The following is a 230,686-nucleotide window of genomic DNA, read 5'->3' on the forward strand; positions in this document are numbered from 1 at the left end:
AAGTTGTAGTTATCACCGGTGGTAGTTCTGGGATGGGAGCTGCCACCGCCAAGTTAGCTTTGTCTCGGGGTGCCAAAGTGGTCGTCGGTGCTAGAAATGAGGAACAACTTGAAGAGCTTTCCACCGAAGTTGACAATCCAAAAAACTTTTCTTACAAAATTACGGATGTTACTAAGAAAGAAGACGTTCAGGAACTGACCGGTATGGCAATTGACAAGTACGGTCAACTAGACGTCATGTATAACAACGCTGGCATTATGCCGCAAGGTCCTATCGACGACCCAGATCGTTTAGCCGATTGGGAGAAAACCATTAACACCAATATCATGGGCGTTTTAAACGGGATTGTGGCCGCGGTTCCCCAAATGAAACAGCAGGGACAGGGTCTCATCATGGCCACCGATTCCGTCGCTGGTCACGTAGTTTACCCTAATTCCGCCGTTTATAACGGTTCCAAGTACGCCGTCAAAGCCATCATGGAAGGTCTCCGTCAGGAACAACACCAAAATGGAATTCGGACTGGGATTGTCTCACCCGGCTTTGTCGACACGAACCTGATGAACACCATCAACGATGACAAGATTAAAAAACAGATTGAAGCTGGCAAGCATGGTTGGTTAAGTCCCGAAAACATCGCAGAAATCGCCGTCTTCATGATGAGTCAACCAGAAAACGTTAATATTAACGAAGTCTTGGTTCGTCCAACCGACCAGGATGTATAAGTGAATAAACCAAATAAGTCCTTACTCAAATCGAGTAAGGACTTATTTTTTTGGAAAAATAATCATTCTAATTTCATTAAACTATTGTTCAGTCAAACATAATTAATCTTTATCAACAATCAACAACGATTTAATGGCTTCCCGCTTATCCATGGCAGCGTAAGCATCCTTGACGTGATCTAAATCAAATTCCTTGGTAAAGACTTTTCCGGGATTAATCTTGCCGTCAAGAACCGCCTTCAGTAATACATCACGGTCGTAGGTGGTAACGGGCGCAATGCCACCACGTAAACCGGTATTGTTATAGAACAAGTTGTTGGTGTTCATCTCGGCCTTTTGCGGAATTCCTACTCGGCCAACGATGGCACCCGGTCTAGCAACCTTAGTTGCCGTATCCACCGACTGCTCGGTTCCAACACATTCAAGGATGGCATCAGCGCCAGCACCGTCGGTTAGCTCCATCACATGCTTAACCGCTTCATCCCCACGTTCTGGGACAATGTCAGTGGCGCCAAACTCCTTGGCTAACTTTTGGCGGTCCTCGTGACGACTCATGGCAATGATTCGTTTTGCGCCACGCAACTTGGCCGCAATTACACCACAAAGGCCGACGGCACCATCACCCATGACGACAACGGTGTCACCATCTTTCACTTCGGCGCTAGCAGCGGCGTGATAACCAGTTGCCATAACGTCAGAGAGGGTAACCAGTGACTTCAACATTTCATCCGAATAGTCCGATGGTTGACCGGGAATCTTGACGAGCCCCCAGTTAGCGTTGATGTATCTGAAGTACTGAGCTTGATAACCAATGTTGGCGCCTTTCTCCTGGTTCATACAGTTACCGTCAAATCCCGCCAAACAAGCGGCACAGTGACCACAACCATGGGTAAATGGGGCAATCACAAAGTCACCGGGTTGAACGTCCTTGACGTCGGACCCAACTGAATCGACAATCCCGATGGCTTCGTGACCAACAAAGGTATCGCGTTTTCGTTCGTCAATGCCACGATACCACCAGAGGTCGGATCCACAAACGCTGGCCCGTACCACCTTGATAATGGCATCGGTTGGTTTTTCAATCTTGGGTTTGGGCGTGTCAACGAGTTCAACATCGCCCGGTTTGATAAATTCCGTTGCTTTCATTTCAATTCCTCACATTCATTTAACTAAGCTTTTCGATTAATTCCTAAACTTTCTCTTACATCCAGCTGGTCATCTTGAAGCAGGCGCGTCGCTAGGTCAGCAATACTGGCAACGGCTACCCGATTACCGCTAACATCTTGACCTTTATACGTAATTTCGTATTCACTACTGCCGTTATCAAACCATCCCGGTCGAATTAACGTGTAATCTAAATCAGAACCTTCAATCACATCGGCCGCCTCTCGATACGGTGCCAGTCGTGGATTGTTCTTCAGGTTCCCACTTGCCGAGATTTCTTCAGGGACTTCATTATAAATACCCATTGACGTAATGAAGACCAGGCGTTTGACGTTTTCATCATCCATGGCGGCCACAATGTTCCTGGCCATTTCCGGTAAGTTGCCACTAAGCGCCACAAACACTTCGTCCTGACCATGCACAACTTTTTCAAGGTCAGATAAGTCATTTACGTTGCCGCTCTCGGCCCGCTCTCGACTGTCATCACTAAACTTTTGACCTGCACTTCTTGAGAAAAGGGTCAGAAAGTCATCAGTCTTTTCCAACAGGTTCTTTCTGACTTCTTGGCCCACGTTTCCGGTCGCTCCAACAATTAAAATTTTCTTCATGAATTATGCCTTTCGCATTCTCATTATTTAACGAAGTTTTGAATAGTCTTTGGATCACGGTGGTCAAAGAATTGGCTTTCACCCTTATCTAACTTGGCGATCTCCTTCATATCATCGTCACTTAATTCAAAGTCGAAGATATCGATGTTTTCTTCCATCCGATTCTTATGAGTTGATTTAGCCAGGGTCACGATTCCACGTTGAAATTCCCAACGTAAGATGACCTGACCAACACTCTTTTTGTACTTAGCACCAATTGCTTTCAGGGTTTCGTTATTAAAGATAGCGTGTTTGCCCTCCGCAAATGGAGCCCAAGCTTCAGGACGAACGTCAAATGATTCCAGATAGTCAACGGCCGTCTTTTGTTGTTCCCAAGGATTAATCTCAATCTGATTAATGGCGGGTTTAACGTCGTTGAATAGTGCTAAGTTGGTAATCTGATCATCGTAGAAGTTGGAAACCCCAATGGACTTAATTTTGCCCGCTTTTTGGAGTTCTTCAAGGGCTCGCCATGAACCAAAGGTGTCGCCGTATGGTTGATGAATCAGGTATAAATCAAGGTAATCCAGTCCCAATTTTTTGAGACTGGTCTCAAACATTTTCATGGTTTTGTCGTAACCACTATCAGTGAACCAGACCTTAGAGGTGACAAATAAATCCTCGCGTTTTACGCCAGACTTCTTCAGCCCCCGACCCACGGCTTCCTCGTTTTGGTAGTATTGAGCCGTATCGATTAAACGATAACCCGATGCGATGGCGTCGATGACCGATTGTTCGGCCTCTTCTGGGTTGGTGATTTGAAAGGTCCCAAAACCAGTTGCGGGAATTTGGTTGCCGTCATTTAATGTAAAGTATTCCATGATAACTCTCCTTATTTGTTATTTATTAACTACCTCATAATTTACACCTTTACTTGGACTTGAATGCAAGTAAAGCGTTTTGTCGAAAAGAAAAAACAACCAAAGATTGGTTGTCTTAAACCGATTCATCTTCAAATTTTGCCATCCAGTACACGTCATGGTAACTTCCGTTAACGTAAAACTGGTCTTTGAGCGTTCCTTCAATCTTAAACCCAAACTTTTCGTAAATGTGAACGGCGGGTTTGTTTTGCACGTCAACGTATAAGAAAATCTTGTGGAGGTTTAATGTCTCAAATCCATAGTTCACACAGGCGTCAAATGCCGCCTGGGCAATGCCGTTGCCAACGAATTCGTCACCAAGCGCAATCTCAATCTCAGCGTTTCGATCGCGTGGATTAATATCAATCAATGCCACGATGCCAGCAAACTTGCCCTTGACGTCAATCGCAAAATTGCGAACGGCCGGATCATTGTTCTCACGTTCGTATCTTTCGTTAAGGGACGACATAGAAAGATACGATTCGGTGAACCAGTAGTCCATGGCGCGTTTATCATTAAACAGTTCATGGAGTTTGGGTAAATCAGTTTTCTCTAAAGCACGTAATTTCATTAATTATTCCTCGGTTGTCTTTTAATTAGTGCCTAAATCTTATCAATTTTTAGCTACTTTGACAATTTATGAAGAAGAAACAGAAGTAAAACAAATGAACCCATAAAGTCGACTTTTGGTCCGACTCTATGAGTTCATCCCGTTTCTAATTATTAATATTGATTATCATTTTGCTTTATCAGGGTGTCCCTGCAAGTAGATGGTGTGGGTATTTAAGAATTCATCAATTCCATGTTTACCATCGTCACCACCAATTCCAGATTCTTTCCAACCAGAATGTGAACCATTAATGGCTTCAAAGTTGTAACGGTTAATGTAGGTTTCACCGTCTTCGAGTTCGTTTGCGGCTCGATGAGCGTTATCCAGATTCTCGGTAAAGATTGATGAAGTAAGCCCAAAGTCACTATCGTTAGCCATCTTGATGGCATCACTTAAGGTCTTGAAGGTCACAATTGGGAGAACCGGTCCAAAGATTTCATCCTGAATAATCTCAGAATCCTGTTTGACGTTCGTGATGACCGTTGGTTCATAGTAAAAGCCACCTTCGATGTTCAACTTGTGACCACCAGCGGTAACCTTGCCGCCAGCTTCAACGGCTCGGTCAACCATCTTTGAAACTTTATCCAAAGCTCCTTGATTAATCAACGGACCCATCCCAACGTTTTCGTCCTTCATCGGATCGCCAACCGTAATTTCTGACATTTTCTTCGATAATTTCTTGATAAATTCGTCGGCCACGTCTTCTTGGACGTATACTCGTTCACAGTTATTACAGATCTGACCGTTATTATCAACTCGGGAATCAATGATGGATTGAACCGCCAGGTCAATATCAGCGTCTTTACATACAATGGCGGGAGCTTTTCCACCAAGTTCAAGTGACACTTTGGCCAAATGGGTAGCGGCACTCGTCATGACTCGTTTCCCTGACTCAACCGAACCAGTCAGACTGATAATGCCAACCTTTTTGTTCTTTGATAATTCGTCGCCAACGACCGAACCTGGTCCCGTGACAATGTTAACAACGCCCTTAGGAATGCCAACTTTTTCAACGATCTTAGCGAATTCAAGTGCTAAGTTAGGGGTGTCAGAACTTGGCTTCATCACAATGGTGTTCCCGGTGACTAGTGCTGGACCCATCTTTCTGGCAATTAAGAAGAACGGGAAGTTCCATGGTAAAATGCCGGCCGCAACGCCAATTGGTTGCTTTTCAATCATGATACTTTCGTCTTCGTTATCAGATTGAAGGATTTCTCCCTCATAGGTTCGACTGGCACTTCCCATGTAGTCAAAGTAATCGGCTGAGAACAGGATCTCAGTGGTGGCAAGTGACTTAATCTTGCCCTGTTCTTCTTGAAGCATGTAAATCAAATGGTCTTTTTGTTTACGAACTTCGTTTGCGACCGCGTGCAAATACTGACCACGGGTGGCAGCTGGAACCTTCTTCCATGATTCTTCGGCTTTAGCTGCGGCATCGATGGCTTGTTTAGTCTCTTCCTTACTAGCACTAGGAACGGTTGAGATTGCCTGTCCCGTCGCTGGATTGAGCACCGTTAATACTTTTCCTGAATCTGAATCTTTAAATTCTCCGTTAATGTACATTTGGTAATGTTTTAATTCAGCCATAATATGATGCTTCCTTTCAATAACATTTAATTTCAACAATCATGTTAAAGTGATTTAATCAACCTTATTTTCCGGGTTGGTAGTCCTTATCAATTACTAGTACCGGTTTAATCGTCTTTCCGCTGATGGAATCAGCATTGGCTTCGTTGATTTCATCAAATGGGTAGAACTTCTCGGTCTTATCAAAGTCGAACATGCCTAATTGGTAAAAACGAATTAAACGGGGAACGTCGACTTGCGGGATCGAATCACCCATGTTAACACCGACAACCTTGCGATCACTGGTACAAAGGTCGTTCCAAGTATCCAAGTTAATGTGCTGGTCGGTGACGGCAATCGTAGCCGTTGTTCCACCTTGAGCCAAGGCTTGAATCGAACTTTCCATGACCTGTTTAACGCCAGTCGTATCAACGGCATAGTCGACTCCGTGCCCATTAGTTAATTTCTTGATGGCTTCAACGGGATCCTCGTCTTTACTGTTGATGGCATCAGTGGCGCCAAGTTCCTTGGCCAACTTCAAACGGGAAGGAACGATGTCAACGGCAATCACACTGGTACATCCAGAAATCCGACCAGCCATCATGGCCGCCAAACCAACGGCTCCAGTTCCAAAGACCGCAATCGTTGAGCCGGGCTCGGGCTTTAAAGTATTAAAGACCGTTCCGCTACCAGTCACGTAACCACAACCTAATGGTCCTAACTTTCTCAAATCGAGGTCCTTTGAGACCTTAACGGCGTTTCGTTCACGAACCACCGTGGTCGTGGTAAACGATGATTGGTCAAACATGTCGGCAACATCGTGTCCATTTTCGGTAAAGTGTGCACTGCCATCGGGACGAACCCCTGATAGGTTATTGGCCGCGTAGTTTAGACATTGAGTGGGAATTCCCCTTAAACAGTTAATGCAGTTTCCACAACCATAAAATGACAGAACGACGTGATCGCCGGGCTTAAAGTCTTTTACTTCCGAACCAACCTTTTCGACAATCCCAGAACCTTCATGACCCAGAATAATCGGATAACCAATCTCAGCCGTGCCCTTTCTTAAAGCTTCATCTGAGTGACAAATTCCGGTCGCAACCATGTGAACTTGTAAATCATCTGGTTGCATTTTGGCTAATTCGACATCATCTTTAATTTCGAACTTGCCATTTTTCTTATTAACGACCGCTGCTTCAATCTTCATAAGTAAACCCTCCCATAATGTAAAATTGTTAATTATTGAGCAATTATGATCAAAGAAAAAGCTGATTTCATTAATCAACAATTGATTTTTTAAACTCTTTTCTATAAAACAGGATTGGAATTTTCGAAATGATTGGTTTGATCTGTAACCGCTTACAGATTGTTATACTCGTCTTCTAAAAAAATTCAAGTTATAACACATCAAAATCATAATTATCTAAGAAATTATTCTTTCAAACCCTTGTGTTTCTAGTAGAGTCAAAAGCCAAAAAAATTCCCCAATATTGTGATGGAATAAACTTTAATTATGTATAAAAAAGGGAATCCCAATAAATGGATTCCCTTTACTTAATTATTTAATTTTCGCTGGCTTCAAGATTGGCTTCTCCCAGAAATCAAGCGCACAAATCGAGTTGATAATGTAATAGATGTATTTGCCAACGTTTGCGAAGTTGCCCTGCACGATGGCTTTTAGTAACTGGATCAGATTATAGACGAACCAGTATTTCCACTGAACGGTCAGTTTCATGGCGTTTAAAATGTTCGCAGTCAGCGACAAATCAAACGCAATCACGACAATCCAGAATAACAAATGCGTGTAACCGTTAGGCCATCCCACTAAATTGGCCGCAAACGAAAATATGAGACTCAAAAGTAAAATGCTGGTCATGACGACCCACTTCTTGATTCCCGTATACGGTTTGGTCGCCTTGTACTTAGCGGTCTTCATCCACTTATTAATCGCAAACGTGTAGATGATGAAAGTCACCAGATAGGTAACGACCGCCGCTTTATTACCTAAAACGTAGTCAATAAAGCCGGACAGAACTACGTTAATGATGCCAATCACGTTGCCGAGGTTATTCATTCTCCCAGTTAAACGCGTTGAATAAATGGAGAGGACGGCGTTTACGATCGAAATAATTCCAAACGGAACAAAGACCGCCCAGGAGCCCCAGTGCGTGACGTCTGCCAGATTCTCCGTCAGATAACCACTCGCAATCGACGCAATCACCACGATTGCGACTCCAACTAGGTCAAACCATCGACTTTTTGCTAATGCATGTAACATTATGAACATCTCCTCATTGTTTTTAGCGAGGCGTATCGGAAGCAACCCTCGTTATTTAGTTTTTTGTTACAAACAATTGAACGGCTTGATTATAACACCATTATCATTACTAGAAGCCAAATTTTAAACGTAAAAAAAGACAACCCGGATGGATTGCCTAATTAATCTAATTTGATTTGCTTTGACTATCTTTCGCTGTTTCTTGATGCTTATTCTTAGAACTATCTTTATTTGTAAAGTGATTAATGACCATATGTAAAACAATAATAAACAGGATGGCACCAACTAGGACGCCGACAATTCGCTTCAAACTACCGTTAATGATGTACATCCCACCAACGATATAAATAATTGACTGTGGAATTGACCCAATCACGACCGCTAGGACCAGTAGTTTGCGTGATATTTTGAACCGTGAAGCCGCGTAACTAATTAAATAAACGGGGAAGAATGGGATGGCATAACCAATACACAGAATGATAAAGGGATGCTTAACGTTACTAAAACTCAACTCTTTATCTCGATAATTACTGGCGATGTTACGGACGGACTTAATCAACTTAACACTGCATAGTCCACCAAGGGTTAACCCAATTAAATTAATAAAAAAGCCCAAAACGTTCCCGAAACAAATACCGGCTAGCACACAGATTACTTGATAAGGAACAAACGGTAACAGCGTCGCAAACGTTAAAACAATTAAAAACAGAGCCGCATCAATGACCCCATGCTCATGAATTTCTTTGACGGCCACGCCCCTCTGACTCGGATCAAAAAACATCCGAATCTGTGGAAAATAATCTTTAAACAGAATCACTAATCCAATAACAACAATAATCGCTAAAAGACAGTATACGATTTTCTTGTTTTCTAATTTTTTAATGATGATAAACTACCCCTAACGTTAATTGAATAGGGAAATTCTAACACATGTCACGAAACGATAAAACCGATTTTACAAAATTAAATTCCATAATGCCATTTCTTTTCTAACTTTTACCACTAGTCTATAATCAATCCTAATAGTCACATTCAAGGAGGTTTTTACTTTGCACATTGACACAAAATTAATTCACGGCGGAATCACTGGTGACAAGGAAACGGGAGCCGTTTCCGTCCCGGTCTATCGCGCCTCAACTTTCAAACAAACTAAGCTTGGCGGGAATCCACGCTGGGAATACTCACGGACGAGCAACCCGACCCGGTACGCCCTTGAAACCCAGATGGCAGAACTCGAAAACGGAACCGCTGGTTTTGCCTTTAGTTCGGGGACCGCTGCCATCAACACCATCCTCTCGATGTACTCCAAAGGCGATCACATCATCGTCGGACAAGACTTGTACGGCGGGACGATTCGTCTGATTAATCAGGTGATGAAACGCTTCGGGCTAGAATTCACGGCCGTTGACATGCAAGATGTAGACGCCGTTGAAGCTGCTTTTCAGCCCAACACTAAAGCCATTTACTTTGAGACCCCTACGAACCCACTGCTGACGGTAGCCGACATTCATAGATTATCCGAAATGGCGAAAAAACACGGTGCCAAAACCATCGTTGATAACACCTTTGCGACCCCTTATAATCAGAACCCATTGGATTTAGGTGCAGACGTGGTGGTTCACTCCGCCACCAAATATCTCGGCGGACACAGTGACGTGGTGGCGGGCGTTGCCGTTACTAACGACGACCAGATTGCCGAACAGTTGCCCTTCCTGCAGAATTCCATCGGTAGTACGCTTGGACCAGATGACAGTTGGTTGGTTCAACGTGGCATTAAGACGCTGGGTGCTCGCATGCGGGTTCACCAGGATAACACCAATGCGATTCTTGATTTTCTCAAAAATGAACCCAAGGTGGCGAAGGTTTACTATCCCGGTGATCCTGACAATCCGAACTACGAAGTGGCAAAGAAACAGATGCGTAACTTTGGTCCCATGATTTCGTTTGAACTCCAACCAGGACTGTCAGCGAAGACGTTTGTCGAAAGTTTGAAAATTATCACCTTGGCCGAAAGTCTTGGTGGTGTTGAAAGCTTGATTGAGGTTCCTGCGGTCATGACCCATGGTTCCGTTCCAAGAGCAGAACGTTTAAAGGACGGAATTGCTGACGGTCTGATTCGTTTGTCAGTTGGGATTGAGGATAAGGAAGATTTACTGGACGATTTGAAACAGGCGTTTGATAAAATTTAGGAAGTAAAGAACTAGCATATTTAGATACGAATATGCTAGTTCTTTTATTTTGCCGAATAATATTTTTTAATCATAAGGTACCAAATTAACTTATATTGACAATTATTCTAACTTCGGTAAAATTATTAAAAAACAAGGAGGAAGTTATGAATTTATCTAAAAAGTTTGTAATTCCAATTCTTTGCGTAACAATGTTGTTTATTCTAAGTGGATGTAAGAATTTCTCGTTAAATAGCTCCGGGAAAGATTACTTAAAGGTATATGATGCAAATAACAAAGTTATTGAAACGGCAAAGGGTCATAAAAGCACTGATATTCTTTCAAAAATAGATAAAAACTATAATTCAGTAAAAAAAGAAAGGGTTCCTAAGGATGCTAAAGTAAGCTATAAATATGTAAGTCATGAAAGCAAACACAATATTAAAACTTCTTTGACCGTATATTCAAATTATAAGATCGCAAAAGTGAGCGGAATTCCAATGATTGGAAATGGCATTATCCACTTAAATCAAAATGAATTTAACGAATTAAATAATCCTAATAAGCTAATTAATAAATACGAATAAAGTTAATTATTGGAAACGATAAATTAACGGGTCGCTTTAATATCCATATATAATAAAAAAAGCTAATCATCACTGATTAGCTTACCCAAATTAACGCACCTGAAATACGCGCTTGGAAGAGATGCGCAGTATCTCTTCCTTTTTTATTACACTATTATTGTATGTGATAAACGCATAAATGTCAATCCAACTTTTTTTACTCCCAATCAACCTCAATCTGTTAAACTGAAACCAAATAATCAATGGGAGGCATATTATGACTAGAAAAATTGGAATCATTGGCGACGGTCACGTTGGATCAACGGTGGCAAACTACATCGTCGTAAGTGGGTTCGCCGATGACTTAGTAATGATTGATAAAAACGACGCCAAGGTCAACGCTGACGCAATTGATTTTCGGGAGGGCATGCCTAATTTACCCTTTCACACCAATATCATTGTGAATGATTACAACGCTTTAAGGGACGCTGACGTTGTTATCTCAGCCCTTGGTAAGATTAAACTGTCAAATAACGACAGTGACAATCGTTTTGCCGAATTATCCTACAACATCGAACAGGTCAAAGAGGTCGCACCCAAGATTCGTGATTCCGGTTTTAATGGCGTTTTGATTGCCATTACCAATCCAGTTGACGTGATTACTCAGTTGTACCAACAAATTACTGGTTTACCAAAAAAGCACGTCATCGGAACGGGAACACTCCTAGATTCCGCCAGAATGAAGCGTGCCGTTGGTGAAAAGCTAGGCATTGATTCGCGCTCGGTGACTGGTTACAACCTTGGCGAGCATGGTAACTCCCAGTTTACCGCATGGTCGACCGTTCGGGCTCTTGACCAACCAATCGAAAAATTAGCCAAAAGTCGTCATCTTGACCTCGACACTTTAGACCAGGAAGCGCGCCACGGCGGTTTTAGAGTAATGCAAGGTAAGGGTTACACCAGTTACGGAGTTGCTAGTGCCGCAGTGCGACTCGCAAATACCGTTCTCTCTGATGCCCGCACCGTTTTACCAGTCTCAAACTACCGTTCCGACTATGGCGTATACTTCTCCTATCCAGTTGTAGTTGGAAGAGACGGCGTAATCGAAGATGTCCCACTTGATTTAACCGATGAAGAGAAAGATAAACTCCAGGCTTCCGCCAACTTTATCAAAAAGAACGTTGAAAAATACAGTTAAAACACAAACACACCATAACCACTAGTCTTCTAGCAGTTACGGTGTGTTTTAATACTGTCAGCAATTAAAATCGCCACAGCAGACGTAATAATAAAAAAGCCAATCATAGTGGACTAACTCACCTATGATAATCGCATCCAACTTGCGATGAGAAAAAAGTTAGAGATTTCTTCTCGTTTTTATTATATGGAATAAATGGTTGGGTGTCAATTTAAATAAACTCACTAAATCGTGGCACTATAATCGTTCAAATCAATTACTTTATCGTATCTAGCTAAATCCTTCTGACTATAATGGTGAATAATTTCTATCAGGGTTTTATCCGACTTCAATAAGATATCATGTACCTCAGCGGCTGTCTTTTGATCTAATGCCGAACTAATTTCGTCCGCCAGAATCACAGGACGATCTGTGTATAAAGCTCTTGCGATTCCGATCCTTTGCTTTTCACCACCCGATAGATTAATTCCATTACTACCAAGTTTAAAATTCATTCCATACTTTTTTACCACATTAGTCAGACCAGCTTTAGAAATAACTTCATTTATATTAGTTTTTGATTTTTTTCCAAAGGTAATGTTGTACAGGAAACTATCGTCAAAAATATAGGTATCCTGGCTAATATACCCAAACAAATCTTGAAATTTACGTATGTTATGAAGATTGATCAAACAATTATTAATAGAATATTCTCCATGAGATTGAAATTGATCATTTAAAATTAATTTAAATAAAGAAGACTTCCCCGAACCAGATTCACCAATAATAGCTACCTTTTCACCATTTTGAACGTTAAACGTGAGATTCCTTAAAATCAACTTATTATCAATCGATAAAGTAACGTTGTTCATCGCCAGTTCATAAAAACGTTTTTCACCGTTTAGACTGTCAACTTCAACTGGTTTCATCATACTTTCGACTTTTGATTTAATGTCTTTAGTCGAAATAATCTGATTTCTTAGCTGAATGATATCCATACTTGGCGCTGTAATCGTGTTCGATAACTGAACCACGGCAAAGAAAGTTGCTAATTGAAGATGACCGCTAATAACTAATGCAATTCCAAAAACAAACGGAATAACTAGACTAAATATCATCCCAGCAAATTCAACGATCGTGTTGGCATTATTGGTGGTGAAATTAAGACTAAAAAGTGATTTTTCAAGTGTATGAGTATCACCTTGATTCTTTTTTGTTGCATTCTGCTCACCATTGTAAATCTGTAAAGTATCTCTACCATCGATTAAGTTCTTTATGTTATTTAAATAATTTTTACTAGCTGAAGACCACGACATAGAAGCGCTTTTGATACCATTTTGTGTAAAATGAGAAATAATCATGGGCATCAAGGCCCCGATGACAAATAAAAGAGTGATTTCCCAACTTAAGAGTAAAGACGATATAGCTGAAAAAATGATTGAATAACTATATTTCATGATTTGCAGCTCGGAATTAATCCCATTAGTTTCTAACAATTTATAATCATTTGTCAAAAAACTAAGATATTTATCACTATTCTCATGAGAGTAAAGCATGATATTAAATAATCTGGATCTTACATTTTCATTAATTTGTTGCTTAGATTTGGACTCAAAATAATTTCGACAAATCGTCGCAATAAACACAATAATGGCAAACACAGTTGCGCTGATAGCAAATCTTGGAACACTATCTAAGTTTCTTTTAGTGGCAAATGAAATCAGAGAACTAATTATGTAAGCAATGATAATATTATCAAAGCTTCCAATCATGGCAGTGATGTTTAACAATATTAAGTTAGCTTTAGATTCGTAACGTAACATGAAGACGACCTTCCTTATTAATGTAAAAGGTGTGTAAAATATTTATTCTAAATAAAATTAATTCCAATATGCTTAAGCCAACCTGATGATTTAAATATCATTGCTAGATTTGTTTTAAAAACATTAAAGCTACTAACATCACATAATGACGTATATAATATCAATAAAACTAAAGCAAAAATGACAAACAAAATAATGATTTTAAATTCACTGATTTTCATATTAATATTCCTCCAATTATTTATTAATTATTAGTAGAAAAGAGATTAACAATGGAACTCTCTAAAAAATTAAAACATGCTCGCATGAAAAATAATTTAACCCAAGATTACGTTGCCAAAAAATTAAATGTTTCTAGAAAAACCGTTTCAAGCTGGGAAACTGGACGTCATTATCCTGATGCCGAAACTTTAGTTGATCTTAGTGACCTTTATCATGTATCAGTCGATAATTTATTAAAAGATAACGTAAAAACTACTAATAATCAGGCAGTTTCAAAAAAGCATTTTAATATTTCCACTATTTTTTATTACGCAAACATCTTATTTTTGCTGTTAAGCATAATGAACTTGTTTAGGCCCTTTCATCTTCACTTTGAATGGGTAACTCCATTCTTAGTAATCAACCTTTGTTGTTACATTGTTACTTATCATAACTGGATAACAACCATTAAAAATAAACATAATCTAATGAAAATTGTTCTAGTTTCAATCATCTTCTTTTCAATTACTCTTTTAGTCGGGATGATTTCCATCGAGCCTGGACTATCAACCAAATATGCAATTCCAGATACAATCGGCGTCTTCATCCATATCTTTACAATGACAATTAGCTTTATCGTAGCGTTATATTTTAATTAGTTTTTTCATAACATTATTTAGAAGTTAGTTCATTGTATAATTATCTGAGAATAAATTACCTAAAAATTTGGTTTTTGGCATTTCTAACAAATCATCTATTATCATCTTTGGTATAGCAAATGCACTTAAAAATCCATTTAATATGGAGCCCGAATTCTCACTAATATAATTCTTAGTAATAATTGAATTTCTATCTTTAATTGCATCATTAATGAGTTCATTATAATTATTTTTTGTTATCAAATCATCGGTATGGAGTAAGAATGAATAGCCACCATATGTCATTTTCATTGATGGATAATTTAAAAACAAAGACTTCATTAAACTTATTTGTAATTCAAAATCATCTGCACAATTAATAAAAAAATCAATATTCGACAAATCGACTAGTTTAGCCAATTGATTATATGAAAATATTTTTTTATTAATTGTATTTATATTTACTTTATTGCAGTATTTTTCATCAATCACATTAACTTTATATTTTCCAACATCATCTAAAGAATAGTTTTGCGCTTCAATATTTTTTTCTTCTATCTTGTCTCCATCCACCAATATAAAGTTATTAAAACCTAGTTTAGATAAAGTTTCTAGAAGATAACTACCACCTGTACCTAACCCTAAAATTAGTATCGATACATTTGATACAATTCTTTTATAATCTGCAAAAGTAACCCCAGGATAAGAATCAATAAACCTACTTAATCTAATATCATTAGTTGATATTTTACATGATAGTTTGTATATCCATTTATTATCTACGAAATAATTAAATATATCTTCGAACTCTTTATTAGATAAAAATGTACATTTATCTTTTAATCTTTCTTTGTCCATCGGACAATTAAATGATTCAATGAATTTAAAAATTTTAACGTTATCGTCTGCTATAATTTCTTTTTGCAAATATGGATTGCCATAATAAACAAATAAACGATTATGATTATTTAAATACCAGCCAATCTGTTTCATAAAAAACATAATAATACCCTTTCATTACATAAAAATAATAAATGAGCCTAGAAAAACTTTCCTAGGCTCATTTATACTAGTGTGCAATTAAACACCAGTTTTCACGAATTGCTGATGATGACTTAACAGTTTGAATATGCATTTAAAACACCTCCCATCTTTAGAAGTTATTATTTACTAGAATTATTTGAATTAGAATTCGTCAAATAATTCTCGTTTATCATATTATGTAATTACTAATGAACCAAGCTCCTATCATGTAACACTAGATAATTATTGTCTACTAAAACGTTACATTTATATTAATTAACTCATATAAAATAACTAATTGGTGGTCTAGCATTATAAGACAAGTTACTAACTAAAGATAATAAAAAATAATTGTTCGCTAATTTTCTATTATTAACGAACAATTATTATATTTTATGACCTTTATCATAAATATGATTTTTATTATCTTGAAAAACTATGATCTTTAACTTTCTTTCACGAATATCAATTTTGAAATTTTCTTCAACAATTTTTTTAGTATGATTGGGATTAGTCGTTGAAAATATATTTACTACATCATAATCACTTTTATATATTTTTTTAATTACTTTACTTACCTTTTCAATAAAATTTTTATTATACATTCTAGAACTTATATCTTCATGAGGATTATTTATTTTAACTGTATAAGTATCATACTTTTTCATATTTTTACCTAATTTTCCGTCAAGAGAATAAGTATCTACAAGACATAAATTAACTATTTTCCTGCCCACACCCTCTACAAAATTGACTTGAATTTTGGCTTCAGATCTATCAAGATCTCTTAAATCTACTCCCCAATATGATGATTTATATATCTTAAATTGTACCCAGATAGGTATGTTTTGTGTGTTAATTATATTATATCCACATAAAAATCCCATCAATGTAATTAGCCAGTATGGAAAATTCAAGTATCCAATTCCATTTTTATGAAACACATTATCTTTATTGTGTTTTTTCAAACATAAACAAATTGCACTATTTTCTACTATAAAAAACGCAGGGGCAGAAAACCACTTTGGAAAAATAGCAATAAAATTAACTATATCAACTAATATAACAGGCAGAGCAGTCATAATCTTTAGCCACAAAGTTCTATTAAAAAAACATAATATTAAAATTATAAAGCCTATAAAATAACAAATAATAGGAAGTAAAAGTTCATTCCAAAAAAAATTCCAAAAATCATTTGACATCATTTATTTTTCTTTCCGCTATTATGGTTCAATTCCGTTACCATACCAAACTCCTGTAATAACAAATAGTTCATAAAAATATAACCATTCATATATCCATGGAAGGACATTTTTCGTTAACAATAATTTACAATCGTATTCGTCATCATAATAATATAAGCATAAATTAGCAGCATGCTTTTCAGTATTATAGTGATACATATGTGGACACCTTTCATTACTATATGGATATTCTTTAATTCCATATGCCCAGACTTCAAACTTACCACCAATTTTATAAAAAAAACTAATTTTATATGAATTACTACTTAAAGTAGGTTTAATATTGAATATTAATTTAAAGTCTTTTTTCTTATAATTTGAATTTATATATCCTTTTCCATTAGTAAATTTTTTTAAATCTTTGAATTTAGTTATCATGCTAGCTAAAGTTTCTTTTTTATTTTTAATCATCTATTAATTCCCATAAAAAGTATTTTTAGGAACATTCTTATTCCTTGGATCGCCCAATTTTATACCATTTTCTTTGCTAAAAGATATATTACCTCTGGATTGTTGTAATTTATCATTCTCACCCATTCGTTTCAATGCTTCTTGAGCAGGCACCCCAATTAACTTAATAAGTCTACTAGCAAATTCTATTTTGGTCTCAGACTCACTTTGCTTTATCAAATCTTCGTATAACTTTTTTGTCCAGTCAATAAATGCTTGTTCACGATCAGGATGTTCAATCCATTTGTCTGTAAAATTTTCATCACTTTCAACCGGATTACAGATACGATAATTGCCATTACTATCTTTGTGATCATACAGATAAATAGGAATTTGCATAACAATATTTTTAATAGAGGAAAATAAATCTTCATTTCCGTCATACAAATCTGCAGCAATCGTCGTTATTAACATTGAGATAGGTTTTATTTTATCTGGCATACCTTCAAAGTAAACATCCCTGTGATACTTTAATATTTGAACAACTTTTTGAAGATTATTCCTATATGTATAATCAGGAAGTTCTTCAATACTTGCTGTAAATCTGTCCTCTCCCGATGAAAAATTTTTAGATTGTTTCCCCTTCTCTTTAAACCAATCCTGAAATCCCTTAGGATTACTCTTCAAAAATTCATATTCATTATTACTTTGCTTGTCAGTAATATATACAATTTTAGTTTTAGCAGATATTTTCCTGGCTGGAACAACATCAATATGTGATTTATTATAAGTAATTGTCCATGCCCGTCCTTTTTCATCAATCTTACTATTATATCTATCACTAGCTCTTAATGCTTTGCCAATTGAAAGTTTAATTTTAGATGGGTCACTATCAATATCATTAAATAAAATCACAAAATCAACATCAAAATCATCATTTTCTGCATTTAAAGGTTTTATAGTGGTACCCAAGCTATATGAACCCTGTGGAAACATTTCTACTTTGTAATTACCAAAATAATCATTTAAATATTCGGTTAATGTATTAAATTTTTGTTTAATACTATCTTTGGCTGTCTTCGATAATTGGATCGTATCTGATAAGTTATTATAAAACAATGAAAGTTCTCTAGAATTTGGCATTTTAATATCCCACCTATTAATTATTAATAATTCACATATTAATAATATAACAAAACATAAAACACTTTAATTTGAATATAAAATAATTCACTAATTTTCTTAGTTAAAATACCATAATATAAAAAAATGATTGCCCCACCAGGCAATCATTTTATTTTACATTTATATGAGCAGCCAAGGACTTGAACCTCAATCTCACGAATAAAGAATTCGTTGCTCTAACAAGTTGAGCTAGCCGCTCGCAAGCAAAACTCAATTACATTTACCAGTATAATGCATATTAGCGCGTTCGACAACACTTTTTGCGGTCGATTAATGAAAACTTCATAATTTTAATTACTAGTGACGATGTCGATTAAACTTCCTGATTTGAAGAATTAAGTAGATTAACAACAGAAGGATAACCAGTAATTCAATCGCGCCCATGATCATTTTCATCACATTTACTGGATTAGCTGACTTGTAAACAACGGGGACACTCATGGAACTGTTTGGTAATAAGTCTAATTCATTTTGAGACGCCTGGATGTTAACCGTTCCAACCCTCTCGCCGTTCGTAATTGGAGCAAGTGGCGTTTTGAAAACCCTAGAGTGGTTGGTAGAGACAAAGTCTGTCTTTAATTTTTCACCCTGCGGTAACCAGTACGTTTGAGGTGCCGTCAAGCCAATTTTAGTTTTAGGATTTTGTCCGTTAACAACGTTGACGGTTTTATTTTTAATCACGTTGTCACCAATCGTAATTGGTTCCAGGCTCTGACTGATTTGATTGAGCATTAATTGAGTTTGGGTGAAGCGCTGTTCCTTGGGCGCTCCCAAAACGACGGTAATCACACGGTCGTTGTTGCTGGTACCAGTTCCCACAAAATTCTCACCAGCGGTATTACTGGTTCCCGTCTTTAATCCGTCAATCTTGAATGGATTAGTTTGGCCCAGAAGTAAGTTAGTGTTCTTGTGCGTCTTTCCATCCCATTCCAACGTGGCCATTGAGGTAGTCTTTAAGATTTGCGGGTATTGAGTAATTAATTTCTGTGCTAATTGAGCTAATTCCTTAGCTGACATCGTATTCTCAGCGTCATCACTTAGTTTCGAATTCTTTAGCGCGCCTAAATCGTGATTAGCCAATCCACATGCGTTATAGAATTGCCCGTTCTTAATTCCAAATTTTTTGACTTCTTGATTCATCATTTGACCGAAGTCGTGGTTAGGACCTGCCAAATATTCGCCAAGTGCCATGGCAGCACCGTTAGCAGAACAAACCAGACTCGCGTCATACAGTTGTTTAACCGTGTATGATTGACCAGCTTTCAACGGAACGTTGGTAAAATCATCCTTCTGACTCAAACTGGCAACCCCAGGGCTAATTTTGACCTTGCTGTCCCACGAGATCCTTTTTGCTTTTATTTGGTTTAATACAATATATGTAGTAATAAGTTTACTAACGGATGCGATCGGCAATTCTTGGTTAGCGTTTTTGCTATAAATGATCTGGCCGCTGGTGGCATCAACGGCGATGGCACTTTTGGCCTTTATGTTAATTTCATTCTGTGAAATGGGCAGCTGTTTGTTACTAGCATCGACCGTACTAGGATTGAAGATCAGCGGCATGATTAAAAACACCAGCGAAAATATCACGCTCAGCGTCAGTAATTGATGTTTTTTACTTTTCAAAATCAAATGACCTCTTTTTATTAAATGATATTTTTTGTAGATAACACTTATACGTCTATTGTACTAAATTAATAAAATAATCAAAATATGCCATTAAAAATAAAAAGCCAATCATCACTGATTAGCTCAATCAAAATATTTCGTTATTCAATATTGATGTTTAGTTCCACCACAACATCACATAAACAATAGTGGCAAACGCAAAGAAAATTCCATTAATTACGTACGTTTTCTTGGTTGGATAACACAAGAAATCGATTAAGTTCAGAATTAGGATAATGGGCAACCCAATTATCGTAAAGCCACTCACAATGGAATCAATAAACTGTGGCATTTTCATTCCGATCATGATCAAGCCAAGCAGCAGCGCGGAAACCACATAAATCAGGTTAATGATAAGCATCCCAACTGAGGCGTACTTACTGTATTTAGTTGAACTTGGCTTACCCTTTTTGAACAGGACGTTATAAAACAAAGCGTAAACTACGGCAAACACCACTATTCCGTAGATTAAAATAATCCAAAACATGGCGGGACTAAGGGTGAGGCTGGTCTTAATGTTTATAACCGCAAACAATTCAGGAAAACTACCGAAAACAATCAAAGCCGAAAGCAATGGTGCCAAGATAAACTTACCTAATGATTTAAGAAATCGCATACAGACACTCTTCTTTCAATTAAATTCAATCCTTAGGTAAATTATACTATAAACGAAAAAAATACCAACTAACTCCCATTTAGAATTAGTTGGTATTTTTGACTATTCATTAAATTAATTTCCTTCTAATGTATCCGGAACAGCCATCAATCACCATGACCATGATGACGATCCCCAATAGGATGATTCCTACTCTCGGCCAATTCCGAGTGTTCAATGCCATAATCATTGGCGCCCCGATTCCGCCAGCACCAACCAAACCAAGGATTGAGGCAGCTCGAACTGAAATTTCAAAGCTGTACAAAGTGTATGAAATCAAAGCCGGTAGGATGGTCGGCCACGTCGATAGTGCGAAAACCTGTGGTTTACTGCCACCAGCGGCCACGATGGAATACTCAGAACTGTGATTCATTTCCTCAATGGATTCTGAGAAGAGTTTCCCAAGCATCCCGATGGAGTGAATTCCAAGCGCCATGACTCCGGCAAAACTGCCCGGTCCCACTGCTTTAATGAACATAATGGCCAAAACGATTTCGGGGAAAGCTCGAATGGCGGTCAAAAGGAAGGTTCCCACCTTAGACGTTACGTTGTACTTGCTACTCTTACTACGAGCGGCAAAGAAGGCAAACGGGACACTGATGACGGCGGCAATGATGGTTCCCAAAAAGGCAATGGCAAGCGTCATAATTAATTGGGACACTAAATCTTCACCACTGCCGTTGTAAATATAGGACCAATCAGGGTGAATTAGTCCCATGAAGATGGACTTAGAAACCGTGCCAGCTGATTCCTGAATCTGACTAAATTTCATGTCAGAGAAACACCAGCCATAAATCAAAATGATGATGATTGCCCAAACGATCCAGCTGTAGCGGTCCCATCGTTTTTGTTTCTCGTTAATTTTTGGAATGGTCACTGTAGTTTCCTCCTCAAGTAATTACTAAGGATGTCAATCGCCAGAACCGTTACGAAGGTTGCTAAAATTACAACCGCTGTCTCGGAGTAGTTGAATTCATCGATGGTTTGTTGAAGATACAAACCAAGGCCTCCAGCACCAACGTATCCTAAAACGGTTGATGAACGAACGTTAACTTCTAGGGTGTACAGGAAGAAACTACAAAATTGACCTGCAATCTGGGGAATAATGGCCAAACGAATAATTTGAAGGATGCTGGCACCAGAAGCTTTCATGGCTTCAGCTGGCCCCATATCGACTGTCTCTAACACTTCATAGAACAGTTTAGAAATCATCCCAAACGAGAAGATGGCAAGGGTAATCGTTCCAGTCGTCGGACCAATCCCAAAGATGGCAACTAGGATAGCGGCTAACAGCAGTGACGGTAACGTTCTGACGATGTCCAGTACGAACCGAGACGTGCCGTGAATAACCTTACTGTGGTCAAGATTCCGAGCGGCCAGAAACGCGGCGGGAATCGCAAAGACGGTTCCAATCGTGGTTCCAAGGATTGCCATTTGAACGGTCTGAACCAGTGGGTCCCAGATAAAACTAAAGTACGACCAATCCGGGTTACTCATTTGACCAATCAGAACTCCAAACTGGGCGATGTTCGAGATAAACAAGCTGGGATCAACCCCACAAATTTTCATGGAGTAAATAAACAAAACGATCAAAATGGCAATTACAATGATGCCCTTAACGTGATACTTTTTGACAAAGGACATCTTCGGCATGTCGCTAGTGTGCATTAGCTATTGCCTCCTTCGTAAATCGCCTTCAAATCTTCTGGAGTCGAGTCAGCCGCTGGCTTGTCGAACACCAATTTTCCATCCCGAATTCCAATAATCCGGTCGGCAAATTCAAGTGCCAGTTCAACCGAATGGAGATTAACCAGAACAGTGTCATGATCCTTGACGTTTAAATTCTTTAAATCCTGCATGACCCCGTGACTAGTCTTGGGATCGAGGGAAGCAACGGGTTCGTCAGCAAGAACCAAATCAGGTTCTTGCATCATCGTTCGTGCGATGGCGACCCGTTGCATCTGTCCTCCAGAAAGGGAGTCCGCCCGATCGTATAATTTTTTAAGCATGTTAACGTGGTCCAGTGATCGAACTGCTTTCTCCTTGTCTTCTTTAGTGTACAAACCGAGGAGTGTCTTCCAGATTGGATAGTAGCCAACCCTCCCACTTAAGACGTTTTTTTGAACCGTAAGCCGGTTCACAAGGTTGAAGCTCTGAAAAATCATCCCAATTTTTCGACGAAAGTGGCGGAGCGCTTTTCCCTTCAATTTAGAAATATCAGTGCCGTTGATGATAATTTTGCCGTTGCTAATATCTTGCATCCGATTAATGGAACGAAACAGGGTGCTCTTCCCCGCACCCGAGAGTCCAACGACAGCGATGAATTCACCCCGTTTGACGTTAAAACTAATATCATCTAATCCCTTAATACCACTAGGATAAGTTTTGGTAACATGATTAACTTGTAAAATATCCGAATCGCTCAATTTAATCCCTCTCGCCTATTCTTTGGTTTTACTAATCTTGTTAGCTTGGTCCATGTACGAATGAAGTTGCTTAAATTCTGACTTCTTGTACGGAACGTATCCCTCTTCTTGATAAATCTTGAAGATAACATCGTGACCTTCTTTGGTCTTCGCCATGTTCTCGTAGGCTTTGGCGATCTTCTTCTGCCACGACTTCGACATGTCACTTCGACAAGCGATTACGTCATTAGGAATTTTCTTGGTCGTATAAATAATCTTGGTATCCTTCATAACATTCGGATTGTCCTTTGAAACTAAGGTTTGAGCTCCTTGGAAAGTAAAGGCGGCATCGTTGTTCTTGTTTAAAACGGACAGCACAGCCTGATCATAACCGTTAATAACGTCGGTCTTGATGCCATCCTTGTTAATATTAATTCCGTGTTTCATAAGCTCAACAACCGGGTAAATATAACCCGCCGTTGAATTCGTGGTACCAGTGGCAATCTTTTTGCCCTTTAAATCGTTGATGTTGTTGATACCACTATCTTTTCTGACAACAATTGTGGAATAAAAGTGATCTGATGACTTATTAGTGAGTTGCAAAGTCTTCGGATCGCGTGCTTGGCGCGTCGCTTGAACGAGGGGAACCACCTTGTAATTCTTTTGCGCTAAGACAAAGTCCCCAGGATTCATTTCTGAAACATCCAACGTCTTTGAACCCATGGCCTGAATAAGTGAGTTCCCGTCAGTTGAAACCTTGACCGTAACTGGAATATGAAGCTGTTTTTCTAACTGTTTGGCGAGCGGCTTGGCTTCGGCATTGGCCTGCCCAGCGTTCACTGACGGCGTAAAACCAACCGTTAATTTCTTTGGTTTGTAGTTACTAGACTGTTTCCCACATCCAACTAATCCAACCGACAAAAATGTAATGGCAGCACCTGCTGTGATCCATTTCAAAGCTTGCTTGAGTTTCATTACGAGTCCCTCCCAAAAAATTGTTGTACCAGACAAATTAATCATATCATGATACATACAATTTTCAATAAATATCTTTTAATTGTTCGTATTTTATTTAAATATGTACTCAATATATTCTTTGCTTTCCAATATATTAATTAATTAACGAATATTAATAATCGGTGTAATTAAGGTAAACAAAAAGGACAACACTAATAAGTACGAGTTGTCCTTAAGAAAATTTTGTTAGATAAAAATTATTTTTGTTTCACGTGAAACTATTTTAATAATCATTTCATACCAAATAATAATTGACATTCGTCATCAACGGAAATAAAATAAGTGTATACTAAATAAAAAAGAAGAGATGCCGTTATCATCTCTTCTGCATAGGTTTAGTGTGTTATTTGGGTAAAAAGCTAATCTTTGCGGTTAGCTTTTTTTATTATCGCGTATGCTTTAGCAAAGTTAATTGCTGCACGCGAGATAACAAGAACCACTACTGCTAGTGGAACAATCCCAATAATCCACTTTCTTCTGTATTCAAGCGACTCACCGCTTCATTAATTATTAAGGTGGAGATGAGGCTCAACACAGTAAACCTACTAAAGCTCCAATTGGTGATCAAATCAATTATCACTCTGTATATAATCATACCCAATTATTCTAAATAATGGAATAGTTAATTTTTAAAATGAAGTGAAAGGAGAAAGTTTCTTGGATAATCCTAACGAACAACAATTAGCCAGCATTTTCAAAGCCCTTTCTGAACCAAATCGGATCAAAATTCTCAGAATTCTCATAGAAAATAAAGAAGAGATGACCTGCGGTGAAGTTAGTTCCCATCTTAATCTGTCTTTATCAACCGTCTCCTACCATTTCAAAATTCTCAGACACGCTGGTTTAACCAATATGAGAAAAGACGGCCAAACCAAATACTTGTCCGTTAACCAGGACTTGATTGACAAAATTCACTTAAATAACGTTATTGAACAGAAGCCATAATTAGACTTCTGTTTTTATTTTGCTTTCAAGATACTTGCAAACAATTCGAGATGAGACTATTCTAATTATAATTTCGATACTTATCGAAATACATTTTACTAATTAGGAGGAATTACCTTGAAGAAAAAGAAGAAATGGACAAAGAAAAAAGTCCTCATCATCATTTCAGTGTTAATCGCCACGTTCATGACGTCGGTTGAGACCACCATTGTCACTACAGCTCTGCCCTCAATATTGAGCAGTTTGCACGGACTGGCTTTTCAGAGTTGGGTGTTCGCTACATATCTATTAACTACAACACTAAGCACACCCATTTACGGTAAATTGAGTGATCGAATTGGCAGGAAGCCCATTTTTCTCTTCGGATTAGCAGTGTTCACGATTGGATCGATGGCTTGTGGACTCTCAACGAATATCGGCTTGTTGATTGCGGCGAGAGCCCTTCAAGGACTGGGTGCTGGTGCAATTATGCCAATCACGTTTACCTTAATTGCCGACACGTTTCCACTAGAAGAACGTTCTAACATGATGGCATGGAATAATACGGCGTGGGGAATTTCGGCCTTAATTGGTCCCATCATTGGTGGTTTTATCGTTGACCAACTCAGCTGGCATTGGATTTTCTTCATTAATGTTCCACTGGGCATTATTGTATTCATTCTAATCTACTTTGGATACGCAGATCCCATTAACAAAAAAACCTCCCTCAAAATGGACTATCTTGGCAGTACCGACTTGGCCTTGTTTCTAGTATCACTGTTAGTTACCCTTCAATTTTTGAGTGAACAAAAAATCAAATTTGTCGTAATTATTATTGGACTGGTCATTATTGTGGCATCGTTTATCATGTTCATTCATGCCGAAAGAAAAGCCAGCGATCCAGTTATTCCGCTAAAACTATTTAAATCATGGACTTTTTCCGCTCAAATCTTAACGGCTTTACTACTGAGCGGAATTCAATTTGGCTTTCAAATTTACTTTCCAATGTGGTTACAGTCCATCTACCGGGTTTCAGCAACGATTGCAGGTTTGGCAATTACACCCAGTCCAGTTGCCTGGCTAATTACCTCATTCTTCGTTGGTTCACTGATTAAGCGTTTCGCTCCAAAGTTCGTTACCATTCCGATTGTGCTTATTCAATTTGCATTTTACCTCATTCTGGTATTCAGTTCCGTCTCCCTACCAATGATTTGGTTCTACATCATTTCAGGTGTCACTGGTGCTGGACTAGGAATCGTAATCACGATGAACACAGTCGTTGCGCAAGCAATCGTGCCCAAAGACAACGTCGGCGTTGCTTCATCAATGATTACTTTGGGGAGGACACTTGGACAAACCGTTATGACTGGTGTATTCGGATTTATCTTTAATCTATCAATCAATCTAGGTCACAACCGCTATCCTGCCATTAACAGCAAACTTCTAAACGGTGTAATTTCATCGAAAAATTCGGCTGGAGTTCATCTTCCAGCTAACATCATTAATGATATCAATCAGATCCTACTAGGTGCATTTCACAACGTCTTCTGGTTCGCACTGGTACTATTCATCATTATCGTGGTGGTAAATTTAGCGGATAAGTTGAATAAACCGTTGGATGTAACAAACAAATAAGTGGTTTCAATATTTATCACAAGTTATCTGCCCACTTATCGAAGTCATCAATATTTCCAATTTTATTAGTTTTGCCGTTAAGAGCATCATTTCTAGCTTAAATATTTGCTAAAGTATCTTTATCATCGCGTATATTACTTTCAGCTTTTCTTCTTATCATAATGTCCATCCCCTTAAATCAATAGTAAGGCATTATGTAAACAATGAAAACATGATATACACATTATTTATTATTAATAATTGAATAAAACTCAAAAAGCATCCCCCACTTAAAAAGTGAGGATGCTTTTTCGTAACTTATTTTGTGTAGGTTCTAATCTTTGGTGCTGTGTATGTGGTCATAAATTCATAGATTTCGGACAATGAATCAGAAAAGAGCAACTTTTTGCGGTCTTCTACCGTCAAAAATTCCTTTTCGGTCATTTCATCAAACATTTGTTTAAGCGGGCCGTAGTACCCCTGAACGTTATACAACACACACGGATCATCATTGTCGCCGATTCGGGCCTATGAAAATGCCTCTGAGATTTCTTCCAAGGTGCCAGGACCACCAGGAAGTGCGATACAACCATCCGATTGAGTCAACATTTTCTGTTTTCGAACGGACATATTAGGAACTACGTCTAAACTAGTGAGACCGTCCATACTGGCACCACGATCAACGAGTTATTTGGGCATAATGCCGTGAACCACGCCACCAAGTTCTAAGACAGTGCTGGCAAGTAATCCCATGAGACCAACACCGCCACCATAAACTAACGCCAAATCATGATTAACCAACCATTTCGCTAATTTTTTGGTCGCTTCTTGGTATGCCAGATCGTTGCCGGAAGCAGCTCCACAATATACTGCAACTGATTTCATATTTTTATTTTCCTCATTTCAATTTATTTTTACATTAACTAGTGTACCACGTCACTTCAAGTCAGTAGTAACAAGTGGTTTAGCAGATTGTTTCATGTGAAACTATCATAAACAAATGTGATAAGATAATATCAATAAAACTATAAAGAAGATAACCTTATGACATTTAAAGAATGGCTTAATCAGTTCAATAATTCACTAAAGAGAATTCAACAAAAAGAAAAAAAAACAAATATACAAATTTTATTTAGAGGAATGGTTTCAAGAGATTTACCTTTAAATTTATTTTTACCAGATTGGAAAGATAAAAAGCAAAGAATTACACAAAATTTTATTTATGCATTTAATTTTCATGAGCAAGGGGCTAATCAAGGAGCTAATAATGATCATTTTCATAAAGATCAAGACAAATTTCTTGAATTCAATAAAGATAAGAATCATCATCCAACATATATTTATGGTGGATTCGAGCCATTAGTATTCAATGAATTTAAAACTAATGGCTCTCTTAGACAAATGGGAATAATAAATCCTATATACTATATGACATTTATATATAACACAGTTTATAGTTTTTACAATTTTTTTTGGCCACTATACAATGAGAAGAAAAACGATAATATAAAAACAAAAGTTATTTCGATGTCAGATTCTCCAATTTTAAAAAATCGTATATTTAATGATAATTTTTATCCATTATCCCCTTCCTCATCAACAGAAGAAAATAACCAATTTAAAGATAGTTTAATTCATAAATCAAAAGTTGAGTCTACCTTTAAATATTTCATGACGTGTGATATAGAAAGCTTTTACTCTAATATCTACACTCACTACTTATATAGAATAAGAAAATCAAATTTATTTAAAGAAGAAAATAATAATCAAAGTCAAAAAGTTGAACAATATTTTGTAAAACTTGATAATTTCAATCAATATAGTGATGGGGCAGAAACAAAGGGGATATTGACTGGTCCTCTCTCATCTTCTATAGCTGGAGAATTACTAAGTTTAGCAATATATTATGATGTAATTTCAAATAATAAAAAGATCGGTGAATTAGTTTTAAATAATAAAATTAATCTAGTTAGATATGTGGACGATGTTGTTATATTTTCTTCAAATAAGGAAAGTCTTGAACAATTTAAATTTGAATTTGAGAAAATACTACAAAAGTATGATCTAAATCTTCAAAAAGATAAAATAAAAATTTCTGAAGGATTATACCTTCCTAAGAGCGCTCATTTTGAATCAACATTAAAACAATTCCCAAGTTTAAACTGGGGAAAAAAGATGAATATAAATATATATTCATTTTTAGAATTAAAAACCTTCTTTAAAAATCACTTAGATGACAATTCAATTCCCATCTTAAAAGCATTACTGACTCGATTAACTAAAAAGGGGGAAAAAGATGAAATTACCTATAATGATAATTTATTATATATATTTATAAATTTTATTTTAAAAGTTTGCTTTATCTCGCCCACATTGTGTAGCCAATGTTACAAGTTCATATTGTCTCAAATTCCTTTTTATCCAGAAGATGTTTTTAATTGTTTGAACGAAAAATCCTCTTACATTAACAAAGTCTTTAGTGGAACTTTAATCCAGATATGGCATTATTTTACTTTAAACACAATAATAACAAATGAAATAATGAAAGATAAAAACAAAGTTAATTGGCTTAAAATTAAAAAAGAATTGCTAAGAAAATTTAAAAAAGAATTGCCAAGAAAATTTAAAAAAAATGATTTGGATATAAATGATTTTAATATGAATCCTATTGTATTAATGTCTTTCATATCAAAAGAAAACACACAAAACATAAATCGATACTTAATATATATTATAAAAAAATCATATTACTTTGATTCAAAAATTAACTATATAAAAGATAACAAGAATAGTCGATGTAAAGACACAATTATTTATTCGAAATGGTGTTGGCCTATAATAAGAATATATAATGAATGTAAATTATATGATCAAGACAAACAACAATTAAACAAAATATTTCGTAATAAAAGCGGAAAGGTAAAAGAAATCGACAAAATAAATGACATATTATACAGATAACAATAAGATCCTAACAAGTCCTCTCTAGTTAATTTGGATGTTTTATTTACTTCTTAGCTTCTTCCTTTGGATGATCAATCAGTATATCCTATCATCACTGATAATCCCCTGCTCAAGAATAGTCTTTAACAACACCAGTGTAATTCTTTAATACATGAGCCAATTCTTGAAAATCATAATAATCTTTAGGAATAGTAATATAGATTAAATAGTAACAGGTACTTTAGCAAATTGTTTCATGTGAAACTATTTTAATTTTACCTATTTTTCATAAATACTTGCATCATATTTAAAGGGATGGTCCTTAAATAACTGACTGTAAAACGCGATTTCGGTAAAAGCCCGATTTAATTTCTTTATGTCCACGGCTTTACCGGGAGCATCTTTTATAAAACTTCCATCAGCAGCAAAATTTTTATCAACGTTGCGCACTAAGGTTGGCTTTGGCAAGGTAAACAAACCCAGTTGCCCAAGCGTTGGTAACAAGGCCGGATAGGAGAACTGACCACCTCGTGAATTATTAGAATAGGTAATAATCTTGGCCGGTTTGCCCTTGGCTTCAAAAGCCAAGAAGTCGAGTGCATTCTTCAAGACAGCGGGAAAAGAATGATTATATTCAGGAACTAAAAAGAGATAACCGTCCACGTTTCGCATGTCATCCACCCATTTTTGTTCATTAGGTTTTAAACTTCGATTTCGATTGTCCATTGGTGCAACATCTTCATAGAAAAACGGCAAATCGTAGTCCGCCAAACTAATAAAATTGAAATCAGCATCATTAACCCGCTCAAAATCACCCTGTCGATTACGTAAGTACTTAAAGATCCGACGTCCCAGATTGGCCTTTCTTGAACTACTCAAAATAACGTTAATTGTCATTAAACATCACCTCAACCCATTTTCTAATCATTATACCTTTAAAATCAAAATAAAAAACCGAACCAGCTTTATCGCCAATCCGGAAATTTACTTATCAACTATTTCTTAGCTTCTTCTTTCGGACGATCAATTACCTTAACCTTATCGCCACCGATAATTAACTGATCACAAATATTTAAGAACAGACCGTGTTCAACAACTCCGGTGTAGTTCTTCAAGTTGTGAGCTAACTTTTGTAGGTCAGCATCTTCTGGAATTGTAATGTCGATTAGGTAATTTCCTGAGTCAGTTTGAAGAATATCACCGTCATCTCTGAAGCGGAACTCTGGTTTGTATCCGGCTTCATTTAAGTATCGGAAGACACCCATTCCACCGAACGGAATGACTTCAACTGGCAACTTCTGCCCAGCTAAGGTCTTGTGATACTTGGTCGAATCAACGATCCAAACGTTTTTGTCTGACATGGTTGCGACCAACTTCTCAAAGAGTAAGGCAGCTCCGCCACCCTTGATTCCGTTGAGCTTGTCGTCAACGGCGTCGGCGCCATCAACCGTCAAATTCACCCGATCAATGGTATTAACGTCAAGCATCGGCATGCCAAGACTTTCGGCTAATTTCTCGGTGCCAACTGAAGTGGCGACGCATTGAACGTCTAAGCCTTCTTTTTTGATTCGTTCGTTAATAGCTTTGACGAAGTAGGCAGCCGTACTACCAGATCCAAGACCTAGCACAATGTGATTTGGAACTCGAGCAGCGGCGTATTCAGCAGCTTGTTTCTTCTCTTTTTCGATTACTTCTTTAGTCTTGGAAGTCTTGCTGATGACATCCAAGACGTCTTTTTCATAAGGAATGGAGTTTTGTGCTCCCGCCACCTGAACCGTTAGTGATGAGGCGTGGTTAGCGTACAACATCGCATCCTTGATGTTAGCACTGTTTAAATCCAAACGTGATGCCAAGGCTCCGATGAAAGTATCACCAGCAGCGGTTGTGTCAACAGCTTTGACCTTAAAGGCTGGAATGAAGGCATGACTGGCTGGGGTTGCGTAGAACGAACCCTTGTCACCAACGGTGATGATCACCATTCTAATGCCTAGTTTAAAGAAGTACTCCGCGTTCTTCATCATGGAATCGTCGTCAATCACCTTAATCCCAGTGAGGGCCTCTGCTTCGGTCTCGTTAGGGGTAATAATATCAGTCAATTGGAGTAATTCTTCTGGTAACTTCTTAGCAGGGGCTGGGTTCAAAATGGTCTGAACCTCATTTTTCTTCGCAATCTTAAATGCTTCGATAATCGTTGGTACTGGAATTTCTAGTTGCGCAATCGCACGGTCCGCATTCTTAATGGCATCTTCGTGTTGGTCAACGTCCTCCGGTGTCATGGCCATATTGGCTCCACCATAGACATAGATCGAGTTTTGACCAGTACTATCAACGGTAATGTAGGCCTGCCCAGTTTGTTGCGCTTTAGTGGTAATCACGGAATCAAGGTTCATCCCGTCCTTTTTAAATCCTTCAATCATAAACTTAGCGTCTTCATCATCACCTAGTTTAGTGATAAAAGTCGTATCGGCACCAGATCTTGCCGCAGCAATTGCCTGATTGGCACCCTTTCCGCCACCATGAGATTCTTGGTGATTCTTCACCGCCAAGGTTTCACCTGGCAACGCATACTTATCAACGTTTAGAACTTTATCAACGTTGGTAGACCCAATCACAACAACTTTTTTACTCATTTTACTGCCTCCCTATTTGCAACCGCTTTCATTATATATATATCATATCATTGCGGGAAATAGTTGTATATAGATTTAGCTAAAATGATGTTTTTTAAACTTGTTTTCAATAGCAAGTTTATAAACATAGGAATTTTCACTCATTTAGCCACTTCAACCTTTCATCAGGATTATCAAACTTCTTATAATCATTACTTTTAATTGCTTTAGTTAAACGTTCATTTGGAGCATCAAATTGTTTTTTTGTTTCAGCATCTACTTTAAAACGAATTTGTGAATTACTAATAAACATCATGATTAATCCTCTTATTTTTAAGGTACCATAAATGTCAATTTACACAAAAAAAGAGACACCCGCAGGCATCCCTTTAAACAATTTAATTAATTATTTCTTTGATTCGTCCAAAGCCTTTTTAGCTAATACGAAATCACCAAAGGTAGCGGAACCGTTGTGTGGTACGACTGGACGACTAATGTATTCGTCAAGGGGACCAACGTCAAGATAGTTATCAAACAACAGATTGAATTGGTCTCTAACCTTTTGAACAAATTGAGGAGTACATACACCTCCACCAAGCACAATTTGGTCAGGACGGAAGTTAACCGTTAAACTGATAACCCCTTGGGCAATGTAGTACGCAATGATGTTCCAAACTGGATCATCTGGTGGGGTATCTTGACCCTTAATGTTGTTTCGAGCTTCAAAAGTCGGACCAGAAGCAACTCCTTCAAGACAGTCACCATGATAAGGACAAATTCCAGGAAAGTTCATGTCATCTTGGTGTCTCTTAACACGAATATGACCAAATTCAGGAGTTCCACGAACCCCTAAGAATTCATCTTTAATGACGGTTCCAGCACCAATCCCAGTTCCATCAGTGATGTAACTAACGGCTTCAATATTTTTATTAGCCTGTTTACGTTTGATGTATTCACCGTAAGCTGAACCGTTAACGTCCGTCGTCCAGTAAATTGGAACCCCAAATTCACGTTTCATGGTTCCAACAAAGTTGACGTTACTCCAACCCTTTTTAGGGGTTTTAATAATCCAACCGTATTTGTCAGAGTCTTTTCGAACGTCGATTGGTCCAAATGATGCAATCCCAAATGCATCAATGTGATCAAACTTCTTAAAGTACTCAACGACCTTTGCTAACGTTTCTTCTGGTGTCGTAGTTGGAATGTGGACACTATCAACAATATTGAAATCGTCATCACCAACCGCACAAACGAACTTTGTTCCACCTGCTTCAATACTTCCATATCGCATAAAAATGATCCCCTTTGCCATTTTTTTGTATCGTTTATTGTTAATAGTATAAAGCGCTTACATATTGATTGCAATAGTTTACCACAAAAATTGTTAAAAACTTAACTTAGAAATAACAAAAAGCTGGACTATTCACGTAGTCCAGCTTGATCTTATTTTTTCTTCGCAATTTTACCCTGTTGAATGTAAACGGAGAGAATGGCAATGTCAGAAGGATTGACTCCACTGATTCGGGCAGCCTGTGCGATCGTCTCCGGTTGGATTTTCTCCAATTTTTGGCGACCCTCAGTTGCGATCCCATCAATTACGGAGTAATCAATGTGATCAGGAATCTTTTTGGATTCCATTTTCTTCATGCGGGCGACCTTATCCTCTTCTTTTTTGATATAGCCAGCGTACTTCGTTCTGATTTCAACTTGTTCAACCACTTCTGGATCCAATTTTTCGTCGGGTCCCGGAATAAAATCAAGTAACTTTTCGTAATTTACATACGGCCGACGTAAGAACTGCGCCGCGATGATGCCATCTTTCAATGGCTTATCACCTTGAGCTTCCACGAATTGATTGACCTGCTCACTCGGTTTAATTCGCACAGTGTTCAAACGCTTGATTTCATCCTCAACGGCATTGCGTTTTTCAACAAATTTGGCATAACGTTCGTCTGAAATCAAACCCAGCTGGTGACCAATGGGAGTCAGGCGCATGTCAGCGTTATCGTTTCTAAGCAAGAGTCGATACTCGGCTCGACTTGTCAAAAGTCGGTATGGTTCGTTGGTTCCCTTAGTAACCAGGTCATCGATTAAGACGCCAATGTATCCTTGGTCCCGCTGCAAAATCAACGGGTCTTTCCCCTGAATTTTAAGAGCGGCATTAATTCCAGCGATCAAGCCTTGTCCCGCGGCCTCTTCGTATCCCGAGGTTCCGTTGGTTTGACCCGCGCTAAATAATCCACTAACTTTCTTGGTTTCAAGGGTTGGCTTCAATTGATATGGAGAGATAATGTCATACTCGATCGCATAACCGGGACGCATCATCTTCGCGTCTTCAAGTCCCTTCACAGAATGTAACATCTGTTGTTGAACCTCTTCTGGAAGGGAGGTCGACATCCCATCGACGTACCACTCTTCGTTGTGGCGTCCTTCTGGTTCTAAGAAGACCTGGTGACGCTTCTTGTCCGCAAACCGAACAACCTTGTCTTCAATTGACGGACAATAACGGGGACCGACTCCTTCAATGACACCGGTAAACATCGGAGCGCGATCCAAATTATCCTTGATAATCTGATGGGTTTCTTCATTAGTGTACGTCAACCAGCACGAAATCTGCTTTGAAACCGGTAAATAATCGGCATACGGAGTGGTGTAACTGAAATGATGGGGCGTTTCGTCGCCCGGTTGCTCCTCCGCTTCATCGTAGTGAATGGTATCACCGTTGACACGCGGTGGCGTTCCCGTCTTAAATCGTTTTAGTTCAAAGCCCAAATCTTCCAGGTTTTCTGAAAGATGAATGGCTGGAATTGAGTTGTTTGGGCCCGAGGAATACATCAGTTCACCGATAATGATCTTACCACGAGCGGCCGTCCCGGCACAGATCACCACGGCTTTGGAGTAATATTTGGCACCCGTATTGGTAACCACACCCTCAACCTGATCGTCTTTCACGATCAGACGTTCTACGATTCCCTGACGAAGCGTCAAGTTGGGTTCTTTTTCCAGGGTGTTCTTCATTTCATGATGGTAGGCGTGCTTATCAGCTTGCGCTCGTAAAGCTCTGACGGCGGGACCCTTCCCGGTGTTTAACATCCGCATCTGAATGTAGGTCTTGTCGATGTTTTTCCCCATCTCACCACCAAGGGCGTCGATTTCTCTTACGACCGTTCCCTTAGCGGGGCCACCAACCGACGGATTACATGGCATAAACGCCACCATATCAAGATTAATTGTCACAAGCAGTGTTTTTTGACCCATGCGGGCAGCGGCTAGTGCAGCTTCACAGCCAGCGTGGCCGGCTCCAACGACGATGACGTCGTAATCGCCACCGTTGTAGGTCTGCTTCACTTCTTGCTGTATCATTTTATTCATTTAAAAACCTCCATTGAGTCAAAGTCTTATTTCCCCAAACAGAACTGACTAAATAATTGATCCAATAATTCGCCATCGTAACTATCACCGGTAATTTCACCAAGTAAATCCCAAGCGTTCGTCATGTCAATTTGAACTAAATCAACGGGCATCCCGTTATTTAACCCATTTTCAACGGACTGAAGGGAATCACTGGCCTGTTGTAAGAGACTGATATGCCTGGCATTGGTGACCATAACGTCGTTTTGAGAACTCTTAATGCCACCAGTAAAGAACATCTTCGAAATCGTATCCTCTAAGGATTTGGTTCCGTTATCCTTTACGGCTTGGGTCTTAATCACGTTATCAGCATGATAGCGGTTCTTTAACTCATCAACATCAATTTTTTCTGGTAAATCCGTTTTATTTAATAGGATAATCCGTTTACTGTGTTGCGTTAAATCCAAGAGTTCACGATCTTCATCGGTTAACGGCTCACTAGCATTTAACACTAATAAGACTAGGTCAGCCTGCTTAATCGCTTTTCTAGAACGATCGACTCCAATTTTTTCGACCTTATCCTCGGTGTCACGAATTCCGGCAGTATCCACCAAGTGCAGTGGCACTCCCGAAACGTTCACGTATTCGTCCAAAACGTCTCGTGTGGTACCCGGAACGTCGGTCACAATCGCCTTGTCTTCGTGTAAGAGTCGGTTCAACAAACTCGACTTGCCCACGTTCGGACGTCCAATGATGGCGGTGTTTAAACCATCTCGTAAGACTTTTCCTTGTTTAGCAGTTTTTAGCAATTGGTCAATCTGCGCCTTTAGTTCCTTGGACTTATCCATTAAAAGCTTCGACGTCATCGTCTCCACGTCATCGTACTCAGGGTAGTCAATGTTGACTTCGACCTGAGCCAGCACGTCTAAGATGTCTTGACGCAGGTGCTTAATTAAATGAGAAAGGTTCCCATCGAGCTGATTTAAAGCCGCTTTCATCGATTCGTCAGTCTTCGCTTCAATCAGATCCATCACGGCTTCCGATTGTGAAAGGTCCAGACGTCCGTTTAAAAAGGCTCGCTTAGTGAATTCACCCGGCTCCGCCATTCTGGCACCGTTACTTAAAGCCAACTGCAAAATCTTGTTGGTTGCCACAATTCCACCGTGACAGTTAATCTCAATAATATCTTCCTTGGTATACGTCTTGGGTGCTCTCATGACCGAGACCATCACTTCATCAACTTCACTGTTGTGGTCTGCTGGATCAACAATGTGACCATAGTTAATCGTGTTCGATGCCACCTTTTCGAGGTTCTTGCCCCGATAAATCTTTTCAGCCACTTTCATTGCATCCGATCCACTAACCCGGACAATCGAAATGCCACCTTCACCAGGTGGGGTCGAAATTGCCGCAATAGTATCGTAATCAGTCGTTGTCAGTGCCATTTTGAAAACTCCTTTCTTATTTTTAATCGCATAAAAAAAGTACTTAAGCCACGCCCGTTGCGTGGATAAAGTACTTTCACTACTTTACCTATTCGAATTTACAATCCTACACATAATAGGACGAAAGTTTTATTTTGTCAATCATTTTACCGTGGAGCTACTACGATTGAACGATGGGGTTCCCGTCCTGCCGAATACGTCATCACGTAGGGGTTATCTTCCAGCGTCACGTGAATCTGTTTGCGCTCAAAAGATGGCATCGGGTCCAGATAGACCGGCTTGCCAGTGGCAGCGACCTCTCTTGCGGTTCGCTCAGCTAGACTGGTAAGGATCTGAAGTCTCCGACTGCGATAATTAGCCGTATCCAGCTCAACTTCAAGGTAGCTAATCCCCATGTTATTTAGATAAATCCCACTTAACTCCTGTAAGGCATTGATGGTCCGACCGTGTTTGCCAATCAAAAGACCCTCTTTGGGCGTATCAAAATTAATGATCACGTGCCGATTGTTGGGCATCTCATAACTTAGTTCGGCCTCAATCCCCATCTGATCAGTAATTGCTTGTAAATATTTAATTAGTCCACTAATAGCTTCAACGTTTCTAGCGTGACGATCCTCTGTTTGAACTGGATTAGCAACCGCCGTGCTCGCTTCTCTTTTAATTTTTAACTTGCCACCTGCTGGTTTTGGGTCTGGAGAAGATGATTTCAATTCCATTTCAACTTCTGCGGGATGTTTAAAAAGTCCGAAAAATCCCTTACTTGCAGTTTTAATAACTTTAATTTCAACATTATTTCGATTAGTATCAAGTGATTTTAAGCCATTTTTAACGGCTTCTTCGATGGTGGCTCCGATGTATTTCGTCATTATTGTTCTCCTATTTTTGTAAACGTCTAACGCTATTAATCTTAGCACAAATTAAATAGCTGTTGGAATAGGATTTTAGAGATGTAATATTACATTTGTCACAAAAATAAAAAAAGCAGACCAACGTCTGCTTTTTGTTTAGTAATCTATTTGTGATGTTTACTCTGCTTGGCCTTTCGAATGGCCTTTTTAACGGCGCGATCGTGTTGACGCTTTTCACGTTCTTTTTCTTCACGTTCACGATTAATCTTCCAAGGGTTCTGAATCAATAACGTTTGAACTACTTGGAACGCGTTGGTTACCACCCAGTATAGTGACAAAGCTGATGGCACGTTTAACGCGGTGAAGAAGATAATGATTGGCATCCCAATCGTCATCATCGTGGTCATTCCGTTTGATTCGGGTTGACCCTTCATTGACAACCACGAACTAAGGAACGTAAACACGGCGGCCAAAACTGGCAGAATGTAGTACGGATCTGGAGTTCCCAGCTGTAACCACAAGAAGTGACCAGTTCGAAGGATATGAGTTCGCCAGATGGCTTGATACAAGGCGAAGATCACTGGCAACTGGACTACCATTGGCAAACAGCCGGCCCATGGATTAATTCCTGCTTCCTTGTAGAGCTTTTGCTGCTCAGTCTGCAGTTTTTCCATGGTCTCTGAATCTTTACTGGAGTACTTCTTTTGCAGGGCCTTCAATTGGGGCTGAATTTCCTGAGTCTTCTTCATACTCTTGGTCTGATACATCATTAACGGAAGAAGAATAATTCTAACCAAAATGGTGAAGAGGATAATTCCAATTCCATAGTTATCGCCAAAGAACTTTGATAACCAAATAATCACTCTTGAGAAATTCAAGACAACTAAGCCATCCCAAATTCCTTTACTATGACTAGTAATTGGGGCGTTACTACATGCCGTAAGCACCAGACCAATACTGGCAATTGCAAGTGTAGTAGCGATTCGTTTAAGTTTTTTCAATTTTATTCCTCGCTATAATCAGAATCTAGTAAATGAGCTAACTTTAAAACATGAATTAGACTTGCCTTAACGTCTTTTTGTGACATCGCATCCGCTCTCGGTCTCGCAATGATTAAAAAATCAACGTCCGTTTTTAGGTCTGGCTTTAATTCGGTGATCGACTGGCGAATTCTACGTTTAACCCAGTTGCGATGCACGGCATTTCCAATCTTCTTTCCAACGGAAATCCCGATGCGGAAATGTTTTTGTCCCGGCTTTTCCAGTTGATACACGACAAACTGTCGATTAGCAACCGAATCATGTTTTTCGAAAACCTTTTGAAAGTCAGCTTCTTTTTTGACACGGTACGATTTTCTCATGAATAATCTCCAAGTATTTTCAAAAAATAATGAAAAAGACCACTGAATGGTCAGTGGCCTATGCCGATAATACTTTTCTACCTTTTTGACGTCGATGTGCTAACACTTTGCGACCTTTGCCAGTGCTCATACGTTTTCTAAATCCGTGAACGCGGTTTCTACGACGTTTCTTTGGTTGGTAAGTTCTTTTCATTACTAACCCTCCTTACTAATTAATCGCCTATATTAAATTGTTTATTCAATAGCTTTTCTAACTTATAGTATCACAAATCAACCAATCTTCAAATAGGGATTTTAAATTCATAGGTAACACTCCGTTCGATTCAAAAAAGTTTCATAAAATTTACTTGTGGATTATTGTGGATAACTCATCCCGTAATTAACACGAATTCAACACGTTTTTAAACAAAAACACAGCATGTTAACAACGTTAACCACAATCTGTGGATAAAATCAATAATCATGCTGACATCCCCGTCACATTAATAATTAGTTGTCCCCATTTTTGTGTTAATTACCTAAAATATTCGCATGATTTTGATATTTATTAACAATGCTGTGGATAAACAGTAAACAGGGTGTGAAACATTTGTCCACACCCTGTTTTTTCTGTGGAAAACTTTTTTTAAAAATGATATTATACATTCATAATTTAAACACAAGGAGTCACTCTCAATGGATCAAAACGAATTATGGAACAAAATTAAAAGCAAATTTAAAGCGGATCCGAAATTTGAGGGAACGACATATGATACATGGATCGCCACCGTGAACCCAATCTCATATGATGGCGATACCCTAACACTCGAATTACCATCCTCGCTTCACCGTGACTACTGGGAGAAAATGCTTAAAAGTCAGCTGGTTGAGTACGCTTATGCCATTACTTACAAGAATATTTCACCAAAATTTGTTCTAGAAGAAGAATTAAAAAAGAAGCAAACCCCAGCTCCTACACCGGAAGATGAGAACGAAAAATCATATAGTTACACCGATACGCACTTAGAGCCCAATTACACCTTTGAAACCTTCGTGATTGGACAGGGTAACAAGATGGCTCAGGCCGCAGCGCTAGCGGTCAGTGAGTCACCCGGAAAATTGTACAATCCACTCTTTTTATATGGTGGAGTTGGTTTAGGTAAGACCCACTTGATGCACGCGATTGGCAACAACATTATCAAACACGACCCGAGTCAGCGGGTGATGTACGTTACAAGTGAGAAATTTGCCAACGACTTTATCGGTGCCATCCAAAACAATAAGATGGATGATTTCAGAAACGTTTACCGAAACGTCGACGTCCTTTTAGTTGATGACATCCAGTTTTTTGGTAATAAAGAAGGAACTCAGGATGAGTTTTTTAACACCTTTCAAGCGTTATATTCCAATCACAAGCAGATTGTCTTAACGTCTGACCGTTTGCCAAACGAAGTGCCAAAACTAAAAGACCGGTTGGTCTCCCGGTTTGCGTGGGGACTATCCGTTGACATTACTGCTCCCGACTTGGAAACGCGAACCGCTATCCTTAGGGCCAAGGCCAAAGCTGACAACATGAACATTCCAGCGGACGCATTAGGCTACATTGCGAGTCAAATTGAGTCTAACGTCAGAGAACTGGAGGGGGCGTTATCAAGGGTTCAGGCTTTTTCCAAACTCAATAACGCTCCCATTGACACTGAACTAGTGGCAAACGCCCTAAGGCCGCTGAAGTTGGCCAAGGCGCGTTCGGCTCTGACCGTATCAGACATTATCTCGAAAGTCGCCTCTTACTATCACATTAGTGTAAAGGAAATTAAGGGCACCAAACGGGTCAAAGCCATCGTGGTTCCTAGACAGGTTGCCATGTACCTGTCACGTGAAATGACCGACAATTCGCTTCCAAAGATTGGCGACGAATTCGGTGGTAAGGATCACACTACCGTCATTCACGCCTACGACAAGATTAGTAAAATGTCCGCAAATGACTCTGATCTGAGTAAGCAAATCTCAGACATCAAGACGGAACTCCAGCACTAAGCGTTGCTCGGTTTAAAAATGTTATAATAACGGGTGTGGATAAACGGGAATTTAACCGTTGATTTACCCACAAAGTTATCCACAGTTGATAACTTTTATTCCGTAACTAATCATTGAGTTATCCACAGTATTAACAGTGCCTACTGCTTCTACTGTTTTTTATCTTTTTAATTAAGTAAATACACATGCACCACATTTTGAGGGGGAAATTTGGCAATGAAATTCGTAATTAACCGTAATGCTTTCATCAAAGCACTAAATACCGTATCAAGAGCAATCTCATCAAAAACGACCATTCCAATTTTGACGGGTTTAAAATTAGACGTATCAGAAAGTGACATTTTACTAACTGGTAGTAACGCTGACGTTTCAATTCAAACTAGCATTCAAGCTTCTAACCCGGATAATGAACTCACGATTAACTCAACTGGTAGCATCGTCTTACCAGCCCGTTTTTTTAGTGAGATCGTTAAAAAGTTACCCGACAAAACCATGTCATTAGAAGTTGGTGACAACTTTCAGACCACGATTAAGTCAGGTAACTCAGAATTTACGATCAACGGTCTTGATGCGAACGGTTACCCACATCTACCTGAAATTGATTCCGAGAATACGGTTGATTTAGCGGCTGATATTTTCAGACAGGTTATCGGACAGACGGTCATTGCGGTTTCAAAACAGGAAAGTCGGCCAATCTTGACCGGGGTGCACTTCACGCTTGCTAACAATAAGTTGCTTGCGGTTGCAACCGACAGTCACCGTTTAAGCCAACGAAGAGTTAGTCTTCCAGCTGATGATGACGGCAAGTTCGACGTGGTCATCCCAGGTGACAGTTTAAAAGAACTCTCACACATGCTTGACGGAATCGATCAAAACATCCAGATGAACCTGTCAGAGAATCAGGTCCTCTTTACCCTCGGTGACACCCGGTTCTACTCACGTTTACTTGAGGGCAATTATCCGGATACTTCGCGTCTGATTCCAAAGACTTCAAGTACCAAGATGGAGTTTGCGGCCGGTGACTTGCTCGCCGCAATCGAGCGGGCTTCGCTGTTGTCACATGAATCACGAAATAACGTCATTAAGTTGACGATTAAACCAACCGACCAGGTTGTTACCATTTCGGGGAATTCTCCTGACGTTGGAACCGTTGAAGAGGATTTAAAGCCAAAGACTTCAGAGGGCGATGACCTTGAAATTTCGTTTAACCCCGATTACATGAAGGAAGCTCTCAGAGTTTTTGGGCAAACTGACATTGAGATTGCGTTTACTTCAGCTCTTCGTCCGTTCACGCTGGTTCCAACCGAAAATAAAGAAGATTTCATCCAATTGATTACCCCAGTTCGAACCTTTTAATTAAGAATGATTATCAACGACCCTCTTTTTGAGGTCGTTTTTTTTATGTCTTTAAAATGAAACCAAATTATATTTACCAAAGACCTCAAAATATTAAAAAAGCTCATATTTCCATTTATTTACGAATATGAGCTTTTTAGATCATTTGAGGCATTTTTGTCTAGAAATGCGTACACGCGCATAAAACGCATAAAATCGCCCGATTTATGTACTTTTACCAAATTTTAGCGTATAATAGAAATAGATTGAAAGTGGGTGAATTCATGAAAAAAGACATTTTCATAACGACTCCGTACATAACTTTAGGGCAACTCTTAAAAGAAGAGAACATTGTTGAATCAGGTGGCAAAGCGAAGTGGTACCTAAAGGAAAATATGGTGTATCTAAACGATGAGCCTGAGAATCGACGTGGCAAGAAACTCTACCAGGGTGATACGGTCTCAATTCCAGACGTAGGGATGTTTTTTATTAAGACAAAGTAGGGTTAAGCATGCAGCTAGAAGAATTGAAATTACGCAATTTTCGTAATTATAAAGATGCTGACGTTCATTTCTCAGATGGAGTGAACGTGTTACTTGGACAAAACGCCCAGGGCAAAACCAATCTACTTGAAGCAATTTACGCGCTCGCACTTACCAAAAGTCATCGGACCACCACCAATCGTGATTTGATTAATTGGGAGGAGAACCATGCGCAATTGTGGGGTCGAGTTAAAAAGAACCATACTACCACTGAACTAGAGCTTGATTTTGGTAAAAATGGCAAGCGAGCCAAGGTCAATCACATTGAGCAGCCCAAGCTATCGTCTTACGTCGGGCAGCTGAACGTGATTTTGTTTGCTCCCGAAGATTTGTCGATTGTAAAGGGTTCGCCTCAGATTAGAAGGCACTTTATGGACATGGAGTTTGGCCAGATGAGTAATCGCTACTTATACAACATGACCCAGTACCGTCGAATTTTGAAACAGCGAAACGCCTATTTACGTGAACTATTACTTCACAAACAGAGTGATCTGGTCTACCTGGATGTACTGTCGGACCAGCTCTCAGCGTATGCGGCCGAGATTATTTTTCAACGCATCCAACTGATTGCCAAATTACAGAAATGGTCTTCGGCCATCCATTACGAAATTTCACAGCAAAAAGAAACGTTGCGATTTAAATACGTCACCGCGCTAAAAAAGACCGATTTAACGTCAGTGGAACGAATCTATCAGAGTCTGCTGGCTAAATTTAAGGCCAATCGAGATAAAGAAGTGAGGCAAGGAACGACGATCTTTGGGCCGCATCGTGACGATTTACACTTCATGGTTAACGGCAAGGATGTCTCTATATTTGGTTCACAGGGTCAACAGCGAACGGCGGCGTTATCCACGAAGTTGGCCGAGATCGATTTAATGAAAGAAGAAACCGGCGAATACCCGGTTTTACTACTTGATGATGTTTTGTCTGAACTTGATGAAAGTCGGCAGACCCACTTGCTGACTGCCATTCATGATCGGGTTCAAACCTTTCTAACCACCACAAGTATGAGTGGGGTCGCATCTGATTTAATCAACAATCCCAAGACTTTTCACATTGAAAAGGGAGTCATTGTATCCGAGTAACGTAGTTGAGGAGGAATTGTAGTGACTGATCAAGAAAAAGAAGCAAAAAGAGAACGGGCCGGGGAGTACGACGCTAGTCAAATCCAAGTCCTAAAGGGACTAGAAGCGGTCAGAAAGCGTCCCGGAATGTACATTGGAGCCACTAACGAACAGGGACTCCATCACTTAGTTTGGGAAATTATCGATAACGGAATTGACGAAGCGTTGGCTGGTTTTGCTGACGAAATCAACGTTACCGTGGAAAAGGATAACAGTATTACGGTCGTTGATAACGGTCGTGGGATTCCCGTGGATACCCAAAAAGATACCGGTAAATCGGCACTAGAGACCGTCTTCACTATCCTCCACGCTGGTGGTAAATTCGGCGGTGGCGGATACAAAGTGTCCGGTGGACTTCACGGAGTTGGAGCCTCAGTGGTAAACGCCTTGTCAAAGGAACTGGACGTTGTTGTTACTAAAGGTGGCAAGCGGTACTACATGGACTTTGAAAGGGGTCACGTCAAGACGCCAATGAAAGTCATTGGGGACGCACCCAGGGATGCTCACGGAACTAAGGTTCACTTTGTTCCCGATCCAGACATCTTCACCGAGACCACGACCTTTAACATGAAGACTTTAACCACGCGTGTCAGAGAACTGGCCTTTTTAAACAAGGGGTTAAGAATCACAATTAGAGACGATCGCCCCGAAAAACCCGTGGAACACGATTTCTTCTACGAAGGTGGAATTCGGCACTACGTCGAATTCCTCGATCGGGGTCGCACTCCAATCTTCAAGGATCCCATCTACATTGAGGGTCAGGAAAATGGCATCACGGTGGAAGTTTCAATTCAGTACACGAATGATTATCACAGCACTCTTTTGACGTTTACTAATAACATCAATACCTATGAGGGTGGAACCCACGAAGAAGGGTTCAAGCAGGCTTTGACCCGAATTATCAATAATTACGGGAGAAATAACAATTTAATTAAAGATAGCGAGCCGAACCTTTCTGGTGATGATGTTCGAGAAGGAATGACCGCGGTCGTTTCGGTTAAGCATCCCGATCCACAATTTGAGGGTCAGACCAAGACCAAACTTGGTAACTCTGATGCGAGAACCGCTACGAACCACATTTTCGGTCAGGAATTTTCCAAGTTCATGATGGAACATCCGCAGATTGCCGAACAGATTGTTGAAAAGGGTTCCGTAGCTTCTAAAGCGCGAGCCGCCGCAAAACGAGCTCGAGAAGTAACCAGAAAACGAAGCGGACTTGAAATCAACAGTTTACCCGGGAAGTTAGCTAACAACACCAGTAAGGACCCGAAAGTCTCCGAATTGTTCATTGTCGAAGGTGATTCGGCTGGTGGTTCTGCTAAACAGGGTCGTTCTAGATTGACACAGGCCATCCTGCCAATTCGTGGCAAGATTTTAAACGTTGAAAAGGCCACGATGGAAAAAATTCTGGCTAATGAAGAAATTCGTTCTTTGTTTACCGCGATGGGGACTGGCTTTGGCAGTGACTTCGACATTAGTAAGGTTAACTACCACAAGTTAATCATCATGACCGATGCCGATGTCGATGGGGCCCACATTCAGATTTTACTTCTAACCTTAATTTATAACTACATGCGTCCAATGATTGATGCTGGATACGTCTACATTGCCCAGCCACCGTTGTACCGAGTTCGTCAGGGAAACAAGTTCCAGCGATACGTTGATTCTGATGAGGAACTTCAGGAGTTGTTAGCTCAACTTCCAGCTTCACCAAAACCACAGATCCAACGATACAAAGGTTTAGGCGAAATGGATGCCTCACAGTTGTGGGACACCACCATGAATCCAGATCATCGTCGGCTTCTAAGGGTTACTTCTGATGATGCTTCGGCTGCTCAGGAAGCCTTCACCATGTTAATGGGTGAAAAGGTGGCTCCAAGACGGAAGTTTATTGAAGACAACGCAACCTTTGTTGAAAACTTGGATGTATAAATTGTTTCACGTGAAACAATTAGGTTAATTGACTGATTTAACAAGGAATGGAGGCAAAATCTCTTGGCAAATGAAGAAAATAATAAACCAAGTCGAGTTCAAAACATTGAATTATCGAAGAAGATGAGATCATCATTCTTGGATTATGCAATGAGTGTGATTGTGTCCCGTGCGCTTCCTGACGTTCGTGACGGTTTAAAACCGGTTCATCGTCGAATTCTGTACGATATGCACGAACTAGGAGTTACACCGGATAAGCCTTACAAGAAATCCGCGCGAATTGTTGGGGATGTTCTAGGAAAATTCCATCCTCACGGTGACAGTTCCGTGTATGAGGCCATGGTTCGAATGGCTCAGGAATTTAGTTATCGTTACATGTTAGTTGACGGACACGGAAACTTTGGTTCCGTCGATGGTGATGGTGCCGCTGCCATGCGTTACACCGAGGTGCGACTCTCCAAGATTGCGATGGAAATGTTGCGCGACATCAACAAGGACACCGTTGATTTTCAGCCCAACTACGATGGCACCGAACGTGAACCGGTGGTCTTACCGGCCAGAATTCCGAACCTCCTTTTAAACGGAGCTTCTGGGATTGCGGTTGGAATGGCCACTAACATTCCACCTCACAATTTAAGCGAAGTAATTAGTGCGATTCACATTTTGATGCGAAATCCAGACGCTACCACCAATGATCTGATGGAAGCTCTGCCCGGACCTGATTTCCCCACTGGGGGAGTGGTTATGGGTAAGTCTGGAATCAGAAAGGCCTACGAAACGGGTCGTGGTAGTATCATCGTTCGGGCTAAGGTTGACATTGAGGAACAAAAAAACGGCAAACAGCGCATTATTGCGACTGAATTGCCGTACATGGTCAACAAGGCTAAGTTAATCGAACGGATTGCTGAACTAGTAAGGGACAAACGAATTGAAGGTATTACCGCCATTAACGATGAGTCCGATAAGGACGGAATGCGGGTTGTGATTGATGTCAAACGGGATGCTTCAGCCGAAGTTATCTTGAACAATCTGTACAAGTTAACCCTGATGCAAACCTCCTTTAGTTTCAACATGCTAGCCATCGTTGATGGTGCGCCGAAAGTCTTGAGTCTGAAACAAATTTTGCAGTACTACCTGGAGTATCAGGTGGAAGTTATTACCAGAAGAACGAAGTTTGACTTACGTAAGGCTCAAGCTCGAGCTCACATTCTGGAAGGGTTACTGGTTGCTCTTGACAACATTGACGCCGTCATCAAGATTATTCGTAATTCCGCGACCGGCGATATCGCCAAAAACGAACTGATTAGCAATTTTGATTTAGACGACAAGCAAGCTCAGGCCATCTTAGACATGCGGCTGGTTCGATTAACCGGACTGGAACGTGGCAAGATTACCGACGAGCACAATAAATTACTGGCTAACATTAAAGATTACAAAGACATTTTAAACAGTCGAGATCGGATCAACGGCATTATTTACGATGAACTCCTTGAGATTCAGAAGAAGTTCGGTGACAAACGGCGGACCGAATTACTGGTTGGTGAAATTACCAGCATTGAGGACGAAGATTTAATTGAAGAGGAAAACGTCGTAATTACTTTGACCCACAACGGTTACATTAAACGGTTACCAACCGACGAGTTCAAGGCCCAGAATCGTGGAGGTCGTGGAATTCAAGGAATGGGCGTTAATAAGGACGATTTCATTGAACATCTCCTGTCAACGGCCACCCATGATCGACTCTTGTTCTTCACAAACGCTGGCAAAGTTTATAGTATGAAAGCTTACGAAGTCCCAGAGTACGGACGATCCGCGAAGGGAATTCCAATTGTTAACCTCTTAAATCTCGGTCAAAATGAGAAGATTCAAACGGTTATCAGTATTTCGTCCCAGCATAATGACGAGGACAAGTACCTGTTCTTTACAACGAAACTGGGAACGGTTAAACGAACCCCAGTCTCTGACTTCTTGAACATTCGAAAGAATGGTTTAAAGGCCATTCACTTACACGATAATGATGAAGTGATTGGCGTATCCATCGTGGATAACGGCGACAACATGATCATTGGAACCCACTTGGGTTACGCCGTTAGCTTTAGAGCTGATGACGTTCGCTCTATGGGACGTTCCGCTTCAGGAGTTAGAGGAGTTCGACTCAGACCAAACGACTATGTGGTTGGAGCGGCCATTTTGACACCTGACAGTGACGTGTTTGTCATTTCTGAAAATGGATACGGGAAACGCACGAAAGCCTCTGATTACCCGATCAAGGGTCGTGGTGGTAAAGGAATCAAGACGTCAAACGTTACCAAGAAGAATGGTCCCCTAGTCGGATTGAGTACCGTAACGGGTGATGAAGACATCATGTTAATCACTAATATGGGTGTTATGATTCGTTTTGCGGTTAATAACGTTTCAGAGACTGGTCGTGCCACCCTTGGAGTTCACTTAATCCGGGTCGACGATCATGCCAAAGTTGCGACGATGGCGGTCGTTGCTAAGGATGAGGAGAATGAATCAAAGGTCAATGAACCAGCTTCATCTACTGATCAATCCGAAGAATAATTTTTAAAAATAACACTACGTTAACGGTAGTGCTATTTTTTTGCCTAAATTTATGGTTAACATTCGTAAATTGGCACTTTCATATTGATTAAATGGTGCAATTCGATTATGATATTGGTTGTGTTTGAAACATTTAAACTAAATTTGACAAAATAGTTCGTAAAATAATCAAGGAGAGTTATGAAGATGGACGTGTTTGATTACGAAGATATTCAACTGATTCCGAATAAGTGTGTGGTCAATTCTAGAAGTGAGTGTGATACTTCCGTGGAATTTGGTGGCCGTAAGTTCAAGATCCCGGTCGTACCCGCCAACATGCAGACGGTCATTAATGCTGACTTAGCCGAAAGCCTCGCAAAAAACGGTTATTTTTACGTCATGCACCGTTTTCAACCTGAGAAACGACTTGATTTTGTTAAAAAGATGCACGCTGACGGGGTCTTTGCCTCTATCAGCATTGGGGTCAAGCCTGGCGAGTATGACTTCATTAAAGAGTTGGTCAAAGCCAGCCATCTTCCTGAATACGTCACGATTGACATTGCTCACGGATACTCGGATTCGGTCATCAATATGATTAAATTCGTCAAAGAACAGATGCCTGACACTTTCCTGATTGCTGGAAACGTTGGAACGCCAGAAGCCGTGCGGGCACTTGAAAATGCCGGAGCGGACGCTACCAAGGTTGGAATTGGACCCGGGAAAGCCTGCATTACCAAGATTAAGACCGGCTTTGGAACCGGAGGATGGCAGTTAGCTGCCATTCGGTACTGTGCGAAGGGTGCCAGAAAACCCATCATTGCTGACGGTGGAATTCGAACCGATGGCGATATCGCCAAATCGATTCGCTTTGGTGCTACAATGTGCATGATTGGATCGATGTTTGCGGGTCACAAAGAGTCGCCCGGTAAAAACGTTGAAAAGGACGGTAAGGAATACAAAGAGTACTTTGGGTCCGCATCGCAATTTCAAAAGGGCGCCTACAAGAACGTCGAGGGTAAGAAGTTGCTGGTTCCGTTTAAGGGCAGCATCTACGACACCTTACGGGAGATGCAAGAAGATTTACAGTCCTCAATTTCTTATGCTGGTGGAAAAGACATTGATGCCATTAGAAAAGTTGATTACGTGGTCGTAAAAAATTCAATTTATAATGGTGATTAAAAAAAGATTTAAAAAAAGCTTCGTATTTAATCATGTATCGCAAGTCAACGTCTCGAATGTCCTGTTGAAGTAAAAAACAATCAATGATATAATCAATCATTGTGAGTTTAATTAGATTTTAATTGACTCCCCTTGCTCTCCAAATCACTGGAGAGCCGACAGTCCACAAGGAGGTGTAATTCATGGAAAACAAATACGAAATTACTTACATCATCAGACCAGATATCGACGATGCTGCCAAGACTGACTTGGTAAACCGCTTCGATAAGATCTTGACTGATAACGGCGCAAACGTAATCGATTCAAAAGACTGGCAAAAACGTCGTCTTGCTTATGAAATCGGCGGTTACAATGAAGGTACTTACCACATTGTTAACGTTGAAGAAGGCGACAACGACCAAGGTCTAGACGAGTTTGACCGTCTTGCTAAGTTTAACAAAGACATCTTACGTCATATGATCGTAAGAAGAGACGACAAATAATTAGAATGAAAGGAGTTTTTCAGTATGATTAATACAGTAGTTCTTACTGGACGCTTAACACGAGACGTTGATTTGCGATACACCCAAAACGGCGCAGCAGTGGGTACTTTTACGCTAGCTGTTGACCGTCGTTTCACTAACTCAAATGGTGATCGGGAAGCTGACTTCGTCAACTGTGTCATTTGGCGCAAATCAGCTGAAAACTTTGCCAACTTCGTGCATAAGGGTTCCCTGGTTGGAATTGAAGGTCGAATTCAGACCCGAAATTACGAAAACAAGCAGGGTCAACGGGTTTATGTTACCGAAGTAGTCGTTGAGAACTTCACTCTCCTTGAACCACGTTCACAGAACGGAAATGGTCAGGGTCAAGTTAACAACGGTGGCAATCACGCTCCTAGCGAAAATCCATTTGGAACTCCAAAGACGAGTGGTCAGGCCGCTCCTAACAATAGCAAAGGTAACGACAATTCGAAGGATCCGTTTGCTAACTCTGGAGACCAGATTGATATTTCCGATGACGATCTTCCATTTTAATGGAACGATTTGATTAATGTTTTAGGAGGGAATTACACATGGCTCAACAAAGAAGAGGTGGCCATCGTCGCCGTAAGGTTGACTTTATCGCCGCTAATCACATTGAATACATTGATTACAAAGACGTTGATTTGTTAAGACGTTTCGTATCAGAACGTGGTAAGATTTTACCTCGTCGAGTTACCGGAACAAGCGCTAAAAACCAACGTAAGTTGACCATTGCGATCAAGCGTGCCCGCATCATGGGCTTAATGCCATTCGTAGTTGGTGACTAATTAAGAATTTGAGACTTAACTAATTTAGTTGGGTCTTTTTTTTATCCGATTATTGGGTTGCCTCAATGTGATAAAATAGAAGCTATAATGGAGCGAAGATGGGAGTTACTATGAAGAAATTCTTTTCACAAATGACGTTGCCGCCATTTTTAAAAAATACACGATTAAGAAAAATTACGATTTTTATTGCAATTTCATTGATTTTGGGACTAGTAATCGCCTTTCTCTACAACTTCTTTATCGGAATCGTTCTTTTACTGATTGCTTGTGTGGGACTCGTCTATACCATTAACACGATGAACCGCGTGGGTGAAGAATCCGATAAGTACATCAATGATTTGTCCTATCAAATCATGCGCGGACAACAGGAGTCACTGCTTGAGATGCCGATTGGGATCTTAATCCTTGATGATAACCACGTGGTGGAGTGGATTAATCCATATTTACAGCCATACTTTGATAGTACGGAGGTGGTCGGATATCCACTTGACCATTCTGCTCCAGACCTCTTTGACATCATTCAGGCAAACCTTGACCAGACCAAGCCAATTGAGGTCACCTGGCGCGGTCACATGTTCGACATGTTGATTCAAAGAGAGTACAACACCGTCTACATGATGGACATTACCCGTTATGCTGAGATTGAAAAGAAGTACGAAAACGGTAAAATTGCGGTCGGCCAGATTTTTCTGGATAACTTTGACGAAATTACGCAGTCAATGAGCGACCAGGACGTCTCGAACCTTAGAAACTACATCACCAACGAACTGAGCTCGTGGGCGCAGGAATACGGGATTTTTCTAAAGCGAATTGATGCTGATCATTACTTTATCCTGTTGTACGTTTCCGCGTTGAATCAAATTGAGGCGGATAAATTTAAGATTTTAGACGTGATTCGAGAAGATACCTCGAAACAGAACCTTCCTTTGACCCTTAGTATTGGGATTGCATACGATGATAATAACCTGAACAACTTAGCCGACCAGGCTCAGAGTAACCTTGATTTAGCCCTCGGTCGTGGTGGCGATCAGGTGGTTGTTAAGGCCAAGGATAAAGAGGCCCGCTACTATGGTGGAAAGACGAACCCAATGGAGAAACGGACTCGGGTCCGGGCGCGAATGATTTCCCACGCTTTACAAGAGTTAATGAAAGAATCGGATCAAATCTTTGTGCAGGGTCATGCACAGCCTGACATGGACGCGATGGGAGCCGCCATGGGAATCAGACGGATTGCCCAGATGAACGGGAAGCAGTGTTGGATTGTGATGGATGACGAAGAACCGCACTCAGACATCAAGCGGTTATTAAACGCGATTGATGATTATCCAGACATTAAAGAATCAATTATTACTCCAGATAAGGCGTTGAAAAAGGCAACTGACAACAGTTTGCTGATAATGGTTGACCATTCCAAACCTGACATGGGTGTTTCTGGGGATCTTTACAAACGCTTAAAGAACCGCGTGGTCATCATCGACCATCACCGACGTGGGGAAGACTTTCCCGAGAATCCGATCCTGGTTTACATTGAACCCTACGCTTCGTCAGCCTGCGAACTAATTACCGAGATGTTTGAGTACCAGTCTCAAGACGCCGATCCAATCAACCAGTTAGAGGCGACTGCCATGCTGAGTGGGATTGTGGTTGACACCCAATCCTTTACGATTAGAACGGGAACGAGAACGTTTGATGCGGCGAGTTATCTGCGGTCAGCGGGTGCCAACGCTGACGAAATGGCCGACTTCATGAAGGAAAGTATCAATAATTACATGGCCCGAAACCACCTGATTTCCATGATGGAACAGATTGATGAGAACATGGCCCTGATTACCGCTGAAGATGATAAGGAATATGATTCGGTCATTGCCGCGCAAGCCGTTGATTCGCTACTGACGATTGACGGAGTGGAAGCCTCGTTTATCGTCTTTAAGCGGACGAACGGGAACATTGGAATTTCGGCGCGAAGTAATGGTAACATTAACGTTCAGTTGATTATGGAAGCACTTGGTGGAGGTGGCCACTTATCAGCGGGAGCTACGCAAATTCCCGACGAAAGTGTTTCAGAGGTTAAGAAGACACTACTAGGTGCCATTGATAAAATCGTTAATAACGATGATAAAACCGACCAATAGCAGAATTAGTTTAAATCTGTTAAATTATTAGTAAACAAGGAGGGATTTAAAATGAAAGTAATCTTTTTAAGCGATGTTAAAGGCAAGGGCAACCGGGGCGACGTTAAGGACATGCCATCTGGGTACGCTAACAACTTTTTGATTAAGAAGGGCTTGGCTAAAGAAGCTACCAAGCAAGCTATCAGTGAATTAAAGGCTCAACAACACGTTGAACAGGAGCACGAGCAAGAGGAACTAGCAGATTCCAAGAAACTAAAAAAAGAACTTGAAAATGACAAAACCGTCGTTGAACTGAAGGCCAAGGCCGGATCTGACGGTCGCTTGTTCGGTTCTATTACCAGTAAACAGATTGCTCAGGGACTTTTGGATCAATACAACATTAAACTGGATAAACGGAAGATTGAATTAAGTGAACCAATCAAGACCATGGGGTACACCGATGTTCCCGTTAAGGTTCATCCCCAGGTTTCCGCTCAAATTCGGGTTCACGTCAGCGAAAAATAGTCGTAAGTTGCAGTTAGAAAAGAGTCGATAATGAACAACGATACTTTAAATGATCACACGCCACCACAAAATATTGAGGCCGAAAAGGCCGTTTTGGGTTCCATTTTTCTGAGTACCGACGGTTTAGTTGACGCGATGGAATATCTGAATCCAGATGACTTCTATAAGCGAGCGCATCAATTAATTTTTAAGGCGATGTTGGATCTAAATGATGACGATCAGGGCATTGATGCCGTGACCGTGACTGATCTTTTGAAGCAGCGGGACCAACTGGAAGACGTTGGTGGTGTGCCTTACATCATTGATCTGACCAACGCCGTCCCAACGGCCGCTAATTTGGTCTACTACGCGAAAATTGTAAGAAATAAGGCCGTGCTCAGGCGCTTGATTCAGACGGCTACTAACATTGCCACTCAGGGATATGAACAGTCCGAAGACGTCGAAGACCTCTTAGATAATGCCGAACGTGACATTATGAACGTCTCTGAGGACCGTAATCAGTCGGGATTTAAGAACATCAAGGACGTTTTAAACGAATCATTTACAAAGATTGACCAACTTTCTCAAAATGGTGGCGACGACATCACGGGACTTGCGACTGGTTATCATGAGCTCGACAAGATGACGACCGGACTTCATCCCGGCGAATTGATGATTCTAGCTGCCAGACCGGCCGTTGGTAAAACCGCCTTTGCGCTAAACATTGCGCAAAACGTGGGAACCAAGACCGACAAGACGGTGGCCATTTTCAGTTTGGAAATGAGTGCCGAATCGTTAGTGAACCGAATGTTGTGTGCCGAAGGTAGCATTGACGCCAATCACCTTAGAACGGGTCAGTTGACCGAAGAGGAATGGCAGAACCTAGTCATCGCGATGGGTAGTCTTTCTAAGGCCCACATTTACATTGATGATACTCCCGGCAATAAAATGGCTGGAATTCGGGCCAACTGTCGTCGTTTGGCAAAACAAACGGGAAACTTAGGGCTGATTGTGGTCGACTACCTCCAGTTAATTGAGGGTGGTAATAAAGAAAACCGGCAACAGGAAGTGTCTGAGATTTCCAGACAACTTAAAAAGCTGGCCAATGAATTACAGGTGCCAGTGATTGCGTTATCTCAGCTTTCGCGTGGAGTGGAACAGCGTCAGGACAAGCGTCCGGTGCTGTCTGATATCCGTGAATCGGGGTCAATCGAACAGGATGCTGACATTGTTGCATTCTTATACCGAGAGGATTATTATGAACACGATTCAGATGATGATGACCAAGATCCACGTTCCGATGTTGAAAATGATGATGATAACGTTGGCGAAGTTGAAGTTATTATCGAAAAGAACCGTTCGGGTCCACGTGGAACGGTTAAACTGCTCTTTATTAAATCGTATAATAAGTTTTCATCGATTTCATACGCTTCAAACGATGGTGTACAGTAAAAGGCCACTTACAGAGTAAGTGGTCTTTTTATTAAAATTAAGAATGATTGAGAGGATTTTCAATGAATAACAATGAAAAGACACAAGGGTTGCCAAAACTTACCACGGCCGCAATCTGGTTTCTATCCTTTGGAATTCTTGGAGTCCAAATGGCGTTTGGCTTAATGAATTCGCAACTGGGAAGAATTTTTCAGACCCTCGGGACTTCTCCGAGTCTTTTAGGGCTTCTGTTTATTATTCCCCCAATTGCGGGATTATTTGTCCAACCGTTAGTGGGAGCGTGGTCCGATCGAACCTGGGTGCCAAAATGGGGAAGAAGAATTCCCTACCTCATTATTGGAACCGTTGCTTCCGCCATTACCCTGTTTCTTTTACCAAACGTTGGTGATTTTGGCTGGCCGAGCATCATTACGATCTCACTGGCCGCCGTCATCACGTTGGTTTTGATGATTGCGTTCAATATGTGTGTGCAACCCTACAAGATGTTGATTGGTGACATGGTTAATCAACGCCAGAGTGGGTTTGCTTACTCAATTCAGAGTTTTTTCTTAAACATTGGAAGTGTGCTAGCGTGTTTATCGCCGTGGGTTTTCACCGAGCTCGGGGTCAGTAACACCGCTAGTAAAGGGATGATTCCTAATTCAGTCATTTTTTCGTTCTACGTTGCGGTGATCGTTTTAATCTTCTGTACGTTTATTACCGTCATGAAGGTTGATGAGTATCCCCCTAAACAGTTTAATGACTATCATGGACTGGAGCAGAATGGCGAACGGGCCAAAAAGAGTACGTGGATGCTTTTAAAAGATGCTCCACGCGTTTTCTGGGTGGTATCCATCATCCAACTTTTTGCCTACATTGGCTTTGCCTACATGTGGATGTACGGGACGAGTATCATTGCCAAAAACGTTTTCAACACAACCAATCCGATGAGCAGTGGTTATCAGTCCGGTGGTAATTTATTTGGAATTTTATCGGCCGTTTATGCTTTATCAGCTGTTATTTTTTCACTTTTACTATCAAGAATCCCCCAACGAAAGTATAAGTTGCTCTTTTCAATTAGTTTGGTAATTGGCGGAGTCGGCTTTTTGATGTCAGCATTCTCCCACACCGTTTTCTTGCAGGTGCTTGCGTTTATTTTGATTGGCATTGGATGGGCTGGCGTTTCGGTCTACCCGTTGACTTTTGTAACCCGTGAGATTCCAGGAAAGTACATTGGTGTGTACATGGGATTGTTTAACGTTCAAATTTGTATTCCCCAAATTGTGGCTTCGCTTGCCAGTCCACTAGTTGTGATGGCAATCGGATCCATTGCTAACATCTTTGCGATTGCGGCGGTTACCATGGTTTTGGCTGCAATCTCAGTATGGATCTTAAACGACATTAAGGACTAGTTGGAGGTGAGAACGTGCAGGTAATTGATGTAGGTGGTTTTCGGGGGCATCCACTGACCGTTTATTTCGATGGGTTGAACGTCTATTTTGACTACTTAGATGTAATTAATTTATTGAAGCCCAAAATGGTTTCACTTTCAGACAGTGAACTAGTGACTGATGAAAATGGAGTTAAACGATTAACCGTTTTAGGAACGTGTCGTCTTGCTTCCCTTAGTAATTATCCATCTGCTGACCGACTAATGCGCTGGATTCAGCAGCAGGTGAAACCAATCGTGTTGCGTTACGGAAATAGTTTAAAGCAGAATCAGATCACTAAATCAATTGATGACGTTTACGGTGAGTTACACGTAAGTGGGATGGAAATGACGAAACGTGAGTTTTACCAGTTCTTAAGAGCCCATCACTACACCACCAAATGGCTCAAGGGAAATAATAGCCCCAGTGACTTGAGTATTAAAAAGCAGTTAATGGTGCCAAAAATTGGTCATTTTAACTTGCCTCAACCATGTGGAGCGGATAAACTATACGTAAACGCGGCTTTTACCACCAATGGTGTCCAAGTTGTGATTAATCAGTTGAAAGAAGTAGATGAAGTTGCCTATCAACAGGTTTCATTGTTTTAAATGATAATTGTTCCACGTGAAACAATTGATGTAATCCCATGGTGTTCAAGGATTAGAGGTGTTAAGCGTGAAAAAGCAACATGTCCTATCGTTAATCTTGGCCTTTTTGGCGGCGATGTTTTTGATTCTCGTTCCGTTTATTGAGGATCAAAGCTTGATTTGGATTGGTCTGGCGATGGCCGGTTTTTGTGTTGTTTTAGCAATTTTAACCGAGATTTTAGCAATTAAAAAATAAAAAAGGAAGGATCCTTCGCAATTAACGAAGATGGTCTTTCCTTTTTTAGTGAAATTAATGATATAAAAAAAGATCATGGCGTTAACCATGATCATGATATGCGATGGGCAGTCAGGGGATCGAACCCTGGACCCACGGATTAAGAGTCCGTTGCTCTGCCAGCTGAGCTAACTGCCCAAATCAAAAGTACATTTATTATAATAGCATACCGCAAAACCCCATGCAACACTAATTTACAAAAAAGGCGAAATTGCAGATACGGAAGAAATACTGAAAAGAGCTGTTATTAATTAACAACAGTTGTTGAATAACGTGAAGCGAGTAATTTGATGTGTTACAATTTAACTAGGATTGAGCGTAAAATAAGCCTTGATCCCAAACTTGATTGATATAGGGACTGCCAGCAGTTCAAAGGAGACAAATAATATTATGAAGAAAAAAATTCTAGTTGTCGATGATGAAAAACCAATTACAGACATTGAAAAATTTAGTTTAACCAAAGAAGGATTTGACGTTGACGTCGCACACGATGGGCAAGAGGCCCTTGATAAGGTTGATAGTAACACGCCTGACCTCATTATTCTTGATCTCATGTTGCCAAAGGTCGATGGCTTAGAAGTTGCCAAGGAAGTTCGAAAGACCCACAACATGCCAATTATCATGGTGACTGCCAAGGATTCTGAACTCGACAAGGTATTGGGTCTAGAGCTCGGTGCCGATGATTACGTTACTAAGCCATTTTCCAACCGTGAATTAGTGGCACGGGTCAAGGCCAACTTGAGACGGCAGAACATCACTGGCTCAGCTGGGGAAGGGAAAGACGATAATCACGATATCGAAATCGGTGACCTGGTGATTCATCCTGACTCTTACTCCGTTACTAAACGCGGAAAGGGTGTTGATCTTACCCATCGAGAATTCGAACTTCTTCATTACCTAGCCCAACACATTGGTCAAGTGATGACCAGAGAGCACTTGCTTCAGACGGTTTGGGGCTACGATTACTTCGGTGACGTTCGCACCGTCGACGTGACCGTACGTCGTTTACGAGAAAAAATTGAAGATGATTCAAGTCACCCCAAGTGGTTAGTAACCAGACGTGGGGTTGGTTATTACCTGCGGGATTCCGAAAAGGAAGAATAACCCAAATTGATTAGTTTAGAGGTATTCATGTAATGAAGAAGAAAAGACGTTGGCACTTTTTAAGGTCCATTCATTTTAAGATTGCGTTAGTTTTCGCCTTAATGATGATCATTACCTTGGAAGTAGTGGGTGCCGTTTTTGTGCGTCAACTCGAGTACCAAAATTTGAATACGTTTAAGGACTCCATTCAACTGAAGCCCTACGTTAATACATCCCTTAAAAAGCAGTTAGCCAAAAAGAATCAAACCAAGGCTAATAAGCAGATTCAGACGATCCTTGAAGACGTTGATACCAACAATTCTGATGATATTCTGGTGGTGGATTCCAGGGGAAACATCCGTGGAACCAATCAGAGTAGCGACCAGTCGTTAGTGGGACAAAAGACCACCGACAATGACATCAAGAATGCCTTAAATAACGGTAAAACCATCGAGAAAAATACTTACAGTGATGGGAACCGTTACTACACCATGATTACACCTTTGATTAACAGTCAGGGCAATGAAAACAACATGGAAGGGGTCGTTTACGTTCGGGCTAATCTGAATCCGGTTTACCAAAACATCAACAGTATCACCTTAATCTACCTGTTTGCGGCGATCGTCGCCATCATCTTGGGACTACTGTTAACGTTCATTATTTCTCGGGCCATTACGAAGCCAATCGACGCGATGAAGAAGCAGACGGAACAGATTGCTCGCGGAAATTATTCGGGGCACGTTAAGGTCTACGGAAATGACGAGTTGGGTCAACTAGCGAAGGCCGTCAACAACCTGTCAGTGCGGGTGGAAGAGTCTCAGGAGTCAACCGAGTCAGAGCGAAGGCGTCTGGATTCGGTCTTAGATAACATGACCGACGGGGTGGTTGCCACGGATCGTCGCGGAAACGTCATCATCATTAACGATGAGGCACTTAGTTTTCTAGGCGTTAGTAAGCAACAGGTCATCGGTAAGTCCATCCTAGATGTCTTGCATTTACGCGACCGGTTCACCCTTAAAAACTTGATTGAAGACCCAGGACAGGTCAACTTGGACTTTTCTGATCACGACCATAAGCTGATTTTATCAGCTCATTTTTCGTTGATTCAGCGTGAATCCGGCTTTATTAATGGGCTTGTTTGCGTGTTCCATGACATCACCTTGCAACAAAAGATTGATGACGATCGGAAGCAGTTTGTATCCAATGTTTCACACGAACTACGAACGCCCTTAACCAGTGTGCATTCCTACATTGAAGCCTTGCAGGACGGCGCTTGGAAGGATAAAAAGTTGGCACCCAAATTTTTGAAGGTCACTCAGGACGAGACCGACCGAATGATTCGAATGATCAACGACCTTTTGACACTATCGCGGATGGATTCTGGGACCCAGAAGTATGATACGGAATTAGTTAACATCAACAAGCTCTTTAACTACATCTTGGATCGTTTTGACATGATCATTAAGACCGATGACGATCCGAAAAAGAAGAATTATTCCATTAAACGGGACTTTACTAAGCTGGATCTGTGGGCTGACATCGATACCGATCGTTTTACCCAGGTCATTGATAACATTATGAATAATGCGATCAAATATTCACCAGACGGTGGCGTCATTACCTGTCGGCTGTACGAACAGAACAACCGCATCATCATGAGTATTTCTGATCAGGGATTAGGAATGCCACGAAAAGCCATTAAACACATTTTCGATCGTTTCTATCGAGTCGATAAAGCTCGTTCACGTGCTCAAGGTGGAAGTGGACTTGGGCTCGCAATCTCTAAGGAAATTGTGGAAGCCTTTGGCGGCCATATTTGGGTCGATAGTATTGAAGGAAAGGGTTCAACGTTCTATATTTCACTACCAAACGAACCAGTCGAGGAGGATCTTTGGGATGAAGGAGAAGCTTAAACCTTATATTTTACCGGTTTCACTGTGCATTGCCGTACTAGTCAGTTTAGTGCTCATCGTGGCGCTACTGGTTAATCCAGCTCGCTTTGGGAGTCGAATGCATCAGGATAAATCAGCTACGCTTAAAAGCGAAGTTTCTTCGAAGAATCGTTATGATATCTATTCTCCCACCGAGGTTATTACTACCACTAGGAGTGAGAAACAGAAGTCGCTCACAAGTGAGACCACGAGTTTGACCGGTGAAATCGTCAAAAACATCAAGACCTATCAGGTCAAGTCAATCAAAGAGGTCTCAAAGGATAACCAAAAGCGGTATATCGATACCCTTAACTCTGAAAATTCGCTGATGCTGAATTATGGTGGCGAAGTTCCAGTTAATTTGTTAAGTAAGATTTTTAATCATAAGGTGAAAAAGAATGATTTCAACGTTGATCGCATGGTCATCCCACTAAATGACAGTACCCACTTTTACCTGCTAGGCGATGACGGTTACCACGTGTACCAGGTCACCACTAAAAAGCGGAATTTAGCCAAGTTACAGAACATTCTTACTACGAAAGTCCAAAGTGTGGACGTTCAGATGCGGACGTTAAACGATCGCCCGTTTCTCTTCTACCCAAGCCAGGTCAAGATGCGTAATTACGGGTATTTACTCGCAGAACAGTCCCAGACGGCTTACATTAATCGGGTATTGGGTAATACGACGGATACCAGCGTTAAGCACCGAAAGAAGAGTACGACCTACAGTAGTCGGGACCAGTCGTTAAACTTTGACAATGAGGACAACGTTATTTATCAAGACTACCAGCAAAGTAAGCGGGGCCACAGCTATGAGGATGTTTTAAATTCAGCTTATCGTTACGCTAATAAACTAGGAATTCCACTGGATAATGCTCGTTTTGACAGTTATAATCCGGTCAAAAACACCGTCACCTACCGAACGTTTGTGGAGGGTTATCCCGTCTTCAATCAGAAGCGACTGGGAACGTGTTCGTTTAAGATGGGAAATGGTGGAGCCAATCGTTATGAATTTTCACTTTTAAGTTTCCAAATCCCAATTCCAACGAACGCCGAAAGTACCACCCTTCCAAGTACTGGAACAATCTTAAACCAACTATCCGCTCAGGGAATTGACATGAAGAAGGTCAGATCCATCACCCTTGGTTACCAAGTTGTTCCCGAAAAGAACAACAAGCAGTTAATCACCTTGCAGCCATCCTGGTTCGTTAATTATGACGGCACCTGGATTAACTCCCAGCTAATTGGCAATGGAACCGGAAAGGAGAGTTTCTAATGAATTTTAAGCGAATTCAAGAGATCTTCTTGCTGGCTTTCATTATTTTAGACGTCTTCTTGGTCCTAATGATTGTTCAAAACCAAAACATGCAGTCCGAGAACACGAGTCAAAACAGTGCGAACTCCACCATTATCAAAGAGATGCGCAGGGATGAAATTTCCGTTGGGAAGCTCTCTAATAAGCGCTCTAACGGTTACTACATTTCCGCTTCTAATGATGGTAATCTCGCAAATGAGATGGGTAACTTGAAAAATCAGGACGCGCGCTTTGAAAACGGCGCGGTCGTAAGTACGTTGCGGACGCCAATTGACATTGATAATCGGAACCCACAGAACACGCTGGACCCGCTCATGAAGAAAAAGAGTTTTGTGATTAACGGTGAGGATTATGAGTACGACCAAAACCAGTCCAATTCAAGTAAGATTGTCTACATTCAGAAGGCTTTGACGAGTAATTTGATGGACAATAATGCCAGAATCATCTTCTATTTAGATGACGACGGGAATATTAAGAGTTATACGCAAACGGCGCTTAATAACATCAAGATTTTACACGAGAGTTCTGAGACCATTTCGGAAGAACGGGCACTGATCTGGCTCTACCAGTACAATGAAATTCCCAACAGCTCCAGGGTGCTTTGGACCAGAAGATCGTACACTAAATTGTTAAACATTAATAATAATGGGGTCTACATCCCTACTTGGGTCATTGCCATCCAGACCCGCAACTCCAAGGACGTTTCCGTAAGGCGGATTAACGCCTTCACTGGGTCGGTCTTAAAGACCGAAAACGTTCAGGAGAACTTTAAAAATAAAATCACAAGTGGGACAGAAGATAATTAGAAAGCTGGGAATAAGTTGAGCAAAGATCCGATGAAAATCAGTGTATTGTCAAGCGGAAGTGGCGGCAACGTTACTTATATTGAGACGAACCAGCACAAGGTCTTACTTGATGCCGGATTGTCGGGCAAAAAAATTGAGAACCTCATGAATTCAATTGGACGGAGTTTGACCGACGTTGATAAGTTATTTGTGACCCACGAACACACCGATCATGCCAAATCAGTGGGAATCTTGGCGCGTAAGTATGACATGCAGGTCTACGCGAACGAGAAGACCTGGAACGCGATGGGTAACAAGATCGGAAAATTTCCTGAGGAACAAAAGTTTATTTTTGATCCCGATACCACTAAGTCATTTGGGGACCTGGACGTTGAAAGTTTCAGTGTGTCCCATGATGCTGCCGACGCCCAGTTCTACAATTTTCACGACGGCGATAAGAGTTTTGTGGTGTTGACTGATACGGGCTACGTCTCTGATCACATTGAAGGGGTCATAAGAGACGCCAACGCGTACGTTTTAGAGTGTAATCATGACGTGGAAATGCTGAGAAACGGCGACTATTCGTGGCCAACCAAGCAACGCATCATGAGTGATGAGGGTCATTTGTCAAACGAAGACGGCGCGGACGCCATGATGAAAATCATCGGACGTGACACCAAGAACATCTTCATCGGACACCGCAGTCATCATAACAACATGAAGTCTTTGGCTCATCTCACCGTCGCTTCCATGCTTGAAAATGAGGACTTTGGGGTTGGTCATGACTTCAATTTGTTTGACACCGACGTCGAAAAACCATCCGATTTAATAACTCTTTGAGAATAATTGATACTTTTTTAAAAACTATTTGATAGAATAATATTAAATGGGGTGTAAATATGAAGAGAACACATCCGCTACTAACAGTTGCCATCGTGGCACTAGTAGCCGGTCTATTGGGCGGTGGAATTGCCTATGGTGGGATTTCGTGGTATAACGGCGGAATGTCTCTAGGAACTCAATCCGTCCCTGCGGGTTCCAATCGTGGCGGAACCGCAAAAGTTGAGAATGTAAGGGTAAATGCCTCTAATCAGGCGGAGAAAGTCTTTAAGGACAACAAGGATACCGTCGTTTCGGTCATTAACACCGAGAAGACCAAGTCCAGTGACTCTGATCCACTTCAGGGTATGTTTGGTGGCGTGTTCGGAGGAAATGGCGGAGACAATGGCGGTCAAGACCAAAAGGATCAGCAACAGATTAGTGAGGGTTCTGGAGTTGTCTACAATAAGGATAACGGCTCAGCGTACATTGTGACCAACAATCACGTGGTGTCTGGTTCGTCCAACCTGGAAGTCATCTTGAGTAACGGCCAGAAAAAGGAAGCTAAGCTAATTGGCCATGATGCCGTAACCGACCTTGCCGTTCTTAAGATTAACGGCGATGGTGTCAATAAGGTGGCTAACTTCGGTAATTCTGACGACATCAAGGTGGGTCAAACCGCCCTTGCGATTGGATCGCCACTTGGTTCTGAGTACGCTTCGTCTCTGACTGAGGGAATCATTTCCGCTAAGAAGCGGGAAGTGCCGCAGGCTAGCACCGAGAATGGGCAACAGAACGCCAGTGCCGGTGACGCAACGGTTATTCAGACCGATGCCGCCATTAATCCCGGAAACTCTGGTGGACCACTCCTAAATAGTGCCGGACAGGTCGTTGGGATTAACTCCATGAAACTGTCGAAGGATAGTTCTGGTACCAGTGTTGAAGGGATGGGCTTTGCCATTCCAAGTAACGAGGTCGTACGGATTATCAACCAGCTCATTAAGAACGGAAAGGTAATTCGTCCCGAACTAGGCATTAAGTACGTGGACCTAGCTAATATCTCGGTTAAGCAGCAGAAATCGATTTTAAAGCTCCCTTCAAACGTTACCAACGGAGTTGTGGTGATGGACGTTAGGGGTGGCTCACCAGCCGCTAATGCGGGTCTCAAGAAAAATGACGTAATTACCAAGTTGGCTGGAAAAGACATTACCAATCAGGGTAAGTTGCGTGACATCCTGTATGAGCATAACGTTGGCGACAAGATTTCCGTTACCTATTATCATAATGGACAAATGAAAACGTCTGAGATTACGCTAGATCAGCAAGCAAAACAGCAGTAATTTAAAAAATGTTCGTCGTAGAGTAGATGCGGCGAACATTTTTTGTTTGAAAAGAGTGAACTGACATTCGGATAGCTTAATGCGATAATTGAAGCAATTGTCGCATTAAGGCCTGAATTTTAGTTGTGATGATTGTAACGATACTTATGGGTTCCGTGATAGAGGGATTGGCGGTAAACTCCGAACAAAATTGGTTTAAAAAAAATTAATAATCAGAAAATACGTGGTTGGAAATGTCAAGTGGTAAAAGTCTGTGCATAACTTTGGGGATAAACTCATTGTGAAAACACAAAAGCTGTAATTTAGGCTTTTAATGATAGTGGAAAAGTATCGAGAAGTTATCCACAGGCAGTGTGCATAAGTTTATGTAACAAAATTTTATTAAAAAGAGAACGCGATAAACGTTGATATTACAACAACGAAAATTGCGTTAACGAACATATGTCTTGTTTATTTCTGTGGATAAATAAAAATGTTGTTGACAAAATCGAAATATTAACAGGTCTTTAAATTCTCCAGAAACGGGACAGTTTGTGAAGGTGCCTGTGGATAACTTTGTGGATAGTCTGTTTAAAGGAGTCGACTTATGAACATTAAATTGGTGGTAGTTGGAAAATTGAAGGAAAAATACTTCAAAGACGGAATTAATGAGTACGTCAAACGACTTTCTCGTTTTTGCAAGTTTAAGATTGTTCAGGTTCCCGACGAAAAGGCGCCTGAGAACCTTAGTCAAGCGGAAATGGACGAGGTGATGGAACAAGAAGGAACCCGAATTTTGGCTAAAATTAAAGACCGCGAGTATGTGATTGCTTTGGCAATTCAAGGCGATGAACTGACCTCTGAAGCCTTTGCGAAGAAAATCAAGGATCTTGCAACGTACGGTCACTCGGACATTACCTTTGTGATTGGTGGGTCGTTGGGACTTGCTCCTAAGGTCTTGAAGCGGGCTAACTTTGAACTGTCATTTGGTCGTTTTACGCTACCGCACCAGCTGATGCGCTTGGTGTTAACCGAACAAATCTATCGGGCTTTCATGATTAATAGCGGCAGTCCGTACCATAAATAGGCTGATTGACTTTGATTAGAAACTAAGATTATAATAATTATGGATTTAAAAGGGAAGAGATGTTCGGATCATCTCTTCCATGTTCGCAAGTTTGGTGCGGTTACTGTGGTGAAGCTAATCATAACTGATTAGCTTTTTTTATTATTTTATTTGTAAAATATGGATATTTGCTTTAACTACACGTACACGCCGAAAGGATGTCATTAATAATGAAAAATTTAAGTTCACATCGGATTCTGCGTTTTCTGGTTCAAGTCTTAATTACCGCGGTCGGAACGGCCATCATCGCGATGGGAATGACCCTGATGCGAAAAGAAAATCTCGGAATGGACGCCTTTACCGCGTTAAGTGTCGGATTATCGCACCATTTACCGCTTGGTTTGGGTAACATCCAGTTCATCGACTACATGATCCTGTTGGTCATCGTGTTGTTTTTGGATTACCATCAGATTGGTTTTGGGACGCTAATTAACATGCTGGTGGGGTACGGGGTTCAGTATTTCACGCTCTGGTTCGGGGCTTACTTGGTGTTCGATAACTTTTGGTTGAAATTGTTGTTTGCTGTCCTTGGATTCCTGATATTCACGGTCGGAATTGCCGTTTACATGTCGGCCAAGTTCGGGGTGTCCTCGTATGATGCCATTGCGCCCATTTTCTCTCAAAGATTCCACATGCCGTACTGGTCAGTGCGGGTGATTCAGGATGTGCTTTTCATGTTTTTGGCGTTCCTCGTCTCTGGTCCAATTGGAATTATGACGGTCATCATTTCGTTGTGTTCGGGTCCATTTGTGGAACTCTGGGGCAGACACCTCCATCTGATTAAATAAAAAACGGTCCGCTGGATTATTCCAACGGACCGTTTAGTTTAATTAATTCTTATTATCATTTGGGTTAACGCTGCAACTGCCGCCTTCACAGTTAGCACCCTTTTGTTGGTCATCATCGCCACCAACCATTTCAATTGGTTGAAAGCTAGCCCAAGCCTTGTCTAAAGCGGACTTGAAGACCTTCACTGGTTGAGCACCAGAAACGGCGTATTTCTTGTTAAAGATGTAAAACGGAACCCCGTTAATTCCAACTTGTTGAGCGGCGGCTTCGTCAGCTCTGACGTCGTCCTTGAATTTATCACTGTCTATAACAGATTTGACTTCGTCTTGGTTTAAACCAACGCTCATGGCAAGATCAACTAAAACGGAGTTGTCGTCAACGTTTAGACCGTCGGCGAAGTAAGCCTCGAATAATTTGTCCATCAGTTCGGATTCTTTGCCCTTGGTTCCCGCAAAGTGAAGCAAGCGGTGTGCTTTTAAAGTATTAACCACCTTAATCTTTCCGGTATCCATCTTTAAACCAGCTTCGTTTGCCAGTTCGGTGATGGTTGATAGAAACTCGGAAACTTTTTCCCTTGACATCCCCTTTTCCTTACTCATGTGGTCAGCCATGGTTTCTGGTTCACCAGATGCGTTGGGATCAAGTTCAAAACTATTGTAATGAACCTCAACGTCGTCCTTATGGTCAAAATCACTTAGTGCGGACTTGAAGTGGGCTCGTCCGATGTAACAGAACGGACATGCAATATCGGACCAAACTTGGACTTCCATTTTTTTCGTCATTTTAGTACCTCCTACAAATTATCTACTAACTAAAGTATAGTGTTCAACTGAATCGATCACAATCATCTTGCTTAAGAATCACTTATCAATGGCGTTGCTTGTTCCAAGTAACTTATCATTTTTGATTTGTTTTGGATCTTGGTTTTGTTCAGTGGTTTGCTTACTATCACTGTTTTTTGCTTCATTTGGAGTGTTTTGATTTTTATTCTCGGCATGATCCGATGACTTCTTGTCAGAATCGCCATGGACTGATTTGAGAATCTTATTAAGCCAATTCTTCATGTTACTTCCCCCTCATCTACTTCTCACCTTATTATAGTATAGTGAGTTTTGATTGTAATGAAAGTTAACTAATTTATAAAGAATTGTGATAGGCCAACTACGAAGCGGGCTTTTTGCTTGCTTTTGTTTCGGAAATTAAATAGAATTAAAGTACGTATTGGCTTACTTTTTGTGAGTAAAGGGAGAGAGATTAAATGAAAACAGTTGACGTAATTTTAGGTAGTGCCCGATCCAATTCTAGTGGTGCCGGAATTTTTAACTTTTTAAAGAAGAACGCAAAAGAACTTGAGTCTGATAACGAGGTCAAGTTGAACTTTATTGACATTGGTGATTTAGACTTACCAATCTTCAATGAACCACTCCCACCAATGGGTGATCCTGACCGGAAACTAACGGGGGCCCCCAAGAAGTGGATTGATAACATCAAGGCTGGAGACGGTTATCTATTTATTGAACCAGTCTATGACAACGGTCTTTCTGGCGCGTTTAAGAACGCCCTTGATTACATCGGCTTTGAAACGGCTGACAAGCCTGCCCGAATTGTTTCGTATTCTAGCAGTGCCTTGTCTGGTCAAGCTTCAGCTTTAGGCATTCTTCCCACTTTATCCATGTTGGGAATGGTAATGTTGCCACACATGACCATGATTGGTCACATTGACGACAACTTTGAAAAGGATGGCAATTTTGTAAGTAATGCGCCATCAGAAGAATACTATTCCAAACAGTTAAAGGATGCCGTAAGTGACATTGCTTCTTACACCAAGCTTTTAGGTAATTAGGTTTATAAGTAAATACGCAAAAGGAGCACTTCATTTTTTTGAAGTGCTCCTTTTTTTTATTGAAAAATCATCTGCAGGACGATCAGGATAATCGAGATCAAAAAGACCGCTGTGATTATGTACTTGAAGAGTTTGTTAATCTTATTACTTCCCTCGGGGAAGAGCCACAAGATTAAGATTAAAAGGACGTTTAGGCCAATTCCCACCCAAGGATTGGGATGAAAAAAGGTTAAGACCATCAGTAACACCAAAATCACTAGTTCAAGTAGTTCCTTAAAGACTGTCAATTCAAGTAACCCCCTTTCTGTTTTACTAAAAACACCAAATCCGAGTAGACGTGGAGGTCTCTCAATAGATTTGGTGCACAGGTATGTTTTTAAAATGGCAAAAGAGATTGATTGGTACTTCTCATTACCGAACTAATTATACCATTGCGTTAAAACAAAAGCGAGATTATTTTTAATTATTTTAGATGGTTGACAAGCACTGGCGATTAAGGCTGATTTAAACGGTCTAAGTATCAACTAATAATGGATTATCATTAATCAGTACATTCAACAAAGTTAATTAATTAAGAGCCAAGTTATATTACGTTCGAGGATTTTTCTGATGCGACGATTGTTAAACATGTAACTATTAAAAAGTTAGTTAAAATTTGACAAAAATGTTTAAGTTTCCCAGTGTATCAACACATATCCACTTTTACAAATTATCGGTCTTTGAACGATTTGACAAAATTTGTGAAACAGTTATCATTATTGACGTACGACTAGGAAACTTTTTCTAGTCGGTTAAAATGCTTGTTATAAATTGCGAAACCCCGTACGATATGGGTGGTTAAATCGTTTAACCATAAGCATGAATAACAATTCTTAAGGAGGATTATTATGAAATCTGCAATTGAAGTGAACTCTGAAATTGGGCAGCTGAAGTCTGTCTTAATGCACAGGCCCGGAAAAGAGATTGAAAATGTCATTCCGGATACCATGAAGCAGATGTTGTTTGATGACATCCCGTATCAAAAAATCGCTGACAAAGAGCACGATTATTTTACCAATCTACTCCGTGATCATGGAGTGGAGGTTGTGTACATCGAGGATTTGTTGGAAGACATCTTAAAAAGGGATGACGTAAGGGATGATTTTGAGTCAACTTACCTAAGTGAACACTACTACACGGGTAGTTCGGCAGAGGACATCAAACGCTACTTTGAGAGTCTCTCGATTCACGACTTGGTCAGTACGATTTATGCCGGCCTAAGACGAGATAAAATTCATTTTACTCACCCAAGTTTGCACGACGTGGCCGGGACGAACGCTTTTGATCCCTTCCTACTGGATCCACTACCAAATGCGTACTTTACAAGGGATCCGCAAGCTTCGATGGGATCTGGTTTAACGATTAACCACATGACTTTTGAGGCGCGGCGTCCGGAGTCACTCATCACGGAGTACGTGATGAAGTATCATCCACGGTTTGCCGGAAAAGTTGACGTTTGGCTGGACCGCTATAATGATGCTCGGATTGAGGGTGGTGACGAACTCGTTTTAAACGATCACGTCATGGCAATTGGTTGCTCGCAACGAACCTCAACTCGTTCGATTGAAAAACTGGCTCACAAACTTTTTGAAGATCCGAAGTCACATTTCGACACAATCGTGGCGGTTCAAATTCCGCATAACCATGCCATGATGCATCTAGATACGGTCTTCACCATGGTCAACTACGACCAATTTACCGTATATCCAGGGATCATGAACGGTGGTAAGATGAATATTAACATCCTTCATCCCGGAAAAAACAATACCATCAACATGGAACATCGTGAAAGTCTGCCGGATACACTCAAGGAAGTTCTTGGATTATCTGAGATTGACATGATGGAGACCGGCGATGGTGATCCAGTTGCCGCTCCACGTGAACAGTGGAACGATGGGTCAAATAACTTGGCAATTGCCCCTGGGGAAGTGGTCACATACGATCGCAACACGGTCACGATTGATGTGATGCGGAAACACGGTATTATCGTTTACGAGATTTTGTCTTCAGAACTATCGCGTGGCCGTGGTGGAGCTCGTTGTATGTCACAACCAATCATTCGTGAACCACTTGATAAAAATAATTAGAGGGGGAGCAAATTAAATGAGTACATTACTAGAGGAATTAAAATCAATGCAGGGACGTTCTTTTTTAAAGGAGTCTGATTTTACACCAGCCCAGATTGAAGCTTTAATTGATTTTGCCATTAACTTGAAAAACGAACACAAGAAGTACGGCAAGGTAACCAAGTATTTACACGACAAGGACCTGGTGCTCTTGTTTCAAAAGACTTCGACCAGAACCAGACTCTCGTTTGAACTTGGTGGTGACGACTTAGGCGGAAACACGGCCTACATTGATCCAACCTCGAGTCAGTTCGGCAAAAAGGAATCGGTAGAAGACTCCGCGCGAGTCTTTGGCGAACTGGCTGACGGGATTGAATACCGGGGCTTTGAACAATCCGACATGGAAATCATGGCCAAGTACTCGGGAGTTCCCGTTTGGAACGGTCTTTCAAACGAGTGGCATCCCACTCAAATGATTGCTGACTTCATGACCGTGAAGGAAAACTTTGGTCACTTAAAGGGGCTCACGTTGACCTTTGTTGGTGACGGGCGAAATAACGTGGCTAATTCTTTACTGGTGACCGGTTCGATGCTGGGTGTGAACGTTCACATCGTGGCTCCAGATGAACTGCACCCCGAAAAAGCGGTGGTCGACCTGGCCGAAAAGTACGCTAAGCAATCTGGGGCCCACTTCATGATTACCTCTGATATCGACAAGGGGGTCAAAGGCTCAAATATCATCTACACCGACGTCTGGGTGTCAATGGGTGAAAACAACTGGCAACAACGAATTGACCAACTACTACCATACCAAGTCAACATGGACTTAATGAAGAAGACGGGCACCCCTGATGATGAATTGATTTTCATGCACTGTCTGCCAGCCTTTCATGACGGCAACACCACCACTGCTAAAGAGGCAGTTAAAAAATACAAGGGCCTAAACAGTCCCGAAATGGAAGTAACCGACGAGGTCTTTAGAAGTCCTTACGGGCGCCAGTTCGTTGAAGCTGGCAACCGCAAGCACTCGATCATGGCAATTATGGCCGCCACTTTAGGCGACTTAAGTATGTACAACGAAAATTAAATTTTACAAAAGCATAAATAGGATTATCAATGATACAATCATGTCCTAAATTAGGATTTGAGAGGATTGCGTAAATTATATGGGAAATAAAAAGGGAGTTTCATTATTTGGATTAATCATGCTGGTCATTAGTTCCGCGATTGGCGCTGGAATTTATAATGCCAGTGAACAGATTGCGGCAGCGGCCACTCCGGGACCCGCGCTCGTTGCGTGGATTATTACTGGAGTCGGAATTTTTGCACTAGCAATGAGTTTGAAGTCTCTAAGTGAGGATAAACCAGAACTGACTGGAATTTCCGATTTTGCCAGAGATGGATTTGGTGATTTTGCTGGATTTCTATCGGGCTGGGGATACTGGCTATCGGCATGGCTTGGTAACATTGCGTTTGCCACCATGATGATGTCAGCGATCGGTTATTTCTTTCCGGTTTTTCGATCAGGCAACTCAATTCAAGCGGTAATCATTGCGTCGGTATTCACGTGGCTACTCACGTGGTTAGTAACGATGGGGATTGAGAACGCGGCTTTCATCAATACCATTATCACCGTAATAAAAATAATTCCCTTGGTTGCTTTCGCAATCTTAGGAATTGTCTTATTCAAAGCTAACGTTTTCACCGCCCACTTCTGGGCTAATTTTAGTACTAACTTCACGTATAGTCCGGCGACGGCAATGGGGGTATTTGATCAAGTCAAGGGATGTATCATCACCACCATGTGGATCTTCATCGGGATTGAAGGTGCCACGATGATGGCAGGGCGCGCTAAGAAACGTTCTGATGCGGCCAAGGCGACCATTATTGGCACCATCTCACTCTTGATCATCAACATCGTGATTGCGATGCTACCATATGGTTACTTACCCCAAGCCAAACTAGCTAAGTTGAGCAACCCGGCCCTGACCTACGTTGTTAAAGATATGATTGGACCAATAGGTGCGGCTTTTGTCAGTATCTCACTTATAATCACCATGGTCGGTGCCCTCCTGTCATGGACCATGCTTCCGGTTGAAGCGACGTCACAACTAGCTGATCAGAAGCTACTACCCCGGTGGTTCGGTTACTTAAACAAGCACAATTCACCTTCACACTCATTGTGGTTAACTCAGATTTTGGTACAAATTGTTTTGATTTCGTTACTATTTACCGATCAGGCGTACAACCTGGCAATCTCGCTGTGTACGGCAGCGATTGTGATTTGTTACGCGCTGGTTGGTGCCGATCAAATTAAGGCTGGGCTTCAGGCTCATTCGGTCAAGAAAATGATGCCGGGCATCCTAGCTCTATTGTTTGAAGTTGTCGGAATCGCAGTGGCGGGACTACAATTCTTGTGGTTATGCTCAATTGCATACGTTCTAGGCTTTGGTTTCTACATCAAAGCGATCAAGAATCAAGGACGTAAAATCACACCCTTTGAATGGATCATGATGGCATTGATAACGATTGCTGCCATTGGGGCGGTCATTGCTCTATTTATGGGAAAGATAGGAGTGTCGTAAATGAAGAGAATCGTGATAGCTCTAGGTGGCAATGCGATTTTAACCGATGATCCAACTGCGAAAGGGCAAAGAGAAGCTTTAAAAAAAACCACGAAAAAAATCGTGAAGTTCGTGCGTAATTCAACTGAAAACCTTCAGTTAGTGATTACTCACGGCAATGGCCCGCAAGTTGGAAACTTGTTGCTCCAAGAACTAAACGGTAGCACGAAGGAAAATCCGCCAATGCCACTTGACGTGGTTGGAGCGATGACTCAAGGTGAGTTAGGACTGTGGATTGGGGATGCCCTCTCAGACAATGATATGACTAGTTCAACCATTGTCACGCGGGTATTAGTCAATCCCAATGATCCAGCGTTTAAAGATCCAACCAAGCCCATCGGTCCGTTTTACGCGGACGTTAATTCCGTTATAAGGGAACATCCGGACTGGAAATTCGCCGAAGACTCCGGACGCGGATTTAGGCGGGTTGTTCCATCGCCTCATCCCATCAGCATTTTAGAGGCGAAGCAAATTAGCACCCTGGTTGACAGTGGGTTCACTGTCATTGCTGGCGGGGGAGGAGGCGTTCCGGTCGTCATGACTGACAATGGGGACGTCGAAGGCGTGGAAGCCGTGATTGACAAAGATTTTACGGCTTCGTTAATCGGACAAATGGTGAACGCCGACCAGTTAATTATCCTGACCGGCATTGACCAGGCGGCCATTAATTTCGGACGGCCTAATCAAAGAGAACTGGGACACGTGTCGCTTGACGAACTGGACATGTATCTAAAACAAGGTCAATTTGGTAAGGGTTCAATGGAACCCAAGATTCAAGCGGCGATGCAGTTTGTGAAAAACACCGGCAAGGAAGCCGTGATTACGTCATTAGACAACGTTGCCGATTTTGAGGAAAATGGTCGAGCAACGGTCATTAAAAAATAAAGACCGAAGAAATCACCCGATGACTATGAACTAGTCTTTGGGTGATTTTTAGTTGTTATTAAGTGGTCCACAGGACTATAACCATTTTTCCAATTTGATATTAGCATTTAAGAACGAAATGTCAAAGATTATTCTTATCTAGTTAGAGGTAATCCAATGTCATGATTAGTCTTTAAAACAAAAAGTTCCCTTGCAACTATCAAAAATAGTTGCAAGGGAACTTCATGGTACTTGTGGGTCATAACCATCAAATAGAAAGGAGTAGTGCATCTTGTTTGAAAACTACCGCCTACGCGGTACAAACATAGTATATCATACATGATAAAAATGTCTATCTTTATTTATTTTATGTGATTGAATAGTGGCACGATTAACGCTGGCTTTAACATAAACTTCACATGCATATCGCTATTAACGTTTAGTTGAATTTGTTATGCTTTAGACGTATATAGGAGGTTTCAATTATGAAGATTATGATTATTGGTGGAACCGGAAGAGTCGGTTCTGACCTAGTAAAACAATTTCAAAAAAACACTGACGATTCGGTTACCATTGCGGCTCGTCATCCTGAAGAAGTCAAGTTTGTGGACACCGTTGAGGAACGTCCCAAAATTAACACCATGAAGTTTAGCATCGTCGACATGAGTGTTAACGAAATGGCCGACGCAATGAAGGGCTTTGATGCCATCTACTTCACCGCTGGATCCGGTGGACACAACGTGGTCCTAGTTGACAGTTACGGAGCCATCAAGACCATGCAGGCCGCCGAAAAAGCGGGTGTTAAACGTTACATCATGCTCAGTTCAGCCTTTGCACTTCAACCAGACCAGTGGGAAGGAAAGAAACACTACGCCAAGTTACAGGACTATCAGGCCGCTAAGTTCATGGCCGACCACTGGTTAATTCACGATACTGACCTGAACTACACCATTTTACAACCGGGCTCCTTGCTTGAGACCCCTGGAACCGGCGAAGTAACCTTTAATGATGACCAACCTGGTTCGAACTCAATCAACGACGTTTCACAGGTCTTGTTTGACGTTTTAGATAACCAGCATGCCTTTGACAAGGTAATCATCATGCACAGTGGCGACATGAGTATCGAAACCGCACTTAACAATTTAAAATAGTTAGGGAGAATTAAGATGGCTGTTAAAGATAAAGTAGTTGTAATTACGGGAGCTTCTAGTGGAATTGGTGAAGCGACCGCCAAGTTGTTGGCAAAGAACGGCGCCAAGGTCGTGCTGGGTGCTAGAAGAGAGGACCGCTTACGTGCGATTCAGGAAGATATCGAAGCTGATGGTGGCGTGGCTGCCATTCAGAAGACCGATGTCACCAAACTCGATGAGGTTAGAAACCTGGCGTCCGCTGCGGTTGACCAGTTTGGTCGCATCGACGTTTGGATGAACAATGCGGGTGTGATGCCCCAATCACCACTGATTAAGGGTGACGTCAAGGGTTGGAATCTCATGATTGACGTCAATATCAGGGGTGTTTTGTACGGCATTACCGCTTCCCTTGATACGATGCGTGGTCAAGGTGGTGGCCAGTACATCAACACTGCTTCGGTGGCGGCTCACACTTCTGGAATTAACAGTGGGGTGTACAGTGCCACAAAGGCAGCCGTGAAGATGATTAGTGATTCACTCCGAGAAGAAGAAGCCAAGGCCAAGTCTGGTATTCGGGTGACTATGATTTCACCCGGTGCGGTTGCCACGGAATTGCCTAATCATATCACCGATCCAGACATCAAGAAGCAGTTTGAGTCATACGATTTGACGCCGCTTAGTCCCAAACGGATTGCGCAATCCATCCTGTACGCCATTGACATGCCCAAGGATGCCTCGGTCAACGAAATCGTGATTCGACCAACCGATCAGGTTTAGGGTTAACGCATATGAAACTAGATGTGACAAAGCACGTTCTACGGGATGGTTCGTTTTTAATCATCGCCATCCTGTCAATCATGCAGTTTGCGCGCTACGTCTACACCCAGGAGTATTTGCGTTCGGCTAAGTACCTGGTGCTGTTTTTGATTACCGTTTTAATGTATGGACTAGTTCCAGATCAAGTCCTGCAGTCGATTGTCAATCTGATTATGATTGGGTTGCTCCTGATTTTTACGTGGTACGACGAACGCATTGATAAACGACGAGAAAAGAAATAAATTAATTAGACTAGTTGTTGGTTTTAACCGATAATTAGTCTTTTTTTACGGGAAAATTAATCAATCCGTGAACCATTTCCGCGATGAAGGTTGAAATTGTTAATGTTTAATACTATTATTATAAAAAACAGGTTGTTCGAATTTTGTTATCTGACAATATCCGAACATTGCATATAAAATGGAGGAGAAAGTTCGATGAATTACTATCTAATCATTAACATCATTGGGGTCGCCGTGTTCCTTGGAATTGCCTTTTTGTTTTCTAAGGATCACAAGCACGTCAACTGGCGATCGGTCATTGTCGTTTTAGTCTTAAACCTCGTCATCGCGTTTCTCCTTACTCGCTTTAGTTGGGGTCGAGACGCTGTCAAGGGTGCCGCTGAAGGATTCAACTGGATTGTCCAGGTTGCCTACACTGGGATTGCCTTTGCACTTCCCAACTGGGTGCACGTCAAACAGATGAACTTTGTGACTTCAGCACTGCTTCCAATCTTAATGATTGTTCCGTTGTTTGATATCCTTACATACTTTGGGATTTTGCCATTTATCATTAAATGGATCGGAATTGCGTTATCAAAGGTTACGGGACAACCAAAGTTCGAATCATTTTACGCCGTTGAAATGATGTTCCTTGGAAACACGGAAGCCCTAGCCGTTTCTAGTCTGCAACTCAAGAAATTATCTAGTGAACGACTCTTGACAGTCGCCATGATGTCGATGTCGTGTATCACGGCTGCGATCGTTGGTTCGTACACCCAGATGATTCCGGGTCAATATGTCTTAACCGCAATTCCACTTAACATCTTGAACGCCATCATCGTGACTTCACTACTGAACCCCGTTCACGTTACGCCCGAAGAAGACACAATTGCGACGATGACGGAACCTTCAGAACAGGTTGCTGAGGAAACGGTTGCTGACAAACCTGAGAAGCCTAAAAAAGAGCCGTTCTTCTCATTTTTGGGTGACTCAATCTTAGGTGCCGGTAAGTTGGTATTAATTATTGCTGCCAACGTCATTGCCTTCGTGGCCCTTGCTAATTTAATCAGTAAGTTACTGGGACTCATTAATCCTTGGTTGTCACTTCAACACTTACTTGGAATCGTAATGTTCCCATTTGCATGGCTGATGGGGATGGACGTTAACCACGCCTTCCAGTTTGCTCAATACATGGGAACCAAGTTAGTTACTAACGAATTCGTGGTCATGGGTGCCATTGCACCACACATCAACAACCTCCACATTTTCCCGGCTCACTATCAAGCCCAACTCTGTGTCTTTTTAACCTCCTTTGCCAACTTCAGTACCGTTGGCATGGTTATTGGATGCTTGAAGGGCTTAGTCAGCCGTGAAAAGAACGACGTCATTTCGAGAAACGTTGGATACTTAATCCTATCCGGAATCTTGGTATCATTACTCTCGGCTGGAATCGTTGGATTATTCGTTTGGTAATCATAAAATAGAATTTATAACACTTCTGATTGAATTCAGAGGTGTTTTTTGTTGTCTAGTTATAAATACGTAAGTTTAGCGAAACTTAATTTTAGTATGATACACTGAACGTAAATAATTAGGGGATGAGAATTTGAAACGAATCCATCCAAAGCTAAAGATTCGTTGGCTCGCCATCGTTTTGGTGCTAATCTCGGGGATCGTCGCCGTGACCTTCACCCATTTCGACGCACCGATGTACAAACAGACGGTGGCTCGAGTTGTAAACGTGCACAACTACGGTCGCACTTCACAAACTGATGAATTTAAGAATCATGATTACCAAGAGAATCAGAAACTGACGCTGAAGGTTTTAAACGGGGAATACAAGGGCAAGACGATTACCGCCAACAACCAATTTTCGGGTGCCGGAGCGACCGACATGAAGTATCATGCCGGCCAACAGATCTTTATCCACGTTGCCAACAAGAACTTAAAGCCTTCGTCGATTCTGATCAACGGCTTTAAGCGGGACACCGCGGTCGTCTTCTTAATCTGGCTAACGGTGATGCTGTTGCTGGTGATCCTAAAGTTTAGTGGGTCCATGGCGCTTTTGAGTATCATTATCAACGCCGTCCTGTTCTTTTTGGCGGTTTCAATTGACGTGGGGACGAGCTTCAATCCGTTCATCTTGTTTGCCATCTTGTCCGTCATTTTCACGATTGTCACCGCTATCCTGATTTTTGGCGTGTCAAAAGAAACGGTCGTGACGATTTCGTCGACGATTCTAGGGACTGCGGTCGCGATTTTAATCGCGTTTATTGTGTTGTCGGTCACGCATGAACGAGGCATGAACTTTGAGATGATGGACTACGTGACCCAGCAACGACTACCAATCTACTTCGTCGGTTGTATGATTGGGTCGCTGGGGGCCATCATGGACCTTTCGGCCGATATCACGTCCAGCCTGTTTGCGGTTTATGAAGAAGACCATAGTCTCTCATTCTTGAAACTCTTAAAAAACGGGCAAAACATCGGGCGGTCAATCATGGGACCGCTAATTAACGTCTTGTTCCTCATCTTCGTGGCCGGGACTTTTCCCATGATGGTGCTGTTTTTAAGAAACGGCAATAGCTGGGGCTACTCGTTCTCAATGATTATGTCACTTGGAATCATTCAAAGTCTGATTAGTGCGATTGGAATCACGCTGACGGTGCCGATTACCAGCCTGATTGCGAGTGCACTTTGTGAAATGAAGGTGATTAAATGAGTACCATGACCGTCTTATTAATCATTCTCTTTTTCGCAATGCTACTGGCAGGGGGATCCAAAGGTTTCGTGGCCTTCATTGGGTTACTATGTAACTTTGGTTTGGTCTTCATGTCCGTCGTTTTGATTGCGTTTGGCATTCCGTACCTCTGGGTCACACTGATTAACGCCGTCATTATCCTGGTCATTACAATTTACTTTGGTAATGAACAGGGTCGGAACGCCGACGTGGCGTTTGTGACCTCGTTAATCGTGGTGGCAATCGTAATTGCCCTCATCATTCCGGTGGAACACTGGGCGCAGGTGCAAGGCTTTGGACCCGAAAATACCGAGGATTTGGAGGGGATGTCGCTCTTAATTGGCGTGAAATTCCTAAACGTTTCGTGTGCGATGACGATTTTGAGTTGCCTGGGAGCGGTGGCCGAAGCTGCCGTTGCCATGGCTACTGGTTTAGTCGAGATTCAGGACCACAACATCAAGATTTCTGATAAGGATTTCAGTTATATCGGAGTTTCAATTGGAAAAGAAATCGTTGGAACGGCCTTTAACACCCTGTTCTTTAGTTTCTACGGGGAGCTAGTTGGTTTGTTCATCTGGTTTGCGCGCCTGCACTACAGTATCGGCATGGTCATGAACGACAAAATCTTTGCGTCGGAGTTAATCATGACGTTGATTTCCGCAATTGGAGTGGTATTGACCATTCCCGTAACCATCGCGGTGATGCTGTATCTGAAGCATCGCAAGTTGAAGAAAGCAAAACAGGATTAAGTGATTTGTGAACTTTATCCTTTACAACTCGCGATTTCTGTGGTTAAATTGATGCAAAATAAGAAAGGGATGAAACCAATGACAACGATTACTACGAACTATCAAAATACTTGCTGTTGCTGTACTTGTTACATGTAGGTTAGCATTCGTAGTTTTAGATGCGGGTGTTGATCAAACGCCTGTATCTAAGTGTAGTAATTTTTGTGCTCAGTTAGATACAACATTTTGTTAGTCTAACTGAGATTGGTGAATTCCAACTCAATCGAATATACTAATCTACTCTATTTACGTGGAGAAAAAGGATCAGTTAGGCTAACTTGATGGATAGTCTAACTGATTTTTTTAATTGTTTCGTTTAACGAGGTTTTGGCAGAAACAGGATGGCATAGTTGAAAGGGAGAAATAGGATGAAGAAAAGATATTGGATTACCGCATTAGTCGCAATTATCGTGATTTTATTTGGATATACGTTTGTGTATCGGCCGTATCAAAAGGCTCATGCACCACAGTCAAATAAGAAAACCATCACGTTGGCAAGTTCACCTGGTCCTTACAGCGATCTGTTTATGAAGGGCATCAAACCCATTCTTGAAAAAGACGGTTACAAGGTGAAAAACAAATCATTCTCCGTCTTGCTGAATGCTGATATGGCCTTAAATCAGGGCCAGGTTGACTTAAACGTTGAACAACACGGCGCCTACATGAACAACTTTAACAAGGAAAATCATGGTGATTTGGTTTCCTTAACCAAGGTGCCAACCATTCCAACTGGGATTTATCCCGCTAAAAAGCATAGCTTAAAGGACGTTAAGAAGGGTGACACGGTTGCCATTCCAAACGATCCATCCAACATGTCACGGGCTTTTCTAGTAATGGAAAAAGCGGAATGGATTAAGCTGAAGAAGGGTGTTGACCCCATCAGGGCCACTAAAAATGACATCATTGACAACAAGTACGACCTGAAGTTTGATGAAATGGATTCGGCCAACGAACCACGTTCCAGAAACAGCGTGGACTACGCCATCATCCCTGGTTCTGACACTTACGGGGCTAAGATTCCGGCAAGTTCAATGCTTCTGCGTGAAAATCCTCAGAGTCAGTACATGCTGCTAGCAGTTGTAAACAAGAAGAATGAGCACGCCAAGTGGGCACAGGACGTCAAGAAGGCTTACAACTCCAAGCAGTTCATGAATTACATGAAGAAACATAATCAGGACCACGAGTGGGAAATTCCTGAGAAATAAAAGGATTATATAATTTAAATGTATCCGAGTTGTATAATGCATTTTTATTAGCTAATGTTATTATGAATGTATTTTCAATGGGGGAGATTGTGATAATGGATGAACTATTTTTGAAAGGTGTAAATGATGATCTAAGAAAAATTGTTAAGGAAGATATTCCTGATAGATTAGTTAAAAAGGGAAAATTAGATAAATATAATATATTAGTTTACTTTTTGTCTTATTTGTCTGACTCATACTCGGCAATTTTAGATATAGATGATAATACTCAAATCCCTTCAATTATTTTGAGGTCGATGATGGAGGTTAGTTTCTATATAAAATTATTTACAAGAGAAGATATGGATGATAAAGATTATAATAATCTCAAGAAATCATATAAGCTGACAGGAACTAAAAATAATTTAAGACATTTGAAAAATGCAGTATATGGAGAGGAGGAATTCGATAGAGGTTCTACTAATGATATACAAAGAAGACAGGCAAGAAAATGGACTGAAGAAGATGAGCTTGATGAAGATAAAATTAATAATATGCTAGAAGAAAATAGAGAAGAAGTATATACTTTTTTGGAAAATCTTTCTAATGTTAATATACAACCAAGAAAATTTAAAGAATTTTATCAAATAAAAAACGGATACAGTCATGGGAGAGATTATCATGTAAATAATTTATATGATTTGGCAAAGTTTGTTGGAAGTGAAGAAGAGTATTTATTGATTATGCATCCATTGTCTAAAGCCGTTCATAGTGCTGGAATATATGAAAGTTATTGTATTAAAGATAATAAAGTTGAAGTAACTGATAATTTTAATTCGAATTTCCCAAAAAAAGCTGGATTACACTTCCTAAATAAATCAATTGTAGATGTAGTAGTTAAATGTAGTATAAAATCTGTTTACAGTAAACTAAGGAAGAAAATAGAGGTATATTTAAAAGGAAATTTGGAACGATTAAATGATAATTAATATATTTCTTTTTAATAAAAGAGACTGATACTTTACTTGTGAAGAGGGAAAAGTCATCTACTATACTTAATATAGTCACACAAAAACAGGTCAACCTCACAGTTGACCTGTTTTTTACTAAGTATTGCCAATCCTACTTGTTATCTTTGTTCAAAGCGATGTTCTTAAGGGCTTCAAAAGCATCGATGTCGATTTCTTCAGTAGTATTGTTGTTGAAAGTAACTTGGTATGAAATGATATTACCTTCTGATTCGCGGGGATGGATTGAGTTTACGTTGTTCACGTTAATCAAACGACCGTCGCCAGTTTCAACTAATCCAGAAAAGTTCATGTTTTTCACCTCCTCACTAGTATTATTACATATGACGCGCCAAAAGATAACTAATAACACGCTCAAATTGCCGTTAAATTGGGAATTTATTGCCTTTTGTTAATTTCATGATTTACATTAAAAAGACTTAATAAATTAAGCAAGCGTTTTTATTGCAACCGTTTTCATATGGGAGTATATTAGGGTCAACAAAAGAATTAAGTACTTTTGGGAGGAAGAAATTATGACAGATGTAAAGAAAATTCCTGCAGCAGTAGCAATGCTTAAAGTTATTGAATCATATGGCGTTAAGGACGTTTATGGATACCCTGGTGGTTCTATTAACTCAACGCTTGCTGCGCTCGATCAAGAAAAAGATAACATTAATTACGTACAAATTCGACACGAACAGGTTGGTGCACTAACGGCCGCTGCTCACGCTAAACTAACTGGTAAAATCGGAGTTGCCTTTGGGTCCGCTGGTCCTGGTGCGGTCAACTTACTAAACGGTTTGTATGATGCCAAAGAAGACCACGCTCCAGTACTTGCCATCGTTGGTCAAGTTGGTCATGACAACATGAACTACAATTACTTCCAAGAATTTCCAGAGACCCCAATGTTCTCTGACGTTTCGGTTTATGACCGTATCGTAATGACTCCTGAAAGCTTGCCACACGTTGTTGATCGTGCGATTCACGAAGCATACGCAAAGAAGGGTGTTGCCGTAGTTGTTATTCCAAATGACTTCGGTTTTGACGAAATTCCAGATGTTCCGTACAGTTCTGCATCAAAGACTTATGACAAGCCAGCTCCAGAACCAGTCGCAACCGATGACGAAGTAAGTCAAGCCCTTAAGATGATTAAGAATGCTAAACGTCCTGTTCTCCACGTTGGTCGTGGAATCAAGGGCAATGGCGACAAGTTAATCGAACTTTCAAAGAAACTCCAGATTCCAGTTATTATGGACGGCTTAGCTTTAGGTTACGTTGACGCTAACTACGAAGCTAACCTAGGAACCGCCAACCGTGCTGCATCAAAGGCCGCTGACGAAATCTTGAGTACCGCTGACTTAGTTATCGCCATTGGTGGTGACTTCCCATTCGCTAAATCAGTTTATGCAAGTCACAAATTCGCTTACATCCAAGTTGATGACTCTCAAATCTAACTTGGTCGTCACCACGAAGTTGACCTCCCAATCTGGTCTGACGCGGGCTCATTTGTTGACAAGGCATTGGCTCAAAGTGAAAAGGTTGCTCCAAGTCCATTCTACAAGGCCGCCGTTGCTGACCAAGCTAACTGGATGGAGTACATTCACAAGATGTTAAACATTGGCAGTGACGAAACCGATGAGAGTAATGGTAGTTTCATGGAAGAATTCAAGGACTTTGGTAAACACTTGAAGGACACCATGACTAACGCTAACTCAACCATGCCAGTTGCCCCAATCTACAAACAAATTAATCGAGTAGCCGACAAAGATGCCGTCTTCTCAATCGACGTTGGTGACAACATCATCAACAGTTTCAGATACTTGGACATTCAACCAACTAACAAGTGGGTCATCTCCGCATTGTTTGCAACAATGGGTTCCGGACTTCCTGGTGCCATTGCTGCTAAGAAAGCTTACCCAGATCGTCAAGTCTTCAACATTGCTGGTGACGGTGCCCTTTCAATGGTTATCCAAGACCTCGTAACTTTGACGAAGTATCAACTTCCAGTTATTAACGTGGTTACTTCAAACGAAGACTTAGGCTTCATCGAAGGTGAACAAGAAGACTTACCAATGCAATTCTTCGGCCTTCAACTTCAAGGTCAAAGCTTTGAATTGATTGCTAAGGGAATGGGAATTGATGCTACAACTGTTCACAATGTTTCTGAACTTCCTGCTGCCTTTGACAAAGCCGTTAAGGTTACCAAAGCTGGTCACCCATTCTTGATTGACGCTAAGATTAACCAAGACCGTGGTCTTCCAGTTGAAGATTTGATCGTTAAGATTGAAAATGGTCAAATCGTTGAAACCATCAGTCCAAACTACAAGAAGGACAAGAATGACAACAAGACTTACACATTACCAGAATTCTTCGCAGAATATGGTGGCGAAGGCTTGTTACCACTTAAAGACTTCTTCGACAAATACGATGTTCAACTTTAATAAGTAAGAAAAAGAGCTCTCATTGAGAGCTCTTTTTTGTGGGCAAATAGAGGATGTAAAAACTTGAGCAAATTCCTCAGCTCACGGCGATTTAATGGTATGATGAAAGTAATCACAAGAGGATATCGGAGATGAAATATAATGAGTTTTAAAGGATTTGTTAATTGGTTTTTAGTTGTTTTTTGGATCGTGACTTTCGTGGTGTTAGCCATGGGTTTCAGTATGGTCTCAATGTATATGATGGTGATTGGAATGCTGATTCACAGTTTAAATTGTGTCCTAGGAGATAAAATTTAAAGGAGGAATTAGATGTTTAAACCAATTTTATTGATTATCGCAGTGATTGCCTTAATCATTGCGTGTTATTTGTATTGGACGAATCGCGATCGGGCCGTTGATAAGAGTTATATCAAGAGCTGGACGTACTGCTTCTTTGTTGTATGTATGCTAGTTGCTGTTGTAACTTTTGCCATCGCCACCAGAAACATTTTGTCAGTTGCTGGTTTTGTGATTGCCTTCGTCCTATTTGTCTACTACTTGGTTCGCTACTTTATGGCTGCTTTAGGTAAGGGATACAGCTGGGATCAGACGGTTTTCATTAAGTATTTTAGAAGAGCCGTGTATGCACTGCTTGCAACCCTAATCTTCTTCATTGCGTTCTACTGCTCATCAAATAACCAGTTAGATATGTTGCATCATCGAGAAATCACGTCACATCTCCAGATGAAGCATAAGGAAAAGATGAGAATGGAGAAAAAGGATAAGAAAGCGGAAATGAAATAGTTGTTGAGGAGTCTGAAGTGCTATATAAAAGTTAGACACTTTATATAAATTTATACAATTTCAAGGATTCATATCGGTATTTAATTGATGTGAGTCTTTTTATTATCCGAAATTCGTTTCAAACATTATCGGTTTAAGAAATGGGAATAACTTTTAATGAGAGAATTATCGTGAAAATTTTTATGTTACGTACTTTGTTGGTAGTGGTGACACTTAATCCATCTACTATAGTCATAAGTGTGATAATGAAAGTCTTGATCATAATGAATTAAAGGACGAACCCACCTCGAAAATTGATTACTAAGGTTATGTAACATAACATAAACTAATTCATAGTTAAGCGTTTGACTGATTGACGTAGCTAAAACTTCATCAATGGATTGTTGTAACGCCTCATTAGAATCCAATAATTCACTTGAGTAATATCAATATGAAGTACGACAGGACACTACATTATCAATGATGATTAGATCTATATTATTAATGGTAGTTTAAAAATTTCTAATTATATAGGAGATGTTACTCTTGTTAATAATTTCAATATCGATATAGTAGTTTACATTAAAAATACCGCGCTTTTTTTATCAAGAATATGCTTAATAAAATTTGTGATGGTTATTGACTTATTTAAGTTAATTTACATTCTACTAAAATTTAATAATTAGATATTTATAAAATATCATAATATTAATATAAGGAGATCAGTAATGTTGAATAATATGTCTAGTGAGATAAAAAAGACTTTGGATGGACTTAACTCAACAATATCAAATGTTTTTTTGTTGATTGTTTTATTAGTTACTTTTGGCTTTAATGGTTTTATTACAATATCTAAAAAAATAAATCCATTTTTCCAAATTAAAATAAGTATTTTAAAATTTATGAATTCGAATAATTTAATTATTAATACTACATTACTTTTAGTGACAGTAATAATTTTAATATTTTACTTAGTAATCGGAATTTCATTTTTTATTAATGTTCATAGAGCTAAAAATGGATATAAGGGAACATTAGATCAAAAACCAGACAATAAATGTATAGAACGATTAAGTGCAGAACAATATCTAAAATACTTATATAATTTTAGTAAATTAATATTTTCATTATTAATCATAGGATTAATAATTATTATTGGAACAAGGATTAGTTTAATTTATATTGTAAGTTATTTTAAGTGGGATCTTATTTGTTTTCTTATACTTTTTTTACTTTCAATATACTTTGCTGGGATAAATATAAAAAACTTTTTCTGGAGAAATATAACATATAAAAAAAATGAGTGATATGACTTCCTTAAGTTGGACAAAAAATTCAATTTAAGGATTCACATCAAAAGACATTCTTTTTAGTTTTACTTTTTATTCTATATGGTATAATCATCACTATAAAAAATTTCATTTTTACGTATGAAGAGAGATGATACTACATGAAAGTGGTTAATTGTAATAATTTCAAAGTGAACTTTGAAACATACATGGATCAGGTTATGAAGGATTATGAAGAAGTTACCATTCATTGTGAGAATGGTGATTCGGCGGTGCTCGTTTCAAAAAAGAAATATGATAGCATGATCGAGAATCTGTTTGTCTTAGGAAATGGTGATAATTTGAAGTTCTTGGAACATTCAAAGAAGCAATTGAAAAATGGAAAAACAAATTATTTGAAATAATAGTTAATTTAACATAATTATGCTGTATAATAACAAATGAAGATTATGCAATCAACTCATCGATTTAATAGGGTTGATGGGATTGAGTTTATCATCTATAAGTTGATGAACTCTTTTTTAGTTGTTATACCGTATAATTGAATTACTATTTAATTAAGTTATAATGTATTTATAACAAGTAATACATGATCACCGGTTTTCGGTAGAATTGATGATCGAGGGTTCGTCGGCTTGTCGCTGATGAGCTCTTTTTTATCCATAAAACTACATAAAAAGGCTGAAACCTAAATTGGTTCCAGCCTTTTTGGTACTATAGGTCTCGCTAATGTGGAGACATTGACAAGATGGTGCCATTCCCACTAACGCAGGGAGCCTCGTTACCTCTATGATACCATTTCAATTTAATTAAATAAATGCCGTAATGGCGGAAGCAAAGACAATGAGAACTAACCCGAGGTAGGTTAGGGTCATTTCCTTTGGCGTCTTCTTCTGGTGCAAGAAGTAAATCCCAGTCAAAGTGGAAACGAGGACGGCTAATTGACCAAGAACGTTGGCAGTGGCCAATCCGTTCATGTCAGGTTGAGCTGAGATTAAGTACATTAACATACCAAAGCCTTGCGATAATCCAGCGAGAATGTTCTTGTATGAAACGGATTGAATGAAGACATTTTCGTCTTTTAGGTTCCATAAATCGTAAATCACGGCACATAGTACCATTCCGATGGCTTGGGGAAGAAACGCGTGGTTTCCGTCCATGGCTTGCATGTTTGGCAATAAAGCTTTCATTGATGGCATGATGACCACCTGTGGAGCGGCTGAGTAAACTAAGTATCCCAGGGCACCAATCAGCTGAAAGATCGTAGCCTTCTTTAAAGCACCCTTATTGGTGGATTCTGGGTTTTGGACCCAAGCGGTGAGAGTCGCACCAAGGATTACGATAACTAGGGCAGTAAATCCTAAGACTTTTCCGATAATGCCAGTCCAGTCGCCTAGAACAAAGACTCCCCAAAGTGACGTCAGAATCAGCTGAAAGGCCGTGGTAATCGGCATTACTCGTGATGATCCAACTAATTTAAAACCCTTGAACTGCATGATCTGACCAAAGCCCCAGCCAAGTCCAGAAATAATTCCAAAAGTGGTACTGATCCAACCAGGAAGGGCTAATCCTTCAATGAAAAACAGGACGACCGCAAAGACTAAGGTTCCAAGGGTGGCACCTAAGATTTGGTTGGCGGGTTTTCCACCAACCTTCGAAGCAATCGTTGGGAAAAGTCCCCAACCGACCATTGGTCCTAAACCAATTAATATCGCTAGCCAATTCATAATAATAACCTCCTAAAGTGTGTGAATGAATTTTTGAAACGCTGCGGTCCCCTGGTCATCAAGCTTGAAGGCCCCTGCGTTTTCCAAGACGTGCATAAAGGTAATCCCGACTTCTTTATCAATCACGTCCTGGACGTTGTCGGGATTGAGTTGGTAACTTTGTTTGATCTGGTTGGCCCAGGCAACGTGATAATCCGCGATGTCGTTAGGCTGACCAAGTAAATACTTCTTGACCTCGGCCAATTCAGGTTTCAAGCGAGCGGGCAAGATGGCCCGTCCCATCACTTCAATCAGGCCAATGTTTTCCTTTTTGATGTGTTGGTATTCGGCGTGGGGATGAAAAATGCCATCGGGATACTTCTTGGACGTCTGGTTATCACGCAGAACCACGTAAACCTCAAACTGCTCCTGCTTGTTCATGCGGACGATCGGGGTGACCGTGTGATGCGGTGTACCGTTTGTTTCGGCGCGCACGTCAACGGACGGATCTGAATACTTGCGCCATTCATTTAAGATGTGGGTCGCAAAATCAATCAGTTCCTGTTTATCTGTCCCAGTCAGCCGAATCGTCGACATCGGCCAGTTTAGGACCTCGGCCTTAACGTCTGGATACTGGTCTAAGTCAAAGGTGAACCGGGTCTGTGCTTTCATCATTGGGAAGGTGTGATAGCCGCCCTGGTAGTGTTCGTGGCTCAGAATTGAACCACCCACGATTGGTAGGTCCGCATTACTCCCCATAAAGTACGCAGGGAACATCGAAACAATTTCAGTTAGATTGAAAAACGTCTGCGCGCTAATTTTCATCGGCTCATGAACATCATCCAAAAAGATACAGTGCTGATCAAAGTAGGAGTACGGTGAATACTGAAAGCCCCATGGTTTCCCGCCGACTAAAACATCAATGATGCGGTGATTAACCCGCACCGGAATTTGCGAATTACCGTAGTAACCCTCAGTTTGAGCGCACAGGTTGCACTCGGGATAACCAAAGTGGGTGTTTTGACCGGCCTTGGCAATGTCCTTGGGGTCCTTCTCCGGTTTCGACAGGTTAATCGTGATTTCCAGATCTCCAAACTTGGTGTCAATGTCCCAGAGCAGGTTCTTCTTGATGCGAGCAGTTTTAATGTAGTTATTTTGTTGACTTAAATTGTAAAAATAGTTTGTGGCCCGGTCGGGAGCTTGCTGATACAGGTTCCAGAACTTGTCATTGACCACGCTTGGAAGCGGAGTGTAGAGATTGGTCAGTTCCGCCTCTAACAGTTCACGGTTTTTGAGGGTATCGTCAATTTGACCATTCTTAATGGCCACGTCGATTAGCTGGTCGACCGTTGCCAATAATTGGTCAGATAAGTTCAGACTGGACCCGTTCTTTTCACCAACCAAATGGTAAAGATAATTTATGAGATACGTGCGATCCGTTGGTCGGTATGTTTGTCCGGTATCAATGACCTGACCGGCGTAGTGTTCAACTAGATTTTCCATGTTGTTCACCTCACCTAAATCTGGATTTCTTTCGGGCCATCCGAGATGTTGGCAATGTAGAAGTCAGCGTCGTAGCCGAAGCGGTAGTTGTAGGTGTCACCAACGTTTTTGGTGAAGCTTGCGACTTGGTCGGATGGAACGATTGCAATCGCACACCCACCAAAACCAGCACCGATCATTCGTGATCCAACGGCACCGTTCTTCCAAGCTTCATGAACTAGCGTATCCAGGTTTGGACCAGTGACTTCGTAATCGTATTCAAGTGAAATGTGAGAAGCGTTCACTAGTCGACCAAATTCAGCAATAGCGTTGTTGCGTAAAGCCTTCACGGCTCTTAAGGTTCGTTGGTTTTCAGAAACGGCATGACGGGCTCGTTTCAACAACGTTGCGTCATTAATGGTGTAGGTGTATTCGTCGAATTCATCATTTGACATGGCACCAAACGATGAAAAATCGGCCACCTTGTTGACTAGTTTCAAGGCGTCCTCACACTGTTGGCGGCGCTCGTTGTACTTGGAATCTTTTAGGCCTCGTTTCTTGTTGGTGTTCATGATGACGATTTTATCGTTTCCGAGTTTAATCGGAACGAACTCGCTCTTCATCGTGTTGGTATCAAGCAGAATGGCTGTGTCTTTTTTGCCCATCTCAACGGCGTACTGGTCCATGATGCCAGAGTTGACGCCAATGTCGGTGTTTTCCACGTGTTGTCCAAGTTTGGCTAATTCTGGTCCGGGGAAGACGTCGCTAAAATGGTCGTTTAAAATCTTGCCAAACAACATCTCAATGGAAGCAGAGGATGATAGCCCTGACTCATCCGGTAAAGTGCCATAAATTAAAATGTTGAAACCATGATCCAGTTTGTGACCCTTATCGGCAAAGGCCTTAAACATGCCTTTGGGATAGTTAATCCAACCATCATCGTGGTTAATGCTTAGGTCGTCGATTTGAAAAGAGTTCACTCCCGTATCCGGGAAGTTCTCCGAATAGATGTTGACCTTTTTATCGTTGGTCGGGGTCACCACGGCGTACGTCCCGAGGCTAATGGCACACGGGAAGACATGACCACCGTTGTAATCGGTGTGCTCGCCAATCAGGTTGATTCGGCCGGGCGCAAAGTATGCCTTGGTCGGTTCCTGTTTATACAAGTCTTGAAATTTATCCTTTAAATTACTAATAATTTTGTCAGTTGAAGTTATTTTCTCGGTCATTTAAAACATCTCCTTAGAAATCATTTCATTTGTAGTGATTTCTATTTTGAGAGTAAGCGTTTTCATATAGTAAGTCAAGATTTTTATTCTGTGAAATAATTATTTGACTTAATTGTGATAGAAGGGTGAACGAGTGGAACTTGTATGGTAATCTGAAATAAATGATAACGATATTCAGATTTGTGGGGTGAAAAGGAATGAAAAAAGAGCAATGGTGGAAAAAAGCAGTCGTATATCAGGTCTATCCACAGAGTTTTCAGGATAGTAATGGTGATGGGGTCGGCGACTTAGAAGGCATTAGAGAACGATTGCCGTACATTAAGAAGTTGGGTGCCAATGTCATCTGGCTTAATCCGATTTATGAGTCACCAGAAGAAGATAACGGTTATGATATCGCAGATTATCGGAAGATTAATCCGAAGTACGGCGACATGAAGTCATTTCAGAAGTTATTAGACCGGGCTCATGAACTGGACATTAAAATTGTGATGGACTTAGTTGTTAATCACACATCTGATCAGCACAAGTGGTTTAAAGAGAGTCGAAAATCCAAGGATAATCCGTACCGTGATTACTACTACTGGCGTGATCCGGTTGACGGTCACGCCCCCAACGACTGGGGTTCTTTTTTCAACGGTTCAACGTGGAAGTACGATGAACAAACGGGTCAGTACTACCTCCATCTCTTTGCGGACGGACAACCCGATTTAAACTGGGAGAATCCGAAGGTTAGAGAAGAAGTCAAGAGTCTGATGAAGTTTTGGTTGGATAAGGGTGTTGACGGTTTTCGAATGGACGCCATTAACTTGATTTCAAAACCAAAAGGACTGCCCAACATGCCCAAACCTGAGAATGCAAAGTATTCCGCTCCTGGTGCAGGGGTGTTGAACGGACCACGGTTGAACGAATTTTTGCGTGAATTGAATACCGATGTTTTATCGAAATATGACATCATGACAGTCGGTGAAATGTCTGGAACTAATCCAGAACAAGCATTGGAATACACTGGTTTTGACGCACATGAACTTAACATGGTTTTTCAGTTTGAACACGTTGAATTGACACCCAATCCAGATGAACGACTAAGTAAGTGGAATGACAAACCCGTAAAGTTGACTGATTTGAAACGAGTTTTCAATAATTGGCAAACAAAATTGCACAACAAGGGATGGAATTCACTTTACTGGAGTAACCATGACCAGCCACGAGCTGTTAGTCGATTTGCGACGGATAAGCCAGAGTATCGGGTACTAGCAGCAAAAATGTTAGGAACGACTTTGCATATGATGCAAGGAACACCGTACATTTTTGAGGGTGAAGAGCTGGGGATGACGAATGCCCACAAGGAAGATCTAACTCAGTATGAGGATATCGAGGCGATTAACGCCTACAATCAATATGTAAAACAAGAGAAAATTGTTTCACCAACAAAAATGATGAGTTATCTGGCTCATATGTCCCGTGATAATGCGAGAACGCCAATGCAGTGGGATTCTTCTAAGAACGCTGGTTTTACTACTGGCACACCGTGGTTTGCGGTAAACAAAAACTACAAAGAAATTAACGCAAAAGATGAAGTCGATGATCCAAATTCGGTCTTTGCTTACTATCAGAAGTTAATTGAACTACGGAAGACTAATCCAATTATTATCGAAGGGGATTTTGAGCTTCTAGACCCAGATGATGATGAGGTCTTTGCTTATAAGCGTCATTATCAAGGAGAAACTTTGTTAGTTATCAGTAATTTCACTGATCACGAGGTAGAACGTGATTATGAGGTACCTGAAAATGCGGAAAGATTGATTGGTAATTATGCTGATGATGCTGGTAAGAAGCTGAGGGCGTATGAGAGTAAAGTTTATAGAATGAAATAAAAGGAAAAGCCATGATTCTATCAAAATCATGGCTTTTTATAAGTTCTTCTGAAAATAATTTATAAAAAATGATAAAATTATGATTATAACTATGTTATTGCTAAGTAGATTTTAATTGTATATTTATTTACTTTAAGGGAGAAAATTTATAAATGAAACGACATGATATTATAAACAGAGTTGGATCTCAATTTTTAAAAGCCAATCTTGAATCTTCTGATGAATGGAGTTATTTGCAAGATGCGGGTGGTCAAACAAAACTAAAAGAATATGTGGGTGTCGAGAAAGACATTACTCATTATAAATTGGATATTAGATTAGTTGACGAAAAATCGAATTGTGCAATTCTAGTTGAGACCAAGCATAGATTTAAAAGTAGTGATGAAGCACAATTGTCCGCTTATGTTGATGAGGAACATGCTATGTTTCCGAACCATAATGTAATTGCCATTTTAGCAGATACTGATGATGATAGAGTAAAAGTATGGAAACAAAATATAGATTCTGGGAGTGAACTTAAACAAGAATCTGTATTACAATCGATGGAACATTATGTAAGTTTGTTTAAATTTCAAAAACAAAATAATCGTGAAAAAGTAATGAAAAATACTGTTAAATTAAATGAGCTTTTACAGACGTATAATATTGGTGTCGATATTCGTAGTCAACTTGTTGGCTCATGTTTGCTTTATATTAAGAACAAAGTTGGAAAACATGAAAATAACTCATATATTACTAATACTGATATTTCTGAGTTAGAAAAAGAAGTGAAAGAAAAAGATCCTGAAGTAATAAGAACAGAAATCAGATCAGAATTAAAGAAGCTTTTACAAAAAAGTTCAAAAAAGAATAGTAGTGACTCTGAACTTAATGTTAATCAAAAAGTTGGTCTTTTAGATAAGAATGTATTTGAAAATCAAAATGTTAAAAGTTTGGATAGTGATAAATGGGCTAGTATCCTTGGTGGAACTTTAGGTGGGGTTTATAGATATATAAATATGAATTCTGCAGAGGGTCAAGATATTTTAAACTTGTTCTTTGTAACTTTCAATAAGTACTCTAGGAGTAATGATAAAAATCAAGCTTTTACACCTGATCATATAACTAATTTTATGGCAAAACTAACTGAGGTAGGTCCTAACACGGTAGTATTAGATCCAACATGTGGATCAGGTTCTTTTTTAGTACAAAGTATGGTTATGGAGTTAAATGATGTTTTAATGAATCCTAAATTAAATGATGATGAAAAAAGTAAAAAGATGGATTCAATAAAGTCTAATAATATGTTTGGCATAGAGTTAGACGAGAAGGTATACGGTCTTGCTACTACTAACATGTTATTACATGGAGATGGCAATTCAAATGTTAAACAAGGAAATTGTTTTGAATTAGAGGATTTTATTGAAAAATCACATCCAGACGTAATTTTAATGAATCCCCCATTTAATGCAATTCCTTCCACAGTACCTAATAAATATAAGCGGACAAATGGTGATATAAGTGATACAAGTGACGAAAAGATTCCTAAAGCATGGACATATAAAAATGAACCCACTAAAGGATTGGTTTTCGTGAAGTACTTATCCGACATTGCAAAAAAACAGAATTGGAATGGAACTAAGTTAGCAGTATTAGTTCCATATTCTACTGCTATAGGTACAAGTGATACATTAAAACAGTTTAAAAAAAGTATTTTAAATGAATCAACACTAGAAGCTGTTTTTTCATTACCAGAAGGAATTTTTTACCCTGGATCTGCTAGTAGTGCTTGTTGTATGTTATTCACTTTAAACAAACCTCATTTTGATCGTGAAGGTAGTCCTAATCATGAGACGTTTTTTTGTTATTGTCGAGATGATGGATTTAAAAAAAGGAAAAATCTAGGACGAGTTGAACAGTTTAATGATAAAGGCGAAAGTATTTGGAAGAAAAAAGAAGATAGTTGGCTTAGTGCATTTTTTAATAAAAAAGAAATTAATGGAGAGTCCATCCAAACTAATGTTGGTTCTGAAGATGAGTGGCTTTGTGAAGCATATATGAAAACAGACTATTCGAAGTTGAATCAAGAGGATTTTCAAAAGATGCTTAATGATTATTTAGGTTATGAAATTATTCATGGGGAAAGTTAATGAAAGTTAAAGAATTATTTAAAGTATGTAAAGGTAGTCATTTGGATTATTCTAATCAGAAAATTGATAAAGATGATGGAATTAATTTCGTTTCTAGGAATTCAAATAATAATGGAGTAGTGGGTAGGATTAAAAAGGATTCTAAAATGATTGTTTTTCCTTCTGGTGCTATTAGTGTTTCGCTAGGAGGTAGTTATTTATTATCGTGTTTTGTTCAAAGAGAGCAATTTGTTACAGCTGAACATATGGCTGTATTGATTCCTAAAATTATAATGAGTGAAAAAGAAAAGTGGTTTTATAGTTATGCATTAAGAAAAAATAGATTTAAATTTTTAGCATTTGCTAGAGAAGCAGATAAATATATTGAAGATATTGATTTGCCAGATAAAATTCCTTCGTGGGTATATTCTGCTAATTTAGAAATTCCTAAAACAAAAAATACTTATAATGATGTACCTGGAATTAATATTAATGATTGGAAATTTATTAAATTAAAAGAATTATTTAATATACGTAGAGGATCTATTGGTAAATTAACTACTTATAAGACTGGCGTAGTACCTGTAATTAGCTCGCAAGAGTCTAATCAAGGTATCAATGCATATCTAAACGTAGATAAAAAATATAGTAATGCATTAACTATATCCCTTAATGGAAATGGTGGTTATTGCGTATATCATGGATATAGTTTTAATGCTGGCAAGGATTGTGGAGTTTTAATTCCTAAATTTAATTTAACGAAAAATATAGGAATATTTTTATCATCTATTATTAATAAAAATTCATATAAATATCAATATGGTAGGAAGCCATCTCTTGATAAAATAAAAGAAGATACCATTTTGATACCATTTAAAAACGGTCAACCAGATTTTGACTATATGAATTACTATATTAGTAAATTACCCAAGGCTGATTTACTTTAGTTATGTAAATTGATAATTTTAATTTGACTGAAAATGGGATTGTATAACATAAAAAATACATCACACTTAATAAGTGTGATGTATTTTTTATGTCTAAGTTATAGAAGCATATATCACAATTAACTATTGTTTAACATAAATGTACAGTTAAAAATTCTCTTTTGTTGGTAACTCAGTAAATTATTTCTTTTTACTTGAATGCTCATCTATGTATTTTTCTCCTTCTTTACCTTGTACATAGAAAGCAATATAAGAAGCTAAAACATCTAAATATTTTTTCAAGTCATCTACGTTTAATTCTGGATGTAATTGATTGTAATGTGTACTGTCGTTTCCTATCCAAGTAACCATTGTTGCGTTTGCATTTAAAACTGGATTTAACTTGGATAAACGTTTTATACATTTACCTAACCATTCATCCTTGATAGTATCTTCTTCTTTTGGGAATAGATATGATAAAAAGTCTTTTACTAAAAATTCTAAAGCTTTTCTATAACCCATAGGGGCAAGCTCATTAAGGCCCTTGATTTCAGCATTTTTTGATTGGATATACAATTTTTTAAATTCAGGTGATAATTCTGAAATTTTATTGTCAAATGGAAATTCATCTGTTCCAATATTATATCCATAATTAAGTAGATTCGTTGTTGCTCCGCTTAAGGAATAGTCAAACAAACAGTATTTTCCGCAGGATATACATTGAAATATGATACCAAAATGCTTTTCATTATGATTATAGTCAATTCCTGTTGATAATGATGTTATTGCTTCGCGTGAGAATTGAGAAGGTATATGTTCAAATGGGCAATAATTTGGTTCTTGAATCATAACGCCTTGGTATTCAATTGTTATACTATTTTCGTTTGATTTAGTACTATCTATTTTAATAAATGGATTTTTCATAATTCTACCTCTTATAGTCTGTGTGAAAGGTTATTCTTTAAACTCCAATTATGTGAAGTCTATTTTCAATCATCATCTTATTCATAAGATCATTTCCATCATTTGGGTTTAACTCTTGGCCGTATTTGTTTAATAATTGAGTTATAATTTTTAGTTGTTCTTTAGGAATAATATTGTCTGGATAATTATTTTTTCTTGCATAACTCAGTGAATATTTGAATGTTAAATCTACACTAGAATTATATAAATGAGTAGCTTCAAAAATAGACTTAAAATATGAATAATCTGCCTCCGCTAATGAATGACCAAATACGATGATTTTGTTAACCTTTTCATCAATTAAATCGGCATATTCATTAGAACTTTCAGATAAAACCCTATATGTTTTAGTGAATGGAAAAATATCACTGTCAGGTTTTATATCTTCACTACCAATCCCAATTATAATTGGATTGTTTTTGTTGCGTCCAGTGTTTCCGTGAATGTATCTAACATGGTGTATTGTATTATTTTCAATTACCCAGACAGGTTTTGTTGGTACTGGAGTATAGTTAAAAGTTAAAACGTTATAACATGTACTTTCTGAAATTTTATTTAGTTTATCTTGATAACATTCAGAATAATTACTACTTTTTTCAGGTAGTTTTGAAATGTAATTTGAAAAGTTTTGTTCGAATTTATTTAATTGACTAAATAGTTTGTCATAAGTTTCATCTAAGGTATTTTGTGTTTCTAGTAAGAATGGTAATATAATTTTTTTGAAATCGTCTTTGCTAAAAGCATAAACGGGTATTGTTTGCTTTCCAGTAGTAGTTTGATTATGATGGTATAACCATTGTAAGTCATTATTATTATTTAATTTTTTGGTATTTATTAGTTCATTAAAGTTACTGATTTCATTATTTTTGTCTGATTTATTTTCGGGGAAAAACTTTTTTATTTGTGATTCTACATCTGACCAATTTTCTAATTTATAAGAATCAACGCCGATTTTATTTTCGTTAATATAACGTAATAGTAATAAATAAAGGTCCCAGAAACTTAAGATTTTGGGATTGAAGTTTTTAAAGTTATTTTTTATAGCCTCCATCATTTGCTTTTTGTTTAATGCGTTTGGATTTTTAGTTGTATTTTTTAAAACTTTATTTATAAGATCATTAAAATCATTCTTTTCTTTATTAAAGTCATCATCGTCATTTTTATCGAAATAGTCTTGAAAACTTGTTTGTAATCCTAAATTTAAATCAAATCCATTTCCAATTATTACTAGCGTGTCTGCTTCTTTTTGTTGTTCTTCTGTCATCTTTCACTTCACTCCTTATTATATGCGGGATTGAGATGTTTTATTTGTGGATCTACTGATTATTTCATTAGTAATATAATATTGCAATACAATTGTTGGTAAAACGAGTTACCAAGGTAACCATCAATGAATAGCATTAATTGATTTAGCAAATGAGTAAATCTTAGTTAATATAAAAGACTCATATCGATATTAGTATCGATGTGAGTCTTCTATATTATTCTACCAGTAAGTATTTATTTAATTATCTCCCTCCCCATTACTTTCCCCGACTCTTCCCTTTGTCTAAAATCTTTCCTTTGTTTTTCATCTAGTCCATCTAGATACCATGATCCTTCAAAGGGATTGCGATGTTTAGGTGTTAACTTTAACGACCCATCACTTTCTTTTTTGATGTCAAAGTCCGTCCCTTCTGGGTAGTTAAATCGTTTTGGAATCGTAATTACACTTTTATTTCCAACTTTTCTAAGTCTCATTAGTAATTCCCCCCCTTCAAGAATGTGTATAATGAAGATTTTACCTGGCACCTCAACCTTCAGTGCGCTATGCTTAAACTGTAATGATTATTCATTAACATTAATTACTTAACTTTAATCAGGAGGGGTCCATGAAAAAGAAAAAGTATTTCATCGTTACTGGAGCATTAGTACTGTTAATGATCGCCTTAGCTGGAGTGGGTTTTGCCGCGTTGCACCATCATCACAAAAAGCTGACCAGTAAGGGCATGAGCATGGCCAGTTTTCCAGCGAAGTTCCGCGGAACCTGGTATTCGTATTCACCTAAAACCAATCAATACAGCGTTATCCGGAACACAAAAAAGACGAGTTCGGCGACTATTTATGGAGCCGACTTCAAATCTGATACATATCGTGTCACAATCCATCAAACCAAGTATAAGCCTCATTTTAAGAAGATTGGCAACCGCACTAAGCTAAGCAATAGCTACATAAAAAAGACCGAAAATTGGTCGTTGTTACGCAACATGAGTTACATTCCGTGGCAATCCGGTCCAAAGGGAATAGCGGCAACCGTTAATCTGTACGGTTGGACGCAATCAACTGGTGATGGGATTTACCTTCAAGAACGACGGCAAAAAGTCGACGATTACCACGTTGACATGCTGACGTTTGTCAACAACGGGGTGAATCCAATCGTTAACTTGAACGAGGGTGGTCATTTCTATCGTAGTAAGCAACTGGCGCAGAAGTTAGCTGGTCGCAGATATCATCGTGAGTTTCGGTACGTTAAGGACTACTAAATTATTTCAATAGATTACTTAAGTCTTCCCATCCGCATCCACCTGAAAGCGGACCGTGATGGTTAGAATTTCCACCATCTTGACAGCCAAATAAGTTATTTACCAGTCTGGATATTTTTTCCTCCAGACTTCTGATTTTATAGGAGTACTCCTCCTGTTTCTTGATAAAGGGAAAAGAGCCGTCCAGATAGATCGGAGTGACGATGTCGTTGAAGTACAGTTCCAGGCGGTCGTCGCCCTTGCGAATTACATGGTTGAGGTTGTGATAGGCGACCCACGACGTGTTGCGCTTGCAGTGGTCAATAGATTTTAAGCGTAGGAGTTGGACGTCATTTCGGACGTACGGGATGTTCTTGTTAATCTGACAGTGACTCGCCAGCGTTTTGATTTTATCAAGGGACAGGCGGTTCTTTTGCCACAACTCCTTCATTAGGACGTTGGTGGTTTGCTTCACGAGTGTAAAGCCCGAGACACGGTCGACGACGAGGGAATCAAATTGGTTGTGGGCGTCCTTTAAATTGATGAGCAACAGGACCGAGTCCCAGTTAATGGCGTAGGTGGTCAGTTTCCGGTTCACCTGTGACGGTAAAATCGAGTTGATGTCGACCGCGAATTCGTTGCGCATCTTTCGCTTAAGTGGTTCACATAGATTCAGTGGTAATTCATTTAGTTCCATAATATTTCTCCTTTTTTGTTTGTTCATTATTAGATACGGACTTTAAGGAGAAACTTTTCATGAATTTCGATTATTTAAAATAAAATCCAATTAGCACGATTAAAAAATAAACCCTAGTGATCATCACTAGGGCTTATTAGGATATCAATGTGTGAAAGATTATTTGAGGTATTTACGGCGCTTGTCAGCTAATCCAAAGATGCCCATCAGAGATGTAAGTAGACCGACAATTGACAACCAAGTGGTATTTGATTGGCCGGTTTGAGGAAGGGTCACGTTTGAAGTTCCCTGCTTCTTACTCGTCAGCTTATCAATATTGACAGATTGACGATAAGCAAGCGGTGAGGTGGTTAAACGAGCACCAGCTTGGTTACTGATGCGATCCTTAGTTTCGGTTAACGAGGTTAAGCCGGACGTATTGGTCTGGACGCTTTCAGAACGAACTGTTTCCGTGTGGTTGATGTAAGCTGCCCGTGGTTTCGTGGTCCGTTGGGCGCGATCAATGGCGTGGTTAATGATTTGAGCGTGCGCCTTTTTGGTCGTGTTTTGACCACTAGCTTGGTTAGCAGCCTGTTTGTCATGAGCCAGTGCAGCTTGGTCCTTTGCTAGGTCACTCTTAGCCTTGTCCAAAGCGACTTGATCAGCGGCCGCTTGTTTTTCGAGGTCGGCTAACTTCGCCTGATCGTTGGCTAGTTTGGCCTTGGCGTTAGCTAAGTTATTGGCTTCATTTTGGTAATTAATCAGTTGTTTTTGTAAGGCGGCCAGTTTAGCTTGGTCATCTTGCAGTTGCTTTTCTGCTTTTTCAAGAGCTTTTTGTTTATTGATGAGGTCTTGGGTGGTCTTGTCTAAGTCACTTTGGGCCTGTTCGTTAGCGGCCGTTGCCTTTTGTAACTTGTTTTGATCGTCATTAAGTTGGTTGACGTCGTTTGCGACCCGCTGTTTGGCTTGAGCTAACTTATTCTGAAGGCTGGGAAGGGCAGCGTTGTTATGGTCAATGGCTTGTTGCTGCTGAGCAATCTGTTTGTTTAGGTCGTTGATTTCGGTCTTGGCCTTGTGAATGTTAGCGGACCATTTATCTGGATCATACTGAGTAACTTGCTTTTCATCGTTATCTAACTGATTGGTCAAGCGTCCCAATTTGTTTTGTAAGTTTTCTAGAATTTGTTGATTACGTTTGATTGCTCCTTGACAGTCCGAGATTAATTCGAGCGTGTCAGCGATTTGGCGTTCCAGTGTTTCGGGGGTCACGATACCTGTATCAGTTACACTAAACTTAGTCGAATCCAGAATTTGACTTGGGCTAATCAAGACCAAGTGAACTTGACCATAGTTATCAACGCCGATGCCAAGGTACTTGTCATTATTGACGTTTCCGGTCTGCGGGTCGAGACCCAGGAGGCTCATCTCGTGAGCATCCGATGCCTTACCGTCATTAAACAGCAAGTTCATAATTATACTGTAAAGTTTGGAGTAGATGGTATCCATGGTGGTGTAATTGTCAAAGGTCATGTCACCAGGGGTAACGATTTCATAACCGTCCGCTCCGGGGTAAACTTTCAGCCCATACTTGGCTGCCAAGTTGTTGATGGCGTTGACGTCATAACCATTTTTGTTACTAATGTTCCAATCATCTTGGTTATAAGCGTTCATCAAGTTGTCAATAAAGTAGTCCATACTATAACCACCGATTGCAATGTCCGTGGTACCAAACTGTTTGTGGATTTGATTAATGAGCCATTGGACGTATTCTGCCATTTCGAGTTTTTGATTATTGGTGAATTGCGGGGTTTCCTGGCCATTACTGTTAGTCCCAACCTGGACATAATCCTGTTTCGCAATGTCACTTGGTTGATAGTGGTTGGCGGCCATTGCCGCATTATCAAACTGGTTGAACCAGTCGGATGCGTTTTCGTTTGGATGTTGTTGCTTCCATTGCTGAAAACCCTGTAAGGTCATGCCAGCGGGAATGTGAATGCTTTGCTCAAAGGCACTCTCGGACTGTTTCTCGTCGTTTAAGGTGCTTTGCGCGTCACTAAGGGTTGAGTTCCATGAACTAATGTCATCTTGTGCATTACTGATGTCCTGGTTCGTTTTATTGACGGCAGCTTGGTCGTGTTTAACGTTGTTTTCGGCCTTGTCATGCTTTTTCTTAGTGGCAGCCTGCCACTTGTCTAGATTGTCAAGCGTGGTCTGAGTATCCGCTTTTTGTTGCTTCGCTTGGTCTTGTTTTTGTTGGGCATCCTTGGTGCTCTGTTCGTTGTTGTCAAAGGCACTTTGCGCTTGATTTTGAGCGTCAGTATCGTGGTTTAACTGGTTCTGGTCGTTGTTAACGGCGCTCTGGGCTTGGTTTTGGGCCTGCTGAGTATTATCAGCGTTCTTCTCATCTTTCTCCACGGTCGCCTGGGCGTCATTTTCGGCTTTTTGATCGTTATTAACTTGACTTTGATCCTTTTTAATGTCGTTATCGGTCTGATTAATTTGGTCCTGAGTCTTTTTGATGTTTTCGGGAGTGGCATCGGCCGCTTCCTTTTGGGCCTTGTCCACGGCCGCTTGGTCTTTATTCACCACGCCTTGTTGATTACTTATGGCTTGAGAGTCGGAGTCGACGTTCTTTTGGTCGGTGTCTACAGCCGTCTTGTCATGGTTGACCTGGTTTTGATCAGTTGAGACGGCATTAGACGTGCCATTTTGTTGACTAGTGGGTTGCGTCTGGACGTTTGCACTAGCAGCATTGTTGAATACTCCCACTGCAAACACTCCCGACGCTACCAAAGCGCTTCTAGTAGTAATCCTTAGCCAACGTTTATGTGGCCTTACTGGATTCACATGCGACTGATGACTATCATCTTTTGATACCTTACAATTATCATGCTTAATAAATTTACTCATAACATAAGTCCTTTCTGCTTATAAATTATTTTGCATAATTGATAATACTATAAGGACTTTTATAATACAATTGTTTTAAGTAAAAAATGATAATTATGTGAGTTAGTTTTATTTCAGCAAATAAAAACCAGCGCGTAAAGCGCTGGTTTACTAGTATTCAGGTTGAAGTTAAACGAGCCACCAAATAATCAAAGCGATGATGAAGACGATTAAGGCTAATCCGAGCCAGTCTTTATACGTTGGCCGATGTGGTGTCATCGTGATGGTTATGTGCTTTCCAATTTTCCATTCTCTCGTTTTCATGTCATACCTCCCATATGTAATTGGTGATAGTGTGTTATACTAAAAATGTAGTAAGGAGCGAGCGCAAATCGCTCCTTATGGTTGACTATTTAATACTAAAGACAAATGTGAGACTTAGAGAAGGCAATTTGAAGCTGATTTCAAATGCCGTTAATCTAAGTCTTTTGTTGTTTTTAGAGGCCATAGTCATCACCTCCTTACTACCGTTACTACGGTACACTAGTATGTAAGTATTTAAAACACCTTTTCCATTTCATTGCGTATAATGATAAATTAATTTATTTCTGATGATAAAAATACTTTACTTTCTCAACAATTCCCGTTTTTTCCGTTCAAACTCTTCTCTAGTAATGATGTGATCATCCATCAACTTTTTGAACTCGCGGATTTCATCTGCCTCTGAAACGGGTCCGTGGTCTGTTTCCTTGGAAAAGAAGGTAGTGAGGGTACTTGTCAGCATCCCTACAAAACTAATCCCAACCAGCATCAAAACCACGGCAATTCCCTTTCCAATTTCGGTCTTAGGACTAATATCACCGTAGCCGACGGTCGTGGTAGTTGCGATGGCCCACCAGATCGAGTTAGTGAGCGACGTGTTTTCGACGATGGAGTAGAGGCCGGCTGACAGCAAGATAATAATCGTACATATGAGTAATAGGTAAATGAAGCCGTTGGTTTTAAGAAACCGTTCGATTCGTTCTTTGAATTTACCAAGGACGCCTGCGACCCTGAAAAGTCGGAAGATGCGGGTTAATCGGGTTACCCGAGAGATTTTGAAGAAGGATAAGCCGTACCCAAATGGAATGATTGCGAGTAAATCAAACAGATGAGTTTTTACGTACTGCCATTTTTGTTTGGCAAGCAAGAGACTACCGAAGTAGTCGACGGTGAAAATTAGCCAGATGGCATCGTCAATAGCCACGTATGGTTCAGCGTCAAGATTAAGCTTATTTAAGAACTGAAGAACGGTCAGCACAATGGAGATAATTGCTAACAAGATAATCAATGCATCGTAGGTATTTCTGATAATTGGTTTAGTCACGTTCACATCACCCATCACATAGTATATATTTATTTTACCAGTCCTTAGGATCGTTTATAACAACTTCAAGAGCTCACTATCAAAAATGATAGTGAACTCTTTTTGTTTTTGTTCTCATATTTGAATTGCTAATAATGTTGTGATACATCAATTTTTATCATGGAATAAAAATTATAATCAGAGAAATTGCACACCAGACGGCGATTATAATCGAATAATGATTATTAAATTATTATGGAAATCACATAATTATTTTTCACAAATTACCTACAAGCAACACTAAAAGTTACAAATATTATATTATGTAACATATATTTTAAAACCATCTAAATTGTGATGATGTACTCAAATTATTGCCACTCTACGAATTGTTCCGTCTATTATTTTAATTTTTAATAAATTGTTCATAAAATACTTCGTGAATTTTGTTCAAACCACGTTATTCTTGTGAAGTATTAATTAATTACTTGATTGGCAATGGACCTTAACGGCCGTGATTGTAATTATTATTATTTCACAAAGCGTGTTTTTAAATGGAGTGGGAGGAGTTTTTATGTTAAGTAATCCAAAGAAACATTTCAAAATGTATAAAGCTGGAAAGCGGTGGATGGTCGCTGGGCTGGTGACCTTTGCTACCGTGTCTGGTTTAGCCGTCGGAGTAAGTGCTGATACCACCGCTCAACCGGCTACAAATAATGTGAAAACCGATGCACAAGCAGCAGGTAGCGCAGTTCCTGTAAATGCTACTAAAGCTGACCCAACGACAACTAATAATCAAACTCAGGTTGATAAAGCACCGACTGCTAACGAGCAGCAGCCAGATGACCAATCAAGTCAACCTGCAGCAACTAATGCGCAAGCTGAATCACAAACGACTCAAAAGAACACCGTTACTCCATCAGCACAAAACCAAAACGGTAACGATCAACCAGCAGTTGCGCAATCAAATGATGGTCAATCAACTGCCAATCCTGCTAAACAGGACCAATCACAGACTAATAATCAAACGACTGATGCTTCAAATGCTCAGCCCGACAAATCACAAGTAACCGATCAAAAAGCTACCAATCAAAACGCTGATAACCAGGGTGTGAAGCAGCAAACTAACCCGGTCAAAGCCGACCAACCACAGGTGGACCAAAACAAAGCGGCTGTTGTTCCAACGAATCCAGAACCAAAACCAGTCGAAAAGATTGATGATCAAGCTAATTCAGTTGCTAACAACGTTCAAAATAACCAAGCTGTTCAATTTAATGCTCAACCCGTCAAAAACGTTCAACTAGCTGACCAGACGCAACAGGGGACATGGGGTTCTGCCAAGTACGTGTACGACTACAACACTGGCACTTTGTCATTCAATGATGGTGGAGACTTAGGTAATGAATTTTCCTATGATAATTGGTTGAGTAATAACTACTATAACGTTCAACACGTTGTCTTTAATTCCAAGGTAATTGTTGATGATACCAACGGTCTCTTTGCCAGATGGAGTAGTGTTCAAGATTATAAAAATCTCTTTAATCTTGATATGTCGAATTGTACGAATATGAGTAACATGTTTTTGGACAATCACTCTTTGAAATCAATTGATTTAACTGGACTAGATACCAGTAAGGTAACCAACATTGGAGCACTTCTCTTTACTGATGCACATACAGACAATCTATATGGTAGTCAACTTCAGTACGTCAATCTTGGTGGTATTGATACTTCACACGTTACGAATTTTATGAACATGTTTAATAATGACCAATCATTAATTGAGATTGTTGGTCTAGACAAGTTAAATACCAGTAGTGCTCAAAATATGCAGAGTATGTTCCAATCAAATTATCGACTAGAAAATTTGGATGTAAGTAATTTTAATACGCAAAATGTTACTAACATGTCCTATATGTTCTGCGGAACCGGTGTTTTAACTGACGGCTTCAACATTAAAGGTCTTTCAAACTTAAATACTAGTAAAGCAACTGACATGAGTTACATGTTTAACGGTGATCAAAGCATCACGGACCTAAGTGGAATTACCAACTGGGATACCAGTAACGTGAAAAACATGGACTTTATGTTTCAGTATGATGATGCTCTAACCCAATTAGACCTTCACAATTGGGACACTAGTAACGTGACATCGATGAGTAACATGTTTGCCAACTGCTCTAACCTTAAAAGTTTGGACCTTTCTAACTTTGATACCCAGACCACTAACACGACTGACATGCTGGCAAACGATAAAAGTTTAAGTGAGCTCAAGTTGGGCGATGAAACTGGTTTGTTGGATTCCCATTTGCCAGCTGTTCCTAGTCAATACGCTGGTTGGGTTCAAGTCGACGCCAATGGCCACGTAATTCCCGGTCAGAACGCCTTGTCATCAGATGAATTAACCAACGGTGAAGCTCATCCCGGGACATGGATTTGGGGTAATTCAGTTAAAGATGAATCTTCAATTCATGCTCAAGGAACTACGATTTACGCTGGTGACGCTGTTCCAACTGATGCTGCGGCTTATAACGCTGGTGCTACCAATGAAGACGGCACTAAGGCAACGATTACTAAAATCGATACTTCCAAAGTTAATAATCAAGTTCCTGGGAAATACCCAGTAACCATCACGGCCTCCAATGGTCAAAGCATGACGGTTACGGTCACCGTTTTAGCAAATCAAGCTAACATCACCGCTCACGGCATTTCCATTTATGCTGGCGATAACGTTCCAACCGATGCAGCAGCTTACGGTGCTAGTGCCACAAACGAAGATGGCACAAAGGCAACGATTACCAAAATTGACACATCTAAAGTTAATAACCAAGTACCCGGCCAGTATCAAGTATCCATTACCGCATCAAACGGTAAGACGTTCTTTGTGCCAGTAACGGTTTTAGCCAACCAAGCCAACATTACAGCTCACGGAATCACCATTTATGCTGGCGACAACGTACCAACTGACGCCGCAGCGTATGGAGCTACTGCCACAAACGAAGACGGCACAAAGGCAACGATTACCAAGATTGACACATCTAAAGTCAATAATCAGGTACCCGGACAGTATCAAGTCGCAATTTCTGCCTCAAATGGCAAGACCTTCTATGTCCCAGTAACGGTTCTAGCAAATCAGGCTAACATCGCTGCTCATGGTATTTCAATCTATGCTGGTGACAGTGTACCAACTGACGCCGCTGCTTACGGTGCAACCGCCACTAATGAAGATGGCACAAAAGCAACAATTACCAAGATTGATACATCCAAGGTTAATAATCAGGTACCTGGTCAATATCAGGTTGCGATTTCTGCTTCTAATGGCAAAACCTTCTTCGTACCCGTAACAGTTTTAGCTAACCAAACCAACATTACCGCTCACGGCATTTCAATCTATACCGGCGACGACGTTCCAACCGACGCCGCAGCTTATGGCGCTAGTGCCACAAACGAAGATGGAACACCCGCAACGATTACCAAGATTGACACATCTAAAGTTAATAATCAGGTACCCGGTCAGTACCAAGTTGCGATTTCTGCCTCTAATGGCAAAACCTTCTTCGTACCCGTAACGGTTTTAGCCAACCAAGCTAACATTACGGCCCATGGAATCACAATTTACGCCGGTGACAGTGTACCAACTGACGCCGCAGCTTACGGTGCTACCGCCACAAACGAAGACGGCACAAAGGCAACAATTACTAAGATTGATACTTCCAAGGTTAATAACCAAGTACCAGGTCAGTACCAAGTTGCCATCTCTGCCTCAAACGGCAAGACATTCTACGTACCCGTAACAGTTTTGGCTAAGAACGCTACCAACCCTGACCAACCCGGAAACAATGGTGGCGAGAACCAACCATCTAATCCAGCTAATCCTGATAATAATGGTGGAAACAACAGTGGAAATGGTGAAAACCCAAGTACACCAGACAACCAAGGTGGAAATGAGAACGGTGGTAGTCAAGTTACTCCAAATCAACCGTCAGATAACGGTGGATCATCAGTAACACCAGACAATCATGGTGACAACGTCTCAAAGCCTTCGGATCAAACTCCAACAATGCCTAGTAACGAAGGTCAGCAACCGACTGCTTCTAACCAATCAAATCAACCAATGAATAACGCTAATGAACCTAATAACAGTGGCAAGCAAGCCATCACTCCTGCTTTACAAAGCCATCAAAATCAACCTTCAAGCACTAATGCTGGACACCAAATGACTTTGAAACCACAAAGTGAGCAAGCTCCTCACGAAACTAATCAATCCAACCAAAAGAGCGTTAAGAAAAACAAGCACGTTTTACCACAAACTGGGCAAAAGACTTCTACTTTCTTAGGGCTCGTTGGACTGGGCTTCATTGGTTCTGCTTTAGCTTTGGCTCTTCGCGATTTAAAACATCGGGTTAAATAGAAATTTTTTATTAATGAACGAAAAAGATTTTTGACGAAGGGAGTACGCATCTAGAATTAATGCATAAATATAAAAAAATCGCTCTAAAGGTGCAAAAGCGTGTCAACGAACTCAGGTATTTTTCCGATGCGAGATTGAAACAACAGACGAAGTACCTAAGGGCCCAATTAAAAAATGGCGCTAAGCTCGATAGTCTGATTGTGGAAGCCTACGCAACCGTGTGTGAAGCGGACCGCCGCGTCTTAGGATTGGCGCCATATTATACGCAAATTTTAGGTGCCGTCGTTTTAAACTTTGGTAACATTGCCGAAATGAAAACTGGTGAAGGGAAAACGTTAACCGCGACAATGCCCATGTATTTGCATGGATTAGAGGGCAAAGGAGTCTTTTTAATCACAGCGAATTCGTACTTAGCCAGACGTGACGCGAAAGAAATCGGTCAAGTCTACCGTTGGCTGGGTTTGACGATTGCTAGTGGAGTGCCAGAAGAAGATGGTGACGATGCCAGTCGGAATTTAAAAAAGATCTACAGTTCAGACATCGTCTACACCACCCACAGTAGTCTGGGATTTGATTACTTGTTTGATAATTTAGCGATTAAGCCCGAAAACCAGCACATTAAGCACCTGGAATTTGCCTTAATTGATGAGATTGATTCCATTTTATTGGACCAGGCCCAAACGCCTTTGATTGTCTCTGGGGCACCCAACGTGCAATCAAACTTGTATCAGCTGTGTGAAAACATGATTCAGCAGCTCGAAGAAGACGTTGACTTTCAAAAATCCGAGGATGGTAAAAAGGTCTGGCTCACTGAAACGGGGATCGATAACTTAGAGGAGTACGCCGGAGTTTCCGATTTACTCACACCCAAAGCCCATGAATTATACCAGCACCTGAATTTGGCGCTGAAGGCGAAATGCCTGTTTGTCAAAAATCGTAACTATGTAGTGGAAAACAACGAGATTGTCCTACTTGATAAGATGAACGGACGGAAGTTGTACGGCACCAAACTACAATCCGGCCTTCACCAGGCGCTAGAAGCAAAGGAACACGTCAAAATCAGTGATGATAGTCGTGCCTTGGCTAGTATTACCTACCAGAATCTCTTTCGATTGTTTACTCGACTTTCCGGGATGACCGGAACGGCCAAGACCGACGCTGACGAATTTCGTGAAACTTATCGGTTAAATACGTTTGTCATTCCGACTAATGAGAGAATCATGCGAAAGGACCACCCGGATCAGATTTATGCGACCAACGAGGATAAGATCACGGCTTCACTAAAAGAGGTCCAGAAGATGCGTTCGTTGCATCGACCCATCCTGATTGAGACGGGGTCGGTCTCAATGTCAAAGTTATATTCACACATCTTGTTGTCACTAGGAATTCCGCACAACGTGTTAAACGCTAATAGTGCTCCAAAAGAGAGTCGGATCATTGCCGATGCCGGGAAGACGGACTCGATTACCGTAGCGACTTCAATGGCAGGCCGGGGTACTGACATTAAGCTCTCGGATCAGGCCATTAAAAACGGTGGCTTATTTGTGCTCGGCACTGAACGAATGTCTTCTTTACGAATTGACAATCAGTTGCGTGGTCGTGCCGGTCGGCAGGGTGAACCTGGTGATACGAAGTTTTACGTCTCACTAGAGGATAAGATTGTGACCGAAAATGCTCCCAAGTGGGTCAAAAAGTACCGGGAAAAATTAGTAAAACATCACGTTACGAGCGCTTTAAAGAAGCCCCGGATTAAGAACATTATTAATCAATCGCAGGGAACCCAGAAGAATAGTGAAATTTCCGACCGCCAAAACATTTTGAAATTTGACGAAGTGGTCAAGGCCCAGCGCAATTGTCTCTATAAGACCCGGAACGCAGCCATGCGAACGAATGATTTGGATCCTTATATTGATACTGCGATTAATTCGTGCATCGATCATTATTTGCCGCAGTGGAAAAACTACTTTGATATCACCAACTTCATTTATAACAATATCGATTATTCGTTTTTACCGAATAAAAACGAATTAAAGAATCAATGGCGCAACAAAAAACGTTTAAAAGCCCAGTTGTTAAAGATGATTGATGACAAAAAACGGCAGGTTTATCAGCAATTTAAAAATGATGATCAATTATTAGAGTACAAACGACTAGTGTTATTAAAATCAATCGATACGATGTGGATCGACCAGGTTGATGCATTGGAACAGTTGAAGTTAGCGGTTAGCAGCCGGAACTGGGGTCAACATAATCCCATTTACGAATATCAAACCGAAGCGCGCCGGGCTTTTCACAATATGCGCGAACGAATCTATCTATTAGTACTCAGAAACATATTATTATCGGAAATTGTGCAAAAAGACGACGGAACCATTGATTTGATTTTTGTATAAGTTTAAAAGGAGATTTTTTAGTGAGGCAATTGTTAAAACGGGGATCATTTACAATCTTTTTGTTGGCTTTGTTTGAACTAGGTGGATTAATCCTAATTCCAGGGTTTCAATTAAAAAATTATGCTAGCACGTTAGATCAAAATGCCTATATCAATTTAATTTCTAGTAACTTTGGTAGTCAAATTACCGTTCCCAGTTTGTTTGCATTGGGATTAGGGCCGTACATGACGGCGCTAATCGTGTGGCAGGTGGTTACCACCGTTGATGACAAGACCACGAGTCGAATGTCACAAAAGACAACGGGGTACTGGCAAAAGGGAATCACCTTTGTGCTAGCGGCACTTCAGTCGTTAGCGATGGCCAAGTTATTTCTACGTTATCACCCAGAGACTCTGGGATTTAACGATGAAGCCTTCTTCTGGTTTATTTTCACCGTCCTACTCGCCGGATCAATGCTGATTGTCTGGCTAGCTGACGTCAATAAAGATCTTGGAATTGGTGGCGTCAGTATCTTTATCATTCCGGGACTGGTCAAAAATCTCCCCACGGTTTTAGATTCGGGGTTAAAAAAGCCGCTGAACTTTTCCGTTCTGGGATGGATCGTCATCGCCATCATTGTTATCGTATTTGTTTACGTCACCGTCTTTGTCAATGAGGCTGAATACCGCATCCCCGTTGAACGGATTGGAGTGAACAGTTTTCTGACCGATTCGTATATCCCAATTAAGGTCTTAGTCTCGGGCGCCATGCCATTCATGTTTGCCCTATCGTTATTTTCGATTCCGCTGTTAGTGGTGTCGAATTTAAAGGTCAACGCTCAAATTAGTAAAATAATTTCACTTTTATTTTCCTATCACACCTGGCAGGGGATCGTTTCTTACGGACTCATCATCGTGGTCTTAAGTTATCTATTTGCGTTTGTGAACTTTCAACCCAACATCATTGCCAAATCATTAAAAGAGAGTGGCGACTATATTTTTAACTTAGCTCCCGGTAAAGAGACGGAACGGTATTTGACCGGACAGGTTAACATTATGTCTTTTTTAGGAACCATTTATGTGCTGTTGATCGCCCTAGTGCCACTCGTAATCGGTTTATACTTTCCGATTGTGACTAATTTCTCGTTTTTATTTGGGTCGCTGTTTATTTTAATTACCATTTTAGACAGCATTTCCCAAGAAGTTCGGGCACTAATCTATAAGTATCGTTATCGCATTTTTTAATTATGAGGAGGCTATATGGTTTATTTTATACCTAATTGGCATCCCTACACGCTGCAACTGGGCTACAACACGATTATTAGTCAACTGGCCATTTTTCAGGATAATGACGAAGACTGTACGTTAGTTACCAACAGTTTTTTGCCCATGTTGACGTACCAATTAAACGAGTATGGGTTGCTGAACACTCCGTATTGGCAGGCGTTGGATGAAATTCAGGATGTGCACATCAAGATTGGCAAGCCGCTCGCGATTGAAGACATTCCGCTGCCAAGTGATTTAGAACGGGTCTATTCACCACGCGGAATTCAGTTTTTAAGAGACGATCAATTGTATGCCAAGGCGAACTATTTTGCTGAGAAAGTCTTAAGTACCATTGAACACTATCAGGACGGTCAGTTAACTGCGGTGGACTATTTTGATTCTCGTGGTTTTCTATCTCGAAGAGGGATATACGGTCAGGGAGTTCTAAAACAAACCCAATTGTACAATCCGCTTTCGGAGGTGGTCTTAACCATTGCTCACAATCATGATGATCACGTCAAGATTGAAGAGCCCTTTCAAAAGCACTTCGCGCATTCCCATTATCCCAATTTAACGGATTTAATTAGTGAAGTTTCTAAAAACTATTTTAATCAGGTCAAAACCGATGAGGGGATTCAAATCATTGACAATCCAAATAAGGATAGTCTGACGCTGACTCACCAGTTACAAAGTGAGTATCAAGTTGGTAGTTTTTTAACCGATCGAACTTTGATTAATCAAGTAACTCTAGCCCAGTTAGCTGGCCAGAACAGTGCCATCTTGGTACCTAATCAACTAATTGCCGATAAAATCAAGCGCACTTGGCAGGATCAGGAGCATCCTTTAAATGTAAGGGTCGTTTCCCCATACGCTGCTCACCTCAACTTGGGGATTAGTAACAGCATGGCGCAACAAATTATTTTTTGGAAAATTAGTGAGATGCCCGAAAGGACCGTAAGACGTTTAGCAAATAAGCTGTTGCGCGTGGTTAGTGAAGGTAAGGACAAGGCCATTGTTTTTGACGTGAATGACGAACACATGCGTGAAACCCTCGAACAGGAAATAACGACGGAAATTGAAACGTATTTTGGGGTTTCCTTAAAATCAGCCGAGTTTTTGTGGGTCAGAAAGTACCTGAAGCTAAAAAAAGAGCATGAATTAACGCCCAAGTTACGAAAAAAGGCGAAGGCAAAGGAGCAACAGGCTAATTGGGACAAATTAGTTGGCGCTAGTGAGACTTTAGACCGAATTCAAGTTTACTCTAATCACGATCCAGCCTTCTATCAGCAAAATATTCACAAGGCCCGTATTCTGGTTGATTTGGATCGGTTACCAAGTCCCTATCTGCAGATTAATGCGATTAGCGCCGGCATTCCCCAGATCAATGTGGTTCAAACTGGTTATGTAACTGATAACGAAAATGGAATCATCATCAAAGATGATTTGCACCTCGTAAAGGCGGTTAATTACTTTTTGGATAATTTGGACCGTTGGAACCAGTCATTGGTTGCCAATATCAGCAAAATCGAAAGGTTTTCTAGCGAAGAGATTGTCGCCAGAATTGATGCCATTTTTAAAGAAATGAGGTGAAGTTCATGGCTAAAAAAGGACTCATCCAACTAGGTGGTCAAAAGCTAAATTTAAATAAAACGTTAGATGACAACTTTAAGTATCAGTATTTTTCATTGGACGATCCCAAGGATGTCTTTTATATGCAACAAACCATCCTGGATGATGAAAAGCTGAATCCCAAGTACAGCAATACGCTTTTTATCCTAGGCAAACAGTCGATGGTTTATATCATGCCGAAGCTAATTGAGGTGCTTCCCGCTAATAACATTATTTACCAGCAGGGCGAAAATTTTTCGGATGAAATTGAGAAGACCCTCAACTATAAAAATGCGCAAAATGTCAATTTAACTGATTCTGATGAAGTAACTAAATTAATTGAACAAGTTTATTTTGCTGGTCAGTTTGGAAGTCGATTGAATAAGGACAAGGTTGAGATTATGTCCGAATTACTGCCTCACACTACCCAAACCGGTTCGGGTCAGGTCAGTTTTGACCACTTGACGTTGTCGCATCAGGTTCAAGCCATTAATTTTCAAATGACCCTCGAACAAGATACCGACACCTTAATGGAGTTTTGGCCCGAATATAAACTACAAGGGTCAGGGAAGGTGACGTTTAAATTATATTTTTTAGACGCCCAAACCGACAACGTTATTAAACAGTGCACGATTGCTGGATCCGACCTAGACCAACCCTTTACCTATCAGACGCCTAAACAACGTTCTAATTTGTATGTTTCGGTGTTTTTAAAGGGGCAGATTGAGTCGTTTACGCTAAGAAGAATTCACGTCAGAAGACGCCGGCGAAATCTGGGAACTTACATGGTGGGCTCAAAAACGTTGACTGACCAGCAGAATTATAAGGGCGAGATTGCCGCCTATTTTAATCCCGGTGATTTAAAACCACCCCTAAACGTCTACTTCAGTGGATACCGAACCGCTGAGGGATTTGAAGGGGGCCGAATGATGAGCAACATTAGTTCCTCGCCTTATTTGTTGATTGCCGACGAAAGAATGGAAGGCGGTTCCTTCTACATTGGCAGTAAAGAATTGGAACAACAATTAATTATAACAATTAAAAAGTGCCTGGAAAAGTTGCATTTTTCTAGTGATGACCTGGTTTTATCGGGAATCTCAATGGGGACGACGGCAGCTTTATACTACGCAACTGACCTAAAGCCCGCCGCCGTGATTGTCGGAAAACCCCTCGTAAATTTGGGAACCATCGCTAAAAACTCCTGCTTGCACCGGCCGTTTGATTTTTTGACCTCGCTCGATTTGTTGCTAACGCACGAGGGCAAGACCGATGAAACGGCCCAAAAGCATTTTAATCAATACTTTTGGAATCATTTTAAGACCGGTGACTTTTTCAAAACCATTTTTGCCATCGCCTATATGAAACAGGATGATTACGACAAAGAGGCTTACGGTGAGCTGTTTAATTATTTTAAGCAACAGGAGCAAGCCGTAAAGGTGATCAGTAAGGGGTTAATCGGGCGCCATAATGATGACACCAATGGGATCGTGAATTGGTTTGTCAGACAATACCATAATCTGATGCAGGAAAAGTTTGATAGGAGTTAAGAAATTGGAAGCAATGACCGTTTTAACGTGGGGAAAGTACCTTAATTCAATGGAGCGATATGGAGCTCAAGTCACATACTCACCAACTGAAGTAACTTATTCATCTCCATTATTGTCTCCCGGCACTAGCATTTATACCTGGAACTCACAACTGAATTTTCAGAACGTGCGAATGCAGGGCGAGTTGCCAATCTTACTTGGCAATCACAAATATCACATCTTTAGTGATTATACGGCGAAACCAGTTGACTCCGTTTACTTTAAGGTCACGATCTACGATCAATCCCATGATTTTATGAAGGAAATTATCATCAATGGACATGAGGGCGACTTTGAATATCCAGAGCACGCTTCCGAGTACGAAATCTCGTTGGTGGTGAAAGCAAACCAGTCAATCACGTTTAGATATCTTATATTAGGCGAAGCCGATAATTTTAAGGATCTGAATTTTAAGGTCAGCCCCAATTTGAAGTTAACCAAGTTTATATATCCGAACGCTAAAAAGCTGGATATCTACCTCGGACGCCGTGATTCCGGGAGTTGGACGGTTCCCGTTCGAACAGATCGGGCGCAAATCTTTTGTCGGCTTTCTACTGATGAAATTAATGATCAGGATAAGGCTGATGCCGCGATGAAGAAGTTGTTTGAGGCCATTAATCAAGATCAGCAGCTGAAAAAGATGGCAACTGAGGTCAGACCGTATGGCTATCCTCTTTCTAAAATTAACCAAGTAAAGGAATGAAATGATGAAGGAACAAGTGAAAAAGAAACAACCAATGAATTTTTTTATTAATCGTGCCATGGGAATTGGTAATTCTGGAGTGGAACATGCGCAGTTTTATCGAGCGCGTCGTTTTGATGAAATGGAACTGCCATATCGGTATATTTTTGTGCAATTAATTAATAATTTACACGAGGCCATGGATACCTGGAATCTAAGAAATGACCAAGTTATCAATATGTACGAATATTTTGTGCTAGGAAATGATTATTTACGGCATGGGGTCAAAAAGTTCTATCCATATCAACACGAAACGGTGATTGATGGTACCAACACCACCCGCATGCTGAAAATCCAGACGACTTCGGGGATGAAGATTATTGAAACCATGGTGAAGTTTCCTAATAAAAAACATGACTTGTTAATTATGAGTCTGTCTAAGATTGAAATTTACTCCAGTAAGACGGGCGAGAAAAAGGTCACGTTTGACTTTTATGATAACGGTCATAAAGAGACTCTGATCAAAAATATTCACCTCTTCAATCAGGATGGCAAGCAGTTCTATTTTGCAAATGAAGTTCAATTGCAGCGCTACTTTTTTGAACAAGTGGATCGGGCCTACAACCACTCTAACAATTGGTTTTTGGATCGTGGCGAAGAGAGTGAAGCGGCCTTACTCTATCCCAAGATGCCCCAAAGTAAAGTGGTGGAAGTGGTCCATGCGGATCATTTGTCCGATCGCAACGATCCCCGTTACCCACTGTGGAATAACTACTACGAATATTCGTTAACGCACCTTGATAATATCGACAGCATTATCAGTGCCACCAAAATGCAAACTGATGATCTAGTGAAGGATTTTCCGAATCAAAAAGAGAAATTTACTACCATCCCAGTTGGTGGCGTGGATGACAAAGGGACTGGCAAAACCAGACCAAAACAGCGAGCTAAAAAATTGCATTCACTCAAATTAATTACTGCTTCGCGATTAGCTGGGGAAAAGCACATTGATATGTTAGTACTTGCAGTTGCTAAGGTACATAAACAAGGGACTGCAGTTTCTTTAGATATCTACGGTGCCGGTGGTGAGAAGGGTTTGATTGAGAAAACCATCAAAAAAGAAAAAGCGGAAGACTACATTAAATTAAAGGGGCTATCCCATCATTTAGATGATATTTATCCCAAATATGATGCCTTTGTCTCAGCATCATTTTCAGAAGGATTTGGGTTAACCACGGTGGAAGCGTTAAGTGCCGGATTACCAGTAATTGCCTACAAAGCACGTTTTGGCGCGATGGAAATGATAAAAGATGGGGTCAATGGATTTTTACAAGATTTCAAACGGGGCGATAAAAACGTGGATTTTGATGTGAATAGTTTGGCGAAGGGGATTAACCGGTTATTAAAGTCCGATTATGGAAAAGTCCAAAGGGCCACCGTCAGTTCGATGGCTCCCTTTCAAAATCATGTCATTGCGAATAAATGGAAGGAGTTTGTTGATGCATTACGAACTAACCAATAAAATAAACGACCAAAATCCAGTTTGGCAACACCAACGAGACCGAATTCAAAAGAGGAAGGGCCAGGTGATTACGCTAGCGCCAGCCTCTAATTTTCGTGATTCCCTACTAACAAATCAGATCAGTGGTTTTAACGTTGTCGATTATATTACTGGTCGAACCTTAGATATGGATCCCAAAGCGTTTTTGTTTTTTAACCGGGTGCCCACGGTTGACGGGGCCGAAATCTATATGAACGCTGATTTCACGATTAATATCATCGTAAATGGTAATCCAATTGGACACGTCATTTTGTGGCCGAATACTCGCCGCCACGTTAAAGAGGTTGATTATGTTTTTCCAAATGACGAATTAGACTACATCGAAGAATTCGCTAGTGACGGCAAGAAGTTCAGCAACATCATCTACACCAAAGGACAGCCCCAACGGATCGATTTTTATAATGATGCCGGCGTCCCAGCGTTGTGTTTCTATTTTTACAAAAAGCAGCTAAATTGGGTAACCGTTGAAGATTTTGGTTCGTTAAAGACCCAAAAACAGTTTAGGAATTTGGATGAATTTTATGCCGATACGGTTGGAAAATACTTAACGCCGCAGGATTCGGTTGGCATTAGTTACATGGGAGTTGAGTTGTGGGCGTTATCGCAATCGAAATCGCATAATACCCTCTATTTGGACGAATCGCCCCTTAATGATGACGGCAACATTAAGCAAAATTTGTTGGATATTTTGACGGATGAAATTTCCTATATCCAAGACGTGCATATGAGTAAGAAATTCTTAGAGGAATTAAGGGAAAAGGGTGTTCCGACGAAAAAAGTAGTAGTGGATTAGTTTTTAAAGCAGGTGATAAAATGCCAAAAATTAAATTGAAAGAGTTACAGCAGGATATTAGGTTACGTTTTGATGAAGAGAAAAAATACGTTGTTGATGCTTCGGATACTAAAAGTACCGGGAAGGTAATTATGATTATTGTTTCAGTGATTATGGTATTCGTGGTGATCCTTAGTCTGGTCTATAGTTTTATAGCTTTAGCGGGGTAATAAAAATGAATCTTCCTTCATTAGGAGTCGCATATTATGTCGATCTGCATTGTCGAAATAAAGAAATTCCACAAAATAGTGTCGCTGCCGTTAGTATGGACCGGGGAAAAATTGCTGAATTGATTCAGCAACATAAAGTGAAAATAAGTTCATTTTTAGATCGAGTGGGTTTAAGTACTTCACGTTACTATCGTTGGATTAATTATGAGATTGATATCCCATTTGAATATATTTTTGGAATTAAAAAATTATTGGGGATTTCTGACGAAGAATTTCTGGCATTATTAACTCCATCAACGGATGAATTAATCGATACACTGGCCCTCGCTTCTTTTTATGATACTTATGACTACAGTCCTAGTAAACTTCAAGTGATTTTAAATAATCTCGATAAGTACCGGTTACAGCTAGCATCGCCCTTTTTTAAGGTCTATACGTACACTAAGATCATTAGTCAAATTGCGGAGCGACAAAAGCCGGATGTGTCCACGTTCTTTAAAAGTAACGAGAAGTACTTTAAAGATTGTGATGACCTAACTGATTTTGATATTTATTTAAACGTTTTGGACCTGAATTTGAAGCGCTCACTATTTCCAAAGAAAAAAATTGATAGTGACTTTCTGGTATTACAGAAGGTCTTAAGCGGATTAAAGAGCACTGATTTAGACCGAATATACGTTTACTGGGGCTTTGCGATTGATTTTGTGATTAACTTTTGCCTTAACCGACAATCAGATCAAGCAATTAAATTTTTAAAGCAGGTTTATCAAGCAATTAATACAAGTGGATCTGGATCCATGGATGGTCATCTGTATAACTGTTATGAGCAAACTTATAGTTTAATAACCAATCAGGTTACTTGTCCAGAATTTTCACAAGAAATTTTACAAAGTAAGTCCGTTTTTAATTATGAAAATGACTATTGGAAAGGAATCCAAAAGTTCATTAAAAGTGAATATTAAGTGAGACGAAAACGACTGGATTGACGGTAAATTCAGCTGTTTTTGTTTATTTAGATAAAATTTAGTTATTTAGTGAAAAAATCGTCCCATTATTGGGAATATGGGCTAAATAATTTCATTTGGATATATAGTAAGACCATCTCAATTTAGATTATTCACAAATTTAAGGGGGAAAGATCTTATGAGAGGGAAAGGAAATAAAAAGCAAAACATTCGTCTAGCATTAAGAGATGATGCTAGAACGCATTACAAAATGTATAAAGCTGGTAAACAATGGATGGTTGCCGGAATTTCACTAATTGGTGGATTACTGGGTGCTAACATTGGAATTGCTTCTGTTTCAGCTAATTCAGTTTCAACAAGTGGCAATAATACTAGTAAAGAAAATAAGGATGCGGATGTTTTACCGAATAAAAACTCCGCAACAATTTCATCAACGTCACAAACCACGTCTTCTGCAGCCGGAAGTCAGGTGGATTCGCAAGCTAAGATTGACCAAATCTCCACTAGTATGAGTGAGGCTTTATCAACGTCTACGTCAGCTTCCATGGCCGCTGCTAATTCCACTAGTGAAAACAAGGTTAGTTCCGATTCTGGTTCGACGACGGCAAACAGTCAGACTAAGAGTAATCAGACTAAGACTGAGAATCAATCCGAACAAAATTCTAACACTACTAAGGCTGTGCCTAGTTCTGACAGTGAAGCAATTAAGGCTGATACTAATGGTAAAACGGCAGGCTCTACTAGCTCAGTTGATTCAACTTCAGCTGCTAGTCAAACGATTAGTGATCAAGTTAAGCCATCAGTCTTACAATCAGGCTCACAGCTTAATAGTGAGTCAACTATTAACAAGGCCTTAGACAACAGTCAGTCAATCACGGCTGCGCCACAGCTTAACAGCGACAGCAGTAGCATTAGTAAGATGAACGATTCTACTAAAGCTAGTGAGACAACTAACCAACAAGATGTTTATAACCAAGTTAAAGCCGTTGTACCAAAAGACGCTACCGTTACCGTTGATTCACAAAACCAAGTCATTAGTGTTGGTTTAGCCAACGGTTTGACACCTAATAATAGTACTTTGGCAGCCCTAAGTACCATTGGTGAAAATAACAACATGTCCGTTAATATCAAGGACTTAAGTGGCAATAAGAATAGCGATGCTAACAGTACTTCAACTTTGGCTGATAACGTTCTGTCTGACAGTGAAAACGTCTTGGCTAACAACAGTGAATCGACTAGCCAAAACGTTTCAACATCAACGTCAGAAAGCAACAGTACTTCCACTAGCCAGATTGACCAACAATCTACTAGTGCCCAAAATTCAACCAATGGGAAGCAACCAGTCGCTAATCCGAACGTGGTCTTAGCATCACAACAAGATACTTCAACTGTTCACGTTTCAACTGCGGCCCAATTATACGATGAAATCGTGAACGGAACCGCTAATAACATCATCATTGATGATGACATTAACTTTGCTGATTTAAAGAACTTTAATAGTGCACAAGAAGTTGTCGTAACGGTCAACAACCCACGTAATTTAAAGATCGGTTCAGCTGCCGGGCACCATTACACGATTGATTTAAGGGGTTACACCTTTAACAACTGGAGTGGCCGAGTTAATAATACTACCGTTGAATATGACAATTTAGACATTTATGGTCAATGTTTCTATGGCTTTATGAGTCAATCAACATCATATATCATTAATAATGTTAATTACACCGGTGCTCAGTTTATTTACGGAAGAAATGGTTCTGGTGGTCCTACTGACGTTACGATCTATGGTAATGTTACCGCTCAGTCGGTTCCTTCCTACACTAATAAATTTTCTAGTACTCCGATTAAAACCGAATCTAACAGTCAACAAGTAATTGAAGCTGGTTCAATTACCTTTGGCGCTAACTCCAATTTCACTGGAACTAGTTATAGTGATAATGTTATCGAATTAAGTAAGGGTGGCAACGTTAATGGCGACGTTACGTTAGAACATGGTGCTACCGTTACCCTAATTCCTAACAATAATGGTGGTTCTAATGAAAACAGTAGAAATGGTACTGTTTATGGGATTACCACCAAGGGTGGCAATATTAATGTTGAAACAGGTGCTACTTTAAATATTATTTTGAATAATAATAATAGCAGTACAACTAGTTCCCAGACTGGAGCCATATATTCCTTTGGTAATACCGCCATTACCGTTAATGGCTCCATGAATATTATTGCTAATGGAAATATTAATCCTGGAAATTCTTCTCAACCAGGTTTGATTTACCTTGGCGATTCTTCTAGTGTCTTGGTTAACAGTGGCGGTAATCTTAACGTTACCTACGATCAATCTGGAAAGACGACTAGTTACCCACAAAGCTTAATTTACTTAAATAATGGTGGCTATGTCACCGTTGAAGATACCGGGAAAATGTCATTGAAGGCAACGGGAAACCAACGAGTTATTCTAGTAAATAATGGCGGATCTGCTGGCACGATTACCATTACTGATCCTGAAAACGTTGTGTTTGATTTAACCCAAAATACTAATACACAGAGTTTAATTGCCAGCAATCGGACTGTCTTTAGTGTTAAAAATGTATCAATGATAATTGGGAATGAATCATTCCCAGACCCAACGAGTTATTTGAACTTCGAAATTGGTACAGATGGTAAAATTGGGAAAGTTGTGCTATACAATGTTAATTTTGATGAAGAAGAAAGAATTGAGGCCGTATTAAACGGTCAAAATCAGCCAAATTACCTTCAATTTGGATCTGGTAACACAGCTACGAGTAATAGTCACAGTACTTCTAATAGTCAATCAACCAGTACAATTGATAGTCACAGTGAAAGTGAAAGTGCTTCTACAAGTCAAGTAGATAGTTTGAGCGACTCAACTAGTGATAGCTTGAGTAAGATTGCTAGTAACAGTGACAGTTTAAGTAATTCTACTAGTAGCAGTGAAAGTGCTTCAGTAAGTGAAAGCGACTCAACAATTGACAGTTTGAGCAACTCTACCAGTAAGAGTGGCAGCGACTCTGTAAGTACAAGCGACAGCCTAAGCAATTCAACTAGTAAGAGTGAATCAATAAGTACAAGTAATAGCTTGAGTGAATCAACTAGTAAGAGTGACTCTGCTTCACTAAGTGACAGTGAATCAACCAGCACTTCAATCAGTGAAAGTGACTCCACTAAGAGTGACTCCATTAGCACAAGTGATAGCTTGAGTAACTCGACAAGCGAAAGCAAATCCACTAGTACTAGCGATGAAAACTCTACAAGTTCGAGCGGTTCCGTAAGTACTAGTGACAGCCAGAGCACTTCTACTAGCAATAGTGATAGCACTTCATTAAGTGATAGTGAATCAACTAGTACTTCAGTGAGTGAAAGCGACTCAACCAAGAGTGACTCATTAAGCACGAGTGAAAGCTTAAGTAACTCGACAAGTAAGAGTGATTCTGTTTCATTGAGTAATAGTGAATCAACCAGTAAGAGCGGCAGTACTTCATTAAGTGGTAGCGAATCAACCAGTACCTCAATGAGTGAAAGCGATTCTACTAAGAGTGACTCAGTAAGTACGAGTGATAGCCAGAGCACTTCTACTAGTAAGAGCGGCAGTACTTCATTAAGTGATAGTGAATCAACTAGTACTTCAGTGAGCGAAAGCGACTCAACCAAGAGTGACTCCATCAGCACGAGCGACAGTTTGAGCAACTCTACTAGTCAGAGCGGCAGTACTTCATCAAGTGATAGTGAATCAACTAGTACTTCAGTGAGCGAAAGCAACTCAACTAAGAGCGATTCATTAAGCACGAGCGATAGCTTGAGTGCTTCTACAAGCAAGAGTGGCAGTACCTCATTAAGCGGCAGTGAGTCAACTAGTACCTCAATGAGTGAAAGTGATTCTACTAAGAGTGATTCAGTAAGTACTAGTGATAGCTTAAGCGAATCCACTAGTAAGAGTGACAGCACTTCATTGAGTGGCAGTGGGTCTACTAGCACTTCAATGAGCGAAAGCGATTCTACTAAGAGTGAATCATTAAGCACGAGTGAAAGCTTAAGTGAATCCACTAGTAAGAGTGGCAGTACTTCATTGAGCGGTAGTGAATCAGCCAGCACCTCAATGAGTGAAAGTAACTCAACCAAGAGTGACTCACTGAGTACCAGTGATAGTCAGAGTACTTCTACTAGCAAGAGTGGCAGCACTTCCTTAAGTGATAGTGAATCAACCAGTACTTCAATGAGTGAAAGCAATTCAACCAAGAGTGATTCCGTAAGTACAAGTGACAGCCAGAGCACTTCTACTAGCAAGAGTGGCAGTACTTCATTAAGCGGCAGTGAGTCAACTAGCACCTCAATGAGCGAAAGCGATTCTACTAAGAGTGAATCAGTAAGTACGAGTGATAGCTTGAGTAACTCTACAAGTAAGAGTGATTCTGTTTCATTGAGTGATAGTGAATCCACAAGCAAGAGTGACTCTGCTTCACTAAGTGGTAGCGAATCAACCAGTACCTCAATGAGCGAAAGTAACTCAACTAAGAGTGAATCTGTAAGCACAAGTGATAGCCAAAGTACTTCTACAAGTAAGAGCGACTCTGTTTCATTGAGTGATAGCGAATCAACCAGTACTTCAATGAGCGAAAGTAACTCCACCAAGAGCGATTCATTAAGTACAAGCGACAGCTTAAGTGCTTCGACTAGTAAGAGCAACAGTACTTCGTTGAGTGGCAGTGAATCTACTAGCACTTCAATGAGTGAAAGTAACTCAACTAAGAGCGATTCATTAAGTACAAGCGACAGCTTAAGTGCTTCAACTAGCAAGAGTGGCAGTACTTCATTAAGTGGCAGTGAATCAAATAGCACTTCAATGAGTGAAAGTAACTCAACTAAGAGTGAATCTGTAAGCACCAGTGATAGCTTAAGCGAATCTACTAGCAAGAGTGATTCTATTTCATTGAGTGGCAGTGAATCTACTAGCACTTCAATGAGTGAAAGTAACTCAACTAAGAGTGAATCTGTAAGCACCAGTGATAGTTTGAGTGAATCTACAAGTAAGAGCGACTCTGTTTCATTGAGTGATAGTGAATCCACTAGTACTAGCGATGAAAACTCCACAAGTAAGAGTGATTCGTTAAGTACTAGCGACAGCCAGAGAACTTCTACAAGCAAGAGTGGCAGCACTTCATTAAGTGACAGTGAATCAACTAGTACTTCAGTGAGCGAAAGCAACTCAACCAAGAGTGATTCATTGAGCACAAGTGAGAGCTTAAGCGAATCAACTAGTAAGAGTGGATCTGTAAGTACTAGTGACAGTTTAAGCACATCCACAAGCAAGAGTGACTCATTAAGTACAAGCGACAGCTTAAGTGCTTCAACTAGCAAGAGTGGCAGTACTTCCTTAAGCGATAGTGAGTCTACTAGCACCTCAATGAGCGAAAGTAACTCCACCAAGAGTGACTCCATCAGCACTAGTGATAGTTTGAGTAACTCAACAAGTAAGAGTGGCAGCACTTCCTTAAGTGACAGTGAATCAACTAGTACTTCAATGAGCAAGAGTGATTCCGTAAGTACTAGTGACAGCTTAAGTAATTCTACAAGTACGAGCGGCAGTACCTCATTGAGTGGTAGTGAGTCAAATAGCACTTCAATGAGTGAAAGCAATTCTGCCAAGAGTGAGTCAGTAAGTACTTCAATGAGCGAAAGCGACTCAACCAAGAGCGATTCATTGAGTACAAGCAATAGTTTAAGCGAATCAACTAGTAAGAGTGAAAGCACTTCTACAAGCGAAAGCAAATCCACTAGTACTAGCGATGAAAACTCCACAAGTAAGAGTGATTCGTTAAGCATGAGCGATAACTTGAGCAACTCAACAAGTAAGAGTGACTCTGTTTCATTGAGTGATAGCCAAAGTGCTTCTACTAGCAAGAGCGGCAGTGAGTCAACTAGCACTTCGATGAGTAACAGTGCTTCGACAAGTACGAGCGATAGCAATAGTGCATCATTGAGTACAAGTGACAGTCAAAGCGTTTCCACGAGTAACAGTGGTAGTGCTTCGTTGAGCACTAGTGACAGTCAAAGTACTTCTACTAGCGATAGTTTCTCAGTAAGTGGTAGTTCATCTACCAGTGATAGCCTGAGAAACTCCATGAGTACTAGTGCCTCACTAAGCACTAGCGACAGTTTGAGCGACTCTACTAGTCAGAGTGGTAGTACTTCGTTGAGTGGTAGTGAATCTACTAGCACTTCAATGAGTAGCAGTACTTCAAATAGTATTAGCGATAGTGCATCATTGAGTACAAGTGACAGTCAAAGCGTTTCCACGAGTAACAGTACTAGTGCTTCGTTGAGCACTAGTGATAGCTTAAGTACTTCTACAAGTGACTCATTGAGTGGCAGTGAATCTACTAGCACTTCAATAAGTAGCAGTACTTCAAATAGTATTAGCGATAGTGCCTCTGTAAGTACGAGTGGTAGTCAGAGCATTTCCACGAGCAATAGTGACAGTGCTTCTGTAAGTACAAGTGACAGTCAGAGTATTTCCACGAGCAATAGTGACAGTGCTTCTGTAAGTACAAGTGACAGTCAGAGTATCTCCATGAGCAACAGTGGTAGTGCATCATTGAGTACAAGTGACAGTCAAAGCATTTCCACGAGCAACAGCGATAGTGCTTCATTGAGTACAAGTGATAGTCAGAGTATTTCAACAAGCAGTAGTGGTAGTGCTTCATTGAGTACTAGCGGCAGTCAGAGCGTTTCAACAAGCAATAGTAACAGCGCTTCAGTAAGTACGAGCGACAGTCAGAGTACTTCGACAAGCAATAGTGGTAGTGCCTCACTAAGTACGAGTGATAGCCAGAGTATCTCCACAAGCAACAGCGATAGTGCCTCTGTAAGTACCAGTGACAGTCAAAGTACTTCCACAAGTGATAGTACAAGTGCTTCGTTGAGTGGTAGTGAATCCACTAGTACTTCAATGAGTAACAGTACTTCAAATAGTATTAGCGATAGCGCATCGTTGAGTACGAGCGACAGTCAGAGCATTTCCACGAGTAATAGTGGTAGTGCATCATTGAGTACGAGTGACAGTCAAAGCGTTTCAACTAGCGACAGCAACAGCGCATCATTGAGTACGAGTGACAGTCAAAGCATTTCCACTAGCAATAGTGGGAGTGCCTCAGTAAGTACTAGCAATAGTCAAAGCGTTTCAACTAGTGATAGCGACAGCGCATCGCTGAGCACTAGTGATAGCTTAAGTACTTCTACTAGCAATAGTGGCAGTGCTTCATTGAGTACGAGTGACAGTCAAAGCGTCTCCGCAAGCAACAGTGGTAGCGCTTCGTTGAGTACAAGTGACAGTCAAAGCGTTTCAACAAGCGATAGCGACAGCGCATCATTAAGTACCAGTGATAGTCAGAGTATTTCCACAAGTAACAGTACTAGCTCTTTATTGAGTACGAGTGACAGTCAGAGTATCTCCACTAGCAACAGTGGTAGTGCTTCTGTAAGTATGAGTGACAGCCAAAGCATTTCCACTAGCAATAGCGACAGTACTTCTGTAAGTACGAGTGGCAGTCAAAGTATCTCTACTAGCAACAGTACCAGTGCTTCATTGAGTACGAGTGACAGTCAAAGCGTTTCAACTAGCGACAACAACAGCGCATCATTAAGTACCAGTGAAAGCCAAAGTATCTCAACTAGCAATAGCAATAGTGCATCATTGAGTATGAGCGATAGTCAGAGTATCTCCACTAGCAATAGTGGTAGTGCTTCATTGAGTACTAGCGACAGCCAGAGCATCTCAACAAGTAACAGTGGTAGTTCATCATTAAGTACAAGCGACAGTCAAAGTATTTCAACAAGCAACAGTACCAGTGCATCATTGAGTACTAGTGGTAGTCAGAGCGTTTCAACAAGTAACAGTGATAGCGCATCATTGAGTACTAGTGATAGTCAGAGTACTTCAACAAGCAATAGTGATAGTGCTTCTGTAAGTACGAGTGACAGTCAAAGCGTTTCTACCAGTAACAGTACTAGCGCTTCATTGAGTACGAGTGACAGTCAGAGTATTTCCACAAGCAATAGTGATAGTGCATCATTGAGTACAAGTGACAGTCAAAGTGTCTCCACAAGTAACAGTGGTAGTGCTTCATTGAGTACGAGTGACAGTCAGAGTATTTCCACGAGCGATAGTGATAGTGCTTCGTTAAGTACGAGTGATAGCCAAAGTATCTCTACAAGCAACAGTGATAGTGCTTCTGTAAGTACTAGCGACAGTGAATCAATTAGTACCAGTAACAGTTCCTCAGTAAGTGGTAGTGAATCTACCAGTGATAGCCTGAGAAACTCGATGAGTACAAGCGCTTCGTTGAGTATGAGTGATAGCTTAAGTAACTCTATTAGCAAGAGTAACTCTACTTCATTGAGTGACAGTGAATCTACTAGCACGTCAATGAGCAACAGTACTTCAAATAGTATTAGCGACAGCGCTTCAGTAAGTACTAGTGATAGTCAGAGTACTTCAACAAGCAATAGTGATAGTGCTTCGACAAGTACGAGCGATAGTCAAAGCATTTCTACAAGCAATAGTGATAGTGCTTCGACAAGTACGAGTGACAGTCAAAGTATTTCAACAAGCAATAGTGATAGTGCTTCTGTAAGTACAAGTGACAGTCAGAGTATTTCAACTAGCGATAGCGCCAGCACATCATTGAGTATCAGCAATAGTCAAAGTATCTCCACTAGCAATAGTATTAGCGCTTCTGTAAGTACTAGTGATAGTGCCTCATTGAGTACTAGTGACAGTGAATCAATTAGTACCAGTAACAGTTCCTCAGTAAGTGGCAGTCAATCTACCAGTGATAGCCTGAGAAACTCCATGAGTACAAGTGGATCAACTAGCGATAGCCTATCAACAAGTGCCAGCACTTCAACTAGTACTTCGATGAGCACAAATCATTCCGAAAGTACCAGTGCTAGTTCATCAGTAAGCGGCAGTCAATCTACCAGTGATAGCTTATCCACTAGTGCCAGTGGTTCGATGAGTACTTCAATGAGCGACAACCATTCTACAAGTACGAGTGCTAGTTCTTCGGTAAGTGGCAGTGCTTCCACAAGTGGTAGCTTAAGCAATTCCACAAGTGTAAGTGGCTCAACCAGTACTAGTGATAGTATTTCTACTAGTGCCAGTGACTCACTAAGTACCAGCACGAGCGGCTCAAGCAGTACTTCAATGAATGACAATCATTCTGCAAGTACGAGTGCCAGTGCTTCATTGAGTAGCAGTCAATCCACCAGTGACAGCTTATCTACTAGTGCGAGTGGTTCGATGAGTACTTCAATGAGTGCAAATCATTCGGCAAGTACCAGCGCCAGTGAATCAACTAGTACCTCAATGAGTGATGTTAACTCAGCAAGTACAAGTGCCAGTTCCTCATTAAGTGGCAGTCAATCGACGAGTGATAGTCTATCTATCCACACTAATGGTTCAACCAGCACTTCGATGAGTGACAACCATTCAACAAATACCTCAGAAGACAACGGTAATGCTACTAATAATCACGGTAACAAGGGTGAAAATACTGCAAAGAAGAATAATAAAGCAGACAAATTACCTCAAACCGGACAAAGTAACAATGACCTAGTAACTGCTGCAGGTGTTATTGAACTCGCAATGGTTGGACTTTGGGGAATTCTTAAGAGACGCAAGAAGAACCAATAAGCAATTTAACTAGATGTTAAAACCATAAAAAGGGTTTTAGTATCTGTTAACATTAAGCGATCAAATTCGAAATGAATTTGGTCGCTTTTTGTGTATGTAAGAAGACTAAAAAAGGGTCCCTGAAGTTTTTAACTTCAAGGACCTTTTATAATTATTTACTTTTGAAAACGTTTGGTTTCATATGCTGAATGACTCTATTATTCATTAACACGTACAGGATTACGATTTGAATCGGGGTTGCGATGATGTTTTTGACAATCCGAATTGGCAGGTAATAGAAAAACGACGTGTTGGACATGATTGAGATCCAGAGGGTGTTGAAAAAGACGTTAATTACTAACGTGACAATTACCATCGTGATCGTCAAGCGCACCCAACCAATTTTTTGGTGGTGATAAAAAGCAAAACTATATATCAGGGCGGCTAACACGGCGGTAAAAGTGTAACCAATGAAAAAGCCGTACCCATTAATAAATGATTGCAGAATATCTAAAATCACTGCCGAGATGGAGGCCCAGAATGGACCAAACCACCATGCGATAAATACAGCGGCAATAAAGCCAAATCCAATCTCCAGATAACTAGTCTGAAACTGAATCTTACCTAAAACAATCTTGATGGCCATCAAGACCGCTAGATAAGTTAGTCCCTTGGTGCTTAAGGGGAGCATCCCCCAATGTTCTAATTCTTTCTTCATACTGACATCTCCTTAGTGGAGCTGCCACCAAAATTGGCATAAATTAAAGTGGCGAATGCGGACCAAGCACCGCAAACTGTTAGTTTTTCGTTCAGCGTTCACATTCCGTTCCGCCGACACTTAACGCGCAAGGTCCTACTCCTAAATTTTTAGAACATTCTAAGTATACTCCTTTTAAGATAATTGTTTTGTTAAATATGGTCAGTCTGGGAATCGAACCCAGATTATCGAAGCCATCGCTGACCTACCATGACTAAGGTAAGAGAAAAAATAAGAAAATTGGTTTGATTAATAAGTAAGTATTAATCAAAGGTCCCTTTCCGATTAGTTCTCTTTGGAATTAACTACCTATGTATGATTTCTATTTATAAAAGCCCCGCCAGAGGAATGTACAAATCATATATATTAAAGATCGTAATTAAACTTTTAAAATTTAAACATAATAAGTAGTTAAGTGCAGAGGGAAGAATCGAACTCCCGTTGTTAAAAGTTACCAGACTCCGCAATAATTTATTCATCTAAGATACTAACAGGAACCAATTATTAATTGAGATCATATGTAAAAATAATACATTATTTTAAAAGAAAATTAAACGTACTTTTAGTTCATAATGAGGTACTATGAACCGTAAGAAAAAGACTAGTGCCCGTCTGTAGGCGCTAGTCTCTGGAAATTAAATTGTGATTACAAAATTAAATTATTGAAAACTGATGATTTTAAAATCGTCGTCATCGGCAAAAATTTCAAAGTTAAAGACCTGACCTAAATCGTAATGTTCGACGTGATAGGCAACGTTGTCGTCAATGGCGTTTTCAAGTTTGGAAAGATTAAGCGCAGAGATAAAACTGAGCGCATACTCTACTAACATGATTGGGTTGTCGATTAGGTCGTGGAACTGGCTCTCGTCGTCTGAGACCGTGGTGATGTTTCCTGAAAACTCGTCACCGATGGTGTTGACTCCGTTGTAGCACTTTTGTTTGAAGAATTGGTTGCGGATAAATCCTAGTCGGTTGGCCTCATCACGGTCTTTGACTTGGTCGGTTTGGACCTGGAAGTTATCATCTGTTTTGTTTAGTTGACTGTGATTTGGCACAAAGTCCCAAATTGAGCGTTTGTCTTTGAAGTTTGGGGTGACGTTGTATGGATTTAAGCGGATGATTTCATGATCGTTAAGTTCGCATACTGGTAGCGATGAGTACAGGCTTTCTTTTTGTTGCTTCTTGATATAGGCATCCTGATACATCAAGACGAGATCGATCACGTACTGGGCGTCCCTTAGTTCGTTTAGTTTCATGGTATTCCTCCTTTCTGTGCCATTCAATATAGCAGGATTAGACCGTGAAAGTCTAACATATTGTTTATAAATTAACATGAAGTGGAGCTGAAATGTTTTATGTAAATATGATGACAAAATGCTATTATAATAGTATTTATTAGAAAAGATGATTTAACAAAGCAAAAGCTATTTTTATTAAATAGTTAATATTTGTTACTAAATTCACTATGTTACATCTTTTCTTAATCAATTAATTTTTGCGGGATTCTTTAACGAATCCAGCCGGAGGTTAAAATGAATATTCATAAATTAATTGCCCTAACGGAACCGAGTTCACTTGTGTCAACCGTGATTCCCTTTTTATTGGGATTAATGTTTGTCAGCTATGATTACGGGGAAGTCGACATTTTTAATTCTATTATTTTGTTACTAGCGTGTCTTTTAATCCAGCTGATGGCCAACTCGTTGGATAATCTGGCTGATTATCACTCCGCCCTTAAGACTTCGAAAAAGGCAGCCAGGAAGTTTCGGGAGCAGACCAATTCACTAGGGGTCAACAAGATTTCATTTAAGGCGGCAGTGATTACGACCATGATCTTTGCGTTTCTAACTGCCATCTTGGGCATTTATTTGCTCATTGCGACCACGATGTGGTTACTAGTGATTGGTGTAATTGGCTTTATTATTAGTTATTTGTATTCTAGCGGACCACTGCCAATCTCTCACACGCCCTTTGGTGAAATGGCATGTTCGCTAACGATGGGAGTGGGGATTACTTACACCGTCATCATGGTAAACGTGCCGGTATCACAATTTAGTTGGCAACTGTTTTTAAATGGCCTTTTGGTGTCCACACTCGCTCTGTTTCCGCTTGCTAGTATCATGCTTGCCAATAACCTCTGTGATGTAAAGGAAGACATCCAGTTAAACCGATATACCCTAGCGTCTTTCATCGGGAAAAAGTGGTCGTTAGTGGTTTTTACTGGCAATTATGTTGTGACTTATATCATGGTAATTGTAACCGTCTGGTTGCGGCTACTTCCGGTTAGTACGTTACTGGTATTGTTCACGATTCCAGTAATTTATCTGCATGTGCGTAAATTTGTCCATGTTCAGGACAAAAAACGGACGTTCATTCTTTCCGTCAAGAGCAGTTTTGCGATTTTACTAGCGCTGATTTTGGCAGCACTGTGCCAGTTATTAATGACTTTTTTTTAAATTAATCTCGATAAGGTGGAAAATGGATTCCACCTTTAAATTTGATGTCTCGACGTTAGCCTCGCTAGCGTCTTTTTTGACGGCAAAATTCCGCCATTTGCCGGGATGGCGCTGATTCTCATCCCACCTTATGCTAGTTCCTGATACAAAGGCCTTTGGATCAAACTACTATAGGGAGATTCAATTTTATGAATAACGAGCAAGCAGCGTTTCGTTTCTTAATGGCAGGCGACCACGAGGTTGTTATTTTTGGCGTACTGAAACGTTTAGGAATCAGACCATTTTACGACCAATATCAGGACCTGGTATCAGAGGGACGCCTGGCATTTGTGAGTGCGTATCAACGCTATCCGGGTGATCCAACCGATGATAAGAGTCGATTAAATTTCATTTATCAGGGAGTTTACTGGCACATCTTGGATCTATTAAAGAAGGAAACTAGGCAGAGTTCCAGAATTGACGTTGAAAATAGTACCGACCTGGATGTTATTTCCGATGGCGGCGAAGATGTCGAAACGCGCATCATGTTTGAAGAAGTCTTGAACCGATTGAACGAAAGTGAGCACCAGCTGGTTATACGGTTGTATCGCGGCCAGTCGATGACAACAATTGCGAAAGAACTTCACGTTTCACGGAAGACCCTCTACCAGTGGAAAAAGAACATTATCAAAAAGGTCAATTGGGGTAACACATTTACCAATTGATTCGTTTCTAGTAGGTGTAAGGGGTTGGCCAACTGCCTTAACAAAATAAACTGAAGAGGATGGAAAAAATGAAAAGAAATTGGATGAAGACTAGCGCAACATACACACTTGCAGGAGAGGGTCACGCTGACGCCAAACACACCTTTAACAACCTGGTGCAAAACGTTTCAGAGGACCAGATCAAGCAGTTCGGTGTGATTTTAGCGGAATTATCCGGTGACTCATTTAAAAAGGCAACGTTGAGTTCCACTGATACTTTGGATGCTGAATAATTAGGAGGATGAACATGAGAAACTTAGAATTAGTTTTTAAATCAGATCAAAACAAGGTCAAGACCATTAAGTTGAGTTACGCTTCAAGTACTCTAGGCGAAGAAGTGGTCAAGAACGCCATGGACCGCATCGCCAAACTCGAGATGTTTCAAAAGGATGGCGTGAACTTGTACAACACACCGGTTTGTGCCCGTTACGTGGAAATTAAGAAATATCCAATTTACCAGGCGCCGGTAGTCCCAGCTACCAAGTAAATTATGAGCTTAGAAAAGCGCTTCATTATATATGAAGTGCTTTTTTTGTGCGTTATAATCGGTTTAATGGATGAACAAGTTCGAAAGGAGGAAGAGCATGAGTTTACGGTTTGTTTTAGCGCCAGATTCATTTAAGGACAGTATGTCAGCCAAACAAGTGGCAGGCGCGATGGCGGCGGGCATCATCAACGTTGATCCGTCGGCCCACATCGATAAAGTTCCAATGGCTGATGGTGGCGAAGGGACCGTTGACACGCTGGTTGACGCCACTCATGGAAGGAAGATTGACGTCACGGTTGATGGTCCGATTCCTGGTCAGAAGGTGGATTCATTCTTTGGAATGCTCGGTGACGGCAAGACCGCGGTCATCGAGATGGCGAAGGCCAGTGGACTGGAGTTAATTCCTGAAAACCGTCGTAATCCAATGGTCACAACCACGCTTGGGACTGGTGAGTTGATTAGAGCTGCCTTGGATTTTGGCGCCCAAAAAATTATCATCGGAATCGGTGGCAGTGCGACTGTTGACGGTGGAGCCGGGATGGCAACGGCCCTTGGCGTCAAGTTCATGGACGAAAACGGAAAGGTCATTATTCCAAACGGATCCTCAATCGGTCGCATCTCCGACATTTCGGTGGCGGGACTCGATCATCGGATCGCCGAGACCGAATTCGTGGTTGCTTCAGACGTGACTAATCCACTGGTCGGAAAGAACGGTGCGGCGCCGGTGTTTGGTCCGCAAAAAGGTGCCAATTCCAGTCAGGTCGTGCAACTGGACAATAATTTAAGAAGTTATGCGCACGTGATTAACGATAAATTAGGGATGGACGTTACCGGCGTTCCTGGCAGCGGTGCCGCTGGTGGTGTTGGTGCCGGACTGATGGTCTTTTTAAAGGCCAAGTTGCGTCCCGGCATTGAGATTGTGGAACAGACGGTCGGACTAGAAGAAAAGATTAAACATGCCGACTGCGTTTTCACTGGTGAGGGCAGTATTGACTCCCAGACCAAATTCGGTAAGGTGCCCTTTGGAGTCGCCAAGTTGGCCAAGAAATACCATAAACCGGTCTTTGTTGAGACGGGTCACATCGGTGAAGGAATTAGTGATCTGTACGATGCTGGAGTGTCGTCGGTGATTGACATCTTAGACGGAGTGACGTCAATGGAAGAGGCCCTTAAAAGGGGACCCGAAAACATCGAACGTACCACCGAGAATATTATAAGAATTATCAAAGCCAGTTCGAAACTTTAGATTTTAAATAGAAATAAGGTAGAATAAGCGTATGTAGTAGTGGAGTACGTTTACGAAATGGCGGTAGGAAAATGAAAAAATTTTTTTGGAACCTTCTAATTGTGGTCCTGGTCGTTGTCGGGCTTGGTCTGGTCTTTAATTCTCAGATTACTTCATGGTGGGTTGGATACCAAGGCGGACAGAAGGCTAACAGTATCACCAAGCAGGAGGCTAAGCGCGGAAATCAACGTAAGGGTGATTATGATTTTAGTAACGTGAAGGCGGTCGACGAGAACGCCATTATGAAGAGTCAAAAGGCCAAGCAGTCGCCCGCAATTGGCCGCATCAAGATTCCAGACTTAAACATTGATTTACCCATCTTTAAGGGGCTAAACGACGATGATCTAACGATTGGAGCCGGAACGATGAAGATGGACGAAAAGATGGGGGAGAAAAACTACGTCCTGGCGGGTCATCACATGAAGGACCCAAACGTGTTGTTTTCACCGCTATCAAAAGCAAAGGTCGGACAGAAAATCTACCTTTCCAATCCTAGTAAGAAGTATACCTACAAGATTACCAGCAAGAAGATTGTCTCTGAAGATGACATCTCGGTGATTAATGATAATGGCAACCAAAAAGAAATCACGCTAGTCACGTGTGCTTCTGGGAATCCGGGTGAAACCAAACGGTTGATTGTGTCCGGTAAATTAATTAAATAGTTCAAAATAAAATACCGTGTCGTTATTAATCTAATAACGACACGGTATTTTTGTGTCGTGAGTTGATAATATCAGTTGTCTTGAAAATACTCGCGAAGTTTCTTTTCAAAAGATTGGGGTGCCTCTGGGACTGGACTGGTAATCCACATCTCCAAAATAAAGAAAAAGGCCTGAGCCTGCAGATTCATAATCATATTTTTGGGAATCTTTTGCTTAACGTGAAAGTTGGGTGAGTTGTTCATAATGTTACTTTTATACTTTTTCAGTAAAAAAGCCATGAAAATCCCCTTGAGGCTTGGTTTGAGTAGGACACGAATCTGATCGCGATACTTATACACAAGCTCCGGTAGGCAATTAATCAAATTATTGACGTAGGTGTCGTCTGGATCGCTTTCCTTATTAAACTCTTCATCAATTTGATTGCATAATGTGGTTTGAATGTAAGTGATTAAATCATCAATGCTTTCGAAATTATTATAAAAGGACTTTCTTGATACGCCAGCCGAGTCTGTTAGTGATTTCACGTTGATATCAAAGATGCTTTTGTGACTAGCTTGAATTAGAAATTCGTTTGCGATTAAGTCCTTGGTTACATTGGTTGCTATTTTAAATATATAGTATTAATGTTATACTGGCTTAACGTACTCGACTGATACAGTTACTTACAACGCTAACGAAGAAAAAGCACAAGTTGACTACGTCGACCAAGATGAAGGTAATAAACTTATTCATAGCGATGCTTTAACTGGTAAATTTAGTAGTAAGTCTGGTTACACTACGAAGAATGAAATTGATAACTTAGAAGTCCAAGGATACAAATTAGTATCCGATGGATTCCTAGGCGACGGTTACACCTTCAATACTGACAACCCAACTTTCACCGTTGTCTTGAAACATAAGACCAAGACGGTTACGCCGGATAATCCTGGAACTCCAGATCAATCAATGGATCCAAACAACCCAAGTGATGCTGGTAACCCACTTATCCCTGACATTCCTGGATACACTCCAGTTGATAAGAACGGGAACAAGTTGGTCCCTGGCACACCATATCCGATTGATCACAATGATTTAGGAAAAGATACCCCAATTCATTATGTGAAGAATGCTGAACCAGAAACTCCGGTAGCTCCAAATAAACCAGAGAAACCTTCAGCACAACCGGAACAACCAGAACCAACTAAGCCAAGTGCACCAAAGGAAGTTCCGGCCGCACAACCGGAAGCTCCGAAGGCTAAGCAGGCCCCACAAACTCCTGCTAAAGCACCGGCTCAACCAGCTAAACCACAAGCAAAGCAAGTTCCAGCAGCTAAGCCAGCTAAAAAGTCTGAAAAGAAGACGACGTTACCACAAACTGGTCAAAGTTCTGATAGCTTCTTAAGCCTGATCGGAACCATGCTTCTGTCACTTCTCAGCTTCTTTGGCTTAGGAAAATGGTTTAAAGACCGAAAAGAAACCAAGTAAGTTTGTGATTTAAAGATTAAGCGAGATTAATAAGTTTAAAGGCTAACATCCATTTTGGGTGTTAGCCTTTTTTATATATTTTTAATAATTAAAAAATTCAGCAATTTATTAAGAAATAAATAAATTGCTGAAAACGTGTTGGTACTAGCATAGGGTGATTTAGATTTGAAAATTCACAACCTGAATTACCTAATTAGTTGACGAGTTTGATAAACAGAATGATTGAGTTATCGTATTTTTTATGTATAATAAGTCTTCGTAATAATGAATAATAAGTATAGTTTGTGATTTATTATTTTGTAACCGCCAGGGTACTAAGGAGTGTTTATTTATGTTTAGGGATTCAAAGAAGCGTTTTAAGATGTATAAGTCTGGGAAACGTTGGATGGTTGCCGCTCTTGTCACCACTTTCACAATCGGTGGAATGACACTGGGAGCAAGCGCTGACACCACTTCAACGCAGGCTAATGAAGGAACCGTTCCGTCTGAACAAAAAGCAGACCAGACGAGTACGGCAACACAATCGGGAACCACATCATCTAATCAAAATGATGCAAACCCAAGTAGTTCAGACCAAGCTGTCAGTGCAACAGATGGTCAGACAAAGGATAACCAGAGTCAAACAGCTGATTCGCAAAAGCAGGCGGATCAAGCAACTCAACCAGCGACTGATTCACAAACTCAGGCGCAAAATGACCAGTCAAAACAGGATGATAGTAAACAAGAATCACAATCATCCACTAATAATTCTAATCAAGCAACTCGGGACCAGAAAACTGAGCAATCATCACAAGATAGTCAAACTGATCAATTGAAGACTGACCAGTCCAGTGATGTAAAGAAGCAGGCTGATAATCAACCAAGTGCTACTTCTGACAATCAAAATCAGACCCAAGATTCATCAAGTAAAAATGATGCAACAGCTAAATCTGATTCACAAGCTGATCAGGCAAAAACTGATAGTCAGAAGAATCAAGGAAATGACACCCAAGCCAAATCGGATGATACTAATCAGGCTAAAAACGATGACACCAAAAGGGCTAATCAGCCTAATCCTGATGTTGTAAGAAGTAATCAACAAATGAATGCTGATACCACTAGTGACAGTAATACTTTGCCAAAGGGAATCGATATTACTAGTAATCCTACTCCTGCCAACACTAACTTTAATCAATTTGGAACCATGTCAGTGAGAAATGATGTTTCGGTGACTGACGCGGATGCTACGATCAATGCTGGTGACAGAATCGTCTTTAACATCGCCAATAGTACTGATCCAGGTAGTGATAGATTAATGAAGCAGGTTATCAATTGGAATAATATTTCAATGACCGGTGGTTCAGAATATGGCCACTTAGAAATTGATGCCGCAAATGGTCGAGCTTACTATATCTTTGATAAGACCATTGAATTTACAACCGGTTCATTCTCATTTACTTTGAACATTCCGTTTCAATCAAGCACAAATGTTAGTCTAGCTGGAGTTTATTTCACTTCAGAGTTTCAACATGGTAATTCAACTTATCTATTAAATACTTTTTATTATGGGTACACACCTGATAGCAACCAACCATCACCCGACCGAGTTCAAGCTCCTAACTTAGGATCTGGATTGGGAGGAGATGGTTACGCAGGTGTTGGGCCAAATTATGAGGGACCAAACGCCAACAACCCAATCTCAGGTACTTATTGGGATTCTGTATATGATCCAGCCAAGGGTGACAAACCTAGTTTCGCTAATGTTCTTTATCCTAATGCTAATCCAGACCAGGCTTTAAATAATTTAACCGGAAGAACCTGGACCGTTGAGATTCAAGGAAATGGTGCTTCATTTGATATGAGTGGACTACGTTTTGGAATTCCTGAAGCCGGAACTCCATATACACCTAAGTGGGCTGGTCAATATGCTGGTCAGTGGATTACATTAGACCAGTTAAGACAGGTTTTGCCAGGTGTACAAGTTCGGATGGACCAGATCAATGCGAATGACGCTAAGTTGTACATTACTTTCCCAGATGGAGTAACCATTCAATACTTACAGTTTACTGGTAATGTCATTGCTCCTGATCTTGGTGGAAAATATTCAGTTAATTTTGGATATTACGACGATCAAGGAACCTCATTAGATCCGCAGGGTAATCCAATAAATAAGAGTATTACCAAGTATTTCACTTACCAAAACAATGACCAACAAGGATTCTTCCCATCCATTACGGCCAGTGATAAGTCATTAAATGCCGACACCTTCAACATTGGTGATTTGGACAGTTACCTGTTAGATGGTGTAAGTTCAAGTGACGTTCAAGACGGGACCAGTGATAAAGTTGAAATCTCCGATGATGCCGCTTTAAGAGAAGCCATTGCTAACAAGCAAGCTGGTGTCTATAACGTGACTTATAAGACAACCAATTCGAAAGGATTGACGAGTTATAAGACGGTGAGTGTCACAGTCGTTCTTAGTCAAGAAGTTACAGACTCAACCACTGGAACATTTACCATTCATTACGTTGATCAAAATGGTAATACCCTCCAACCAGATAAGGTCATTACCGCGCACTTCACCCGGACTGGTCAAAGAGACCCATTGACAAATAAGACTAGCTGGAATAAGTGGACAAGTACCGATAACACTTATGACATTCTATCACCAAGTGTTCCTAACAGAACTCCTAGTCAGGATTCAGTCAGTGGAACCATCAATCCTGACGAAAATGGTTCAACAAAAGTGATTTACACTGATAATACTGAAGATTTAAAGGATGAAGCAAATGGGCAAGTAACCATTAACTATGTTGATCAAAATGGTAATCAGGTTGCCCCATCGAAGACAGTTGTTGCCCACTTTACTCGGACTGGAACTAAGGATTTGGTAACTGGTAAAGTTACTTGGAACGATTGGATAAGTACTGACAACACTTACGACGTGACATCGCCAAATGTTCCTAACAGAACTCCTAGTCAGAAATCAGTTATCGGAACGATTAACCCAAATGATAACAGTGAAATAAATATTACTTATGCTGACGACACTACGGAAGTAAGTGAGCAAGCAACTGGTCAAACTACCATTAATTACATTGACAAGACTGGTGGCAACCAAGTGGCACCATCAAAGGTTATTACTGGTCATTTCACCCGGACTGGGACTAAGAATTTAGTAACGAATGATGTTACTTGGAATGATTGGACAAGTGATGATGCTCATTACAATGTTGATTCACCTAAGGTTTACAACATGGTACCCGATAAATATCAAGTTATTGGAAACGTTGTTCGTGGGGAAAATAATACAATTAATGTCTACTACACCCATGACACAGCTTCATTAATTGGTAATGCAATTGGTCAAAGAACCATTCACTATGTTGATCAAAATGGTAACCAAGTGGCACCTTCAAAGACTATTTCCGTTAAATTCACTCGAAATGGGACGAAGGACTTTGCAACGGGTGAACTTACCTGGGGACCATGGATGAGCGATGGCAGTGATACTTACAACGTTGCCTCACCAGAAATTGCTAACATGACTCCTGACCAAAGTTCGATTAGTGGAACCATTACGCCAAATGAAAATGATTCAGTGAAGGTTACTTACACGCATAACACTGAAGCAGTATCAGATCAGACAACTGGTCAGGTTACCATTCATTATGTTGATCAAAATGGTAACCAAGTAGCACCATCAAAGACGATTACGGCTCACTTCACTCGAACTGGAACCAAAGATTTGGTAACTGGTGAAGTCACATGGAACGATTGGACGAGTGATGACAATACTTATAGTGTTAAATCACCAAGTGTTACCGACATGACTCCCGATCAAGCGGTCGTCAATGGAACCATCGGTCCAGATGAGATGGGAACAGAAAAAGTTATCTATTCTAAGGAACAGACAGGTGAAACTAGCCCAACGCCAAATCATCCGGAGGACCACAATGGTGGAAACCCAACGGAACCAGAGAATCCAACTAATGGAAACAATGGTGAAAGTGGGAACAACGTTGAACCAAACACACCAAACAACAATGGTGGAAATGGTACAATGACACCAAATGATCACAATGGCAATGCGGTTCCTGAAAGTAATGGAAGTTCAAATAAGAACAACTCGAATTCTTCAGAAACAACCGCCCCAGAATCCTCTACTTCAGAAAGTAATACCCATGTTAAGTCACAAAAACATGGGACTAATGAAGCTAAGGAAAATGCAACCAACACTAATAAGAAGGGTGAGTTGCCACAAACTGGTCAAGAAGATAACAGTTTCCTAAGTGTTATTGGAATTATGTTACTTTCAATTCTTGGTATCTTTGGATTAGGGAAATGGTTTAAAGATAAAAAAGAAACCAAATAAGCTTTAAATTGAATGGTCGACATCTATGAAATGGATGTTGACCATTTTTTTGTGGCTAATTTATGGAAAGCTATTTAACAAAAGCCGGGTTTAATAAAACTTTTAAAATTAATTTGGTGCGGGAATAAAAAAATTTTGAAAATATTTTTGTGAATTTTACTCCCCCAAAATCGGTCAAAAAAAGAATTGACAGTAGATAAATTGTGAACGATTGGATAAGGTTCATGTTATTTTAATCAATCAATTAAATAAGAAATGTTTTTTGACAAGATTAGCTATAATCACCGGTAAATCAATGATAAATTGACTAACCATTCGTAAGAGAAAATTTAAATATCGGAAATTCGATAAAACTCATGGGTCACTAGATTTTGCACGCTGTTTTTACGTAGTAATTATTATTTTATAACCCCTCTTTGCTAGTACATTTTACAGATATTGTGAAACATATTAAAGGGTTGAATGCCGACATCATCATGTTTACAATGTTGATTGTGAATATATAAACAGCAGTTTTACTATATATTCTGATAATTCACAAGATGTATTTTAGAACGAGAGGGGAAACCTTATGCAGAACAATACCAAGAAACATTACAAGATGTATAAAGCCGGAAAGCGGTGGATGGTCGCAGCCATTGTGACCGTCGCTACCGTCGGAGGATTGACGGTTGGCGCAAGCGCTGATACCAACGGTCAATCTAATAATAATAATCACAATATACAAATTATTAAAAAAGCAGCGTCCAGTCAACCAGTAAAGGGTGACCTAGTCACGACGTCTGCTCAATCGCAACCAGAAAATCAAAGTAAGTCGAATCCAGCCATAACTCAAACGCAGGATAATGCGGCTCAAGCTAATACTAATCAGACCACTGGGATAGCTCCAATGGTCAGTGCTCAACCAGGACAAACTGATTCATCTAAACCGACGACTAACACTGCGCAGGTGGACCAATCGTCATCGAAGAATGGTAACGGTCAAACCGAAAGAGCAGCTCAAACAAATTCACAACCGACTAACAACCAAGCCACTGCTAGTCAGAACAATGCGCAAAGCAAAAATCAATCGACTCAACCAGAGCCAAATAACGGCCAACAAAACGCAACTGACCAAAAGACTGCCCCAGCACCCGCTAATCAAGCTAGTCAAAAAACTGATAATCAAGGTGCCAATTTTAATAAACAAGTAGTTGCTCCAGAAAAGCAAGCACCGAAAACCACTAATAACGTTCAGACTAACCAACCGGTGGTAATTAATCAACAAGCAAAACAAACGACTAAAAACGTTCAGTTAAGTGACAAGGTTTATAACATAACGGCGGGTGCCATTGATGTTATGAAAGGCCAGCCAGTTCCGACTGATCCCGCTGACTACAGTATTACTGCTAGTGTAAATGGCACTCCATTAACGGTTACTTCCATCGATGTTTCAGATGTTAATAATGAGGTTCCTGGAACATACAAATATGGTTTCACCCTTTCTGATGGAAGTGTTTGGACCACTGGAATTGTCCAAGTGGTTAATTTTACCGCTAATAATCTTGTCGTCTATCAAGGAAATCCAACTAATATTGATTTTTCCGATCCAGATAGTTATGACGCAATTATGGGAAACCCAACATGGCCTAGCATGGCCATTTGGGGTGTCTATGGTGGTGTAGATGCCAACAAGCCAGGGACTTATCACGTCATAATAATGGGTACTAGTGATCCTAATGGTCCGCAACTCAATAGAACCGTCACCGTTGTTCCCATTCCCGCTGATGCGGTTACCGGTCACGATATCAGTATTCGAATTGGGCAAGCCGTTCCAGACGACGCTAAATCCTATGGTGCGACCGCTCTGAACCCAGATGGCAGTCCAGCAACAATTACTGGGATTGACACTTCCAAAGTCAATAACACTAAAGCGGGAGATTATCCGGTTGTTATCAGTGCGTCAAACGGTTTAACCAAGACGGTCTACGTTCACGTGCTCTTTAACCACACGAGTTTAAGTGCGCATAACCTGACCATCTATACTGGCGACCAGGTTCCAACCGACCCAGCTGCTTATGACGCTAAGGCAACTGATTATGATGGCAATCCGGCTAAAATCACTAAGATTGATGTGTCGAAGGTAAACAATGAGGTTCCTGGCGTTTATCCAGTTTGGATTCACGCTGACAATGGTGAGACACTAGGTGTCACCGTCACGGTCGTTAAGAGTCGGATTAGCATTGCCGCTCATGGAACCAGCATCAGAATTGGGAGACAGGTTCCAACGTGGCCAAGTGCATATGGTGCTAAAGCAACCTACAAGAATGGGAAACCCGCCAAAATTACCAAGATTGACGTTTCGAAGGTTAATAACCAAGTTCCTGGTGATTACCCGGTCACCATTACTTCAGATAACGGTGAAAGTATCACCGTGACCGTCACTGTCTTGAAGAATCACACGCGCTTAAGTGCTAACAACATCAAGATTTACGTTGGTCAAAAAGTTCCAACCAACCCAGCAGCTTACGGTGCTCAAGCAACTGATTACGACGGCAATCCAGCCCAGATTACAAACATTGACGTATCTAAAGTAAACAATGAAGTTCCTGGCGTTTATCCAGTAACGATTACTGCCAACAACGGTGAAAAACTGGGTGTCACGGTTACAGTGCTCCATGACGAAGCAACGTTAGTGGGACACGGATTAACCATTTACGTTGGCGACCAGGTCCCAACTGACCCACAAGCTTATGGTGCCAGTTCCACTAACACAGACGGTACAGAAGCAAGTATCACTAACGTCGATACTTCCAAGGTTAATAATAAGGTGCCGGGTCAATATCCAGTCACCATTACTTCATCAAATGGCAAGAAACTAGTAGTAACGGTGACCGTCTTAGCGGATAAGACGAGTCTTGAAGGTCACGGAATTACCATTCACGTTGGTGATCTAGTTCCTACCAATGCCGCTGCCTACGGTGCTAGAGCAACTAACGCTGATGGTACGGAAGCAACGATCACAAGCATTGACACCTCGAAAGTTAATAACCAAGTTCCTGGTCAATACAAAGTTATCATTACCGCTTCAAACGGGGACACATTGGTAGTAACGGTCACGGTTTTGGCTAAGAATGCACCAACCCCGAACCACCCAAGCAACAATGGTGGTAACGGCACTAACCCGATTACACCAAGTCATAACGGTGGAAACGGTAATGGTGGCAGTTCGGTAACTCCAAATCAACCAAGTGGCAATTCTGTCATGCCAGGTCAACCAACTAACAATGGTGGATCTGCGGTAGTTCCAAATAATGGCAGTCAGACCGGTACACCAGAAGCTTCAACGAAGCAGAACGGTAGTCAAGTAGTCGAACCGCAAAGTACGCAAGCCATTCACCAGGCTTTCAATTCTTCAGAAAAGAATGCTAAGCAGAATTCCAAGAACTTGCCACAAACTGGTGAGAACGACTCGTTAATTCTCGAGTTAATCGGTCTTGGCTTTATTGCTTCAGCAATGGCTTTGGCACTTCATGATTTAAAACATCGGGTCAAATAACTCGGTATCATGGTTAAATACGAGAAGTTTGAAAAATTTGTTTAATTAAAGTAAATTAGTTCAAAAAAATAGCCTTCAGGAATTTCCTGAAAGTATAAAAGCCTCACAAGTTGAATTTATCGTCCAACTTGTGGGGCTTTATTATGTCTAAATTAAATTATGTGGACTTAGGTTGCTTACACTTTTAAACAATGCGGTATACTTATTTCAATTTATATTATGAGCCTATTAATGAAAACATATTAAGTTTAACTAATGGAGAATTAACATGAATAAAATTTTATTGTGTTCAAACTTTTTAGTTGATTTACTCTTTATGATGTTGACCACTTTGTTACCCATATTTGTTTTTTCATTAACAAAATCTTATTCAGATGTTGGTAAGATACTGCTTGTTTTTACAATAAGTGTCTTAATTGTAAGACTTTCTGTATGGCATTCGGTAGGGAAAATAAAGTTAAGACTTTTATTTGGAACCATATCATTTTGTGCAACATATGTTATTTTCTTACTTTTCTTTAAAAATTTCTTATTCTATTATGTGGGATCTATACTATTGGGAATAGGAATTGGATTAATTCCTCCGATATTATTAAACCTTTTGACAAAAACGCAAAATGTTAAAACAAATGGGAAAAATATCGGTTTATATAATATAACCACTGCTGTATCATCAGCAACTGGCCCAATGATTGCGGAATTATTATATAAGTCGTCTGTTAAACTTTTACTTTTTAGTTGGCTTGCTTTGGCAATCCTTTTATTAATACTTGTTATAAAGGTGATATCTAATAAGCAAACAACTATCACTGATAATACTCATACGAATAATGTCCCATTTAAATTTATGTCTTTAAAGTTATCCGTTCTACTTTTGTTTCTAACTGCCATTGCTATCTCTTATGGGACCATAATAAGTTATCTTCCGATTTATTTTAGCCATCTTCATTTATCCGTTGGTATTTACTATTTCCTGTTTTGGCTTTTTTATTCCATCGCTCAAGGGTCACACTTTTTTAATTCGAGTTGGGAATCGTTAACTATTATTGCTTTAGGGATGATTATTAGTATGGCAATTATTTCCTACAGTAATCTAAGTATATTGTCGTATCTTAGCGGCATTTTGTTTGGATATTTATATGGGTCGATATTTAGAATATATTATTCACTAATGGCAAAAATAAAGAATCCTACGTCAAGAAATAATGGATATGGAATAGTGGGTTTGATGTCTTATATTGGGGTAGGAATTTCACAAATCTTTATTAGCCCATTTCTAAAGTTGCCCATTAATAATATTTTTTTCTTAAGTAGTATGTATTTAATTCCATTTTTTATATTAATACCATTAGTATTGAGGAAAAAACAAAATTAAAATATTAAGTTAAATTAGTTTAAAAAAATAGCCTTCAGGAATTTCCTGAAGGCTATTTTCATTGGTCCCACTTCGTCACTAATGAGTGGCCCACGGTTACAATTGGCTGATAGCTTAAGACTTGGTTGGTCTTGGTGTTGTACAGCACGTCGCCAAGCTTGTCGACGTTGTCACCGCCATTTTGGTTGTACTTGATTGCGTACGTGACGATGACGCGAATCTTTTTAATCGTTTCGGGACTGTTGGGATTGTCGTACATCTGTAGCCCGACCATTTTACTCTTGACGCCCATGCTTTTGACCTTATCCTTGGTTTGCTTGTTTCCCTGTTTACCAAAGACTCTTTGGTTGCTGGCATAATTTGGTCCAATGAGTCCAGCTTCCCTTAGGACTTGGGGCCGTGCCAGAAATTGATCGTCGTTGTTGTAGGTATAGAAAATCTGGAAGAATTCGTTTAGGTTCTTGTAGGTCGTGTCAGCCATGTGTTGGTTTTGCAGAATACTTCCGGCCTTTTGATTATCGGTGTTTAAAAGGCGATTCTTATAACGCTTGTTTAGGGAGTTAAACCGTTGGTTGTACGTCTTCTGCTCGGCAGAAAGAGTGGCCTGATTAGTTTTAACCTGGGTGTTAATGGTGTCATTATGAATCATCAGGGTGAAGATGGCGAGGAGCAAGACGACAATGATTACGAACATGATTGCTAGAACACTGACGTTTTTATTGAGGTGAAATTTGTTGTTTTTAGCCATTGATTTCTTGACCTCCTAACGCCACGAACGTGCTGGTCCATGAAGTCCCAACGAGGGTCGTCTTTCGTTTCTTAACGTTGTAGTTAACGACGTAATTCAAGACGTTTGGCTTCTTATTCTTCCTTGAGGCAAAGGTAATGGTGATCATCGAGTTGTAGGATTGAGACTGGCTGTCGTAACGAGCGTTGTTGACGGAGACGTCCTCAATCTTTTGGTTTAGGTATTTTTTATTGTGTCCCTTGGTACTTAGAACCGTTTTAGTAAAGGCTGGATCGAAACGATCCTTTTTAAACTGCTTACTAACGGCTTGACGCTGTTTGCTTGATTTGGCCATGTATGCCATCTTCATGGCCTTTTGGTAGACCTGGTCGTTATTTTTCTGAATGGATGTGATGTCGACTCCGGTCTGGTGCTGCTTTTGAACTTTTTGCGTGGTCTTTTTGGCGTTTAACGTATTGGTTTCCTGCCGGGTTGTCCTAATCTTAGTCATAAGTTGTTGGTTTTTAGCCTTGGCGTGATGAGTTGAGACTAACAGACATCCTATCAGGATCACTAAGACGAAGATGATGCAGGATGCGACCGTCACGCAAACTAGGTTGACGTCATGTTTGGACTTGTTCATAAAATACCCTCGAATTCTGGAAAATGTAGTTACGTTAATTATAGCGGCTTTCCGTGAGAAGTGTAAATCAAATTTCCGTTAAGTTTCATTGGTTCTAAAATTGTGATAAATTGTTAAGCAAAATATTTTCCCTGAAATTTCATTCCATGTAAAATTATAGGTAAGGAAGTGATAAGAAATGGCTAAAGTAGCTGTACTTGTAACTAATGACGTTGAAGATGTTGAATTGACTTCACCAGTCGAAGCATTGAAAAAAGCTGGTCACGATATTACGATCATCGATAAGAAGGCTGGCGAAGAGATCACTGGTAAACACGGACACAAGACCAAGGTTGACGCTGGAATTGCCGATGTTATGCCGGAAAGCTTTGATGCTTTGCTAGTTCCCGGTGGCTTTTCACCAGATCAACTGCGGGGTGACCCACGGTTTGTTAAATTTGCGAGAAGTTTCTTGTTAGCTGACAAGCCAACGTTTGCGATCTGCCATGGTCCCCAATTGTTCATGCAGACGGGACTGGTTAAAGGTCGCACGATGACCGCTTATAAGACGGTTCAAACTGATATTTACTACGCTGGTGCCATTGTGAAAGATGAACCGGTTGTAAAGGATCATCACTTGATTACGAGTCGAACTCCGGATGATTTGGATCAGTTCAACGCTGCCATTGTTGAAGACTTAATTTAAACTAGCAATAGTAAAAATGCTTTACGTATTTAATTACGTAAAGCATTTTTTTAATTATGAGTGATAAACGATTTGGCCGTTAACAAAGGTCATAAGGTTTTGTGCATCGACTTGCTTGCCAATAAACGGCGAATTAATTCCCTTTGATTTCATGTTTTTGGTTGTAATTTGGTGCGGGGCATCGAGATTCCAGACTGAGAAATTGGCGTGATTGCCAACCTTGATTTGGTTTTCTTTTGAGAGATTGAAGGAGGCGGTTGGCTTGCCACTCATCCATTCTAATAGTTGACTCAAAGTCACCTGACCGGTTTCAACCAGTCTGGTGTACAGTAGTGGAAAGGCCGTTTCGATGCCGGTGATCCCGAAAGCCGCATCGTTAAAGGAATGCCCCTTATCAGAGACAGTGTGGGGAGCGTGGTCGGTCGCAATCATGTCGATGGTTCCGTCAAGCAATCCATCTAGTAACGCTTGCCGGTCTTTTTTGGTTCTCAGTGGCGGATTCATCTTGTACATGGGGTCCGTCACTGGTAATCATGGAATCGTCTAATAGCAGGTGATGGGGAGAGACCTCGGCGGTGACGTTGACGTCATCCGCTTTAGCTCGTCGAATCAGTTCCACACTGCGCGCTGTTGAGACGTGACAGACGTGGTAATGAATGCCACTAGCGCGTGCTAGTTCGAGGTCGCGAGCTAGTTGGCTGGTTTCCGTCACTTCAGGAACGCCCTTTAGGCCAAGTTTTTGAGCTGCTAATCCTTCATTAATGACGCCGCCGTTCATTAACGAGCGGTCTTCGACGTGGGCAGCCAGAGGCAATCCAGTTTGAGCGATTTTTTTCATGGCCTTGTACATGGTATGGGCGCTCTGAATTCCAATTCCATCGTTACTGAAGGCCACGGCTCCAGCCTGTTTCATTGCGGCGAAGTTCACGAGTTGGTTACCACGTTCGTTGTAGGTGACGGGGGCGAACTGTTTCACGTTGACAACGCCCTGTTGTAGGTTATGTTCAATCATTGATTTTAGTTTATCAGGAGTATTGGGGACGGGCATGACGTTTGGCATGGCACAAACGGTCGTGTAACCACCGTGAGCGGACGCTTCACTACCGGTTTTTACGGTTTCCTTTTCCGTTTGACCGGGGTCTCTGAAGTGAACGTGCACGTCTACCAAACCGGGCAGTACCACCTTATTCTTGGCGTTAATGACCCTGTCGGTTTGCGTCGGCTCAATTTGAGGTTTAATTTGTTTAATAACACCATCATCTAACAGTAAATCACACCGTTTGAGCGCTTGATTTTGAAATACTTGCCCGTTTTGAATTAAAATTTTCATCGTTCGTCAATTTCCTCAATATCTGCTTTATTCACAATGCCCTTATTAACGAGGACGTCGGTCAAAATGGCCATGCGCATGTACATCCCGTTCGTCATCTGTTTAAAGATTCGCGACTTGTCAGCTTCGACGAGGTCGGAATCAATCTCAATTCCACGGTTGACGGGAGCGGGGTGCATGATGATGGCGTTGTCCTTCATCGTTTGGTAGCGCTCCTTGGTTAGGCCAAACTGCTCATGATAACTGGTAGCGTCAAAGTCCGCCAGTTCTTTTCCGAGGCGTTCCTTTTGCACCCTGAGTAACATCACAATGTCGGAATTGTGGGCCAGTTCGTCAACGGTTAAATGTTTACCGTACTCCTCAAATTTCGGGTCGTACCACTGGTCGGGACCCGCAAACGACACGTACGCTCCGAGTTTAGTTAAAAGTTCCATGTTGGAACGGGCCACTCGGGAGTGGTTTAAGTCGCCAATGATCCCGACGTTTAAATCCTTGAAGGTGCCAAATTCCTGGTAGATGGTCATCATGTCAAGAAGTGATTGGGATGGGTGCTGGCCACTTCCGTCACCACCGTTGACCACACTAATTTTCAGGTTGTCGTCCAGTAGTTGTCGGTAGTACTCGTTTTCGGGATGCCGAATGACTGCGATGTCAACGCCAATCGCCTGAAGCGTTTTGATGGTGTCGGAGAGGGTCTCACCCTTGGTGACCGAACTGGTATCCGCGTTAAACTGGAGGACCTGGATTCCGAGTCTGCGTTCCGCCATCTCAAAGCTGGTGTGCGTTCTGGTACTGTTCTCAAAGAAGAGGTTCATTGCGTAGGTGGGGCGGTTTAGGTGCACCAATTTGCCTTCTTTAAAGAGTTGCGCCAGTTTAATCTTATGTAAAACCTGTTCCTCATCCATGTCAGAGACCGTCACTAAGTCATGCTTGTATGAATATGCCATTTGATCCTCCTAGATTTTCACTTGGTTGAATTGCGTAAATAAAGGGCCTACTACAAATTAACGTAGCACGCCCACTTTTTGACATGACCAGTTAACTTTTCAATCTCTCTGGATTGAATTAAAGTAGTCTCGATTTATTTGATAAATACTCTAACTAAATTGACGTAGAAAGTCAATTATTTTTTAGGCAGGTTTTCTAAGTTGACAATTGAGGGTGGGGGTCGTTATGATAATGACAATCAATCTTTAATTGGTTCAGAGAATCCAAAAGATTGTCCATCCTAATTAAACTAATCGCGGTCGCAACTATGACAAATGGGAACTTCTCTGAATGCCCACTAGTAGTTGTGACTTTTTATATACCAAAGGAGTTATTTACAATGGATCACATTTCAATTGCAACACAGATCGGTAACGAAACGTTTGCCCATCCCTTTTTAAATGCCGCTGGAGTCTTTGACGAAACCGCCGAAGAGATGAATCAAATCCTGAAATCCGAAGCTGGTGGCGTGACGACCAAGAGTGCCACGTTAGAGCCACGTAAAGGAAATCCCAAGCCGCGCTACGCTGAAACAGAATTTGGCAGTATCAATTCCATGGGACTGCCAAACAAGGGACTGGCATACTATCTTGATTACATTGAACAGAATCAGATTGATAAGCCAATCGATTTATCAATCTCGGGAACCTCCCTTGGTGACAACATCACGGCTCTAAGAAAAATTCAAGACAGTAGCTTTACTGGTCTCTGTGAGCTTAACTTGTCGTGTCCAAATGTGATTGGCAAGCCTCAGATTGGTTACGATTTTGCGGCCGTTCACGCGGCCATGGAAGCCATTTTTAGTTTTTACACCAAGCCACTGGGCCTCAAGTTACCACCGTATTTTGACCTACAACAATACGACGCCATAAGTAAGATTTTGAACCAGTATCCCTTGACCTACATCAACACCATTAACAGTGTTGGTAACGGCTTGGTAGTGGACGCTGACACCGAATCAGCAGTCATTTCCCCCAAGGGTGGTTTTGGCGGAATCGGTGGTTCATACGTCAAGCCCGTGGCGTTAGCTAATGTACGAGCTTTCAGAAAGCGTTTGAAGTCAGAAATCAAGATTATCGGAACTGGTGGCGTTCGTACCGGAAAGGATGCCTTTGAGTTAATCCTGTGTGGTGCTGATGTGGTTGAGGTCGGAACGGCCCTTTTAAAGGAAGGCCCTGAAATCTTTTCACGTTTGGATTCTGAACTGACAGATATCATGCTTCACAAGGGTTATCATCAGTTGTCTGATTTTCGGGGGAAACTCAAGGAGCGGCAGGACTAGTTTGGTCCTAGAATGATTTTAAATACTGTTATTAACGAAAGGGTGACCACACGATCGAATCGCGTGATCACCTTTTTAATTTGAACCTTAAACTGCGTTTGAAATTTCACCAATTGGACCGGGAATTAACAGTACTAACGCCATGCAGACGAGTAGTACGATTACAAGTACAACAGCGATGGCAATAATAATCTTAGTTGACTTGGGCATAAATCTCCTCCTAATCATTTTTGATTAGATCAGTCAAAAAGATGAGCTCCCATGAATTGAAACACACAATCTCGATCTTTTTGAGTTTGATCTTGTGTTCCTCATTTAAAATGGGGTCAAACGGATCGTCAACGGCTCGTGAAATCAGTGAGAAATTGGACGATTCTCGATTTTTCATGTAGCCGATGCGGTCTTTTTTCTGGTTCTTCTTGTTAATTGTGACGACTTCAAAATTCACTTCACTCCGTGACAGATAATCAAGGACCTCCTGAAGTGGATTCTTAAAAGGAAGGTCTTCAATTGTTTTAATTTGTGGTGTATCCTTAAGCCCATATTCAGTCGCAAGGGTCCGATATTCGATCATCTGTTTTAAGTATGGAGTTCCCGTGTTAAAAACCGGAACTTCTTTCGTCAGATCGATTAATTCGTAGTTATCAAGACGACCTTCGAGGTCAATGGTCCTCATCAGCGCATACTTGTCGTTATGTTTTAAAATGTAACCAACGTCGAATTTATTTTTCCGTTCATTTTCAAAGTATTCCACCATCGTGGTGGGATTGAGTTCATCAATATCAATGTCTTCCATTTTATTCACCTCCTGGGCTCAATTTCATCATACCCAAACGCTCACGATAGTACAAACATTTAGAAAATTGAGTTTAATTGGGTGTAAAATAGATACCAGAAGAACTAATAAAGGGGAATTTCATGTTAAAAAAACTTGTCAAGACGCGTCAATTCAAAACGTTATCGTTAGAATTCGTGGCGTATGCTTTCGTCATTTTAGACTTACTCTATTATGAAGCTTTTCACCTGTCGGCTGAAATCAGTCTGATTTTCATTTTTATGGCGGTTCCAATGGCCTTCTTTGAGGCAAAGGGGAAGGGTTATCAGTGGTCGTGGTTAGCGGCTTCGACCTTGATTTGTGGAGCAGCCGCTTCGGTGATGAATCGGCCGTACTTTGTGTTGGCCGTGCTGTTCTTCACAGCCGTCTACGCCTTCATGATTTATCACCCGATTAGTCTGTATCCTAAGTTTTGGATGATGTTAATCTACTGGATGGTGTTCATCTTGGGATGCGACATCATCACGTGGACGGGACGCAAGATTAATATCGTGACCGAGAGTCATAAGCAGCTTTTGAGCGCTAATCTCGAGATTATTGGAATTACCCTGTTAGTGATGGTGATTTTGACGGCAATCGGCTACTTTTTGATTCATCAGCAGTTAGAACCCTTACTCATCAAAAACAGCATCATGTTCTGGATTAACGTGGTGTTGAGCGTCCTGTTGGTCATTCAGTCGGCGGTCGTGGTTTTCTGGCTGAAATTTGGACCGTTTCACCTTCACCTTGGTCCGCATTCCGTCATTGGTGGTTTTACAATGGTCGGCGGTAGTTTGATTGCCCTGCTGATCTACATTGAACTGGTTTTTATTATCATTAATTCGATTTGGTCGAGTTACACGATGGGGAAGTGGCAGGTCGTAAGTAGCTTTGTTTACTTAGACTTAGTGCTCGTGTTTATCATGTTGCTATTGGGAAACTCATTAATTTAAATAAAATTGACAAAAGAAAATGGCTTCACGTATTTGAGTACGTGAGGCCATTTTTGGTTTGCTTAACCTTTGAGATACCAATCAATTAGTGATTGGTCATCTGAATCGGGATCGATAATAATTTGACCCATATCATTAGTTTTAGTTTTTTGAGCCAGATTTTTATTCAACAGATTATTCCAAAAATGTTGGATTTTTTTATCATTATTTTCCATATGAATCCCTTTTAATTAATACCTAATTTAAAATGCCATTACCAATAACTTAATTCCTTCAACGATGAAGTAGATGCCGATGAAGATAATAACAACGGCGTTTGAAAGGTATGGGGTAAACAATAAGATAATTCCAATGATGATTCCGATGATTCCGGCCGTTACGATTAACCAGTAGTAACGTTTGGCTGACTTCTGTTGTGCTTTGGTTGCCGAGTAGATGCTTAGACCAGAGTCAACGATGAACCAGATCGCAAAGGCAATGGCGATGAGGTAGAAGCCAAATGAGCGGCTGAATAATAGGATCAGACCAATGATGATATCGATAATTCCATTAATGATAATCAAATATCCCGAAACATCAAAGTTCTTTTGCAGTTGATGATGAAGCACCAAGTGATACAGGCCAATGCAGAGTGCCACGATTCCTAAAATAACGGCTAGTGCCTGCAGTGTGGCAAATGGTTTGATGAAGACAAAGAGTCCAGCGGCAACAAAGATAATTCCCGCAATTAGGGCCCATCCATCAAAACCTTTTTCTTTTTCATTAAACATATAAAACGCTCCCTTTATTTAAAGCTATTACGTGGTCAATTATAACGTAGTTTGTGGGGAATGGTGAAAATAAAAAACTGATAAATGCACGTGGATAGTGTGTGGTTTGGGAACAGTTATGCACCTAACTATGCAAACATTAATTAACATAATTCCACTTTAGAAGTGCTATTCCTTATAAAGGAGTGCTTTATTATTCTTCTGTCTACGGTATATTTAAATTAATAAAACTTAAAGGAGTACATAAATGAAAATTATTTTTGCTCAGCAATTACAAAAATTACGAAAAGAAAAGGGAATTTCTCAAGAAGAGTTGGCAAATGATTTGTACGTGACCCGTCAAACAGTTTCGAAATGGGAACTTGGCGAAACTACTCCAAATTTAAATACAATTGAGAAAATTGCCAAAATTTTTCAAATTCCGGTAGAGGTGTTGTTATTTGGAGATAAACCAGATAATAATTCATCTAATCAAAATGGATACGATTCTCCTCAAAACGTTAACGAAAGATATCATCCGATTAATAATGTGTGGGAATTCTTAGCTAGATATTGGTGGATTGTTTTAATTTTGATTTTAGTAACTGGATTTGTGTTTACTGTCGCAGAAATGTTCCATAGTTAGGTTTATAGAGAGGAATTGGTATGCTTTCAGTAAAAGATATTAGTGTTTCTTTTGGAAAAAATCATGTTTTGAAAAATGTTTCGTTTGAAGTTAAATCTGGTGAAATTGTAGGTTTAATCGGTCCCAATGGAGCTGGTAAAAGTACGATTATGAAAACAATTTTAGGTCTTCTAAAGTTTAAAGGATCAGTTTCTTTAAATGGTCAAAGTGTCACCACCACTAACCATATTGCACTGAAAAAAGTGGGAGCGTTGGTTGAAAATCCAGCTATTTATCCATTTTTAACAGGGCTGGAGAACCTTAAATTATATAGTAAAGATTCAACGGATATGCATCATATTGTTTCGTTATTAGAGATGGATTCATACATTGACCAAAAATCTAAAAATTATTCTATTGGAATGAAACAAAAATTGGGGATTTCAATTGCTTTATTAAATAAACCTGATTTAGTTATTTTGGATGAGCCAATGAACGGTTTAGACATTGAAGCTACCATTGGCGTTAGAAAGATCATTAGGGAATATGCCCAAAATGGTACTGCCTTTTTAATTTCTAGTCATATCTTATCAGAATTACAAAAAGTCATGACGGATATTTTAATTTTAAAAAATGGCAAAATAATTTTAAGTAAGTCATTGCAAGAAATTTTTGAAACTAATGATCAAAAATACCGATTAATTACACGAAATATGAATAAGACAAAAGATATCTTAAAGAAATTCAAAATTGATTTTATTGATGAGAATGATTTTTATGTAATTAATCGAAACAATTTGGATAAAATTCAAGAAATTTTGGCTGATAATAGTATTTATCTTGAAGAGTTGACCCCTGATAATGGTAATTTGGAAAAAATTGTAGTCCAAATTCTGGAGAAAGAAGGGGTTCAATAGAATGATTGCCAGTTTACGACATGAATTTTATAAATTCATTCACCAAAGGTTACCTTTATATGGAATTGCGGTTTTGTTTGTTTTAATGCTTTACAGTGCCATAACGAGAAATAATGACAATTTAGTGGTTACGCAAGGTTTCGGTATGGGGCAATGGTCCATCGTGATTTTAATTGCGATTGCGTCTGATTTTATTGCTATTGAATACCGTAACCATACTATTAGTACTCTGTTTTATAAAACTTCTAATAAATTCAAGATTTATTTATCTAAGTTTATGATTGTGATGTTTTATGGAATAACTTTATTAGGACTTGGTTCCTTGTTAACTTTGATATTTACGTTCTTTTTAGCTAATCAAGAATTTTCCTGGTTTTCGCTTGTTAATGATCAACATACTGTTTTAATTTCCCTCTTATTGAATGTCGTTGGTTATCTATTGTATATGATTTTTGTGATTGCACTTGCTTTTCTTCTTATTGTTTTAACTCAAAATGAATCGTTTGTAATTGCGATGGGATTATTAATCGTGTTTTTAGGATCGAATATCTCAACCGCCATCATGAAAAGCATTCCGACTTCAGTCAATTTTATAAAATGGAATCCGTTGAATATGATTTATGTAATTAATCAATTATCTAATAAAAAGTACTTTCTATTTTCAAATTTAAGTAATGTTCAACTAATAATAGGCACACTTATTTATGGACTAGGATTTTTCGTTGTTGGATATTTTATTTTTAAGCATCGACGGATTTAAATTGGAGGGGATCTAGTTATGATACGTTGTTTACATCAGGAACTTTATAAAAGTATTCATCGAAAAATTGTTTATATTGCACCATTTTTAATTCCCGTTTATATGGTCATTGTTAAGATGGCTTCTGGTAATCAACAAAATAATTTGTTAGCTATGACAAATGACGATTCTAATCAGATTATTCCCTTAGTGTTAATCATTGTCTGTTCGACACTTTTTACGATGGAGTATCAGAATAATGCGATTTTAACGATCCTTTATAAAGCTCCGCAAAAAGCTGACGTTTATTTTGCTAAGGTACTGATTGCATGTAGTTATGCGATAATATTACATTTATTTTCAATAATTTGCTTTTTTATTTTCCAGTTAGTTCCGTTTACTTCTTTGTCGATAAATTGGTTAGATTTATATCAATATCACAGTCCGTTAATTATAAATATGATTATTTTTAATTTAGTGGATTTGGTTGCATCTTTATTGATAATTAGTTTGGTATTTATTGCATCGTGTATTATTAATTCAAATGCGGTAGTTATTACAACTAATATTCTCATCGTTTTGATTGGTCAATTCGTCTCAGGCAATTTAGTAGATAAAAGTAATTCATTTTCTAATATATTAAAATGGAATCCCTTTAATATGCTGAACTTGACTAATCAATATTATAACTATGGAACTTATCATTTAACAACTCTTTTGAGCAATGGTCAATTAGTGATTGGAACATTGGGATGGTCACTCACATTTTTAGTGTTAGGATACATAATTTTTCAGAGAAAAAGTTTTTGATTAATATTTTTTCTAAATAACGAAAAATACCTTTAGATTGGATTGATAAAATCCATCTAAAGGTATTTATATTGTTTAATTTTTAATAAAATGAAGGCTTGGAAAGATCCTCAGTACCAGGCTCAACCACGCCAATGTCTTCACGTTGGTACTTGCTTGGGTCTTCAATGATGCTGACAATTAACTTGGCAATGGCCTCCCGGGTGACTTGCGCACCCTTAAACGGTTTACCAGCGGGAATAACTTCGTATTTCTCGTTGTTCTTGTCGTTATAAAGCCAGGTCATCTTCAAGTAGGTGTAGTCGATGTCGGAGTTAAGCAGCTCCTTATAAGCCTTCTTGGGATCAGCGTAGGTACTACCAATCATCTCGTTGTTCCACTTCTTAAATGGTCCAATGACCGTATCGTCAACGTCCAATAGACCAGCCACGATTAAACGTTTAACGTCTGCTTGGTCCATGGCTTTGATAACGGAACTCATTGCCTCAGCGTGAGGGACATCCGAAAAGACGATGTCTTGGTCCTTCATGACGCTTGTCAAGGTTTCATCATCATTGATGTCACCGTCAACGACAGTTTCTCGTTTGGGGTCACTGACAGTTAACCGACTTTTAGCGTTACGAGCTAGTAGGGTCATGTCAACGTCGGTGTCCTTTAGTAATTTTTGAATTACGATGCTAGGAATTTGTCCTGCGGCACCTAAGATTAGTACTTTTTTTGCCATATGCAATTCCTCCGTTTCTATTCATCACTTTTGACGCCCTTAGTGTGACGCATTTCGTAACGAACTACAAATGTTATGAACGCCGAAAACAGTAAAATAATGGCGACAATCGTGTAGGGATAGTGCGGGTTAATGTCCATTAGAACCCCGGAAAAAATGGGTCCGATGATGTTACCAACACTGGTTAGTGACATGTTTAAGCCGTTGATTAATCCCTGATTATTCTTGCCAAAACGGGTCAGAAGTGTTGTAATGGCAGGCCTTAAGACGTCAAAAGCACAGAAGACCACTAGGGTCGCAATGATGACTTCGATTTTGCTGTGAGCAAACAGAATCCAGACGATACAGATGGAACTGAGGATGAAACAGTCACGAATCAGCCCCAGTTCACCGCGCATTCTGACCAAGCGGTCAAAGAAAACGACCTGAAGGACGAGAGAAATCATTCCGTTAATGATTAGGACGACGGCAATGTTATCAAGGGTAAAGTGAAAGACCTGATTCACGTAGATCGTATAGATACTTTCAAAGCCCTGCAGACCAAATGATGAGATTAAAATCATGGCGAAGAGAGCAATCATGGCACCGTTTAGGATGGACTTCAAGCCCTTTTCGGTAATGTGGACCTCTTCCATGACGGGACTTTTTTGGTTGGTCTGTTTGATGTGCTTGGGAAGTCCCACCACGAAGAAGATGACGGCGATAATGCCAAGGACGCCTGCAAACCAGAACGGTGTTTTGTACCCAAACTTGGCAAGTGCACCACCAATCCCGGGACCGATGATTAAACCACCACTAAAGGCAGCCGATAGCAGGCCAATGACCTTGGCCCGTTGTTCAGAAGACGACAGGTCAGCGGCCATTGCCATGGACGTTGGCACCACCATGGCGGCCGAAATTCCACCAATTAGTCGGGAAATATCGAATAACAGCAGCGTGTTAGAGGCCGCAAACATCATTTCCGAGACGGAATAAAGAACGAGTCCTCCAGCCAGAATCGGTGCTCGTCCAATCTTGTCTGAAATCCGGCCCACAAACGGCGATCCGATGAACTGAGCTAAGGCGTATAGTGAAGTCATGGTTCCCATCTGAGCGGTGGTTAAATGATATTCGTTTTTAATGAAAGGTTCGACTGGAATTACCAGACTCATCCCTAAACAAATGATAAAGTTCGCAATAATCAGGATGAAAATTGCTCGTTTGGCAGCTTTTGACACGTCGTTCCCTCCCATTTCGTTAAGTAATATCATCCATTTTAGCACGGTATCACGCGCTTGCTCCAGTCCCTTTCTGAGAAATTGTGAAGTCAGATAAGTTGAAAAGCCGTGGCTTCGGACTTACATTCCGTAAGTTAAATTTTGATTGCAAAGCGTTACACTTATTAATTGTAATTGAAAATAAAAATCAATAGAATGGATGCAACGAGAGAAGAAGGGATGATTACATGAAGAAGGAAGAATTAGATCGTAATTTAAAAAAGTATGCGGAACTGATTGTCAAGGTGGGAGTAAACGTCCAACCGAACCAGACGGTCGTTCTGTATATCTCTGATCATCACCAGGACTTGGCCCACATGATTGTGAAAGAAGCCTATAAAGCTGGGGCCGCCGATGTGATGCTTAAGTGGGACGATACCTTTGTTTCTAAGCAGTTCTTAGAACATGCCAGTGACGAACGGTTGGAAAACATTCCACAGTACATGGTTGATGAGGCCAACTACATCGTTGACAAGCATGCCGCACGGATTTCGGTTCTATCTGAAGACCCGGCGGCGTTTGCCAAAATCGATCCCAAACGAGTTGCTACAAACTCTGCTGCCATGGGAAAAGCCACCAATGCAGTCCGCGTAGCAACCCAGAATAATGACCTGACTTGGACGGTAGTAGGAGCTGCTGATAACGCATGGGCGAAACAAGTTTTCCCAGATTTACCAGAGGACGAAGCGGTTGACAAGTTGTGGCGCGAGATTTTCAAAACGGCTCGAGTTGATAACGACGACCCCATTCAGGCTTGGAAGGACCACAAAGATCAACTCCAAGAAAAGGCAGCTTGGTTAAATGAGGAACAGTTTGACACACTGCAGTACCATTCCCCACGAACTGACATGGAGGTTGGATTACCCAAGCACCACGTCTGGGTCGGAGCTGGCAGTACCAGTGTTGATGGCATTAAGTTCATGCCCAACATGCCGACTGAAGAGGTCTTCACGGCTCCTGACAAACGCCGCATTAACGGTCACGTCACTTCGACGAAGCCGTTAAGCTATTCTGGCACTTTGATTGAAGACATGGAGTTCACTTTTAAGGACGGACAGGTCGTAAAGGCCACTGCCAAGAAGGGGCAAAAGACACTTGACCATCTCCTTGCCACCGATCCGGGAGTTCGTTCGCTCGGCGAAGTTTCACTGGTGCCGGATCCTAGTCCAATTTCACAATCGGGGATCATTTTCTACAACACCCTGTACGACGAAAATGCCAGTGATCACATGGCCCTGGGCGCTGCTTATCCATTCAGTGTTGTTGGTGGGACCGAGATGAGTCCCGCAGAACAAGACCAGGCCGGCTTGAACAGCAGTCAAGAACACGTTGATTTCATGATGGGTTCTGACGACATGAATATCGACGGTGTTAAGGCTGATGGGACGGTCGTTCCCGTCTTTCGTAACGGAGACTGGGCCTAGTGAAAAAACCAACTGAAGTGGCTCATCCGCTCACGGTTGCGTCCACCACTGACAACAACATGGCACTGCCACTAGCGATTAATTACACTTCTATCCTTTTAAACAATCCGGACGCGGATTTTGAGTTTTTTGTCGTCAACGATCATTTAAGTCCCAAAAATCAGAACTTAATTGCTACCCTCCCGAAGCTTTTTAGAAACTGTCGAACGGTGAAATTTTTAAAGCCCCACGAGGACCGCTACCAGAAGGCCAACACGGACGCCCCAAACAGCATCATCAAGCGCAATACTTACTACCGCATTGACATTCCGGAGGAAATTGACCGTTCCAGGATTCTCTATCTTGACGCTGATATGATTTGTGTGGGAAACATTGATGAACTTTATCACGCTGATTTAAATGGGAAGGTGATTGGGGCCGTTGAAAACGCTGGTTATTTGGACCGCCTGCGTGAGATGGGAGTCAGTGAGAAAGCTGGCCACTACTTTAACGCCGGCTTGTTACTAATTGATACCAAGAAATGGCGTAGCGCTGGTATTTCACAAAAAGCACGCAGACTTGCGAATGACCATCCGGAAATGTTGCGGTTTCAGGACCAGGATGCCTTAAATGCCATTTTTAACGGTGATTGGCAGGCATTACCCTCCAAGTACAACGTGCAAAGTAACCTTATTAAGGGCAAGTACCGCAAAAGTCAGACGACGGACGGTCAGCGTTCTCAAGTAGAGGCGTTGGATCATCCCGTCATTGTGCACTACACAAACTTCGATAAGCCGTGGATTGTCAAGGTGGATCATCTGCATCCCTTGAGAAGTCTGTATGATGAGTACCAAAATAAATTACTGAATCAACTAGCGTGGTACGTTAGTAATCATCACTAGTTTTAGACCTAAAAAAGCACTTCAGAATTTTCTGAAGTGCTTTTAGTTTATTTAAAGAAGTGCTTTTGGTTTATTTAAATAGGTAGATGATAATAGTGCCAATCATGTAGGTCAAAATGTATAACATAACGATCAGGGAAGTGTTTTTAACGATGACGTTATAAATTTCTCCCTTGTTTTGATTGAAGTTGAACACTTTGACTTTGGTCCAAACGTAAGGATAAATTAGAATGGTCAGTAGGGCAAAGTAAGGAACGATGCCGACTGCCAAAGAAAGAATCGGAATTACGATGATTGAGAGCCAGTAGACCAAGTCAAACACCTTAATGGCGTTCTTTTTCCCGATGTAGTCGACTAACGTATGACGGTTATTACCAATGTCTTGTTCGAGGTCACACGTGTCGTTTGCGAGTTGAATGATGAAGAAGAGGATAAACGGTAGTAGTGTCACCAAAAAGGCGTCCAGCACACTCATAAGGGTGAAGTTCCATCGGTGGATGCTTCCCATGTACATGTAAATCAGCGGAACAAAGAACGGAATTAATGTGGCAACCGCTAACTCACAGAATGGAGTAGCGTCTAGAGGCTTCGGACCCGCCGAGTACGCCAGTCCCAATAGAAAACCAATTACACCGATCATTAAGGTAGGCCATCCGGTAAAGTAACTCAGGATCAAACCGGCGATGATAATGAAAGCGGCAAAACCGTACAACCAGTGCCGAATCATCGTGAGACTCAGATGATTACTCCCAATGGTGCTCGTACTGTGCTTGTAGTCCGTCTTGTCGGTGGCGTGTTCGTAGTCTTCGAGGTTGTTCTGCATGTTTAAAAAGAGGTGCAGGGCGATGACAATCACGAAGGCACAGATGGCATACAGCCAGTTAAACGAGCCGTAGTAATAATAAGAAAAACTAGCCGCAAGTATGAGCCAGGTCACGTCCAGCGGTGTTGTGTAAATCTCAGTTAGTTGATAAAAATACTTCCAGGTCATGATTTACCTCCAGTGTAAATGAATTAAAGAAAGATTTTGATGATGGTTCCGATCATGTAAGTAATGATATACAACCCCATTAACATTGTCACCCCACCAACGATTTGATGATAGACTTCCTGCTTGTTCTGGTTGGTTTGAAAAACTTTAACTTTCTTCCAGGCCAGCGGATAAGCCAAAATAATTAAATTTGAAATGATTGGGACGTATCCAAAGAAGGATAAAATTGGTATGATTAAGATTGTCAACCAGAAAACAATTGTAAATAATTTAATTGCGTCTGATGGTCCGATGTAATACACCAGGGTGTAGCGATGATTCCCAATGTCTTCTCTTAGGTCACAGGTGTTGTTGGCGAGTTGGGTGATGTAGGCAAGCACAAACAGGAACATGGTGACCAAAAAGACGTCGACGATACTGTCCCAGGAAAAGTGAAAGCGATGAATGCTTCCTAGATAGACGTAGACCAGCGGGTCAAAAAACATGATGAGCATGCCGGTCGCAAGTTCACAAAATGGGGTGGAGTCCACTGGTCTTGGACCCGCCGAGTAGGCTAGTCCGAGGCCAAAGCCGATGATGCCGATGATTAGTGTCGGCCAACCGGTGAGGTATGCGAGCGTGAGTCCAAGGACGGCGACAATTATCCCCATTATTACGACCCATTTCCAGATCATCCGGGTACTTAGGTGGTACTTACCAATGATACTGGTGGCGTGCTTGTAGTCGGTCACGTCGGTTGCGTGTTCGTAGTCTTCCAGGTTGTTATGTAGGTTTAAAAACAGATGCATCAAGAACACGATGAAGAAGGCCCAGATGGCATACAGCCAGTTAAAGGAACCGTAAAAGTAGTACGAAAAGCTGGCACAGAACAGTAGGATTAAGACGTCGACTGGGGTGGTGTACATCTCGGTTAGTTGATAAAAGTATTTCCACTTCATTGTTTTGCCTCCGAAAGTCATTGTTAATGTTATTATTATTAAGGATAATGCTGTTATTATAGTACCATGAAAATATCGTAAGGTTACCATAAAAAAGGAAAAGACATGAAAACAACCATTTGGAATAAATTTCCTGAAATTGAATCTGAACTGGTTCAAGTTCAATCACTCATAAGTAAAGAGATTCAGGTTCCTGAGGCCGAGTTTAAACGGGGAATCGAAGAACTAATTAACGGAAACGGCAAGATGCTAAGGGCGGCGCTCCTGTTAATCGCGGGTAACTTTGGCACGGAAGCAGTTGAGCGAGAGAAACTCCTCCAGGCCGCCGCTTCAATTGAGGTCATTCATTTGGCTTCTTTGGTCCACGATGACGTCATTGACCAATCGGACCTAAGACGGGGGGAAGATACATTAAACGCTCAATTTGGCCAGCGCGAAGCGATCTACCTGGGTGATTACCTGTTCACGAAATACTTTGAAATGCTTTTGGACTACGCCCCGAGTTTTGATAATTTGCGTTACAACGTTGAAAGCATGAAGGACGTCTTGTTTGGCGAGTTGGCCCAAGACGAAAGTAAGTATGATTTAGACCGAAGTGAACAGGACTACTTTGATTCGATTCAGGGAAAGACGGCGGAACTCTTCAAAGTGGCGATGGGGGAAGGTGCCATTCTGTCGATGGCCGACGATGACACCGTCCAGATTGCTGAGCAGATTGGTTTGAACTTTGGGATGGCGTTTCAGATTCGAGACGACCTCCTGGACTTTGAGCCAGACGTTGAAACCGAAAAGCCCACTCTGCACGATGCCAGTGAGGGCGTGTATACCTTGCCCGTCATTGAAACTTTCAAGACCGCTGACGGTCCGAAGTTAAAAAAAATCCTAAAAAAAGACCAGCTTAAAAAAGCTGATCTAAAAGAAATTGCTAAAATTGTGAGTGACAGTGGCGGAATGCAAGCGGCGCGTCAGATTTATACGCAGTACTTAGACGACGCTTTTGACCTAATTGCGCAGTTACCACAATCTGAGAGTACCGCTGTTCTTAAAACCATCATTTCGGAATTGTTTCAGTATTCTAAATAACCGAATAATTACTTCCCAACGTCCATTGCGTACAGTCTACGATAACGGGCGTTATTTTTATACAATGCTTGCGGATTTCCTTCCATTTTGATGACGCCGTTTTCAAGGAAGATAACCTCATTCATTTCGTCTAAGCCTTGAAGGTGATGGGTAACCCAAATCATGGTTTTGTCTTTTAAAACTCGACTGATGGTGTTAATCAGGTTATTTTCGGTAATCGGGTCCAGTCCCACCGTAGGTTCATCGAGTAGGACAATTGGATTGTCCTGCAAGAGGATGCGGGCGAGCGCAATTCGTTGCCGCTGTCCGCCAGAGAATCTGATCCCGTTTTCCTTGACGTTCGTTTCATAGCCGTCTGGTAGTGATTCAATGTAATCGGACAATCCTACGGCCTTGATGGCTTTTTTGACGTCTTCGTCAGTAGCGGTTTCGTTTCCGATTCGAACGTTGTTTAAGACCGACGTGTCAAATAGAAACGGACTCTGATCCAGCACACTGAACCACTTGTAACTGTCAGACTCAAACTTATAGGCGTCGATGTTGTTGATTAAGACGTGTCCAGTCGTTGGCGTAAGTGCTCCGGTTAAAAGCTGCAAGAGGGTCGTCTTTCCAACTCCGCTGGGTCCGATGATTGCTAACTTGTGGTGTTTATCAATCTTAAATGAGACGTCTTTGATGATGTCATTTGCGTCGTCCTGGTAGTGAAAAGTCACGTGATCGAGTTTAATGGAGTTAAAGTCAGCTGGGGCGGGCAGCTTTTCGTCTGAGACGTACGGTTGCTTCTCTTCGTCTGAAAGTTGATTCAAGTGGACCACCGAATCACTGTACATTGGCCACTCTTCTAAGGCTTGAGAGACCGGTACGAAGGCATCCATCAGCGGGAAGATTCCCATGACGAAGGCGGCCGCGTAGTTAACGAGTTCCTGTGACCCCTTGAAGTACAGGTTAGACCAAAGCAGGGTCCCGATGATGACGATTGCGAAGACCACTTTAATGAGAAATTCACGATTCCACTCAAATAAGTGGGTCTGATCGTTAGACTTGGCAATCTTCGGGTCGTTTTTTCTGACATGATTAAGAAAGCCCTTTTCTCGACCGGAAATCATCCAGTCCGCGATTCCAAGGGTTGAATCCGTCAGATTTTCATAAGACTGGTGGAGAAGCGACTTCTGGTATTCCTTAGAAGCCCCCCGCATGGCCTCAGAGGCAAGTGGAACAAAGAACAAGATGATGGTAAACGCAACGAACATGAAGATGGCGTAGGGCCAACTAATGATGCCTAAGGCCACAATGATGATGATACCCGTGATGTAGGCCACAAGGGTTGGAAATATGGTTCTCAGGTACAGGTTTTCAAGGTGGTCAATGTCGTCGGCTAGGACACCCAGTAAATCACCGGTCTGAAATTTCTCACTCAAAAAAAGGGCGGATGATTCCAGGGTAGTGTAGAGCCGTTTTCGAAGGGCAGACGTTACCTTTAAGACCCAGTTATGACTGTTTAGTCGCTCTAAGTACTTAAAGACCGGTCGGCCAATTCCGAAGGCCCGTGTTAAGATGACCGGAACGTAAACGATCAGGATGTTGTAGGGATGAGTGGCCGAACGACTAATTAAGTAGCCGGCAACGAACATCAATCCAATCCCACACCCAAAGGTCAAGACGCCGAGAAAGAAGACCCAGAATAACAAGACCTTGTACTTGGTCAGGTATGGTTTAATCCACGTATCGTTTTTAAGTAGTTTACGCATTGTTTCCACCTCGAATCTCACTAATCAATTGCTTGTAGGCTCCGTTTTGGTTGGATAATTCAGTTTGAGTTCCCTGTTCAACGATCTTGCCATCTTCCATGACTAGAATGTAGTCCATTTCGTTCATCCAATGAAGTCTGTGGGTCGCAAAGATGACGAGGTGGTCTTTGAAGATCGGAACCATGGTTTGTTTTAGTTGATATTCGGTTTCAATGTCCAAATGGGCGGTTGGTTCATCTAACAGGAGAATGGTTCGCTCGGTATCAAGTAAGGTTCGGGCCAGGGCAATCCGTTGGGCCTGACCACCACTAATGCCTCTGCCACCTTCGCCAATCTTGGTGTTGGCCTTGTCGGGGAGGCCATCGACAAACTTAGACAGGCCCGCTTTTTCGATGGCGGAGTTAATGGCGTAAGCCTTAGCATCGGGTTTATAAAAGGCGATGTTTTGGGCAATGCTTCCGGCAAAGATGTATGGATCCTGGGGGATGTAACTGATGTGCTTCTGCCATTCCGATTGAGCGAGACTGTCAATTGCTTGACCGTCAACGTTGAATGGGAGATGACCGTTTTCGTTGGTTGGAGACAGCCAGCCTCCAAGGAGGTTTAAAAGCGTGGACTTCCCTGAACCAGACCGACCCACGATTCCGATGTTAACGAATCCGTTCAGATTGAAATTGGCATCAGCGATATTGTCCTCCTTTTGGTCGTAACTGAAGTTTAAGTCACTAACCTTTAAGGTACTGTCCTTAGTCCAGTTGTGAAAGTTGGTTAGTTTAATTTTGCTGGTTGGACTTGGTAAATCCAGAATCTTGTTAATGTCAATCAGGGCATTTTTGCCGTCCAAAGTGGCATGGTAGTCATTTCCGTAATCTCTGACCGGTAAAAAGTAGTCCGGGCAGAGAATTAGGATGATTAGGGCTGGAAGCAATGTCACCGTTCCATTAATTAATTTCACACCTAATAAGACGGCCACGATGGCAATTGACATGGTCGTAAAGAAGTCGAGGGCAAACGTCGATAGTAAAGCGACTCTTAACACGCTCATCGTGCTCTTTCGGTAATTTTCACTAACCCGATAGATGTTATCTCCGTAGGATTTACTGAGGCCAAAGAGTTTGAGGGTCTTAAGTCCCCGCATGCTGTCGATGAAGTTATTGGACATCTCTTTAAAGCCAGAATACTGTCGGTCAGATTTAGCCTGAGCGGCGAGTCCTAGAATAATCATGAACAAGATGATTACCGGAAAGACCAGTAGCATCACGACCGCTGAGAGCCAGTTAACGAAGAAACAGTACAAAAGGATGATCCATGGAATGATCGCCAGGTTAATGGTCTTCTGCAAGATGAGGTTAAGGTAGTTTTCGACCTTATCAATCCCTTCAAGTGCTAGGGTTACCATGTGACCTGATCCGATGTTTGAGACCATGGCGGGTCCTAGTTCGAATTCTTTTTGTAGGAGTTGTTCTTTTAACTGACTACTAGCCTGACTGGCAAATTTATCGGTAATTTGATTTTCAATTCTTGTGATCAGGTATCTTAATGCGAAAGCAACAAAAAAAGATAGCACAGGTATGGTTAACGCTGCTATCTTTTTTTGTTCCCAAGTAAGCACCATTGCCTGTGAGAGAAAAAGGGCCTCTAGAATGATAGCGACCGATTGAACGACTGCTAGAATACTTAGCTTGGCAATTAATTTTTTGACCCCAGGAATTGATAGAAGTTGTTTATCAAACATGTTTTATCAATCCTTAATTTTTAATATCCAGAATTGGCATCTTCCATATCTTTAAGCGAAATGCGATGCCATTGTGAGACGTAACTCCAGGTAAAGTAGATCGCGATGAGCGGTAGGAGGATACATGCCACGATGGTCATTACAACTAACGTATATGGTGATGAAGAAGCGTTTGCGATTGAAATCGTGTGAACTGGATCATTGGCACCCAATACGTTAGGGAATAAACCAATAAAGATCAGGATTACTAGTAAGGCGAGGGTACTGGTACTTGCAAGATAAGCTTGTACTTCATGACCAGAGCCACTAGCAATTTGACCCCAAATAGTTGTAGCAACGATTAATGCTAATACTACTACAGTTGAGACCAAATGTGTCTCGAAAAAGTTGGTTTGGAAATATAAAGCAATCACAACTAGAATTTCCACTGGGTATGCCAACCAGTACAGGTTGGATGCCATTGCTGAGGCGTGGTATCGAATTAAGCCCGCCGTGTGCAAGGAAATGTAGTGAAGGCCTTGGTAGAGACATAAGGCAGTTACCGTGATTCCACCAAGGATTGAAAGTGGGTTAACAACGTCGAAGAAGGTGACGTAGATGTTACCCTGACCGTCCATTGGCAAACTTTGAATCATGTCGGTAAAAAGCATTCCGAACAGGAAGGGGATGAAGACACTTCCGAAGAAGTTGGCCCACATCCATCGGTTTCGGCCCTTTTTGGTCTCTGCGTTTTCGGAGAATTCAAACGAGACACCCCGAAAAATTAGAGCCACCAGGATAAAGAATAGCAGGAGATAGAATCCGGAGAACAACGAGGCGTACCACATTGGCATCGCCGCAAACATTGAACCACCAGCGGCAACCAAAAAGACTTCGTTTCCACTCCAGTGGGGTCCAATCGTTCGAAGTACCAAAGCTGCTTCGTCGTAATTACTAGCCAGCAGTCTTGTTGACATTCCGGCCCCAAAATCAGCTCCATCGAGAATTAAGAACAGTGCGAACAGTAATCCGATTAAGAAATACCATAAAAGTTGTAATAAACTCATTTCTCAAAAGCCTCCTTTGAAAATGGATCTTCGGTATCGTAGCTCTCGTGATCGCCGACACCTTCAGGCCCCTTGTAAAGTGATTTTCGTGCGTAAATAAACATGAAGACACCCAAAGTGGCAAATAAGAAGAAGTAAATAATAATGGTAAAGAGCACGGAAGCCGCCGTCGTACTTGGCGAAACCGCTTTGGCAATTGGCAGTAATCCGTAGACAACCCATGGGTCACGACCTCTTTCGGTAACCAGCCAACCACAGGTGTTAATAATGAACGGTCCAAATGTTCCAACCGTCAGCAGTAGCGTCAACCACCACTGCTTCCCAATCGTATTCTTCTTTTTCCTTGAGAACCACAGTCCACAGATGGCTAAGAAAGCTAGTGTCATTGCACCAAATACCATGATTCTAAATGAGTAGAACAAGGTGTTTACTGGTGGGTAGTAGTTCATATCTTTGCCAAACTGACTATTCCACTTCTTGTGGAGCTTAGCGTTGGTTTCATTCATACCGGTAACTGATCCACTTAGCTTGTGGTAGGTCAAGATATCCATCATGTATGGAATCTCAATCTTGAAACTAGCACGGTGTTCATTAGTATGAGCGAATTCAACGGCCGTCCAAGCAGCTGGACTTTTAACGTTTTCAAATTCACCTTCAGCGGCGGCAAATTTCATTGGTTGTTGATGGCTTAAGTAAAGCATCTGTTGGTCTCCACTAAGGAAGCTACCGCAGACAGCAATCAAACCAACGACTAAACCAATTCGCATTGATTTTCTGAAGAAGTCGGGCCACTTCTTTCTAAAGATCATCCAAGCCGATGCACCAGCGACGATGAAACCACCGGTAACACAGGCTCCGAAGATCACGTGGGGAAATTCGTACCAGAGTTGTTGGTTGGTCAGGATGGCGCTAAAACTAGTCATTAAAGCGTGACCGGTCTTAGGGTCAATCCGGTAACCAACTGGATGTTGCATGAAACTGTTGGCTGATAGAATCCAAAGTGCTGAAATGGCTGACCCAAAGAAGACCAACCAAATCATCAGGGCGTGCCAAGCAGGTTTTAATTTGTCCCAGGTGAACATCCAAACCCCGATAAACGTTGATTCCAAGAAGAAGGCCAACAGAGCTTCGATGGCTAACGGCGCCCCGAAGATGTCACCCATAAATCTTGAGTAATCAGACCAGTTCATCCCGAACTGGAATTCTTGAATCAAACCAGTTACAACTCCGACCGCGAAACTAAGCAAGAAAATCTTACTCCAAAATCTCGTCATCGTCTTATAGACTGGTTTTTTGGTCACCGCATAGAAGGTTTCCATGATTGCAACGATCAATGCCAATCCAATTGACATTGGGACGAAGAAGAAATGGAAAATCGTGGTTTCAGCGAACTGAATCCGCGCTAGCGGCAAAACACTTAAACCTAAATTAAGCATTGTGAATAGTTCCTCCTTAAATCAATTTAACTTTCTAACATGGTCCGAATGTTTCCGAGTTCAAGTCCGTTCTTCTTGAAGATCATGTTCTTAAAGATTGGGACAATCCATCCCTTTAACTTAAAGGTCATGCCGAACATGTAAATTTCGGCAATTCCACTGTATGGGCCAAGTGAACAAACGGTTCCCATTGATTTGTAGTCGAACTTAATGGCGGGTTTACCATTTAGTTTGTTTAAGAAATCATTAACGGCAACGTCCGCTTCGTAGATGGAAATTTGACCAGTCGTTGGAAACATCCGATCGGACTTGTCATCTTTAACGGCTGAGACGTCGCCAATGATGTACTGGTTAGGAAAGTCGTCTAAGCTCATGTTCGTGTTAACGGCGACCCGGTTTCGTTTCTCGTTTGGATACTGTGAATCGGGAATAACGTCAGATCCCTTTACTCCAGCGGTCCAGAAGACTAAGTGAGATGGGATGAATTTATCATCTTTACCATAGTAAGCACCATCTGCCGTAATCTTTGACACAGTGTCACCCATGATGAACTTAACGCCCTTCTTTTCAAGGAAGTGTTGCGCGTAGTCACCGAGTTTTTTGTTAAACATTGGCAAAAAGCCCGGAGCGATACAGGTAATTTTGAACTCTTCTTTTTTGAAACCATACTTTTTGGCCCATTTTGGCACCATGTGCACGAGATCCCCTAAAAGTTCGATGCCAGTAAAACCACCGCCGACCACCACGATGTTCAAGAGCTTAGCATCCTTAAACTCATCGTAGGCATCCAAGGTGGTTTGAATCTTCTTGTAGTCAGCGACTGAGTTATCAATGTCACTGATCTGAAGCCCAAACTCGTCTGCACCCGGGGTGCCAAACGTTTCGGGTTCAAATCCAAGCGCATTGAACAGGTAGTCGTAACTTAAATCACCGTTGTTTTTTGTTTGGACCGTGTTATCTTTACCATTTACTTTAATAACTTCATCCTCTATGAAATGAATCTTAGGATTGATCATGTCGGTAATTCTAAACATGAGTCGTTCTGGTGCTTCATCTCCTGATGCGACCTTGTAGAGGCCGGTCGAGTCATAATGATAAGCATTTTTATTAACCAAGGTAATGTCTAGATTGGCCTTACTCTTAGCTAAAAGCTTGCAAGCCCTTAATCCAGCGAATCCACCGCCTAGTATTAAGACTTTTTTCATTATTAGGATCTCCTTTCAATACACACCTATTATTGTGTAAATCTTAACATTATTTTAACGCTAATGCTGACATTGTGTCACTCTTTTTATGAGGAAATTTTAATAAAATATTTATTGATTGATAAGAAAGGGAAATAAAATCGTTTTAGTACCGTCATTTGGGCATTAATAAGTGATGTTCCTTGCAAGTAATTTTGAGTTAGGCGATTATGAACGTAGTCTCAAAAGCAAAATAAATTTTCCGCTTATAGGAGGCAAAAAATGGCTAAAATTGACAAAATTTTAAATCAAGAGGGGATTGATCGTATTGCGATTAGTCCCTATCAAAAATATTCGCGGGGTTACATGGAGCCAGGGAACCTCGGAACTGGCTATGTTACTGGCCTAAAAGTTGACGCTGGGACCCGCGAAAAGACGGACGATGGCGTCTTGGATGGAATCGTGTCTTACGACCGAGCCGAGTGCAAGAACGCCTACATTGGCCAGATTAACATGATGACGGCCTCCAGCTTCACGGGCGTTCAGGGCCACATTCTGGGATATGATCTCCTGAGAAATCCAGAAGTCGATCGGGCACAACCGTTGTTTAAGGTGACCCAGTGGGATGGTTCGAAACTACCAATTTACGATGGGAAACCACTGCAAGATTCACTGGTAGAATTCTTTGGGACGGCCGACAATCGCCGGCACTACCCGGCTCCGGGCAGTTTCATTATTTGTGCTAACAAGGGCGTCACTGCCGAACGACCAATTGAAGACCGCCCGCTAAAACCGGGTGAAAGTTACGGCGTTTGGTCCGCCATTGCCATTTCAATTGCGAAGGATCCCGTTCATAATTCCTCCATGTTCATTGAGGATGCTGGAACCTGGAACACGCCCAACGAGGACGACCTCGGCGAATTCTTGGCCAGAAGAAGAGAAGCCATCGCGCGCTCGATTGCCCAGTGTGGTCAAGATGCAGGCACTTCGTTTTCCAGTTCGTGGATTGGCTTTGCCCACGTCATGATGAAACCGGGTGAGATTGGTAACGCGATTACCGTTGGACCCTACTTTTCGATTCCAGTTGATGCGGTTCCTGGCGGTTCGATTTTGACTCCAGACGTTGACATGAACATCATGGAGAACCTGAGTTTACCAAAATGGCTTGAAAAGATGAATTACCAGTCAATTGTCGCAGACCAAAATATTCAGTATTAATGTTGCGGTTATTTGAGAATCCGACTTAAAGATTGAGGAACGTGGCGCGGACCTCTGACGGCTTTGACACCGTGCTTTTTTAGGACGGCCACGTTAAATTCATTGGGATTAAATCTGCTAAGTAAATGAAGTAACATAACGTAGTGCGTGGTGATGTTTTCATCGTGGTAGTAGTGCGGTTGATTCACCTTGATGGCCACACATTTATACGTGATGGCGGCAACTGGTGCCGTCACGTAGATGTAAACTAAATCATCAACATGAATGTGAGTGGTTTGTTTCCACATGATGGTGCCGTTTTTGGCGAAGTCTTTTTCTAAGTCAAAGTATTTCGGATTGGCGGGGATGAGCCACTTTGTTTCCGTGTTGTCTGGAACGTAGTTGAAACATTGCTGCGCAATGTTTTTTAAGATGGCAGTGTATTTCTGCTTGATGGTGCTGGCAAAGCCACCCTCTGGGTTGTCAACCCGAAAGTTAGTGTATTCGGCGTGGTAATCATCATCGATGATTTTGCCAGTTACCTTTCCGTTTTGCTTAACGGTAATGGTGACCGAAAAGTTGGTTTGTGGAATGTTAGTAGAGTATTTAAAGCGATTATTTTCATGTTGAAAACCAAAATTAATCAGTTTGGCAAAATCAGGTTTCAGGTTAGTAAAAATTTGTTCTTCGATGCTCATTACTGACTCCTTAACATTCTTTTTAATGGAACTGGTTTTATTGTACCCAAAAATATGAGTGAAGAAACGTTATAACATAATTACAACTAACTAAGAGGAAAGGTGAAGCAAAATGCATGCCAAGTTAGGTAAATTTCATGGGCTGCCAAAAGTGATTGGAACTGAGTTCGATCAATATTTAAGTAACCATTTACCCAAAGAAAAAGTAAGGGAATTGTTGGTTAACGCGATTGGCCGACAAAGAACGATTCTGATGATCACCAAAAACGAACTACTTGTTTTTCATGATGAAGGCGGTGATGATTCCGTCATCCACTATCCCCAAAATGAGATTGACTCGATGACCTTTGTACGCGGTGTTCCACACGGTGCCATCAAGTTTCAGGTTAATGGTCAGCAATTTAATTATCGAAACATTGTTTATGGTCGGGTTTATGACTTTACTCAGTCAGTGTTAAAACGCCAATTAACGGATGCTAAGTACGATAACACCGTTCGTGGTGAAAATAATTACATTACGAATGCCGATCATGGTGCAGAGGTTGATCGACTGCGATTAGCCATGCAAAAGGGAAAAATGAGTCGCTATGAATACGATGATATGAATGGTTCGGTTTCAAAAGCCGGAAAGTAGGGAAGTGATGAAATGAGGACGGAACGTGTTGACAGTGAGATTGAGTTACGCCTTCCTGACCAGCCAGAAGACGCAAAATTGGTCTATCAGTTAGTAAAAGACTCACGTACCACCCTTTCAAAGTGGTTGCCATGGGCGGATGCGATGCAATCAGTTGCACATGAGCAGCAATTTTTACACCAAACTTTAACCCATTATCGATTAGGAAAGTCAGTCAACTTATTAATTATTTATCAGGATCAAATTGCTGGGATGATCAGTTTTAATTCGTTTGATCATGACCAAAAAAGCACGGAGATTGGCTATTGGCTGGGTAACCAATTTACCGAGAAGGGAATCGTTTACCGGGCGCTTAACTTCATGATTGGCTTAGGTTTTCGTGATTATCAGTTGAATCAGATCCATGTTAAAGTGGCCGTTGATAATAAGCGGAGTAATGCTGTTACAAAACGTGCTGGATTTCGGCTGGAACGGGTCATTACCAATGGAATTGTCATTAACGGCGTAGGCCATGACGAAAATGATTGGGTGAAAAATCGCAACGAATCTAAAGTTTGAGACACCGCACACATTAGGTCATTTAGATACGTGATAGCGACGCATTCAAGCTGAATGTACTATACTAATAGTGCAATGCTTTAATTACAGTGAACTTTTAAATAATAACTACCAAATGTTTAGTACGGTGAGGCGATTAAAATGGAATTTAGATACGCAAGTGGCGTGCCAGCTCATGTTAGTACGGTAACTTCAGATCTTTTTAAAGCGGCTTCTGATCCCAAGGTGATTTCATTAGGTGGTGGAATGCCAGCTCCCGAGTTGTTTCCGGTTTCAGAGATCCAAAAGGCCGCAAACCAGGTTTTTGAACAGTATGGGCAAACGGTTCTGCAGTACTCGCAGTCGCTTGGTTACGAAAAACTAAGACAGCAGATTGTGGCCATTATGAAAGAACGCCACGTTAATACGACGGTTGCTAACGTTGGCATCGTGACGGGGTCGGAACAGGCCATTGACATTGTTTCCAGGATGTTGATTAATCCTGGTGACGTGGTTTTGACCGAGGATCCAACCTACCTCTCAGCCATCGACGTTTTTAAGTCCTATGGTGCCAGAATCGTTGGCATTCCCATGGACGAGGACGGGATGGAGACAGATGCCTTAGAACGGTTAATCAAAAAATACCCGCAGGCCAAGTTTATCTACACGATTCCCAATTTCCAGAATCCAACCGGACGGACCATGACGGAAGAGCGGCGGAAGAAGTTAGTTCAGATTGGTAAAGAGGCTGGGATTCCAATTCTGGAAGACGACCCATACGGTGCCATTCGTTACGCTGGCAAATACTTACCGCCACTCAAGCACTTTGACCATGACGGTGGGGTAATCTATCTGAGCTCTTTTTCCAAGATTTTAGCACCAGGACTCCGGTTGGGGTGGATTGATGCAGCGTTAAACTTTATGGACAAGTTTATCCTGTTTAAACAAAATGCCGATTTACATACGGATAACTTAACCCAGTACATCGTGTCCCAGTACTTAGATGACGTGGATATTAACGACCACATCAAGAAGATTACCGATACCTATGAGCATCGGGCTAATCTGATGATGGACTGCATTGATAAGTACTTCCCAAAGAACGTGCGCCACAGTCATCCTGAAGGTGGGATGTTCATCTGGGTTGAAGTTCCCGGAGTGAACACGGAGGAACTGTATCAGACTTGTTTAAAAAACAACGTGGTGTTTGTTCCTGGGTCCTCCTTTTACGCGGGTAAGGTAAAACCAGGGACCTTCCGCTTAAACTTTTCCAACATGAATGACGATGAGATCGATGAAGGAATTAAACGGATGGCAACGGCCATTTCACAGGTATTAAATAAATAAAAGACTAAAATAGCACCTAACTCATGTGAGTTAAGTGCTATTTTTATTTGTCCAGGGAAACTAGACTCGTTGACTTTTGGCCCAACTGCTTCTCAAGTTGTTTTTCCCGGTTCAATTCATGATTATAGTGGTAATCTTTTGGATTAACTGGCTTAAAGCCCTTGGGATGATAGAAACGAAGAAGATTTTCTTTATTCAACTTGTCCGACAGTTCCAGTTCGTGGTTGACCTGGTGCTGGCTCTGATTGATTTGGTTTTGCTGCTTCTGATCTGGATGAAGCTGACGTTTGGTCTGATTATCATAAACCGTGCCGTTCGTGGAGGTGTACTTGGGTGAGACCCAGTCACGGTTTCTAAACGCCACCACCTGGTCGTGTTGCTTGGAGAAGAGGTCGGTTCCAAACTGAACGTATGGTTTGGAATTAATTCCGAGAAGATGGAGAACCGTTGGTAACACGTCGATCTCACCGCCGTACGTGTGGTGGATTTTCCCACCAGTGGTTCCGGGCATGTTAATCATAAACGGAACTTTTTGGATTTGGCTGTGGTCAAAAGCGTTCCAGTCGTTTGGTTTGACGCCTAGAAGGGGTGCCAAACTCCGTTCATCCTGGTCCATTAAGCCGTAGTGGTCACCGTAGATGATGATCATTGAGTTCTTGTCGAGTCCCGTCTGATGGAGATAGTCATAAAATTCTTTGACGGACTGGTCAAGGTAGTGAGCGGTGACAAAGTAGTTATTGACCTCCGGATTGTCAGTGCTGGTGGTCTTAAAGTGCATCTGCCTCTGGTCTTTTTGGTCTAGAACGTACGGGAGATGATTGGTGACCGTTAAATACTTGACGTAAAAGGGCTGTTGAAGGTTCTCTAAGTACTTGTTGGAATCTTGAAACAGATACTTGTCCTTTAAGCCCATGCCTTCGGTCCGATCGCCCTTCATGTTGTAATCTTTGGAACTAAAGAAATATTGAAAACCAAGCCGTTTGTAGGTGTTGTTACGGTTGTAGAAATTGGCGTCGTTACCGTGGAAAACGGCGGACGTGTAATTTTGCTGCTGTTTCAAAATAGCGGGAGCCGCCTGAAAGGTATTGTCGTTTCCGTACTGAGAGAACAAGGAGCCCTCCGGCAGACCGTACGTGCTGGTTTCAAGCATGTTTTCGGCATCGGCCGTTCGTCCCTGTCCCACTTGGTGATAGAAGTTGTCAAACGAGTTGGTCGACTGACTATGGTAAATTTTATTCAGAAAAGGCGTTACCTCCTTGCCGTTAACCTTTTTGTCGATCAAGAACTGTTGAAAACTTTCTAGGTGAATGACGATCACGTTTTTACCGCGAGCTTTCCCGTACATTTCGGGATTTGGGGCAGCATAGTGTTTTTTCGTAAAGCCTAAAATGTCATTTAGATCTGATTTCTTAGCGGTCGAACGCGCGATGTTGGTCTGAATGGACTTGGTCCAGTCGTAGACGGTGTAGTTGTCGATTCCGATGTATTTCACGATGTCATTCTGCTTGCTTTGCGTACTTGACTGGGCGAACAGGTTGGGATTATCGATGTGGGTAAGAAAAAGGTTGAGAAACAAAAAGATAATTCCGACCAGGGTGGTTAGTAAGCTAAACCTAAGCTTTAAAGGCTTTTTGTCGATTTTAATAACGCGAAATGCCAGTAACAGAATAATCACGATCAGGTCTATCCAGTATAAGGCGTCCCATTTGTTGATAAGGGCGGTCGCACTGGTAATTAACCCACCGTTTAAGTTGGAATGACCGGTTGTCATCGTGTCGGCGGTCATAAAGCCCAGAAAACCCCGGAAGTAGACGATGTTTATGTACAGTAATACGGTGTTTAAGAAGTCAATGAAGATGATAAAGGGATAAAAGAGCTTCGCGGGCTTGAAATACAACGCCAGACTTAGCGTGATGATAATCGCAGCCAGCGGATTTATCAGTAAGATGATGTGCTGCATGCGGCTCGCTGGAATGAGGTAAAAGACGTGGTAGTAAGCGTATACGGTTTTGAACCAGAACAGGATCACTAACAGGAAAAAGAAGCCCATTCTGGTATTAAAAAGGTTGAGAATTTTCTTAATGGTTTTCAAATTGAACGTTCCTTTGTAAGAATTTATGTAATTTATCACATAGGAAACATCTTATCACATTAAGAATTAGCAAAGCAGAATAAAAAAGCTTCAAATGGCTGATAGACACGCCACTTGAAGCTTTTTATTAAGATTTATTTTTCAAAATCCTGCATCATTTCATCCACCACACCTTGAACACTCTTGATGTCATGAATGTTGTTGATACCAACGTCAATTGAAATGACACCGTCATCAAGTTTACCGTCAAGCATGGCGGGACGAACACCACCGGCCTTGCGGGTTTGTTCGTAGGTGTCTTTGACGCCATTTTGAAACTCCTTGGCCCACTTATCAGCTAGCGGATTCTTGATTGAACGTTGGTTAGGAGATACTAATACTACGTCATCAACCGTCGAGTCGATGATTTTTTGTTTGGCAGCGTCCGAAGTCCGGTTTTCGTCAGTCACAATGAACCGAGTTCCAACGTAGACTCCTTGTGCTCCAAGGGCAAAGGCGGCCCGCACGCCACGAACGTCCGTGATGCCACCAGCGCCAACGACGGGAATGGAGACGGCATCCACAATGCGCGGAATAGTGGTAAACGTTCCAAGGCCGGTCGTTGGAATGATCCCACCTTCATCGTAACCAGTGGCAATCAGGATGTCGACGCCTAATTCTTCAGCTCTTTGAGCGCCCTTAACGGACGGATTGAGTTCGCGAAAGATTAGGGTACTACCGGATTCCTTGATTTCTTTAAAAAGTTTTGGATTGATGACACCAGAAATGATGAAGATGTTAACCCCAGCGTCAAAAGCAGCTCTAAAGGTCTTATCTGGGTAATCAAACTCATCTTCACTTCCGACAATCATGTTGACAGCAAAGGGATTGTCGGTGAGCTGTTTGGCCTCTTTAATCTGCTTTTTTAACGTTTCCGTGGCATCTTGAGTGGGATTAGTCTTGCCAGCGTTTGGGCCAAACGTCCCGAGACCACCAGCATTTGAGACCGCGGCGACAAACTTAGCGTCAGTTAGCCAGTTGAGTGACGCCTGAATGATTGGATACTTAATTCCAAGCATTTTAGTTATTGGACTTGTTTTCAATTTAATTACTCCCTACTTATTATTAGTTAGTTATGTATTTACATTTTAGTTGAAAGTTAGCTTGAAGCAAACTAAAACGATTTGTGATTAATATAATGACATTCAAATTAATCTGTAACTCGTCTGAAGCTGGCTAGTTACCGGTACCACGCGACGCTTAAAAATTAATCATGATTTGAATCGCTCTGCCCGTATAATGGCAAGTGTTGCAAAAAGGAGCGAAATTATGAAAAAAGGAAAGCTGAAGCGCTGGCACAAAGTTACAATTGCCATCGTAATTACCGTGATTATTTTAATCTTTGTGGGAACCTACTTCCTGTTTAACTTCGCGTTTAAACGGGGTGGATACAGCACGCAGGTCGGCGAAAAGGTTAACACCACTTGGATTAAAGAACAAAAGCCCCAGATTTGGCACCAAACGAACAAGGGTGGCCTAAAACTCATGGCCTACTACTTACCAGCTAAGCAAGCGACGAATAAGACCATGATCGTAATCCACGGTTACGGAAGTACTGGGCACAAGATGAATAACTACATTAGAATGTTTCATGATGATGGTTATAACGTGCTAGCACCAGATGACGAATCATTTGGACGTAGTCAGGGTGAGTACGCTGGTTATGGGTGGAAAGATCGGTCTGACATTGTGACATGGATGAACATGATTAACCAGAAAATACCGAATGGACGACTTGGCATGTTTGGGATCAGTATGGGAGCGGCTGCCGTTCTCTTTACCTTGCCGAAGGTCCCGCACAACGTTGACTTTGCGATTACCGACTGTGGTTATAACAGTATTTATGACGAGTTGAAATATGAACTGGGAACGTTGTTTCATTTGCCGACCTTCCCAATCCTGCCCATTGCCCGCATCTACGGTGATATTTTTGCTAAGTACGACTTCTACGATGCCGACACGAAGCAGACCCTGGCACACAACCGGATTCCGCTATTTATCATTCATGGCAATGCCGACAAGTTTGTTCCCGTAAAGGACGCCTATATCAATTATAAAAACGACCACGGTCCTAAGAAATTGTGGATTGTGAACCACGCGACACACGCTGATTCTTTGAACAAAGAGGGACAGGTCTACGTTAATAAGACGAGGGCGTTCGCTGAAGAGTATTTTAAATAAACAAAAAAACTAGCAAATTATATTTATAAATAATTTGCTAGTTTTGATTCAGAAACTAAGGGCATAACACTAATGACTAATAATTTAATGTTTTTTTCCATGATTCTCTTTCGCTCTATTTAAGAACCTATTTAGTTTTATTCCTAAGTGAATACACAAGTACAGTACTAAGATAACTAATAAAATTAGAAGTACTGTTAACAACAAAATACAAATCATAAAGAATAAATCAAACCAATTTACCACCTATTTTCCTCCCTTAAATAGAATAACCTAAGTTTATCTATCAAATTATTCCAATTATAATATATTCTTCACATGAGAAAAAATAGTAAATAAAATTGTATATTTTTATTTGAGATTTTGGCATTATTGTATCTTATCGTATATACTCGTGATAACAAAAATGCTGAGTTAATAGGAGTTGAGCAAATATGACTACGGATCTGAATGAAAATAAAATAATAAGAGCTTGGAGATTAAGCCAATTGATTGAAAGTGGGGAACTTTCTAAGGAAGCTAAGAATAATTGGCTACATTTATCGTCCCAATTAGTGAAGTCCAAAGATCGAAAAGTAAAAGGCTCAGTAATATATCTAGGAATTTATAAAAGCCAGGATTTAAGAGATTTAGTACATAAGAAATTTGACTCGGAAGATAAAATTCCTAATAAAGATACTGGAGAAATGTTTTCAGTTGCTATTTATGTAGATAAAGATTTTAATTTTCAGAAGGTGTTTATTCCTCATTCAGCTTTATTGTATGCGGGATTACTAAGTCATGGAAATAAATATAAAATCAAAACAGTAGAGGAAAATTATTCTAAAATAAAAGAAGGAATTACTAAGATTATTGAAGACGATTTTAAAAATAAAGATTCTAATACCGATTTATTAGCTTTTTTTCAATATCTTGACATTGAAATGAGAAGAAAGTTTAAATTGCCATTTCATGGCAATGAGAGATTTTACGGTATCATTAATTACAAAGAAGAACCAACCGATCTCAATAGTTTTTACTTAGATGATTTAAAAATGATTTTGGATTCTCCTATTGATGATTCGATGTTTCATAAATTTATTTATGGTATTAACAATAAAAAAGAAATTAATAAGCAATGGAATTATATTCAAGAAGTTATTAGCCCAGGAAATATTCCTGATGGGCGCTGGCCTAGTGAAGTTGAGTATTGGCAATCATTGATGCAACAAGTTGGAATAAATTTGATTGAAAATGAAAAAAATGATCTTCTTACAATTAATGGACCGCCCGGTACTGGCAAAACGACATTGCTTAAAGATGTTTTTGCAGATATTGTGGTTAAACAAGCTAAGGCGATGACTTCTTTTGTACATCCATATCAGGCATTTAGCCAGGTTAATCGGGATGATTCTAACAAAAATTCCTTTACATTTGATGGTAAAGAAGTTGATGCATTCCAGTTGAATTCGAGACTAAAAGGATATGGAATTATTGTTACTAGTAATAATAATTCTGCAGTGGCTAATATTTCTAAAGACTTTCCAAATAAAAGTGAAATTAGAACTTCTACTGATAAAAACGAAAAAAATAAGTATTTAAAACAATTAGAAAATATTGATTACTTTTCAAGTATTTCAGATAGTATTTTAAATAATGACGGCAAGAGTCCAACTTGGGGTAGTTTTGCTGTTCCAATGGGTAAAAGTGAGAATTTAAATAAAGCAATTGAAACTGTTTTAGATTCTGAATTTTTTAAAAATGATGGTGATGGTTCAAATCTTGAATGGGGAAAAGCTGTTTTAGAATTTAATAAGTCTTTGTTAGAAGTTAAAAAAGAAAAAGATCGAATTAGAAAAATTGTTGATGCGGCTCAAAGTTATTCAACCAAGGCAATTTCAAAGAAAAAAGAACAAGTTAGTGAATTAGATACGGAGTTAAATAATAATATAAAAAAAGAGAAGCAATTAAAGAGCAAACTTGATGATCAAAAATCATTAGCTGATACTTATCCGTTAAAATCTTTTTGGGGGATATTTAAATGGGAAAGTGAAGAAGGTAAGGCCGCTAGAGAAAAACAGCGTATTATACAGAAAAAGTACAACCACATTAAACATTTAGTCGATGACCAAAAGGAACAGTTATCTGAGCTAAAAGAAGCATCACAAAATGAAGACCAATACAATAATAAGATCATTGAAAATAATAAAAAAGAACAAAAAAACTTCAATGATAATGACTTTTATATTCCTAATGATGATTATTGGAAATTACTAGATAATAAAATTTTACAGAAACAATTGCCTAATGTTACTAACACACTGCAAGATAAAAGATCAGAATGCTTTATTGCTGCGATGAGAGTTCGTAAAGCGTTTATATTAGGAGCTAAAAGACAAATTCGCAATTCATGGCTTATTTTTAAAAATAGAAATAAAGTTACTTACTCAGATAAAGCTAATGGTAAAGAAATTTTATGTAATGCTTTTTATATTTGCCAATTAGTTTTTCCCGTGATGAGTACTACTCTTGCAAGTTTTAAAAGTATGTTTAAATATTTTCCAGAAAATTCTTTGGACCATGTTTTTATGGATGAATCTGGGCAAGCCACTCCATTATCTGCTGCAGGGGCAATTTGGAGAGCTAAAAAGTTTGTTGCGATTGGAGATCCAGCTCAAATTGAGCCAGTAGTAACAACTGATGACATCTTTTTGGATATGATTAGTGATTTATATAAAATTGATAGAAAGTATCTAAATAGTACAATGTCAGTCCAAGTCTTGGCTGATAATGCTAATCCTTATGGTCACACAAAGGAGGATAAAAGTTGGATTGGTATTCCCCTCTGGGTCCATCGAAGATGTCTTTCGCCAATGTTTAATATTTCCAATCAGATTTCTTATGAATGTGGAATGATTCAAGCAACTCCGTGTCCTAAAAATACACCTGAAATTAGTAAATGGATAGATGTTAAAGGGACAACCTCTCATGATCAGTATGTTCCACATCAAGGGGAGGTCTTGGCAGATAAGATAATTAATAGAATATCAGATGGAGCAAGTTTAAGTGATATTTATGTAATTACGCCGTTTTTAGCGGTAAAAAATGGATTAAAACATGATTTACGTAAATTACTTAAGGACAAATTATCTTCTGACCAATCAAAAGGCTTAGGTAAATGGATAAATAGTTCGATTGGTACTGTTCATACATTTCAAGGAAAAGAGGCACCAATTGTATACTTTGTAGTTGGTACTGATGAAAATTCTAAGGGAGCTGCACATTGGTCAGTGTCAAAACCTAATATATTGAATGTTGCAGTTACAAGGGCTAAAAAAGAGTTTTATATCGTTGGCGATCGACAATTATTAACTACTCATAAATTATATGAAATTGCTGCAGATAATTTAGATAACTTCCAAAATAAGAAGTGTAAAGATAATTAATATTGATTGCCAAAAGAAAAACCCTGGCTTCGCTGAAGAAGTCAGAGCAATTAGGAAGATTCGGCTAGTTAAGTTGACAGTATATTAGTTTTTGGATGCCTGACGCTTGTGAGTTATCGAGGTTTAAAAAGTATCTATATTAGTTAGGGAGTCCGATAAAAATGTTTCTCAACTAGTCGATGAGAGGAGTATATCACCAAAATAATAAAAAGAGACTAATTATGATTTTGAAATAATCATTAAACAAGAGTTAGGACAGCTGAAGTGATTGGCGCGGATGAGCTTGACGATGGTCTAAAGTTTTTTTGAGCTTCGATTAGGCTTAAGATAAGTTTCGTAAACGATTAACTAAACGTGATAGGTGGCGTTTTGGCAGTAAATCTTTCATTATTACTTTGAGTGGGGTTTAAACGACATCTGGTAAGGCATTTTGCCATGTTATTCTTTAGTCGCTCCAAAAAAGATACTTTCACAATGCTTCCTACTTCTGGAGCACACATAGCTTCAAACTCCAAAAAATGCTGCTTCTCAGAAGTGGCACTTTTTATTTATTAGACAAAAACCGGCTAAGCATGGACTTAGTCGGTTACAGATATTATTCAAATTTGGCGTGGACCATGTAGCGTTTTTTACTTGGGTCCACTTTTTTGTTTAAGATGTCGTACATGAGTTGCGCGGCGTATTTTCCCATGGTGTATGCGTCTGTCCTGATACACTTCGTTTTTGGCTGAATTAGGTTAACGATGTTGGAACTCACAAATCCAGTGATGTTTGGAATCTTGTCGCGGTCAATAATGTTGTTACGCAACAACCGGGGCAAAAAGCTTAACAACCACTTTTCCGTTAGACAGAAAATCAAACTGTTGGGTTGCTTTTTTAATTGGCGAACGATTTCATGATAGGCACGATGAAGTGACGTTTTGGAATAACCGGGCTTGACAATTGTAATATCAGGTTCGGGGTAGACGTATTTAATCCCGGCAACGCGCTCTCTGACGACCTTCATCTCGCTTTCGGCGTTAGTAACTAAGATTAACTTGGAAAGTCCCAGGTTGTTTTTAAAGTAGGCGGCGGCTTTCTGAGAAATCGCAAAGTTGTTGATGACGATATTATAAAAAAAGCCATCGTTAATGGATTTATCGGTCAAAATAACGGGGAAACGCGGTTTTAAAAGTTCGGCAATGTCCTTGATGTGGCTGTTGACGGGATGAATGATGGCGCCCCTGATGAGGCTAGTATCTAAGGCTAGAAAGAGGTCGCGTTCGTTTTTGTACTTACTGGCGGAATTAATCAGTAAGGGGATGTACTTGTAAATGGACAGTTGGTCCTGGATTCCCTCAAACATCCTGATTGAAAAGGGATCCTCGATGTCTGATACTCCCACCGCAATGATGCTCCCACTGTCGTTTTGGCGGCTTAAGCCACGCGCCATTGAGTTAGGAACGTACCCGAGGTGTTTGATTGATCGCTTAATGCGATTCGCCGTGTTCTTGGACATCGAGTTCAGATGGTTGTTTAAGAACCGTGACACGGTGGCCGTTGAAACTTTGGCGTGTTTGGCAACTTCTCTAATGGTGACTCGTTTTTTGTTCATTTCTCATTTCCTCAAATTTTATTTCATAACTGCTAACTGCATGGAATTATCATATCTAATAAAATTATAAAAAGCAAAACGATCTCAATTAAGATTGAAATTAAGGTTATTGTTGTTATAAAATTAAGAAAACGGTTAACCGGGCATGCCTGTATGAGGATTAATGAGAAACATGTTTATTTTAAAAAATAAACATGAAATCAATTGAAGTGTTGGTATGACGGGCAACGGGACCATTATTTTTAACCGTTCTTAAAGATTAGTGGAATTGTTTACAGTTTGAATGACGTGTATCGCTTGTAGAAGGGGTCAAGAAGTTTGAGTGACTTTAGCTGTAATTGACCAACTTAATTTAAACAATTTGCGCAAACGCTTAACCACTTAGTCAATCAGATTTTTACGTCATAAAAGGCCGTTATTTATGAAATAACTTGTGGAATTAAAGATTGAGAAGGTGGTTTCATCACTATAATTAAAGATAAATCAAGTTTCGTTTGCGGGAGTTTTGAATGTGAGAAAAGTTTTTCATATTAATCAAAAATAACTAATAACAACAGCTTAGATTGTCGTATGTATATATGTCAGGCCACAAGTATTGAGGGATATAAACATAAATAAATATTAAACACATAATGATAAAAAGATCCTGGCGGTTTCTTTAATATCAAATGAGTTAATTTTCGGGTGGGCCATTTCGGAATTAATACTTGTGGAAGATGTGTATCAATCACCGACAATTGGGCATTTATGGCCTGATTGTTTTAATAGTAGGATTGCTGTCACTGATTAGTTTGGTAGCGATTGTTGGAGTTTTTTCGTTTTGCGCGGGGTGGTGGGGAATGCATTGTTTAAGCAGGTTTCACGGCCAATAACACTCCCAGTAACAGGTGGAATCTGCGAGACATTTGAGCGAATTGACGGGTTAGTCAATGGTGCTGGTATGCAAAAGAAGAAACGAAAGTAGTCAGAAGCAAATTAAGTCACGATTACGTAGTTCTACTGAATAGTGGTATCTAACGAAATAAGTCGAAAACTAATAAGTCACATTATATGTAAGACACTCTAACGTTAGGTATCCAAAAAAGGACTCTCAAGTCGAAAGATTTGGGGGGTTCCTTTTTAGTTATATTTATTTTATGGCGTTCTTTAAAACATTTTGAGCCACAAAAGTTGCGTATTTTGGGGCTCCTTGATTATTTGGATGGGCTTGATCGGAGTATAACCAGTTCGGATGCTTGTTGATATAGTCATTCCAATCAATGATGTACAAGTTTTTATACTTCTTTTGCGAGTCTTTCAGCATGGCATTCACGGAATTTTGCCAAGTTTCAGTTGGAATGTGGACGTTAATCCAGAAAACGTGACGCTTAGGACCAGCAATCTCCATAATTTGTTTCATCGTTTCCGGTGAAATGTTACCGTTTGTCCCCAGTCCAATGACAACGTTTTTGCCTAGTAGTCCTTGAGTGGCTAAACTTTTAATATCAGGGACGGCAGCGGCTGGTTGGCGTGAAACTTGGGCATCAATGTAGAAACGCGGGAAAATCTTCTGTAAATCGTCATGACCAGCTAACATAACTGAGTCACCCATTGCAGTTCCGGACAGATTTTGAGCTTCTTTTACCTGTGCGGCAGTTAAGCCATTTTTTTCTAATTGGCTTTGGTCTTTGGTAGATCGTTTAACCTTTTTACCACTCTTTATTTCTTTAGCGAGATTTTTGTTATTTTCTTTTTCGGTTTTGGCGTTCTTTTGAATTTTATTGGCAAGCTGAGTGTGATTAGCCTGTTTAGGATTAATGGTAGTGGATTGAAGAATACCAATTCCACCGATTATTACAAGTACACTGAGAATGATTTCACGTATTTTAGTGTGACTCATGAATTCAATTAGTTTACTAAAAAGGATTTTGTAGTCATATTTGCCAAATGGAACTTCAACAAAGCGATACGATATCTCGGAAATACCAATAATCAATAGAATTTCAATAACGGCATATAACAACTGATGATTGGCAACATTTTTGAATTTATCCTCGAAAAAGATAAAGACAGGCAGCTGATAGACATAAATTTCATAACTTCTGGAACCAATCCAATCAAAAACGGGATTGGTCATCAACCAGTTCCAATGACTAATGTTTGAGAGAATGGCCCACATAATCAGAACGGTAAATAGTGAGAACAGTACCATTCCACCATGATACAAAAATGTGGATTGAGCTCCTACCGTAAATATCAACCATACCATTCCAATGATACCGATTAGTCCAACGACGTCAAAGAAGGTCCTTTGGCCTTGAGCGGAATTTCTAACGATTCGATTACTGGGCCACACAATTGCTAAGGCAGCTCCCAATAAGATTGAGAACATCCGGGTATCGGTCCCGTAGTAAACTCGGCTTGGATCAGTGCCAGGCTTAAATAAGATTGCCATCAGGATTGCTGATAAAACGGATAAGCCAATGGCAACAAAGAAAATGCTCTTCTTGTTTAAAAGACCATGTTTGTTTCTGTTAAAGACGTGTAACAATAAAACGACAATTAGGGGCCAGATTAGGTAGAATTGACCTTCAATTGCTAAAGTCCACAAATGAGTAAAGGGCGACTCAGACCCAGCAAAATTTTGAAAGTATGATTGACCGTTAGCAATTTCATACCAGTTATAGACGTACGTTAAATTGGTAACGACACTTTGCCACAAATTGGCCAGTAAATTTCGTTGAAATAATGTGATATAAGTTGCTGTAGCAAATAACATCACGATTAAGGTTGGGTATAGACGTTTTAATCTTTTGTACCAGAAGTGACCATACCGAAAATTTCCAGTTGATTCATATTCGTTAATTAAATGGTCGGTAATTAGGTATCCTGAAAGAGTCAAAAATACTGGAACACCTAAGTAGCCACCACTAAAGATATTTTGATTGAGATGGTAGAGAATAACACAAATAACTGCTAGTGCTCTAAGTCCTGTAAAGCCAGTGATAAAACGATTTTTTGCCATATTTGTTTCCATTATTAAAATTCCCTACTAATTCAATGCTTACTAATTCCGACTTAAAAAGACTGCCAACCAACATTACTTGACAGTCTTTTCGCTTACAATTGATTAAGTTAACTTAATGTCTAAAATGATGTGCTTTTCTTACGCGATACCAGACAAAAGCTCCAATTCCAACAACTAGGATAACAATGATGCCACCGATCATCCATCCAGTGTGATCTTTTTTGGCTGATTTGTGGTTCCGCTTGTCTCTTTTAGCCTTTTGATTCTTGTCATTATGATGTTTGTTCTTCTGCTTTTGCTGGTCCTTTTTGGTTTTATTTTGATTATTGCGATTTTTAGTCGTTTGTTCTTTATTTTGTTGCTTGGTTTTATTTTCTTGATTGGGTTTGTTATCGTTAGCGGTTTGTCCCTGGTTATTATTTGCTTGAGAATTACCGTTTTTATTTATCGCTGCGTTTCCGCCACTTGAACCGTTATTCTGTCCGTTTGTGGTCGTGCCGTTTGAAGGAGATGTTGCGTTTCCACCCTGATAATTCCCACTTTGCTGTGGCTTATTGAGTGGTTGGTACGCAATGGTGACCGTCATTGACTGACCAGCAGCTGGATAAGTGTTACTACCGTTATCAGCTCGGTTGCTTCCGGCAACGTATCCGGGAATGTTTGGAACGTCGTTTGATAGGTCAAGTATGCTGTTAGGCGCACCGTAGATAACTTTACTGGTGCGAATTGGTTGACCAGTTAAAGCATTGACGTATTGGACGACAACTTGACCTTGCGCAGTACCAGCCGCTACATTTGAGTCAGCGTGGACCACGTTTGGATGGGTTACAAACAGTCCACCGGCAAACATGGTAGTACCGACTAGAAGTGAAAGAGCGATTTTCTTGATATTCATAATAACCATCCTCGTTATGTATTTGATATAAAATCCAAGGATAAGTATACATCAAAATAGGGGGGTAACTAGTACAATCATCAAAAGAACCATTTCCAAAGTTAGTGGAAATAGCTCTTTTTTAGTCATAAGCTACTTACCTTTTTAAATCATTAAGGTTATCGGGGTATTCACAAAGAAAAGAAAGGTCACTTTAAAATGCTCTGGGTCTTCTGGAATGGGTTGGGTCATCCAAATTTCAATGATGGAGAGATACATATTGACGCAAAATTCACACGAAAGATTGGTAGAAATATTTTTGTTGTTTGATGACGATTTGTTAAAAATATTTTTCATTGCCCATTCCTTGTAACGCTTTTTTAAAAATTCAGTCCAATGACCACGTAGATTGGGATTATAGAGAATTTTTAAAATCTCTCTTTTATCGTATAGGGCAGGTAGTAAATAATCGGCAATCAACTCAAATGGAGAACGCTCGGTATTGCTGGGGGGGGGGGGGTAGCCATGGCCTTTAGGCCACTGATAATTGGATTATCTACTTCACGTTCGATATAAACCAAGATGTCGTCGATACTATTGAAATTATTATAGAAAGTTCCTCTGGACAAGTCAGCCTTTTGGATTACATCGGTGATTCTGATTTCATAAAGTGGCTTTGTGACAGATAACTCTAGAAATGCTTGTGCAATTAAGTGTTTCGTGTTTAAAGCAATCACGGTACCGACTCCTCAAATATTAAGATTTAGTTAAGAATATTATTGTTAAATAATATACATTATGTCTAAATGATAATCACTTTTATGACGAATGTTCAACCCTAAAAGCCGATTATGACAATACTTAGACACCTTGTTCAAAAATTGGGAGTTTGTAAATAATAAAACAAATTGTTAATTTTTAATAAAGCCACTCGTGCCTTTTTGTAATTTTTTTCTAAAACGGAGTGGGAAATACAAAAAGGGGGGATGTTTTATGTTGATTAACGATTCTAATTTTGAGGTGAAGGTAGATGATGAAAAGTTAATGGGATAGCGTAGTTCCCTGTTGTATTTGAATAAGCGTGTTAATTCAAGAGTTACTTTGCTGTTTAGAAACTGGTTTTGAAAGGAAGATTAATGATGGAATTTAATAAAAAGAACGTTCTTAAAGGATTATTACTTAGTTCATTAGCATTAGGAGTATTTGTGACCGCTAACACCGCTTCAACGAATGCCTCAACCACGACGACTGACAACCAAGTTAGTTCATCAAAAATTAGTAACAAAAAGGTTATTACCATTCAATGGGGTGATACGGTATCTGGTTACGCTCAAGAGTACAACAGTACTGTAAAGGACATTGCCGACGCCAACCATTTACAAAATGCTAACCTGATTTACGCTGGGTCAAAGATTGTGATTCCAGTGAACTCCCGTAAACCTGGCGAAAGTATTTATTCCGGTTGGAACAACCTCCAAAATGGTGCTGGAGACGTTCAAGCTCAATCAGTTGTTGGAGCTAGTCAGAAAGCCGGAGTTAATGGCCAAAATTCCGCAGCAACTGCTCAAACTCCTGCCAAAATTGCTGGTCAAACCACTGGTAATGGAGCGGTAGCTAGTTCAAAAACAGCTGGTAAGACGAATTCTAACACACAAGTTCCAACTCAGTCACAAAAGAATAACGGAACAAGTCAAAGTACCCCAACCACTCCAACTTACAACAATGGTTCAGTAACACCATCACAAAATGGCGAAAGTACCAGCAATGGCAATCAAACTACCCCCTCAAATAACAGTGGTCAGGTAGCACCATCAATGGGCGGAAACACTACTCCAATTCCATCAACTAATAATGGTGGTTCAACTACCCCGTCACAAAACGGAGGTTCCACTAGTAATGATGGTTCGACCAACAATGGTGGAAGCACGACTCCATCCAATCCATCTAATAACGGTGGAAACACTAACAACGGCGGCCAAGTGACTCCACCTGCTAACAACAATGGTAGTGGAAGTACTGGCAATGGTGGCTCAACTACGCCTACTAATCCTTCTAACAACGGTGGCTCAACAAATAATGGAAGCAATACACCAAAACCAGCTTTCACTCCTGATGAAGCTGGTGTCAGAGCTGCCTTACAAGCTAAGGTAGCTTCATTTGGCAAGCCACAAGTTGATCCAAATCCAAATGCTGGTCATTTATCTATTAATGGTAGTGTCGATGGAGATGTATCCATGATTACATCCGATCAACAGTTAGCTGATTTGTTGTGGGATAACAGTAATGCATCATTGATCCAAAATTCCTTGAGTTTTATCACGGCATTAAACTTACAAAATGTTTCCGTTAATGTTGTAAATGGTAAAGTTCACGCAACATTCGCATTGGCAGTTTCTGAATCATAATTGCAATAATTAATTTTCACAAAAAAAATACTACAATTTTGGGAGTTTAAAAATATTATGGAAAATCACAATCATTTTTGCCCGTATTGTGGCAAACCCATTGAGGGTGACCCTGATTTTTGTCCGCACTGTGGACGTAAACTGACGGGTTCGACCAATTCCAATAATCAGGGAAATCAAACTAAGGGAGAACATACCTCTCAGAATGCTTCTCAGTCAGTTAATCATGCCTTTGAAAATGTTTCTAAAAAAATGAGTCAAAAAACGGGGAACGAGATTAAAGCTAGTTATGTTAGTATTGCTGCCATCGTTGCTGTGGTTGTCGTGATATTTGGTGTTGGATTTGGAATCTACCACGATCAACGAACTCATCTTAGTGGAACTTATACGCATAATACCAATCTCTTAATTACGAACGTGAAAAGTAGAGTTACCTTTAAAGGCAACGGTTTTACTGAAGATGACGGCAAAAAGGGAACTTATAAGATTGATGGTAATAATATTGAGTTGACCGAAAAGAATAATGGTAAAAACAGTACGGTTGAAGGGAAATTATCCGATAATCGGAAGTCGTTAGATGTGATGGGGATGAAATATACCAAAGATGAAAAATGATAAAAAACAAGCTAATCATCACAGTTGGTTGACTTGGATTGTGATGTCGATTTTAGTGCTGCTACTACTTGGGATTGGAGTGTATACCAATTATCGAAACCATATTGGTGGCACGTATTCCGCTGATGGCAAAAATGTACCAGCCAAAGTGAAGCCGAGTTTTACGTTTAAAGGGAATTACTTTACTCAAATGGGAAATAAAAAGGGTTCCTATGAAATTAAGGACAACCAAATTAAGTTGACCGAAGAAAATGGGAAACACAAAGCTAAAACGGCTGGACAAATCACGCATGATAGAAAGTCATTTAAGTTGATGGGAGTGGAGTATACCAAAGATGAAAACTAAAAAAGTTATGTTAGTGGGCATTGCCGCCTTGAGCGTTCTAACCCTTGCTGGATGTGGTACTTCTAAAAACGACAGTCCTAAAAAGGAATCGTCGAGTTCTTCCAGCGTGGTTAAACACAAGAAAGAGAGTGCGCCTAAAAGGGCAACGACCAGTAAGTCTGATACTAAGACTGCAGCCCCTAAAGTGGCGGCAATGAACCTTAGTCAGATTCAGTCCGGTGATTACAGTAGCATTGCCGGTCAGTGGAAAGAAGTCGGTCACATTGAAAATAATGTGGGTGGCTCTGGCACTCAAGGTCCAACTGTTCAACCTGGTGGAACGGACAACTTGAGTGTTACTAAAGATGAAATTTCAAATAGTGACATTAAGATGAACGCTAATTCGTTAACCGACAATAGTGGGTCACATTCATTAACTTATAAGGAAAATAACGGTTCGTTGGTTGCTTCGCTTCAAGACGAAGACACACCAATTAACTGGTCGGTCAGTTTCTTTCCAAAGGGAACCACAACTTCTTACACGTCTAACGGCAAACCAAATGACACTGATATGATTGTGGTTTGGACTAGTAATAACAATCACACGGTGGTTTATGGACGGAGTGGCAACTAAGGAAGAGAGAAATGAACAATAAAATAAAAATACCCGGCAAATATAAATTATTTGAATTCACCGGACTTCCAGATTTTGCGCATTCTGAAAAGGGCGAGGAAATTACTAGGAATTATGTTCAAACTGAATCACAAGACGGCACTTACTTGGTGCTTTTAAACTTCGGTAAATGGATAATGATTGTTTTAGGTTTCTTCTTTTTGGTGGCAGATGGTTTGGGAATTCTGTTCTGGATTCTAGCTTTTTTGATGCGTAAAAAAGGGCTTTTTCCTAACATGGTTAGAAAAAACTTAGCCAATGCTAGAAAGACTTATTTGGATTATTACTATCAATATATGGATAAATTGATTAATAATTTAGTGGATCAATTAGGATTGAATGACAGTTTTTGGCGTAGCTTTAAAACTGATAATCAGGCCATTATTTATTACGATAAGGGATTTATGTATTTTGAATTGGATAAAGACCTGCTAGTAATCTATAACAAAGATAACATCAAAGAAGTCAGCCGTGAACGGGTTCATACTGGTTCGCAGACCACTTCTAACTCTGGCACGGTTGGTGGAGCAATCCCACTACAAATTAAAAATATTAACTTTGCGGTCGGAGGTGCTAGTACGACCACCAATGGAACGACGAGTGATGTCTATGAATGGCACTTTGATATTTTGACTAATTTTGCATTTTATCCGAAAGTTTCATTTGTATTGCCAGATTCTCAAGCAATTGAAGACTTCATTGGCAAGGCGTATGCGGTGTTGAGACCGTAATCAGTAAAAAAGATCCTCACTTTTAGTGAGGATCTTTTTTGTATATTTATTTTTATTGATACTCAATGGTTGCCGGTGGCTTCCCGGTAATATCGTAGAGTACGCGGTTAATCCCGGGAACTTCATCGACGATTCGTGATGAGACCTTACTCAAGACGTCCCACGGAATTTCCGCAAATTCAGCGGTCATCCCATCAACGGAATTAACGGCACGAATGTTGATGGCCTCGTCATAGGTCCGTTCATCACCCATGACACCAACGGTCCGAATCCCAGGAAGGGCAGTGAAATACTGCCAAACCTTCTTGTCCAGACCGGCATTTTTGAACTCGTCGCGTAGAATGGCGTCAGAATCTCTGACCTTCTTTAATCGTTCGGGAGTCACGTCACCGATAATGCGAATGGCAAGACCGGGACCGGGGAAAGGTTGGCGCCAAACCATCTCGTCTGGCATTCCCAGTTTTTCACCGATTTCTCTGACCTCATCCTTGAAGAGTTTGTTTAAGGGTTCAATCAACTTGAACTTGAGGTCTTTAGGTAGTCCACCAACGTTATGGTGGGACTTAATCGTTTGCGCGGTATCCGTTCCGGATTCAATTACATCGGTGTACAGGGTTCCCTGGGCCAAGAAATCAACGTCCTTGAACTTCCGGGCTTCACTTGAAAAGGTGTCGACGAATTCTTTCCCGATGATTTTACGTTTCTTTTCGGGGTCAGTTACGCCCTTTAGTTTGGATAAGAATTCATCACTGGCATCTACAAAGTCAATGTTTAAGCCAAACTCATCGCCTAAAGTGTGTAGGACCTGTTGGGCTTCATTCTTGCGCAACAAACCGTGGTCAACGAAGACGGAGATCAGTTGGTCGCCAATTGCTCGGTGTAAAAGGACGGCAACCACACTAGAATCAACGCCACCAGAGAGACCCAGTAAGACGCGTTTGTCGCCAACTTCTTCTTTGATGTTCTCAATGGCATCTTCAATGAAGTCGTCCATTGACCAGTTGTCCTTAGCATGGGCAATGTCAAAGACAAAATTATGCAGCATTTGGTTTCCCTGTTTGGTGAGGTTAACTTCCGGATGGAATTGGACGGCGTAAATGTCTTTATCGGGATCCTCCATGGCAGAAATGGCACACTGTTCGCTAGTGGCGGTGACTTTGAAACCGTCTGGAACCTTGGTCACAAAGTCTCCGTGACTCATTAAAACGGTTTGATCGGGGTCCAGTCCTTTAAAGGTACCGGAGTCATTACTTGTGACCTTGATTTCAGCGGGACCGTACTGACTGTCGTCAGCGGTGGTGGTTTGACCACCCTTTAAGTCGTGGGCCAATAGTTGCATGCCGTAACAGATTCCCAAAATCGGAATGCCCATGTTTAAAATCTCAGGGTCGACGTCTAAAGCGTCTTTGCCGTTGACACTGTTGGGACCGCCAGAAAAGATGATGCCCTTAGGGGCGATCGCTTTTATTTCTTTGGCAGTGATGGTGTGTGGTTTTAGTTCTGAATAAACGCCCATGTCACGAATGCGACGGGTGATTAATTGGTTGTATTGACTCCCAAAGTCGAGAACTAAAATCTCATCATAATCACGTTTTTTTGTACCAGTTGCCATCAAATTCCTCCTATTTATCGATTGAATAGTTTGGTGCGGATTTGGTGATTTGCACATCGTGGGGATGTGATTCACGTAGTCCTGCATTAGTAATTCTAACAAATTGAGCGTTATTAATTAAGTCGGAAATGGTGTGAGAGCCGGTGTAACCCATCCCGGAACGAAGGCCACCCGCAATCTGAAAGAGAACGGTTGAGACGTCACCCTTGTATGGGGTTTGACCCTCAATTCCTTCTGGGACGAGTTTCTTTTCTTCTTTGACCTTACCTTGAAAGTATCGGTCAGAAGAACCATTTTCCATGGCTGCCAGTGAGCCCATGCCACGGTATGCTTTGTACTTCTTGCCGTCAGCACCCGTATAAACGTCTCCAGGGGCCTCCGTTGTACCTGCCAGCATACTTCCTAGCATGACGGCACTTCCACCCGCTGCGAGCGCCTTAACGATGTCTCCGGTGTACTGCATCCCACCGTCAACGATGATTTGCTTGCCGTAATCGGCGGCAACTTGGGCGGCATCGAAGGCAGCGGTAATTTGGGGAACTCCCACACCGGCCACGATGCGGGTGGTACAAATTGAACCGGGTCCAATGCCGACTTTGGCAATGTCAACACCAGCGTCAAAGAGGGCTTTGGCACCAGCACCAGTGGCAATGTTTCCAGCAATCAAAGTTTTGTCTGGGAACTTGTTTCTGATTTCAGCAATTTTCTCTAATACACCCTTGGAATGACCGTGGGCGGTATCGATGATGACGGCGTCTGCCCCGGCATCAAATAATAATTGAGTTCGATCGAAGGTATCGTTAGTTACCCCAACGGCCCCCGCTACTAATAAATGACCATGGTCATCAACCGCAGCATTGGCACCGGTAACTTCAGCATTTTTAACCGTTTTAACTTCAGCCGCTTGCTTTTTGGCGCTCATGTTTTTGTGAACCACGCCGAGTCCACCGTTTTGAGCCATCGCAATCGCTAAAGGTGCCTCTGTGACAGTATCCATACTTGCGCTTAGAACGGGTAGGTTTAACTTTAAGTTTTTGCCTAAGGTCGTTCTTAAGTCAACTTGGTTTGGTAACACGTCACTTGCTGCAGGAATTAAGAGAACATCGTCAAATGTTAATCCTTGTTTCCCGAATTTATAATTCCAATCCTTCATCGTACTCCTCCTATTGTTCAGTTTTATATAAATTGTTAATAGAATACCATAAAAAACGTTGCAACATCAATGACAACTCGAACAATTTTTCTTTGGTTAACTTTAATCATATGTAGTTGGCGCTTGACTGATTTATAAAGACGGACAAGACAGAGTAATTCAATAATGGTAAAATCTACGTATATCTATTTGACAGAATTTTAATTAAACAATTAATAGAAAGATGGGAATATTATGGATGACAAATTTAAGAAAGTGCGAGGGATGTCAGACATTTTGCCTGATGAGACCAGTGTTTGGCAACGAATCGAAGATACGGCGCGGGACGTTTTCGCTCGATACGACTTTCATGAGATGCGCACTCCGCTAGTTGAGAAAACCCCTGTCTTTACCAGAACCTCTGGTGATAGTTCGGATATCGTCACCAAGCAGATGTACAGTTTCCAGGACAAAAGTGGGCGAGACATCTCACTACGACCGGAAGGAACGGCTGGAGTAGTCCGTTCCTTCGTTGAAAACAAGCTCTTTGGACCAGAACATCCCAAGCCCGTTAAGGTTTTCTACATGGGGGCGATGTTTAGATACGAACGTCCGGGTGCTACTCATAACCGGGAGTTCCATCAGATTGGGTGTGAATCAATCGGAGCTACCAGTCCCCAGATTGACGCTGAAACGATTGCGTTAGCCCTGGACATCTTCAAGGGCGTTGACATTAACGACTTAAAGGTTGAAATTAACACGTTAGGTGATGAAGAGAGTCGGAAACGTTACCATGACGTTCTAGTAGCCTACTTCTCAAAGTATGAGGACCAATTAAGTGAAGACTCCAAACGGCGCTTAAAACAGAATCCGCTCCGGATTTTAGACAGTAAGGATAAGGGGGACCAGCAGTTGGTCGCTGACGCTCCGAAATTAGAAGACAGTTTAACGGATGAATCCAAGCAGTACTTTAATGATGTTTTATCGGCCCTTGATGCTTTAGACATTCCGTACACCGTTGATGATCGGTTGGTTCGCGGGCTTGATTATTACACCGATACGGTGTTTGAAATCATGGCCAAGGATCCGAGCTTCGGAGACGATTACACCACGATTTGTGCTGGTGGTCGTTACAACCACATGGTGGAAGAGTTTGGTGGACCAGAAGATACCGGTGGCGTGGGCTTTGCCTTTGGTGAGGAACGGTTGGCAACCATCGTGAACTCTAACGATGACAGTGATTCGATTGACTACTTCATTGCGACCGACGTGAAAGATAAGGAAGCTGACGTTAAGAATCAGATTCTTGATAAGGCCCTAAAAACCGCTGAAGACTTGCGTAACGACGGGAATTCCGTTGAAGTCAACTTTCAGAGTCGAAGCATGAAGAGTCAGATTAAAGAAGCCAAGAAATTAAATAGTAAAAACATTATGCGAATGGATTAATTATCAAGAAGAGGGCGAATAATATCGCCTTTTTCTTTTAATTCAAGATGAAAGAAGTGAAGATTTGAGTAGTAAAAAAGAAAAGGTTGGAACTATTGGTCTGACCGCGTTTGTACTATCAGCGATGGTTGGTGGTGGAATCTACGATTTGCCCCAAAACATGGCGCTCCATGCCGGCGCAATTGCCCAAATCATCGCTTGGGTGCTATCGGGATTAATTATCTGGTTTATTGTGCGTTCGTTTATGACCCTATCGGAGGTTCGACCACAGTACACCACTGGTTTGTATCATTATGCCCACGCTGGCTTTGGCAACTTTACCGCCTTCTTTGTAAGTTGGGGGTACTGGATCTGTCAGTCGTTTGCCGTTGCCGCGTATTCGGTCCTCTTGATGTCGACTTTAAACGCGTTTTGGCCTGGGACGTTTACGGGTGGCAATAACTGGATCTCAATTATTGGAGGAACCATCGTGTTGTGGCTCATGACCTACCTGATTTTAAAGGGCATCCGGGTTACCAGTCACGTCGATGTGTTTGGAACCATCTGCATGCTGACGATTGTGGCCATCTTCATCATTACGATGATTGTGGTGTTCAACTGGCACGCTTTTTCCACTAACATGTTTGCGTCTCAGACGTTACCAAAGGTTGATGACAAGGCCATGGGGAGTTTGTTTTCCCAAGTCCGAAATGCCATGATGACCACAATGTGGGTCTTTTCTGGGGTTGAAGGAGCCGTGGTTCTGTCAAGTAACGCCAAGAGTCAAAAGGACGTGCGTCAGGCCACTAAATACGGTTTCTTGATTTGTTTGGTTCTGTACGCCTTGGTTTCGATTTTGCCACTAGGCTTACGCAGTTACGGTCAACTGGCGAACCTGCAGAGTCCGTCAACTGGGGCCTTGATGCAGATTGTTTTGGGACCACTGGGACGCTTAATCATCACCTTTGGCGTCATTGTCGCCGTCTTATCCAGTTGGTTGACGTGGGTCTTAGTTCTGTCTGAGATGCCACGAGCTGCCTCCATGGACGGGACCTTCCCGAAGTTCTTTAGAAAGATGGGCAAGAACAACGTTCCGATTCACTCGCTGTTCATGACGGTTATCGTCATTCAATTAATCATTATCTTTACCCATTTTGCGGGGCGGGCCTTTAATTTCACGCTGACGATCGTGGGAACGATGACGGTGCCACCGTACCTGATTTCGATGATGTACCTGTTCAAGATTAGTCGCAATGAGAAAACGTTCAATCCAGATGGCAATAAGCTGTCGGTCTCAAGAAAGAGTGCCTACTTCGTGTCGGCCTTGGCGATCCTTGGCACCCTGTTCATGGGGTACGCCGCCGGATTGGAATACCTGACGATTGCCTTCGTGATTTATGCCTTAGGGATTCCACTGTTTATGTACGCGAGAAAACAGTACGCACCTGGTCAACCAATCTTTGGTAAGTACGAACGTTACTTTGCCATTGCCATTCTAGTGGTGGCCGTCATCGGGGTCATCTTACTGATTCAACCGAAATTGTAATTAAATTTGGAAAAATTAAAAGACGATTGAACTTTCAGATAGTTCGGTCGTCTTTTTGATATTCATTAATTTTAGTTTAAATAGAAGCCGATAGGTGCTCCGTGGCTATCCTAGCTAGCGGCATTTTGGTAAAATTAGAAAATAACTAAATTTAAGTGGGGATTAATTATATGAGTTTTTTAGTCGATTTTGTGCTTCACATTGACCACCACCTAGTCACACTCGTCAACATGTTTGGCAATTGGACCTATCTGATCCTGTTTGCGGTTATCTTCATCGAAACCGGCGCCGTGATCATGCCATTTCTGCCGGGTGATTCACTTTTGTTTGCGGCCGCCGCCTTGGCCGCTGCTAGTACCAATGATTTAAACATCTGGATTTTTGTGATTTTGTTCTTTCTGGCGTCCGCCTTGGGGGACTCACTGGATTTCTTTCTGGGAAGAAAAGTTGGGTTAGCCATCACTGACAATAGGCATTTGAGCAGGTTCATTAAGCCCAAGGATTTTGAAAAAGCCCATCAATTCTTTGATAAGTATGGATCATGGGCCATATTACTTGGTCGGTTTATGCCGATTGTGCGGACGTTTGTTCCGTTCGTCGCTGCCAGCAGTGACTACAGTTACCAAAAGTTCGTGAAGTATGACATTACCGCATGTGTGGCATGGGTCGCACTATGTTGTGGTGGCGGATACTTCTTTGGCAACATTCCGTTCGTTAAGGAACACTTTTCGGCCGTGATTTTATCAATTATCTTGATTACGTTACTTCCGGCTCTGATCGGATTAATTAAAACTCGTTTCACTAGTAAAAAGGACGCAGCCTAGGCTGCGCCCTTTTATTTTGGGGTTTGAATTAACGTAAATCCTGTAATTCGTGACTAATCTTTTTCGTTTGGGGATAAATTTGTTGATAAATTTTAAAAATCTTGGCGTATTTAGCTGCGTTAGCGGTAATTGGTTCGTAAGTCTTACCGAACTTGATGAACTGATCGGCACAGGCGGGAAAGCCGGTAAACCAGCCAAGTCCGACAGCCGCAATCATGGCCGCTCCAATGCCAGGTCCCTGTTCGTTTGCGAGGGTGATGACGGGTTTGTCGAAGATATCCGCCTGCATTTGGGTCCAAACGGAACTTTTAGCGCCGCCACCAATTGAGGTCACGTGATCAATGGTCGCACCCATTTCGGCGTAAATGGTAAGGATATCTTGGAGACTGAAGGTGATCCCTTCCATCACGGCTCTAGTGAAGTCGCGTCGGACCTGGGTGCGGTCAATTCCAATGAAGCTCCCGCGAATTTGCGAATCAGCGTGAGGCATTCGTTCCCCAGCAATGTACGGAGTGAATAAGAGACCGTTGGCTCCAATCGGAGATTTACCGGCTTCATTAGTCATCTCGGTAAAGTCTTCGTCCTTGACGAAAGTGTTTTTGTACCATGTTAATGAATCACCCGCGGCCAGCGTGACACCCATTGAATAGTAGGTGTTCGGAATGGAATGGTCTTCCATTTGCAGACGACCACCATAGTCGGTTGAGAGGTCGACTTCGTGATGTAAGACTACGCCAGAGGTTCCGACACTAACTAGCGCGTTATTGGGGGACATGATGCCCGCTCCAACTGCGCCAGCGGAGTTGTCGGCGGCTCCACCATAGACCTTGGTAATGGTTGACATATCGGCTTGATCGGCGAAGTCGGGGATGACGTTTCCCGCGTAGTCAATGGACTGAATTAGTGGCGGGAGGATTTTCTCGGGAATTCCCAAGGCCTTACAGATTTCAAGACTCCACTTGTTATCGTGAATGTCTAAGAGGGTAGTTCCGGTGGCGTCAGAGAAGTCGATCGCAATGTTACCGGTCATCTTAAAGCGCAGGTAGTCCTTTGGTAATAGGAAGGTTTTTACTTTCGCCCAGTTCTCCGGTTCGTTTTCTTTGACCCAGAGGAGCTTGGTGATGGTAAAGCCCTCCAGTGGTTGATTACCGGTGATTTCAACGAATCGCTTCCCTAGTTTATCCTCAATCTCTTTGCGTTGTTTTGTGGTTCTAGTGTCGTTCCACAAGATGGCTGGTCTGATGACCTGATTATCTTTGTCCAACAAGACTAGTCCATGCATTTGGCCCGAGAAACTAGCTCCACTAATGGACTCCGGATCAACATTATCATCATTGACTAGTTTTCTGATGGCCGCAATCGTACCATTCACCCAGTCATTGGGATTTTGTTCACTCCAACCTGGTTTGGGATGAGGATTCGGATACTCCGTTGATTCTTGTCCCACGATATCACCAAGCTTGTTGACAGCAGTGACTTTGACCGATCCCGTGCCGAGGTCGATTCCTAAAACGTTCTTTTCCATGTGTGCACCAACTTTCATAAATATTCCTTGTAGTTACAACTCTTAATTTAAGACTAGCAGGTTATGTAATCGTTTTCAATGAATATTAATTTAATGATGACAAAGAAAAAACAACTAACCGAAATGGTTAGTTGTTAGAGATTAGGTATTATTCATCAATCTCCATCGCCATTTTCACCAGCTGCTTCTTAACTGGTCCGATGTTATCTCGATGGGCGAGAACGATCAGTGTGTCACCGGCTTTAATCTTAGTGTTTCCATTAGGGATAATGTGGAGATTACCCCGACTAATTGTGATTAGAATGGAGTGGTTCGGCCAGTGGATGTTTTTGACTAATTTGTTTTCAATTGAACTGAATTCGTAGACCGGGACCTGAATCTTGTCCGTCTTGCTGTCAGCGTTGAAGTATGTCTTGATGGCCGTTAACCGTTCGGCTAGGGCTTGATAGATTGGTTGACCACCCAGCATGTCGACCACGACGTACGAGATAAGGACCACGAGCGCTAACGCCATGAAGTTCTTGGTGTTACCGACCAGTTCGGTGATTAACATGATGGAGGTAAAAGGCGCCTTACTGACGGCTGCAAAATATCCAGCCATCCCGAAAATTAACAAGTTGTTGACGTACCCGGAACCGAGCAGTCCAGTCTGTGACATAAAACCACCGTAAGCCGCACCAATCAGTGATCCAACGGCCAAGACCGGCATGAAGAAACCACCAGGTATTCCGGCACCATACGTAATTAACCCGAAGACAAACCGGACGATTAAAAAGACAAAGATGGCGGTTAAGGGCACGTTGTGAGTGGCGACGGTCATAATGACCCGACTACCACTTCCGATGGTGGTCGGAAAGAACATTCCAACGGGAATAACCAGTAAAATCGGAATCGCACACATAAAGTACCATGGAATAATTTTAATCTTAGCGAACCACTTTGGCAGGTCTAATAAACCTAAATTATAGACGTAGCCTAGAACACCTAGAATAATGCCCAAGATGATGAGTTGCCAGTAGTTCTGGAGTTGAAAAATGTGGCTGTAAAAAATGGGTAAAATTGGTTTTAAGCCGAAAACTTTTAATGAAACAAAATTTGCACAGATTGACCCCGTGAGGGACGAAAGCCAGACGGCGGGGGAGAAATTGCGATAGACGCCCTCCATGACGAAAAACGTGCCCGCTAGTGGCGCACTAAAGGTAGCCGACAGTCCAGAAGCAGCTCCGGTTGCGATCATCAATCGCCGCTCAGAACCGCCTTCTTTAAAGCCCTGGGCAATTCCTTGACCAATGGCACCACCTAACTGAACGGAGGGCCCTTCTCGTCCAACGAAAATTCCGGTTCCAACGGTTAGGACACCAGTGACAAATTTCCGCCATAAGACAGAGACCCAATTAGTTTCAATGTTGCCCGCAAGTTGAGCTTCAACCTGTGGAATCCCAGAGCCTTTAACGTCAGGATCGCCCTTCATGATAAGACCGGTCACGATTGAGATGAGTAAGAAAGTGGGAATTACCAACCACAGAAGATTGAGATTGTGGTCAAGTCCATGATAAATTGTAAGCGACCATTTTAAAGCGACCTGGATTAGGTAACGAAAAGACGCAATTACGGCACCCGTCAGCGTTCCAATAATGGTTGCAAAGAGAACGTATCGAATGTCTGAAAAATCAATGTGGTGTGTGCGTTTCGGCAAGTTGTTCATCTCCATTAAGCAATTACACCAATTGTATCACGATTAATTTCCCCAAATGAATTCGATTTTAGGGTAAAATAATAATATAGAAAAGATTTAATTGGAGGAATTTATGAAGAAATCAGATATTGTTCAAAAGTTAGACTTCTTGTATGTTCTAACCCTAGTAATTTCAATTATTGAGACGGTTTTGTTGTTCCCAATTCTTGGCGGGATCATCATTGTTAGCATGCTTTGGATTCCACTCTTGGTACTACTAGGTCTTTACATCACTTGTTTCATCATCAGTTCGCAGATGGTGAGTTCACTCAGTGATGGTAAAGTTAAGGCTGAAATTGATAACATCAAACCAAGATTTATCGTTGGGATTGTCTTGTCGATAATCGCGGTCATTCCAATTGTGGGATGGATTTCACACATTGTGATGGCCATTATCATGTGGCAGGTATTTACTAACATTAGTACGCTTAAGACGGACTTGATTAATGATGATGGAGCTAAGGGTGATTGGAAGGACGTTACACCTGATTCAGAAAAGAAAGATTCAAACCAGCAAGGTTCAGATAGCAATTCTAATAAATAAACATATTAGCTAATTAATAATTTTATCCTTATACAAGCACAAATACACCTATGGTTTTCATAGGTGTATTTTATTTTCATTAATTTTTCACTAAACTAAACCTTTTTTGTGTCATTGTGTCTGACCTCCACTAAGATAGTACATAGATTTATTAAAATCATTTTTAAAAGTGAAAATCAATTAGAAAGGAGCAAGGCCAATGAAAAGAATACTGAAATGGACTGGAGTGACGGCTTTCTTCTTTGTCATTTTCGCAGTCATCCTTGATTTGGCGGTTGGCTATCTCCTGTTTAACTTTGCCTTTGGGAAGACGGGACTAGCCAGCTTGTACAACGAAAATGCTGGGACGCCCGATACCGAGTGGTTTAGTGATAATCACGCACAGGTTCTACACGAAAAGGCGAGTGATGGGACCAATCTAGTTGCTAGATACGTCCCATCGGAAAAACCAACCAACAAGACGATGATTGTCGTTCACGGGTACGGTAGTAATAGTGAAGAGATGGAATCCTTTATAAAAATTTTTCATGATGCTGGTTATAACGTCCTCGCACCCGATAACCAGTCGTTTGGCGGCAGTGGTGGTAAATACATCGGGTACGGTGTCAAAGACGCCACTAACCTGGAAAAATGGGCTCGAGTGCTCAATTATGACCACCCCGATGGCGAATTAGGGTTATTTGGGACAAGTATGGGGGCGTCGGCCGTCATGTACTCTTTACCAAAAATGCCAAGTAACGTGAAGTTTGCGATTGAAGACAGTGGTTATGCCAGTGTCGAAGGGGAGTTGGGTGGCCAATTGAAGCGGCTATTTAACATTCCGAGTTTTCCACTGGTTCCGACCGTTAATCTCTATGTACGAATGTTTGCGAAGTATAACATGAATGATGGGAACACGAAGAAGACCCTGAAGCACAACCAGATTCCGTTGTTTATCATTCACGGTGACGTTGACAAGTTTGTCCCCGTTAAAAATGCCTATGAGAACTACAAGAACGATGCTGGTCCAAAACAAATCTGGATCATTAAGGGTGCTGGCCATATTGAAGGTCGGAGTCAGGATCCAGATGCGTATACGCAAAAAGTCGTCAACTTTTCTCAGCAGTATTTTAAGTAGTTGAATTTGGTGAAATGATTGGTAAAATTAAAACACGAATGCTGAGGAGATGAGGACCAATTAAAGCCAAAATTAGACTAACAGTTGCGTGTTTACTTGTAATCGGGGTAATTGCTGCGTATTTTATCCTGGATCAAAGAGAACGATTGGTCCTCTTTTTTGAAGGAGTTGGATTAGTTGTCGCATGCGTCCTGTTTGGATGGCACGGAATTAATGAGTTAATCAAAAGAATTTTAAAGGTATTTTAGACCAAAAAAAGACTACGAATTTGAATTCGTAGTCTTTTTGGTTGGTAATTTTAACCGTTACCATTTTGAAATGATGGGTATAATGTCATTCCACCATCAACGTAAAGTGAGATTCCAGTAACGTAGCTAGCTTGGTCAGAAGCTAACCAAACGGCAGCAGCTGCAACTTCGGAAGGTTTACCAATCCGGTGCATTGGAACCATGTTAACAGTTGATTCGTAAGTCTTAGGATTAGCGAACTTTTTGGCGTTGATTGGGGTGTTAATGGCACCAGGACAAATCGAGTTAATTCGAATGTTTTGTTGAGCAAATTCCATTGCGGCAGTTTCGGTGAATAATTTAACGCCACCCTTACTTGCAGCGTAACTTGCAAATGTCGGCCATGGAATTTGTTGGTGAACTGATGAAGTTTGAACGATACTACCCTTCTTGTTGTGCTTTAAGAAGTAGTTTAAAGCAGCTTTAGTACCCAAGAAAGTACCAGTCAAATCAACGTTAACGACTGCTTCCCATTCTTCAAGGGTAACTTCGTTTGTAGGGGTCTTCTTTTCCATCCCAGCGTTGTTGAACCAAACGTCCAAATCACCAAAGGAATCAACGGCGGCTTGTACTAATGATTCAGCACCAGCATCATCGCCAATGTCGCCTTGCTTAGTAACGGCGTGGCCACCGTTTTTTTCAACGATTTCAACAACTTGGTTAGCTGCATCTTCGTTTTTGTGGTAGTTAATAACCACGTTCATGTGTTCTTGACCCAAACGTTCAGCAATGGCAGCACCAATCCCTGAGTCTCCTCCAGTGATTACGGCCGTCTTGCCTTCAAGATCTTTATACATAACCATATAATATACACCTCTACATTTCTAATCCTGTTAAGCGGATTGGACTTGTTTCTGACACTATAATAACCCATTAAGAGACTAATATAAAGGGGAAAGAACTGATTGACCCTTTAAAATTAAGTTGTGTACATTTTACTTGTGTTATGGTGAATTCCTGCTATCATAAATAGTGAAGATTTGAAGAGGTTCATTTCTGAATCACTTATAGGAGGTTATAGATATGAAACTAACAATTACTGATGACGCAATGGCCTACATGAAGAAAAGATTAGCAGGTGCTAACGCATACCTGTTGGCCGCAAATGACGGATCAAATAACTTCTCTGAAGGTGCTGGCGGTGCTTGCACCGTTGGAGATGCCTTTCAAGTTGTTGGTGTTTCAAAAGCACCATCAGACTATGATGTTAAACTTGAAAACAATCAAGGTGCTGACGTTTTAACCAGTAAGAATGATATGACTTTCTTCGGACCAGGTCTAAAACTTGATTTCAAGAATAACTTCTTACAGTTAAAAGATGACGGTGAAATGATTGATGGTCAAGTTACGACCAACAATCAAGTTGAAAAATAGAATAAGAGATTAATAAGCCAGGGAAGAACCGGAGTAATTGCTTCGGTTCTTTTTTATTAAAAAATGGGATTCACGTCACGTGAGTCCCATTTTCGTTTATTTAAAATGTTTTTTGTAAAATGCCAGCCCAAGGTATCCCAGTAAAAGTAACCAAGAAATAACGCTGATCCAAATCCCAATGATGTGAACGCGGGTGCGGTGATACGTCAATTTGATGGTGTTTGCTCCCTTTTTGACGGGAATGTGGATGGCACGCTTTTGGTCTACTTTAATTGGAACGGCCTGATTGTTAACGGTCACTACGTAGCCAGGGAAGTAAACATTTGGCAAACGAACCCTGGTGGCACTTTCAGCGTCTAACTGGTACTCAATTTGATTGTACGAGGTAGTCCGTTTCTTTTGTTTTAAGCCCTTCTGATTTGGATTCATTTTTAAAATAGAGTGTTCTTTGAGTAGCGGTTCTAGTGAATCGGAAGCATGAGGGAGGTAGTCCCAATAAACGGCCGATTTTCCCACCTTTTCAAATTCCTGTGGTGAAGAAGCCTGAGGTTCCCACGATTTGAGCTGCAAATTGGTGGCAAGTGACGAACAGAGACTAAGTCCTAAAACGCCTAAAATCAGGAGAGCTCCCGTAGAATTGTTTTTGGCAAAAATCTTGGTGATGATTTCTCCGCCCAAAAACGCAAGGAGGACAGTGGTGATGATTAAAAAACGGAATGGGAATTGGATCATTCCCACCCACTTTTGCAAAAGGTCCCACGGGAAAAGATTGGAACTAAAAAGCAGAAAGAGCAGTGAGAGGACCGTCATTGATTTGGAGAACAGGTCAAGTCGATGCCAGAAGACGAACAGCAAGATGATGATCATTAGTCCAACAATGCCAATGCCAGCACCATACTGCCACGGTCCGTTTGGAGTGGGGCCGAAAAACAGATTGGAGGCCGGGATGCTCATGTCTTGGAGGCGACACTTCATGATGGAAATTTCTTGGTCGTAGTGGTAATTCTGAATTAGTGGTAGTAAGAAGAAAGCGGATAAACAAAAAGTGCCGATTGCAGCAACAACCAGTGCTATGACCCGCTTCACCTTAAGTTTCAATGAATCATGGTTTAACATGATAATAATGATCGTCATGGCAGAAAAGGCACCGGCAATCAAAAACGACAGTAGGTGGGTTAATACCAGCAGGGTTAATCCAACGCTTAAGACCCACCACTGGCGATCGTTTTTGATACACACCTGATAAATTCCGTAGAGAACAACTGGTAGAAAGACAAACGCCATTCCTTCAGCCACATCAAAGCGCACAAAGAGGTCGAACGTTAGATACGTCGATAAACCATAGATGATGGCGGATGCGAGTCCAGTCAGTTTCCGATTGGTGATTTTCCAGGTTGCTAGGTACATGGAGATAAACACCAGAAAGTTAATTAGGATTAGGTAAAGTAAGTAGGAAGTGTACGGATTCTTAATGACCAGATGAATCATGGCCTCGGGTAAGACGGCAAAAATCGGATAGAACCCGTTTAGCGGATAACCAACTTTGACAAAAGTTTTCGTCATCATCCCTGGAATCATATGTAAGAAGCCACCGTGTTGAACCTGGATGTAACTCTCGTACGCCCGGGCCAGATGAAACTGCATGTCTTCGCGTGGTAGGATTGGATTGCCAAAGAAATACGGACTGACGATTACCACGCTTAGAATTAAAAATAAAATCATTGAAAATAGCGTAAAATGCTTATGTATGAACTTCGAGATGGTAATTCCCCCTTGTGATTTAATATCATTATTATAGAATAACTTAAAAAGTTATTCTATTTTTTCTCAAAAATGATTGACATTGAGTTTTAAAGCATGTAAAGTAACGACCATTAAAAACAATAAATTAACTAAACGGAAAAGTTGAGTAGGCAGAAGAAACTCAAAGAGAGTCTCAGGCTGGTGCGATGGGATGAGTTGGCGCTGTTGAAGATGGACTTGGAGTTTTCACCAGTGAATCGTGAGCTGGTGACGGGATGCCGCCGATATCATGGACCGGTTATTTTTACAAGTAACCGTTGAGGTAGTCATTGTGAGACGACTATAAACTAAGGTGGTACCGCGGAAGCATTCGTCCTTTTTACAGGATGGATGCTTTTTTGTTTGGTTAATAAATGGGAGGAACGCAGATGAGAAGATGGGTTAAATACTTAATTTGGATTGGAATTATATTGTTTATTGGAATCGCCGGATACTTCAGCTTTTTCCACCAATCAGAGGCTGAAGCGAACACCATTACCGTTGGCATCATGGCCGGATCCAAACAGGAACAGGCCATCTGGAACGAGGTGGCTAAAGACGCCAAGGATAAGTATGGCCTAAACGTTCAGTTTCAAATGTTTACCGATTATTCACAGCCTAACAACGCTCTGACTAACGGAGACATTGACGTGAATGCCTATCAAAACTACCCATTTTTGGACAATTGGAATGACGTTCACCACACGGACATCGTGCCGGTTGGGGATACCGTGATTGAGCCAATGAGAATCTACTCCAATCAGTTTAAGTCGGTTAGTGAAATTTCCAGTGGAACTTCCATTGCGGTGCCAAACGACACTAACAACGAGTCCCGGGCTTTACACGTCCTCCAGAGTGCGGGATTAATTAAGCTAAATCCGAAAAAGGCGTTTACCACCGTCAAGGATATTACTAGTAATCCGAAGAACCTGAAGATTAAGGAAGTTGACGCCTCGCAAACGCCACGATTACTGAATTCAGCGGGAGCTTCCGTTGTGAACGGGAACTTCGCTGAAAGTTCGAACCTGAGTCCGAAGAAGGCCATTTATACGGCACCATTTACCAAGGATTCGCATAAGTGGGTCAACTTTATTGCCGCAAAGAAGCGCGACGAACATAGCAAGAAAATCAAGGAATTAGTGAAAGCCTATCAGACCGAGAAGACCGCTAAACTGATTAAGAAAGAGTCCGGGATTAATCAACAAGCGGCTTGGAACCTTAAATTTAAGTAACTCAATAAGAATTCATCAATTAATTGATGAATTCTTTTATTGGTCTGAAACAATGGTTTAATAAATGGTAGAATGAAAAAAACGATGGGAGTGATCCAAATGGGTTCAGTAGCTACGATTAGAGACGTTGCGTCAGAAGCAGGAGTGTCAACTGCCACCATCTCACGCTACTTAAACGGAAAGACCAACCACATGTCCGATGCTACTGCCAAGCGGGTTACCGAAGCGATCAAAAAGTTGAACTACGTGCCAAACGAATCCGCCAGACAGCTCATTACCAAGCAAAGTCGATTGGTGGCGGTCATTGCGGCGGATGTTGATGATTACTTTTCCACGGAGATTTTTAAGGGTGTTAATTCGGTTTTAAAAAAGAACAACTTCATCGCGGTCTTAATGGACTCCGATAGTGATGAACGGCGGGAACTTGACACGTTATCGTCACTTAACCAACAAATGTTTGGTGGCGTTTTGATTCAGCCGTTAAGTAACGACCTGGACGCTTTTCAAAGCTCAATTCCCACAAATGTACCGGTGGTCATGTTAGATCGGCAGATTAAGGGCAGTCCGTGGCCGAGTGTGGTTACCAATAACTATGAGGTCAGTAAGAAGGCGGCGCGATACTTTAAAGACCAGGGGTTAAGCCACGTCTTTGTGATTACAAATAATGTAAAAAACGTTTCTACCCGAGAACAACGACTGAACGGGATTAAAGCGGTCTATGGGAACCACGTCACGATCATTCAACCGGGAAACGATGAGGCTTCATTTCATCAGGCATACGCCAAACTGAAAAATGACATTGGGAAAACGAACGGGGGGCTGATTTTTGCTTTAAAGGAACGGTGGCTCTTGAAGTTTTTGCCCAAGTTGATTCGGGATGGGGTAATTCGGAAGTCCGATGGAGTGCACATGACGGGATTTTCCGACACATCACTGGTAGATAATATTGATCCAGGAATCAAGGTTATTAATCAGGATCCGTTTCAGATTGGGGTTAGTGCAGCTCAGATCCTGATGGAGGGGATTGAGAGTGATTCCCAACTGATTGCGAAAAAAATTGAGATTCCAGCCCAATTTTAAGTATCAAGGCTAGCCTAGTGAGGCTAGTCTTTTTTTATGGCGTCATGGAAAACGATTACATATTTTTAGAAAAAAGATTACCAAATAGCATTGACTACTTTTATGTAAACGTTTACCATAAGTATCAATATGAAAGCGGTATCAAATTAAAAAAGGAGTGAATACTGATGCGATTGTTTTTAAACACATGGATCTTTGTAAATGACATCGAAGCCGGTACGAGTCAGGCAGCGTTATTCCCACGCGTGAAACAAATGAACGTTGACGGAATTGAGGTTCGACGAGAATACATCAATGATTTTTCAACGGAACTGGATGAGATTGATAATGCCAGATTGAGAACGGGACTCCTTGTTAATTACAGTGTCCCCGATGAGCTGTTTTTAAAGGATGGTTCGGTTAATCCTAAATTGAAGCAGTACTTCAACGAGGGACAACGAATGGGAATTACCAAAATCAAGTTTAACGTGGGAAACTTTCGGGCGTTTGACGGTGATTTGTCCCATGCTTTTGACGGTTTACCACTCGATCAGATTCAAATGAACGTGGAAAACGATCAAACCGAGGTTAGTGGCAAAATGGCTAATGTTAAACACTTTTTAAACCAAGCGAAAAAGAATGGGCTGCCCATTAAGTACGTGTACGACCTTGGCAACTGGGCGTTTACCCATCAAAGTGCGGACTATGCGGCTGATTCTTTGTACCAGTATACCGATTACATTCATCTAAAGAACGTCAACCAGTTTGACGAAGATGACTTACAGACCGCGGACAATCTAAACGACGGCATGTTTGATTGGAAAAACATCCTGAACGAGTTACCGAAAACGGCGGATTTGGCGCTTGAATTTCCGATGGAAGACGACGAACACGTTGAACGTCAGGTCAAGTTGCTGAGAGATGAGGTGATGTAGCTGATGAATACCATTATCGCAATTCTGTTACTGATTACCTTTGCTGGCTTTATCTTTTACATTGTTAAAGGTGGGGACCTGACCATTGGGTTCTTCGTCATGGCAATTCTTTGGACCGTCATTGGTCTAATCCCATATCACACCGCTTTAACGGCGGTCTTTTCAACGCCCGCTTTGAAGTATGGTTCGACAATTATCTACATCGTCTTTGGTTCGTGGTTCGGACGAGTGCTGGTTGACAGTGGCATTGCGCCATCGATTTCGCAGAAAACGAATAAGGTTGGGAAATCGCATCCCTTACTAGCCGCCATCCTGATTGTCTTAGTTACGGCCCTGCTGTTTGTCAGTTCCTACGGAGTGGGTTCGGTCATTGCCATCGGTGTCATTTTGTTACCAATCCTCTTGTCATTGGGGATTCCACGAGACGTGGCCCTAACGACGTTTGCCTTGTCGATTGGTTCCGCCATGTACGTCAACGTAGTGCTCTTTAATCAGATTAAGGCGTTCTTCCCCAAGGCTCAATACAATCTGCATTACCTTGAATTTGGGTGGGCGGCCATGGCGGTGCAACTAATTGCGGTGATCTTGTTTCTAGTGATGAAACGTCACACGTTCAATCCAAAGAATGCCGAGGCCAACCTGAAGAAAATCGGGGCAACTGACCCGGGAGACGTCGACAAGATTCCGTACATTGCGTACGCTATCCCAGTTGTTCCCGTTATTTTGAACATGGCGCTCGGCTGGGATGCCATTCCGGCCTTGATCCTTTCTAGTATCTTGGCCATGCTTGTAACTGGTAAGATGAATGGTTATAAAAAATTCAAAACGTTTCTTAATGCCACGATTAAACAGTCCATTAATGATATTTCGGGCTTAATTATGTTCTTGATGGCACTGGTTATGTTTGCCGGGGCGGCTCAGTTAAACGCTGGTCGTTTCAAGGGAATCTTCAGCGCCATCCTGCCAAACAGTCACTTACTGCTAGCACTTGGAATCGGAGTTCTTGCTCCCTTAGCATTGTTTAGAGGACCACTTCAGGTCTGGGGTGCTGGAGCTGCGACGGCCGCTGTCCTTTCCGCCACCGGAATGTTTAACGACATGTTCCTCTTACCATTAATGTACGTTCCAACCCTGATGGCGGTTTCAACTGATATCACTCAGTCATGGAACGTCTGGGGTCTTGACTACATGAAGGTTCGTCCTCAGCAACTGTTGAAACTGGGAGTTCCGGTCATGTGGATTGTCTCCATTTTAAACGAAATATTAGTGTACTTATTCTTCGGATAGATGATTAAAGAAAGGTGAAAATTATGAGTGAATTTCTGACAATTGGTGAACCAGTGGTAACGTTCGCCTCAACCGATCCTGACGCTACTTTAGCTGATTCGACCCACTATCTAAAAATCCTCGGAGGAGCGGAGCTAAACGTGGCTATTGGTGCTAAACGACTGGGACATTCCGCTGAGTACGTGTCTCAGGTGGGAACCGATCCGCTGGGTAAATACGCCAAAGACGTGATTATCGACCACGGTGTTGGCATTGACTACGTTAAAGACGATCCCGATCACTGGACGGGTCATCAATTGAAACAGATGGTGACGCACGGTGATCCCCAGACGTTCAACTATCGCACGGGATCGGCCGCTTCTCATCTAAATCAAGATGTAATTGACGAGATTAATCTTGACGATGTTAAAATGGCTCATCTAACGGGGATCTTCCCGGCTTTGTCATCTGAAGCGGAAGACTCATATCGTGCATTAATGGACCGATTGATTAATAATGAAATCAAGATAACGTTTGATCCAAACCTGCGTCCCGGACTGTGGGGTGATCATGATCGAATGATTAAGACGATTAACGAATTGGCTAAAAACGCTGACATTGTGATGCCAGGGGTAAACGAAGGCAAGGTCCTCATGGGAAGTGATGACCCGGAAAAAATCGCTGACTTTTACCTCCAAAATGGCGAACGCACGAACGCGGTGCTCATTAAGTTGGGCCCTGATGGTGCGTATGTGAAGACCAAGGATGGTGATTCATACACGGTCTCCGGTTTTAAGGTCGATCACGTCGTTGACACGGTTGGTGCCGGTGATGGGTTTGCACTCGGGGTAATTACCGCACTATTAGAGGGCAAAAATCTAAAGAGTGCGGTCATACGGGGAAATGCCGTTGGGGCGCTTCAAGTTCAGACGCCCGGTGATAACGACGGCTATCCTACTCCAAGTGAATTAAATGAATTTTATAAAAAAGAACACGTTAGTGAATCGTAAGTAGATGGGAGAGATTATGATGGCTAAAAAAGTTGCAGTACAAGCAAGTTTGGCTCCAGATGGAAAACAGCTACTGAAAGACAGTGGCTTTGATGTTGTGGAATTACCGGACAAGAAGATTTCAACGTTGCTTGATATGGCCGCCGATGCTTATGGCATCCTGATTGGGACGACCCCGTTTCCAAATGACACCATTGAAAAGATGCCGAACTTAAAGATCATTGCTAGAAACGGTGTGGGTTATGACAATATCGATGTTCCCTTTATGTTACAACATGGCATATATGTAACAATTACGCCGCTCGCCAATGCCTCAACGGTTGCGGAGACGACGTTAGCCGAAATCTTTGACGTATCAAAGAACGTTACCAATGATTCGCACGAGATGCGTAAGGGGAACTGGAACTACAAGAAAGATCATATGGGTTTTGATTTAGAAGGCAAGGTCCTCGGAATTCTCGGTTATGGCCGAATCGGCAAGATGGTCGCTAAGAAGGTGAGTGGACTGGGGATGAATGTCATCTACAATTCACCACATGCTGAAGACTCTGAATACGGTAAAGCGGTTAATCGCGATGCCATCTTTACTGATTCAGATATCGTCACTTTACACATGCCAGTGCTACCCTCTACTAAACAAAGCGTTGGTAAACGTGAATTTGAGATGATGGACAACTCGGCGGTTCTCATTAATTTGGCTCGTGGAGCACTCATTAATACAGATGATCTAATCGACGCTTTAAAGAGTCACGAAATTAAGGCCGCTGCCCTGGACGTGTTTGATTCTGAACCGCTACCAATGGACAGTCCACTCTACAAGCTGGATAACGTCTTGTTAACACCGCACATTGCCTCTAACACGGTGGAATGCATGAACCGGATGGCGCATGACGCTGCCAGTGAAATTGTAAAAGTCCTAAATGGTGAACAACCACAGTGGGTGGTTAAAAAGTAAAAAAATTAACTAAGAACTGAGACCATTGCATCCCAGTTCTTTTTTTATTTAAGAAAATCTTTAAAAAGTAATTGTCATCATCTTTTTTTCACGGTACAATTCAATGCAATACAAATGAAAAGGAGTGATGCATATGCATAATATGTTCAAGAGAGAATCGGTTGCTAGTTTCGTCAAAGCCGATGCCGGCTTAAAGCGAACACTGACCGCTAAAGATCTAATCGGTCTGGGCGTCGGAGCCGTTGTCGGAACTGGGATCTTTATTCTTCCAGGACACGAAGCAGCTTTACACGCAGGACCAGCAGTCGCACTGGCATTCTTGCTTGCTGCCATCTTAGCTGGGGTCGTGGGTATGGCGTATGCCGAGTTTTCGTCGGCAATGCCCGTTGCTGGTTCAGCATACTCCTTTGGAAGCGTCGTTTACGGCGAGATCATCGGGTGGATTCTTGGTTGGGGACTAATCCTAGAGTACTTCTTGGCAGTCTCCGCTGAGGCCACTGGATTTGCTTCGTACTTTAATAACAATATTTTAGCCGCCATTGGGATTAACATTCCGAAGTTTCTTCAAAGTGGACCGATGGAGGGTGGTATCGTCAACATCAGTGCCGTTGTCATTACCCTGTTAGTTGGATTACTCGCTTTAATGGGAACTAATTTTTCCAAGAAGATTGAAAATGTTGCCGTGCTGGTCAAGATTGGCATCATTGTTTTGTTTATCGTTGTGGGTGTTTTTTACATCAAGTCAAGCAACTACGTTCCGTTTTACCCGAAACAATTTCACACCCCTCCGTTTGGTTTAGGGGGAATCTCAACCGCCGCTGCCACCGTCTTTTTTGCTTTCATGGGCTTTGACGCGTTGGCATCGAACTCTGCTGAAACCATTAATCCTAATAAGAATATGGCCAAGGGAATCCTTGGAACCGTTTTGATTGCGGCCGTCCTATACGTCGGGTTCTCTTTGGTCCTGACCGGAATGGTTCATTACTCACTACTAAACGTTGACGATCCAGCCGCTTTGGCATTCTCCATGGTGCACCTGAACTTTATGAACAAGGCTATCACGATTGGAGCGCTATTTGGAATCTTCACCGCCATGGTTACCATGGTCATCGGGAGTTCCCGACTGGTTTACTCGCTTGGACGTGACGGACTAATTTCTAAGAAAATGGGGAAGATTAACCACAAGACTGGAATTCCAACCTACGCGGTTTGGTTGGCTGTTATCATTCAGGCCATCTTTGCTGGAGTTGTTCCATTGACTCAACTAGTTTCATTGATTAACGCTGGAACTTTGGTTGCGTTTGCTTTTATCTCATTTGGGATCATTCCATTGAGACGAAGAAAGGACATCAAGAATACTGGTTACAAGATGCCACTTTACCCATACCTGCCAATTCTAGCCGGACTGATGAGTATCTACTTCATTATCATGTTACCGAACGTGACCAAGATTGCGGTAATTGGTTGGTTAGCACTGGGAATTGTGATCTACTTTGTCTACGGGATTCATCATTCTCGATTGCAAAATGAAGAATAATTGATAAATGGGAAGCCGTGAGATGGCTTCCCATTATTTATACATAATTGTTGAGAAATATATTCAAATGTGGTGAAATAATATCAAATAAATTATGGGAGTAAAATATGACTACAAAACAACCAATTGAAATTCTTGTAACTATCAATCAAGGGTACATTAATCCATTAAAAATTATGTTATATTCACTTAGACTTAACAATCCAGATGTTAATTTTAGAATTTGGGTTTTACAAGCTGATTTTACACCAGAAAATGATCAACAACTTATTAATTATGCTGGTGAACTACATATGGAACTTCAATCAATCCAAACGGGTCAAAATTTAAAAATTCCAGATTCTTTTTTAAGTGTTTATCATTATCCAAAAGAAATGTATTTTAGATTGTTATGTGGTAATGTTCTACCAAAAGATTTAAAAAAAGTAATTTATTTGGATCCTGATCTTTTAGTTATTAACGACATTCAACCTCTTTGGAATCTCCCCTTAGATGGAAAAATGTTTGCGGCTGCAGTTCATAAAGGGCTCACTGACATGATGAGATCTATTAATAATCTACGTCTTGATACCGATGGGGGTTATTATAATTCAGGAGTTATGGTGATGGATTTGGATCAAATGCGTAAAAAAATTAGGCTTCAAGACATTATTGATACTATTAAAAAGTACAATGATTATCTAATTTTACCAGATCAAGATATTCTAAATTATTTATATGGCAATGATACCAAGGAAATCTCTGAAGATATCTGGAATTTTGATGCGCGTCAATCTTTAAATTATTTAACTCGTAGTGGGGGAAAAGAAGACCTTGATTGGGTTATGAAAAATACGGTTATAATTCATTTCTGTGGTAAACCCAAACCATGGCAGCTTAATAGTAATTCTCCGTATACAGCACTTTGGCTTAATTACCAACAAATTGTTACCAATCAATTAAATTAAAATACAAAATATATAGATTATATACTGGGTAATCATGATTTATTTTTGAACTGGCATTTAAATAAGTAAGAATGGAAAACTAAGAATAGTTTTCCGTTTTTTATATCTTAGAAGCATTTAGCTGTGATAAAATTAACATAAAGATTGATTATTATAGTAAGTGAGGAAATTGAACGATGGATAAGAAAGTGGCTCTAGTGACAGGTGCTGGACAAGGAATCGGAGAGGCTATTGCCAAACGATTGAGTAAAGATGGCTTTTCCGTGGCACTGGTTGGTCGTCATTTGGATAAGGTGGAAGAGGTTGCTAAAGAGATTCAAAGTGACAATGGGGACGCCATTGCCATTAAAGCTGACGTTGCCAATCGTGACGAAGTTTTTGCAGCCGTTGAAAAGGCCGCTAAACATTTTGGTGACTTCAACGTGATTGTGAACAACGCTGGAATTGCGCCAACCACACCAATTCAGACCGTTACTCCAGAGGTCTTGGAACAAGCCGAAAAAATTAACGTGGGTGGTACTATTTGGGGAATTCAGGCTGCCGCTAAGAAATTCAAAGAACTTGGTCATTGCGGTAAGATTATTAATGCTTCATCTCAAGCTGGGATGACCGGTAATGAGAACTTGACCGTTTATGGTTCAACTAAGTTCGCTATCAGAGGAATTACTGAAACAACCGCCAAGGAACTTGCCGATGACGGGATTACCGTTAATGCATACTGCCCTGGCATCGTGGTCACTCCCATGATGAATGATATTGCCCAAAATGTGGCTGATGAAGCCGGGAAACCATTTGAATGGGGAATGGAACAGTTTGCAAAAAACATTGCCTTGAAACGACTTTCAAAACCTGAAGACGTGGCTGGCTGTGTTTCATTCTTAGCTGGTCCTGACTCTAACTACATGACTGGTCAGTCATTGTTAATTGATGGTGGAATGGTATTTAACTAAATAGATCGGAACTCTAGCTTTAGCTGGAGTTCTTTTAATACATACGAAAAGGTGAAAGAAAAATGACATTAAAAACAAGGTTTTGTCCTAACTGTGGAGCTGAAATTCCAGTTGACGTGAAGTTCTGTACGAAATGTGGGTACAAACAACCTACTATTGATGAGTTGGAAGAAATGAATCAGGAAGAGGAGACAACTACGGTTGAAGTTGGCTCAAATGAAAAACAAGACGATGGTCAACTTAAAATTGTGATTCCTGTTTCAGCTGGTGCAATTCCTGATGGATATGAATTCAATCAAAACGGGTCAGTGGCATTAAGTGACCACTATATTCCAGATGATGATCAGATTTTGCGGGATTTTCAACAGGAAGCTTTTAATAAAATTAGAGATATTGTGAAAGAAAATAACTGTGATGGTGCCTTTAACTTGGCAATTCAGACTCAAATTGACGGAGATAGTTCAAAAATGTTCATTTTCGCCTATTTTGACATGGCAAATAGTGTAAAATAAAAGTAGATGTTACATTAGCATCGATTTAAATACATACTATGGAGGTTTTACGATGGATGACACCAAGCACTGTCCCAATTGTGGCAAGTTGTTAAAGGCGGATGTTAAATTCTGTCCTTATTGCGGTCAAGCTCAACCCGAGATGGCTGATGCCCAAAGTAATCAAAGCACTGATAATCAACAGGCTAATTATGGTTATCAAGAAACTAATAATGAGCAGCAGACTTATCGGCCAGAATCCAATAATGGAGCGGATATTCGCTCGAAATATTCATCACCTAACATGATTACATCGTTTAAGGACCTATTTGGGAACATGTTTCATATTTCTGGAAGGATGAGCAGGGCGTCGTATTGGTGGTCATACTTAGATGTATGTTTAATTACAGTTGCTTTTTATTTCTTGATGTTTGTGTTCGGTAGTATAGATTCTTCGGTGGCATACGCGATTACAATATTGATTGGAATTGCATTTCTTGTTTTTGGTGTTGCCGCAGGTATTGCACAAATCACTTCTACCTGTCGTAGATTTCATGACATCAATTATTCAGCTGGTTTCTGGTGGTTACAACTGATTCCATTTGTTGGAAGTATCATCGTTTTCATTTTCATGTTGTTTAGCTCTGTGGACGAAGGCAATCGATTTGGCGGACCAGATGTTAGCTATTTGAAGAAATTAAAATAGTCAGTAAAAAAACACTGCTTAATCGGCAGTGTTTTTTGTATATATATTATTATTGTTGTGGACCCATAATAAATTGTTTTCCCGATTTCATATTGTTTCCCCAATTGATATTAATAGCGGTTTTAGTTAGGTGGAAAGTATCAGTGAGACTACTAGCTAATTGTAAGGGGAGTTTTTTAGGATCTTCGTTAGAATCGTCATTGTTTAGAACTTTATACATGTAAAATGACTGATTTTGGTGTGGTAGTTTGGCCTTGATCAAGTAGAAGCTACCATAATTTGCATTCTTTTTATCGTTTGGATGTTTTATGTAAAATTTATATGATTTGTCTTTCGTATTGTACATTAACGTGGCATGTGCTTCACTAAGTTCATCACTTAATGAAAATCCATTAGGTGCATCGTTGTCAGGACGGGCTGTGTGATTAATCGACTTAATCACGCTACTAGCATTCGTATCCTGATTAGGGAAAACATGGCGCGCCCTAAAGTAGAAGTTCAAACCGAAAATAACGGCAAGGACAATGGTTCCAATCCCACCTAGCAGTTTCTTCAAGTTACTTTTATTGTTTTGGGGATGATTCTCAGTCGGAGCGGTTTTGGTTTGTTGCTGGGTAGTCTTGGGCTCCTCAACTCCACAATACGGACAAAAGCTCGCGTCTTTTTTGATCTTTTTACCACAGTTGACACAAAACTTTGTATTATTCATTAGATTTCATCCTACTTTCAAAATACTTGTGAACCCATGACCATCCCGAAAATAATTCCAATGATCATCAAAACGACCGACGCAATTATCAAAATAATTCCAGCGTTTTGGTGATACTTAAGTTCGATTGCGCCAAGGACAATTCCGATAATTCCAAACACGATGGGGATAAAGAGGGTCGACAAAACGGCGGAAATCCAACCGAACACCAGTAGAAGGGTACTGATGGTTTCAGGATTGCCCTGATTGCTAGTAGTCTGAGGTTGCATACTTGCTGGACTTGGTTGTGACTCATTATGCGGGGTCGAATTGATTTCTGGTTGTTTGGCACCACAATACTGACAGAACTTTGTTTCCTTTGGGATCTTCTTGCCACATTTAATGCAGAATTTTTCGTTAGTGTTATTCATTGAGATAAGCCTCCATCTTGTGATTGAATTCATTATTCACATTAATAATACCATTCCCTTGTTACTCCCGCAATTGAAGGCTGAATTAAGAGAAATAAAAAACGTTCGACTGAATTTATTTTCAATCGAACGTTTTTGAAACGGCTATTTGTATTGTTGGGCTTCCTCATCACTACAGTAGAGCCAGTGACCAGGACGGACTTCCTGAAGGTATTGGTCTTCTTTAAATGGTTGACTATGGTCGAACTTGATAATCTTGTGCTGCTTCTCTGAGTGTGGGTCAGGAACTGGCACCGCTGACAACAAGCTTTGGGTGTACTTGTGAAGGGGATGGTTGTATAACTCATCGGTATCAGCCATTTCCACGATTTTACCAGCGTACATAACGGCGATTCGGTCACTAATGTACTTCACCATTGAAAGGTCATGAGCGATGAATAGGTACGTTAGACCCTCTTTTTCTTGAATGTCCTGCATTAGGTTTACAACCTGGGCTTGAACGGAAACGTCAAGGGCGGAAATTGGTTCATCGGCGATGATGAACTTAGGTTTAACCGCTAGGGCTCTAGCAATTCCAATTCGTTGTCGTTGACCACCGGAGAACTCGTATGGGTAACGACTGGCATGCTCTTCGTTTAGGTTAACGAGGTGAAGGAGCTCTTGAACTCGGTTATCTCGTTCATCAGAATCTTTAACCAGGTGATTGATATCAAGGCCTTCGGCGATGATATCCTCCACTTTCATTCGGGGGTTCAGTGAGGCATACGGATCCTGAAAGATCATCTGCATCTGACTTCGGAGGTTTTTCATCTGTTTGCGTTTTAGCTTCGAGATGTTTTGCCCCTCAAAGTCAATTTCACCATCAGTTGGGTCGTATAAACGAATGATGTCTCTTCCAGTCGTACTTTTACCAGAACCAGATTCACCAACCAGTCCCAGCGTTTCACCAGGATAAATGTTGAATGAGATGTCGTCAACGGCCTTAACTTCGTCGGGCTTTCCGACGTTAAAGTATTGTTTTAAATGTTTAACTGAAACAATTGGATCCTTTTTAGTCATGGTCGTTTTCACCTCGTTTCTTAAATTCAGCCTGACGCTTTTGAATTGATTTCGGTGGGGTAACCTTTGGAGCTCGCTTGTCTAACAACCAGGTGGCGGCGTAGTGGCTGTCACTGACCTTGAAGAAGGGTGGTTGTTGTTCATGGTCGATCTTTAAAGCGTACTTGTTACGGGCATAGAAAGCGTCACCCTTTGGTGGGTTAATCAAGTTTGGTGGGGTCCCTGGAATCGTGTTTAATCGATCACTCTTCATGGATAAAGTTGGCATGGAATCAAGTAGTCCCCACGTGTAGGGATGTTGTGGATTGTAGAAAATGTCGTCAACGGTTCCATACTCGACAATCTTACCGGCGTACATGACGGCTACTCGGTCAGCGATGTTAGCAACCACCCCTAAATCATGGGTGATGAAGATAATCGACGTTCCAATTCTGTCCTTTAACTCTCTTAGTAGCTTAATGATTTGAGCTTGAACCGTAACGTCCAGGGCGGTAGTCGGTTCGTCGGCAATCAGAATATCGGGTTTATCGATAATTGCCATCGCAATCACGATTCTTTGTCGTTGACCACCGGAGAACTGGTGGGGATAGTCGCGCATTCGTTCTCTAGCGTTGGGAATTCCAACTTCTTCTAAGACTTCAGCGGCCTGTTCAAGGGCTTTACCCTTAGACATTCCCTCGTGAACTCGGAGTGGTTCGGCCACCTGATTACCGATGTTCATGGTGGGGTCCAGTGAGGTCATTGGATCCTGAGAAATCATGGCAATCTTGCCGCCCCGAATCTTATCCATTTGTTTTTTGGATTCTTTTAAAATATCTTTGCCTTCAAAATCAATTGTACCGTTGGTGATGGTTTCGTTATCAGCTAGAAGACGCATGATAGTTCTCACGGTGATTGATTTCCCTGAACCAGATTCACCAACAAGGGCGAGCGTTTCTCCCTTATCAAGGTGGAAGCTAACGTCACGAATGGCCTTCACGGTTCCGTTTAGGGTAGCAAAATCAATTGACAGGTTTTTAACGTCTAAAACTTTTTGAGCCATCTTATCTGTCTCCTTTACTTAGATTTTGGATCGAACGCATCTCTTAATCCATCTCCAAGCAGGTTGGTCGTAATCATAATGACAGACAGTACGATTGCTGGAACCCACATTTGATATGGTAAGAAATGAAAGGCCTTCTGACCATCGTTTAGAAGTGTACCAAGGGATGCGTTTGGTGCTGGGATCCCAATTCCAATGAAACTTAGGAAGGCTTCAAAGAAGATGGCCGATGGAATAGTGAACATGGTTTGAATAATGATAGTAGAACTGAGGTTTGGAATCAGGTGTTTCATCGCAATCTTGAATGGTGATTCACCAAGGGTTCTGGCGGCTAGGACGTATTCGGATTCCTTTAGTTTAAAGGTCTGAGCACGAACTAAACGTGACATGGTGATCCATCCGGTAAAGGCAATGGCGATGATGATTGAAGTGATTCCGGGTTTTAGGATTAGTAGTAATAAAACAACGACGATTAGGTTAGGAATTGATGAGAGGATTTCAACGATTCTCTGCATGAAGGTGTCAACGGCACCGCCAACCCAACCGGAGATTAAACCGTATGGAACACCAACAAGAAGGTCAACGGCTGTCGCAACAACCGCGATAAACAGTGATAACCGGGTCCCGTACAGAATTCTTGAGAAGAGGTCACGACCAAGGTAGTCGGTCCCCATGATGTAGTAAGTTCCCTTTGGAACGTGTTCTGCTTGATATGCGTTAACCATGTGGCCACCGGCTTCGTGAATCCCATTTAGACCGGGGATGTTAAGTGAACCCCACTTTGGTGGTAAGTTCGCGTACAGGACGTTTTGAGCGTTTGGATCGTGTGGTGAAAGAATCGGGGCGAAGATTGCGACTAGGGCGATAATGACTAAGAGAATCAAAGAAGTCATGGCAACTTTATTTCGAACTAGTCTTCGTTTAACGTCTTGAAAGTACGTTAAAGATGGGGTGTTAATTGATTCCGATTCAGTGTCCAAGTTTGAAAGATCGTCACTTGCGAACTGGAACTGATCTTCAAGTGGTGGTAAGTTTTCGGCCATTATTCTTTACCTCCGTTTCCTAGTCTGATTCGTGGATCGATGATTCCGTAAAGAATATCGACAACTAAGATAATGACAACTAATAAGAATGAGTAGAAAATTGTCAGTCCCATGATGGTAGGGTAATCGTTCGTCAGAATGGACTGAACGAATTGATTACCAATTCCAGGAATTGAGAAGATGTTTTCAACCACCAGTGAACCGGTCATGATTGAAACGGCCATGGGACCAACGATGGTGATAACGGGAATCAGTGAGTTTCTAAGCGCATGATGCGTAATCGTCTTTCTTTCCGAATCACCCTTGGCTTTAGCCAGTTCAATGTAGTCACTATCTAAGACATCAACCATTTCAGTTCTCATGAACCGGGCGACGTTTGCAAGTGGAAAGGCCGCAAGCGCTAACGTCGGTAGGATACTGGAACTGAAGTTCTGCCAGAGGGCAACTGGGAACCATTGCAGTTTGTAGCCGAAGTAGTACTGAAGCAGAACGGCTAAAACGAAACTTGGGATTGAGATCCCAAGGATTGAGATGAAGGTGGCACTTGAATCAACCCAGGTATTTTTCTTGATGGCGGCAACGGCACCAAGGATGATCCCAAGAACCGAACCAACGACCATGGCTTGGGTACCAATCTGCATTGAAGGACCAATGTCATGGGCAATCAATTGAGTAACTGGTTGGTTGTTAAATTGAAATGAAGTACCTAGATTTCCGTGGAGTAAATTTCCCATGTAGATTAAGTACTGATCCCATAGTGATTTGTTTAATCCGTACTTTTGGTTCATTATTGCGATTTGACTTGGCTGGAGTTTTGCCTGGTTTGAGTAAGGCGTACCGGGTAAAAATTTCATCAGGAAGAAGGTAACCGAAGCAACAATGAATAAAGTGAGGACTAGGTAGAAAATTCGACGGATGATGTATTTAGTCATTTTAATTTACCTCTCTTTATTTCTTGTAGGTAGCCGCGAGATTGAAATTCCCGTTTGGTGACAGGTTGTAGTTGTGAACGTCGCTTCTGGTAAGAGCTGCGGTGTTTTGCTGGTAAAGTGGAACGACTCCTTCTTGCTTAGTCAAGATGGTCTGAGCGTTCAGGAGGTTCTGCCAACGGGCTTGATAGTTGCCGGCGTTTTTATCAGATGCTTGTTTGATTTGTTGATCAAACTCTTTATTGGACCAGTGACCATCGTTCATAGCGCCACCGGTTTCAAAGAGGTTCAAGAAAGTCACTGGATCTGGGAAGTCGGCGTTCCAAGCTGAGACAACCATGTCGAAGTCCCCACTAGAAGAACGTTGAAGTCGGTTCTTAAATGGCACGTTTGAAAGGGTCACTTTTAGTCCAGGCAATTTCTGGAGTTCAGCCTGCAAGAATTCGGATTGTTTTAAGGAAGAATCGGTATCGTCACCTAATAAGGTTAAGTTGAGATTTTTCTTTCCGGTCTCCTTTAGACCCTCAGTCCAAAGCTTTTTAGCTAACTTAGGATTGTAGTCGTTATAATTTGCATCCTGTTTACTTTGACTTTCGTCTTTAAAGTCGACTCCCGTTTGTTTGTTCCAACTCATCTTAGCTGGAACGACACTTGAATCCGGTGTAGCAGTCTTACCTAACACTTGGTTAGAGAGGAGTTGCCGATTGATTGAATGCCCAATGGCCTGTCTAATCTTGGTGTTCTTGAAGAACGGATCCTTCTTCTCGTTCATCTCAATGTAGAAAGTACTTGAAGTTGGTTTCGTTGAGAAGTCTTTTTCGTTTTTCAGTTGGTTAGCTGAATCACCAGTTAGGCCGTTGTACTGGTCAATTACGTGACTAGAGTACAAGTTAAGTCCGGTATTGGGATCTTTAACAACGTAGTATTTAACGGCGTTCAATCTAATGTTCTTTTGGTTCCAGTACGAGTTATTCTTGCTCTCAGTCCAGGCGGTGTTTCCAACCTGCCATTTATCTAACTTGAATGGTCCATCGAATACCATGTCCTTACTGTTTAATCCATACTGACTTCCAGCCTTTTCAACGACCTTCTGATTAAGTGGCAAGTATGACGCACCAGTTAAGAGAGAATTGAAGTAGGGAATTGGTTGCGACAGGTTAACTTGTAACTTATGGGGACCAATGGCCTTAACTCCTAGGGTCTTTGGTGAAGCCTTCCCGTTGGTAATCTTGTCAGCGTTTTTAACTCCCTCAAAAATGTAGGAGTATTGAGAAGCTGTCTTTGGATCAACGATTCTTCTCCATGCGTAGACAAAGTCATACGCGGTCACGGGGTCTCCATTTGACCATTTGGCGTTTCTCAGATCGAAATTATACTGAGTTCCACCTTTGGTTGGGGTAACGACTTTGGTCGCAATGCCAGGTTCAATCTTGCGGTTATTGTAGCGATAAAGACCTTCCATCGTGTTGTTTAGGTTTTGCGCTCCAATACTATCCGTTACCATACTTGAGTCCATCGTAGAAATAATATCGCTGGAGTTGACTGCCATGTCCTTACTCCCCGATTTACTACTTCCAGAAGAACAACCAGTAAGCATCAGCGCTAAAGCGGCACCAATGAATGCTACTGAAAATATCTTCTTATGGTTCAAATGAAACACCTCCATGTTTGCTGTTTTGCTTTTTGTCGAATATACGCGCGTGTTTCACAAAAGTAAATACGTTTTTTATATTTTTCTTAAGAATCTTAATAAATCTTTAAAGCAAGTGACGTTATATCAACGTTTTTACTTGACGTTACAAAACTTGTGACATGAGTAAGGGAAGCTAAATAATGAAAATGATACACATCTTTGATTATGTAACTTTTAGTGGATGAGAATCCCTTTGTGAAGGGGTTTAGTTATGCAAGTTTTTGATTAACGATTGAAATTGAGATTTGATTAGGATTGGTCAAGTTAAAAGTGTCTCAAAGGAGAGGACAAGTGATACAATACTGACAAGAAAAATATTAAGGAGTGATCATTTTGGATAAGAAAGCAATTAATCCGCAAGACCTGGAATGGTATGAAAAAAGTTATGAAGACAAAGACGACAGTCTGGTCTTAGAACGGGCCGTTTCTCATAATGGAATTAACAATAGTGCTGCTGATTACAAGGCTGATGAAAAAATGAAACGAGTTTTCTCGGTCGAAGTTCCCGAACAACACGTTGCTGATCAGAAGCAAAGTGGAAGGTGCTGGATGTTTTCAGCACTTAACACCATGCGTTTTAAGATTGCCGAAAACTACAAGGTTTCACCAAAATTTGAATTATCACAAAACTACGTTAACTTCTGGGATAAGTTTGAAAAATCAAACTACTTCTTAGAAAACGTGATTAAAACCGCTGATCAACCCTTAGGTTCACGCAAGATCGACTTCTTAATGGAAACCCCACAACAAGACGGGGGCCAATGGGACATGTTGTGCGCCATCATTGAAAAGTACGGAGTTGTTCCAAGTTCAACCATGGTTGAAACTTACAATAGTAATCGCTCTGATGAATTGAATCAGACTTTAAACCTGAAATTACGTCGGGATGCGGAAGAATTGCGTAAAATGGTGAAGGACGGTGCGACCGAAGAAAAGCTTGAATCAACTAAGAGTGAGATGCTAAACGATGTTTATCGCATTTTGGCATACTCTTTGGGTCGTCCAACGAAGCGCTTTGATTTTGAATACCGTGATACTGACAATAAGTACCACATTGATAAGGACCTGACTCCGAAAGAATTCTTTGATAAGTACGTCAACATCAACCTGGAAGACTACGTTTCATTGATTAACTCACCAACTGGTGACAAGCCCTTTGACCAAACCTACACGATTGAAATGTTAGGCAACGTGGTTGGTGGCAGACAGGTTAAGCATTTAAACCTGAAGATTGATGAATTGAAAGACTTAGCCGTAAAACAGTTAAAGAACGGCGAAGCGGTTTGGTTCGGCTGTGACGTTGTCCAAGACTCTGACAGAAAAAAGGGCATCATGGATACGCACTTGTACCACAAGGATGCTTTGTTCAGCACTGACCTGAAGATGAGTAAGGGTGCAAGACTTGACTACAAGGAAAGCATGATGACTCACGCCATGGTGATTACCGGCGTTGACCTAGTCGATGATCAACCAACCAAGTGGAAGGTTGAAAACAGCTGGGGTGAAAAGGTCGGTGAAAAAGGTTACTTTGTCATGAGTGACGACTGGTTCAACGAATTTGTTTACCAGACCGTTATCAACAAGAAGTACATGTCTGACAAGCAACTTGAGGAACAAAAACAGGCACCTAAGATGCTTGAACCTTGGGACCCAATGGGTTCACTAGCTAGTTTAAAAAAATAATTAAAATTTTTGTTGACAGATATTGGTCGACGGATTAGTATACTTACAACAAATTAAATAAACGAGATGGAAAAGCTGAGTACCCGTTGAATTTTCTAAGAGAGTCTCTGGTCGGTGTGAAGGGATGAGATGAATTCGGGGAATATGGACTTTTAATCATTTACTGGCAAGAGTTTCGAACCAGTGACGGGGTTGCTACCGATATCATCGCAAGGCTCTTCTAGTTCAGACGTCGACTAGAGTAGTCTTTGAGGCAGTTACTTGAAAGGGTAACTGTAAACTAAGGTGGTAACACGAAAGCATTCGTCCTTTTTAATTAAAGGGCGGATGCTTTTTTTATTTAATTTAATGAATTAAGCAATCAAATAAAAATTAGGAAGTGGACATCATGAGGAGAAGTACTAAGTGGATTATTGGAATTATCATTGTGGTTGTGATCGTTGGGTTAGGTTGGTTTAGTTTTGCCAGACACTCTGCTGAAAGTAAAAAGACCGTTAACGTCGGTCTAATGAGCGGCTCTAAATCAGACGATGAGATTTGGAAGTCAGTCGCTGAGACTGCCAAGAAGAAGTATGGGGTTAACATTAAGTTCACCCACTTTACTGATTACACGCAACCCAACAAGGCTTTGACTCAACACGAGATTGATTTGAACTCATTTCAACATTATGCCTTCTTAGATAACTGGAATAAGCAAAATCATTCTGACATTGTTTCCATTGGTAACACCAACATTGCTCCTATCAGACTTTATTCAAAGAAGTACAAGAACGTTAAGGACATTCCGGATGGTGGGACGATTGCCGTTCCAAACGATACTTCCAATGAGAGTCGTTCGCTTTACCTCCTTAAGAACGCGGGACTCATCACTTTGAAAAACCAGAAGGGCTTTTTAGGATTAAACGCCATTCAGAGTAATCCCAAGCACTTGAATTTCAAGGAAGTGGACGCATCACAAACCCCACGAGTACTAAACAGTGTCGACGGTGCCGTTATTAATAACACTTACGCCGTTCCCGCTCACTTAGGTGATAAGGAAACAATCTTTACCGAACCACTCAACAATGATTCGAAACAGTGGATTAATTTGATTGCCGCTAACAAGGACCAAAAGAACAACAAGAACTACAAAGACGTTGTAAAATCATTCCAGACCAAGAAGACCGAGCAACTGGTCAAGAAGTATTATGGAAACACCGAAATTCCTGCTTGGAATCGTAAATTTTAGGAGGAACTAATGAGTAATAATATTGTGCAATTCAAGGACGTCTCAGTTACGTTCAAACAAAAAAAGAATGTGATTCACGCCGTTTCAGACGTATCGTTGAAAATTCCCAAAGGTGAAATCTTCGGAATTGCTGGCTACTCCGGTGCCGGTAAATCGACGTTAGTTCGAACCATTAACCTGCTACAAAAACCAACTGACGGGGAAGTCGATGTGTTTGGGAAAACCTTCTATAAAAAAGAAGGCGACCAAGTTTCTTCAATTAATACGAAAAAGTTGCGTGATGAACGGCGTCAAATTGGAATGATTTTTCAACACTTCAATTTACTTGAGGAACAAAACGTCCAACGAAACGTTGAATTCGGATTGAAGCACAGTGGTTTAAAGGAAAAGGAACGTGAAGCGAAAGCCAAGAAGATGCTCGACATTGTTGGTTTGGGTGATTACTTAAAAGC

197 protein-coding genes, 2 tRNA genes, 4 pseudogenes, 1 riboswitch and 2 other annotated features (2 of these 206 only partly in view) are annotated in these 230,686 nt (G+C 40.9%); of the genes and pseudogenes, 116 read left to right on the forward strand and 87 right to left on the reverse strand.

The window, feature by feature from the left end; all coding sequences use genetic code 11:
- Positions 1–722, forward strand: the 3' portion of a protein-coding gene (locus AC6UDG_RS00265; RefSeq protein WP_500706047.1) for an SDR family oxidoreductase. Its footprint begins 16 nt before the window's first position; the window shows 722 of its 738 coding nt (coding positions 17–738); the start codon falls outside the window, past its left edge; its stop codon occupies positions 720–722.
- A 102-nt stretch (positions 723–824) separates the two neighbouring features.
- Here the strand turns inward: AC6UDG_RS00265 and AC6UDG_RS00270 are convergent, their stop codons facing one another.
- The 8 genes from AC6UDG_RS00270 to AC6UDG_RS00305 form a co-directional block, all read right to left on the reverse strand.
- The gene (locus AC6UDG_RS00270; protein ID WP_500706048.1) at positions 825–1,868 is read right to left on the reverse strand and encodes a zinc-dependent alcohol dehydrogenase family protein; all 1,044 of its coding nucleotides are present in this window, start codon (positions 1,866–1,868) and stop codon (positions 825–827) included.
- A 23-nt stretch (positions 1,869–1,891) separates the two neighbouring features.
- The gene (locus AC6UDG_RS00275; RefSeq protein ID WP_500706049.1) at positions 1,892–2,494 is read right to left on the reverse strand and encodes an NAD(P)H-binding protein; all 603 of its coding nucleotides are present in this window, start codon (positions 2,492–2,494) and stop codon (positions 1,892–1,894) included.
- 23 nt (positions 2,495–2,517) lie between these two features.
- A complete protein-coding gene (locus tag AC6UDG_RS00280) occupies positions 2,518–3,354 on the reverse strand; it encodes an aldo/keto reductase (protein ID WP_500706051.1) in 837 nt (278 codons plus the stop codon).
- Between the two features lie 115 nt (positions 3,355–3,469).
- Positions 3,470–3,964, reverse strand: a complete 495-nt coding sequence (locus AC6UDG_RS00285; protein ID WP_500706052.1) for a GNAT family N-acetyltransferase — start codon at positions 3,962–3,964, stop codon at positions 3,470–3,472.
- A 165-nt stretch (positions 3,965–4,129) separates the two neighbouring features.
- Positions 4,130–5,590 (reverse strand): aldehyde dehydrogenase, encoded by a 1,461-nt coding sequence (gene aldA, locus AC6UDG_RS00290; RefSeq protein ID WP_500696236.1) that lies wholly within the window; start codon positions 5,588–5,590, stop codon positions 4,130–4,132.
- Between the two features lie 64 nt (positions 5,591–5,654).
- Positions 5,655–6,776, reverse strand: a complete 1,122-nt coding sequence (locus AC6UDG_RS00295) for an NAD(P)-dependent alcohol dehydrogenase (RefSeq protein ID WP_500694228.1) — start codon at positions 6,774–6,776, stop codon at positions 5,655–5,657.
- 351 nt (positions 6,777–7,127) lie between these two features.
- A complete protein-coding gene (locus tag AC6UDG_RS00300; protein WP_500706053.1) occupies positions 7,128–7,847 on the reverse strand; it encodes a nicotinamide mononucleotide transporter in 720 nt (239 codons plus the stop codon).
- A gap of 166 nt (positions 7,848–8,013) precedes the next feature.
- The gene (locus AC6UDG_RS00305) at positions 8,014–8,664 is read right to left on the reverse strand and encodes a TVP38/TMEM64 family protein (protein WP_500699724.1); all 651 of its coding nucleotides are present in this window, start codon (positions 8,662–8,664) and stop codon (positions 8,014–8,016) included.
- Positions 8,665–8,896: 232 nt separating this feature from the next.
- On the opposite strand from AC6UDG_RS00305, the gene AC6UDG_RS00310 reads away from it, so the two are divergent.
- The 3 genes from AC6UDG_RS00310 to AC6UDG_RS00320 all read left to right on the forward strand — a co-directional run bounded on the left by AC6UDG_RS00310 (position 8,897) and on the right by AC6UDG_RS00320 (position 11,779).
- Positions 8,897–10,036, forward strand: coding sequence for a trans-sulfuration enzyme family protein (locus tag AC6UDG_RS00310; protein ID WP_500706054.1), 1,140 nt, complete (start codon positions 8,897–8,899; stop codon positions 10,034–10,036).
- A gap of 146 nt (positions 10,037–10,182) precedes the next feature.
- Positions 10,183–10,602: a hypothetical protein gene (locus tag AC6UDG_RS00315; RefSeq protein WP_500706055.1), complete on the forward strand. Its 420-nt coding sequence runs from the start codon at positions 10,183–10,185 to the stop codon at positions 10,600–10,602.
- A 256-nt stretch (positions 10,603–10,858) separates the two neighbouring features.
- A complete protein-coding gene (locus tag AC6UDG_RS00320; RefSeq protein ID WP_500706056.1) occupies positions 10,859–11,779 on the forward strand; it encodes an L-lactate dehydrogenase in 921 nt (306 codons plus the stop codon).
- 224 nt (positions 11,780–12,003) lie between these two features.
- Here the strand turns inward: AC6UDG_RS00320 and AC6UDG_RS00325 are convergent, their stop codons facing one another.
- A complete protein-coding gene (locus tag AC6UDG_RS00325; RefSeq protein WP_500706057.1) occupies positions 12,004–13,581 on the reverse strand; it encodes an ATP-binding cassette domain-containing protein in 1,578 nt (525 codons plus the stop codon).
- Positions 13,582–13,628: 47 nt separating this feature from the next.
- Entirely contained in the window at positions 13,629–13,802 is a 174-nt protein-coding gene (locus AC6UDG_RS00330; RefSeq protein ID WP_500706058.1) for a hypothetical protein, read from the reverse strand.
- Between the two features lie 51 nt (positions 13,803–13,853).
- Between AC6UDG_RS00330 and AC6UDG_RS00335 the strand changes: the two genes are divergently transcribed.
- Complete coding sequence (locus tag AC6UDG_RS00335) at positions 13,854–14,441, forward strand: helix-turn-helix transcriptional regulator (protein WP_500706059.1); 588 nt, start codon at positions 13,854–13,856, stop codon at positions 14,439–14,441.
- A gap of 24 nt (positions 14,442–14,465) precedes the next feature.
- On the opposite strand, the gene AC6UDG_RS00340 is transcribed toward AC6UDG_RS00335, so the two are convergent.
- The 11 genes from AC6UDG_RS00340 to AC6UDG_RS00390 all read right to left on the reverse strand — a co-directional run bounded on the left by AC6UDG_RS00340 (position 14,466) and on the right by AC6UDG_RS00390 (position 23,965).
- Positions 14,466–15,422: a ThiF family adenylyltransferase gene (locus AC6UDG_RS00340; RefSeq protein ID WP_500706060.1), complete on the reverse strand. Its 957-nt coding sequence runs from the start codon at positions 15,420–15,422 to the stop codon at positions 14,466–14,468.
- A gap of 407 nt (positions 15,423–15,829) precedes the next feature.
- On the reverse strand, positions 15,830–16,648 hold the full coding sequence (locus tag AC6UDG_RS00345; protein WP_500706061.1) for a hypothetical protein: 819 nt from the start codon (positions 16,646–16,648) through the stop codon (positions 15,830–15,832).
- An 18-nt stretch (positions 16,649–16,666) separates the two neighbouring features.
- Positions 16,667–17,098 carry a type II CBASS E2 protein gene (locus tag AC6UDG_RS00350; RefSeq protein WP_500706062.1) on the reverse strand — a complete coding sequence of 144 codons (432 nt, stop codon included), beginning with the start codon at positions 17,096–17,098 and terminating at the stop codon, positions 16,667–16,669.
- Between the two features lie 3 nt (positions 17,099–17,101).
- On the reverse strand, positions 17,102–18,220 hold the full coding sequence (locus tag AC6UDG_RS00355) for a nucleotidyltransferase domain-containing protein (protein ID WP_500706063.1): 1,119 nt from the start codon (positions 18,218–18,220) through the stop codon (positions 17,102–17,104).
- A gap of 167 nt (positions 18,221–18,387) precedes the next feature.
- A tRNA-Lys gene (locus tag AC6UDG_RS00360) sits at positions 18,388–18,461 on the reverse strand.
- Between the two features lie 98 nt (positions 18,462–18,559).
- Positions 18,560–19,888, reverse strand: a complete 1,329-nt coding sequence (locus AC6UDG_RS00365; protein ID WP_500706064.1) for a D-alanyl-D-alanine carboxypeptidase family protein — start codon at positions 19,886–19,888, stop codon at positions 18,560–18,562.
- 160 nt (positions 19,889–20,048) lie between these two features.
- Entirely contained in the window at positions 20,049–20,546 is a 498-nt protein-coding gene (locus AC6UDG_RS00370) for a hypothetical protein (protein ID WP_500706065.1), read from the reverse strand.
- Positions 20,547–20,655: 109 nt separating this feature from the next.
- Positions 20,656–21,462, reverse strand: coding sequence for a phosphonate ABC transporter, permease protein PhnE (gene phnE, locus AC6UDG_RS00375; protein ID WP_500706066.1), 807 nt, complete (start codon positions 21,460–21,462; stop codon positions 20,656–20,658).
- Positions 21,459–22,253 (reverse strand): phosphonate ABC transporter, permease protein PhnE, encoded by a 795-nt coding sequence (phnE, locus tag AC6UDG_RS00380; protein WP_500706067.1) that lies wholly within the window; start codon positions 22,251–22,253, stop codon positions 21,459–21,461. The genes phnE (AC6UDG_RS00375) and phnE (AC6UDG_RS00380) overlap by 4 nt, the downstream gene beginning before the upstream one ends.
- Positions 22,253–23,017 (reverse strand): phosphonate ABC transporter ATP-binding protein, encoded by a 765-nt coding sequence (phnC, locus tag AC6UDG_RS00385; RefSeq protein ID WP_500706339.1) that lies wholly within the window; start codon positions 23,015–23,017, stop codon positions 22,253–22,255. Before phnC ends, phnE (AC6UDG_RS00380) begins: the two co-directional genes overlap by 1 nt.
- Before the next feature lie 9 nt (positions 23,018–23,026).
- Positions 23,027–23,965, reverse strand: a complete 939-nt coding sequence (locus AC6UDG_RS00390) for a phosphate/phosphite/phosphonate ABC transporter substrate-binding protein (RefSeq protein WP_500706068.1) — start codon at positions 23,963–23,965, stop codon at positions 23,027–23,029.
- A 699-nt stretch (positions 23,966–24,664) separates the two neighbouring features.
- On the opposite strand from AC6UDG_RS00390, the gene AC6UDG_RS00395 reads away from it, so the two are divergent.
- Together AC6UDG_RS00395 and AC6UDG_RS00400 are read left to right on the forward strand one after the other, a co-directional pair.
- A complete protein-coding gene (locus AC6UDG_RS00395) occupies positions 24,665–24,952 on the forward strand; it encodes an ArsR/SmtB family transcription factor (protein WP_500706069.1) in 288 nt (95 codons plus the stop codon).
- Between the two features lie 117 nt (positions 24,953–25,069).
- Entirely contained in the window at positions 25,070–26,566 is a 1,497-nt protein-coding gene (locus tag AC6UDG_RS00400; RefSeq protein ID WP_500706070.1) for an MFS transporter, read from the forward strand.
- A 297-nt stretch (positions 26,567–26,863) separates the two neighbouring features.
- On the opposite strand, the pseudogene AC6UDG_RS00405 reads toward AC6UDG_RS00400, so the two are convergent.
- Positions 26,864–27,430, reverse strand: a pseudogene (locus AC6UDG_RS00405) (LOG family protein).
- A gap of 159 nt (positions 27,431–27,589) precedes the next feature.
- On the opposite strand from AC6UDG_RS00405, the gene AC6UDG_RS00410 reads away from it, so the two are divergent.
- Positions 27,590–29,506 (forward strand): RNA-directed DNA polymerase, encoded by a 1,917-nt coding sequence (locus AC6UDG_RS00410; protein ID WP_500706071.1) that lies wholly within the window; start codon positions 27,590–27,592, stop codon positions 29,504–29,506.
- A gap of 261 nt (positions 29,507–29,767) precedes the next feature.
- Here the strand turns inward: AC6UDG_RS00410 and AC6UDG_RS00415 are convergent, their stop codons facing one another.
- The 10 genes from AC6UDG_RS00415 to rpmH form a co-directional block, all read right to left on the reverse strand.
- Positions 29,768–30,385, reverse strand: coding sequence for an NADPH-dependent FMN reductase (locus AC6UDG_RS00415; RefSeq protein WP_500706072.1), 618 nt, complete (start codon positions 30,383–30,385; stop codon positions 29,768–29,770).
- 98 nt (positions 30,386–30,483) lie between these two features.
- Positions 30,484–32,118: a ribokinase gene (rbsK, locus tag AC6UDG_RS00420; protein ID WP_500706073.1), complete on the reverse strand. Its 1,635-nt coding sequence runs from the start codon at positions 32,116–32,118 to the stop codon at positions 30,484–30,486.
- A 136-nt stretch (positions 32,119–32,254) separates the two neighbouring features.
- Positions 32,255–32,413: a hypothetical protein gene (locus AC6UDG_RS00425; RefSeq protein WP_500706074.1), complete on the reverse strand. Its 159-nt coding sequence runs from the start codon at positions 32,411–32,413 to the stop codon at positions 32,255–32,257.
- Positions 32,414–32,503: 90 nt separating this feature from the next.
- Positions 32,504–33,388: an ROK family protein gene (locus AC6UDG_RS00430; RefSeq protein WP_500694214.1), complete on the reverse strand. Its 885-nt coding sequence runs from the start codon at positions 33,386–33,388 to the stop codon at positions 32,504–32,506.
- A gap of 152 nt (positions 33,389–33,540) precedes the next feature.
- On the reverse strand, positions 33,541–35,469 hold the full coding sequence (gene mnmG / locus AC6UDG_RS00435) for a tRNA uridine-5-carboxymethylaminomethyl(34) synthesis enzyme MnmG (RefSeq protein ID WP_500706075.1): 1,929 nt from the start codon (positions 35,467–35,469) through the stop codon (positions 33,541–33,543).
- Between the two features lie 26 nt (positions 35,470–35,495).
- Positions 35,496–36,893, reverse strand: coding sequence for a tRNA uridine-5-carboxymethylaminomethyl(34) synthesis GTPase MnmE (mnmE, locus tag AC6UDG_RS00440; RefSeq protein ID WP_500706076.1), 1,398 nt, complete (start codon positions 36,891–36,893; stop codon positions 35,496–35,498).
- A 146-nt stretch (positions 36,894–37,039) separates the two neighbouring features.
- Positions 37,040–37,759 (reverse strand): RNA-binding cell elongation regulator Jag/EloR, encoded by a 720-nt coding sequence (gene jag, locus AC6UDG_RS00445; RefSeq protein ID WP_500706077.1) that lies wholly within the window; start codon positions 37,757–37,759, stop codon positions 37,040–37,042.
- Positions 37,760–37,905: 146 nt separating this feature from the next.
- Entirely contained in the window at positions 37,906–38,742 is an 837-nt protein-coding gene (locus tag AC6UDG_RS00450) for a YidC/Oxa1 family membrane protein insertase (protein WP_500696254.1), read from the reverse strand.
- A gap of 2 nt (positions 38,743–38,744) precedes the next feature.
- Positions 38,745–39,101 (reverse strand): ribonuclease P protein component, encoded by a 357-nt coding sequence (gene rnpA, locus AC6UDG_RS00455; RefSeq protein ID WP_500695946.1) that lies wholly within the window; start codon positions 39,099–39,101, stop codon positions 38,745–38,747.
- Between the two features lie 58 nt (positions 39,102–39,159).
- On the reverse strand, positions 39,160–39,294 hold the full coding sequence (gene rpmH, locus AC6UDG_RS00460; protein WP_500694208.1) for a 50S ribosomal protein L34: 135 nt from the start codon (positions 39,292–39,294) through the stop codon (positions 39,160–39,162).
- Positions 39,295–39,776: 482 nt separating this feature from the next.
- Between rpmH and dnaA the strand changes: the two genes are divergently transcribed.
- From dnaA to AC6UDG_RS00540, 16 genes are all read left to right on the forward strand, one after another.
- Positions 39,777–41,117: a chromosomal replication initiator protein DnaA gene (dnaA, locus tag AC6UDG_RS00465; protein WP_500706078.1), complete on the forward strand. Its 1,341-nt coding sequence runs from the start codon at positions 39,777–39,779 to the stop codon at positions 41,115–41,117.
- A gap of 216 nt (positions 41,118–41,333) precedes the next feature.
- Complete coding sequence (dnaN, locus tag AC6UDG_RS00470) at positions 41,334–42,473, forward strand: DNA polymerase III subunit beta (protein ID WP_500694206.1); 1,140 nt, start codon at positions 41,334–41,336, stop codon at positions 42,471–42,473.
- A gap of 263 nt (positions 42,474–42,736) precedes the next feature.
- Entirely contained in the window at positions 42,737–42,955 is a 219-nt protein-coding gene (gene yaaA / locus AC6UDG_RS00475; protein ID WP_500694205.1) for a S4 domain-containing protein YaaA, read from the forward strand.
- An 8-nt stretch (positions 42,956–42,963) separates the two neighbouring features.
- Positions 42,964–44,079, forward strand: a complete 1,116-nt coding sequence (gene recF / locus AC6UDG_RS00480) for a DNA replication/repair protein RecF (protein WP_500706079.1) — start codon at positions 42,964–42,966, stop codon at positions 44,077–44,079.
- Between the two features lie 21 nt (positions 44,080–44,100).
- Positions 44,101–46,050 carry a DNA topoisomerase (ATP-hydrolyzing) subunit B gene (gene gyrB, locus AC6UDG_RS00485; RefSeq protein WP_500694202.1) on the forward strand — a complete coding sequence of 650 codons (1,950 nt, stop codon included), beginning with the start codon at positions 44,101–44,103 and terminating at the stop codon, positions 46,048–46,050.
- Positions 46,051–46,173: 123 nt separating this feature from the next.
- A complete protein-coding gene (gyrA, locus tag AC6UDG_RS00490; RefSeq protein ID WP_500706340.1) occupies positions 46,174–48,615 on the forward strand; it encodes a DNA gyrase subunit A in 2,442 nt (813 codons plus the stop codon).
- Between the two features lie 186 nt (positions 48,616–48,801).
- Positions 48,802–49,773, forward strand: coding sequence for a GMP reductase (locus AC6UDG_RS00495; protein WP_500706080.1), 972 nt, complete (start codon positions 48,802–48,804; stop codon positions 49,771–49,773).
- A gap of 182 nt (positions 49,774–49,955) precedes the next feature.
- On the forward strand, positions 49,956–50,255 hold the full coding sequence (gene rpsF, locus AC6UDG_RS00500) for a 30S ribosomal protein S6 (protein ID WP_500694200.1): 300 nt from the start codon (positions 49,956–49,958) through the stop codon (positions 50,253–50,255).
- A 24-nt stretch (positions 50,256–50,279) separates the two neighbouring features.
- Entirely contained in the window at positions 50,280–50,789 is a 510-nt protein-coding gene (gene ssb, locus AC6UDG_RS00505; RefSeq protein WP_500706081.1) for a single-stranded DNA-binding protein, read from the forward strand.
- Between the two features lie 38 nt (positions 50,790–50,827).
- Positions 50,828–51,064, forward strand: a complete 237-nt coding sequence (gene rpsR / locus AC6UDG_RS00510) for a 30S ribosomal protein S18 (RefSeq protein ID WP_010022194.1) — start codon at positions 50,828–50,830, stop codon at positions 51,062–51,064.
- A 110-nt stretch (positions 51,065–51,174) separates the two neighbouring features.
- Entirely contained in the window at positions 51,175–53,196 is a 2,022-nt protein-coding gene (locus AC6UDG_RS00515; protein WP_500694198.1) for a DHH family phosphoesterase, read from the forward strand.
- A gap of 51 nt (positions 53,197–53,247) precedes the next feature.
- On the forward strand, positions 53,248–53,700 hold the full coding sequence (rplI, locus tag AC6UDG_RS00520) for a 50S ribosomal protein L9 (RefSeq protein ID WP_500694197.1): 453 nt from the start codon (positions 53,248–53,250) through the stop codon (positions 53,698–53,700).
- A 30-nt stretch (positions 53,701–53,730) separates the two neighbouring features.
- Entirely contained in the window at positions 53,731–55,131 is a 1,401-nt protein-coding gene (gene dnaB, locus AC6UDG_RS00525; protein ID WP_500695952.1) for a replicative DNA helicase, read from the forward strand.
- Between the two features lie 62 nt (positions 55,132–55,193).
- A complete protein-coding gene (locus AC6UDG_RS00530; RefSeq protein ID WP_500706082.1) occupies positions 55,194–56,522 on the forward strand; it encodes an MFS transporter in 1,329 nt (442 codons plus the stop codon).
- A 14-nt stretch (positions 56,523–56,536) separates the two neighbouring features.
- Entirely contained in the window at positions 56,537–57,148 is a 612-nt protein-coding gene (locus tag AC6UDG_RS00535; RefSeq protein ID WP_500706083.1) for a hypothetical protein, read from the forward strand.
- A 67-nt stretch (positions 57,149–57,215) separates the two neighbouring features.
- A complete protein-coding gene (locus AC6UDG_RS00540; protein ID WP_500706084.1) occupies positions 57,216–57,383 on the forward strand; it encodes a hypothetical protein in 168 nt (55 codons plus the stop codon).
- 104 nt (positions 57,384–57,487) lie between these two features.
- Here AC6UDG_RS00540 and AC6UDG_RS00545 read toward each other — a convergent pair.
- Positions 57,488–57,560 (reverse strand) — tRNA-Lys (locus AC6UDG_RS00545).
- Positions 57,561–57,812: 252 nt separating this feature from the next.
- Here AC6UDG_RS00545 and yycF point away from each other — a divergent pair.
- The 8 genes from yycF (at position 57,813) to AC6UDG_RS00585 (ending at position 66,588) form a co-directional block, all read left to right on the forward strand.
- Positions 57,813–58,526 carry a response regulator YycF gene (gene yycF / locus AC6UDG_RS00550; RefSeq protein ID WP_039143559.1) on the forward strand — a complete coding sequence of 238 codons (714 nt, stop codon included), beginning with the start codon at positions 57,813–57,815 and terminating at the stop codon, positions 58,524–58,526.
- Between the two features lie 32 nt (positions 58,527–58,558).
- Positions 58,559–60,418 (forward strand): cell wall metabolism sensor histidine kinase WalK, encoded by a 1,860-nt coding sequence (gene walK / locus AC6UDG_RS00555; RefSeq protein WP_500706085.1) that lies wholly within the window; start codon positions 58,559–58,561, stop codon positions 60,416–60,418.
- On the forward strand, positions 60,402–61,712 hold the full coding sequence (locus tag AC6UDG_RS00560; RefSeq protein WP_500706086.1) for a YycH family regulatory protein: 1,311 nt from the start codon (positions 60,402–60,404) through the stop codon (positions 61,710–61,712). Before walK ends, AC6UDG_RS00560 begins: the two co-directional genes overlap by 17 nt.
- Positions 61,712–62,557 carry a two-component system regulatory protein YycI gene (locus AC6UDG_RS00565; RefSeq protein WP_500706087.1) on the forward strand — a complete coding sequence of 282 codons (846 nt, stop codon included), beginning with the start codon at positions 61,712–61,714 and terminating at the stop codon, positions 62,555–62,557. The genes AC6UDG_RS00560 and AC6UDG_RS00565 overlap by 1 nt, the downstream gene beginning before the upstream one ends.
- A 30-nt stretch (positions 62,558–62,587) precedes the next feature.
- Entirely contained in the window at positions 62,588–63,376 is a 789-nt protein-coding gene (locus AC6UDG_RS00570; RefSeq protein WP_500701423.1) for an MBL fold metallo-hydrolase, read from the forward strand.
- 59 nt (positions 63,377–63,435) lie between these two features.
- Positions 63,436–64,695, forward strand: a complete 1,260-nt coding sequence (locus AC6UDG_RS00575) for a S1C family serine protease (RefSeq protein ID WP_500706088.1) — start codon at positions 63,436–63,438, stop codon at positions 64,693–64,695.
- A gap of 586 nt (positions 64,696–65,281) precedes the next feature.
- Positions 65,282–65,761 carry a 23S rRNA (pseudouridine(1915)-N(3))-methyltransferase RlmH gene (gene rlmH / locus AC6UDG_RS00580; protein ID WP_500696267.1) on the forward strand — a complete coding sequence of 160 codons (480 nt, stop codon included), beginning with the start codon at positions 65,282–65,284 and terminating at the stop codon, positions 65,759–65,761.
- Between the two features lie 209 nt (positions 65,762–65,970).
- Positions 65,971–66,588 (forward strand): YczE/YyaS/YitT family protein, encoded by a 618-nt coding sequence (locus AC6UDG_RS00585; protein ID WP_500706089.1) that lies wholly within the window; start codon positions 65,971–65,973, stop codon positions 66,586–66,588.
- Between the two features lie 42 nt (positions 66,589–66,630).
- Here AC6UDG_RS00585 and AC6UDG_RS00590 read toward each other — a convergent pair whose 3' ends face one another.
- Both AC6UDG_RS00590 and AC6UDG_RS00595 read right to left on the reverse strand, forming a co-directional pair.
- Entirely contained in the window at positions 66,631–67,371 is a 741-nt protein-coding gene (locus AC6UDG_RS00590; RefSeq protein ID WP_500706090.1) for a DsbA family oxidoreductase, read from the reverse strand.
- 78 nt (positions 67,372–67,449) lie between these two features.
- Entirely contained in the window at positions 67,450–67,653 is a 204-nt protein-coding gene (locus AC6UDG_RS00595; protein ID WP_500694184.1) for a hypothetical protein, read from the reverse strand.
- A 194-nt stretch (positions 67,654–67,847) separates the two neighbouring features.
- Here AC6UDG_RS00595 and AC6UDG_RS00600 point away from each other — a divergent pair, with 194 nt between their 5' ends.
- Positions 67,848–68,432 (forward strand): NADPH-dependent FMN reductase, encoded by a 585-nt coding sequence (locus AC6UDG_RS00600; RefSeq protein ID WP_500706091.1) that lies wholly within the window; start codon positions 67,848–67,850, stop codon positions 68,430–68,432.
- 56 nt (positions 68,433–68,488) lie between these two features.
- Here the strand turns inward: AC6UDG_RS00600 and AC6UDG_RS00605 are convergent, their stop codons facing one another.
- Positions 68,489–68,719, reverse strand: a complete 231-nt coding sequence (locus tag AC6UDG_RS00605; protein ID WP_500694182.1) for a hypothetical protein — start codon at positions 68,717–68,719, stop codon at positions 68,489–68,491.
- Between the two features lie 600 nt (positions 68,720–69,319).
- Here AC6UDG_RS00605 and AC6UDG_RS00610 point away from each other — a divergent pair.
- The 12 genes from AC6UDG_RS00610 to AC6UDG_RS00665 all read left to right on the forward strand — a co-directional run bounded on the left by AC6UDG_RS00610 (position 69,320) and on the right by AC6UDG_RS00665 (position 81,893).
- Entirely contained in the window at positions 69,320–70,558 is a 1,239-nt protein-coding gene (locus AC6UDG_RS00610) for an arginine deiminase (protein ID WP_500706092.1), read from the forward strand.
- Positions 70,559–70,574: 16 nt separating this feature from the next.
- Positions 70,575–71,624, forward strand: a complete 1,050-nt coding sequence (gene argF / locus AC6UDG_RS00615; RefSeq protein ID WP_500701418.1) for an ornithine carbamoyltransferase — start codon at positions 70,575–70,577, stop codon at positions 71,622–71,624.
- 79 nt (positions 71,625–71,703) lie between these two features.
- The gene (locus AC6UDG_RS00620; protein WP_500699689.1) at positions 71,704–73,122 is read left to right on the forward strand and encodes a basic amino acid/polyamine antiporter; all 1,419 of its coding nucleotides are present in this window, start codon (positions 71,704–71,706) and stop codon (positions 73,120–73,122) included.
- The gene (gene arcC, locus AC6UDG_RS00625; protein WP_500706093.1) at positions 73,123–74,046 is read left to right on the forward strand and encodes a carbamate kinase; all 924 of its coding nucleotides are present in this window, start codon (positions 73,123–73,125) and stop codon (positions 74,044–74,046) included.
- 464 nt (positions 74,047–74,510) lie between these two features.
- Positions 74,511–75,176, forward strand: coding sequence for an SDR family oxidoreductase (locus AC6UDG_RS00630; RefSeq protein ID WP_500706094.1), 666 nt, complete (start codon positions 74,511–74,513; stop codon positions 75,174–75,176).
- A 15-nt stretch (positions 75,177–75,191) separates the two neighbouring features.
- Positions 75,192–75,932, forward strand: coding sequence for an SDR family oxidoreductase (locus tag AC6UDG_RS00635; RefSeq protein WP_500706095.1), 741 nt, complete (start codon positions 75,192–75,194; stop codon positions 75,930–75,932).
- An 11-nt stretch (positions 75,933–75,943) separates the two neighbouring features.
- Positions 75,944–76,213 carry a hypothetical protein gene (locus tag AC6UDG_RS00640; protein WP_500706096.1) on the forward strand — a complete coding sequence of 90 codons (270 nt, stop codon included), beginning with the start codon at positions 75,944–75,946 and terminating at the stop codon, positions 76,211–76,213.
- A gap of 195 nt (positions 76,214–76,408) precedes the next feature.
- Entirely contained in the window at positions 76,409–77,665 is a 1,257-nt protein-coding gene (locus AC6UDG_RS00645; protein WP_500695972.1) for a NupC/NupG family nucleoside CNT transporter, read from the forward strand.
- A gap of 133 nt (positions 77,666–77,798) precedes the next feature.
- The gene (locus tag AC6UDG_RS00650; protein WP_500706097.1) at positions 77,799–78,914 is read left to right on the forward strand and encodes a YibE/F family protein; all 1,116 of its coding nucleotides are present in this window, start codon (positions 77,799–77,801) and stop codon (positions 78,912–78,914) included.
- Positions 78,911–79,681, forward strand: a complete 771-nt coding sequence (locus AC6UDG_RS00655) for a YibE/F family protein (protein WP_500706098.1) — start codon at positions 78,911–78,913, stop codon at positions 79,679–79,681. The genes AC6UDG_RS00650 and AC6UDG_RS00655 overlap by 4 nt, the downstream gene beginning before the upstream one ends.
- 407 nt (positions 79,682–80,088) lie before the next feature.
- Positions 80,089–80,925 carry a MetQ/NlpA family ABC transporter substrate-binding protein gene (locus tag AC6UDG_RS00660; protein WP_500706099.1) on the forward strand — a complete coding sequence of 279 codons (837 nt, stop codon included), beginning with the start codon at positions 80,089–80,091 and terminating at the stop codon, positions 80,923–80,925.
- A 95-nt stretch (positions 80,926–81,020) separates the two neighbouring features.
- Entirely contained in the window at positions 81,021–81,893 is an 873-nt protein-coding gene (locus AC6UDG_RS00665) for a hypothetical protein (protein WP_500706100.1), read from the forward strand.
- Positions 81,894–82,026: 133 nt separating this feature from the next.
- Here the strand turns inward: AC6UDG_RS00665 and AC6UDG_RS00670 are convergent, their stop codons facing one another.
- Positions 82,027–82,224 carry a hypothetical protein gene (locus AC6UDG_RS00670; protein WP_500694170.1) on the reverse strand — a complete coding sequence of 66 codons (198 nt, stop codon included), beginning with the start codon at positions 82,222–82,224 and terminating at the stop codon, positions 82,027–82,029.
- 223 nt (positions 82,225–82,447) lie between these two features.
- On the opposite strand from AC6UDG_RS00670, the pseudogene AC6UDG_RS00675 reads away from it, so the two are divergent.
- The 4 genes and pseudogenes from AC6UDG_RS00675 (at position 82,448) to AC6UDG_RS00690 (ending at position 86,810) form a co-directional block, all read left to right on the forward strand.
- Positions 82,448–84,355 (forward strand): annotated as a pseudogene (locus AC6UDG_RS00675) (thiamine pyrophosphate-dependent enzyme).
- A 309-nt stretch (positions 84,356–84,664) separates the two neighbouring features.
- Positions 84,665–85,138: a hypothetical protein gene (locus AC6UDG_RS00680; RefSeq protein WP_500706101.1), complete on the forward strand. Its 474-nt coding sequence runs from the start codon at positions 84,665–84,667 to the stop codon at positions 85,136–85,138.
- Between the two features lie 707 nt (positions 85,139–85,845).
- Complete coding sequence (locus AC6UDG_RS00685; RefSeq protein ID WP_500706102.1) at positions 85,846–86,424, forward strand: hypothetical protein; 579 nt, start codon at positions 85,846–85,848, stop codon at positions 86,422–86,424.
- A 143-nt stretch (positions 86,425–86,567) separates the two neighbouring features.
- Positions 86,568–86,810 carry a type II toxin-antitoxin system Phd/YefM family antitoxin gene (locus tag AC6UDG_RS00690; RefSeq protein WP_500706103.1) on the forward strand — a complete coding sequence of 81 codons (243 nt, stop codon included), beginning with the start codon at positions 86,568–86,570 and terminating at the stop codon, positions 86,808–86,810.
- 405 nt (positions 86,811–87,215) lie between these two features.
- Here AC6UDG_RS00690 and rbsU read toward each other — a convergent pair whose 3' ends face one another.
- The 3 genes from rbsU to AC6UDG_RS00705 are packed head-to-tail and all read right to left on the reverse strand — an operon-like array spanning position 87,216 to position 90,823.
- Complete coding sequence (gene rbsU / locus AC6UDG_RS00695; RefSeq protein ID WP_500695984.1) at positions 87,216–88,133, reverse strand: ribose/proton symporter RbsU; 918 nt, start codon at positions 88,131–88,133, stop codon at positions 87,216–87,218.
- 12 nt (positions 88,134–88,145) lie between these two features.
- Positions 88,146–89,615, reverse strand: coding sequence for a UDP-glucose--hexose-1-phosphate uridylyltransferase (gene galT / locus AC6UDG_RS00700; RefSeq protein WP_500706104.1), 1,470 nt, complete (start codon positions 89,613–89,615; stop codon positions 88,146–88,148).
- Between the two features lie 14 nt (positions 89,616–89,629).
- Positions 89,630–90,823: a galactokinase gene (locus tag AC6UDG_RS00705; RefSeq protein WP_500706105.1), complete on the reverse strand. Its 1,194-nt coding sequence runs from the start codon at positions 90,821–90,823 to the stop codon at positions 89,630–89,632.
- A gap of 197 nt (positions 90,824–91,020) precedes the next feature.
- Between AC6UDG_RS00705 and AC6UDG_RS00710 the strand changes: the two genes are divergently transcribed.
- The 3 genes from AC6UDG_RS00710 to AC6UDG_RS00720 all read left to right on the forward strand — a co-directional run bounded on the left by AC6UDG_RS00710 (position 91,021) and on the right by AC6UDG_RS00720 (position 95,752).
- Entirely contained in the window at positions 91,021–92,697 is a 1,677-nt protein-coding gene (locus AC6UDG_RS00710; RefSeq protein ID WP_500706106.1) for a glycoside hydrolase family 13 protein, read from the forward strand.
- 152 nt (positions 92,698–92,849) lie between these two features.
- The gene (locus AC6UDG_RS00715) at positions 92,850–94,826 is read left to right on the forward strand and encodes an HsdM family class I SAM-dependent methyltransferase (protein WP_500706107.1); all 1,977 of its coding nucleotides are present in this window, start codon (positions 92,850–92,852) and stop codon (positions 94,824–94,826) included.
- Entirely contained in the window at positions 94,826–95,752 is a 927-nt protein-coding gene (locus AC6UDG_RS00720) for a restriction endonuclease subunit S (RefSeq protein ID WP_500706108.1), read from the forward strand. The genes AC6UDG_RS00715 and AC6UDG_RS00720 overlap by 1 nt, the downstream gene beginning before the upstream one ends.
- A 180-nt stretch (positions 95,753–95,932) precedes the next feature.
- Here AC6UDG_RS00720 and AC6UDG_RS00725 read toward each other — a convergent pair whose 3' ends face one another.
- From AC6UDG_RS00725 to mazE, 3 genes are all read right to left on the reverse strand, one after another.
- Positions 95,933–96,655: a hypothetical protein gene (locus tag AC6UDG_RS00725; RefSeq protein WP_500706109.1), complete on the reverse strand. Its 723-nt coding sequence runs from the start codon at positions 96,653–96,655 to the stop codon at positions 95,933–95,935.
- A 37-nt stretch (positions 96,656–96,692) separates the two neighbouring features.
- Positions 96,693–97,958: an AbiH family protein gene (locus tag AC6UDG_RS00730; protein WP_500706110.1), complete on the reverse strand. Its 1,266-nt coding sequence runs from the start codon at positions 97,956–97,958 to the stop codon at positions 96,693–96,695.
- Positions 97,959–98,194: 236 nt separating this feature from the next.
- Positions 98,195–98,434: a type II toxin-antitoxin system PemI/MazE family antitoxin gene (mazE, locus tag AC6UDG_RS00735; protein WP_500706111.1), complete on the reverse strand. Its 240-nt coding sequence runs from the start codon at positions 98,432–98,434 to the stop codon at positions 98,195–98,197.
- 131 nt (positions 98,435–98,565) lie between these two features.
- Between mazE and AC6UDG_RS00740 the strand changes: the two genes are divergently transcribed.
- On the forward strand, positions 98,566–99,216 hold the full coding sequence (locus AC6UDG_RS00740) for a hypothetical protein (protein ID WP_500706112.1): 651 nt from the start codon (positions 98,566–98,568) through the stop codon (positions 99,214–99,216).
- 1 nt (position 99,217) lies between these two features.
- Here the strand turns inward: AC6UDG_RS00740 and AC6UDG_RS00745 are convergent, their stop codons facing one another.
- From AC6UDG_RS00745 to AC6UDG_RS00760, 4 genes are all read right to left on the reverse strand, one after another.
- A complete protein-coding gene (locus AC6UDG_RS00745) occupies positions 99,218–99,892 on the reverse strand; it encodes a hypothetical protein (protein ID WP_500706113.1) in 675 nt (224 codons plus the stop codon).
- 159 nt (positions 99,893–100,051) lie between these two features.
- A complete protein-coding gene (locus AC6UDG_RS00750) occupies positions 100,052–102,781 on the reverse strand; it encodes an LPXTG cell wall anchor domain-containing protein (RefSeq protein WP_500706114.1) in 2,730 nt (909 codons plus the stop codon).
- 168 nt (positions 102,782–102,949) lie between these two features.
- On the reverse strand, positions 102,950–103,084 hold the full coding sequence (locus AC6UDG_RS00755; RefSeq protein WP_500694145.1) for a hypothetical protein: 135 nt from the start codon (positions 103,082–103,084) through the stop codon (positions 102,950–102,952).
- Between the two features lie 301 nt (positions 103,085–103,385).
- Positions 103,386–104,126, reverse strand: a complete 741-nt coding sequence (locus tag AC6UDG_RS00760; protein WP_500706115.1) for an ion channel — start codon at positions 104,124–104,126, stop codon at positions 103,386–103,388.
- A gap of 553 nt (positions 104,127–104,679) precedes the next feature.
- On the opposite strand from AC6UDG_RS00760, the gene AC6UDG_RS00765 reads away from it, so the two are divergent.
- From AC6UDG_RS00765 to AC6UDG_RS00815, 11 genes are all read left to right on the forward strand, one after another.
- Positions 104,680–108,516 carry a BspA family leucine-rich repeat surface protein gene (locus tag AC6UDG_RS00765; protein WP_500706116.1) on the forward strand — a complete coding sequence of 1,279 codons (3,837 nt, stop codon included), beginning with the start codon at positions 104,680–104,682 and terminating at the stop codon, positions 108,514–108,516.
- Between the two features lie 59 nt (positions 108,517–108,575).
- Complete coding sequence (gene secA2, locus AC6UDG_RS00770; RefSeq protein WP_500706117.1) at positions 108,576–110,909, forward strand: accessory Sec system translocase SecA2; 2,334 nt, start codon at positions 108,576–108,578, stop codon at positions 110,907–110,909.
- A gap of 20 nt (positions 110,910–110,929) precedes the next feature.
- Complete coding sequence (locus AC6UDG_RS00775) at positions 110,930–112,132, forward strand: accessory Sec system protein translocase subunit SecY2 (RefSeq protein ID WP_500706118.1); 1,203 nt, start codon at positions 110,930–110,932, stop codon at positions 112,130–112,132.
- 15 nt (positions 112,133–112,147) lie between these two features.
- Positions 112,148–113,743: an accessory Sec system protein Asp1 gene (asp1, locus tag AC6UDG_RS00780; protein ID WP_500706119.1), complete on the forward strand. Its 1,596-nt coding sequence runs from the start codon at positions 112,148–112,150 to the stop codon at positions 113,741–113,743.
- Positions 113,744–113,748: 5 nt separating this feature from the next.
- Positions 113,749–115,308: an accessory Sec system protein Asp2 gene (gene asp2 / locus AC6UDG_RS00785; protein ID WP_500706120.1), complete on the forward strand. Its 1,560-nt coding sequence runs from the start codon at positions 113,749–113,751 to the stop codon at positions 115,306–115,308.
- A gap of 13 nt (positions 115,309–115,321) precedes the next feature.
- A complete protein-coding gene (asp3, locus tag AC6UDG_RS00790; RefSeq protein ID WP_500706341.1) occupies positions 115,322–116,050 on the forward strand; it encodes an accessory Sec system protein Asp3 in 729 nt (242 codons plus the stop codon).
- 34 nt (positions 116,051–116,084) lie between these two features.
- Positions 116,085–117,551, forward strand: a complete 1,467-nt coding sequence (locus AC6UDG_RS00795; protein WP_500706342.1) for a glycosyltransferase — start codon at positions 116,085–116,087, stop codon at positions 117,549–117,551.
- Entirely contained in the window at positions 117,529–118,383 is an 855-nt protein-coding gene (locus tag AC6UDG_RS00800; protein ID WP_500706121.1) for a hypothetical protein, read from the forward strand. The genes AC6UDG_RS00795 and AC6UDG_RS00800 overlap by 23 nt, the downstream gene beginning before the upstream one ends.
- A 20-nt stretch (positions 118,384–118,403) precedes the next feature.
- The gene (locus tag AC6UDG_RS00805) at positions 118,404–118,592 is read left to right on the forward strand and encodes a hypothetical protein (RefSeq protein ID WP_500694576.1); all 189 of its coding nucleotides are present in this window, start codon (positions 118,404–118,406) and stop codon (positions 118,590–118,592) included.
- Between the two features lie 5 nt (positions 118,593–118,597).
- On the forward strand, positions 118,598–119,554 hold the full coding sequence (locus tag AC6UDG_RS00810; RefSeq protein ID WP_500706122.1) for a helix-turn-helix domain-containing protein: 957 nt from the start codon (positions 118,598–118,600) through the stop codon (positions 119,552–119,554).
- 181 nt (positions 119,555–119,735) lie between these two features.
- Entirely contained in the window at positions 119,736–129,266 is a 9,531-nt protein-coding gene (locus AC6UDG_RS00815; protein WP_500706123.1) for a KxYKxGKxW signal peptide domain-containing protein, read from the forward strand.
- A gap of 151 nt (positions 129,267–129,417) precedes the next feature.
- Here AC6UDG_RS00815 and AC6UDG_RS00820 read toward each other — a convergent pair whose 3' ends face one another.
- Both AC6UDG_RS00820 and AC6UDG_RS00825 read right to left on the reverse strand, forming a co-directional pair.
- Complete coding sequence (locus AC6UDG_RS00820; protein WP_500696001.1) at positions 129,418–129,963, reverse strand: folate family ECF transporter S component; 546 nt, start codon at positions 129,961–129,963, stop codon at positions 129,418–129,420.
- Positions 129,964–130,010: 47 nt separating this feature from the next.
- Positions 130,011–130,108, reverse strand: a riboswitch (THF riboswitch).
- A 553-nt stretch (positions 130,109–130,661) separates the two neighbouring features.
- Entirely contained in the window at positions 130,662–131,258 is a 597-nt protein-coding gene (locus tag AC6UDG_RS00825) for a hypothetical protein (RefSeq protein WP_500694593.1), read from the reverse strand.
- Between the two features lie 276 nt (positions 131,259–131,534).
- Between AC6UDG_RS00825 and AC6UDG_RS00830 the strand changes: the two genes are divergently transcribed.
- The 6 genes from AC6UDG_RS00830 to AC6UDG_RS00855 all read left to right on the forward strand — a co-directional run bounded on the left by AC6UDG_RS00830 (position 131,535) and on the right by AC6UDG_RS00855 (position 135,635).
- On the forward strand, positions 131,535–132,458 hold the full coding sequence (locus AC6UDG_RS00830) for a prenyltransferase (protein WP_500706124.1): 924 nt from the start codon (positions 131,535–131,537) through the stop codon (positions 132,456–132,458).
- 188 nt (positions 132,459–132,646) lie between these two features.
- Positions 132,647–133,162, forward strand: a complete 516-nt coding sequence (locus tag AC6UDG_RS00835; protein ID WP_500706125.1) for a sigma-70 family RNA polymerase sigma factor — start codon at positions 132,647–132,649, stop codon at positions 133,160–133,162.
- Positions 133,163–133,230: 68 nt separating this feature from the next.
- A complete protein-coding gene (locus tag AC6UDG_RS00840; RefSeq protein WP_500694590.1) occupies positions 133,231–133,434 on the forward strand; it encodes a DUF1659 domain-containing protein in 204 nt (67 codons plus the stop codon).
- A 14-nt stretch (positions 133,435–133,448) separates the two neighbouring features.
- Positions 133,449–133,688, forward strand: a complete 240-nt coding sequence (locus AC6UDG_RS00845) for a DUF2922 domain-containing protein (RefSeq protein WP_500696311.1) — start codon at positions 133,449–133,451, stop codon at positions 133,686–133,688.
- A 97-nt stretch (positions 133,689–133,785) separates the two neighbouring features.
- Positions 133,786–134,934, forward strand: coding sequence for a glycerate kinase (locus AC6UDG_RS00850; RefSeq protein WP_500706126.1), 1,149 nt, complete (start codon positions 133,786–133,788; stop codon positions 134,932–134,934).
- A 71-nt stretch (positions 134,935–135,005) separates the two neighbouring features.
- Positions 135,006–135,635, forward strand: a complete 630-nt coding sequence (locus AC6UDG_RS00855) for a class A sortase (RefSeq protein ID WP_500696313.1) — start codon at positions 135,006–135,008, stop codon at positions 135,633–135,635.
- 71 nt (positions 135,636–135,706) lie between these two features.
- On the opposite strand, the gene AC6UDG_RS00860 is transcribed toward AC6UDG_RS00855, so the two are convergent.
- Complete coding sequence (locus AC6UDG_RS00860; protein ID WP_500706127.1) at positions 135,707–136,159, reverse strand: hypothetical protein; 453 nt, start codon at positions 136,157–136,159, stop codon at positions 135,707–135,709.
- Positions 136,160–136,328: 169 nt separating this feature from the next.
- Between AC6UDG_RS00860 and AC6UDG_RS00865 the strand changes: the two are divergent.
- The 5 genes and pseudogenes from AC6UDG_RS00865 to AC6UDG_RS00885 all read left to right on the forward strand — a co-directional run.
- Positions 136,329–136,520 (forward strand): annotated as a pseudogene (locus AC6UDG_RS00865) (mucin-binding protein); the annotation flags it as partial.
- 3 nt (positions 136,521–136,523) lie between these two features.
- Positions 136,524–137,099 carry an LPXTG cell wall anchor domain-containing protein gene (locus AC6UDG_RS00870; protein WP_500706128.1) on the forward strand — a complete coding sequence of 192 codons (576 nt, stop codon included), beginning with the start codon at positions 136,524–136,526 and terminating at the stop codon, positions 137,097–137,099.
- Between the two features lie 331 nt (positions 137,100–137,430).
- On the forward strand, positions 137,431–141,453 hold the full coding sequence (locus AC6UDG_RS00875) for a mucin-binding protein (protein ID WP_500706129.1): 4,023 nt from the start codon (positions 137,431–137,433) through the stop codon (positions 141,451–141,453).
- A gap of 571 nt (positions 141,454–142,024) precedes the next feature.
- Positions 142,025–144,991 (forward strand): bacterial Ig-like domain-containing protein, encoded by a 2,967-nt coding sequence (locus tag AC6UDG_RS00880; RefSeq protein WP_500706130.1) that lies wholly within the window; start codon positions 142,025–142,027, stop codon positions 144,989–144,991.
- Between the two features lie 268 nt (positions 144,992–145,259).
- On the forward strand, positions 145,260–146,366 hold the full coding sequence (locus AC6UDG_RS00885) for an MFS transporter (RefSeq protein ID WP_500706131.1): 1,107 nt from the start codon (positions 145,260–145,262) through the stop codon (positions 146,364–146,366).
- A gap of 58 nt (positions 146,367–146,424) precedes the next feature.
- On the opposite strand, the gene AC6UDG_RS00890 is transcribed toward AC6UDG_RS00885, so the two are convergent.
- Together AC6UDG_RS00890 and AC6UDG_RS00895 are read right to left on the reverse strand one after the other, a co-directional pair.
- A complete protein-coding gene (locus AC6UDG_RS00890; RefSeq protein WP_500706132.1) occupies positions 146,425–147,114 on the reverse strand; it encodes a hypothetical protein in 690 nt (229 codons plus the stop codon).
- Positions 147,107–147,736: a hypothetical protein gene (locus AC6UDG_RS00895; RefSeq protein WP_500696321.1), complete on the reverse strand. Its 630-nt coding sequence runs from the start codon at positions 147,734–147,736 to the stop codon at positions 147,107–147,109. Before AC6UDG_RS00895 ends, AC6UDG_RS00890 begins: the two co-directional genes overlap by 8 nt.
- Before the next feature lie 178 nt (positions 147,737–147,914).
- Between AC6UDG_RS00895 and AC6UDG_RS00900 the strand changes: the two genes are divergently transcribed.
- On the forward strand, positions 147,915–148,421 hold the full coding sequence (locus tag AC6UDG_RS00900; protein WP_500695500.1) for a type 1 glutamine amidotransferase domain-containing protein: 507 nt from the start codon (positions 147,915–147,917) through the stop codon (positions 148,419–148,421).
- Between the two features lie 54 nt (positions 148,422–148,475).
- On the opposite strand, the pseudogene pyrC reads toward AC6UDG_RS00900, so the two are convergent.
- Positions 148,476–149,751: pseudogene (pyrC, locus tag AC6UDG_RS00905) on the reverse strand (dihydroorotase).
- Complete coding sequence (locus AC6UDG_RS00910; RefSeq protein WP_500706133.1) at positions 149,748–150,698, reverse strand: aspartate carbamoyltransferase catalytic subunit; 951 nt, start codon at positions 150,696–150,698, stop codon at positions 149,748–149,750. The pseudogene pyrC and the gene AC6UDG_RS00910 overlap by 4 nt, the downstream one beginning before the upstream one ends.
- Positions 150,699–151,078: 380 nt before the next feature.
- Between AC6UDG_RS00910 and AC6UDG_RS00915 the strand changes: the two genes are divergently transcribed.
- Complete coding sequence (locus AC6UDG_RS00915; protein ID WP_500706134.1) at positions 151,079–152,020, forward strand: dihydroorotate oxidase; 942 nt, start codon at positions 151,079–151,081, stop codon at positions 152,018–152,020.
- 87 nt (positions 152,021–152,107) lie between these two features.
- On the opposite strand, the gene AC6UDG_RS00920 is transcribed toward AC6UDG_RS00915, so the two are convergent.
- Together AC6UDG_RS00920 and AC6UDG_RS00925 are read right to left on the reverse strand one after the other, a co-directional pair.
- A complete protein-coding gene (locus AC6UDG_RS00920; RefSeq protein WP_500695496.1) occupies positions 152,108–152,230 on the reverse strand; it encodes a hypothetical protein in 123 nt (40 codons plus the stop codon).
- A 10-nt stretch (positions 152,231–152,240) separates the two neighbouring features.
- A complete protein-coding gene (locus AC6UDG_RS00925; protein ID WP_500706135.1) occupies positions 152,241–152,816 on the reverse strand; it encodes a hypothetical protein in 576 nt (191 codons plus the stop codon).
- 122 nt (positions 152,817–152,938) lie between these two features.
- Between AC6UDG_RS00925 and AC6UDG_RS00930 the strand changes: the two genes are divergently transcribed.
- The gene (locus AC6UDG_RS00930) at positions 152,939–153,787 is read left to right on the forward strand and encodes a hypothetical protein (protein ID WP_500706136.1); all 849 of its coding nucleotides are present in this window, start codon (positions 152,939–152,941) and stop codon (positions 153,785–153,787) included.
- 62 nt (positions 153,788–153,849) lie between these two features.
- On the opposite strand, the gene AC6UDG_RS00935 is transcribed toward AC6UDG_RS00930, so the two are convergent.
- The gene (locus tag AC6UDG_RS00935) at positions 153,850–154,002 is read right to left on the reverse strand and encodes a hypothetical protein (RefSeq protein ID WP_500698854.1); all 153 of its coding nucleotides are present in this window, start codon (positions 154,000–154,002) and stop codon (positions 153,850–153,852) included.
- A 27-nt stretch (positions 154,003–154,029) separates the two neighbouring features.
- Positions 154,030–154,557 carry a DUF308 domain-containing protein gene (locus tag AC6UDG_RS00940; RefSeq protein ID WP_500695492.1) on the reverse strand — a complete coding sequence of 176 codons (528 nt, stop codon included), beginning with the start codon at positions 154,555–154,557 and terminating at the stop codon, positions 154,030–154,032.
- 247 nt (positions 154,558–154,804) lie between these two features.
- On the opposite strand from AC6UDG_RS00940, the gene AC6UDG_RS00945 reads away from it, so the two are divergent.
- From AC6UDG_RS00945 to AC6UDG_RS00960, 4 genes are read left to right on the forward strand one after another with little or no spacing between them, the layout of a single operon-like run.
- On the forward strand, positions 154,805–155,182 hold the full coding sequence (locus AC6UDG_RS00945) for a helix-turn-helix transcriptional regulator (RefSeq protein ID WP_500698855.1): 378 nt from the start codon (positions 154,805–154,807) through the stop codon (positions 155,180–155,182).
- A 20-nt stretch (positions 155,183–155,202) separates the two neighbouring features.
- Positions 155,203–156,078, forward strand: a complete 876-nt coding sequence (locus tag AC6UDG_RS00950) for an ABC transporter ATP-binding protein (RefSeq protein WP_500698856.1) — start codon at positions 155,203–155,205, stop codon at positions 156,076–156,078.
- A 1-nt stretch (position 156,079) separates the two neighbouring features.
- Complete coding sequence (locus tag AC6UDG_RS00955) at positions 156,080–156,838, forward strand: ABC transporter permease (RefSeq protein WP_500698857.1); 759 nt, start codon at positions 156,080–156,082, stop codon at positions 156,836–156,838.
- An 18-nt stretch (positions 156,839–156,856) separates the two neighbouring features.
- Positions 156,857–157,627, forward strand: a complete 771-nt coding sequence (locus AC6UDG_RS00960) for an ABC transporter permease (RefSeq protein ID WP_500698858.1) — start codon at positions 156,857–156,859, stop codon at positions 157,625–157,627.
- An 82-nt stretch (positions 157,628–157,709) separates the two neighbouring features.
- Here AC6UDG_RS00960 and AC6UDG_RS00965 read toward each other — a convergent pair whose 3' ends face one another.
- Both AC6UDG_RS00965 and AC6UDG_RS00970 read right to left on the reverse strand, forming a co-directional pair.
- Positions 157,710–158,351 carry an NAD(P)H-binding protein gene (locus AC6UDG_RS00965; protein WP_500706137.1) on the reverse strand — a complete coding sequence of 214 codons (642 nt, stop codon included), beginning with the start codon at positions 158,349–158,351 and terminating at the stop codon, positions 157,710–157,712.
- 17 nt (positions 158,352–158,368) lie between these two features.
- Positions 158,369–159,568 carry an MFS transporter gene (locus tag AC6UDG_RS00970; protein ID WP_500706138.1) on the reverse strand — a complete coding sequence of 400 codons (1,200 nt, stop codon included), beginning with the start codon at positions 159,566–159,568 and terminating at the stop codon, positions 158,369–158,371.
- A 227-nt stretch (positions 159,569–159,795) separates the two neighbouring features.
- Here AC6UDG_RS00970 and AC6UDG_RS00975 point away from each other — a divergent pair, with 227 nt between their 5' ends.
- Together AC6UDG_RS00975 and AC6UDG_RS00980 are read left to right on the forward strand one after the other, a co-directional pair.
- A complete protein-coding gene (locus tag AC6UDG_RS00975; protein WP_500706139.1) occupies positions 159,796–161,031 on the forward strand; it encodes an aminopeptidase in 1,236 nt (411 codons plus the stop codon).
- Positions 161,031–161,912, forward strand: a complete 882-nt coding sequence (locus AC6UDG_RS00980) for a glycosyltransferase family 8 protein (protein ID WP_500706140.1) — start codon at positions 161,031–161,033, stop codon at positions 161,910–161,912. Before AC6UDG_RS00975 ends, AC6UDG_RS00980 begins: the two co-directional genes overlap by 1 nt.
- Positions 161,913–161,982: 70 nt before the next feature.
- Here AC6UDG_RS00980 and AC6UDG_RS00985 read toward each other — a convergent pair whose 3' ends face one another.
- Positions 161,983–162,903 carry a prenyltransferase gene (locus AC6UDG_RS00985; RefSeq protein ID WP_500706141.1) on the reverse strand — a complete coding sequence of 307 codons (921 nt, stop codon included), beginning with the start codon at positions 162,901–162,903 and terminating at the stop codon, positions 161,983–161,985.
- A gap of 23 nt (positions 162,904–162,926) precedes the next feature.
- Complete coding sequence (locus AC6UDG_RS00990) at positions 162,927–163,841, reverse strand: prenyltransferase (RefSeq protein WP_500693270.1); 915 nt, start codon at positions 163,839–163,841, stop codon at positions 162,927–162,929.
- 105 nt (positions 163,842–163,946) lie between these two features.
- Here AC6UDG_RS00990 and AC6UDG_RS00995 point away from each other — a divergent pair, with 105 nt between their 5' ends.
- On the forward strand, positions 163,947–164,924 hold the full coding sequence (locus AC6UDG_RS00995; protein ID WP_500706142.1) for a polyprenyl synthetase family protein: 978 nt from the start codon (positions 163,947–163,949) through the stop codon (positions 164,922–164,924).
- Positions 164,925–164,932: 8 nt separating this feature from the next.
- Here the strand turns inward: AC6UDG_RS00995 and cydC are convergent, their stop codons facing one another.
- The 5 genes from cydC to AC6UDG_RS01020 are packed head-to-tail and all read right to left on the reverse strand — an operon-like array spanning position 164,933 to position 172,094.
- Positions 164,933–166,672: a thiol reductant ABC exporter subunit CydC gene (cydC, locus tag AC6UDG_RS01000; RefSeq protein WP_500706143.1), complete on the reverse strand. Its 1,740-nt coding sequence runs from the start codon at positions 166,670–166,672 to the stop codon at positions 164,933–164,935.
- Positions 166,665–168,407 carry a thiol reductant ABC exporter subunit CydD gene (gene cydD, locus AC6UDG_RS01005; RefSeq protein ID WP_500706144.1) on the reverse strand — a complete coding sequence of 581 codons (1,743 nt, stop codon included), beginning with the start codon at positions 168,405–168,407 and terminating at the stop codon, positions 166,665–166,667. Before cydD ends, cydC begins: the two co-directional genes overlap by 8 nt.
- A 20-nt stretch (positions 168,408–168,427) precedes the next feature.
- Positions 168,428–169,453: a cytochrome d ubiquinol oxidase subunit II gene (cydB, locus tag AC6UDG_RS01010; protein WP_500693274.1), complete on the reverse strand. Its 1,026-nt coding sequence runs from the start codon at positions 169,451–169,453 to the stop codon at positions 168,428–168,430.
- Positions 169,450–170,889, reverse strand: a complete 1,440-nt coding sequence (locus tag AC6UDG_RS01015) for a cytochrome ubiquinol oxidase subunit I (RefSeq protein WP_500693275.1) — start codon at positions 170,887–170,889, stop codon at positions 169,450–169,452. The genes cydB and AC6UDG_RS01015 overlap by 4 nt, the downstream gene beginning before the upstream one ends.
- 26 nt (positions 170,890–170,915) lie before the next feature.
- Positions 170,916–172,094 carry an NAD(P)/FAD-dependent oxidoreductase gene (locus tag AC6UDG_RS01020; RefSeq protein ID WP_500706145.1) on the reverse strand — a complete coding sequence of 393 codons (1,179 nt, stop codon included), beginning with the start codon at positions 172,092–172,094 and terminating at the stop codon, positions 170,916–170,918.
- A 261-nt stretch (positions 172,095–172,355) separates the two neighbouring features.
- Here AC6UDG_RS01020 and hdcA point away from each other — a divergent pair, with 261 nt between their 5' ends.
- Entirely contained in the window at positions 172,356–173,291 is a 936-nt protein-coding gene (hdcA, locus tag AC6UDG_RS01025) for a histidine decarboxylase, pyruvoyl type (protein ID WP_500706146.1), read from the forward strand.
- Between the two features lie 8 nt (positions 173,292–173,299).
- On the opposite strand, the gene AC6UDG_RS01030 is transcribed toward hdcA, so the two are convergent.
- The gene (locus tag AC6UDG_RS01030; protein WP_500706147.1) at positions 173,300–173,968 is read right to left on the reverse strand and encodes an MmcQ protein; all 669 of its coding nucleotides are present in this window, start codon (positions 173,966–173,968) and stop codon (positions 173,300–173,302) included.
- Positions 173,969–174,080: 112 nt separating this feature from the next.
- Between AC6UDG_RS01030 and hdcB the strand changes: the two genes are divergently transcribed.
- The 3 genes from hdcB (at position 174,081) to AC6UDG_RS01045 (ending at position 176,486) form a co-directional block, all read left to right on the forward strand.
- Positions 174,081–174,602, forward strand: coding sequence for a histidine decarboxylase maturation protein HdcB (gene hdcB, locus AC6UDG_RS01035; RefSeq protein ID WP_500706148.1), 522 nt, complete (start codon positions 174,081–174,083; stop codon positions 174,600–174,602).
- A 12-nt stretch (positions 174,603–174,614) separates the two neighbouring features.
- A complete protein-coding gene (locus tag AC6UDG_RS01040; protein WP_500706149.1) occupies positions 174,615–175,160 on the forward strand; it encodes a GNAT family N-acetyltransferase in 546 nt (181 codons plus the stop codon).
- A gap of 141 nt (positions 175,161–175,301) precedes the next feature.
- A complete protein-coding gene (locus tag AC6UDG_RS01045) occupies positions 175,302–176,486 on the forward strand; it encodes an aminotransferase-like domain-containing protein (protein ID WP_500706150.1) in 1,185 nt (394 codons plus the stop codon).
- A 43-nt stretch (positions 176,487–176,529) separates the two neighbouring features.
- Here the strand turns inward: AC6UDG_RS01045 and AC6UDG_RS01050 are convergent, their stop codons facing one another.
- Positions 176,530–178,578, reverse strand: a complete 2,049-nt coding sequence (locus AC6UDG_RS01050) for an LTA synthase family protein (RefSeq protein WP_500706151.1) — start codon at positions 178,576–178,578, stop codon at positions 176,530–176,532.
- A gap of 134 nt (positions 178,579–178,712) precedes the next feature.
- Complete coding sequence (locus tag AC6UDG_RS01055; protein WP_500706152.1) at positions 178,713–179,660, reverse strand: NAD(P)H-dependent flavin oxidoreductase; 948 nt, start codon at positions 179,658–179,660, stop codon at positions 178,713–178,715.
- A gap of 226 nt (positions 179,661–179,886) precedes the next feature.
- On the opposite strand from AC6UDG_RS01055, the gene AC6UDG_RS01060 reads away from it, so the two are divergent.
- Positions 179,887–180,798: an alpha/beta hydrolase gene (locus AC6UDG_RS01060; protein WP_500706153.1), complete on the forward strand. Its 912-nt coding sequence runs from the start codon at positions 179,887–179,889 to the stop codon at positions 180,796–180,798.
- A gap of 434 nt (positions 180,799–181,232) precedes the next feature.
- Entirely contained in the window at positions 181,233–184,223 is a 2,991-nt protein-coding gene (locus AC6UDG_RS01065) for an AAA domain-containing protein (protein ID WP_500706154.1), read from the forward strand.
- Between the two features lie 595 nt (positions 184,224–184,818).
- Here the strand turns inward: AC6UDG_RS01065 and AC6UDG_RS01070 are convergent.
- The 4 genes from AC6UDG_RS01070 to AC6UDG_RS01085 form a co-directional block, all read right to left on the reverse strand.
- On the reverse strand, positions 184,819–185,817 hold the full coding sequence (locus tag AC6UDG_RS01070) for a LacI family DNA-binding transcriptional regulator (RefSeq protein ID WP_500693285.1): 999 nt from the start codon (positions 185,815–185,817) through the stop codon (positions 184,819–184,821).
- Between the two features lie 1,129 nt (positions 185,818–186,946).
- Complete coding sequence (locus tag AC6UDG_RS01075; RefSeq protein ID WP_500706155.1) at positions 186,947–188,833, reverse strand: acyltransferase family protein; 1,887 nt, start codon at positions 188,831–188,833, stop codon at positions 186,947–186,949.
- A 103-nt stretch (positions 188,834–188,936) separates the two neighbouring features.
- Positions 188,937–189,719, reverse strand: a complete 783-nt coding sequence (locus AC6UDG_RS01080) for a hypothetical protein (RefSeq protein WP_500706156.1) — start codon at positions 189,717–189,719, stop codon at positions 188,937–188,939.
- A gap of 144 nt (positions 189,720–189,863) precedes the next feature.
- On the reverse strand, positions 189,864–190,178 hold the full coding sequence (locus AC6UDG_RS01085) for a TetR/AcrR family transcriptional regulator C-terminal domain-containing protein (RefSeq protein ID WP_500706157.1): 315 nt from the start codon (positions 190,176–190,178) through the stop codon (positions 189,864–189,866).
- Positions 190,179–190,837: 659 nt separating this feature from the next.
- Here AC6UDG_RS01085 and AC6UDG_RS01090 point away from each other — a divergent pair.
- Genes AC6UDG_RS01090 through AC6UDG_RS01110 form a run of 5 tightly spaced genes read left to right on the forward strand, consistent with a single transcriptional unit; the run spans position 190,838 to position 194,447 of the window.
- Positions 190,838–192,103 carry a LysM peptidoglycan-binding domain-containing protein gene (locus AC6UDG_RS01090; protein WP_500706158.1) on the forward strand — a complete coding sequence of 422 codons (1,266 nt, stop codon included), beginning with the start codon at positions 190,838–190,840 and terminating at the stop codon, positions 192,101–192,103.
- Positions 192,104–192,160: 57 nt separating this feature from the next.
- Positions 192,161–192,718, forward strand: a complete 558-nt coding sequence (locus AC6UDG_RS01095) for a hypothetical protein (RefSeq protein ID WP_500706159.1) — start codon at positions 192,161–192,163, stop codon at positions 192,716–192,718.
- Complete coding sequence (locus tag AC6UDG_RS01100) at positions 192,708–193,064, forward strand: hypothetical protein (protein ID WP_500706160.1); 357 nt, start codon at positions 192,708–192,710, stop codon at positions 193,062–193,064. The genes AC6UDG_RS01095 and AC6UDG_RS01100 overlap by 11 nt, the downstream gene beginning before the upstream one ends.
- On the forward strand, positions 193,054–193,677 hold the full coding sequence (locus AC6UDG_RS01105) for a hypothetical protein (RefSeq protein WP_500706161.1): 624 nt from the start codon (positions 193,054–193,056) through the stop codon (positions 193,675–193,677). Before AC6UDG_RS01100 ends, AC6UDG_RS01105 begins: the two co-directional genes overlap by 11 nt.
- Before the next feature lie 11 nt (positions 193,678–193,688).
- Positions 193,689–194,447 (forward strand): hypothetical protein, encoded by a 759-nt coding sequence (locus AC6UDG_RS01110; RefSeq protein ID WP_500698894.1) that lies wholly within the window; start codon positions 193,689–193,691, stop codon positions 194,445–194,447.
- 52 nt (positions 194,448–194,499) lie between these two features.
- Here the strand turns inward: AC6UDG_RS01110 and guaA are convergent, their stop codons facing one another.
- Both guaA and guaB read right to left on the reverse strand, forming a co-directional pair.
- Entirely contained in the window at positions 194,500–196,059 is a 1,560-nt protein-coding gene (guaA, locus tag AC6UDG_RS01115; protein WP_500706162.1) for a glutamine-hydrolyzing GMP synthase, read from the reverse strand.
- Between the two features lie 10 nt (positions 196,060–196,069).
- The gene (gene guaB / locus AC6UDG_RS01120; RefSeq protein WP_500706163.1) at positions 196,070–197,212 is read right to left on the reverse strand and encodes an IMP dehydrogenase; all 1,143 of its coding nucleotides are present in this window, start codon (positions 197,210–197,212) and stop codon (positions 196,070–196,072) included.
- Between the two features lie 234 nt (positions 197,213–197,446).
- Between guaB and hisS the strand changes: the two genes are divergently transcribed.
- The 3 genes from hisS (at position 197,447) to AC6UDG_RS01135 (ending at position 200,986) form a co-directional block, all read left to right on the forward strand.
- On the forward strand, positions 197,447–198,637 hold the full coding sequence (hisS, locus tag AC6UDG_RS01125) for a histidine--tRNA ligase (protein WP_500695457.1): 1,191 nt from the start codon (positions 197,447–197,449) through the stop codon (positions 198,635–198,637).
- 64 nt (positions 198,638–198,701) lie between these two features.
- The gene (locus AC6UDG_RS01130) at positions 198,702–200,162 is read left to right on the forward strand and encodes an amino acid permease (RefSeq protein WP_500706164.1); all 1,461 of its coding nucleotides are present in this window, start codon (positions 198,702–198,704) and stop codon (positions 200,160–200,162) included.
- 170 nt (positions 200,163–200,332) lie between these two features.
- Complete coding sequence (locus AC6UDG_RS01135) at positions 200,333–200,986, forward strand: VTT domain-containing protein (RefSeq protein ID WP_500706165.1); 654 nt, start codon at positions 200,333–200,335, stop codon at positions 200,984–200,986.
- A 28-nt stretch (positions 200,987–201,014) separates the two neighbouring features.
- Here AC6UDG_RS01135 and xylB read toward each other — a convergent pair whose 3' ends face one another.
- Both xylB and AC6UDG_RS01145 read right to left on the reverse strand, forming a co-directional pair.
- Positions 201,015–202,511: a xylulokinase gene (gene xylB, locus AC6UDG_RS01140; protein ID WP_500706343.1), complete on the reverse strand. Its 1,497-nt coding sequence runs from the start codon at positions 202,509–202,511 to the stop codon at positions 201,015–201,017.
- A gap of 148 nt (positions 202,512–202,659) precedes the next feature.
- Positions 202,660–204,207, reverse strand: coding sequence for a ClC family H(+)/Cl(-) exchange transporter (locus AC6UDG_RS01145; RefSeq protein ID WP_500706166.1), 1,548 nt, complete (start codon positions 204,205–204,207; stop codon positions 202,660–202,662).
- A gap of 112 nt (positions 204,208–204,319) precedes the next feature.
- Here AC6UDG_RS01145 and AC6UDG_RS01150 point away from each other — a divergent pair, with 112 nt between their 5' ends.
- The gene (locus AC6UDG_RS01150; protein WP_500706167.1) at positions 204,320–204,790 is read left to right on the forward strand and encodes a hypothetical protein; all 471 of its coding nucleotides are present in this window, start codon (positions 204,320–204,322) and stop codon (positions 204,788–204,790) included.
- A 199-nt stretch (positions 204,791–204,989) separates the two neighbouring features.
- The gene (locus tag AC6UDG_RS01155) at positions 204,990–205,907 is read left to right on the forward strand and encodes an alpha/beta hydrolase (RefSeq protein WP_500706168.1); all 918 of its coding nucleotides are present in this window, start codon (positions 204,990–204,992) and stop codon (positions 205,905–205,907) included.
- Between the two features lie 298 nt (positions 205,908–206,205).
- On the opposite strand, the gene AC6UDG_RS01160 is transcribed toward AC6UDG_RS01155, so the two are convergent.
- A complete protein-coding gene (locus tag AC6UDG_RS01160; RefSeq protein ID WP_500693605.1) occupies positions 206,206–206,991 on the reverse strand; it encodes a glucose 1-dehydrogenase in 786 nt (261 codons plus the stop codon).
- Between the two features lie 226 nt (positions 206,992–207,217).
- On the opposite strand from AC6UDG_RS01160, the gene AC6UDG_RS01165 reads away from it, so the two are divergent.
- Complete coding sequence (locus AC6UDG_RS01165; protein WP_500693299.1) at positions 207,218–207,568, forward strand: iron-sulfur cluster biosynthesis family protein; 351 nt, start codon at positions 207,218–207,220, stop codon at positions 207,566–207,568.
- A 96-nt stretch (positions 207,569–207,664) separates the two neighbouring features.
- Here the strand turns inward: AC6UDG_RS01165 and AC6UDG_RS01170 are convergent, their stop codons facing one another.
- Positions 207,665–209,290, reverse strand: a complete 1,626-nt coding sequence (locus AC6UDG_RS01170) for a YfhO family protein (RefSeq protein ID WP_500706169.1) — start codon at positions 209,288–209,290, stop codon at positions 207,665–207,667.
- A gap of 168 nt (positions 209,291–209,458) precedes the next feature.
- Positions 209,459–209,692, forward strand: a binding site (T-box leader).
- A gap of 47 nt (positions 209,693–209,739) precedes the next feature.
- On the opposite strand from AC6UDG_RS01170, the gene AC6UDG_RS01175 reads away from it, so the two are divergent.
- The 11 genes from AC6UDG_RS01175 (at position 209,740) to AC6UDG_RS01225 (ending at position 220,438) form a co-directional block, all read left to right on the forward strand.
- Complete coding sequence (locus tag AC6UDG_RS01175; protein WP_500706170.1) at positions 209,740–210,582, forward strand: MetQ/NlpA family ABC transporter substrate-binding protein; 843 nt, start codon at positions 209,740–209,742, stop codon at positions 210,580–210,582.
- Positions 210,583–210,681: 99 nt separating this feature from the next.
- Positions 210,682–211,662 carry a LacI family DNA-binding transcriptional regulator gene (locus AC6UDG_RS01180; RefSeq protein ID WP_500706171.1) on the forward strand — a complete coding sequence of 327 codons (981 nt, stop codon included), beginning with the start codon at positions 210,682–210,684 and terminating at the stop codon, positions 211,660–211,662.
- 167 nt (positions 211,663–211,829) lie between these two features.
- Positions 211,830–212,576 carry a sugar phosphate isomerase/epimerase family protein gene (locus AC6UDG_RS01185; RefSeq protein WP_500706172.1) on the forward strand — a complete coding sequence of 249 codons (747 nt, stop codon included), beginning with the start codon at positions 211,830–211,832 and terminating at the stop codon, positions 212,574–212,576.
- Complete coding sequence (locus tag AC6UDG_RS01190; protein ID WP_500695444.1) at positions 212,577–213,863, forward strand: Na+/H+ antiporter NhaC family protein; 1,287 nt, start codon at positions 212,577–212,579, stop codon at positions 213,861–213,863.
- A gap of 23 nt (positions 213,864–213,886) precedes the next feature.
- A complete protein-coding gene (locus AC6UDG_RS01195; protein WP_500706173.1) occupies positions 213,887–214,852 on the forward strand; it encodes a sugar kinase in 966 nt (321 codons plus the stop codon).
- Between the two features lie 19 nt (positions 214,853–214,871).
- Positions 214,872–215,807, forward strand: coding sequence for a phosphoglycerate dehydrogenase (locus tag AC6UDG_RS01200; protein ID WP_500706174.1), 936 nt, complete (start codon positions 214,872–214,874; stop codon positions 215,805–215,807).
- Between the two features lie 133 nt (positions 215,808–215,940).
- Positions 215,941–217,344, forward strand: coding sequence for an APC family permease (locus AC6UDG_RS01205; RefSeq protein WP_500695441.1), 1,404 nt, complete (start codon positions 215,941–215,943; stop codon positions 217,342–217,344).
- A 107-nt stretch (positions 217,345–217,451) separates the two neighbouring features.
- A complete protein-coding gene (locus AC6UDG_RS01210; protein ID WP_500706175.1) occupies positions 217,452–218,291 on the forward strand; it encodes a glycosyltransferase family 8 protein in 840 nt (279 codons plus the stop codon).
- Positions 218,292–218,467: 176 nt separating this feature from the next.
- Entirely contained in the window at positions 218,468–219,241 is a 774-nt protein-coding gene (locus AC6UDG_RS01215) for a (S)-acetoin forming diacetyl reductase (RefSeq protein WP_500706176.1), read from the forward strand.
- Between the two features lie 62 nt (positions 219,242–219,303).
- Entirely contained in the window at positions 219,304–219,753 is a 450-nt protein-coding gene (locus AC6UDG_RS01220; protein ID WP_500706177.1) for a zinc ribbon domain-containing protein, read from the forward strand.
- Positions 219,754–219,805: 52 nt separating this feature from the next.
- Positions 219,806–220,438 (forward strand): DUF805 domain-containing protein, encoded by a 633-nt coding sequence (locus AC6UDG_RS01225; RefSeq protein ID WP_500706178.1) that lies wholly within the window; start codon positions 219,806–219,808, stop codon positions 220,436–220,438.
- Between the two features lie 49 nt (positions 220,439–220,487).
- On the opposite strand, the gene AC6UDG_RS01230 is transcribed toward AC6UDG_RS01225, so the two are convergent.
- From AC6UDG_RS01230 to AC6UDG_RS01260, 7 genes are all read right to left on the reverse strand, one after another.
- Positions 220,488–221,147 (reverse strand): zinc ribbon domain-containing protein, encoded by a 660-nt coding sequence (locus tag AC6UDG_RS01230; protein WP_500706179.1) that lies wholly within the window; start codon positions 221,145–221,147, stop codon positions 220,488–220,490.
- A gap of 17 nt (positions 221,148–221,164) precedes the next feature.
- Positions 221,165–221,557, reverse strand: coding sequence for a zinc-ribbon domain-containing protein (locus AC6UDG_RS01235; protein WP_500706180.1), 393 nt, complete (start codon positions 221,555–221,557; stop codon positions 221,165–221,167).
- Positions 221,558–221,701: 144 nt separating this feature from the next.
- A complete protein-coding gene (locus tag AC6UDG_RS01240) occupies positions 221,702–222,616 on the reverse strand; it encodes an ABC transporter ATP-binding protein (RefSeq protein WP_500706181.1) in 915 nt (304 codons plus the stop codon).
- Positions 222,609–223,658: an ABC transporter ATP-binding protein gene (locus tag AC6UDG_RS01245; protein ID WP_500706182.1), complete on the reverse strand. Its 1,050-nt coding sequence runs from the start codon at positions 223,656–223,658 to the stop codon at positions 222,609–222,611. The genes AC6UDG_RS01240 and AC6UDG_RS01245 overlap by 8 nt, the downstream gene beginning before the upstream one ends.
- A gap of 14 nt (positions 223,659–223,672) precedes the next feature.
- Complete coding sequence (locus AC6UDG_RS01250; protein ID WP_500693317.1) at positions 223,673–224,701, reverse strand: ABC transporter permease; 1,029 nt, start codon at positions 224,699–224,701, stop codon at positions 223,673–223,675.
- Complete coding sequence (gene opp3b, locus AC6UDG_RS01255) at positions 224,701–225,633, reverse strand: oligopeptide ABC transporter permease (RefSeq protein ID WP_500693318.1); 933 nt, start codon at positions 225,631–225,633, stop codon at positions 224,701–224,703. The genes AC6UDG_RS01250 and opp3b overlap by 1 nt, the downstream gene beginning before the upstream one ends.
- A gap of 16 nt (positions 225,634–225,649) precedes the next feature.
- Positions 225,650–227,290, reverse strand: a complete 1,641-nt coding sequence (locus AC6UDG_RS01260) for a peptide ABC transporter substrate-binding protein (protein WP_500706344.1) — start codon at positions 227,288–227,290, stop codon at positions 225,650–225,652.
- Positions 227,291–227,656: 366 nt separating this feature from the next.
- Here AC6UDG_RS01260 and AC6UDG_RS01265 point away from each other — a divergent pair, with 366 nt between their 5' ends.
- From AC6UDG_RS01265 to AC6UDG_RS01275, 3 genes are all read left to right on the forward strand, one after another.
- Positions 227,657–229,006: a C1 family peptidase gene (locus tag AC6UDG_RS01265; protein ID WP_500706183.1), complete on the forward strand. Its 1,350-nt coding sequence runs from the start codon at positions 227,657–227,659 to the stop codon at positions 229,004–229,006.
- Between the two features lie 57 nt (positions 229,007–229,063).
- Positions 229,064–229,320, forward strand: a binding site (T-box leader).
- A 74-nt stretch (positions 229,321–229,394) separates the two neighbouring features.
- The gene (locus tag AC6UDG_RS01270) at positions 229,395–230,234 is read left to right on the forward strand and encodes a MetQ/NlpA family ABC transporter substrate-binding protein (protein WP_500706184.1); all 840 of its coding nucleotides are present in this window, start codon (positions 229,395–229,397) and stop codon (positions 230,232–230,234) included.
- A gap of 9 nt (positions 230,235–230,243) precedes the next feature.
- Positions 230,244–230,686 carry the 5' portion of a methionine ABC transporter ATP-binding protein gene (locus AC6UDG_RS01275; RefSeq protein WP_500706185.1) on the forward strand. It continues 613 nt past the right edge of the window, so only the first 443 of its 1,056 coding nucleotides appear in the window; its start codon is at positions 230,244–230,246; its stop codon lies beyond the right edge, outside the window.

The sequence above is a fragment of the Fructilactobacillus sp. X2R1C1 genome, from assembly GCF_059901435.1.

Excerpts from the sequence above, each read along its gene's own strand:
- AC6UDG_RS00910 (WP_500706133.1), bottom strand. The coding sequence starts at position 150,698 with ATGGCATATTCATACAAGCATGACTTAGTGACGGTCTCTGACATGGAT.
- walK (WP_500706085.1), top strand. The coding sequence starts at position 58,559 with ATGAAGAAGAAAAGACGTTGGCACTTTTTAAGGTCCATTCATTTTAAG.
- AC6UDG_RS00730 (WP_500706110.1), bottom strand. The coding sequence starts at position 97,958 with ATGACAGAAGAACAACAAAAAGAAGCAGACACGCTAGTAATAATTGGA.
- AC6UDG_RS00710 (WP_500706106.1), top strand. The coding sequence starts at position 91,021 with ATGAAAAAAGAGCAATGGTGGAAAAAAGCAGTCGTATATCAGGTCTAT.
- hdcB (WP_500706148.1), top strand. The coding sequence starts at position 174,081 with ATGCATGCCAAGTTAGGTAAATTTCATGGGCTGCCAAAAGTGATTGGA.
- AC6UDG_RS00610 (WP_500706092.1), top strand. The coding sequence starts at position 69,320 with ATGAAATCTGCAATTGAAGTGAACTCTGAAATTGGGCAGCTGAAGTCT.
- AC6UDG_RS00665 (WP_500706100.1), top strand. The coding sequence starts at position 81,021 with ATGGATGAACTATTTTTGAAAGGTGTAAATGATGATCTAAGAAAAATT.
- AC6UDG_RS01155 (WP_500706168.1), top strand. The coding sequence starts at position 204,990 with ATGAAAAGAATACTGAAATGGACTGGAGTGACGGCTTTCTTCTTTGTC.
- rbsK (WP_500706073.1), bottom strand. The coding sequence starts at position 32,118 with ATGAGTAAAAAAGTTGTTGTGATTGGGTCTACCAACGTTGATAAAGTT.
- rnpA (WP_500695946.1), bottom strand. The coding sequence starts at position 39,101 with ATGAGAAAATCGTACCGTGTCAAAAAAGAAGCTGACTTTCAAAAGGTT.
- AC6UDG_RS00765 (WP_500706116.1), top strand. The coding sequence starts at position 104,680 with ATGTTAAGTAATCCAAAGAAACATTTCAAAATGTATAAAGCTGGAAAG.
- AC6UDG_RS00565 (WP_500706087.1), top strand. The coding sequence starts at position 61,712 with ATGAATTTTAAGCGAATTCAAGAGATCTTCTTGCTGGCTTTCATTATT.
- rplI (WP_500694197.1), top strand. The coding sequence starts at position 53,248 with ATGAAAGTAATCTTTTTAAGCGATGTTAAAGGCAAGGGCAACCGGGGC.
- AC6UDG_RS00965 (WP_500706137.1), bottom strand. The coding sequence starts at position 158,351 with ATGGCAAAAAAAGTACTAATCTTAGGTGCCGCAGGACAAATTCCTAGC.
- AC6UDG_RS01250 (WP_500693317.1), bottom strand. The coding sequence starts at position 224,701 with ATGGCCGAAAACTTACCACCACTTGAAGATCAGTTCCAGTTCGCAAGT.
- mnmE (WP_500706076.1), bottom strand. The coding sequence starts at position 36,893 with ATGGCACTGACAACGACTGATTACGATACTATTGCGGCAATTTCGACC.
- secA2 (WP_500706117.1), top strand. The coding sequence starts at position 108,576 with ATGCATAAATATAAAAAAATCGCTCTAAAGGTGCAAAAGCGTGTCAAC.
- AC6UDG_RS01220 (WP_500706177.1), top strand. The coding sequence starts at position 219,304 with ATGACATTAAAAACAAGGTTTTGTCCTAACTGTGGAGCTGAAATTCCA.
- AC6UDG_RS00880 (WP_500706130.1), top strand. The coding sequence starts at position 142,025 with ATGCAGAACAATACCAAGAAACATTACAAGATGTATAAAGCCGGAAAG.
- AC6UDG_RS01065 (WP_500706154.1), top strand. The coding sequence starts at position 181,233 with ATGACTACGGATCTGAATGAAAATAAAATAATAAGAGCTTGGAGATTA.
- AC6UDG_RS00915 (WP_500706134.1), top strand. The coding sequence starts at position 151,079 with ATGGATCACATTTCAATTGCAACACAGATCGGTAACGAAACGTTTGCC.
- AC6UDG_RS00690 (WP_500706103.1), top strand. The coding sequence starts at position 86,568 with ATGAAAGTGGTTAATTGTAATAATTTCAAAGTGAACTTTGAAACATAC.
- aldA (WP_500696236.1), bottom strand. The coding sequence starts at position 5,590 with ATGGCTGAATTAAAACATTACCAAATGTACATTAACGGAGAATTTAAA.
- AC6UDG_RS00270 (WP_500706048.1), bottom strand. The coding sequence starts at position 1,868 with ATGAAAGCAACGGAATTTATCAAACCGGGCGATGTTGAACTCGTTGAC.
- AC6UDG_RS00805 (WP_500694576.1), top strand. The coding sequence starts at position 118,404 with ATGCCAAAAATTAAATTGAAAGAGTTACAGCAGGATATTAGGTTACGT.
- AC6UDG_RS00655 (WP_500706098.1), top strand. The coding sequence starts at position 78,911 with ATGAGTACCATGACCGTCTTATTAATCATTCTCTTTTTCGCAATGCTA.
- AC6UDG_RS00800 (WP_500706121.1), top strand. The coding sequence starts at position 117,529 with ATGCATTACGAACTAACCAATAAAATAAACGACCAAAATCCAGTTTGG.
- AC6UDG_RS00725 (WP_500706109.1), bottom strand. The coding sequence starts at position 96,655 with ATGAAAAATCCATTTATTAAAATAGATAGTACTAAATCAAACGAAAAT.
- AC6UDG_RS00740 (WP_500706112.1), top strand. The coding sequence starts at position 98,566 with ATGAAAAAGAAAAAGTATTTCATCGTTACTGGAGCATTAGTACTGTTA.
- AC6UDG_RS01205 (WP_500695441.1), top strand. The coding sequence starts at position 215,941 with ATGCATAATATGTTCAAGAGAGAATCGGTTGCTAGTTTCGTCAAAGCC.
- AC6UDG_RS00280 (WP_500706051.1), bottom strand. The coding sequence starts at position 3,354 with ATGGAATACTTTACATTAAATGACGGCAACCAAATTCCCGCAACTGGT.
- AC6UDG_RS00795 (WP_500706342.1), top strand. The coding sequence starts at position 116,085 with ATGAATTTTTTTATTAATCGTGCCATGGGAATTGGTAATTCTGGAGTG.
- AC6UDG_RS00830 (WP_500706124.1), top strand. The coding sequence starts at position 131,535 with ATGAATATTCATAAATTAATTGCCCTAACGGAACCGAGTTCACTTGTG.
- AC6UDG_RS00920 (WP_500695496.1), bottom strand. The coding sequence starts at position 152,230 with ATGCCCAAGTCAACTAAGATTATTATTGCCATCGCTGTTGTACTTGTA.
- AC6UDG_RS01180 (WP_500706171.1), top strand. The coding sequence starts at position 210,682 with ATGGGTTCAGTAGCTACGATTAGAGACGTTGCGTCAGAAGCAGGAGTG.
- AC6UDG_RS01030 (WP_500706147.1), bottom strand. The coding sequence starts at position 173,968 with ATGAGCATCGAAGAACAAATTTTTACTAACCTGAAACCTGATTTTGCC.
- AC6UDG_RS00295 (WP_500694228.1), bottom strand. The coding sequence starts at position 6,776 with ATGAAGATTGAAGCAGCGGTCGTTAATAAGAAAAATGGCAAGTTCGAA.
- AC6UDG_RS01105 (WP_500706161.1), top strand. The coding sequence starts at position 193,054 with ATGAAAACTAAAAAAGTTATGTTAGTGGGCATTGCCGCCTTGAGCGTT.
- AC6UDG_RS01095 (WP_500706159.1), top strand. The coding sequence starts at position 192,161 with ATGGAAAATCACAATCATTTTTGCCCGTATTGTGGCAAACCCATTGAG.
- AC6UDG_RS00950 (WP_500698856.1), top strand. The coding sequence starts at position 155,203 with ATGCTTTCAGTAAAAGATATTAGTGTTTCTTTTGGAAAAAATCATGTT.
- AC6UDG_RS00620 (WP_500699689.1), top strand. The coding sequence starts at position 71,704 with ATGGGAAATAAAAAGGGAGTTTCATTATTTGGATTAATCATGCTGGTC.
- AC6UDG_RS01090 (WP_500706158.1), top strand. The coding sequence starts at position 190,838 with ATGGAATTTAATAAAAAGAACGTTCTTAAAGGATTATTACTTAGTTCA.
- AC6UDG_RS00350 (WP_500706062.1), bottom strand. The coding sequence starts at position 17,098 with ATGATTAAAAATAAAAAAGAAACTTTAGCTAGCATGATAACTAAATTC.
- xylB (WP_500706343.1), bottom strand. The coding sequence starts at position 202,511 with ATGGAAAAGAACGTTTTAGGAATCGACCTCGGCACGGGATCGGTCAAA.
- AC6UDG_RS00345 (WP_500706061.1), bottom strand. The coding sequence starts at position 16,648 with ATGATGTCAAATGATTTTTGGAATTTTTTTTGGAATGAACTTTTACTT.
- AC6UDG_RS00875 (WP_500706129.1), top strand. The coding sequence starts at position 137,431 with ATGTTTAGGGATTCAAAGAAGCGTTTTAAGATGTATAAGTCTGGGAAA.
- AC6UDG_RS01170 (WP_500706169.1), bottom strand. The coding sequence starts at position 209,290 with ATGATTTTATTTTTAATTCTAAGCGTGGTAATCGTCAGTCCGTATTTC.
- AC6UDG_RS00355 (WP_500706063.1), bottom strand. The coding sequence starts at position 18,220 with ATGCCAAATTCTAGAGAACTTTCATTGTTTTATAATAACTTATCAGAT.
- mnmG (WP_500706075.1), bottom strand. The coding sequence starts at position 35,469 with ATGAATAAAATGATACAGCAAGAAGTGAAGCAGACCTACAACGGTGGC.
- dnaN (WP_500694206.1), top strand. The coding sequence starts at position 41,334 with ATGAAATTCGTAATTAACCGTAATGCTTTCATCAAAGCACTAAATACC.
- AC6UDG_RS00955 (WP_500698857.1), top strand. The coding sequence starts at position 156,080 with ATGATTGCCAGTTTACGACATGAATTTTATAAATTCATTCACCAAAGG.
- AC6UDG_RS00815 (WP_500706123.1), top strand. The coding sequence starts at position 119,736 with ATGAGAGGGAAAGGAAATAAAAAGCAAAACATTCGTCTAGCATTAAGA.
- AC6UDG_RS01175 (WP_500706170.1), top strand. The coding sequence starts at position 209,740 with ATGAGAAGATGGGTTAAATACTTAATTTGGATTGGAATTATATTGTTT.
- AC6UDG_RS01230 (WP_500706179.1), bottom strand. The coding sequence starts at position 221,147 with ATGAATAATACAAAGTTTTGTGTCAACTGTGGTAAAAAGATCAAAAAA.
- AC6UDG_RS00845 (WP_500696311.1), top strand. The coding sequence starts at position 133,449 with ATGAGAAACTTAGAATTAGTTTTTAAATCAGATCAAAACAAGGTCAAG.
- AC6UDG_RS00645 (WP_500695972.1), top strand. The coding sequence starts at position 76,409 with ATGAATTACTATCTAATCATTAACATCATTGGGGTCGCCGTGTTCCTT.
- dnaA (WP_500706078.1), top strand. The coding sequence starts at position 39,777 with ATGGATCAAAACGAATTATGGAACAAAATTAAAAGCAAATTTAAAGCG.
- AC6UDG_RS00850 (WP_500706126.1), top strand. The coding sequence starts at position 133,786 with ATGAGTTTACGGTTTGTTTTAGCGCCAGATTCATTTAAGGACAGTATG.
- AC6UDG_RS00570 (WP_500701423.1), top strand. The coding sequence starts at position 62,588 with ATGAAAATCAGTGTATTGTCAAGCGGAAGTGGCGGCAACGTTACTTAT.
- guaA (WP_500706162.1), bottom strand. The coding sequence starts at position 196,059 with ATGGCAACTGGTACAAAAAAACGTGATTATGATGAGATTTTAGTTCTC.
- AC6UDG_RS00285 (WP_500706052.1), bottom strand. The coding sequence starts at position 3,964 with ATGAAATTACGTGCTTTAGAGAAAACTGATTTACCCAAACTCCATGAA.
- AC6UDG_RS01200 (WP_500706174.1), top strand. The coding sequence starts at position 214,872 with ATGGCTAAAAAAGTTGCAGTACAAGCAAGTTTGGCTCCAGATGGAAAA.
- asp3 (WP_500706341.1), top strand. The coding sequence starts at position 115,322 with ATGACCGTTTTAACGTGGGGAAAGTACCTTAATTCAATGGAGCGATAT.
- cydC (WP_500706143.1), bottom strand. The coding sequence starts at position 166,672 with ATGCGTAAACTACTTAAAAACGATACGTGGATTAAACCATACCTGACC.
- AC6UDG_RS00300 (WP_500706053.1), bottom strand. The coding sequence starts at position 7,847 with ATGTTACATGCATTAGCAAAAAGTCGATGGTTTGACCTAGTTGGAGTC.
- asp1 (WP_500706119.1), top strand. The coding sequence starts at position 112,148 with ATGGTTTATTTTATACCTAATTGGCATCCCTACACGCTGCAACTGGGC.
- AC6UDG_RS00600 (WP_500706091.1), top strand. The coding sequence starts at position 67,848 with ATGAAAACAGTTGACGTAATTTTAGGTAGTGCCCGATCCAATTCTAGT.
- AC6UDG_RS00430 (WP_500694214.1), bottom strand. The coding sequence starts at position 33,388 with ATGCGATATGGAAGTATTGAAGCAGGTGGAACAAAGTTCGTTTGTGCG.
- AC6UDG_RS00575 (WP_500706088.1), top strand. The coding sequence starts at position 63,436 with ATGAAGAGAACACATCCGCTACTAACAGTTGCCATCGTGGCACTAGTA.
- cydB (WP_500693274.1), bottom strand. The coding sequence starts at position 169,453 with ATGAGTTTATTACAACTTTTATGGTATTTCTTAATCGGATTACTGTTC.
- rbsU (WP_500695984.1), bottom strand. The coding sequence starts at position 88,133 with ATGAATTGGCTAGCGATATTAATTGGTTTAGGACCAATGGTCGGTTGG.
- ssb (WP_500706081.1), top strand. The coding sequence starts at position 50,280 with ATGATTAATACAGTAGTTCTTACTGGACGCTTAACACGAGACGTTGAT.
- AC6UDG_RS00530 (WP_500706082.1), top strand. The coding sequence starts at position 55,194 with ATGAATAACAATGAAAAGACACAAGGGTTGCCAAAACTTACCACGGCC.
- AC6UDG_RS01235 (WP_500706180.1), bottom strand. The coding sequence starts at position 221,557 with ATGAATAACACTAACGAAAAATTCTGCATTAAATGTGGCAAGAAGATC.
- AC6UDG_RS01160 (WP_500693605.1), bottom strand. The coding sequence starts at position 206,991 with ATGTATAAAGATCTTGAAGGCAAGACGGCCGTAATCACTGGAGGAGAC.
- AC6UDG_RS00415 (WP_500706072.1), bottom strand. The coding sequence starts at position 30,385 with ATGACAATTAACGTTATTTTGAGTAGTTCAAGAAAGGCCAATCTGGGA.
- AC6UDG_RS00640 (WP_500706096.1), top strand. The coding sequence starts at position 75,944 with ATGAAACTAGATGTGACAAAGCACGTTCTACGGGATGGTTCGTTTTTA.
- AC6UDG_RS00560 (WP_500706086.1), top strand. The coding sequence starts at position 60,402 with ATGAAGGAGAAGCTTAAACCTTATATTTTACCGGTTTCACTGTGCATT.
- AC6UDG_RS00885 (WP_500706131.1), top strand. The coding sequence starts at position 145,260 with ATGAATAAAATTTTATTGTGTTCAAACTTTTTAGTTGATTTACTCTTT.
- cydD (WP_500706144.1), bottom strand. The coding sequence starts at position 168,407 with ATGTTTGATAAACAACTTCTATCAATTCCTGGGGTCAAAAAATTAATT.
- AC6UDG_RS00935 (WP_500698854.1), bottom strand. The coding sequence starts at position 154,002 with ATGGAAAATAATGATAAAAAAATCCAACATTTTTGGAATAATCTGTTG.
- arcC (WP_500706093.1), top strand. The coding sequence starts at position 73,123 with ATGAAGAGAATCGTGATAGCTCTAGGTGGCAATGCGATTTTAACCGAT.
- AC6UDG_RS00960 (WP_500698858.1), top strand. The coding sequence starts at position 156,857 with ATGATACGTTGTTTACATCAGGAACTTTATAAAAGTATTCATCGAAAA.
- AC6UDG_RS00330 (WP_500706058.1), bottom strand. The coding sequence starts at position 13,802 with ATGAAAATCAGTGAATTTAAAATCATTATTTTGTTTGTCATTTTTGCT.
- AC6UDG_RS01040 (WP_500706149.1), top strand. The coding sequence starts at position 174,615 with ATGAGGACGGAACGTGTTGACAGTGAGATTGAGTTACGCCTTCCTGAC.
- AC6UDG_RS00835 (WP_500706125.1), top strand. The coding sequence starts at position 132,647 with ATGAATAACGAGCAAGCAGCGTTTCGTTTCTTAATGGCAGGCGACCAC.
- AC6UDG_RS00840 (WP_500694590.1), top strand. The coding sequence starts at position 133,231 with ATGAAAAGAAATTGGATGAAGACTAGCGCAACATACACACTTGCAGGA.
- AC6UDG_RS01070 (WP_500693285.1), bottom strand. The coding sequence starts at position 185,817 with ATGAACAAAAAACGAGTCACCATTAGAGAAGTTGCCAAACACGCCAAA.
- AC6UDG_RS00940 (WP_500695492.1), bottom strand. The coding sequence starts at position 154,557 with ATGTTTAATGAAAAAGAAAAAGGTTTTGATGGATGGGCCCTAATTGCG.
- phnE (WP_500706067.1), bottom strand. The coding sequence starts at position 22,253 with ATGCACACTAGCGACATGCCGAAGATGTCCTTTGTCAAAAAGTATCAC.
- AC6UDG_RS01215 (WP_500706176.1), top strand. The coding sequence starts at position 218,468 with ATGGATAAGAAAGTGGCTCTAGTGACAGGTGCTGGACAAGGAATCGGA.
- AC6UDG_RS00340 (WP_500706060.1), bottom strand. The coding sequence starts at position 15,422 with ATGTTTTTTATGAAACAGATTGGCTGGTATTTAAATAATCATAATCGT.
- guaB (WP_500706163.1), bottom strand. The coding sequence starts at position 197,212 with ATGAAGGATTGGAATTATAAATTCGGGAAACAAGGATTAACATTTGAC.
- AC6UDG_RS00680 (WP_500706101.1), top strand. The coding sequence starts at position 84,665 with ATGTTTAAACCAATTTTATTGATTATCGCAGTGATTGCCTTAATCATT.
- AC6UDG_RS00930 (WP_500706136.1), top strand. The coding sequence starts at position 152,939 with ATGTTAAAAAAACTTGTCAAGACGCGTCAATTCAAAACGTTATCGTTA.
- opp3b (WP_500693318.1), bottom strand. The coding sequence starts at position 225,633 with ATGACTAAATACATCATCCGTCGAATTTTCTACCTAGTCCTCACTTTA.
- AC6UDG_RS01210 (WP_500706175.1), top strand. The coding sequence starts at position 217,452 with ATGACTACAAAACAACCAATTGAAATTCTTGTAACTATCAATCAAGGG.
- AC6UDG_RS01150 (WP_500706167.1), top strand. The coding sequence starts at position 204,320 with ATGAAGAAATCAGATATTGTTCAAAAGTTAGACTTCTTGTATGTTCTA.
- AC6UDG_RS01270 (WP_500706184.1), top strand. The coding sequence starts at position 229,395 with ATGAGGAGAAGTACTAAGTGGATTATTGGAATTATCATTGTGGTTGTG.
- AC6UDG_RS01240 (WP_500706181.1), bottom strand. The coding sequence starts at position 222,616 with ATGACTAAAAAGGATCCAATTGTTTCAGTTAAACATTTAAAACAATAC.
- AC6UDG_RS00670 (WP_500694170.1), bottom strand. The coding sequence starts at position 82,224 with ATGAACTTTTCTGGATTAGTTGAAACTGGCGACGGTCGTTTGATTAAC.
- yycF (WP_039143559.1), top strand. The coding sequence starts at position 57,813 with ATGAAGAAAAAAATTCTAGTTGTCGATGATGAAAAACCAATTACAGAC.
- rpsR (WP_010022194.1), top strand. The coding sequence starts at position 50,828 with ATGGCTCAACAAAGAAGAGGTGGCCATCGTCGCCGTAAGGTTGACTTT.
- AC6UDG_RS00975 (WP_500706139.1), top strand. The coding sequence starts at position 159,796 with ATGAAGAAGGAAGAATTAGATCGTAATTTAAAAAAGTATGCGGAACTG.
- yaaA (WP_500694205.1), top strand. The coding sequence starts at position 42,737 with ATGAAAAAAGACATTTTCATAACGACTCCGTACATAACTTTAGGGCAA.
- AC6UDG_RS00320 (WP_500706056.1), top strand. The coding sequence starts at position 10,859 with ATGACTAGAAAAATTGGAATCATTGGCGACGGTCACGTTGGATCAACG.
- AC6UDG_RS01060 (WP_500706153.1), top strand. The coding sequence starts at position 179,887 with ATGAAAAAAGGAAAGCTGAAGCGCTGGCACAAAGTTACAATTGCCATC.
- AC6UDG_RS01245 (WP_500706182.1), bottom strand. The coding sequence starts at position 223,658 with ATGGCTCAAAAAGTTTTAGACGTTAAAAACCTGTCAATTGATTTTGCT.
- AC6UDG_RS00825 (WP_500694593.1), bottom strand. The coding sequence starts at position 131,258 with ATGAAACTAAACGAACTAAGGGACGCCCAGTACGTGATCGATCTCGTC.
- AC6UDG_RS00425 (WP_500706074.1), bottom strand. The coding sequence starts at position 32,413 with ATGATGTTTATTAGTAATTCACAAATTCGTTTTAAAGTAGATGCTGAA.
- AC6UDG_RS00590 (WP_500706090.1), bottom strand. The coding sequence starts at position 67,371 with ATGACGAAAAAAATGGAAGTCCAAGTTTGGTCCGATATTGCATGTCCG.
- AC6UDG_RS01045 (WP_500706150.1), top strand. The coding sequence starts at position 175,302 with ATGGAATTTAGATACGCAAGTGGCGTGCCAGCTCATGTTAGTACGGTA.
- AC6UDG_RS00660 (WP_500706099.1), top strand. The coding sequence starts at position 80,089 with ATGAAGAAAAGATATTGGATTACCGCATTAGTCGCAATTATCGTGATT.
- AC6UDG_RS00275 (WP_500706049.1), bottom strand. The coding sequence starts at position 2,494 with ATGAAGAAAATTTTAATTGTTGGAGCGACCGGAAACGTGGGCCAAGAA.
- AC6UDG_RS00750 (WP_500706114.1), bottom strand. The coding sequence starts at position 102,781 with ATGAGTAAATTTATTAAGCATGATAATTGTAAGGTATCAAAAGATGAT.
- AC6UDG_RS00325 (WP_500706057.1), bottom strand. The coding sequence starts at position 13,581 with ATGTTACGTTACGAATCTAAAGCTAACTTAATATTGTTAAACATCACT.
- AC6UDG_RS00495 (WP_500706080.1), top strand. The coding sequence starts at position 48,802 with ATGGACGTGTTTGATTACGAAGATATTCAACTGATTCCGAATAAGTGT.
- argF (WP_500701418.1), top strand. The coding sequence starts at position 70,575 with ATGAGTACATTACTAGAGGAATTAAAATCAATGCAGGGACGTTCTTTT.
- AC6UDG_RS00895 (WP_500696321.1), bottom strand. The coding sequence starts at position 147,736 with ATGAACAAGTCCAAACATGACGTCAACCTAGTTTGCGTGACGGTCGCA.
- AC6UDG_RS00705 (WP_500706105.1), bottom strand. The coding sequence starts at position 90,823 with ATGACCGAGAAAATAACTTCAACTGACAAAATTATTAGTAATTTAAAG.
- AC6UDG_RS01195 (WP_500706173.1), top strand. The coding sequence starts at position 213,887 with ATGAGTGAATTTCTGACAATTGGTGAACCAGTGGTAACGTTCGCCTCA.
- AC6UDG_RS00635 (WP_500706095.1), top strand. The coding sequence starts at position 75,192 with ATGGCTGTTAAAGATAAAGTAGTTGTAATTACGGGAGCTTCTAGTGGA.
- gyrA (WP_500706340.1), top strand. The coding sequence starts at position 46,174 with ATGAGATCATCATTCTTGGATTATGCAATGAGTGTGATTGTGTCCCGT.
- asp2 (WP_500706120.1), top strand. The coding sequence starts at position 113,749 with ATGGCTAAAAAAGGACTCATCCAACTAGGTGGTCAAAAGCTAAATTTA.
- AC6UDG_RS01225 (WP_500706178.1), top strand. The coding sequence starts at position 219,806 with ATGGATGACACCAAGCACTGTCCCAATTGTGGCAAGTTGTTAAAGGCG.
- AC6UDG_RS00720 (WP_500706108.1), top strand. The coding sequence starts at position 94,826 with ATGAAAGTTAAAGAATTATTTAAAGTATGTAAAGGTAGTCATTTGGAT.
- AC6UDG_RS01135 (WP_500706165.1), top strand. The coding sequence starts at position 200,333 with ATGAGTTTTTTAGTCGATTTTGTGCTTCACATTGACCACCACCTAGTC.
- AC6UDG_RS00715 (WP_500706107.1), top strand. The coding sequence starts at position 92,850 with ATGAAACGACATGATATTATAAACAGAGTTGGATCTCAATTTTTAAAA.
- AC6UDG_RS00585 (WP_500706089.1), top strand. The coding sequence starts at position 65,971 with ATGAAAAATTTAAGTTCACATCGGATTCTGCGTTTTCTGGTTCAAGTC.
- AC6UDG_RS01015 (WP_500693275.1), bottom strand. The coding sequence starts at position 170,889 with ATGCTTAATTTAGGTTTAAGTGTTTTGCCGCTAGCGCGGATTCAGTTC.
- AC6UDG_RS00985 (WP_500706141.1), bottom strand. The coding sequence starts at position 162,903 with ATGACCTGGAAGTATTTTTATCAACTAACTGAGATTTACACAACACCG.
- AC6UDG_RS00755 (WP_500694145.1), bottom strand. The coding sequence starts at position 103,084 with ATGAAAACGAGAGAATGGAAAATTGGAAAGCACATAACCATCACGATG.
- galT (WP_500706104.1), bottom strand. The coding sequence starts at position 89,615 with ATGGAAAATCTAGTTGAACACTACGCCGGTCAGGTCATTGATACCGGA.
- jag (WP_500706077.1), bottom strand. The coding sequence starts at position 37,759 with ATGACGAAATACATCGGAGCCACCATCGAAGAAGCCGTTAAAAATGGC.
- AC6UDG_RS00890 (WP_500706132.1), bottom strand. The coding sequence starts at position 147,114 with ATGGCTAAAAACAACAAATTTCACCTCAATAAAAACGTCAGTGTTCTA.
- rpmH (WP_500694208.1), bottom strand. The coding sequence starts at position 39,294 with ATGAAAAGAACTTACCAACCAAAGAAACGTCGTAGAAACCGCGTTCAC.
- AC6UDG_RS00390 (WP_500706068.1), bottom strand. The coding sequence starts at position 23,965 with ATGAAACTCAAGCAAGCTTTGAAATGGATCACAGCAGGTGCTGCCATT.
- dnaB (WP_500695952.1), top strand. The coding sequence starts at position 53,731 with ATGAACAACGATACTTTAAATGATCACACGCCACCACAAAATATTGAG.
- AC6UDG_RS01080 (WP_500706156.1), bottom strand. The coding sequence starts at position 189,719 with ATGAATATCAAGAAAATCGCTCTTTCACTTCTAGTCGGTACTACCATG.
- AC6UDG_RS00370 (WP_500706065.1), bottom strand. The coding sequence starts at position 20,546 with ATGCGATTTCTTAAATCATTAGGTAAGTTTATCTTGGCACCATTGCTT.
- AC6UDG_RS01110 (WP_500698894.1), top strand. The coding sequence starts at position 193,689 with ATGAACAATAAAATAAAAATACCCGGCAAATATAAATTATTTGAATTC.
- AC6UDG_RS01075 (WP_500706155.1), bottom strand. The coding sequence starts at position 188,833 with ATGGAAACAAATATGGCAAAAAATCGTTTTATCACTGGCTTTACAGGA.
- AC6UDG_RS00595 (WP_500694184.1), bottom strand. The coding sequence starts at position 67,653 with ATGAAGAATTGGCTTAATAAGATTCTCAAATCAGTCCATGGCGATTCT.
- AC6UDG_RS00925 (WP_500706135.1), bottom strand. The coding sequence starts at position 152,816 with ATGGAAGACATTGATATTGATGAACTCAATCCCACCACGATGGTGGAA.
- AC6UDG_RS00810 (WP_500706122.1), top strand. The coding sequence starts at position 118,598 with ATGAATCTTCCTTCATTAGGAGTCGCATATTATGTCGATCTGCATTGT.
- AC6UDG_RS01100 (WP_500706160.1), top strand. The coding sequence starts at position 192,708 with ATGAAAAATGATAAAAAACAAGCTAATCATCACAGTTGGTTGACTTGG.
- rlmH (WP_500696267.1), top strand. The coding sequence starts at position 65,282 with ATGAACATTAAATTGGTGGTAGTTGGAAAATTGAAGGAAAAATACTTC.
- hisS (WP_500695457.1), top strand. The coding sequence starts at position 197,447 with ATGGATGACAAATTTAAGAAAGTGCGAGGGATGTCAGACATTTTGCCT.
- AC6UDG_RS00745 (WP_500706113.1), bottom strand. The coding sequence starts at position 99,892 with ATGGAACTAAATGAATTACCACTGAATCTATGTGAACCACTTAAGCGA.
- AC6UDG_RS00410 (WP_500706071.1), top strand. The coding sequence starts at position 27,590 with ATGACATTTAAAGAATGGCTTAATCAGTTCAATAATTCACTAAAGAGA.
- AC6UDG_RS00820 (WP_500696001.1), bottom strand. The coding sequence starts at position 129,963 with ATGAAGAAAGAATTAGAACATTGGGGGATGCTCCCCTTAAGCACCAAG.
- AC6UDG_RS01020 (WP_500706145.1), bottom strand. The coding sequence starts at position 172,094 with ATGAAAAAAGTCTTAATACTAGGCGGTGGATTCGCTGGATTAAGGGCT.
- recF (WP_500706079.1), top strand. The coding sequence starts at position 42,964 with ATGCAGCTAGAAGAATTGAAATTACGCAATTTTCGTAATTATAAAGAT.
- AC6UDG_RS00315 (WP_500706055.1), top strand. The coding sequence starts at position 10,183 with ATGAATTTATCTAAAAAGTTTGTAATTCCAATTCTTTGCGTAACAATG.
- rpsF (WP_500694200.1), top strand. The coding sequence starts at position 49,956 with ATGGAAAACAAATACGAAATTACTTACATCATCAGACCAGATATCGAC.
- AC6UDG_RS00990 (WP_500693270.1), bottom strand. The coding sequence starts at position 163,841 with ATGAAGTGGAAATACTTTTATCAACTAACCGAGATGTACACCACCCCA.
- AC6UDG_RS00855 (WP_500696313.1), top strand. The coding sequence starts at position 135,006 with ATGAAAAAATTTTTTTGGAACCTTCTAATTGTGGTCCTGGTCGTTGTC.
- AC6UDG_RS00945 (WP_500698855.1), top strand. The coding sequence starts at position 154,805 with ATGAAAATTATTTTTGCTCAGCAATTACAAAAATTACGAAAAGAAAAG.
- AC6UDG_RS00335 (WP_500706059.1), top strand. The coding sequence starts at position 13,854 with ATGGAACTCTCTAAAAAATTAAAACATGCTCGCATGAAAAATAATTTA.
- AC6UDG_RS00685 (WP_500706102.1), top strand. The coding sequence starts at position 85,846 with ATGTTGAATAATATGTCTAGTGAGATAAAAAAGACTTTGGATGGACTT.
- AC6UDG_RS01165 (WP_500693299.1), top strand. The coding sequence starts at position 207,218 with ATGAAACTAACAATTACTGATGACGCAATGGCCTACATGAAGAAAAGA.
- AC6UDG_RS00515 (WP_500694198.1), top strand. The coding sequence starts at position 51,175 with ATGAAGAAATTCTTTTCACAAATGACGTTGCCGCCATTTTTAAAAAAT.
- AC6UDG_RS00630 (WP_500706094.1), top strand. The coding sequence starts at position 74,511 with ATGAAGATTATGATTATTGGTGGAACCGGAAGAGTCGGTTCTGACCTA.
- AC6UDG_RS01185 (WP_500706172.1), top strand. The coding sequence starts at position 211,830 with ATGCGATTGTTTTTAAACACATGGATCTTTGTAAATGACATCGAAGCC.
- AC6UDG_RS00995 (WP_500706142.1), top strand. The coding sequence starts at position 163,947 with ATGAAAACAACCATTTGGAATAAATTTCCTGAAATTGAATCTGAACTG.
- mazE (WP_500706111.1), bottom strand. The coding sequence starts at position 98,434 with ATGAGACTTAGAAAAGTTGGAAATAAAAGTGTAATTACGATTCCAAAA.
- AC6UDG_RS00900 (WP_500695500.1), top strand. The coding sequence starts at position 147,915 with ATGGCTAAAGTAGCTGTACTTGTAACTAATGACGTTGAAGATGTTGAA.
- hdcA (WP_500706146.1), top strand. The coding sequence starts at position 172,356 with ATGGCTAAAATTGACAAAATTTTAAATCAAGAGGGGATTGATCGTATT.